Annotated in this window: 197 protein-coding genes, 1 tRNA gene, 6 pseudogenes and 1 riboswitch (1 of these 205 only partly in view); of the genes and pseudogenes, 84 read left to right on the forward strand and 120 right to left on the reverse strand. The window is 70.7% G+C overall.

The features are described from left to right. Window positions 1-149, reverse strand: partial view of a DoxX family protein gene (locus O7610_RS19105; protein WP_282233360.1) — the 5' portion only. The gene continues 226 nt to the left of window position 1, outside the view; 149 of the gene's 375 nt are visible here — the first part of the coding sequence; it begins with the start codon at window positions 147-149; the stop codon falls past the left edge of the window. A 117-nt stretch (window positions 150-266) separates the two neighbouring features. Between O7610_RS19105 and O7610_RS19110 the strand changes: the two genes are divergently transcribed. Further along, the gene (locus O7610_RS19110; RefSeq protein ID WP_289211471.1) at window positions 267-752 is read left to right on the forward strand and encodes a MarR family winged helix-turn-helix transcriptional regulator; all 486 of its coding nucleotides are present in this window, start codon (window positions 267-269) and stop codon (window positions 750-752) included. A gap of 48 nt (window positions 753-800) precedes the next feature. Here the strand turns inward: O7610_RS19110 and O7610_RS19115 are convergent, their stop codons facing one another. From O7610_RS19115 to O7610_RS19165, 11 genes are all read right to left on the reverse strand, one after another. Next, window positions 801-2669: a LamG domain-containing protein gene (locus O7610_RS19115; protein WP_289211472.1), complete on the reverse strand. Its 1869-nt coding sequence runs from the start codon at window positions 2667-2669 to the stop codon at window positions 801-803. Window positions 2670-3324: 655 nt separating this feature from the next. Beyond that, the gene (locus O7610_RS19120) at window positions 3325-10116 is read right to left on the reverse strand and encodes an RHS repeat-associated core domain-containing protein (protein ID WP_289211473.1); all 6792 of its coding nucleotides are present in this window, start codon (window positions 10114-10116) and stop codon (window positions 3325-3327) included. Between the two features lie 47 nt (window positions 10117-10163). Next, the gene (locus O7610_RS19125; protein ID WP_289211474.1) at window positions 10164-13922 is read right to left on the reverse strand and encodes a LamG-like jellyroll fold domain-containing protein; all 3759 of its coding nucleotides are present in this window, start codon (window positions 13920-13922) and stop codon (window positions 10164-10166) included. A gap of 109 nt (window positions 13923-14031) precedes the next feature. Continuing rightward, complete coding sequence (locus O7610_RS19130; protein WP_289211475.1) at window positions 14032-14802, reverse strand: ABC transporter ATP-binding protein; 771 nt, start codon at window positions 14800-14802, stop codon at window positions 14032-14034. Continuing rightward, entirely contained in the window at window positions 14799-15872 is a 1074-nt protein-coding gene (locus tag O7610_RS19135; RefSeq protein WP_289211476.1) for a FecCD family ABC transporter permease, read from the reverse strand. Before O7610_RS19135 ends, O7610_RS19130 begins: the two co-directional genes overlap by 4 nt. After that, window positions 15869-16690, reverse strand: coding sequence for a class I SAM-dependent methyltransferase (locus O7610_RS19140; RefSeq protein ID WP_281552038.1), 822 nt, complete (start codon window positions 16688-16690; stop codon window positions 15869-15871). Before O7610_RS19140 ends, O7610_RS19135 begins: the two co-directional genes overlap by 4 nt. Further along, window positions 16687-17694 carry an ABC transporter substrate-binding protein gene (locus tag O7610_RS19145; protein WP_289211477.1) on the reverse strand — a complete coding sequence of 336 codons (1008 nt, stop codon included), beginning with the start codon at window positions 17692-17694 and terminating at the stop codon, window positions 16687-16689. The genes O7610_RS19140 and O7610_RS19145 overlap by 4 nt, the downstream gene beginning before the upstream one ends. 80 nt (window positions 17695-17774) lie before the next feature. Then, complete coding sequence (locus O7610_RS19150) at window positions 17775-18638, reverse strand: glutaminyl-peptide cyclotransferase (protein ID WP_289211478.1); 864 nt, start codon at window positions 18636-18638, stop codon at window positions 17775-17777. Between the two features lie 124 nt (window positions 18639-18762). Then, window positions 18763-19746, reverse strand: coding sequence for an NAD(P)-dependent alcohol dehydrogenase (locus tag O7610_RS19155; protein WP_289213644.1), 984 nt, complete (start codon window positions 19744-19746; stop codon window positions 18763-18765). A gap of 32 nt (window positions 19747-19778) precedes the next feature. After that, entirely contained in the window at window positions 19779-20066 is a 288-nt protein-coding gene (locus O7610_RS19160) for a hypothetical protein (RefSeq protein WP_278173392.1), read from the reverse strand. Then, window positions 20066-20419 carry an ArsR/SmtB family transcription factor gene (locus O7610_RS19165; RefSeq protein ID WP_281552041.1) on the reverse strand — a complete coding sequence of 118 codons (354 nt, stop codon included), beginning with the start codon at window positions 20417-20419 and terminating at the stop codon, window positions 20066-20068. The genes O7610_RS19160 and O7610_RS19165 overlap by 1 nt, the downstream gene beginning before the upstream one ends. A gap of 135 nt (window positions 20420-20554) precedes the next feature. Between O7610_RS19165 and O7610_RS19170 the strand changes: the two genes are divergently transcribed. After that, on the forward strand, window positions 20555-21049 hold the full coding sequence (locus O7610_RS19170) for an NUDIX domain-containing protein (protein WP_282233348.1): 495 nt from the start codon (window positions 20555-20557) through the stop codon (window positions 21047-21049). A 17-nt stretch (window positions 21050-21066) separates the two neighbouring features. Here the strand turns inward: O7610_RS19170 and O7610_RS19175 are convergent, their stop codons facing one another. Both O7610_RS19175 and O7610_RS19180 read right to left on the reverse strand, forming a co-directional pair. Next, the gene (locus O7610_RS19175) at window positions 21067-22650 is read right to left on the reverse strand and encodes an MDR family MFS transporter (RefSeq protein ID WP_281552043.1); all 1584 of its coding nucleotides are present in this window, start codon (window positions 22648-22650) and stop codon (window positions 21067-21069) included. Further along, window positions 22647-23168 carry a MarR family winged helix-turn-helix transcriptional regulator gene (locus tag O7610_RS19180; RefSeq protein ID WP_281552044.1) on the reverse strand — a complete coding sequence of 174 codons (522 nt, stop codon included), beginning with the start codon at window positions 23166-23168 and terminating at the stop codon, window positions 22647-22649. The genes O7610_RS19175 and O7610_RS19180 overlap by 4 nt, the downstream gene beginning before the upstream one ends. A gap of 129 nt (window positions 23169-23297) precedes the next feature. Here O7610_RS19180 and rfaE2 point away from each other — a divergent pair, with 129 nt between their 5' ends. From rfaE2 to O7610_RS19195, 3 genes are read left to right on the forward strand one after another with little or no spacing between them, the layout of a single operon-like run. Continuing rightward, a complete protein-coding gene (rfaE2, locus tag O7610_RS19185) occupies window positions 23298-25019 on the forward strand; it encodes a D-glycero-beta-D-manno-heptose 1-phosphate adenylyltransferase (protein ID WP_289211479.1) in 1722 nt (573 codons plus the stop codon). Further along, window positions 25016-25945 (forward strand): glycosyltransferase family 2 protein, encoded by a 930-nt coding sequence (locus O7610_RS19190; RefSeq protein WP_281552046.1) that lies wholly within the window; start codon window positions 25016-25018, stop codon window positions 25943-25945. The genes rfaE2 and O7610_RS19190 overlap by 4 nt, the downstream gene beginning before the upstream one ends. Beyond that, a complete protein-coding gene (locus tag O7610_RS19195; RefSeq protein ID WP_281552047.1) occupies window positions 25942-26346 on the forward strand; it encodes a DUF2267 domain-containing protein in 405 nt (134 codons plus the stop codon). The genes O7610_RS19190 and O7610_RS19195 overlap by 4 nt, the downstream gene beginning before the upstream one ends. On the opposite strand, the gene O7610_RS19200 is transcribed toward O7610_RS19195, so the two are convergent. After that, entirely contained in the window at window positions 26275-27513 is a 1239-nt protein-coding gene (locus O7610_RS19200) for a glycosyltransferase family 9 protein (protein WP_289211480.1), read from the reverse strand. The two genes, O7610_RS19195 and O7610_RS19200, sit on opposite strands and share 72 nt — an antisense overlap. After that, window positions 27510-28118 (reverse strand): Hsp20/alpha crystallin family protein, encoded by a 609-nt coding sequence (locus O7610_RS19205; RefSeq protein WP_281552049.1) that lies wholly within the window; start codon window positions 28116-28118, stop codon window positions 27510-27512. Before O7610_RS19205 ends, O7610_RS19200 begins: the two co-directional genes overlap by 4 nt. Window positions 28119-28317: 199 nt before the next feature. Here O7610_RS19205 and nshR point away from each other — a divergent pair, with 199 nt between their 5' ends. Beyond that, on the forward strand, window positions 28318-29223 hold the full coding sequence (nshR, locus tag O7610_RS19210; RefSeq protein WP_289211481.1) for an NshR/TsnR family 23S rRNA methyltransferase: 906 nt from the start codon (window positions 28318-28320) through the stop codon (window positions 29221-29223). 428 nt (window positions 29224-29651) lie between these two features. On the opposite strand, the gene O7610_RS19215 is transcribed toward nshR, so the two are convergent. Beyond that, entirely contained in the window at window positions 29652-31145 is a 1494-nt protein-coding gene (locus O7610_RS19215) for a fibronectin type III domain-containing protein (RefSeq protein WP_289211482.1), read from the reverse strand. A gap of 661 nt (window positions 31146-31806) precedes the next feature. Here O7610_RS19215 and O7610_RS19220 point away from each other — a divergent pair. From O7610_RS19220 to O7610_RS19235, 4 genes are read left to right on the forward strand one after another with little or no spacing between them, the layout of a single operon-like run. Further along, window positions 31807-32733 carry a sterol desaturase family protein gene (locus O7610_RS19220; protein WP_289211483.1) on the forward strand — a complete coding sequence of 309 codons (927 nt, stop codon included), beginning with the start codon at window positions 31807-31809 and terminating at the stop codon, window positions 32731-32733. A gap of 53 nt (window positions 32734-32786) precedes the next feature. Beyond that, window positions 32787-42362: a non-ribosomal peptide synthetase/type I polyketide synthase gene (locus O7610_RS19225; RefSeq protein WP_289211484.1), complete on the forward strand. Its 9576-nt coding sequence runs from the start codon at window positions 32787-32789 to the stop codon at window positions 42360-42362. A 20-nt stretch (window positions 42363-42382) separates the two neighbouring features. Further along, entirely contained in the window at window positions 42383-44113 is a 1731-nt protein-coding gene (locus tag O7610_RS19230) for a phytoene desaturase family protein (RefSeq protein WP_289211485.1), read from the forward strand. A 1-nt stretch (window position 44114) separates the two neighbouring features. Then, the gene (locus O7610_RS19235) at window positions 44115-45170 is read left to right on the forward strand and encodes an MDR family NADP-dependent oxidoreductase (RefSeq protein WP_289211486.1); all 1056 of its coding nucleotides are present in this window, start codon (window positions 44115-44117) and stop codon (window positions 45168-45170) included. Window positions 45171-45301: 131 nt separating this feature from the next. On the opposite strand, the gene O7610_RS19240 is transcribed toward O7610_RS19235, so the two are convergent. Continuing rightward, a tRNA-Thr gene (locus tag O7610_RS19240) sits at window positions 45302-45377 on the reverse strand. 122 nt (window positions 45378-45499) lie between these two features. On the opposite strand from O7610_RS19240, the gene O7610_RS19245 reads away from it, so the two are divergent. Continuing rightward, window positions 45500-47296 (forward strand): metallophosphoesterase, encoded by a 1797-nt coding sequence (locus O7610_RS19245; RefSeq protein WP_289211487.1) that lies wholly within the window; start codon window positions 45500-45502, stop codon window positions 47294-47296. Between the two features lie 27 nt (window positions 47297-47323). Here the strand turns inward: O7610_RS19245 and O7610_RS19250 are convergent, their stop codons facing one another. From O7610_RS19250 to O7610_RS19310, 13 genes are all read right to left on the reverse strand, one after another. Further along, complete coding sequence (locus O7610_RS19250; RefSeq protein WP_281552057.1) at window positions 47324-48157, reverse strand: PSP1 domain-containing protein; 834 nt, start codon at window positions 48155-48157, stop codon at window positions 47324-47326. A 62-nt stretch (window positions 48158-48219) separates the two neighbouring features. Further along, window positions 48220-48951 carry a hypothetical protein gene (locus O7610_RS19255; protein WP_289211488.1) on the reverse strand — a complete coding sequence of 244 codons (732 nt, stop codon included), beginning with the start codon at window positions 48949-48951 and terminating at the stop codon, window positions 48220-48222. After that, on the reverse strand, window positions 48951-49313 hold the full coding sequence (locus tag O7610_RS19260) for a hypothetical protein (RefSeq protein WP_289211489.1): 363 nt from the start codon (window positions 49311-49313) through the stop codon (window positions 48951-48953). Before O7610_RS19260 ends, O7610_RS19255 begins: the two co-directional genes overlap by 1 nt. Window position 49314: 1 nt before the next feature. Beyond that, window positions 49315-49641 (reverse strand): YbaB/EbfC family nucleoid-associated protein, encoded by a 327-nt coding sequence (locus O7610_RS19265; protein WP_281552060.1) that lies wholly within the window; start codon window positions 49639-49641, stop codon window positions 49315-49317. Between the two features lie 95 nt (window positions 49642-49736). After that, window positions 49737-50957 (reverse strand): DNA polymerase III subunit delta', encoded by a 1221-nt coding sequence (locus tag O7610_RS19270; RefSeq protein ID WP_289211490.1) that lies wholly within the window; start codon window positions 50955-50957, stop codon window positions 49737-49739. Continuing rightward, a complete protein-coding gene (tmk, locus tag O7610_RS19275; RefSeq protein ID WP_348650144.1) occupies window positions 50954-52987 on the reverse strand; it encodes a dTMP kinase in 2034 nt (677 codons plus the stop codon). The genes O7610_RS19270 and tmk overlap by 4 nt, the downstream gene beginning before the upstream one ends. Window positions 52988-53189: 202 nt before the next feature. After that, entirely contained in the window at window positions 53190-53783 is a 594-nt protein-coding gene (locus O7610_RS19280; RefSeq protein WP_281555744.1) for a TetR/AcrR family transcriptional regulator, read from the reverse strand. Between the two features lie 295 nt (window positions 53784-54078). Then, entirely contained in the window at window positions 54079-57000 is a 2922-nt protein-coding gene (gene topA / locus O7610_RS19285; protein WP_281552063.1) for a type I DNA topoisomerase, read from the reverse strand. 355 nt (window positions 57001-57355) lie between these two features. Further along, window positions 57356-58081: a hypothetical protein gene (locus tag O7610_RS19290; RefSeq protein WP_281552064.1), complete on the reverse strand. Its 726-nt coding sequence runs from the start codon at window positions 58079-58081 to the stop codon at window positions 57356-57358. After that, the gene (locus O7610_RS19295; RefSeq protein WP_281552065.1) at window positions 58072-58617 is read right to left on the reverse strand and encodes a hypothetical protein; all 546 of its coding nucleotides are present in this window, start codon (window positions 58615-58617) and stop codon (window positions 58072-58074) included. The genes O7610_RS19290 and O7610_RS19295 overlap by 10 nt, the downstream gene beginning before the upstream one ends. Window positions 58618-58731: 114 nt before the next feature. Next, window positions 58732-61125, reverse strand: a complete 2394-nt coding sequence (locus O7610_RS19300; RefSeq protein ID WP_281552066.1) for a sodium-translocating pyrophosphatase — start codon at window positions 61123-61125, stop codon at window positions 58732-58734. Between the two features lie 261 nt (window positions 61126-61386). Further along, window positions 61387-61824 carry an ATP-binding protein gene (locus O7610_RS19305; RefSeq protein ID WP_278173352.1) on the reverse strand — a complete coding sequence of 146 codons (438 nt, stop codon included), beginning with the start codon at window positions 61822-61824 and terminating at the stop codon, window positions 61387-61389. Continuing rightward, a complete protein-coding gene (locus tag O7610_RS19310; RefSeq protein WP_278173350.1) occupies window positions 61821-62192 on the reverse strand; it encodes an STAS domain-containing protein in 372 nt (123 codons plus the stop codon). Before O7610_RS19310 ends, O7610_RS19305 begins: the two co-directional genes overlap by 4 nt. Before the next feature lie 234 nt (window positions 62193-62426). On the opposite strand from O7610_RS19310, the gene O7610_RS19315 reads away from it, so the two are divergent. Further along, complete coding sequence (locus tag O7610_RS19315; protein ID WP_502959113.1) at window positions 62427-64841, forward strand: DEAD/DEAH box helicase; 2415 nt, start codon at window positions 62427-62429, stop codon at window positions 64839-64841. Between the two features lie 100 nt (window positions 64842-64941). After that, on the forward strand, window positions 64942-65154 hold the full coding sequence (locus tag O7610_RS19320; RefSeq protein WP_123604334.1) for a hypothetical protein: 213 nt from the start codon (window positions 64942-64944) through the stop codon (window positions 65152-65154). Window positions 65155-65262: 108 nt separating this feature from the next. On the opposite strand, the pseudogene O7610_RS19325 reads toward O7610_RS19320, so the two are convergent. The 8 genes and pseudogenes from O7610_RS19325 to O7610_RS19360 form a co-directional block, all read right to left on the reverse strand. Then, window positions 65263-65487 (reverse strand): annotated as a pseudogene (locus O7610_RS19325) (Rv3654c family TadE-like protein); the annotation flags it as partial. 92 nt (window positions 65488-65579) lie between these two features. Continuing rightward, entirely contained in the window at window positions 65580-66035 is a 456-nt protein-coding gene (locus O7610_RS19330) for a TadE family type IV pilus minor pilin (RefSeq protein ID WP_289211492.1), read from the reverse strand. Then, entirely contained in the window at window positions 66032-66160 is a 129-nt protein-coding gene (locus tag O7610_RS19335) for a DUF4244 domain-containing protein (RefSeq protein ID WP_233606454.1), read from the reverse strand. The genes O7610_RS19330 and O7610_RS19335 overlap by 4 nt, the downstream gene beginning before the upstream one ends. A 137-nt stretch (window positions 66161-66297) precedes the next feature. Continuing rightward, entirely contained in the window at window positions 66298-66981 is a 684-nt protein-coding gene (locus tag O7610_RS19340) for a type II secretion system F family protein (RefSeq protein ID WP_475048291.1), read from the reverse strand. Window positions 66982-66998: 17 nt separating this feature from the next. Beyond that, window positions 66999-67319, reverse strand: a pseudogene (locus tag O7610_RS30925) (type II secretion system F family protein); the annotation flags it as partial. Between the two features lie 515 nt (window positions 67320-67834). Next, complete coding sequence (locus O7610_RS19350) at window positions 67835-69085, reverse strand: TadA family conjugal transfer-associated ATPase (RefSeq protein WP_289211495.1); 1251 nt, start codon at window positions 69083-69085, stop codon at window positions 67835-67837. Window positions 69086-69365: 280 nt separating this feature from the next. After that, window positions 69366-69548, reverse strand: a complete 183-nt coding sequence (locus O7610_RS19355) for a hypothetical protein (RefSeq protein ID WP_281552073.1) — start codon at window positions 69546-69548, stop codon at window positions 69366-69368. Continuing rightward, window positions 69548-69766, reverse strand: coding sequence for a hypothetical protein (locus O7610_RS19360; protein WP_281552074.1), 219 nt, complete (start codon window positions 69764-69766; stop codon window positions 69548-69550). The genes O7610_RS19355 and O7610_RS19360 overlap by 1 nt, the downstream gene beginning before the upstream one ends. A 431-nt stretch (window positions 69767-70197) precedes the next feature. Here O7610_RS19360 and O7610_RS19365 point away from each other — a divergent pair, with 431 nt between their 5' ends. Both O7610_RS19365 and O7610_RS19370 read left to right on the forward strand, forming a co-directional pair. Beyond that, on the forward strand, window positions 70198-71028 hold the full coding sequence (locus tag O7610_RS19365; RefSeq protein ID WP_289211496.1) for a helix-turn-helix domain-containing protein: 831 nt from the start codon (window positions 70198-70200) through the stop codon (window positions 71026-71028). 24 nt (window positions 71029-71052) lie between these two features. After that, window positions 71053-71232 carry a DUF397 domain-containing protein gene (locus O7610_RS19370; protein WP_289213645.1) on the forward strand — a complete coding sequence of 60 codons (180 nt, stop codon included), beginning with the start codon at window positions 71053-71055 and terminating at the stop codon, window positions 71230-71232. 67 nt (window positions 71233-71299) lie between these two features. On the opposite strand, the gene O7610_RS19375 is transcribed toward O7610_RS19370, so the two are convergent. Together O7610_RS19375 and ssd are read right to left on the reverse strand one after the other, a co-directional pair. Continuing rightward, the gene (locus O7610_RS19375) at window positions 71300-71614 is read right to left on the reverse strand and encodes a helix-turn-helix domain-containing protein (protein WP_281552076.1); all 315 of its coding nucleotides are present in this window, start codon (window positions 71612-71614) and stop codon (window positions 71300-71302) included. A gap of 422 nt (window positions 71615-72036) precedes the next feature. Continuing rightward, window positions 72037-73128 (reverse strand): septum site-determining protein Ssd, encoded by a 1092-nt coding sequence (ssd, locus tag O7610_RS19380; protein WP_281552077.1) that lies wholly within the window; start codon window positions 73126-73128, stop codon window positions 72037-72039. Between the two features lie 529 nt (window positions 73129-73657). Between ssd and O7610_RS19385 the strand changes: the two genes are divergently transcribed. After that, the gene (locus O7610_RS19385; RefSeq protein WP_123604345.1) at window positions 73658-74458 is read left to right on the forward strand and encodes an HAD family hydrolase; all 801 of its coding nucleotides are present in this window, start codon (window positions 73658-73660) and stop codon (window positions 74456-74458) included. A gap of 140 nt (window positions 74459-74598) precedes the next feature. Here the strand turns inward: O7610_RS19385 and O7610_RS19390 are convergent, their stop codons facing one another. Continuing rightward, on the reverse strand, window positions 74599-75402 hold the full coding sequence (locus O7610_RS19390) for a Fic family protein (RefSeq protein WP_281552078.1): 804 nt from the start codon (window positions 75400-75402) through the stop codon (window positions 74599-74601). A gap of 157 nt (window positions 75403-75559) precedes the next feature. Here O7610_RS19390 and acs point away from each other — a divergent pair, with 157 nt between their 5' ends. The 3 genes from acs to O7610_RS19405 all read left to right on the forward strand — a co-directional run bounded on the left by acs (window position 75560) and on the right by O7610_RS19405 (window position 80871). Next, window positions 75560-77524, forward strand: a complete 1965-nt coding sequence (gene acs, locus O7610_RS19395) for an acetate--CoA ligase (protein ID WP_281552079.1) — start codon at window positions 75560-75562, stop codon at window positions 77522-77524. A 336-nt stretch (window positions 77525-77860) separates the two neighbouring features. After that, window positions 77861-80239 (forward strand): immune inhibitor A domain-containing protein, encoded by a 2379-nt coding sequence (locus O7610_RS19400; protein WP_281555746.1) that lies wholly within the window; start codon window positions 77861-77863, stop codon window positions 80237-80239. A gap of 122 nt (window positions 80240-80361) precedes the next feature. Then, a complete protein-coding gene (locus tag O7610_RS19405) occupies window positions 80362-80871 on the forward strand; it encodes a hypothetical protein (protein WP_281552080.1) in 510 nt (169 codons plus the stop codon). On the opposite strand, the gene O7610_RS19410 is transcribed toward O7610_RS19405, so the two are convergent. After that, window positions 80861-82111: a C45 family autoproteolytic acyltransferase/hydrolase gene (locus tag O7610_RS19410; RefSeq protein ID WP_281552081.1), complete on the reverse strand. Its 1251-nt coding sequence runs from the start codon at window positions 82109-82111 to the stop codon at window positions 80861-80863. The two genes, O7610_RS19405 and O7610_RS19410, sit on opposite strands and share 11 nt — an antisense overlap. 160 nt (window positions 82112-82271) lie before the next feature. Between O7610_RS19410 and O7610_RS19415 the strand changes: the two genes are divergently transcribed. Next, window positions 82272-83210 (forward strand): alpha/beta fold hydrolase, encoded by a 939-nt coding sequence (locus O7610_RS19415; RefSeq protein ID WP_281552082.1) that lies wholly within the window; start codon window positions 82272-82274, stop codon window positions 83208-83210. A 16-nt stretch (window positions 83211-83226) separates the two neighbouring features. On the opposite strand, the gene O7610_RS19420 is transcribed toward O7610_RS19415, so the two are convergent. The 5 genes from O7610_RS19420 to eccB all read right to left on the reverse strand — a co-directional run bounded on the left by O7610_RS19420 (window position 83227) and on the right by eccB (window position 87853). After that, a complete protein-coding gene (locus tag O7610_RS19420) occupies window positions 83227-83592 on the reverse strand; it encodes a UCP033725 family protein (protein WP_281552083.1) in 366 nt (121 codons plus the stop codon). Then, entirely contained in the window at window positions 83589-85493 is a 1905-nt protein-coding gene (locus tag O7610_RS19425; protein WP_281567199.1) for an SseB family protein, read from the reverse strand. Before O7610_RS19425 ends, O7610_RS19420 begins: the two co-directional genes overlap by 4 nt. 144 nt (window positions 85494-85637) lie before the next feature. Continuing rightward, window positions 85638-85931 carry a WXG100 family type VII secretion target gene (locus O7610_RS19430; protein WP_281552085.1) on the reverse strand — a complete coding sequence of 98 codons (294 nt, stop codon included), beginning with the start codon at window positions 85929-85931 and terminating at the stop codon, window positions 85638-85640. A gap of 86 nt (window positions 85932-86017) precedes the next feature. Beyond that, a complete protein-coding gene (locus O7610_RS19435) occupies window positions 86018-86335 on the reverse strand; it encodes a WXG100 family type VII secretion target (protein WP_123605183.1) in 318 nt (105 codons plus the stop codon). A 168-nt stretch (window positions 86336-86503) separates the two neighbouring features. After that, on the reverse strand, window positions 86504-87853 hold the full coding sequence (gene eccB, locus O7610_RS19440) for a type VII secretion protein EccB (RefSeq protein ID WP_348651183.1): 1350 nt from the start codon (window positions 87851-87853) through the stop codon (window positions 86504-86506). A 117-nt stretch (window positions 87854-87970) separates the two neighbouring features. On the opposite strand from eccB, the gene O7610_RS19445 reads away from it, so the two are divergent. Both O7610_RS19445 and O7610_RS19450 read left to right on the forward strand, forming a co-directional pair. Next, window positions 87971-88357, forward strand: coding sequence for a phage holin family protein (locus tag O7610_RS19445; RefSeq protein ID WP_281552087.1), 387 nt, complete (start codon window positions 87971-87973; stop codon window positions 88355-88357). 107 nt (window positions 88358-88464) lie between these two features. Further along, window positions 88465-88938, forward strand: coding sequence for a GNAT family N-acetyltransferase (locus O7610_RS19450; protein WP_281567198.1), 474 nt, complete (start codon window positions 88465-88467; stop codon window positions 88936-88938). Window positions 88939-88965: 27 nt separating this feature from the next. Here the strand turns inward: O7610_RS19450 and O7610_RS19455 are convergent, their stop codons facing one another. The 21 genes from O7610_RS19455 to mqnC form a co-directional block, all read right to left on the reverse strand. Next, window positions 88966-89655: an anti-sigma factor family protein gene (locus tag O7610_RS19455; RefSeq protein ID WP_281552089.1), complete on the reverse strand. Its 690-nt coding sequence runs from the start codon at window positions 89653-89655 to the stop codon at window positions 88966-88968. After that, complete coding sequence (locus tag O7610_RS19460; protein ID WP_281555747.1) at window positions 89652-90146, reverse strand: sigma-70 family RNA polymerase sigma factor; 495 nt, start codon at window positions 90144-90146, stop codon at window positions 89652-89654. The genes O7610_RS19455 and O7610_RS19460 overlap by 4 nt, the downstream gene beginning before the upstream one ends. 94 nt (window positions 90147-90240) lie before the next feature. After that, window positions 90241-91035, reverse strand: a complete 795-nt coding sequence (locus O7610_RS19465) for an IclR family transcriptional regulator (protein ID WP_281552090.1) — start codon at window positions 91033-91035, stop codon at window positions 90241-90243. A 266-nt stretch (window positions 91036-91301) separates the two neighbouring features. Then, window positions 91302-92360 (reverse strand): polyprenyl synthetase family protein, encoded by a 1059-nt coding sequence (locus tag O7610_RS19470; protein WP_281552091.1) that lies wholly within the window; start codon window positions 92358-92360, stop codon window positions 91302-91304. Between the two features lie 45 nt (window positions 92361-92405). Further along, window positions 92406-93962 carry an NADH-quinone oxidoreductase subunit NuoN gene (gene nuoN, locus O7610_RS19475; RefSeq protein ID WP_281552092.1) on the reverse strand — a complete coding sequence of 519 codons (1557 nt, stop codon included), beginning with the start codon at window positions 93960-93962 and terminating at the stop codon, window positions 92406-92408. Further along, a complete protein-coding gene (locus O7610_RS19480; RefSeq protein WP_281552093.1) occupies window positions 93959-95494 on the reverse strand; it encodes an NADH-quinone oxidoreductase subunit M in 1536 nt (511 codons plus the stop codon). Before O7610_RS19480 ends, nuoN begins: the two co-directional genes overlap by 4 nt. Further along, a complete protein-coding gene (gene nuoL, locus O7610_RS19485) occupies window positions 95491-97410 on the reverse strand; it encodes an NADH-quinone oxidoreductase subunit L (RefSeq protein WP_281552094.1) in 1920 nt (639 codons plus the stop codon). Before nuoL ends, O7610_RS19480 begins: the two co-directional genes overlap by 4 nt. Window positions 97411-97422: 12 nt before the next feature. After that, window positions 97423-97722 carry an NADH-quinone oxidoreductase subunit NuoK gene (gene nuoK / locus O7610_RS19490; RefSeq protein ID WP_123607128.1) on the reverse strand — a complete coding sequence of 100 codons (300 nt, stop codon included), beginning with the start codon at window positions 97720-97722 and terminating at the stop codon, window positions 97423-97425. Beyond that, complete coding sequence (locus O7610_RS19495) at window positions 97719-98474, reverse strand: NADH-quinone oxidoreductase subunit J (RefSeq protein WP_278173315.1); 756 nt, start codon at window positions 98472-98474, stop codon at window positions 97719-97721. The genes nuoK and O7610_RS19495 overlap by 4 nt, the downstream gene beginning before the upstream one ends. Further along, entirely contained in the window at window positions 98471-99064 is a 594-nt protein-coding gene (nuoI, locus tag O7610_RS19500) for an NADH-quinone oxidoreductase subunit NuoI (protein WP_348650034.1), read from the reverse strand. The genes O7610_RS19495 and nuoI overlap by 4 nt, the downstream gene beginning before the upstream one ends. A 1-nt stretch (window position 99065) precedes the next feature. Next, window positions 99066-100415 carry an NADH-quinone oxidoreductase subunit NuoH gene (gene nuoH / locus O7610_RS19505; RefSeq protein WP_123607125.1) on the reverse strand — a complete coding sequence of 450 codons (1350 nt, stop codon included), beginning with the start codon at window positions 100413-100415 and terminating at the stop codon, window positions 99066-99068. After that, window positions 100412-102898, reverse strand: coding sequence for an NADH-quinone oxidoreductase subunit G (locus O7610_RS19510; protein ID WP_281567197.1), 2487 nt, complete (start codon window positions 102896-102898; stop codon window positions 100412-100414). Before O7610_RS19510 ends, nuoH begins: the two co-directional genes overlap by 4 nt. Beyond that, window positions 102898-104250 carry an NADH-quinone oxidoreductase subunit NuoF gene (nuoF, locus tag O7610_RS19515; protein WP_281552098.1) on the reverse strand — a complete coding sequence of 451 codons (1353 nt, stop codon included), beginning with the start codon at window positions 104248-104250 and terminating at the stop codon, window positions 102898-102900. The genes O7610_RS19510 and nuoF overlap by 1 nt, the downstream gene beginning before the upstream one ends. Next, window positions 104247-105245 carry an NADH-quinone oxidoreductase subunit NuoE gene (gene nuoE / locus O7610_RS19520; RefSeq protein WP_281555748.1) on the reverse strand — a complete coding sequence of 333 codons (999 nt, stop codon included), beginning with the start codon at window positions 105243-105245 and terminating at the stop codon, window positions 104247-104249. The genes nuoF and nuoE overlap by 4 nt, the downstream gene beginning before the upstream one ends. Next, the gene (locus tag O7610_RS19525; protein ID WP_281552099.1) at window positions 105242-106564 is read right to left on the reverse strand and encodes an NADH-quinone oxidoreductase subunit D; all 1323 of its coding nucleotides are present in this window, start codon (window positions 106562-106564) and stop codon (window positions 105242-105244) included. The genes nuoE and O7610_RS19525 overlap by 4 nt, the downstream gene beginning before the upstream one ends. Continuing rightward, on the reverse strand, window positions 106561-107307 hold the full coding sequence (locus O7610_RS19530) for an NADH-quinone oxidoreductase subunit C (RefSeq protein ID WP_281552100.1): 747 nt from the start codon (window positions 107305-107307) through the stop codon (window positions 106561-106563). Before O7610_RS19530 ends, O7610_RS19525 begins: the two co-directional genes overlap by 4 nt. Window positions 107308-107338: 31 nt before the next feature. Then, entirely contained in the window at window positions 107339-108016 is a 678-nt protein-coding gene (locus O7610_RS19535; RefSeq protein ID WP_123607119.1) for a NuoB/complex I 20 kDa subunit family protein, read from the reverse strand. Between the two features lie 10 nt (window positions 108017-108026). Next, window positions 108027-108392 (reverse strand): NADH-quinone oxidoreductase subunit A, encoded by a 366-nt coding sequence (locus O7610_RS19540; RefSeq protein ID WP_123607118.1) that lies wholly within the window; start codon window positions 108390-108392, stop codon window positions 108027-108029. 137 nt (window positions 108393-108529) lie between these two features. After that, complete coding sequence (locus O7610_RS19545; protein ID WP_281552101.1) at window positions 108530-109801, reverse strand: geranylgeranyl reductase family protein; 1272 nt, start codon at window positions 109799-109801, stop codon at window positions 108530-108532. Between the two features lie 266 nt (window positions 109802-110067). Continuing rightward, window positions 110068-110769 (reverse strand): demethylmenaquinone methyltransferase, encoded by a 702-nt coding sequence (locus O7610_RS19550; protein WP_281567500.1) that lies wholly within the window; start codon window positions 110767-110769, stop codon window positions 110068-110070. Between the two features lie 474 nt (window positions 110770-111243). After that, the gene (gene mqnC, locus O7610_RS19555) at window positions 111244-112434 is read right to left on the reverse strand and encodes a cyclic dehypoxanthinyl futalosine synthase (protein ID WP_281552102.1); all 1191 of its coding nucleotides are present in this window, start codon (window positions 112432-112434) and stop codon (window positions 111244-111246) included. 17 nt (window positions 112435-112451) lie between these two features. On the opposite strand from mqnC, the gene O7610_RS19560 reads away from it, so the two are divergent. From O7610_RS19560 to O7610_RS19575, 4 genes are all read left to right on the forward strand, one after another. After that, window positions 112452-113912, forward strand: coding sequence for a phospholipid carrier-dependent glycosyltransferase (locus tag O7610_RS19560; protein ID WP_281567196.1), 1461 nt, complete (start codon window positions 112452-112454; stop codon window positions 113910-113912). A 350-nt stretch (window positions 113913-114262) separates the two neighbouring features. Further along, complete coding sequence (locus tag O7610_RS19565) at window positions 114263-114451, forward strand: hypothetical protein (RefSeq protein ID WP_281552104.1); 189 nt, start codon at window positions 114263-114265, stop codon at window positions 114449-114451. Between the two features lie 146 nt (window positions 114452-114597). Beyond that, on the forward strand, window positions 114598-115869 hold the full coding sequence (locus O7610_RS19570) for a glycosyltransferase (protein ID WP_281552105.1): 1272 nt from the start codon (window positions 114598-114600) through the stop codon (window positions 115867-115869). Between the two features lie 15 nt (window positions 115870-115884). Next, window positions 115885-116430 carry a P-loop NTPase family protein gene (locus O7610_RS19575; RefSeq protein WP_281567194.1) on the forward strand — a complete coding sequence of 182 codons (546 nt, stop codon included), beginning with the start codon at window positions 115885-115887 and terminating at the stop codon, window positions 116428-116430. Window positions 116431-116457: 27 nt separating this feature from the next. Here O7610_RS19575 and paaE read toward each other — a convergent pair whose 3' ends face one another. Genes paaE through paaA form a run of 5 tightly spaced genes read right to left on the reverse strand, consistent with a single transcriptional unit; the run spans window position 116458 to window position 120425 of the window. Beyond that, on the reverse strand, window positions 116458-117621 hold the full coding sequence (gene paaE, locus O7610_RS19580) for a 1,2-phenylacetyl-CoA epoxidase subunit PaaE (protein ID WP_281552107.1): 1164 nt from the start codon (window positions 117619-117621) through the stop codon (window positions 116458-116460). Further along, the gene (gene paaD / locus O7610_RS19585; protein WP_281552108.1) at window positions 117621-118172 is read right to left on the reverse strand and encodes a 1,2-phenylacetyl-CoA epoxidase subunit PaaD; all 552 of its coding nucleotides are present in this window, start codon (window positions 118170-118172) and stop codon (window positions 117621-117623) included. Before paaD ends, paaE begins: the two co-directional genes overlap by 1 nt. Further along, window positions 118166-118951: a 1,2-phenylacetyl-CoA epoxidase subunit PaaC gene (gene paaC, locus O7610_RS19590; RefSeq protein WP_281552109.1), complete on the reverse strand. Its 786-nt coding sequence runs from the start codon at window positions 118949-118951 to the stop codon at window positions 118166-118168. The genes paaD and paaC overlap by 7 nt, the downstream gene beginning before the upstream one ends. Then, on the reverse strand, window positions 118948-119250 hold the full coding sequence (gene paaB / locus O7610_RS19595; protein ID WP_281552110.1) for a 1,2-phenylacetyl-CoA epoxidase subunit PaaB: 303 nt from the start codon (window positions 119248-119250) through the stop codon (window positions 118948-118950). Before paaB ends, paaC begins: the two co-directional genes overlap by 4 nt. Beyond that, window positions 119247-120425 (reverse strand): 1,2-phenylacetyl-CoA epoxidase subunit PaaA, encoded by a 1179-nt coding sequence (gene paaA / locus O7610_RS19600; protein ID WP_281552111.1) that lies wholly within the window; start codon window positions 120423-120425, stop codon window positions 119247-119249. Before paaA ends, paaB begins: the two co-directional genes overlap by 4 nt. Before the next feature lie 410 nt (window positions 120426-120835). Here paaA and O7610_RS19605 point away from each other — a divergent pair, with 410 nt between their 5' ends. Together O7610_RS19605 and O7610_RS19610 are read left to right on the forward strand one after the other, a co-directional pair. Then, the gene (locus tag O7610_RS19605; protein ID WP_281567190.1) at window positions 120836-121822 is read left to right on the forward strand and encodes a serine hydrolase; all 987 of its coding nucleotides are present in this window, start codon (window positions 120836-120838) and stop codon (window positions 121820-121822) included. Window position 121823: 1 nt separating this feature from the next. Next, window positions 121824-122918: a YML083C domain-containing protein gene (locus O7610_RS19610; protein WP_281552113.1), complete on the forward strand. Its 1095-nt coding sequence runs from the start codon at window positions 121824-121826 to the stop codon at window positions 122916-122918. 30 nt (window positions 122919-122948) lie between these two features. Here O7610_RS19610 and O7610_RS19615 read toward each other — a convergent pair whose 3' ends face one another. Next, window positions 122949-123821, reverse strand: a complete 873-nt coding sequence (locus O7610_RS19615; protein ID WP_289211497.1) for a menaquinone biosynthetic enzyme MqnA/MqnD family protein — start codon at window positions 123819-123821, stop codon at window positions 122949-122951. Between the two features lie 282 nt (window positions 123822-124103). Here O7610_RS19615 and O7610_RS19620 point away from each other — a divergent pair, with 282 nt between their 5' ends. Together O7610_RS19620 and O7610_RS19625 are read left to right on the forward strand one after the other, a co-directional pair. Continuing rightward, window positions 124104-126263, forward strand: a complete 2160-nt coding sequence (locus O7610_RS19620) for a HelD family protein (protein WP_289211498.1) — start codon at window positions 124104-124106, stop codon at window positions 126261-126263. Between the two features lie 92 nt (window positions 126264-126355). Continuing rightward, window positions 126356-127348 (forward strand): hypothetical protein, encoded by a 993-nt coding sequence (locus O7610_RS19625; RefSeq protein WP_281552116.1) that lies wholly within the window; start codon window positions 126356-126358, stop codon window positions 127346-127348. A gap of 16 nt (window positions 127349-127364) precedes the next feature. Here O7610_RS19625 and O7610_RS19630 read toward each other — a convergent pair whose 3' ends face one another. Then, complete coding sequence (locus O7610_RS19630) at window positions 127365-128969, reverse strand: alpha/beta hydrolase fold domain-containing protein (RefSeq protein ID WP_289211499.1); 1605 nt, start codon at window positions 128967-128969, stop codon at window positions 127365-127367. Window positions 128970-129212: 243 nt separating this feature from the next. Between O7610_RS19630 and O7610_RS19635 the strand changes: the two genes are divergently transcribed. Beyond that, on the forward strand, window positions 129213-129980 hold the full coding sequence (locus tag O7610_RS19635) for a VOC family protein (protein ID WP_281552118.1): 768 nt from the start codon (window positions 129213-129215) through the stop codon (window positions 129978-129980). 12 nt (window positions 129981-129992) lie between these two features. Here O7610_RS19635 and O7610_RS19640 read toward each other — a convergent pair. From O7610_RS19640 to O7610_RS19655, 4 genes and pseudogenes are all read right to left on the reverse strand, one after another. Continuing rightward, window positions 129993-130763, reverse strand: a pseudogene (locus tag O7610_RS19640) (ABC transporter ATP-binding protein); the annotation flags it as partial. 53 nt (window positions 130764-130816) lie between these two features. Beyond that, window positions 130817-131884 carry a FecCD family ABC transporter permease gene (locus tag O7610_RS19645; RefSeq protein ID WP_348650033.1) on the reverse strand — a complete coding sequence of 356 codons (1068 nt, stop codon included), beginning with the start codon at window positions 131882-131884 and terminating at the stop codon, window positions 130817-130819. Between the two features lies 1 nt (window position 131885). Beyond that, the gene (locus O7610_RS19650; RefSeq protein WP_281552119.1) at window positions 131886-132857 is read right to left on the reverse strand and encodes an ABC transporter substrate-binding protein; all 972 of its coding nucleotides are present in this window, start codon (window positions 132855-132857) and stop codon (window positions 131886-131888) included. 122 nt (window positions 132858-132979) lie between these two features. After that, window positions 132980-133045, reverse strand: a riboswitch (cobalamin riboswitch). A 139-nt stretch (window positions 133046-133184) separates the two neighbouring features. Then, complete coding sequence (locus O7610_RS19655; protein WP_289211500.1) at window positions 133185-135086, reverse strand: M14 family metallopeptidase; 1902 nt, start codon at window positions 135084-135086, stop codon at window positions 133185-133187. A 365-nt stretch (window positions 135087-135451) separates the two neighbouring features. Here O7610_RS19655 and O7610_RS19660 point away from each other — a divergent pair, with 365 nt between their 5' ends. Both O7610_RS19660 and O7610_RS19665 read left to right on the forward strand, forming a co-directional pair. Then, window positions 135452-136243, forward strand: a complete 792-nt coding sequence (locus O7610_RS19660; protein ID WP_289211501.1) for a phosphotransferase family protein — start codon at window positions 135452-135454, stop codon at window positions 136241-136243. 34 nt (window positions 136244-136277) lie between these two features. Further along, window positions 136278-136742, forward strand: a complete 465-nt coding sequence (locus tag O7610_RS19665; protein WP_289211502.1) for a ribosomal maturation YjgA family protein — start codon at window positions 136278-136280, stop codon at window positions 136740-136742. 1 nt (window position 136743) lies between these two features. Here O7610_RS19665 and O7610_RS19670 read toward each other — a convergent pair whose 3' ends face one another. Next, entirely contained in the window at window positions 136744-137109 is a 366-nt protein-coding gene (locus tag O7610_RS19670; RefSeq protein ID WP_278173272.1) for a GntR family transcriptional regulator, read from the reverse strand. Then, a complete protein-coding gene (locus O7610_RS19675; protein ID WP_281552123.1) occupies window positions 137106-137885 on the reverse strand; it encodes a hypothetical protein in 780 nt (259 codons plus the stop codon). Before O7610_RS19675 ends, O7610_RS19670 begins: the two co-directional genes overlap by 4 nt. A 186-nt stretch (window positions 137886-138071) precedes the next feature. Between O7610_RS19675 and O7610_RS19680 the strand changes: the two genes are divergently transcribed. Continuing rightward, entirely contained in the window at window positions 138072-138311 is a 240-nt protein-coding gene (locus O7610_RS19680) for an AbrB/MazE/SpoVT family DNA-binding domain-containing protein (protein ID WP_289211503.1), read from the forward strand. A 330-nt stretch (window positions 138312-138641) separates the two neighbouring features. Next, a complete protein-coding gene (locus tag O7610_RS19685) occupies window positions 138642-138899 on the forward strand; it encodes a hypothetical protein (protein WP_289211504.1) in 258 nt (85 codons plus the stop codon). Between the two features lie 66 nt (window positions 138900-138965). Here the strand turns inward: O7610_RS19685 and O7610_RS19690 are convergent, their stop codons facing one another. The 6 genes from O7610_RS19690 to O7610_RS19715 form a co-directional block, all read right to left on the reverse strand. Beyond that, window positions 138966-139790 carry an SDR family NAD(P)-dependent oxidoreductase gene (locus O7610_RS19690; protein WP_289211505.1) on the reverse strand — a complete coding sequence of 275 codons (825 nt, stop codon included), beginning with the start codon at window positions 139788-139790 and terminating at the stop codon, window positions 138966-138968. Between the two features lie 89 nt (window positions 139791-139879). Continuing rightward, window positions 139880-140764 (reverse strand): LysR family transcriptional regulator, encoded by an 885-nt coding sequence (locus tag O7610_RS19695; RefSeq protein WP_289211506.1) that lies wholly within the window; start codon window positions 140762-140764, stop codon window positions 139880-139882. A gap of 63 nt (window positions 140765-140827) precedes the next feature. Beyond that, a complete protein-coding gene (locus tag O7610_RS19700) occupies window positions 140828-141580 on the reverse strand; it encodes a GOLPH3/VPS74 family protein (RefSeq protein ID WP_289211507.1) in 753 nt (250 codons plus the stop codon). Window positions 141581-141612: 32 nt separating this feature from the next. Further along, window positions 141613-141936 (reverse strand): DivIVA domain-containing protein, encoded by a 324-nt coding sequence (locus O7610_RS19705; protein WP_475048257.1) that lies wholly within the window; start codon window positions 141934-141936, stop codon window positions 141613-141615. A 51-nt stretch (window positions 141937-141987) separates the two neighbouring features. Beyond that, window positions 141988-142239 (reverse strand): hypothetical protein, encoded by a 252-nt coding sequence (locus tag O7610_RS19710; RefSeq protein WP_289211508.1) that lies wholly within the window; start codon window positions 142237-142239, stop codon window positions 141988-141990. Window positions 142240-142243: 4 nt separating this feature from the next. Next, window positions 142244-142555, reverse strand: coding sequence for a hypothetical protein (locus O7610_RS19715; protein ID WP_289211509.1), 312 nt, complete (start codon window positions 142553-142555; stop codon window positions 142244-142246). A gap of 128 nt (window positions 142556-142683) precedes the next feature. On the opposite strand from O7610_RS19715, the gene O7610_RS19720 reads away from it, so the two are divergent. From O7610_RS19720 to O7610_RS19735, 4 genes are all read left to right on the forward strand, one after another. Next, on the forward strand, window positions 142684-143466 hold the full coding sequence (locus tag O7610_RS19720; protein WP_281552131.1) for a helix-turn-helix domain-containing protein: 783 nt from the start codon (window positions 142684-142686) through the stop codon (window positions 143464-143466). After that, entirely contained in the window at window positions 143463-143654 is a 192-nt protein-coding gene (locus O7610_RS19725) for a DUF397 domain-containing protein (protein ID WP_289211510.1), read from the forward strand. Before O7610_RS19720 ends, O7610_RS19725 begins: the two co-directional genes overlap by 4 nt. A 135-nt stretch (window positions 143655-143789) precedes the next feature. Then, entirely contained in the window at window positions 143790-143978 is a 189-nt protein-coding gene (locus O7610_RS19730; protein ID WP_289211511.1) for a DUF397 domain-containing protein, read from the forward strand. Between the two features lie 961 nt (window positions 143979-144939). Next, entirely contained in the window at window positions 144940-145518 is a 579-nt protein-coding gene (locus O7610_RS19735; RefSeq protein ID WP_289213647.1) for a hypothetical protein, read from the forward strand. Between the two features lie 202 nt (window positions 145519-145720). Here O7610_RS19735 and O7610_RS19740 read toward each other — a convergent pair whose 3' ends face one another. Next, the gene (locus O7610_RS19740; RefSeq protein WP_289213648.1) at window positions 145721-146473 is read right to left on the reverse strand and encodes an alpha/beta fold hydrolase; all 753 of its coding nucleotides are present in this window, start codon (window positions 146471-146473) and stop codon (window positions 145721-145723) included. 641 nt (window positions 146474-147114) lie between these two features. Next, window positions 147115-147759 (reverse strand): class I SAM-dependent methyltransferase, encoded by a 645-nt coding sequence (locus O7610_RS19745; RefSeq protein ID WP_289211512.1) that lies wholly within the window; start codon window positions 147757-147759, stop codon window positions 147115-147117. 119 nt (window positions 147760-147878) lie between these two features. On the opposite strand from O7610_RS19745, the gene O7610_RS19750 reads away from it, so the two are divergent. The 3 genes from O7610_RS19750 to O7610_RS19760 all read left to right on the forward strand — a co-directional run bounded on the left by O7610_RS19750 (window position 147879) and on the right by O7610_RS19760 (window position 150680). Next, complete coding sequence (locus O7610_RS19750; RefSeq protein ID WP_281552134.1) at window positions 147879-148364, forward strand: hypothetical protein; 486 nt, start codon at window positions 147879-147881, stop codon at window positions 148362-148364. A 69-nt stretch (window positions 148365-148433) separates the two neighbouring features. Then, window positions 148434-149201, forward strand: coding sequence for a response regulator transcription factor (locus tag O7610_RS19755; protein WP_281552135.1), 768 nt, complete (start codon window positions 148434-148436; stop codon window positions 149199-149201). Between the two features lie 3 nt (window positions 149202-149204). Continuing rightward, window positions 149205-150680, forward strand: coding sequence for a sensor histidine kinase (locus tag O7610_RS19760; protein ID WP_289211513.1), 1476 nt, complete (start codon window positions 149205-149207; stop codon window positions 150678-150680). Here the strand turns inward: O7610_RS19760 and O7610_RS19765 are convergent. Next, a complete protein-coding gene (locus O7610_RS19765; protein WP_281552138.1) occupies window positions 150652-150912 on the reverse strand; it encodes a Txe/YoeB family addiction module toxin in 261 nt (86 codons plus the stop codon). The two genes, O7610_RS19760 and O7610_RS19765, sit on opposite strands and share 29 nt — an antisense overlap. Beyond that, window positions 150909-151166, reverse strand: coding sequence for a type II toxin-antitoxin system Phd/YefM family antitoxin (locus O7610_RS19770; protein ID WP_278173223.1), 258 nt, complete (start codon window positions 151164-151166; stop codon window positions 150909-150911). Before O7610_RS19770 ends, O7610_RS19765 begins: the two co-directional genes overlap by 4 nt. A gap of 157 nt (window positions 151167-151323) precedes the next feature. On the opposite strand from O7610_RS19770, the gene O7610_RS19775 reads away from it, so the two are divergent. Beyond that, window positions 151324-152283: an SEC-C metal-binding domain-containing protein gene (locus tag O7610_RS19775; RefSeq protein ID WP_289211514.1), complete on the forward strand. Its 960-nt coding sequence runs from the start codon at window positions 151324-151326 to the stop codon at window positions 152281-152283. 24 nt (window positions 152284-152307) lie between these two features. Here O7610_RS19775 and O7610_RS19780 read toward each other — a convergent pair whose 3' ends face one another. Continuing rightward, window positions 152308-152700 carry a type II toxin-antitoxin system VapC family toxin gene (locus O7610_RS19780; protein WP_281552140.1) on the reverse strand — a complete coding sequence of 131 codons (393 nt, stop codon included), beginning with the start codon at window positions 152698-152700 and terminating at the stop codon, window positions 152308-152310. Then, complete coding sequence (locus tag O7610_RS19785; RefSeq protein ID WP_281552141.1) at window positions 152697-152972, reverse strand: type II toxin-antitoxin system Phd/YefM family antitoxin; 276 nt, start codon at window positions 152970-152972, stop codon at window positions 152697-152699. The genes O7610_RS19780 and O7610_RS19785 overlap by 4 nt, the downstream gene beginning before the upstream one ends. A gap of 174 nt (window positions 152973-153146) precedes the next feature. Here O7610_RS19785 and O7610_RS19790 point away from each other — a divergent pair, with 174 nt between their 5' ends. Further along, on the forward strand, window positions 153147-154040 hold the full coding sequence (locus O7610_RS19790; RefSeq protein WP_281552142.1) for an LmeA family phospholipid-binding protein: 894 nt from the start codon (window positions 153147-153149) through the stop codon (window positions 154038-154040). Window positions 154041-154208: 168 nt separating this feature from the next. Beyond that, window positions 154209-156278, forward strand: coding sequence for an AAA family ATPase (locus O7610_RS19795; protein WP_281552143.1), 2070 nt, complete (start codon window positions 154209-154211; stop codon window positions 156276-156278). A 16-nt stretch (window positions 156279-156294) separates the two neighbouring features. On the opposite strand, the gene O7610_RS19800 is transcribed toward O7610_RS19795, so the two are convergent. Beyond that, a complete protein-coding gene (locus O7610_RS19800) occupies window positions 156295-158349 on the reverse strand; it encodes an AAA family ATPase (protein ID WP_281552144.1) in 2055 nt (684 codons plus the stop codon). Window positions 158350-158446: 97 nt separating this feature from the next. After that, complete coding sequence (locus O7610_RS19805) at window positions 158447-159025, reverse strand: LURP-one-related family protein (RefSeq protein ID WP_281552145.1); 579 nt, start codon at window positions 159023-159025, stop codon at window positions 158447-158449. Between the two features lie 277 nt (window positions 159026-159302). Between O7610_RS19805 and O7610_RS19810 the strand changes: the two genes are divergently transcribed. Together O7610_RS19810 and recD2 are read left to right on the forward strand one after the other, a co-directional pair. Next, window positions 159303-161279, forward strand: a complete 1977-nt coding sequence (locus tag O7610_RS19810; RefSeq protein ID WP_281552146.1) for an ABC transporter ATP-binding protein — start codon at window positions 159303-159305, stop codon at window positions 161277-161279. Window positions 161280-161397: 118 nt separating this feature from the next. Further along, window positions 161398-163584: an SF1B family DNA helicase RecD2 gene (gene recD2 / locus O7610_RS19815; protein ID WP_281555753.1), complete on the forward strand. Its 2187-nt coding sequence runs from the start codon at window positions 161398-161400 to the stop codon at window positions 163582-163584. Between the two features lie 78 nt (window positions 163585-163662). Here the strand turns inward: recD2 and bla are convergent, their stop codons facing one another. After that, window positions 163663-164580, reverse strand: a complete 918-nt coding sequence (bla, locus tag O7610_RS19820) for a class A beta-lactamase (protein ID WP_281552147.1) — start codon at window positions 164578-164580, stop codon at window positions 163663-163665. A 127-nt stretch (window positions 164581-164707) separates the two neighbouring features. Here bla and O7610_RS19825 point away from each other — a divergent pair, with 127 nt between their 5' ends. Both O7610_RS19825 and O7610_RS19830 read left to right on the forward strand, forming a co-directional pair. Beyond that, window positions 164708-165613: a LysR family transcriptional regulator gene (locus O7610_RS19825; RefSeq protein ID WP_281552148.1), complete on the forward strand. Its 906-nt coding sequence runs from the start codon at window positions 164708-164710 to the stop codon at window positions 165611-165613. 7 nt (window positions 165614-165620) lie between these two features. Further along, window positions 165621-166529: a serine hydrolase gene (locus tag O7610_RS19830; protein WP_289211515.1), complete on the forward strand. Its 909-nt coding sequence runs from the start codon at window positions 165621-165623 to the stop codon at window positions 166527-166529. Window positions 166530-166616: 87 nt separating this feature from the next. Here the strand turns inward: O7610_RS19830 and O7610_RS19835 are convergent, their stop codons facing one another. From O7610_RS19835 to mscL, 6 genes and pseudogenes are all read right to left on the reverse strand, one after another. Continuing rightward, window positions 166617-166814 (reverse strand): DUF397 domain-containing protein, encoded by a 198-nt coding sequence (locus tag O7610_RS19835; RefSeq protein WP_416591171.1) that lies wholly within the window; start codon window positions 166812-166814, stop codon window positions 166617-166619. Then, window positions 166768-167565, reverse strand: a complete 798-nt coding sequence (locus tag O7610_RS19840) for a helix-turn-helix domain-containing protein (protein ID WP_289211516.1) — start codon at window positions 167563-167565, stop codon at window positions 166768-166770. Before O7610_RS19840 ends, O7610_RS19835 begins: the two co-directional genes overlap by 47 nt. 327 nt (window positions 167566-167892) lie before the next feature. Next, a pseudogene (locus O7610_RS19845) lies at window positions 167893-168528 on the reverse strand (DUF6642 family protein); the annotation flags it as partial. 76 nt (window positions 168529-168604) lie between these two features. Next, a complete protein-coding gene (locus O7610_RS19850) occupies window positions 168605-168958 on the reverse strand; it encodes a hypothetical protein (protein ID WP_281552152.1) in 354 nt (117 codons plus the stop codon). 7 nt (window positions 168959-168965) lie between these two features. Further along, window positions 168966-169256: a hypothetical protein gene (locus tag O7610_RS19855; protein ID WP_278173204.1), complete on the reverse strand. Its 291-nt coding sequence runs from the start codon at window positions 169254-169256 to the stop codon at window positions 168966-168968. 328 nt (window positions 169257-169584) lie between these two features. Then, window positions 169585-169989 (reverse strand): large conductance mechanosensitive channel protein MscL, encoded by a 405-nt coding sequence (gene mscL / locus O7610_RS19860; RefSeq protein ID WP_281552153.1) that lies wholly within the window; start codon window positions 169987-169989, stop codon window positions 169585-169587. A 195-nt stretch (window positions 169990-170184) separates the two neighbouring features. Here mscL and O7610_RS19865 point away from each other — a divergent pair, with 195 nt between their 5' ends. Then, on the forward strand, window positions 170185-170838 hold the full coding sequence (locus O7610_RS19865; protein ID WP_289211517.1) for a hypothetical protein: 654 nt from the start codon (window positions 170185-170187) through the stop codon (window positions 170836-170838). 157 nt (window positions 170839-170995) lie between these two features. Here the strand turns inward: O7610_RS19865 and O7610_RS19870 are convergent, their stop codons facing one another. After that, the gene (locus tag O7610_RS19870) at window positions 170996-171697 is read right to left on the reverse strand and encodes a FadR/GntR family transcriptional regulator (protein ID WP_289211518.1); all 702 of its coding nucleotides are present in this window, start codon (window positions 171695-171697) and stop codon (window positions 170996-170998) included. A gap of 182 nt (window positions 171698-171879) precedes the next feature. Here O7610_RS19870 and O7610_RS19875 point away from each other — a divergent pair, with 182 nt between their 5' ends. Next, entirely contained in the window at window positions 171880-173232 is a 1353-nt protein-coding gene (locus tag O7610_RS19875) for a CynX/NimT family MFS transporter (protein ID WP_502959114.1), read from the forward strand. Here the strand turns inward: O7610_RS19875 and O7610_RS19880 are convergent. Both O7610_RS19880 and O7610_RS19885 read right to left on the reverse strand, forming a co-directional pair. Further along, window positions 173150-173506: an STAS domain-containing protein gene (locus O7610_RS19880; protein ID WP_281552157.1), complete on the reverse strand. Its 357-nt coding sequence runs from the start codon at window positions 173504-173506 to the stop codon at window positions 173150-173152. The two genes, O7610_RS19875 and O7610_RS19880, sit on opposite strands and share 83 nt — an antisense overlap. Before the next feature lie 156 nt (window positions 173507-173662). Continuing rightward, on the reverse strand, window positions 173663-175750 hold the full coding sequence (locus tag O7610_RS19885; protein WP_281552158.1) for a S9 family peptidase: 2088 nt from the start codon (window positions 175748-175750) through the stop codon (window positions 173663-173665). A 109-nt stretch (window positions 175751-175859) separates the two neighbouring features. Between O7610_RS19885 and O7610_RS19890 the strand changes: the two genes are divergently transcribed. Beyond that, on the forward strand, window positions 175860-177128 hold the full coding sequence (locus tag O7610_RS19890) for an FAD-binding oxidoreductase (protein WP_289211520.1): 1269 nt from the start codon (window positions 175860-175862) through the stop codon (window positions 177126-177128). A 77-nt stretch (window positions 177129-177205) separates the two neighbouring features. Here the strand turns inward: O7610_RS19890 and O7610_RS19895 are convergent. Continuing rightward, window positions 177206-179284 (reverse strand): annotated as a pseudogene (locus tag O7610_RS19895) (SpoIIE family protein phosphatase); the annotation flags it as partial. A gap of 111 nt (window positions 179285-179395) precedes the next feature. Here O7610_RS19895 and O7610_RS19900 point away from each other — a divergent pair. Next, window positions 179396-183760, forward strand: coding sequence for a hybrid sensor histidine kinase/response regulator (locus O7610_RS19900; protein WP_289211521.1), 4365 nt, complete (start codon window positions 179396-179398; stop codon window positions 183758-183760). Further along, window positions 183757-184320 (forward strand): response regulator, encoded by a 564-nt coding sequence (locus O7610_RS19905; protein WP_281552161.1) that lies wholly within the window; start codon window positions 183757-183759, stop codon window positions 184318-184320. Before O7610_RS19900 ends, O7610_RS19905 begins: the two co-directional genes overlap by 4 nt. A gap of 60 nt (window positions 184321-184380) precedes the next feature. On the opposite strand, the gene O7610_RS19910 is transcribed toward O7610_RS19905, so the two are convergent. Then, window positions 184381-184710 carry an STAS domain-containing protein gene (locus tag O7610_RS19910; protein ID WP_281552162.1) on the reverse strand — a complete coding sequence of 110 codons (330 nt, stop codon included), beginning with the start codon at window positions 184708-184710 and terminating at the stop codon, window positions 184381-184383. Window positions 184711-184827: 117 nt separating this feature from the next. Here O7610_RS19910 and hemL point away from each other — a divergent pair, with 117 nt between their 5' ends. The 6 genes from hemL to ccsB are packed head-to-tail and all read left to right on the forward strand — an operon-like array spanning window position 184828 to window position 190880. Beyond that, window positions 184828-186195, forward strand: a complete 1368-nt coding sequence (gene hemL / locus O7610_RS19915; protein ID WP_281552163.1) for a glutamate-1-semialdehyde 2,1-aminomutase — start codon at window positions 184828-184830, stop codon at window positions 186193-186195. Further along, window positions 186192-186839, forward strand: a complete 648-nt coding sequence (locus tag O7610_RS19920; protein ID WP_123607031.1) for a histidine phosphatase family protein — start codon at window positions 186192-186194, stop codon at window positions 186837-186839. The genes hemL and O7610_RS19920 overlap by 4 nt, the downstream gene beginning before the upstream one ends. 1 nt (window position 186840) lies before the next feature. After that, window positions 186841-187482 carry a TlpA family protein disulfide reductase gene (locus O7610_RS19925; RefSeq protein WP_281552164.1) on the forward strand — a complete coding sequence of 214 codons (642 nt, stop codon included), beginning with the start codon at window positions 186841-186843 and terminating at the stop codon, window positions 187480-187482. Then, on the forward strand, window positions 187475-188275 hold the full coding sequence (locus O7610_RS19930; protein ID WP_281552165.1) for a cytochrome c biogenesis CcdA family protein: 801 nt from the start codon (window positions 187475-187477) through the stop codon (window positions 188273-188275). Before O7610_RS19925 ends, O7610_RS19930 begins: the two co-directional genes overlap by 8 nt. Continuing rightward, a complete protein-coding gene (gene resB / locus O7610_RS19935) occupies window positions 188275-189864 on the forward strand; it encodes a cytochrome c biogenesis protein ResB (protein WP_289211522.1) in 1590 nt (529 codons plus the stop codon). Before O7610_RS19930 ends, resB begins: the two co-directional genes overlap by 1 nt. After that, a complete protein-coding gene (gene ccsB / locus O7610_RS19940; RefSeq protein WP_281552167.1) occupies window positions 189864-190880 on the forward strand; it encodes a c-type cytochrome biogenesis protein CcsB in 1017 nt (338 codons plus the stop codon). Before resB ends, ccsB begins: the two co-directional genes overlap by 1 nt. Here the strand turns inward: ccsB and O7610_RS19945 are convergent. From O7610_RS19945 to O7610_RS19955, 3 genes are all read right to left on the reverse strand, one after another. Continuing rightward, complete coding sequence (locus O7610_RS19945; protein WP_281552168.1) at window positions 190843-191397, reverse strand: GNAT family N-acetyltransferase; 555 nt, start codon at window positions 191395-191397, stop codon at window positions 190843-190845. The two genes, ccsB and O7610_RS19945, sit on opposite strands and share 38 nt — an antisense overlap. 10 nt (window positions 191398-191407) lie before the next feature. Further along, a complete protein-coding gene (locus O7610_RS19950) occupies window positions 191408-192364 on the reverse strand; it encodes an EamA family transporter (RefSeq protein ID WP_281552169.1) in 957 nt (318 codons plus the stop codon). Between the two features lie 138 nt (window positions 192365-192502). Further along, on the reverse strand, window positions 192503-193507 hold the full coding sequence (locus O7610_RS19955; protein ID WP_281567185.1) for a helix-turn-helix domain-containing protein: 1005 nt from the start codon (window positions 193505-193507) through the stop codon (window positions 192503-192505). A 219-nt stretch (window positions 193508-193726) separates the two neighbouring features. On the opposite strand from O7610_RS19955, the gene O7610_RS19960 reads away from it, so the two are divergent. From O7610_RS19960 to mqnP, 15 genes are all read left to right on the forward strand, one after another. After that, window positions 193727-194527: a hypothetical protein gene (locus tag O7610_RS19960; RefSeq protein ID WP_281552171.1), complete on the forward strand. Its 801-nt coding sequence runs from the start codon at window positions 193727-193729 to the stop codon at window positions 194525-194527. Between the two features lie 89 nt (window positions 194528-194616). Further along, complete coding sequence (locus O7610_RS19965; RefSeq protein ID WP_281552172.1) at window positions 194617-195192, forward strand: GNAT family N-acetyltransferase; 576 nt, start codon at window positions 194617-194619, stop codon at window positions 195190-195192. 43 nt (window positions 195193-195235) lie between these two features. Further along, window positions 195236-195820 carry a cysteine hydrolase family protein gene (locus tag O7610_RS19970; RefSeq protein WP_281552173.1) on the forward strand — a complete coding sequence of 195 codons (585 nt, stop codon included), beginning with the start codon at window positions 195236-195238 and terminating at the stop codon, window positions 195818-195820. A 31-nt stretch (window positions 195821-195851) separates the two neighbouring features. Next, window positions 195852-196877, forward strand: a complete 1026-nt coding sequence (gene hypE / locus O7610_RS19975; protein ID WP_281552174.1) for a hydrogenase expression/formation protein HypE — start codon at window positions 195852-195854, stop codon at window positions 196875-196877. Between the two features lie 32 nt (window positions 196878-196909). Then, window positions 196910-199264: a carbamoyltransferase HypF gene (hypF, locus tag O7610_RS19980; protein ID WP_281552175.1), complete on the forward strand. Its 2355-nt coding sequence runs from the start codon at window positions 196910-196912 to the stop codon at window positions 199262-199264. 30 nt (window positions 199265-199294) lie between these two features. Then, window positions 199295-200629, forward strand: a complete 1335-nt coding sequence (locus tag O7610_RS19985) for a diaminobutyrate--2-oxoglutarate transaminase family protein (protein WP_289211523.1) — start codon at window positions 199295-199297, stop codon at window positions 200627-200629. A gap of 43 nt (window positions 200630-200672) precedes the next feature. After that, window positions 200673-201380 carry a cyclase family protein gene (locus tag O7610_RS19990; RefSeq protein ID WP_281552177.1) on the forward strand — a complete coding sequence of 236 codons (708 nt, stop codon included), beginning with the start codon at window positions 200673-200675 and terminating at the stop codon, window positions 201378-201380. Then, complete coding sequence (locus O7610_RS19995) at window positions 201370-202710, forward strand: MFS transporter (protein WP_281552178.1); 1341 nt, start codon at window positions 201370-201372, stop codon at window positions 202708-202710. The genes O7610_RS19990 and O7610_RS19995 overlap by 11 nt, the downstream gene beginning before the upstream one ends. 39 nt (window positions 202711-202749) lie before the next feature. Beyond that, window positions 202750-204042, forward strand: coding sequence for an amidohydrolase (locus O7610_RS20000; RefSeq protein ID WP_281552179.1), 1293 nt, complete (start codon window positions 202750-202752; stop codon window positions 204040-204042). Then, complete coding sequence (locus tag O7610_RS20005) at window positions 204029-205279, forward strand: ATP-grasp domain-containing protein (protein WP_281552180.1); 1251 nt, start codon at window positions 204029-204031, stop codon at window positions 205277-205279. The genes O7610_RS20000 and O7610_RS20005 overlap by 14 nt, the downstream gene beginning before the upstream one ends. Before the next feature lie 49 nt (window positions 205280-205328). After that, window positions 205329-207938: an ATP-grasp domain-containing protein gene (locus O7610_RS20010; RefSeq protein WP_281552181.1), complete on the forward strand. Its 2610-nt coding sequence runs from the start codon at window positions 205329-205331 to the stop codon at window positions 207936-207938. Next, entirely contained in the window at window positions 207935-209215 is a 1281-nt protein-coding gene (locus O7610_RS20015) for an MFS transporter (RefSeq protein ID WP_281552182.1), read from the forward strand. Before O7610_RS20010 ends, O7610_RS20015 begins: the two co-directional genes overlap by 4 nt. A gap of 35 nt (window positions 209216-209250) precedes the next feature. After that, complete coding sequence (locus O7610_RS20020; RefSeq protein WP_281552183.1) at window positions 209251-210477, forward strand: hypothetical protein; 1227 nt, start codon at window positions 209251-209253, stop codon at window positions 210475-210477. 55 nt (window positions 210478-210532) lie between these two features. Continuing rightward, window positions 210533-211996, forward strand: coding sequence for a menaquinone biosynthesis decarboxylase (locus O7610_RS20025; RefSeq protein ID WP_281552184.1), 1464 nt, complete (start codon window positions 210533-210535; stop codon window positions 211994-211996). Then, on the forward strand, window positions 211972-212919 hold the full coding sequence (gene mqnP, locus O7610_RS20030) for a menaquinone biosynthesis prenyltransferase MqnP (protein ID WP_281552185.1): 948 nt from the start codon (window positions 211972-211974) through the stop codon (window positions 212917-212919). Before O7610_RS20025 ends, mqnP begins: the two co-directional genes overlap by 25 nt. A gap of 38 nt (window positions 212920-212957) precedes the next feature. On the opposite strand, the gene O7610_RS20035 is transcribed toward mqnP, so the two are convergent. After that, window positions 212958-214004, reverse strand: coding sequence for a terpene synthase family protein (locus tag O7610_RS20035; RefSeq protein ID WP_281552186.1), 1047 nt, complete (start codon window positions 214002-214004; stop codon window positions 212958-212960). A 103-nt stretch (window positions 214005-214107) separates the two neighbouring features. Between O7610_RS20035 and O7610_RS20040 the strand changes: the two are divergent. Then, a pseudogene (locus O7610_RS20040) lies at window positions 214108-214743 on the forward strand (UbiX family flavin prenyltransferase); the annotation flags it as partial. Between the two features lie 25 nt (window positions 214744-214768). On the opposite strand, the gene O7610_RS20045 reads toward O7610_RS20040, so the two are convergent. Then, window positions 214769-215029, reverse strand: coding sequence for a BldC family transcriptional regulator (locus tag O7610_RS20045; protein ID WP_281552188.1), 261 nt, complete (start codon window positions 215027-215029; stop codon window positions 214769-214771). A 247-nt stretch (window positions 215030-215276) separates the two neighbouring features. Between O7610_RS20045 and O7610_RS20050 the strand changes: the two genes are divergently transcribed. Beyond that, the gene (locus tag O7610_RS20050; RefSeq protein ID WP_281552189.1) at window positions 215277-215726 is read left to right on the forward strand and encodes an Lrp/AsnC family transcriptional regulator; all 450 of its coding nucleotides are present in this window, start codon (window positions 215277-215279) and stop codon (window positions 215724-215726) included. Between the two features lie 30 nt (window positions 215727-215756). Then, a complete protein-coding gene (gene cds1, locus O7610_RS20055) occupies window positions 215757-216857 on the forward strand; it encodes an L-cysteine desulfhydrase Cds1 (protein ID WP_281552190.1) in 1101 nt (366 codons plus the stop codon). Between the two features lie 6 nt (window positions 216858-216863). Here cds1 and O7610_RS20060 read toward each other — a convergent pair whose 3' ends face one another. The 3 genes from O7610_RS20060 to O7610_RS20070 all read right to left on the reverse strand — a co-directional run bounded on the left by O7610_RS20060 (window position 216864) and on the right by O7610_RS20070 (window position 219731). Continuing rightward, window positions 216864-217484 carry a putative glycolipid-binding domain-containing protein gene (locus O7610_RS20060; protein WP_289211524.1) on the reverse strand — a complete coding sequence of 207 codons (621 nt, stop codon included), beginning with the start codon at window positions 217482-217484 and terminating at the stop codon, window positions 216864-216866. Between the two features lie 67 nt (window positions 217485-217551). Beyond that, a complete protein-coding gene (locus O7610_RS20065) occupies window positions 217552-218958 on the reverse strand; it encodes a DEAD/DEAH box helicase (RefSeq protein ID WP_281555754.1) in 1407 nt (468 codons plus the stop codon). A 359-nt stretch (window positions 218959-219317) separates the two neighbouring features. Continuing rightward, window positions 219318-219731: a hypothetical protein gene (locus O7610_RS20070; RefSeq protein WP_281552192.1), complete on the reverse strand. Its 414-nt coding sequence runs from the start codon at window positions 219729-219731 to the stop codon at window positions 219318-219320. A 439-nt stretch (window positions 219732-220170) separates the two neighbouring features. Here O7610_RS20070 and O7610_RS20075 point away from each other — a divergent pair, with 439 nt between their 5' ends. Continuing rightward, entirely contained in the window at window positions 220171-220653 is a 483-nt protein-coding gene (locus tag O7610_RS20075) for a hypothetical protein (RefSeq protein ID WP_289211525.1), read from the forward strand. Window positions 220654-220862: 209 nt separating this feature from the next. Here O7610_RS20075 and O7610_RS20080 read toward each other — a convergent pair whose 3' ends face one another. Beyond that, window positions 220863-222479: a C40 family peptidase gene (locus tag O7610_RS20080; RefSeq protein ID WP_289211526.1), complete on the reverse strand. Its 1617-nt coding sequence runs from the start codon at window positions 222477-222479 to the stop codon at window positions 220863-220865. Window positions 222480-222774: 295 nt separating this feature from the next. Between O7610_RS20080 and mqnE the strand changes: the two genes are divergently transcribed. After that, a complete protein-coding gene (gene mqnE / locus O7610_RS20085) occupies window positions 222775-223944 on the forward strand; it encodes an aminofutalosine synthase MqnE (protein WP_281555755.1) in 1170 nt (389 codons plus the stop codon). 119 nt (window positions 223945-224063) lie between these two features. After that, a complete protein-coding gene (locus tag O7610_RS20090) occupies window positions 224064-225284 on the forward strand; it encodes a DUF2254 domain-containing protein (protein ID WP_289211527.1) in 1221 nt (406 codons plus the stop codon). On the opposite strand, the gene O7610_RS20095 is transcribed toward O7610_RS20090, so the two are convergent. After that, window positions 225252-226466 carry a cation:proton antiporter domain-containing protein gene (locus O7610_RS20095; protein ID WP_281552196.1) on the reverse strand — a complete coding sequence of 405 codons (1215 nt, stop codon included), beginning with the start codon at window positions 226464-226466 and terminating at the stop codon, window positions 225252-225254. The two genes, O7610_RS20090 and O7610_RS20095, sit on opposite strands and share 33 nt — an antisense overlap. A gap of 164 nt (window positions 226467-226630) precedes the next feature. On the opposite strand from O7610_RS20095, the gene O7610_RS20100 reads away from it, so the two are divergent. Together O7610_RS20100 and O7610_RS20105 are read left to right on the forward strand one after the other, a co-directional pair. After that, entirely contained in the window at window positions 226631-227050 is a 420-nt protein-coding gene (locus O7610_RS20100; protein ID WP_281552197.1) for a hypothetical protein, read from the forward strand. Between the two features lie 8 nt (window positions 227051-227058). After that, window positions 227059-227361: a DUF4229 domain-containing protein gene (locus O7610_RS20105; protein WP_289211528.1), complete on the forward strand. Its 303-nt coding sequence runs from the start codon at window positions 227059-227061 to the stop codon at window positions 227359-227361. Window positions 227362-227438: 77 nt separating this feature from the next. On the opposite strand, the gene O7610_RS20110 is transcribed toward O7610_RS20105, so the two are convergent. Then, complete coding sequence (locus tag O7610_RS20110) at window positions 227439-227927, reverse strand: glutathione peroxidase (RefSeq protein WP_289211529.1); 489 nt, start codon at window positions 227925-227927, stop codon at window positions 227439-227441. Window positions 227928-228099: 172 nt separating this feature from the next. Here O7610_RS20110 and O7610_RS20115 point away from each other — a divergent pair, with 172 nt between their 5' ends. After that, entirely contained in the window at window positions 228100-228654 is a 555-nt protein-coding gene (locus O7610_RS20115) for a Uma2 family endonuclease (RefSeq protein WP_281552200.1), read from the forward strand. 162 nt (window positions 228655-228816) lie between these two features. On the opposite strand, the gene O7610_RS20120 is transcribed toward O7610_RS20115, so the two are convergent. After that, on the reverse strand, window positions 228817-230403 hold the full coding sequence (locus tag O7610_RS20120; RefSeq protein WP_289211530.1) for a ricin-type beta-trefoil lectin domain protein: 1587 nt from the start codon (window positions 230401-230403) through the stop codon (window positions 228817-228819). Between the last annotated feature and the right edge of the window lie 283 nt (window positions 230404-230686).

The raw sequence follows: 230686 nt of genomic DNA on the forward strand, positions 1-230686 counted from the left end.
ATGGTCCGCACCAGACCCATCGGGAAGTCGGCGGCGAAGCCCATCCCCTTCTCGACAAGCTTCTCCCTCGACTGGCTGACCTTCATCAGCCCCGCGCCGAGAAACGCTGCGGCGAGCAGTCCGGCGAGCACCCAAAGAACGATGTTCATATCTGTCTCCGATGTCGGATCGCTTTAAGCTTGAAGCGAGGCTAGTCCGCGATGACTTCAAGCGTCAAGTGACGCAGCTCTCGTGATCACTTGACGCTTGAAGCTAGACTCGACGACATGGCCACCCCGACCGAGCAGCCGCACTGGCTCGACAAGGAGGAACTGGAGACCTGGTTCGCCCTCGTCGGCGTACTGGCGAGGCTGCCGGGCGCCCTCGACCGGCAGTTGCAGCGCGACGCCGGAATCAGCCACTTCGAGTACCAGGTGATGGCCGCGCTGTCCGAGACGCCCGAGCGCACCATGCGGATGAGCCGGCTCGCCATGATCGCCGACGGGTCGTTGTCTCGGCTGTCGCAGGTCGTCACCCGGCTGGAAAAGCGCGGCTGGGTCTGCCGTACGCCGGACCCGACCGACGGTCGCTACACGCTCGCGACGCTGACCGACGACGGCTGGGACAAGCTGGTCGCCACGGCCCCCGGGCACGTCGCCGAGGTGCGTCGACTCGTCTTCGACCCGATGACGAAGGCCCAGTGCCGGCAGCTACGCGACATCGGCCGACGCATCACCACCACCATCGACCCCGACGAGTCCTGCCTGCGCTGAGCGCGGCCCGCGACCTGCGCCGGTACGAAGGCCGCGCTCAGCGAACGGTCACCCGATCGGGCCACCCGCCATTCCAGCCATCCGGGCGATCATCGTCGCGTCGGCGGCTCCCGCGTACACCCGGACCTCGTCGACGACGCCGGTGAGGTACTGGCCGAAGCTCCCGTTGTGCAACGCCCGGCCCACCTGCAGGCCGCCGTTCGCCCGCCAGCCGGCCGTGTACGCGGCAGTGCCGGTCGCAGAAAGGTAGCCGTCGACGTAGAGTCTCACCTCCTGGCGCGCCGAGTCGTAGACCACCGCCAGGTGCTGGCCGAAGTAATCCCATTCCGGGTACGTCAAGTTGTCCTGTATGACCGTCGACGCCGGGTCGGTGGTGTCCTGGTGTGGCAGGACCAGCTCCCAGCGATTCGACGCGGCGTTGCAGCGGATGACGAAGCCACTGGCGGTGACGCCGGCCTGGGACAGCACCGCCTGGTCGGTGTCTCCGCAGGTCGGGCCGGCCAGCCGCACTCGTACGCCGACGGTGAAGCTGCGGTCGGTAACCGCGATCGGTCCGTCGGTCTGCGCCCAGTCGTCGACGCCGTCGAGCACCAGATGCCCATCAGCTACCAGCGGCGGCTCAGCGAACGGGTCCTCGTCCATATCCGGGGCGTACAGGTGCGAATCGCCGTGCAACCGCAGGTCCGCACCGCCGCCGTACTCCGGGCTGTTGCCGTTGGTGGCCTCGTCCAGCGGCCAGTAGCCGAACGAGGTCGGCGGCCGAGCCGACAGGTCTCGCACCTCGTGCGACACCAGTACGCGGTCGAAGACCGCGACGTCGGCGAGGTCTCCGGCCCAGCCCTCGGTGTAGCCGCTGCCGCTGACCGCGCGACCGATCTGCACCGCACCCTGCGACGCCCACACCGACTGACGCAGCGCCACCGGCTGTTCGTCGCCGTGGACGTACAGGGTCATCGTGGTCAGCTCCGGGTCGTACGCGGCCGCCAGGTGGGTCCACTCGCCGAGCATGACCGGCGCGGTGCTGGTCACCGACCACACAGCCGGTGAAGGCGAGTCCGATGCGGCGATCTCGAACGCCCAACGGCCACTGTCCGCGTCGAAGCCGAGGGTGAAGCCGGGCGCGTCGGTGCCGTCCTGGCTGACCGCGACCCGGTCGACCGAGTCGTCGGTCAACCGCACCCAGGCGCTGGCACCGAACCCGGTCGACGTGTCGATCAGGCCGGAACTGCTGGTAGCCAGGTAGCTGGTAGCCGCGTCGCCGGTGAGTCGGGCCGCCCGGCCGAGTTGGCACTGCGCGCCCAGGTCTGCGCACTCCGACCCGGGAACGCCGAACGTGACGCCGCTGCCGGCGGCCGCCGGGTGGTTGCCGCGCGCGTCCGCCGCCGAAGTGGCACCGGCCGCGTCGTCGAGCGGCCACTCGCCAGCAGCGAGCCGAGTCGGTACGGAGAAAAGGCAGTATGCGATCGGCGAACGTCCTCCGTCGGCGTCGACCGCCTGCACGGTGACTGAGGTCGTCCGGTCCTGCACCGGCATCCAGCGCAGCGACACCGGCGCGCCGATGCTCGCGGGCACAAGGACGTTGTCCGGCAAGGGGTTGGTGTTGAAGCCGTACAGGTACTTGACGACCTGAGGGGACGGCGAGTGGAAGGTGAAGGTGCCGTACACACCGATCGACCCACGGTGCTGGTTGTCCTCGGCGCAGGCGCTGGTGTGTTCGTCGGCGTCGAGCGGCAGGTACTCCGGCGAGTCGATGTCCGGCGCGATCGGCGCGACGACGTTGCTCGACGTCGCCGTGTCGCGCTCTGCCGGTCCGGCCACCGCCGGTGCGGCGGCGACGGCGTGTACCCCGAGCACCATCGCGATCAGCACTGCCACCCGCCGCAGCCCGCGCACGGATCCACGATTATCCACTGTCATCTACTACTCCCCCTTGCCAGGCACTGAATACGCGCGATAACCATGCTTTCATGCAACAATGAGCATTGTCGATGAATGGCACCAGAGCTAATCGACTTGCATCTTCCGCACACAGCGGCGCGAGAGCCATCGCACTACCCAAACTTCCACGGACAGCCCAAACACCCACAAGCGAATAGAATCATCCCGCGACGAGGTAGCAACGACAGTCTGCGATCTTACCAAGGCGACCAGACAGACCACCCCAAGGTCCACATCCTGACCTCAACCAGCAACAATGAGCTCACTTTCTCCACCTGGAACTTCCAATCCAGATGATTCACTCGAATGATGCATTCGGACAACAAATGACAGACAGGCAACGAAGCCTTCTCCAAGGTCGGACGACAAGAGCACCGGAATTACTCTACCGGCACGATCATCGATCCTCAAAAAATCTAGGATACTTTGTCGATCATTATTATTGGCACAACTCAGGGTCAACGACGAGTACACTGACTTTAGTTTCACCCCCACTACACCATAGAAGAGTGCGCGCGTCGTTACACCACTACCTTCTCCTCTAATCTCCAACTCAGAATGACTGACGCTATATCGCCACGGTCGAAACTTACCATCCAACACAACAGGAAGTTCCGCATAGCGAGCCAATTCGCTAGCCAAATGGATTCGCCACCTTTTCGCCATTCCGATAGAATGTTGTGCGCGACACCGCAGACTTGCTATTTTTGACGAGATTCAGCTCCCAGGCCGTGGAGTGCCCATCGAAAATTGGGTCGACTTCCTTTCCGCGCACAGCAAAGGCCACTGGATCGTCGATCCCATCAAGGTTGAAGTGAATCTTGGTTTTTCTGTCCTTCACATATCCCTTCAGCTCCGATACCCAGTTCTCGCCGCGAGACGGCCAGTCATGGTATGACTTCGCGCCTACCGAGTCGGCAAACTCATGCAAGGCCATCGGATTACCATCAACTTCACTCATCCCCAGAGCAATGCTGCAATTATGAACAAGGATCGCCGTTTTGCCGGCCACCACATGATACGTGTGGATGCCGGCGACGGTGAGGTTGTGGACCGTACGGGTTTCGGACCACTGACGTACGGCGGTGACCTGGACCCATGTACCGGCGGAGGTCTGCAGCCACTGCCCAGCCGCCAACTCGGCTGCGTCGCGCCACTCACCCACCTCCGGCACCCAGAACGGATGACCGTCCGTCGCGACCAACACCCCCAAGGCCCCACTCCGGTTACCGTCGACATCGACGGTTATCTCGACCAGGTCCTTTCGCCCCTGCCCGACAATGGTGGCCACAACCGCCTTCGCTGCCGACTCGCCAGACTCCGGATCGGACGCCACCACCAGATCACCGACGACGATATCCTCGATCGGCTTCGACGAACCATCCGCGAGCAGCACCAACGTGCCCGGCACGAAGCTATTCGATGTAAGACAATTTCCCAGGTCGTCGAGATTTTTTCGGCTTCTGAGGAAGGTGCCGACGGCGTCCTTCAACTTGCCGCCCAGGTTCCACAACCGCTCCCCAAGCGCCTTCAGCCTCATCGGCTTCAAGCCGTAACGGGCCAACAACTTCCCCGCAGCGCCACCGACCGCCGTCAACACCACGTTCAACGCCGTCATCGCACAAGCGCCCATGTCGCCGTTGATGAAACAGTCGACCGCGTCGGTGATCCCCAACTCGTCCATCAAAATCTGGCCGAGCTCCTTCGCCACCGCCACCACGACCTGCTTTGCGTCCTCCACATCCCGACGCGCCTGCGCCACCTCCGGCGGCACCGTCGACGCCGGCGGCGGCCGGGGCACCACCGTCCAACGGTTCGACGACATCGAGTACACCAACTGCTCACCGCGCTTCTTCCAGTACGCGTCCTCCTCCGCACCACCACCCGTCGCCAACGGGCGCAACCCATCCGGATCCGTAAACGACACCGGCGAATTGTTCGCATACGCGTACCCGTGCATTTGCTGCGGATCACTCACATCGATGATCGGGTCCACCGAGATGAACCGACCAGTCTGCGGGTCATACTCCCGCGCACCCAGATGCGTCAACCCCGTCGACGCGTCCTGCGTACCACCGACGAAGCCCTTCTCGCCCAACCACTGACCAACCCCCGGCTGAATGCCGCGCGGCGTGCCGAACGGCGCCATCCGCCGATGCGTGATCTGCCCCGTGGCCCCGTCCACCGCGGCCTGCCCGGAACCGTGATGATCCGCAGCCTGCACCTGCACACCCGCGACCGTTCGCACCACCGTCAACTGACCGCCGACCGGGTAGTAGCGCGTCCCATCGACCACCGAGTTGGAGCGGTTCAGCTTCAACTCCATGTTCGGCAGATACACCGTGATCGAATCCGGATCCTTCCGGACCAACCGACCGCCATCGGCGTCGTAGACGAAACTGGTGGTCTTCCCGTCCTCGGTGACCGACTCCAGCCGGCCCTCGGCGTTCCAGACCAGGTCCTGCTCCTCGCCGACCCGGACCCGCTTCGTCGTGTTGCCCGCCGCGTCGTACTCGTACGAGTACAACCGGTCACCGGCCGACGTCTCCTCGACCACCTGCGACAACGTGTGCGGCTGTGCCTGACCCGGCTGTGGGAACGAATACGTCCGCTCGACCTCGTCGGCCCCACCCGCAGCGTGGATCGTCTCGCTCAGCCGGTTACCAGCCAGGTCGTAGCTGTAGGAGTGGTGGTACGGCGCCGGCCCGCCCACCCCGCTGGTGCCCGGCCCACCCGCACACGGATCACTCGCCGTGGTCGCCGTGCTCCAGGCCCGCGTCATCCGCCGCAGATAGTCGTACTGGAAACACTGGATGTCCCGCACTCCGGAGCCCGGCCGGTCAGCGATCGACAGCACATTACCGGCGTCGTCGTACTCGTAGTGCTGGTCGATGTCGCTGGTCGGCATTGCCGGGTTGTCACCCTCAATCGGCTGCCGGCGCAGCATCGATCGGATCAGCCGGTTGGTGCCCTCCTCGTAGGTGTAGGTGCCGAAGACCTTACGGCTACCGGCGCTGACCTGCGCCCTCTGAAGCTCACCGGTCGACGTGTAGGTAGCGTCGCTGAGATATGACTCGTCACCAGTAATCCTTGTGACCCGCTGCAGGCTGTCGTAGGTGTAACTGACACCTTCGACCGACAGACCGCCCCCCTCTGGGAATGTCGTACCCTTAACAGTGCCGTCGTCGTTGTAAACGGTGAGGAATTTGTAGAATCCGCCGAGCTCGGCATCCGTGTCGCCTGCGGGAATGCTGTATCGCACTTCGGTCGCTCGATAGTGGGCATCTCGAGCAACGTAGACGGTGTGATACTTGTGGCCGCCGTCTACGATGCGGGTGGCGAAGTAGAGCTGTCCCTTGGCGACGGTGTCGTATCCCCACTCGGCAAGCTTCGTACCTGTCTCGACCGAGCCCTGATAGGTGCCGGTCTTTCGGCCGAGCACGTCGTAGGTGTGGCTGACAGTGACGCCCCGACCGTCCGTGGTGGAGGTCAACTGGTCGTGGTCGTTGTAGGTGAAGGTGCTGGTTCCGCTGTCCGGATCGACCGCTTCGGTTTTGCGACCCCGTTGGTCGTACTCGTAGGTCCACACGTTGCCGGCCGGGTCGGTGACGCTGGCCTGCTGACCGGCAGGGGTATAGGTGTACGTGGTGCTGTCGAAGCTGCCACTCGGCCCGGCACCGTGGTACTGCCGTAGCTCGACGACCTGACCACGGGCATCGGTGATGGTGGCCGTCGGGGTACCGCCCGTCGGCGGGTCGACATGCACCCGGTCCCCGCCGTACGTGGTGACCGTTCGCCACTTCTCGTCCGAGGCGACGAGGGTGATGGTGTCGGTGACCCGGTCCACGCCGTCGTACTGATACACCGTCTGCAGGTCGACATCGCCGTTGACCGTCTTCAGCAGAGTGCCTGACGGGGCACCGGAGGCGTGGAACTTGTCGTTGAACTTCGCCACCTTGCCGGTGGCGGTGTAGAAGGTTTCCGAGACGAGCCGTCCACCATCCGGTCCGGGCACCTGAATCTGCCGAGGGCGGAGGAAGCCGTCGTAAATCGTAAACTCGGCGTTTGATACGCCGTTGACGATTTGCTCCTTCTTCACTGACACAGGTGCGTTGTCCTGGTTCTGGTACGTATACCGGACACTCGGCTCGTTGGGGTTACTCGCCTTGGTCTTGTCCGGTAGCCAGACCCGCACGGTACGGCCCAGCTTGTCGTACTCGACGTCAGTGCGCTTGCCGTTCCAGTCGATCTGGGTGACCGGCTGTCCCCATGCCGGGTGGTAGTCGGTGGTCGCGATGAACCGGGTGTCGACGGTGCCGACCCGGATCTGCGGCCCAGTCTCCATCTTGCGGGTGGTCAGACCGTTCGTCTCGGTGTAGGCGATGTTGGTGACCGCGCCGGAGCCGTCCTGCGCCGTCAGCGGCCGGCCGTACATGTCGAAGGTCCCTTCACCGACGGTGACATAGCTCGGGGTGGAACCGCTGTGGCTGGCGAGCTTCTCGATCCGGGTGGCGTTGCCCTTGGTCGGCGTCGCACCGTATGCCTGGCCGTCGTACGAGGTCCGGTTGTCGGTGAGCAGTTGGGTGGCCAGGTCGGGGTTGGTGACCGAGCAGGCGACCGAGACGGTCTCCTCCCGGGCGACCAGGGTCCGTAGCCGCAGGCTGTGGTTGTCGGCGTAGGTGGTCCGGGTGCACCGGTCGTCGGCGGCGGTGCTGACGTCGCCGAGATCCTCGACCTGCGTGACCCGCCCGACCGGGTCGGTGTAGCCGCTGGTCGCCGGGTCGTAGGTGGTGATCGACTTCGTTTCCCGCCAGTCGCCGCCAGCCAGCGCGGTGAAGCCCCGACTGACCCGCGGCTTGACGAAGAACGCCCGATCGGTGCCCCACGGCCGGCTGTAGCTGGCGGTCTCGTAATGCCACGGGCTGGTCACCGATTTGCTGCTGACCTGGGAGCCGTTGTAGACGGCGGTCTCGATCTCGAAGCCGGCGAGTTCGTCGTGGTCGGTGTGGGAAGTGCCGACCGAGTCGGTACGGGTGACCGTGCGGGTGCCGCCGGCCGGGTTCTTGTCGCCGTGCATGCCGCGCAGGTAGGTGTGCTCGGTGCGGGTGGTGAAGGTCTCGCCGTCGCCGCGCCGGACGCGCACCTTCTCGTAGCCGCGCCACTGGTTCCAGGTCAGCAACTCGATGTCACCGATGCCGTCCGGGTCGGCGTGCCGCCAGGCCGCGTCGCCCAGATACTCGTAGCTGGTCACCATGTCCGGGGCCAAGGCGGTGCCGGGCTCGACGTTCGTGCGGTCCGTTTCGGTGACCGACTCGACGACGTACTTGTGGAACCAGTCGGTGATCGGATTCACCTCGCCGCTCGGCGACCACTTCACCGGGTAGCAGCGGCGGGTGCTGTTGCCGGGGGTCGGCAGCGAGTTGGCCGAGCAGTCCGGCGACTTGTAGGTGACATCGACCTGGCCGCCGGAGTCGGTGTAGACGGTGGTCAGTCGAGGCCGGATCAGTGGGGCGACGTTGTCGCCAGGGATGTCGATCCGGTTGGGCAGCTGCAGCGGGCCCAACTCGACCGAGGGCACGGTCAGCGGGTCGCCGTCACCGTAGCGGCCCTGGTGGTCGATCTTGTGCAGCCACAGCGACCGGCTGCCGTCGGCGTTGTTGGTGAACAGGTGGGTCAGGTTCCACGAGTCGACCGGCGTCCATCCGCTGGTGGTGCGGATCTCGGTGGTGATCTGGCCGACCCGCTTGCGGGTCCAGAAGCTGGGTGACGACTGGCTGGCTGTGCAGTGGGTTCCGGCAGCGCAGTTGCGGTCCCACGGCACGTCCGGCCAGGAGTTGGCCGTGCTGTTGTTCAGCTGACCCGGCGCGCAGGTGATACTGCCGCTCGGGATGCACCGTTCGGCGTCGGTGAACACCACCCGGGCCGGTGCCGGGGTGGAGTAGACCGCGTTGTGCCGCTGGCCGTAGTCGATCCGCTTGAGCCAACCACCCCGGTGGTACGCGGTGCCGTTGACGGTGGTCTGCGCCCGCAGCGCGTAGTGGTTCGTCTCCCGCTCGTAGAAGTACGAGGTGACGTTGCCGTGCCGGTCCTTGACGTAGTCGAGGTTCCACCGCCAGGCCTGGTGGCACCAGGCGTTCGCCAGTGTCGAGTTGTAGCAGGGTTCGCCGCTGTCGTCGCCGAAGACCGGCACCGTCCACACCGAGTTGGTTTCGGCGTTTCCGGACGCCCATCCGGGCAGCCGGTTCAGCCCGAAGTAGTGCTCGGTGCCGTCGATCGTGGTGACCTTCCAGAACTCGCGGTCGTTGTCACCATTGACGGCGCCGTCGACCGTCCCGCTGTACCGCTCGATCTTCGACCCGTCGTCGTTGGCGAACCGCCAGGTGCTGCCGGTCCGCACCAGCGTGCTGGACCGCCCGTTGAGCATCAGTACGGCGTTGTCGTGCGCCCAGCACAGGTCGCCCATGCCGTCGCGGCCGTCGTCGAGGCAGGTGTTGTAGCGGCGTTCAACGTACCCGGGGTCGTAGCTGAAGCCCTCGCCCAGCCAGGAGCCCTGGTTGTTGGTGGTCGCAGTCCGCCCGTCGGTGGCCTGCGAGTTGTAGCCGAGCACCACCGACGGGGTCAGCCCGCCCGGCACCGGCGGCACCCGCATCGGGTACGACCAGTTGAACGCACCCGATGACGGTGACACGTTCCACTTCGACGACGGCGCGAACTCGGTCGCGCCGAAGCTGCCCTGCGCCGAAGCCTCCGAAGCGACCATTGCGAACAGCGCCGAGCCGGCACCGACGTCGATCGTGGCGGTAAGGGTGTCGGTTCCCGCGTTGTTGACCGCCGGTACCGGCTCCGGCGCACACGCCGACGCGTCCGGCGTGGTCAACGCACACTCAGGCAACCGGACCAGCCGCAGTCGGGCACCGAAATCGCCGCCGTACGCATCGGCGATCCCGGCGTAGCTCAACGCCACCCGGACGGTGCCGGCACCGGTCTCGCCGGCAGCCCGCCCGATCCGGGTGACCGGTCCGTCGACCTTCGCTTTCGTCGACACCGCGCGGTCGAGGGTCTGCACCCGCACTCTGCTCGGCGGCGCGGTGCCGGCCGCACGGCCCGCCGCACTGGTCGGACTGGCCACCGGCGTCGCCGGCACCTCCACCGTCCCGGCCGCCGGCCAGGCAACCTCCGGTGCGGTACGCAGCGCCGCCTGCACCACCGGGTTCGGCTCACGGGGCGGCACCGGAGCCGCCGGGCGGTCCGGAGCCGGTTCGTCATGTTGCTGGACCGGGGGTGCCTCGGAGGACGGCTCGGCCCGGGCCGGGCTCTCCACCCCCTGCAGCAGGCCGGCGGCGACGACGACCGCCGTCGCCCAGGTGACAGCGGCGGTCAGCCGTCGACGGCGGTCCGGGGTCGTAGCCAGAATCCGGGAACTCATCACCACTCCAGGGGGGAAGGAGGCGAAGCGGACGGGAGATCGGCGATTCACAGGTACGGATTCGGCGCAGGAAGGACAAGCCGCTGAATCGACTCGTCGTCAGCGACCCCGGTATAGGCGCGTACCTCGTCGACGACACCGCCGAGGTACTGGCCGAAGGCGCCGTTGTGCAACGCCCGGCCCACCTGCAGCGGTCCGCCCGCCCGCCAGCCGGCGGTGTAGGTGGCGGCGGCGGTCACAGCGACCTCGCCGTTGATGTAGAGCCGCACCTCGTTGCGGAATGCGTCGTAGACCACCGCCAAGTGCTGGCCGTGCTGGTCTGCGCTCGGCAGCAGATCGACGTCGAAGACCACCGTGGCCTGTGGGTCGTTGGTATCGCTGTGCGGTAGCACCAACTCCCAGCGGTTGCCGCTGCCACAGCGGATCACGAATCCGCTCGCCGCAGTGCCAGCCTGGGAGAGCACCGCCTGGTCCCGGTCGCCACAGGTCGGGCTGGGCAACCGGACCCGGGCGGCGACGGTGAAGCTGCCGTCGGTCACCGCCACCGGCGCGTCGGTGCGGGCCCGGCCGTCGACCCCGTCGAGCACCAGATGTCCGCCGCCGACCAGCGGCAACTCGACGAACGGATCCTCGTCGACGTCCGGTGCGTACAGGTGGGCACCGCCTTCCAACAGCAGCTCCTGGCCGTTTGAGTCGTAGGCGGGGCTGCGGTCGCCGGAGACGTCGTCCAGCGGCCAGTAGCCGAGGCGGATAGGCCGCAGTGTGGACAGCTCGCTGACCTCCCGGTGCACCAGCACCCGGTCGTAGACGGCGATGTCGGCCAGCTCACCGGCCCAGCCGGCGGTGTGGCCGCTGCGGGCGTACGCCCGACCGATCTGCACCGCGCCCCGGGACTTCCAGGCCGACCGGCGCGGCACGGTCGGCTGGACGTCCCCGTTGACGTACAGCGTCATCGTCTTGAGCTCCGGGTCGTACGCGGCCGCCAGATGAGTCCATTCGTCGCGAATCGCCGGGGCGGTGCTGGTCACCGACCAGCCGCCCAGCGACAGCACGTCCGTCGACGGGATCGCGAACTCCCACTTGCCGGTGGCGGCGTCGAAGCCGAGGGTGAAGCCGGGCTCGCCGCTGCCGTCCTGGCTGATCGCGACCCGGTCGGTGGTGTCGTCGGTGAGCCGCACCCAGGCGCTGGCTCCGAACCCGGTCGACGTGTCGACCAGCGCCGAGCTGGTGGTGGCCAGGTAGCTCTCGGCGGCGTCGCCGGTGAACTGGATTGCCCGGTCGAACTGGCACTCGGAGCCGGAGTCACCGCAGCCCGGCCCGGACACTCCGAACGTCACCCCGGCTCCGGCGACCGCCGGATGGTTGCCCCGGGCGTCCTCGGCCGACGCCGCACCGGCTGCCTCGCCGAGCCCCCATTCGCCTGCCGCCAGCCGGGTCGGCACGGAGAACACGCAGGTGGCGATCGCCGACCGCAGGCCGGACTGGTCGACTGCCTGCACCGTGACGATGTTCGGGGCGTCGTCGCCTGGCATCCAGCGCAGTGACACCGGGCCGCCGGGGCTGGTCGGCACCAGTTCGTTGTCCGGCAACGGGTTGGTGTTGAACCCGTACAGGTAGCGGACGGTGTCGGTGGAGACCGAGTCGAAAATGAAGGTGCCGTAGATGCCGACCCCGCCCCGGTGCTGGTCGTCCTCGACGCAGGCGCTGGTGTGCTCACCGGCGTCGAGTGGCAGATACTCCGGAGAGTCGATGTCCGGCGCGGCCGGCGCGGTGGAGTCGTAGACGAACTGGCAGGCGGTCTGAGTGCTGCCTTCCCAGCTCCACGGCCCCCAGACCTCCGAGTCGCCGGCCCGGACTTCCCAGGTGATCGGCGTGTTCTGCGGGATACTCGATGGCAGGGTGTGCTGGAAGCGGGAACCGCTGGCCTTCCACCCGGTGGTGACGTAGTTGTTGACCCGGGTGCCGGCCGAGTCGTACCAGTAGTAGAGGATCTGGCCCCGGACATCCTCGGTGTGCGACGAGCTGTGGTCCGGGTCGCGTAGCACCATGAACAGCGTCGGCGGGGTGTCCACGTACGGTCGGTTGGTGCCGGTGACGCACTGGCCACCGGGCGACATGGTCAACTCGGACTGCTTCGGTTGGCTCGGTGTCCGGTTGTAGTGCACAGCCAGGAGCGCGTTTCCGCAGAACCGCTTGAACGCCGTCTGGTCGTTCTCGTCCGTGGCGGCGAGCCCGAACGTGGTCGTCGACCAGCCCTTGGTCACAGCTTCCCGCACCGCCGCGGTGGCGGTGAAGCCGACGTTCTGGTTCGTCGAGGTGCAGGAGTTCTTCTTCGCGGTCGGTGCCTTCGTCTGCAGCAGGACGCCGAGCGCCGGTTTGTTGTTCCAGTTCGTGCCGGAGCTGATGCCGGACGATGCCCGGTACAACGAGACGTTCCTCGGGGTCGAGTTGTACGTGTGGGTCATCGTCACCCGGAACTCCGCGCTCAGGATGGTCCGCCCCGCGTACGGCGTGGGCAACGCGTAGTAGATCCGCTTTTTCCCGACCTTGTTGCACTGCCCGGAGTCGACCGGGCAGTCGCCGACGCCTTCGGTGCCGGAGAACTTGTGGTACGACATGTGCGGGTAGCCGCTGGCAACCATCGCCCAGTCGCTCCTGCGGGTGTCCTGCCAGACCGGGTCGATGTAGACCGGCCAGCGGGTGTCGGGATCGGTGAGCATCGCCTGGTCGGGCAGCAGGGTGAGGGTGTCGCCGTCGATCCGCCAGCCGATCGGTGCCTGGCTGGCACCCGGCGGGGCGGACCCGGTGGCGTCGACACCGGTCACGTCACCTGAGTCGGGAGCGGTCCGGCCCGGCGTCGCGGCGTCGGTGCCGGCGATGTCGTCACCCGAGTCCCACATCGCCGGTGCGGCGGCCTCCAGCACCGGCGCGCCGGACACCGTGTCCACGGCCGCCAGCCCACCTTCGAGGCCGTCCTGCACGGTCAGCCCGGCAGTGGCCAGGCCGAACTCCAGCTCGGCCAGCTCCGGCTGCTGTGCCGCCTCCGGGGTCTTGACCACGAGTACGTGTGAGAAGCCGGTGACCTCGACGTCGACCACCAGGTCCACGTCGGGCAGCACCTCGGCGTAGACGGCCTGGTCACCGTCGACCGTCGGCTCCGGCAGGGCACCGGGCCAGTCGAGGGTCATGCTGCGGCCGGCGCGCTCCACCCGTACCAGGGGGGTGTCGCCACCGCCGGAGAGCCGCAGCCCGAGGGTGGCGGCCCGGGGGCCGATGCTGCCGTCGGCGGCGGTGACCAGGGTCGCGTCGGTCGGCACCCATTGGCCGTCGCGGACCACCCGGAACGGCTGGGCGTGCTGCACCGAAGTCAGCGTGCCGTCCGGGTTGGCGAACGTCTGGGTGCTCTCACCCTGCAGGGCACCGATCTCGACCCGCTCACCGATGTCGACGGCGTGGGCGAACGCCTCGGCTTCGGTCTGCCGGACCGGCTCCGCGCCGTCCACGGCCGGTGCCGGTTCGTCCGACTCCGCCGCCGGTGCGGGGGCGGCCTGCTCCGTCCGGTCCGGGGCCGCCGTCGCCGGGCTGTCGTCCGCCGCGAACGCCGCCAGGACCTCCTCGACAGTGGCGCCGTCGAAGGCCGGGTCGTCGACGACCGCCGCCGCAGGGAGGTCGGTGGAACGTACCGGGTCGTTTTTCAGCCGACGCAGAACCTGCTGCCAGGCCGCCTCGTCGGAGAAGTCAGTCCGCACCACGCACGGCTCGAACTCGAGGTCATCGGTCCGGACGATCAGCGGACGGGTAGGCATCTCGGTTGGCTCCTTCGGATCGGCGGCGACACCGGGCCCCACGCCGCAGAGACGTGAGCCGGATCGGCGGCATGGTAGCGGAATCGGTCCGATCGGTCGGGCATGCGCGTCACCCCCACACCACGCTTCGCAAGTGGACGTACGGACGGCCGTCCGGGTCGTCGTCGACCTGCGCGTGGACCTCGTAGACCTCGGCGATCCGGGCCGGTGTGAGCACCTGTGCCGGGGAGCCGGCGGCCACCACCCTGCCGCCGTTCAGCAGCACGATCCGATCGCAGAACCGCGCCGCCAGATTGATGTCGTGCAGGGCTGCTATCACCGTCGGCGGGCCGGCCGCCAACCGTTCCAGCAGGTCCAGCTGGTAGCGGACGTCCAGGTGGTTCGTCGGCTCGTCGAGCAGCAGCACCTGCGGTTGCTGCAGCAGCGCACGGGCGATGTCGACCCGCTGCCGCTCCCCGCCGGACAGCGTCGACCAGCGCCGGTCGGCGAAGCCGGCCAACCCGGCGTCGACCAGTGCCTGCTCGGCGGCGGCGAGGTCAGCGGCCGAGCCGGCCGCCAGCAGCGGCCGATGCGGGATCCGGGCCAGCAGCAGCACGTCCAGCACCGACATGTCCGCGTCGGAGGCGTGATGCTGGGTGACCACGGCGAGCCGCCGGGCCAGCACCCGGCGCGGCATGGACCGGGTGTCGACCCCGTCGAGCAGCACCCGGCCGGAGTCGGGTCGCTGCAGGCCGGCGAGCACCCGCAGCAGGCTGGACTTGCCGGAGCCGTTCGGGCCGAGCAGCCCGACCAGGGTGCCGTCGGGCGCGTCGAGGGTGACGTCGGCGAGCAGCGGCTTTCCGCGTACCGCCCAGGTGATCCTCTCAGCCCGCAGTCTCATGCCGGCGCCTGCCGGCGGCGGATGAGCAGCGCGAACGCGGGCACCCCGAGCAGCGCGGTGACCACCCCGACCGGCACCTCCTGCGGCGCGAACACGGTCCGGGCGGCGGTGTCCGCCCAGATCAGGAAGGTGGCACCGATGACGGCGCAGGTGGGCAGCAGGATCCGGTGCCGGGAACCGACCAGGTACCGGGCGGCGTGTGGCACGGTCAGCCCGACGAAGCCGATCGCGCCGCTCGCCGCGACCAGCACCGCGGCCAGCAACGCGGTGGTGCCGAACAGCAGCGCCCGCACGATGACCGGGGAGAATCCCAGCGACTGGGCGACGTCGGTGCCGAACGCGAACGCGTCCAGCGCCGGGGTGGCCGCCCAGCAGATCAGCAGCGCCCCGGCGGCCACGGCTGCGGCCAGCGCCACCGTCGACCAGCCGGCCATGGTCAGCGAACCGAGCAGCCAGAAGGTGACCCCCCGGGTCTGCTGCGGTGACGCGGCGGAGACCACGATCAGGCTGGTGACGGCGGCGAACAGCTGGCCGACGGCGACCCCGGCGAGCAGGATCCGGGACGGTTCGGTCCACCGTCGACCGGCCAGAGCCAGGGTGGCGAGGAACGCGGCGACCGCACCGGCGAACGCGCCGCCGGTGAGCGCACCGGCGCCGACGCCGAGCCCGAGGACCAGCACCGACACCGCGCCGGTCGAGGCACCGGCGGAGATGCCCAGCAGGTACGGGTCGGCGAGCGGGTTGCGGGTCAACGCCTGCAGCACCGCGCCGCAGACCGCCAGGCCGCCGCCGACCAGCCCGGCGAGCAGCACCCGGGGCGTACGCAGGTTCCACACGATGCTGTCGGCCAGTGCGGGTAGCGGCTCCAGCGGCAGCCCGAGGTGTACGCCGTGGGTGCGGAACACGTCGGTGACGGTCAGATCGGCGGTGCCGATGGTGGTCGCCCCGGCGACGCTGAGCGCCAGCGCGGCGACGGCGAAGATCAACACCGGTGCCCGGGTACGGGTGCCCCGTGCCGCCCGTACCCGGGTCCGGGTGGTCGGCGGCGTCCGCGACGGGGTGAGGGTCATCGGCGGCCGAACACCACGTGGTCGTCGAGGTACTGCCAGACCGTGCCGACCTCGGTGAACCCGGCGGTACGCAGCGCGGCGAGGTGAAACTCCAGTGGCGCGTCGGGCGGCTTCGGGCGGTCGGCGAACCGCCGTTGCCGTTCGGCGACCAGCGCGGCGAGGGCCGGTACCCGGGCCGCTTCGGTGTGCCAGTCCTGGTAGCGCAGCGCCCCGGCGGCGAAGCCGGCCTGCTGTGTGCGTTCGTCGTGCCGCTGTGCGACCGCCGCCAACGTCGGATGCTCCGGCCCGAAGTGCAGGTGGTCGGCGTTGAGCAGGATGCCGCCGGGACGCAGCAGCCCGGCGGCGGCGGTGTAGACGGCGAGCAGTTGTGTCGGGGTGAGCCAGTGCAGGGCGGTGGAGCTGAGCACCGCGTCGACCTGGTCGACGCCGAGCCGGTCGGCCCAGTCGTCGGCGACCAGGTCGACGTCGCGTACGTCGATCCGGTCGCCGTGACCGGCGAGTGCCCCGGCGGCGATACGCAGCAGAACCGGGTCGTAGTCGACGGCGACGCACCGGGCCCGGGGCAGCGCGGCGAGCACCCGGTCGGAGATCGCTCCGGGCCCGCAGGCCAGGTCGAGCACGGTGATCGGCCGGTCGCCGAGGTGCAGGCTGAGCAGGTCGAGCAGCACCTGGAAGCGGTTTTCCCGGTAGGCGACGTACGCGGACTGCTGGGTGTCCCACAGGTCGAGTAGCCGCCGCGCCTCGGCGGGGTCGAGCGGCGGCGCGGTGGTCGGGTCAGGTGTCAGGTCGGGTGCGGGTTCGGTGGTCAGGTCGGTCACTGGTTCAGCTCCTTGAGGGCGGCGGCGACCGCTTCGACGGCGGTGACGCTGCGTACGGACGGGTCCATCGACGAACCGGGGACGGTGATGAACCGGCCGGCCTTGACGGCGTCGAGTGCGGCGGTGGTCGGGTTGCTCCGCATGAAGTCGATCTTCGACTGGGCGCTGTCGCCGTCTCCGCCGCGGGTCAGGTCGGCGAGGACGATCACGTCGGGGTTGCGGGCGGCGATCTCCTCCCAGTTGCCGGCCGGCCAGGTCTGCTCGGCGTCGCCGTAGGCGTTGCTCACCCCGAGTTCGGCGCTGATGGCGGCGGGCACGCCGCCGGCTCCGGCGACGTACGGGGTGGCGGTGCCGGAGTAGTACCAGAGCAGGTCGGTGCCGGCCGGGGCGTCGGCGGTCGCGGTCGCGGCGGCCAACCGGTCACGCTGGTCGGCGACGACCTGCTCGCCCCGCTCGGCGACGCCGAAGATGGTGGCGATCTCGGTGATCTCGGTGAAGATGCCGTCGAAGTGGAACTCGGTCTCGCCGGTAGCCGGGTCCTCGCAGGCGAACCGGGACAGGTAGGCGGGGACGTCCAGGGCCGCGAGGTCCGCGCGCGGGCCGGCGGCGTCCGGGCCGTACGCGGAGGTGAAGGTGGAGTAGACGAAGTCGGGTGCGGCGTCGAGGACGGCCTCGCGGTTGGGGTAGAGGTCGGCGAGTACCGGCACGTCGGCGTAGTCGGCGGCCAGTTCGGGCAGCACCGGGTCGGTCTGGTAGCTGGTGCCGATCATGTGGTCGGCCAGCCCGAGGCTGAGCATGATCTCGGTGGCGTTCTGTTCCATGGTGAGGGCGCGGCGCGGCGGTTCGGTCACGGTCAGCGTGGTGCCGCAGTTGGTGATCTCGACGGCACCGGCTTCCGGGGAAGCAGCGGCCTCGGCATCGACATCGGGGCTGGCGGTGGCACAGCCGGACAAGCCGACCGTCAGCACCACCGCTAGCCCAGCGGAAACGGTAACGGTTTTCATGTCGGCAAGCTAACACGGCTCCGCCGCAGGTCAAGCAGGGGGTACGGGCTCCGAGCGCACCGACGGCGCTGAGTTGTGAGTCAGGAGCCTGGGACGAACCGGACCCGGAACAGCGCCGGCCAGTACTTGCCGGTGATCAGGAACTCGTCGGTGCCGGGCACCGCCGCGATGCCGTTGAGCACGTCCACCCCGGCCCGCTCCGCACCGGCAAGCAGCCCACCGGCGTCGACCTCGGCGACCACCTGCCCGCTCGCCGGGTCGATCCGGACGATCTCGTCGGTCCGCCAGACGTTCGCCCAGACCTGGCCGTCGACGCATTCCAGCTCGTTGATGTCGCGTACCGGCGTACCGGCGCGGGTCACCGTGACCGACCCGATCTGGTCGAAGGTGGCCGGATCGCGATAGGTGAGCTGGTCGGTGCCGTCGCTCATCACCAGCCGGTCCGCCGCGTCGTCGTGGCAGATGCCCCAACCCTCGCCGTCGTAGGTCACCTCGCGCAGCACGTCGAGGGTTTCCCGGTCGCGCTCGTACGCGACACCCTCCCGCCAGGTGATCTGCCAGATCCGCGACTCCAGCACGGTGATGCCCTCGCCGAAGACGGTGTCCGGCAGACTCACCCGACGCCGCACCGTGCCGCTGGCCAGGTCGACGACCCGCAACTCGGACTCGCCGTACTGGCCGGTGCCCTCGTACAGGTCCGAACCGACCAGCTCCAGCCCCTGGGTGAACGCCGCCGTGTCGTGCGGGTAGCGGGCCAGCACCTCCACCCGCAACTGTTCGACGGGCACGACCGCCGCGGACCGCCCGTCGACGAGCGGTACCGTCGCCGGCCCGGCGGACCGCGACCCGGCGTATGCCGCGGCGGCGGCCACTGTGACGGCGGCCAGCAGCACCACCACGGCCCGTCGCCGACCCAGCACGCCGCCCACCTCCGCTCCGCTCACGGCTGCACCCCCGCGCACGGCTCCGGTCCGCCGTCGGGTCGTCGACAAGTGTCGCGCACCGGCGGCCGGGTGTCCCGCACCCGGCGGACGGGCCGGGACGCCCGAGCCGACCAGCGTGTGTCGATCACGATACGGCCGGGGTCACCTCGACCACGATCTTCGATCGGGGATGCTCCTCGACGAAGTACCGCACCGCCTCGGCCGCGCGGTCCAGCGGAAACGTCCGCTCCACCGGGAGGACCATCCGGCCGGCCTCGATCAGCTCGGTCAGCTCCCGCAGCGGCTGCTGCCCCGGCCTGGCCAGGAACCCGGTCACCCGTTGGCTGACGAACGGCGCCCAGACCTTCGACCGCAGCAGCCGGCCCACCGGGCCGAACCAGCGGCTACCCGTACCGCCACACAGGACCAACGTCCCGCGCGGGGTCAACGCCCGGCGGCAGTCGGTCAGCCGGTGCCGACCTGCCACGTCGAAGATCAGATCCCACTGCCGACCCGACCGGGTGAAGTCCTCGCGGGTGTAGTCGATCACGTCGTCCGCGCCGAGTGAGCGCACCAGGTCGACGTTGCGGTCCCGGCAGACCCCGGTGACCTCGGCACCGAGCGCCTTGGCGAGCTGCACCGCGAAGGTGCCGACCCCGCCGGAGGCCCCGTTGACCAGCACCCGTTGACCGGGCTGGAGCCGGCCGTGGTCCCGCAACCCCTGCCAGGCGGTGACCCCGGCGAGCGGCACCGTCGCCGCCTGCACCGGGGTGACGTTCCCCGGGGTACGCCAGGCCCGGTCGGCGGGGACGGCGGCATACTCGGCGAAGCTGCCGCTGTCGATCTCGGCGTACACCCGGTCGCCGGGGCGGAAGTCGCAGACCGCCGCGCCGACCGCGACGACCTCGCCGGCGACGTCGCGCCCGCGCACCTTCGCCCGCGGGGCGGACAGGCCGAAGGCCAACCGGGCGAGGTACGGCTCACCGGTGACGAACACCAGGTCGGCGTAGTTGATCGAGGCGGCCTGTACCCGTACCAACAGCTGCTTGTCCGTGATGGACGGACACGGCAGCTGCCGCACGGTCAGCACCTCGGCGGACCCGTAGCGGTCCTGGACGATCGCCCGCATGGTGTCGGTGACCGGGGTGGTCCGACCGGCGCTCATTCGACGGTCCGCAGAATCTGCTCGATGGCGCTGGTCCGGGTCCGCAGCTCGGCCAGGTCGGCCGCGACCCGCTGCTGCGTGTCGACCGAGTTCTCAGCGAGTTGCTCGTAGCGGCGGACAAGCTGACGCATCGCCTCCTCCTGGCTGGCGAGCAGCTTCGTCTTGCGGAACTCGTGCAGAGAGGCGACGACCACCACGATCAGGAACACGCCGAGGGTCAGTACGCCGAGGATGAACACGACATCTGGCCAGGTGTTGCCGCCCTCTGCGGCGAAGACGTACATCAGGACTTCTCCTTACGCGCGGGGCCCGCTGCCGACGGGTCCGGTCCGGTGAGGGTGGTCGCCGCCGCGGCGAGCGTCGACGGGGTCAGGTGCAGGGTGAAATCGGCAACCTCGTAGTACTTCATGGCTTTTCCGTCCTCGGACAGCTCGAGACTCCCGACGATCAGGCCGGCGGCTTCCAGCCGCTGCAGGTGCATGTGCAACAGCGGACGACTGATGCCGATCTCGCGGGAGAGGTGACTGACGTAGTCCCGACCGGCGGCGAGCCGGCCGAGGATCCGCAGCCGCAGCGGGTTGGCCAGCGCCGCCAGCTTCTCGACCAGATCGTCACCGGAGGGCGTGGCCGATGTCATCGCTCTCCTTCATGTGTCATGTCTATCTGACAGGTGAAAGCATAACAGGACAGGACCACCCCGCCAACGGACGCTGAGCAGTCGCAGTCGTCCGGCCACGCGAACGTCGGTGCCCGGCTGACCTAAGGTTGACCCATGGCCAGCATCTCCTGGGCGGATTCGTACCTCGGACAGCTACGGGCGCTGGCCGGCGACCGTACCCTGATGTTCGTCGGTGCCCGCTGTGTGGTCCGCGACCCCGACGACCGGGTCCTGCTGATCCGGCGGTCGGACAACGGGCTGTGGGCGCTACCGGCCGGCGCGATGGAGCTCGGCGAGTCGATCGCCGGCTGCGCCGCCCGGGAGGTCTACGAGGAGACCGGGCTGCGGGCCGCCGGGGTCACCCCGTTCGCCATGCACACCGGCGCCGACTACACCTTCACCAACATGTTCGACGACACGTACCAGCTCTTCGTGGTCTGCTTCCGGGTCGACGGCTTCGCCGGCGAGCTGCTGACCGTCACCGACGAGACCACCGACGCCGGGTTCTTCGCGCACGCCGAGATGCCGGCCCCGTTGGCCGGCACCGTCGGCGAGACCCTCACCGATCTGGCCGCCTTCGAGCACTCCGGCCAGCTGGTGTTGAAGTAGACCCGGACGCCTACGGGCTATCCGGCGAGGTCGGCGGAGGTGGTCTGCGACTCGACCTCGCCGCGCAGCTCCCGGTCCGGCAGCACCAACGTGATCAGCACGGCGACAACCGCGACCATGCCGGTCACCAGGAACACCGTGTGCAGCGACTCCACGAAGGCGTACTGGATGGCGTCCCGGACCGGGTCGGGCAGCGCCAGGATCACCGCCGGCTGGTCGATCGAGATCTCCGCGCCGCCGGCGGCGGCGATGTCGGCGGCCTGCTCCGGCGGCAGCTGGGCGATCGCGGCGGGCATCCGGTCGGCCAGCTCACCGGTCAGCCGTGCGTTGAGCACCGCGCCGAGGATCGCGACCCCGAACGAGCCGCCGAGCGTCCGGAAGAAGGTCACCGTGGAGGTGCCGGCACCCAGGTCGCGCAGCGGGATCGCGTTCTGCACGGCGAGCACCAGCGACTGCATGGACAGCCCGAGCCCGACACCGACCGCCACCATCACCAGGAACGCCTGCCAGAGCGGGCTGGTCACCTCCAGCTGAGTGAAGAGCAGACCACCGGCGACCAGCGCCCCCGAGCCGGCCACCGGGAACCACTTGTACCGGCCGTACCGGGTCATCGCCCGTCCGGCGGCCACCGAGGTGACGATGATGCCGGCCATCATCGGCAGCATCAGCAGACCACTGGCCGTCGGTGAGGCGCCCTTGACGATCTGCAGGTAGAGCGGGATGAAGATGATCGACCCGAACATGGCCAGACCGAGCACGAAGCCGGCGGCGTTGGCCAGCGCGAAGGTCGGTTCCCGGAACAGCCTCAGCGGCAGGATCGGCTCGGCGACCCGGGACTCCTGGACGAGGAAGATCGCGGCGAGGACCGCACCGACGGCGAACAGTCCGATGATCACCGGGGAGCCCCAGGCGTACTCGCCGCCACCCCAGCTCAGCGCCAGCAGGATGGCGCTGACCCCGGCCACCAGCAGGGTCGCGCCGAGCCAGTCGATCGCGTGGTCCCGCCGCCGGAACGGGATCAGCCGCATCACGTACCAGCAGATGACCATCGCGATGATCGCCAGCGGCACGTTGATGTAGAAGATCCAGCGCCAGTTCGTCTCCGCGAAGTAGCCGCCGGCCAGCGGCCCGGCCACCGACGCCAGGCCGAAGACGGCGCCGAACAGGCCCTGGTAGCGCCCGCGGTCGCGGGGCGACACAACGTCCGAGATGATGGTGAACGCAAGGGTCATCAGACCGCCGGCGCCGAGCCCCTGCAGGCCCCGGGTGACGATCAGCTGGGTCATGTTCTGCGACATGCCGGCCAGCAACGAGCCCAGCAGGAACATCCCGATCGCGAACAGGAACACCGGTCGGCGGCCGATCAGGTCGGCGGTCTTGCCGTACAGCGGCGTCGACGCGGTGGACGCCAGCAGGTACGCGGTGACCACCCACGAGTAGTGGTTGATCCCGCCCAGCTCGCCGACGATGGTGGGCAGCGCCACCCCGACGATGGTCTGGTCGAGCGCGGCCAGCAGCATCCCGGTCATCAGGCTGGCCAGCAGCAGCAGGATCTGCCGGCGACTGAGCGCTGGCGCGACCCGCTCCTCTGTGGTCGTCATTGTGGTGTTTCCCCTTCCCCCCGCGGACAGCGATCCGCCGGATCCGTCCCCCCGTAGCGGGCGGTGATCGTCTCGTTGAGCCGGGTCAGCAACCGCCCGAACTCGCTCATCTCGTCCGGGGACCAGTCGGCCAGCAGGTCCCGCATCGCGCCCACCCAGATCGCCCGGTTGCGGGTGTAGACCTGCACGCCGAGCTCGGTCGCCGCGATCACGCTGGCCCGCCGGTCGGTGGGATCCGGCGTACGGGTGGCCAGCCCGGCCGCCTCCAGCGCGGCGACCTGGCGGCTCACCGTGGACAGGTCCAGGCCGAGGCCGTCGGCGAGCACGCTGAGCCGGGCCGGTCGGTCGCCGGCGATCCGCACCAGCAGGGTGTACGCCGCCCGCTCCAGCGGCGGGTCGAACCGCAGCCGTTGGTAGAACATGTGCACCGACCGGTGGAAGACGCCGAACTGCTTGCCGAGGGCGATGAGCTCCGCGTCGGGACCGGTCGGCGGGTCGGTGTGCACCGCCGATCTCACCCCATCCGATAGTTGCTTGCTACAAGCATTCTGCCATGCCGGAGCGGAAAGCCAACCGATATACCTGTGATCCCCGACATGTACCGACCCGCACGTTTGACCGCGCCCGTCCCGGGCACCCGCTGCCCCATGCGGCCCTCGTCCAACGACCAGCGGCACCGCACCGGGCCGGCCGGCCCTGCCGGACCGCCCGGCGGCGCCGATCCCACCGGCCTCGGCGACCTCGTCGCGCAGTGGTCCGGCCACCCCGTCCTGGTCGTCGGTGACGCGATGCTCGACGAATGGCGGTTCGCCACCTCCACCCGGCTCTGCCGGGAGGCACCCGCCCCGGTGCTCACCCTGGACCGGCGCCAGATCGCCGCCGGCGGTGCCGCGAACACCGCGGTCAACCTCGCCGCGCTCGGCGCCCGCCCGCTGCTGGTCGCCCCGATCGGCGTCGACCCGGTCGGCGACCAGGTGGCCCGCTGCCTGCACCGGGCCGGCGTGCAGGACCGGATGGTCGCCCAGCCGGGCACCCGTACCCCGGCGAAACGTCGGCTGCTCGCCGCCGACCAGATCCTGCTCCGCGAGGACGACGGCGGGCCGGCCGGCCCGCTCCCGGCCGAACAGGTCGAACGGCTGCTCGCCGCGCTCGTCGCCAGCACCGAGGAGATCCGGCTCGGCCCCGCCGAGCCGGATGTCGACGGCACCGGGGCGAATCCCGACGTGGTCCGGCCCGACCTGGTCATCTGCGACTACGGGCTCGGCGCGCTGCCCGACCGGATCCGCCGATGGCTGATCCGGCACCGGACCCGGTACGGCACCGTGGCCCTCGACGCCCACGACCTCACCCGGTGGTCCGGGCTGCGACCGACCCTGATCACGCCCAGCATCGCCGAGGCCGCACCGGTCGTCGGCGAACCCACGCCGGACCGCGACCGCGTCGCCGCCGCCCGGCGGCTGCTGCCCCGGCTGCACGCCGCAACCGGGGCGGACCTGGTGGCGGTGACCCTGGACACCGACGGCTCAGTCGTCGGCGACCGCAGCGGCGCCACGCACCACTGCCGTACCGAGCCGGTCGCGGCCAGCCGGGCGGTCGGCGCCGGCGACACCTACCTGGCCGCTCTCACCCTGTCGGTGGTCGCCGGTGCCACCCTGCCGGTCGCCGGCGAGCTGGCCCAGCTCGCCGCCGCGCTGACCGTAGGAGACTGCGGCACCTGCGTCTGCCACCGAGACACGCTGACCGACGCGTTGACCGAGGCGTTCCCGGCCGCGGCCGAAAGCGGCGGCCGGCGGGTCACCACCCCGGCTGCGACCCCGGCCGCCGGGACCGACCCCGCCGACCTCGTCGAGCAGGTACGCGTACAGCGTGCCGCCGGAGCCCGGATCGTCTTCACCAACGGCTGCTTCGACGTGCTGCACCGCGGTCACGTCGGCTACCTGGCGGAGGCCGCCGCCCTCGGCGACCTGCTGATCGTCGCCGTCAACTCGGACCACAGCGTGCGGCGGCTGAAAGGGCCGGACCGGCCGGTCAATCCGGCCGAGGACCGGGTCGCCGTGCTCGCCGCGCTGACCAGCGTCGACCACGTGGTGGTCTTCGAGGAGGACTCCCCGGCCGGGCTGATCGAGCGGATCCGGCCGGACGTCTACGTCAAGGGCGGCGACTACCCGCCGGACATGGTGCCCGAAGCGCCGCTGGTCCGCCAGCTCGGCGGGGCGGTGCACATCCTCGGCTACGTCGCGGACCGGTCCACCACGGCGGTCATCGAACGGATCCGGTCGGCGGCCGCCCCGATCAACCCGACCAGCGGGCCGGCCGGCCCACCCGAAGCGCACCCGGAACCCCAAGCACACCCGGAAGGAGCCCGATGAGCAGACCGCTGCCGCCCGGGGACCCGGTCGAGTTCCGCCGCAACCGGCTGCTCGACGTACTCGTCCCGACCCGCAACCGAGCCGCCGAGCTGGCCGCCACCCTCGCCGGGCTCGCCGCGCAAGATGCCCCCGACGGGTTCGGGGTGGTGGTCAGCGACCAGTCCGACGGCGGGCCGGCGTGGGCCGACCCGGCCGCCGCCACCATGGTGCGGGCGCTGCGGCACACCGGTCACCCGGTGCTGCTCACCCGGCGGCTGCCCCGGCGCGGGCTGGCCGAGCACCGGGCGTACCTGCTCAGTCTCTCCACCGCCCGACTGGTGCTCATGCTCGACGACGACGTCTGGCTCGCCCCCGGCACGATCGACCGACTGGTCACCGCGATCACCGAACTGCGTTGTGGCTTCGTCGGCAACGCCGTACACGGATTGTCCTACCTGGATGACGTACGGCCGCAGGACCACGACGGGTACGTCGAATGGGACGGCCGGCCGGAGCCGGAACGGATTCGCCCCGGTACGCCGCAGTGGTCGCGCGCCCGGCTGCACTCGGCCGCCAACCTGCTGCACGTCACCGAACGGCTCCAGCTGGGCGAGGGCCAGTGGCGGGCGTACCGGGTGTCCTGGATCGGCGGGTGCGTGCTGTTCGACCGGGCCAAGCTGGTCGCCGCCGGCGGTTTCGACTTCTGGCCCCGGATGCCGGTCGAGCACCAGGGCGAGGACGTCGCCGCCCAGCTGGCGGTGCTCAGCCGCTACGGCGGTGCCGGCATCGTGCCCAGCGGCGCGTTCCACCTGGAGTCACCGACCACGGTCACCGACCGGCGGGTCGAATGCTGGCAGCTGCTGCTCGACGAGGAGGACACGACCGGGTACGCCCCGGCGGCGGCCGACAGCGGGTCACGGCATCAGCGGCAGGAGGTCGGACCGTGACGGTACGGCTGGCCCGCCCGACCACCACGATCTGGCAGCTGGACGTGGCGGTGCTGCGTACCCTCGTCGAACTGCTGCCCGACGGCGAGGCGGCGCTGCTGGTCGACGCGCTGCCGCCGCTGCTGGCGATGGCGGCCCGTCCGGACCCGGACCACCGCCCGGACCCGGAGCACCGGCCGGAGCGGTTCGACGCCGCCGAGCTGGTCCGGCGGGTCCGCCGCCGGACCGCCCGGTACGACGCCGACGACCGGACGGTTCGCGACGGTGTGCGGTCCGCGTTGGACCGCGTCGCCGGCTACTGCCCGGCCGGGGTGCTGTACCGGGTGCAGCTACCGTTGCCCGACGACGTCCGGAAGTTGTTCCCCCCGCCGGTCCAGGTGCACGCCGCCGGTGCCGGCTGACTCCCCCCAGCCGCCGGACGCCGCAGGAGCCAGCTCCAGCACCGCGTCGACCACCTCGGCGACCGGCACGTCGGTCACGAACGACTCCTGATGGCCACAGTCGCGCCCGTCGCCCCGGGCCGGGAAGCCGACCGTACTGACGTCCATCCCGCACACCGGGCAGTGGATGGTGAACGCGGCCAGCGGGCGGTGCCGGCCGCGTACCGGCGGGGCACCGTTGAGCAGGTTGCCGATCCAGTAGATGCCGACCGTCGGCGCGCCTACCGCGGCCGCCAGGTGCAGCGGGCCGGTGTCGTTGGCGACCAGGACCGCGCAGCCGGCCAGCAGCCCGGCCAGGCCGCCCAGGCTCAACTCGTCCACGACGGTCCGCACCGGCCGGGCCGTCGCCGCGCTGACCTCGGCGACCACGTCCCGCTCCGGCCCGGTGCCGGTCACCAGCACCTCGAAACCACGGTCGGTCAGCGCGTCGGCGACCGCTGCGAACCGGTCCGCCGGCCACCGTCGGCGCGGGTCGCTGGCCCCCGGGTGCAGCACCACCCTGGGCCGCCGGGCCGGGCCGAGCACCCGGTCCGCCTCGGCCCGGTCGGCGCCGGTCACCGGCACCGTGGGCTGCAGCGTCACCGGTTCGGCACCGACGAGCCCGGCCACCTCCAGGTAGCGGAACACCTCGGGCTGGTAGTAGACGTACCGGATCCAGTGGTCCAGCGGCGGCGCGTCGGCCGCCCGCAATCCGGCGGTGACCCGCGCGCCCAGCGCCGCGACCAGCGGATTGCTGTTGCGGCCGCCGCCGTGCAACTGCACCGCAAGGTCGAACGACTCACGCCGGGCCCGGTCCAGGAACTGGGTCATCGTGACCGGCTCGTCGTCGGGCTGCGCCGCCCGGATACCGTCCGCGGCCGGCACCACCAGCACCCGGTCCACCGGGCCCGGCCGGTCGGCCACCGGCCGGGCATCCAGCCAGCGGGCATGCCAGGGCGCGCCGAGCAGCACCAGCTCCGCCTGCGGGTACGCGGCCCGCAACGCGGTCAACGCCGGGACGGCGAAAATGAAGTCACCGAGCGCGTTGGCGCGCAGCACCGCGATCCGGTGCACGTCCGGCACCAGCCGGTCGCCGGCAGCGTCGACGGTCAGGGCCAGCGTGGCCGGCCGGGCCGGGTCGGCGGTCATCGGGCGGTGCTGGCCTGCTGCCGCTGCGGGTCCGCCTCACCCGCGTACGGATGGTGCATCTCCCGGTCGGCGGCCGGATCGATCTCCTCCGCGACGGTCCCGGTGCCGTCCGTGGTGATCCGGACCTGTTCGGCCCGGCCGGACCGGGCGGCGACCGAACCGGCGGTCGGCTGCTGGTGCTGCGGCCGGCCCACGGTGATCGACCGGCGGCCGCCCGGCTCGGCCCGGGGCATCGTGACGGTGAGCAGTCCGTGGTCCATCACCGCGTCCATCCGGTGTACGTCCACCCCGCTGGGCAGGCGCAGCCGGTACTCGAAGCCGCGCTCGGTCGAACCGGTGTCCGCCAGCCCGTTGTCGACGTTGACCTCCTGCTCGGACCGGCCCCGCAGGCACAGGTCCGCGCCGTCGATCTCCACCGCCACCTCCTCCGGCGCGACGCCGGGCAGCCGGGCGACCACCCGCCAGCCGTCGTCGGTGTCCAGCAGCTCGACCTCGGGTACGCCGGCGTCGCCGCCGAAGACCCGGCCCAGCTCCGACCAGAGCGACTGCAGACTGCCGATCGGATCCCAGCCGCGTTCCTGCATCTGGTCGCGGGGTTGGCTCATCGGACACCTCCCGTGCGGTTCGGCCGGGCGGGAGGGTGGACCCGCCCGGTCAGTGGGGCAGCATCCCCGGCGCGTACCCCTGGATCGGGGCGGCAAACCCGGTTCGCTGCCGGCAGCGGCCCTCGGCGGCCCAGGCCCGGGGCGGCAGCGGCGGCGCTCGGCGGCGGTGTCGGACCCAGGGTGGGTTAGGGTCGTTGTCGTGGCGGAACTCGATGTCATCACCGAGCGGTCGGATCCGGCGGTCCAGCGGATCATCGACGTCACCAAGCATTCGCGATCCGTCGTTCGCACCGTGCTGATCGAGGACACCGAGCCGCTCGTGCAGGCGATTCACGCCGGGCTGGAGTTCATCGAGGTCTACGGGGTGCAGACCAGCCCGCTGGCCGACGAGGTGATCACCGCATGCCGGCGGGAGAGAATCCCGGTCCGCCTGGTAGCGGCTCCGATCATGAACGACCTGTTCCGGACCGACAAGAAGCCCAAGGCGTTCGGGATTGCCCGGGTCCCGAGACCGTGGAGCTTCGACGAGCTGTCCCGGACGACCGGCGACCTCATCGTCCTGGACGGGGTGAAGATCGTCGGCAACATCGGGGCCATCGTGCGCACGTCGTTCGCGCTCGGCGCCGGCGGCATCGTGCTGGTGGACAGCGATCTGACCACCATCGCGGACCGGCGGCTGATCAGAGCCAGCCGGGGTTACGTCTTCTCGCTGCCGATCGTGCTCGCGTCGCGGGCCGAGGCGACCGGCTACTTCCGGCGTACCGGCATCCCGTTGATCGCCTTCGACGCCGACGGCGATCTCGCGGTCAGCGATCTGCGTGACGCGGACGAGCAGCTCGCCCTGCTGCTGGGTAGCGAGAAGACCGGCACGTCGCGTTCCTTCGAGAGCATCTCCCGCCATTCGGTGTCGATCCCCATCGACCCGGCCGCGGAGTCGCTGAACGTCTCCGTCTGCGCCGGGATCGCACTGTACGAGCGTTACCACTGGAACCTCGCCGACCGTCGGCGCCCGCCACAGCCTGCGGCGCCAGCTCAGCAGCAGCCCGCCAAGCGCCGCACCAGAAGGCCGGCGTCGTCGTCCGGCGGGCCGGGCCGCCGCCGCTGACCACCTCAACGAGTTGGTTGATCCGCCGGCTGCCACCGCAGATCGGGCCCATCGTCGACGTCTATACGCGTTGGTGACTTCAGGTGCTTTCCTTGCAGCGATAGGTTACCTCCATGGTCCGGACTACCGGTTCAGGCTTGATGCCAGAGGTGCATCAAGATGCACCTCTGGCATCACGTCATCGAACACACCCTTGGCCCCTCGGAGCCGGCGAGGGGCATCTCGCCGAGGCACCGACCACCACCCGCCACTCACGGTGTCCCTGTACGACGCGGTGAACTCCGGCCGGCTCCACCTCGCCCGCCTACGTACGGCCGGTCTGCCGCAGCCCCGCGCGTGCGACGGTCGGATCCGTCCTGGTGATCGACGGCGCCGGCCCGGCGCTGACGACGGCACGGCCGAAACCCCGTTGGGCGGCGTCGCCTGCTCTACGGCGGCGGATAGAACATGCCCTGCGCGGTCACCGACGGACTGGCCGCCGACTCGTTGCCGGCGGCGTCGACGGCGACCACCGTGTACGTGTGCCAGGTCCCCCCGCCCACCGGCAGCGTCAGCTGGGTCCCGTCGGTCGCGCCGACGACGGTCGCTCCCTCGTACACCCGGTAGCTGACGGCGGGCTCGCCTCCGACGGAGGCAGACCACACCAGGGTGAGCCGAGCGTCGGTGGGCCAGTTGCCGGGGGTGTTGCCGGTCACCTCGAGCGACGCCGGTGCCGCCGGCCGGGCGGCGGGACCGGGTGCGGTGGTGACCCGCGCCGGGGCGGAGCGTGGGGTCTCGCCGCAGGGCTGAGGGAGGGTCGCGCTGACCCGGTAGACGTGCCGGGACGCCGACGGCAGCCCGGAGACGACCGTCTCCGGGTAGCGGGAGGTGGCGACAGCCGTGTCACCGTCCCAGACGGTGTACGAGGTGGCGGTCGCGTCGAAGGTCCAGCTCAGCCGCACCGACGACGGGGAGAGCGCGGTCGCCGCCAGCCCGACCGGCCGGGGCGGGCTGCCCAGGCAGGTCTCGGTGCTGGCTGACACCGCCGGGCTGTGCGCCGACTCGTTGCCGGCGGAATCGAGCGCGGCGACGGTGAAGCGGTGCCAGGTGGCGTGGAAGAGCCGCTGGACGGTGGCCGTGGTGCCGACGCTGACGGCGACCCGGGTGCCACCCTCGTAGACCGCGTACCGGTCCGGCGGCGGTCCGGCCGGCGCGGTCCAGGCCAGGCTGATGGTGGTGTCGGTTCGCCCGGTGACGGTGAGGTCGGTAGGCGGGGCGTGCCGCGCGGGCTCGCCGGCGGCGGTCGTGGCGCTGGTCGAGCCGACCAGTTCGGTGAATCCGGGGCTGCATTGGTTGAGCCGGAAGAGCTGGATCTGGTGATCGGTGGCAGGTGCCAGACCGCCGACCCGGGCGCTGGTCAGCGACGTCCAGCCCAGGCTGACGCCGTCCACCCGCAGTTCCAGTTCGCCGCCGAGCGGGTGCCGGGGCCAGGAGAGCGAGACCGCCGACGCGGTGACGGCGGTGACGGTGATCGGCAGGGTCGGGGTCGGCAGACACTCCGGGTTGACCCCGGAGAGCCAGGAGCGGCCGGTCACCGGGTCGGTCGGCGCCGACTCCCGCCCGTGCCGGTCGACGGCGGTGACGGTGTACACGTGTGACGAGCCGAAGGGCACGTTCATCGTCGCCGACGTGGTGCTGGTGCGGGCGACCACTTCTCCGCCCTCGTACACCCGGAAGGAGTGGACCCGTGGCCCGGTGGGCGGTTGCTGCCAGGTCAGGCTGATCGCGACGCCGTTGGTGCTGGCCCACAGCGCGGTCGGGGTCGTCGGGCCGGCCGGTCCGCCGTACCGCGCGGCGGCGGGGGATGCGCCGAGCAGGATGACGGCGATGAGTGCGGCGATGGTCAGCGCGGCGGCGCCGCGCCAGTGGGATGGGGTACGCACGGCTGTCCCTCCGTTGACACCAACCAGTTATCGATTCCGATCGATCACATCTAGGGAACCGGTGCGTCGACGCCATGTCAAGCGCAGGCCGACCACACCCGCGGGCATCGCTGCGCCCATCGCCGCCAATCTCACCCGTACCCCGCAGACCGACCAGGTGCCGCGCGGTGAGCGACGGTCCTGCGAGAGGTTGAGACGATGCCGCACTCCACCCTGAACTAAACAGCTAAGTAGACAGAGGGTCCGGTCCATCAAAAAGACCCTTATGTCATGACAAAAATGAACCAGTTCTTGTTTGAGTTGCCGGCTTGAGATATTCAGATGGTGATAGAGAACTACCGATCATGACTTCTATTTGGATTACTGACTGGGGACCGGCAACACAGCGCAAAAGATGATCTGGCACCACCCAGACGTGAACCGGTTCTCACAAAGAAGTTCACGCATGATCGACACCCGATGGACCGCAGCAAGATTCAGGCCCATGCCAAGGGATCGCGCACTTCGTTGATCAAGGCGCATTTTTGGTAAAGGCCAGAGCACCCCGCAAGGCTAGCTGTTTCATCTGTTGGAAAGTGCGCCTCCACCGCACGCCCTGTGTTCAACGCGATTGGCCGCCCCTTCGGCGGTGATCGACAGAACGACCTGCGATGGAGAGAACGTGAACATCTACCACCAGTACGACAGCGCCCTGTCCCCGCCTGCACCAGAGCCCTGCTCCATCGCCATGGTTCGCGCCGCCGCACGGATCGCGACATATCCGATCCTGGTCGTCGCCATGATCGCGGTCAGCGTGATCGCGCTGCGGCACGGGTGGAACCTGGGTGCCGCCAACTTCGCCTTTCTGATCGGTACGCTCGCCTATCTTGCAATGTTTGAGCGTCTGATCCCGTACGAGCCCAACTGGCACCCGAGCCTACGTGAGTGGCGCTGGTACGGGATCTACTTCCTGCTTACCCTGCTCGGCGGCGGGCTGGCACAGCTGCCGATCATGGCTGTCGTCGGGGCGGTCGCCGCACCCCAGGGGTGGCTGCCGCTGTGGGTGGAGATGCCGTTCGCGCTGCTGCTCGGTTCGCTGGCCAGCTATGTGATGCACCGACTCGGGCACACCAACGCCTGGCTGTGGCGACTCCACGGAGTGCACCACGCGCCGGACAAGGTCAATGTCGGCAACAACGGCGTCAACCACATCTTCGACATCGTGCTCGCCCAGGGTGTGGTGCAGTTGACGCTCGCCTTCGCCGGTTTCTCCGAGCCGGCCGTCTTCGTCATCGGCCTGTTCGTCATCGTGCAGGGCTACTTCATCCACGCCAACATCGACGTACGCATCGGTTGGCTGAACTATGTCTTCACCAGTCCGGAGCAGCACCGTCTACATCACAGCACGGACCTCGCCGAGGCGGGAAATTTCGGCTCCGATCTGTCGATCTGGGATCAGCTCTTCGGCACCTTCACATGGCGTTCGGGTCGCCGCCCGGTAGCGATCGGGCTGCACAATCCGACATCGTTCCCACCGACCGGCGACGTCGTTGCCAGCCTGTTGCACCCGTGGCGCGCCCGCGCCGGTGCCAGTGGACCACGCCGCTGACAACCGCGCGCGCACCTCCGCTCGTCCGTACCGCGACTCAGAAGGACTTGACAATGACGTATTCCCGCGCGGCCGGGGCGCAAGAGAAGAACCCGGCGAATGCCGGCGGATCGGAAAAGATCGCCATCATCGGCATCGGCTGCCGTATGCCCGGTGGCGCCTCGGACTACCGGACGTTCTGGCAGAACGTCGTCAACGGTCAGGATTGCATTACCGAAACGCCCTCGGACCGCTACGACGTCGCCACCCTCGCCAGCCAGGACAGGACCAAACCGGGGCGGTTGGTCGGTGGCCGGGGCGGCTACATCGACGGAGTGGCCGAATTCGACCCGGCCTTCTTCGGCATCAGCCCTCGGGAGGCCGAACACATGGATCCGCAGCAGCGCAAGCTGCTGGAGGTCAGCTGGGATGCACTGGAGGACGGCGGACAGAAGCCGACGGAGCTGGCCGGACGGGACGTCGGGGTGTTCATCGGCGCGTTCACCTTGGACTACAAGATCCTGCAGTTCGCGGACCTGAGCTTCGAGACCCTGGCGGCGCACACGGCGACCGGAACCATGATGACGATGGTGTCGAACCGCATCTCGTACTGCTTCGACTTCCGCGGCCCCAGCGTGTCGATCGACACCGCGTGTAGTTCCTCCCTGGTAGCCGTACACCTGGCCCGGCAGAGCCTGTTGCGCGGGGAGATCGACCTTGCGCTCGCCGGCGGGACACTGCTGCACCTGACCCCGCAGTACACCATCGCCGAGACGAAGGGCGGCTTCCTGTCCGCCGATGGCCGCTCGCGCCCCTTCGACGCGTCGGCCAACGGGTACGTCCGTGCCGAGGGCGTCGGGGCGGTCGCGCTGAAACGCCTGTCGGACGCGCTGGCGGACGGTGATCCGATCCACGCGGTGATCATCGGCAGTGGCGTCAACCAGGACGGCCGGACCAATGGCATCACCGTGCCGAACGCCGACGCTCAGGCCACCCTCATCCAGCGGGTGTGCGCCGAGGCCGGGATCGCCCCGGGCAGCCTGCAGTACGTAGAGGCGCACGGCACCTCCACCCCGGTCGGTGACCCCATCGAGGCCAAGGCGCTGGGCCGGGTGCTGGCGATCGGCCGCCGGCCCGGGGAAACCTGCTACATCGGGTCGGTGAAGACGAACATCGGGCACACCGAGGCCGCCGCCGGCGTCGCCGGCCTGATCAAGACCGCGATGTCCGTGAAGCACCGCACCATCGCCCCGCAGATCAACTTCGATCAGGTCAACCCCGAGATCGACCTGACGTCCCTGCCGTTCGAGATCCCTACCGCGCCCACGCCGTGGCCGCAGCACCAGGGGCCGGCCCGCGCCGGGGTCAACTCCTTCGGCTTCGGCGGCACCAATGCGCATGTGCTGCTGGAGGAGCCACCGCAACGGTCGGACGCGGTCACGCCCTCAGCCGGCCCACCGGCGTACACGATCCTTCCCCTGACCGCCCGCGACCCCGACGTGCTGCCGGCTCTCGCCGAGGGCATCCGCACGGAGTTGGCCGGGGCCGACGGACACGATGCCGTCACGCCGGCCGATCTCGGCTACACGCTGGCCCGCCGCCGCCAGCATCACGAACACCGTCTGTCGATTGTGTACTCGAATCAGGCTCCGGCGCACACGAACCGGGCCTCGCTGGACACGGCACTGGCCGCCTATCTGCGCGGCGATCCGCATCCGCACGTGTTCGTCGACCAGCGGCGTGACACGCACGAGCGCGCGTTGGTGTGGGTGTTCACCGGGATGGGGCCGCAGTGGTGGGCGATGGGTCGCCAACTGTACGCCGACGAGCCGGTGTACCGGGACGCGATCGACCGCTGCGACCGGGCGATCCGGCGGATCACCGGCTGGTCGTTGATCAACGAGCTGAACGCAGACGAGGTCGACTCGCGCATGGCCGAGACCTGGCTCGCGCAGCCGGCCAACTTCGCGGTCCAGGTCGGCCTGTCAGCTCTGTGGCGCAGCTACGGCGTACGGCCCGACGCGATCGTCGGACACAGCACCGGTGAGGTGGCGGCCTTCTACGAGGCCGGCGTCTACTCCCTCGAAGAGGCGGTCAGGATCGTCGTACACCGCAGTCGACTGCAGCAGAAGCTCGTCGGGACCGGCACCATGCTCGCGGTCGGGCTCACCGAAGCCGAGGCCGAACGCCGGATCCGACCGTACGGCGAACGGATCTCCGTGGCCGCGGTCAACAGCCCTGCAGCGGTGACCCTCGCCGGTGACGAGACCGCCCTCGCCGACCTCGCCGCCGACCTCACCGCGGAACAGACCTTCGCCAAGCTCGTCGCCGTACGCGTGCCGTACCACAGCGCAGCCATGGACATGATCAAGGACGAGCTGCTCGCCTCACTGCACGGCCTCGCCCCGCGCCCCGCCCGGGTGCCCGTCTACCTCACCGGACAGGACGGCGTGGCGCAGGGCCCCGAACTCGACGCCGGCTACTGGTGGCGCAACGTCCGCGACAGCGTACGGTTCCGTGGCGCGGTAGATCGGCTCATCGACGACGGGTACCGCCTCTTTCTCGAGATCGGCCCGCATCCGGTGCTCGGCCACTCCATTCAGGAATGCCTCGCCAGCAGGGATGCGCCGGGCCGTACCCTGCCGTCGATCCGGCGGGGGGAAGACGAACCGCAGCGCATGGTCATGACCCTCGCCGCCCTGCACAACCTCGGTGTGGAGATCGCCTGGGACGTCCTGCACCCGGACGGGGCGCCGGTGCCGCTCCCCCGGTACCCGTTCCGCCGCGACCGCTACTGGGTGGAGCCGCGATCGGTCGCGCAGGTCCGGCTCGGACAGCGGGACCACCCGCTGCTCGGCCGGCGGTTGTCCAACGCCGAGCCCACCTGGGAGGTGAAGCTCGACACCGAGGACATGCCGTACCTGGACGACCACCGGATCCAGGGAAACGCCGTGTTCCCGGCCGCCGGCTACCTCGAAATGGTGGCGCAGGCGGTCAACGCGCTCACCGACGGCGGCACGGCGACCCTGGCCGGCATCGAACTGCGCAAGGCCCTGTTCCTGTCCGCCGGTGAGTCCCGGACCGTACAGCTGTCGGTGACCGCCGAATCCGGCGAATTCACCGTGGCTTCGATCACCGGCGACACCGCCGACCACCTTGTGCACGCCAGCGGGATCCTGCTCGCCGGCCAACCCGGCCGGCGCGTTCCCCGGTTGGCCGCCGATGCGGTACGGCAGCGCCTGGCGCACCACCTCGACGGCGTGCGGTGCTACGCGGACCTCGCCGCCCTCGGCTACCACTACGGCCCGGCCTTCCAGGGCATCGAACAGGTGTGGATCGGCCCGGACGAGGCACTGGCCCGGATCCGGCTGCCGGCCGTACTCGACGGCTCCGCCGGCGGCTACCACGTCCACCCGGTGCTGCTCGACGCCTGCTTCCAGACCCTGCTGACCCCGCAGCTGCTCGACGCCGCAGGCCCGGACGAGGAACACACCGGCATCCGGCTGCCGTTGTCGATCGCGGAGGTACGCCTCGACCAGGTCGGCGATCAGGCGCTGTGGGCGCACGCGACGATCGTGCGGCGCGACGCCGACGGATTGTTCGGCGACATCGCGGTCTACGCCGACGACGGCACCCCGGTAGGCCGCATCGAGGGCTTCCGCGCCTCAGACGTGGAAGGGACCACCGCCGCTGTCGGTGTCGGCACGATCGACAGCTGGCTCGCCGAACTCCAGTGGGTCCAGCGGGAGCCCCTGACCGACCCTGAGGCGCAACCCTCGGTTGCCGATCGGGCCGGTGACCGGTGGCTGGTCTTCGCCGATCGCGACGGCCTGGCCGAGGAGCTGGCCGATCTGGTCGCGGGCCGCGGCGGTCACTGCCACCTGGTACGGCCCGGACCTGGCTACCATCTCGGCCGCGACGGTGCGGGCTCGACGGTGCGACCGGGCCGCACCGACGAACTGCACCGCCTCCTCACCGATCTGCGCGCGGCCAACGTCGGACCGTTCCACAACGTGGTGCACCTGTGGGGCCTGGACCTGCCGCCGCTTGACCGCACCGCCATCGACGACTTCGCCGAGCACACCAGTCTCGGCGTCTATTCCCTGGTCGCGCTCGCCCAGGCCCTGCTCGCCCAGGGAACCGACGGTCGGCTGCACGTCGTCGCCAGAGGCACCCAGGCGGTGCAGGCAGCGGATCCGGTGGCGCCGATGGGCGCGCCCGCCTGGGGCGTCTGCCGGGTGCTACGCCACCAGGAGTTGCTCAACCACCCGGGCAAGCTGATCGACCTCGACCCGGCCGGCGGCCGGGACCGGGCCGCCCGGCGGGCGGAGGCGGCGGCCCTGCTACGGGAGCTGGCCGTCGACGACGAGGACGAGATCGCCCTGCGCGGCGACCGCCGGTACACCAGCCGGCTACGGCCGGCCGACGAGCTGACCCGCCCGCTGCCGCTGCGCCTACGCGCCGACGGCGCCTACCTGGTGACCGGGGCGTTCGGCGCACTGGGCCGGCTACTGTGCCGCACCCTCGTACGCCGGGGTGCCCGCCGGCTCATCCTCGTCGGGCGCAGCCCGGTTCCGCCCCGGCAGCGGTGGGGCGAGCCTGGCTGGGACGGCGCGGTCCGCGACCGGATCGGCTTCCTGATGGAGCTGGAGACGCTCGGCTGCCAACCGATCCTGGCCCGGCTCGACGTCACCGACGAAGCCGCGCTGGCCGGCTGGCTGGCCGGTCACCGCGCCAGTCAGGCACCGCCGATCCGCGGCGTGTTCCACCTCGCCGGCCAGGTCCGCGACACGCTGCTCCCCGAGATGGACCGGGCGGCGTTCGACACCGCGTACGCGCCGAAGGTGCTCGGCGCCTACCTGCTGCACCGTCACCTGAACGACGAACCGCTGGAGCACTTCGTGCTGTTCGCCTCGATCGCCTCGCTGCTCACCACCGCCGGGCAGAGCAACTACGCGGCCGGCAACGCCTTCCTGGACGCGCTGGCGCAGCATCGTCGCGCCACCGGGCTGCCGGCGCTGAGCCTGGACTGGGGGCCGTGGGCCACCGGAATGATCGAGGAACTCGGCCTGGTCCACCACTACCGGCACAGCCGCGGCATGAGCTCGCTGTCGCCGGCTGCCGGCATGGCGGTGCTCGAACGGGTGATCGGGCAGGACCGGGCGCAGCTGCTGGTGGCCACCATCGTGGACTGGCCGACCTTCCTTTCCTGGTACACCTCCGAACCGCCGCTGGTGGCCGACCTCGCGGCGACGGCGGCGCAGCCGCCGGACGCGGGCGGCGACAGCTTCCTGGACGTGTTCCGCGACGCGGACGGTGACCAGCGGCGCCAGCTGCTCGGCGAGCGGTTCATCGCGGTGGTGGCGGCCGTGCTCAGGATTCCCCCGGAACGGGTGGACCCGGCGTCCAGCGTGGCCGCGCTGGGACTGGACTCGCTACTCGCCATGGAGCTGCGCGCCCGTATCGCGGCCGAGATCCACGTCGCCCTGCCGGTGGTGGCGCTGCTCAGCGGCGCACCGGTCGCCGACCTTGTCGAGCAGGCGCACGAGGGGCTCGTCGACCTGCTCGCCTCGGACACCGCCACCGGCGGTGCCGACGTCGAGGTGTACACCGACGAGCAGTGCTATCCGTTGACCCAGAACCAGAAGGCACTGTGGTTCCTCAAGCAGCTCAACCCCGACGGCTACGCCTACAACATCGGCGGTGCGGTCGAAGTGCGGGTCGAACTGGACCCGGAGCTGATGTTCGAGGCCGTTCGAGCCCTCATCGCGCGCCATCCCAGCCTGCGGGCGAACTTCCTGCTCGAACAGGGCCGGTCGGACCTGGGCCGGCGGGCCGGCCACCGCCAGCCGATGCAACGGATCCACCCGCAGGTCAGGGCGGATGTCGCCCTGTTCGACGTGCGCGACCAGGCGTGGACCGACGTCTACCAGATGATCATCCAGGAGTACCGCCGCCCGTACGACCTCGAACGCGACCCGCTGGTGCGCTTCCGGCTCTTCCGGCTCAGCCCACAGCGATGGGTCATCATGAAGGCCGTCCACCACATCATCTCGGACGCCATCTCCACCTTCACCTTCATCGAAGAACTACTCGCCGTCTACGAAGGGCTGCGCCGGGGCGAACCCGCGCAGCTACCGCCGGCGTCCGCCCGCTACCTGGACTTCCTCAACTGGCAGAACAGGTTTCTCGGCAGCCCGCAGGCGCGCAGATCGCTGGATTACTGGCGTTCGCACCTACCCGCCGAGGTGCCGATCCTGAACCTGCCGACCGACAGGCCACGTCCGGCGGTGCAGACCAACAACGGAGCTTCGGAGTTCTTCACGCTGGATCCGGACCTCACCGCACGGGTGCACGCGACGGCCCGCGACCACAACGCGACCGTGTTCATGGTGCTGCTGTGCGCCTACTTTGTTCTGCTGCACCGCTACTCCGGGCAGGACGACGTCATCGTGGGCAGCCCGGTGACCGGGCGTACCGAGGAGGAGTTCGCCTCGACCTACGGATACTTCGTCAACCCGCTGCCGCTACACGCTGACCTGTCCGGCGATCCGTCGATCGCCGACCTGCTGAACCAGGTACGCACGACGGTGCTCAACGGGCTGGACAACCAGGACTACCCGTTCGTGCTGTTGGTGGAACAGCTGGGCCTGCAACACGATCCCAGCCGGTCGGCGGTCTTCCAGACGATGTTCATCCTGCTCACCCACAAGGTGGCGACGGAGAAGTACGGCTACCGGCTGGAATACATCGAACTTCCGGAGGAGGAAGGACAGTTCGACCTGACCCTGTCGGTCTACGAGGACGAGGCCGACCACCAGTTCCACTGCGTGCTCAAGTACAACACCGACCTTTTCCTGCCCGAGACCGTACGGCGGATCGCACGGCACTACGTCCAGCTGCTCGACACGATGAGCCGGTCGGCGCCCGAGCAGCCGGTCCGCCAGCTGGAACTGCTCGGCGCGGACGAACGCGAACGTCTCCTCGACGACTGGAGTGGCGCACGGCAGCAGGTCGCGCACGACGTCCCGGTCCACGAGCTGATGGCCAGGGTCGCCGCGCAGCGGCCGGACGCCGTCGCCGTCGTGGCGCCGGCAGGTCCCAGCGGCGCGGCGGGCGGATCCGCCGACACCCGCCGGCTGGACTACGCCACCCTGGAACGGCGGTCGCGGCAACTCGCGCACCAGCTGCGCCGTCTCGGCGTACGGGACGGCGCGGTGGTCGCCCTCTGCCTGGACAAGTCTCCCGAGCTGATCACCGCGGTGCTCGCGGTGCTCCGGGCCGGCGGTGCCTATCTGCCGCTCGACGCCGGCTACCCGGCTGAACGGCTGGCGTACATGCTGCGCAACGCCGGGGCCACCCTGGTGCTCGCCGACGGCGCGGCCCGCGCCGGCATCAACGGCATGCTCGGGGTTTCCGGCCGGGTGCTGGACCTGCACTCGCTGCTGCAGGCGGCCGGGGACGAGCCCGACGCCGCCCTCGACGTGCACGTCGGCCTGGACGAACCGGCCTACGTCATATACACCTCCGGTTCGACCGGTCTACCGAAGGCCGTCCAGGTCACCCACCGCAATCTGGCTGCGGTGTACGGCGGTTGGCGACAGGAGTACCACCTCGACGAGGTGCGGGTGCACCTGCAGATGGCCAGTTTCGCGTTCGACGTGTTCGCCGGCGATCTCGTCCGCGCGCTCTGCTCCGGCGGCACCCTGGTCCTGGTCGACCGCGATCTGTTGTTCAACACCGACCGGCTGTACCGCACGATGGTCAGCGAACGCGTCGACTGCGGCGAGTTCGTCCCCGCCGTCGCCCGCGGGCTGCTCACCTACTGTGAACGTGAGGGACGCCGGCTGGAGTTCATGCGCCTGCTGATCGTCGGCTCCGACATCTGGACCGTCGAGGAGTACCAGCGGCTGCGCGCGCTCGGCGGCCCGCACACCCGGGTGGTCAACTCGTACGGCCTGAGCGAAGCAACCATCGACAGCACCTATTTCGAGGGCCCGCTGGACACCCTCGATCCCGGCCACGTCGTGCCGATCGGACGGCCGTTCCCGAACAGCGCCGTCTACCTGCTCGACGAGCAGGGCGGGCTGGTGCCGCCCGGCGTACCCGGCGAGTTGTGGGTCGGTGGCCACGGCGTGGCGACCGGCTATGTCGGCGACGCCGAGCAGACCGCGCAGCGCTTCGTCACCCGGACGTTGAGCCGTCTGCCGGGTGCCCTGCCGGTGCGGCTCTACCGCACCGGAGACCTCGCCCGCTGGGCGGCCGACGGCGTCCTGCACCTGTTGGGCCGGGCGGACACACAGGTCAAGGTACGCGGTCATCGAGTCGAGACCGGTGAGGTCGAGTCCCTGCTGAAGGCGTTGCCCGCCGTGGCGGAGGCGGTGGTCGTGGTCCGCCCGGACGCCAGCGGCGAAGCCGTCCTCTGCGCGTACTACGTGCCGGCCGACGGTGCGGTGCTCGACCGGCGGGAACTGCGCAGCCACCTCGCCGGCCAGCTGCCCACGTTCATGATCCCGGCGCACCTCGGCCAGCTGTCGGCGCTGCCGCTGACCCCCAACGGCAAGGTCGACGTGGCGGCGCTCCCACCGCCCGGTCCGGATCCCGAACAGGGGCGGTACCACCCGCCGGTGACGCTGTACGAGACCCGGATGGCCGAGCACTGGCGGGCGCTGCTCAACATCGACGAGATCGGACTGCGGCAGGACTTCTTCGAGGTGGGGGGAAGCTCGATCAAGCTCGTCGAGCTGATCTACAGCCTGCAGACCGAGTTCAACATAGAGATCCCGGTCAGCCGCCTCTTCCAGATCACCACCCTGCACGGCATGGCGACAACGGTGGAGCACATCGTCACCGGGCGGCTCAGCGGCGGGCAGCCGTATCTGACGTTCAACCCGGCGGACCGTCCCGCGCTGTTCTGCTTCCCACCTGCCGGCGGGCACGGGCTGATCTACCGGCAGTTCGTCATGCATCTGCCCGAGTACCACACCGTGGGGTTCAACCACATTCCCGGCGACGACAAGGTCGTCCGGTATGCGGACCTGGTCGACGAGCTACAGCCGGACGGCGGCTGCCGGCTGCTCGGTTATTCGCTCGGCGGCAACCTCGCCTTCGAGGTGGCGAAGGAGCTCGAACGCCGGGGTCGGACGGTGCGACACGTGGTCATCGTCGACTCGTACCGCATCGGCGCGGAGTTCGAGTTCGGCCCGGAACAGTTCGCGGCGTTCGAGCGGGAACTCGCCGAGCACCTGCGCCGGCACACCGGTTCGGAGATCGTCGCCCAGGAGACCCGGGAACAGGCCCGCGAATACATCGAGTTCTGCGCCCGTACCCCGAACCTGGGGTCCGTCGCGGCACCGGTGACGGTGATCAGCGACCAGGACCGGATGGAGTTCTACGCGGCAGGTACGCGCGGCAGCTGGGCTGGCGCGTCACGCAGCCACGACGGCCTGCTCGCCGGGTTCGGCACCCACGCCGAGATGTTCGACCAGGAATACGCCTCCCGCAACGCCGGCCTGGTCCGTGACGTCCTGGCGGGCTCCGGTGCCGAACCCGGCACCGGTTCCGGCACCGGTTCCGGCACCGATTCCGCCGCCGGAGAACGTCCCGCGCCCGCCATGAACCCCGACCCGTCGCTCGCCCCAGTGGACTGACCATCGAGGAGGCACCGACCATGCCAGAGTCGAAACCCGCCCGGGAAACGATGATCATCATCGGTGGTGGCCTAGGTGGTCTCGCCACCGGCTGCTACGCGCAGATGAACGGCTACCGCACCCACACGTTCGAGATGCACGAGTTGCCGGGCGGCTGCTGCACCGCCTGGGACCAGGGTGAGTTCACCTTCGACTGGTGCGTGAGCTGGCTGCTCGGCAGCGGGCCCGGCAACGACATGCACCAGATCTGGCTCGAACTCGGCGCGCTGCAGGGCAAGGAGATGCGCGACTTCGAGACGTTCAACATCGTCCGTGGCCGGGACGGGCGGACCGTCTACTTCTACTCCGACCCTGACCGGTTGCAGGAGCACCTGCTGTGGCACTCGCCCGCCGACGCGCGGCTCATCCGCGACTTCTGCGCCGGGATACGCACCTTCAAGAAGCTGCTCAACGCCTATCCGTTCCTCAAGCCGGTCGGCCTGATGCGGCCGTGGGAACGGTGGCGGATGCTCGCCGCCTTCCTGCCGCACTTCAACACCATCCGCAGGTCGATCACCACGCTGATGACCGACTACTCCGCCAAATTCAAAGATCCGCTGCTGCGGGAGGCGTTCAACTTCATCCTGTACGAGCGACATGCGAGCTTTCCGGTGCTGCCCTTCTACTTTCAACTCGCGGCGCACGCCGGGCGCACCGCCGGCGTGCCGGAGGGGGGTTCGCTCGGGCTGGCCCGCTCGATCGAGCAGCGCTACCTGCGGCTCGGCGGCAAGATCACGTACAACGCGAAGGTCGACGAGGTGCTGGTCGAGAACGACCGGGCGGTCGGGGTCCGACTCAGCGACGGACGTGAGCACCGCGCCGACATCGTCGTCGCCACCTGCGACGGGCACACGACGGTCACCAAGCTGCTGAACGGCCGCTACCTCAACGAGACCTACCGTCGCCTGTACACCGAGACCATCGACGAGCCAGGCCAGATCTACCCCGGGTACGTCAGCGCGTTCTTCGGCCTCGACCGGCCGTATCCGGACGCAGACCCGTGCACCACTCACCTGCTGTCGCCCGAGGAGGCGACGGACCTGGTCGGCATCGGCGAGCACCCCAGCGTCAACGTACAGTTCCGCAGCCGGCACTATCCCGAGCTCTCCCCGGCGGAGACCTCGGTCGTGTTCGTCACCTTCTTCTCCGACACCGGCGCCTGGCGGCAGCTGGTGGCGGGACCGGAGCAGGCGAGCCGGGTCCGCAAGGGCGAACTGCTGCACACCCTGCGGGTGCGCCGTGGCCGCACCTACTACGCCGCGAAGCGACAGGTGCGCACCGCCCTGCTCGGCCTGCTGGACCAGCGTTACCCCGGGCTCGCAGACACGGTCGTGGCGCACGACATCGCGACACCGCTGACGCAGATCCGCTACACCGCCAACCATGACGGCTCGATCGCCGGCTGGCAACCGTTCGTCGACGGCGGCGAAACGATGGAAAAGGAGCTGGAAAAGCACGGCCCGGTGCTCCCCGGGCTGGCCAATTTCTACCTGGCCGGGGTCTGGACCACGATCGGCGGGCTCATCCGGGCCGCTGCCAGCGGCCGTCATGTCGTGCAGTTCATCTGCCGCGACGACGGTCGGCCCTTCACCGCCGACATCGACGACACGGCGCCGCCGCCCACGCAGGTGACGGTGCCCGTGCCGGCCACACCCTCGCTGGCCTCCCCGGCCGAGGGACACCCGTCCGTTCTCACCCGGCAAGGAGCCTGACTTGAAGATCGCAAAGTGGGTCGTACGCGAGCACGTCGACGGCGTCCCCGACACCGACCGGATCTACGAGAAGGTGACCGAGGAGGCACCGGTAGCGCTCGGTGACGACGAGATGCTGTTTCAGACGCGGTACGTCTCGGTCGATCCGTACCTGCACGGGCTCGCCCTGGAAACGCCGGTCGGGCAGCACATGATCGCCGACTCGATCATGGAGGTGGTCGAGGCCGGACCGGACGCCCGCTTCCAGGTGGGAGACCTGGTCCAGGGCTATGGCGGTTGGCGTAGCCACGTCGTCGGCACCGGCGGCGAGGTGCTGTGGCAGGGGGAGACGTTCCCGATGGTCTTTCCCGCCTACCGCAAGCTGAATCCGCAGCACTACGACGACGTGCTGCCGGTGACGACGGCGCTGGGAATCATGGGAGGGCCGGGCATCACCGCGTGGGGCACGCTGACGCATTTCCTGACGGTGCGCCCTGGTGACACGCTGGTGATCAGCGGTGCCTCGGGGGCCATCGGGACGCTGGTCGGGCAGCTCGCCAAGCGGGCCGGTGCGCGGCTGGTGGGGACTACCGCGTCCGCGGAGAAGGTCCCGTTCCTCACCGAACTCGGCTTCGACGCCGTCGTCGAGTACCGACACGGTGACGAGCCGGGCCGGGTACGGGAGGCGCTGGTCAAAGCCGCCCCGGACGGCGTCGACAGATACTTCGACAATCTCGGTGGCACGGTCACCGACATGGTCTTCACGATGCTGAACGTGCACAGCCGGGTCGCGGTCTGCTGGCAGTGGGCCACCCAGGTGGGCCGCGAACAGACCGGGCTACGTCTCCTGCCGATGATCATGTACCCCCGTGCGACCATCCGGGGCATCTTCGCGCACGAGTGGTTCACCGAGGAGAACCTGTCGAAGATGCGCGACGAACTCGGCGGCATGGTCCGTCGCGGGGAACTGACCTACCAGCAGACCGTCCACCACGGATTCGACGAGATTCCGAACGCGTACCACAGCCTCTACCACAACCGGGGCGGTAACCGGGGCAAGGTCCTGGTCGCCGTGTAGCTTGCAGGGAGCCGCCAGGTGCCCTCAACCTGATCGCCGGTAGGCGTTCGTGGGGTTTCCGGGGGGCGATTCAAAATTCCATCGATGAAAACGAGGCCCTGACCAGCGAACTTGCCGGTCAGGGCCTCTCCTGGAGCCGCCTGACGGAATCGAACCGTCGACCTACGCATTACGAGTGCGTCGCTCTGCCGACTGAGCTAAGGCGGCAACGATCAACCAGTGTACGGCACCGGGCGGCGATCACGCCGGGCGGCCGAGAGGCACCGACGGGACGGCCTGGGCCGACCACGGGTGACAGGCGTCGATGACCGACAGTAGGCTCCGGACGTGTGACGGACGAACCGAGCACGCCTGCCCCAGCCGCCGACCCGGCCGGCCCCGGCCCAGCCGGCCCCGGGCCAGCCGGCCCCGGGCCGGTCGATCCGGCCCCACCCGCCGCCGAGCATCACCGGCCCCGGTCGCTGGACCCGAGGGAGCTCGGCTTCACCCCCCGGCCCCCGGTGCCCTGGCTGGCCCCGATGCTGCTGCTCAGCACCGGCCTGCGCACCCTGCTGGCGACGCTGTTCGGCGCCTACCTCGACAAGCGGGAACTGCAGGGCGCGCTCCCCGGCGACGTGCACCACCACGACGCCGTCGACGGGGAGCTGTGGATCGACTACGTGGCCGACCTCGGTGACGGCTTCCCGGCGACCTACTCGCTGGCGTACCTGCTGGCGCAGCCGGAGCTGGACGTCGACGGCGCCGGCCGGCTGCGCCGCGGCGACCTGCTGGTGATGGGCGGCGACCAGGTCTACCCGGCGGCCAGCGGCGAGGCGTACGAGGACCGGAGCAAGGGGCCGTACCAGGCGGCCTTCCCGAAGCCGCCGGTCGGGCAGCCGCGACCCACGCTGTACGCCATCCCCGGCAACCACGACTGGTACGACGGGCTCACCGCGTTCCTGCGGCTGTTCGCCCGTCGGCGCGACGCCACCATCGGCGGCTGGCGGACCGAGCAGAAACGGTCGTACTTCGCCACCCGGCTGCCGAACGACTGGTGGCTGTTCGCCATCGACGAGCAGTTCGGCGCGTACCTGGACGACCCGCAGCTGATCTACTTCGAGAAGGCGGCCGAGCAGCTCAAGCCGGGTGACCGGGTGATCCTGGCCGTGCCGGAACCGACCTGGGTCAAGGCGGTCGGCGACCCGCAGGCCTACGACGCGGTCGACTACTTCCTGCGTACGGTGATCGAGCCGACCGGTGCCCGGGTGCCGCTGATGATCTCCGGCGACCAGCACCACTACGCCCGCTACGCCAACCCGGACCGGCAGCTGATCACCTGTGGCGGCGGCGGCGCCTACCTGTCGGCGACGCACAAGCTGCCCGAGCGGATCACCGTACCGCCGGTCGACACCCTTGCCCGCAACGCCAGCCCGCAACGCGACTACGAGCTGGCCGGCCGCTACCCGGACGCGGCCCGGTCCCGCCGCTACAGCTGGGGGATCTTCCACCGGCTGCCGCGCCGCAACCCGGGCTTCGCCACCCTGCTGGGCACCCTGCAGACGCTGCTGATGCTGGCCGTCGCCGGGGTCATCGTCTCCTGGGCCGACCCCGACAACCAGCGGCTGTTCAGCATCCCGCTGGTCGCGATGGTGGTGCTGACCCTCGCCGCGTCGGTGGTCTTCGCCAAGCCGCCGAGCGCCAGCGGCGCCCGACATTCCCGGCACTGGCTGCTCGGGCTCGGGCACGGTGTCGCGCACATCGCGCTGGCCTGGGTCGGTGCGCTGATCTGGCTGGAGCTACCGTTCGTCGACTGGCCCTGGCCATTGCCGGTGGTCGCCGCCGCAGTCGTCTACGGCCCGGTCGCCGGGCTGGTCGCGAGCCAGCTGACCGCCGGCTACCTGGTGCTGGCCGGCGCATTCGACGTCAACCTCAACGAGCTGTTCGCCGGGCAGGGCATCGAGGACTCGAAGTGCTTCATCCGGATGCGGATCGCCGCCGACGGGTCGCTGACCCTCTACCCGGTGGCCGTCGACCGGGTGTGTCGGCGCTGGCGGGCCGACCCGCAGGCCCCCGCGCACGCCCCGTGGATCGTGCCGGAGCAGCCGCTGGCCACCCGACTGGCCGAGGAACCGATCACCATCCGCTGAACCGACGACGTCCGGTGCGCCGCGAGGTCAGCCGTACGCCTGGTCGTGGGCGCGGCGCGGACCGCAGACGTCGGCCAGGGCGCACCGTTTCACCGCCCCGTCGGCAATCTGCCGTACGGTGACCGACTCGCTCGGCGGATGCCGCGACACCACCTTGGCCGGCCCGTCCGGGGTCTCGACGCGCTGGCCCGAGGTGGGGTAACTGCTGCTGTCCGCGTACAGCGGATGTTCGTACTTGAGGCAGCACATCAGCCGGCCGCAGGCGCCGGAGATGCGCAGCGGGTTGAGCGGCAGATCCTGGTCCTTGGCCATCCGGATGGTCACCGGCTCGAAATCGGTGAGGAAGGTGGCGCAGCACAGGTCCCGGCCGCAGGAGCCGATCCCGCCCTGCACCCGGGCCGAGTCGCGGGCCGACAGCTGCCGCAGCTCCACCCGGCAGTGCAGGGTCGCACCGAGGTCACGCACCAGCGACCGGAAGTCGACCCGGTGCGGTGCGGTGAAGTAGATGGTGGCCCGGGCGCTGTTCAGCGACCCCGGCTCCAGCACATGGTCGACGGCGACCACCTTCATCGGCAGCCCGTGCTCGCGGATCAGCCGCTTCGCCGCGACCTTCGCCTCCGCCTTGCGTTTGCGTTGCACCTCGTCGCGGTGCAGGTCCTGCTCGGTGGCCAGGCCGGCCAGCCGGGGAAAGCCGTCGGTGGGATCGTCGACCCACTGCGGGGCCCAGACGCACTCGGCGACCTCGGCGCCGTCGTCGGTGGGCACCAGCACCTTGTCGCCGACCGCCGGCCGCAGATCACCGGGGTCGAGGTAGAAGAGGCGCCCGTACCGGTTGAAGCTGACCGCGCAGAGCATCCCCATGGCCCTACCCTACGTCGACCTTCCGGCATCGTGAAGGCAGCGGCGCCGTTGCCTGTTCCGGGTCAGTAGCGCAGCCGGATCGTCCCGTCTGATCTGGCACCCGGGCCGGCGACATCGGCAGGCCGGGACCCGCCGGCCGGCGTTAACCGGGGCCGCCACCGCTCCAGCAGGTCCTCGCCCCGCTCGGTGATCTCCAGGATCGCGGTCAGCACCGCCGCCGCGATCGTCGCGGCGGCGTCGGCCGCCACCGACCCTGATGGTCCGACCTGCCCAACCGCGGACCACCCTGGACCGGCGTCGGCGGCGGTCCGTACGGTGACCGCCTCGGCCGAGCCCAGCGCCTCGGCCAGCACTGCGGCCAGCCCGGCCCGGCTCAGCGCCGCCCAGCCGGCGACCGCCTCGGCGTACCCGGCGGTGGCCGTCAACCGCCCGGCCAGGCTGTCCGGGTCGGCAGCGCCACCGCCATCACCACCGCCGGTCAGCCGGGTGGCGAGGGTACGGCGTGCCGCGTCGTACGCCTGGGCCGCCGGTCCGGACCAGTCGAGCCGGCCGGCCAGCACGTCGACCGCTTCGGCGTACCCGTCCAGTTGCGGGCGGAGCGCGGCGCCGGCGGCGGCCAGCGGCTCCGGGCGCACCGCGACGAACGCGGCCACCGCGTCACCGGGCAACGCCCGTACCTGGCGCAGCAGCGGCCAGACCGGATGCCCCGGGGGCGCGCCGTTGCCGACGAGCAGCACGTCCACCCTGGCCAGCAGATCCCGGGCCGGCCCGGCGACCCGGTCCAGCACGTCCATCAGGTGCCCTCCGTCGGCTGCCGACGGCGGGACGTCACGTCAACGTCCCGGTACGCGCCGACCACGGACCGCAACCCGGCTGCGGTGTCAGCGAGCCGCCGGCCGGCGTCGTCCGCTTCAGCCGCCCGCTGCGCCACCGCGTCCCGCCACTGCCGGCCCAGCGCGGCGGTGAGCGAGCCCAACCGGCCGGCCGACGCCGCCTGCGGCCCGCCGTCGGCGGTGCCGGCCAGCCCGCCGACGGCGGCGTCGCGTAGCCCATGGTCGGCGGCGTCGCGCAGCCCGGTCAGCTGGCGCGCTGCGCCGGCCAGCTGGTCGGCGCAGCGCGTCAGCTCGGCGGCGATCAGCTGCACGGTGGTGTCCATGTCAGACCTCCCGCAGCGACGGGTGGGCGCCGAACGTCTCGGCCCACAGTTTCTCGCGCGCCCAGCGGGCGGCGTCGGCGGCCGCCGCCACCGTGGACCGCACCGCGCCGGCCAGTTCGGTGTTGCTCCGGGTGTGCAGTGGACCGAGAATCCGCACGTCGGTCACGGTGCCGGCGGCGTTGACCACGATCTCGACGGACCCGTCCGGCGAGCGCACCGTCACCTCGACGGTGTGCACCGCCTTGTCGAACTCGACCTGCCGGGCCTCGATCTGGCGGTACCGCTCGACCGCGTTCTCGATCCACGCCTCGTCGATCTGCCGTACCACGGGGTCCTCACCATCGTCGGCAAGCGGGCACAGATCGTCTGCACCCTACGTACGGATGGGGCTGCGCTACGGCACCGAACCGTACCGGCAGTGACCTAACCACGCCAGAGGCTGAGCATCATCGCTTCGACGGCGATCCGTGGCTTGACGTTGCCGGTGATCGCTTCTCGGCAGCTCAGCACTGCTTCCAGCCGGCGCAGCGCCGACTCCGCTGTCCACTTTTCGGCAGCTGCGCCGGTGAGCCCGGCGACGTCGGTGTGCACCGGGGCCACCGGGGCCCGCAGCGCGGAAACCAGGACGTCCCGGTAGAAGCCGGCCAGATCGACCAGCGCCCGGTCCAACGCGTCCCGCTGCGCCCGGGTGGCCCGGGACTTCTGCCGCCGTTCCAGCTCCTTGATCTGCCCGGCGGTCCCCCGGGCCGCGCCGGCGGCGCCGCGTCCGGTGCCGCCGGCACCCAGCGCGGTCTGCAGCGCCGTACGCTCCGCCGCGTCGATCTCGGCGACCGCCGCCTCGGCCTCTGCCTCGGCGGCGGCGATCAACGCCGACGCGGCGTCGAAGCAGGCTCCGACCGTGGTGAGCCGGCGCGGCACCGCCAGAACGGCGTCCCGGCGCTCCCGCGCCTGCGGGTCCTGAGCCAGCCGCCGGGCCCGGCCGACGTGCCCCTGCGCGGCCGACGCCGCCCAGACGGCGGTCTCGGCCGGTACGCCGTCCCGCCCGGCCAGCACCTGGGCGACCGCCTCGGCCGGCGGCTGCCGCAGGCTGACCACCCGGCAGCGGGACCGGATGGTGACCGAGATGTCGTCCGGATGGGTGGACGGCGTGCAGAGCAGGAACACCGTCCTGGGCGGCGGTTCCTCGATCGCCTTGAGCAGCGCGTTGCCGGCCGCCTCGGTGAGCCGGTCGGCGTCCTCGATCACCAGTACCTGCCAGCGTCCGCCCGACGGGGTGCTGGCCGCCCGCAGCACCAGCGCGCGCATCTCGCCGACGCTGATCGACAGGCCGTCCGGCACGACGAACCGGACGTCGGCGTGCGTACCGGCCCGGGTGGTGTGGCAGCCGGCGCACCGGCCGCAGCCCTGTCCGTACACACACTGCAGCGCGGCGGCCAGCGCGCGGGCGGCCACCGACCGCCCGGAGCCGGGCGGCCCGGTGAAGATCCAGGCGTGGGTCATCGCTCCGGCCGACAGCGGCGGGTCACCGTCACCGGCGGCGAGCAGTTCGCCGGCTGCCGCTGCGGCCCGGCGCAGGGTCTGCACCGCCTCGTCCTGGCCGACCAGGTCGGCGAAAACGTCGGTGGGCACGGTCGCGGTCGTCATGTCCGCCGCCCCGCTTCGGTGGCGGCCTTCGGCTCGGCGTCGGCTGTCGGCTCGGCGGGCGCCGCTGGGTCGGCCCGGCCGGTCAGCACCTCGACCCGGTCGAGCACCGCGCCGCGTACCTCGTCGACGCCCCGGGTGGCGTCCAGCACCAGGTAGCGTTTCGGGTCGGCGGCGGCCAGGTCGAGGAACGCGTACCGGACCCGTTCGTGGAACGCCAGCGACTCGCTCTCCAACCGGTCGGCGCCGGTCCCGCGCCGCTGCACCCGGTCCAGGCCGGCCAGCGGCTCGATGTCCAGCAGCACGACCAGGTCGGGTTTGAGGCCGCCAGTGGCCCAGGAGGAGAGCCAGGAGACCTCGTCGACCGGCAAGGTCCGTCCGGCACCCTGGTACGCCAGCGACGAGTCGACGTAGCGGTCGCTGACCACCACCGCGCCCCGGGCCAGCGCCGGCCGGACCACGGTCGCCACGTGGTGGGCCCGGTCGGCGGCGTACAGCAGTGCCTCCGCGCGGGGCGACGGCGCGTCCGGTCCGCCGTCGAGCACCAGCCGGCGGATCTTCTCGCCGAGGCCGCTGGCCCCCGGTTCGCGGGTCACCACCACCTCCCGGCCGCGCTCGCGCAGCGCCTGTGCCAACGCCGTCACCTGTGTCGACTTGCCGGCGCCCTCGCCGCCTTCGAAGACGACGAAGACCCCGTTCGCGGTGAACGGCTCCGCCGACGTCAACGGCCGCCCCCGGATCGACCCCCACAGGTCGGCCAGGACCGGAACGCCCGGTTTATCGTCCATCTGGCGGAAGGCGCTGAGCCCGGCGAAGATGCCGAACACCCCGGCGAGCAGCAGCAGCAACCGGGTCGAGGAGAACGAGACGCCCAGGTTGGCGATCTGCAGCTGGCGGGAGCCGCCCACGCCGACCAGCACGCTGCTGACCGAGATGGCCAGCATCAGCACCACCCGGGTGCCGGTCTGCACCACGGCGAAGACCCGGCCCCGGACGTCGTCGGCGATCTCCCCGCCAAGCAGGGTGATCCCGGCCAGGAAGGCCATCCCGGCCGCCGCTCCGACCAGCACCGCGCCGAGGATGGCCATGGACAGATGGATGGACAGAGCGAGGATCAGCACCGAGCCGCTGGCCAGCACGATGCTGAGCCCGAACCAGCGCCGCCGGGACAGGTCGCGCACCACCGTCGGGCCCAGCCCGATCCCGGCGCCCAGACCGACGAAGATCGCCGCGAAGAGCAGGTAGAACGCGGCGTCACCGGCGCTCAGCGAGGCGGTGAAGAATTTCGCGGTGCCGATCACGATGCCGCCACCGGCGAACGCGCCGAAGATGCCCAGCACCAGGCCGCGGACCAGCGGGGTCTGGCCGATGAACCGCCATCCCTCGACGAACTGCCGGATAAGGCTCTGATCGGCGTGCCCGGCGGCGCCGGCCCGCCCGCTGATCTCCTTGATGCCGTAGAAGACCACGATCGCGGTGGCCAGTCGGGAGGCGGCGTTGAAGAACAGCGCCAGCTGCGCCGGCTCCGCCCAGGATGGCAGATCGGTCACCGTCGCCGCTCGGACGGCGGCGTCGAGGACGGCCAGGCTGATCGCGGCGAGCACCGGGGTGAGCCCGTACGTGGCGATCAGGGTGAGCTGGTTGGCGATCTCCAGCCGGGCCTTCGGGATCAGGTTGGGGACCGCCGCTTCCTTCGCCGGGATCCAGATCAACGTGATCGTCTCGATCAGGAAGATCGCGATCGCCGCCCAGGCCACCGTAAGGGCACCGCTGGCGCCGAACATCGGCAGCAGCGGGATGGAGGCGAACAGCACGAACCGGAGCAGGTCGCAGATGACCATCGTGTAGCGCCGGTCGAACCGGTCGGCGAGCACCCCGGCGACCGGGCCGAGGACCAACGCCGGCAGCAGCCGTACGGCGATGACACCGCCGAACGCCGCGCCCTGGGCCGCGCCGCCGGAAACCTGCCCGGCCGCGAAGATCGAGGTGGCGAGCAGGCCCAGCCAGTCGCTGAACGAGGCGACCCCGAGCACGATCCACAGCCGCCGGAACGGACGGATGCGCAACACCGAACGCAGCGCTGGCAGGCCGGACAAATCGACCGAAGCGGCAGTCTGGTCGGCCGGTGGCGTGTCGGACGTACCACCGCGCTGCTGACTGCTGGCGTTGTCGTCGATGACCGTTCCTCCCCGTCGGCCCGGCGGCGGGGCCCCGGTGACACTCTAATCCCGGCGCTCACCCGGGTCGGTCACGGTCGCGGGCACCGTCGCCGGTCGCGGCGGGGTCGACGTGGCGGTGCAGGTACTCGCGGATCAGTGCCTTCGCTTCGCGCAGTACGCTGTCGTCGCCCTCGGCGGTGCGCCGGAACGCCAGTTTGATCAGCGCGTCGGCGGCCTCCACCGCGATCTGCAGCGCGAACCGCAGCCGGGGTTCGTCCGGGATGCCGAAGCGACCCACCAGGACCCTGGACAGCTCACTGGCGATCACCGCGTTGTTGTCCCGGCTCTCGTCCAGCAGCCGCACGTCGACCACGTCGCCGAAGTGCAGGGTGCGGAATCCGGGCACCGTACGGTGCATGCAGATGTACTCGTCGATGCCGGCGGCGACGCCGTCCCACCAGTGGTCGAACTCGCCGCCGGTGACCCGTTCGTTGAGCCGCTGCACGTACGCGTCGATGTTGCGCAGCGTCAGCGCCTGCACGATCGCCCGCTTGTCCGGGAAGAACTGATAGACGGAACCGATGGCCACCTCGGCTCGTTCGGCGAGCAGGGTCGTCGTCAGACCCTCGTAGCCAACCTCGTCCACGATCTCGGCGCACGCGTCGAGCATGCGCTGGACCCGGGCGAGACTGCGCCCCTGGACCGGCACCCGCCGCAGCGGGCCACTGGTGACGGCTGGTGGTGTCGACACTCGTCCCACTCCTTCCGAGAAAGATCCCCCGCGCGTCGGAACCACCGTCGGCAGCAGTGAGATCAAAAACGTTACTCGGATTAACGAGCGAAACGGATATCGGTATTCACCTGTCCCACATCATCCTGACCATGAAGATCATTTACGAAGATCATTCATAGCGATCCCGGCCGGCGGCAGGCCACCGCCGGCCGGAAGTGCGGTCAGGAGAGCGTCAAGAGTCGTCGGACTGGTCGGCGGCCCGGCTGGCAGTCGCCTTCTTCGGCGCTGCCTTCTTGACCGCGGTCTTCTTCGCGCTGGTCGCCTTGGTACCGGTCGCCTTGGTACCGGTCTTCTTCGCGCCGGCGGTCTTGGCGGTGGTCTTCTTCGCCGGCGCCTTCTTCGCCGCCTTCTTACGCGGCGCTGGGCCCTTCGCCCGCTTTTCGGCCAACATCTCCGACGCCTGCTCGATCGTCAACGACTCGGGCGTCTGACCACGCCGCAGCGAAGCGTTGCTCTCGCCGTCGGTCACGTACGGTCCGAACCGGCCATCCTTGATCACCAGTGGGCGCTCGGTGAGCGGATCCGCGCCCATCTCCCGCAACGGTGGCGCGGCGGCCCGCCGCTGCCGGGTCTTCGGCGCGGCGAGCAACGCCAGCGCCTCGTCCAGCGAGACGGTGAACAACTGTTCCTCGGACTCCAGGGACCGGAACTCGTCGCCCTTCTTGACGTACGGGCCGTACCGGCCGGCGGCGGCGAGCACCTCGGCGCCGTCCGGTGCCACCCCGACCACCCGGGGCAGCGACAGCAGCCGCAGCGCCTCGGCGATGCTCAGCGTCTCCGGCGACTGGGACCGCAGCAACGAGGAGCGGCGCTCGCCACTGGCGACGTACGGGCCGAACCGGCCGGACTTGAGCACGATCGGCTCGCCGGTCTCCGGATGTTCGCCGAGCTTGCGCTCGCCGCCACCGCCGAGGAACAGTTCGTTGATCTTCTCTGGGGTCAGCTCGTCCGGCGCGATCCCCTCCGGCAGCGAGACGCGGTCCCCGCCGGCTCCGGCTGCCGCGCCCTCCGCCTCGTCACCGCCGCCGGCCACCGGCTCGGCACCGCCGGCATCGCCCGCCGCGCCGGCACCGTTCGACCCGGCCGCCGCGTGGTCGACACCCTCCGCGCCCGGCAGGAACCGCTGCAGGTACGGACCGTAGCGGCCGACCCGCACGACGACCTGACGACCCTCGTCGTCGGCACCGAGCGGGATCGAGTTGACGCTGCGGGCGTCGATCTCGGCGAGCTTCTCGGTGACCAGCCGTTTCAAACCACCGGAGCGGGCGACCGACTCGTCTCCGGCGGTGTCGCTGCCGAAGTAGAACGAGGTGAGGAAGTCCACCGCCTGGTGGTCGCCGGACGCGATCTCGTCCAACTCGTTCTCCATGCTGGCGGTGAAGTTGTAGTCGACCAGCCGCGGATAGTGCCGCTCCAGCAACCCGATCACCGCGAAGGCCAGGAACGACGGGATCAGCGCCTGGCCGCGTTTGGCCACGTACCCCCGGTCCTGGATCGTCTGCATGATCGACGCGTAGGTGGACGGCCGCCCGATGCCCAACTCCTCCAACGCCTTGACCAGGGAGGCCTCGGTGTAGCGGGCCGGCGGCTGAGTGCTGTGCCCGACCGCCGCCAGCTCCCGCGCGGTGAGTGGCTGATCCTTGACCAGGTTCGGCAGGCGGCGCTCGGCGTCCTCCGCCTCGGCCGACTCGTCGTCAGAGGACTCGACGTAGGCGCGCAGAAAGCCCGGGTCGGTGATCGTCTTGCCGGTCGCACCGAAGTCGCATTCCTCGCCGGCGGTCGAAACGGCCCGGATCCGCACCGACACGCTGGAACCCACCGCGTCGGTCATCTGGGACGCGATGGTCCGCCGCCAGATCAGCTCGTAGAGCTTGAACTCCTCGGCGGACAGTTCGTTGGCCAGCTCCCCGGGGGTGCGGAAGTGGTCACCGGCGGGGCGGATGGCCTCGTGCGCCTCCTGGGCGTTCTTGACCTTGCCGGTGTACCGGCGCGGCTCCGGCGGGACGAAACGGTCGCCGTACAGCTCGGCGACCTGGCTGCGGGCGGCGGCGATCGCCGTTTCCGACAGGTTGACCGAGTCGGTCCGCATGTAGGTGATGTAGCCGTTCTCGTACAGCCGCTGCGCGGTGCGCATCGTCTGCTGCGACGAGAACCGCATCTTACGGGCCGCCTCCTGCTGCAGTGTGGAGGTGATGAACGGGGCGTACGGCCGGCGGCGGTACGGCTTCTCCTCGACCCGGGTGACGGTGAACGGCCGACCGTCGAGCCGGGCTGCCAGGCCCCGCGCCCCGTCGCCGTCGAGGTGCACCACCGACGCCTCCGGCCGGACCCGTCCGGTGGTCGGCTCGAAGTCCTTGCCGGTCGCGATCCGGTCGCCGCCGAGCGCGATCAGGGTGGCGGTGAACGAGCGGGGCCCGTCGGCTGCGGCCGCCGGCTGGCCGGTCACCGCCAGGGTGGCCTGGATGTCCCAGTAGTCGGCGGTACGGAACGCCATCCGCTGCCGCTCGCGCTCCACCACGATCCGGGTGGCCACCGACTGCACCCGGCCGGCGGACAGCCGGGGCATCACCTTCTTCCACAGCACCGGCGAGACCTCGTAGCCGTACAGCCGGTCCAGGATCCGCCGCGCCTCCTGGGCGTCGACCAGGTTGCGGTCGATCTCCCGCGGGTTGGCCACCGCGGCCTGGATGGCGGCCCGGGTGATCTCGTGGAAGACCATCCGACGCACCGGCACCTTGGGCTTGAGGGTCTCCACCAGATGCCAGGCGATCGCTTCGCCCTCACGGTCCTCGTCCGTGGCGAGCAGGACCTCGTCGACCTCCTTGGCCAGCTTGGTCAGTTTGGCGATCTGCTGCTTACGGTCGGCCGAGACGACGTACAGCGCGGAGAAGCCGTTGTCGACGTCGACGCCGAGCCGGGCCCACGGCTCCTTCTTGTAGCGGGCCGGCACGTCGGCGGCGTTGCGGGGCAGGTCCCGGACATGCCCGAGGCTCGCCTCGACGACGTACCCCGGGCCCAGGTAGCCCGAGATCGTCTTGGCCTTCGCCGGCGATTCGACGATGACCAGACGACTGGTTGAGGTGTTGCTCGGCACGTCTCTCCTGACCTCGACCCCACTCGGACCGCCCGGCGACAGGCGGCGGCCCGGATCGACCGGCGCCCGCCACGACGAGCGGGCGGGCGACGGTCACGATGTCCAACGTAACGCGAACCCGGGGCCGGTGGAGCACACGCACCCAAGCCTTCGGCCCGATTTGCGTTGGTCGTCCGGTTGGTTCACCACAGCCGGCCGGCAGCCCACCCGATGCCGACCCAGCTCGTTCCTACCGCACCAACGGCGACACGGTACACCCACCAACCGGCGTGACGTGGCGCACCGCACCGCAGCCGCCGGTGGCGTCGGTCGATGTCCCGGCTGTTCTGTCAGCGATCAGACAGCGATCGTGTCATCACGCCCAGCCGTCCTCGGGGGCGGCGGGGGGCCGGTCGCCGAGCAGCTCGGCCAGTCTCGTCAGCCGGCGTCGGCCCACGATCCGGTACGCCGGACCACCGGACCGGGCATCGAGCAGCACCGCCGGCAGCCCGATCGCGGCGAGCGCGGCACCCACCTGGGGCCAGTTGTCTGAATCCGATTCGGCCAGCCGCAACCGGTAGCCGAGCGGGTCCCTGGCACCGGCCGCCGCCGCCCACAGCCGCAGCCGCTGACCGGCCAGGTGGAAACCGGTCGGCGGCCGCTTGACCAGGCGGTCGTCCTCGCCACGCACCGGCCCCGCCTCCGGTTGGTCGGCGTCCGGTTGGTCGGCCTCCAGTTGGTTGGTGTCCAACTGGTCGGCGTCCGGTCCGTCTGGCATCGGCGGATGCAGCCAGGCCGCGCCGAGCCGGGCCAGCACCGCCGTATACGCCGTCCGCACCGTCAGCCGGCCGTCCGGCAGCTGACGCCAACTCGGCGCCAGCCCGCGCCGACGGAACTCGGCAACCAGCACGTGCACCCGCCAGGCCGGCTCGACGTCCACCGACACCCGTACGGTGCCGCCCATCCGGGTGATCCGCCCCGGACCGGCGAGCAGACCCGCCAGGTCGCCCGGCGTCGGATCCGCCGCCGCCACGCCGAACAGCGACAACTGCCGGGGCGTCAGGGCACCGGCGGAGGAGTCGGTCGGCGGCGTCAGCGACACTCCGGGACCTCGTCGAAGGCCCGGTTGAGCTCCGCGGAATCCAGTGAGCTGGTGTCCAGCGCGCTGCGCTGGTAGTCGTCGGTGAGGGTGGCGAGCACCGCCTCGACCTCGTCGTAGAAGCTGTCCGCCGGTCCGGTTGCGTCCAGCCCGGCGATGCCCTCCTCGGCCTTGCCGTACGCGTCGCGCACCGCGCCGAGCGAGCCTGCGAACCCGCTGGCCACCTGCTCACCCTGGTCCGCGTCGGGCACCCCGGCCTCCACCACCCGGACCCGGGCGGTCTCGGTCGCGGCGGCCGCGCCGGACAGCAGCCGGACCAAATTCTCCTGCGCCTGCGCCGGGGTCGTCTGCGCGGTCATCTGCTGCTGGGTGCTGCTGGTCAGATTGCTGATCTCGGCCCGCCACGGGCGCAGCGCGGTGCACACCTCGGCCGCCCAGACGACCGGGCTGGGTCCTCCACCGCAGCCCGACAGCGTCAACGCCACGGCAGTGAGCAGCACTGCGATCCGGGCAGTGGACACCACGCGGCGCGCTCCCATGCTGTGCAGCGTACGCACCGGTGACGACAGCCGTACGGCCCGCCACCGGTCGGCGGTACGTCGAAGCCGGTGGCTCCACCCGGTCCACAGGGATCGGGCGGAGCCACCGGTCGGTCAGACGCTCACCCGCTCCGATTCGGACCCGGCGCTGCCGCCACCGGCCGGACCACCGTCGACGTCCTCCCCCATCGCCATCGGCTTGCGCTTGGTGAACACCACGGCGGCCACCACGACCAGGGTCGCCAGCACCGCGATGGCGATGCGCAGCGGGTCGTTCTGGTCGGTGCCCACGCCCCACATGATCACCGCGGGGGCGATCAGCAGGGCCACCAGGTTCATCACCTTGAGCAGCGGGTTGATCGCCGGGCCGGCGGTGTCCTTGAACGGGTCGCCGACGGTGTCGCCGATGACCGTGGCGGCGTGCGCCTCGGAACCCTTGCCGCCGTGTGCGCCGTCCTCCACCAGCTTCTTGGCGTTGTCCCAGGCGCCGCCGGAGTTCGCCAGGAAGACCGCCATCAGCACACCGGTGCCGATCGCGCCGGCCAGGTACGCGGCGAGCGCACCGGCGCCGAGGCCGAAGCCGACCGCGATCGGCGCCAGCACCGCCAGCAGACCCGGGGTGAGCAGTTCCCGCTGGGCGTCGCGGGTGCAGATGTCGACCACCTTGCCGTACTCCGGCCGTTGGGTCCGTTCCATGATGCCGGGGTTGTCGCGGAACTGGCGGCGGACCTCCAGCACGACGGCGCCGGCCGAGCGGGACACCGCGTTGATGGCCAGCCCGGAGAAGAGGAAGACCACCGCGGCACCGATGATCAGACCGACCAGGTTGCCCGGGTTCGCGACGTTGAGCGAGTCGGCCAGGTAGCCGGGCACGTCGTCGATCCCGGCGTCGTTCAGCGCGATGCTGACCGTGTCGGTGTAGGAGCCGAACAGCGCCGTCGCGGCGAGCACGGCGGTGGCGATCGCGATGCCCTTGGTGATCGCCTTCGTGGTGTTGCCGACCGCGTCCAGCTCGGTGAGGGTACGGGCACCGGCCTCGTCGATGTCACCGGACATCTCGGCGATGCCCTGCGCGTTGTCGGAGATCGGGCCGAAGGTGTCCATCGCCACGATCACGCCGACCGTGGTGAGCAGGCCGGTGCCGGCCAGCGCCACGGCGAACAGCGACAGGGTGATGGAGCCGCCACCAAGCAGGTACGCCCCGAACACTCCCGCGCCGACCAGCAGCGCCGAGTAGACCGCCGACTCCAGGCCGACGCTGATGCCAGCCAGGATGACAGTCGCCGCGCCGGTCTGCGAGCTCTTGCCGATGTCCTGCACCGGGCGGCGGTGCACCTCGGTGAAGTAGCCGGTGAGCAGCTGGATCGCGGCGGCCAGCACGATGCCGATGAACACCGCGCCGATGGCCAGACCGGCCGGGGACAGCGGCAGGTCGGCGCCCTCGTCGACGCCGAGCTGCGTACGCCAGTCGTCGCCGAGCAGCTCCGTCCAGCTGCTCTGCAGGTAGAAGAAGGCGGCGACGGCGACCAGCACAGCGGCCAGCACAGCCGAGGTGAAGAACGCCCGGTTGATCGCCACCATGCCGTTACGGTCCGACGGACGCAGTCGGGTGATCAGTACGCCGAACAGCGCGATCACCGCACCGATGGTGGAGACGATCAGCGGGAAGACCAGGCCTTCCTCGCCGAACGCGGCCCGGCCCAGAATCAGCGCGGCGACCAGGGTCACCGCGTACGACTCGAACAGGTCGGCGGCCATGCCGGCGCAGTCACCGACGTTGTCGCCCACGTTGTCGGCGATGGTCGCCGGGTTACGGGCGTCGTCCTCCGGGATGCCCTGCTCGACCTTGCCGACCAGGTCGGCACCGACGTCGGCGGCCTTGGTGAAGATGCCGCCGCCGACCCGCATGAACATGGCCAGCAGGGCCGCGCCGAAGCCGAAGCCCTCCAGCACGGTCGGTGCGTCGACCCGGTAGAGGACGACCACCAGGGCCGCGCCGAACAGGCCGAGGCCCACCGTGAGGAAGCCGACCACGCCGCCGGTCCGGAAGGCGATCTTCATCGCGTTCTCCCGGCCACCGGCGCCGGTGCCGGCCGCCGCGGCGACCCGCAGGTTCGCCCGGGTGGCCAGCGCCATCCCGGCGCCGCCGATGAACGCGCTGAACACCGCGCCCACCACGAAGAAGACGGATCGACCGACCTTCACCATCGTCTCGCTGCCCTGTGTCTCGTGCACAGGGAGCAGGAAGAGCAGTATGACGGCGAGTACGACGAACACGCCGAGGGTTTTGAACTGGCGGAACAGGTACGCCGACGCGCCTTCCTGCACGGCGCCGGCGATCTCCTGCATGTTCGTGGTGCCCTTACCGGTCGCCAGTACCGCCCGTACCAGGGCGGCGGCGAAACCCAGCGCCACCAGCGCGATGACCGCGGCGATGACGACGTACGTCAGGTGTGTGCCGGTAAGGGACAGCCCGCCGCCTTCGGCGGCCAAGGTGGTCCCGGACATCAGTGTCCTCCTGTACCGAACGCTCGCCCCGGTCGGTGGACGAACCGGCGGGGCGACTCCACGCGGGGAGCAACGAGGTCTGCTGGCACCCACAGGTTTGTGGGGCCAGGACAGTTGGTGATAACCCGCGTACTCTAGCCGGACCGGGTAAGGCAGGTCACACCGTCCACCCACCGAGTTGTGGATCATTCCTGCAGGCGGAACGGACAGTTGTGACGACGGAGGTTGATCTTCAGCTGGTGGGCCGGGCCGCCGGGGGTCTCACCGGCCGACCGGCCAGACCATCCGCACCTCGGTTCCGACGCCCTCGTCGACCGGCCGCACCTGGAGGTCCTCGACGAAACCGGCCAGCAGGGCGAAACCGACACCGACCGTCAGTGCCTCGTCGGTCAACGACTCGTCGGCCAACTCGTCGGGCGGCAGGGCGCTCAGGCCGAGCCCGGCTTCGATCGGGGCACGGTCGATCACCCGTACGGTGTAGGTCTCCTCATCGGACATCTCCACCTGAACCAGGTCGGCCAGCCCGTACTGGCGGTGCAGGGCGACGGCCCGGGTGCAGGCCTCACCGATCGCCAGCCGGACCTCGTCGAGCAGTTCCTCGGCCACTCCGGCCCGGCGGGCGACAGCGACGCCGACCAGGCGGGCGGTGCGCACGTGCACCGGCGCCGGGGAGAACGAGAGGCGAACGGTGGCCATCACGCCGTCGGCGCTGCGCCAGCTGAGCCATCCGGTTCTCCACCGGTGGCGGCCTGTACGGTCGGGAAGATCGGGAAGACCTGGTCCAGCGCGGTGATCCGGAAGATCTTCAACAGGGACTCCTTGTCGCAGACCAGCCCGAAGGTGCCGCCGGCCGGGCGGAGTCGCTTCAGCGCGCCGACCAGCACGCCGAGCCCGGTGGAGTCGAGAAAGTCGACCCGGTGCAGATCAACGACGATCTTGTGGTTGCCGGCGTCGATCAGCTCGAGCAACCGCTCCCGCAGTCGGGGAGCGGTATAGACGTCCACTTCGCCGCCGACCTCCAGCACCGTGTACTCGCCAACGGTGCGAGTCGACAGCGACAGCTCCATCGGTCCCCTCCTTGGCTGCGATGCACGCCTATGGCATCTAACCACCGCACGGCGCGGTTGCGCCGCGCGACTCCGCACGGTCGATGATCTCCCTGCATCCCACAGACCTACCCCGGGATGCCGACGTCGGCACCCCGGTGCGAGAGTGCAGACGTGACCTCACCCGCCACCGTAACGCCCGGACCGGGTCCGGACCCGGCGGGGTTGCTGCGTCGGTGGGGCGCCGCCGGCGAACTGCCGCGTCAGACCGGCGCCGCGCCGAAGCAGCCGACTGCGGCGGCTCCGTACCCGGTCGCAGGGGCGGACCCGGCTCCGTACCCGGCTGCGGTCACCCACGTCGAGCGGTTGCCGGTGCGGCCCGGTGCCACCGCGCCGTGGCCCGACTGGGTGCCCGCCGAGCTGCGGGACGTGTTGACCGCGCGCGGGGTCCGGCAGCCCTGGCGGCACCAGGCGTACGCGGCCGAACTGGCCCATTCCGGCCGGCATGTCATCGTCGCCACCGGCACCGGCTCGGGCAAGTCGCTGGCGTATCTGCTGCCGGCGTTGGCGAGTCTGCTGGCCGATCCTCGGGCCACTGTGCTGTACCTGGCCCCGACGAAGGCTCTCGCCGCCGACCAGTTGCGCGCCGTCGCCGATCTGGGACTCGACGGGGTACGGCCAGCCTGCTACGACGGCGACACCCCGCAGCCGGAGCGGGCCTGGATCCGACAGCATGCCCGCTTTGTGCTGACAAATCCAGACATGCTGCATCGAGGCATCTTGCCCCGGCACGGAGCCTGGTCGAACTTCCTCCGCCGGCTGACCTACGTCATCGTCGACGAGTGCCACAGCTACCGGGGCGTGTTCGGCTCGCACGTGGCCCACGTACTGCGTCGACTGCGTCGCCAGACCGAGCGGTACCAGCGGGTCCGGCCCGGCGCCGGGTCCGGCGGCCGGCCCACCCTCGGGCCCGGAGCCCGACCCGGCACCGGGTCCGGCACGCCGGTGTTCATCCTGGCCTCGGCGACCTCGGGAGAGCCGGCGCGGGCGGGCAGCCAGCTGACCGGGCTGCCGGTGGAGCCGGTCACCGAGGACAGCGCGCCGCGCGGAGCGGTGACCTTCGCGTTGTGGGAGCCGCCACTGCTGCCCGGTGCCCGCGCCGACACCGACGACCTCACCCCGGTACGGCGGTCGGCGCTGCGCGAAAGCGCCGACCTGCTCGCCGACGCGGTCGCCGCCGGGGTACGCACGCTCGCGTTCGTCCGGTCCCGGCGCGGGGCGGAGGTGGTGGCCAGCAGCGCGCGCCGGGCGCTGGACGAGGTAGCACCCGGGCTCGGCAACCGGGTGGCGGCGTACCGGGCCGGTTTCCTGGCCGAGGAGCGACGGGCGTTGGAGCGCGCGCTCACCGCCGGTGAACTGCTCGGGCTGGCCTCGACGAACGCACTCGAGCTCGGGGTGGACCTGGTCGGTCTGGACGCGGTGCTGATCTGCGGATATCCCGGCACCCGGGCGTCGCTGTGGCAGCAGGCGGGGCGGGCCGGACGCGCCGGACGCGAGGCGCTGGCGGTGCTGATCGCCCGGGACGACCCGCTCGACACCTACCTGGTGCACCACCCGGAGGCGGTCTTCGGCCGGCCGGTGGAGGCGACGGTGCTCGACCCGACCAACCCGTACGTGCTCGGGCCGCAGCTGTGCTGCGCTGCCGCAGAGGGTGCGCTGACCTCGGCCGACGTCGAACTGTTCGGTGGCGTGTCGGTCAAGCAGACGCTGGACGACCTGGTCGCCGCCGGGCTGCTGCGGCGACGCCCCACCGGCTGGTACTGGACCGCTGCCGGCCGGCCCGAGGTCGACCTGCGTGGCGAGGGCGGCACCCCGGTCGACGTCGTGGAGACGTCGACCGGTCGACTGCTCGGCACAGTCGATCCCGGCTCGTCGCACTTCCTCATCCATCCGGGCGCGGTCTACCTGCACCAGGGCGTGTCGTACGTGGTCGACGACCTCGATCTGGACGGGGCGTGCGCGCTGGTGCACGCCGAGGAGCCGGACTGGTCCACCCACGCCCGGGAGGTCACCTCGCTGTCGGTGGCGGCGGTACGCGAGTACCGCGACGCCGGCCCGGTCGGACTGTTCGTCGGCGACGTCGACGTGACCAGCCAGGTCGTCTCCTACCAGCGGCGCCGGATCGGGTCGGGTGAGGTGCTGGACACCCGGCCACTGGACCTGCCGGCCCGACAGTTGCGCACCGTCGCCGTGTGGTTCACCGTTTCGCCGGCCGCGCTCGCCGCCGCCGGGGTCGAGCCGGCGGACGTGTCCGGCGCGCTGCACGCCGCCGAGCACGCGGCGATCGGCCTGCTGCCGTTGATCGCGACCTGCGACCGGTGGGACATCGGCGGACTCTCCACCGCCGCGCACGCCGACACCGAGGCGCCGACCGTGTTCGTCTACGACGGCCACCCCGGGGGAGCCGGGTTCGCCGAACGTGCCTACCAGGCGGCCCGGACCTGGCTGGGAGCCACCCGCGACCTGATCGCCGCGTGTGGCTGCGAGACCGGCTGCCCGTCCTGCGTGCAGTCGCCGAAGTGCGGCAACGGCAACAACCCGCTGGGCAAGGCCGACGCGGTCCGGGTGCTCGACGTGGTGCTGGCCAGCCTGCCGGAAAGTGCTGACTGATCCGGCACCGGACCATGTGCGATCTACTGGCATAAATTTCTCCTGATCTGGATAGATTAGACGTGGGAGCGCTTCCAGAACGCCACCGGAGGAGAACGCCGTGGCCGACACCGTGGCCGACACCGTCGAACTGCTCTACTCGATCGACCCGCAGAACCTCACCGTCGACCAGCAGATCGCCCTGGCCCAGGCGTACGCGGCCCTGGCCCAGGCGGAACGCCTCGAACTGATTCAGCAGCGGCTCTACAACATCCACCAGGTGATATCCCGCTGGGCCATGCACGCCACCACCGCCGACGGCCCGACCCGCTGACCAGGGGTCGGCCCGCGCGTCGGCGCCCTCCCACGGGTCGGCCCGCAGCGGACCGGCCCGGGCGGTCGCACTCACCGGCCGACCGACGCCGGTGGCCGGAAGTGGCATCACCTCGACGGTGACCACGACCTCCATCCCGTGGACCGTGCACGCACGCAACCGCCCGCCGTTGCGTTCGGCCACATCGGCCGCCCGCTCGCAGACCACGCCCTGGCCGGCGAACACCCGGGCGACACCGGCGAGGGCGGCCAGGTCGGCGGCCACCGAGGCCTGCTGCCGGGCGAGCCGGACCGCACCGATCAGCGCACCGGCCATCCCGGCGGCGACCAGCATCAGCCCGACAGCGAGCAGCCACAGGCTGGCGCTGCCGCGCTGCCCGGCGTCGGCCCCGGGCCCGCGCAACCGGCGGCGGCATCGTCGGCCGGTCACCGGTGACGCTCCGGCGGCGATCCCGCGCCGTCACCGCCATCGACGGCACCGCCGGTAACGGAACCGCTGCTGCCGGCGTTTCCAGTCGCGCCGGCAGCGGTCCCGGTGACGCCGGGCTCGACCGCGGCGGTCACGGACGCGGTGACCGACGCCGGCCCGAGCCGGGCGCCCAACGCCCGCAGCGGTGCCCGGACCGTGACGGTGGCCAGGTCACCGTCGACGACCACGGAGACCTCCGCTCCCGGCGGCCCGGCCAGGGCAGCCGCGTCACGGTCGCCCCGGGCGGTGGCCAGCGCGACCGACCGTGCCATGTCGAGACACTCGGACTTGGTGACCACGGCGCTGACGGCGGACAGCCCGACCGCCAGCAGCAGGACCAGCGCCGGCAGACCGGCGGCCAACTCGGCGGTGAACGAGCCCCGGTCACCGCCGGCCTGCCGGCGCGGCCTCACCCGAGCGCCCGATCGATGACCGAGGCGAGGGCGGCCTGCACACCCTCGCTGGTCAACACCTTGAGCAGGATCCCGGCGAAGGCGACGGCTGCCAGCGTGCCGACGGCGTACTCGGCGGTGTTCATCCCCGCGTCGTCGCGCAACCGGCCGACCAGGTGGCCGCGCCACCGGCCGACCGCCCGCCGTCCGGACACCGTCGTCGCTGTCGTCGGCACCGCCGCGTCGGGCGGAACCTTCGTCGACCGCATGATGACTCCTTTCCTCAGAGGACGTCGCCGAGGACGGCGACGATCACCGGCACCAGACCGGCGAGAATGAAGGCGGGCAGGAAACACAGCCCGAGGGGAAGCACGATCAGCACCCCGGCGCGCCGGGCCGCCGCCTCGGCCGCTGCCGAACGACCGGCCCGCAGATCGTCGGCGAGCCTGGTCGCGGCACCGGCGAGGGCTGCGCCGCTGGCCGCAGAGCGGATCGCGGCGGCGGCCAGGCGCTCGCCGCCCGGCACCGCGTCGAGATGCCGCCACGCCTCGGCCGGCTCGGCACCGAGCCGCAGCGCCCGAGCCACCCGGCTCAGCCGGGAACCGAGCGGCCCGGCCAGCGCGTCGGCCACCGCGACCATCGCCTGATCCACCGGCGCTCCGGCGCGCAGCGCCGCCGCCAGCAGATCGGCGGCCAGCGGCAGGTCGGCTGCCGCGCGCAGCCGTCGACGGCGTACCGACGGTGGCTCGATCCGGCGCAGTGACCGGTCGACACCGACAGCAGTCGCGACGGCCAGCGGCACGGAGAGCCAGCTGCCGCCGATCACCAGCACCGCCACACCGGAAAGCGCCGCGACCGGCCGGACGAGCCGCGACAGGTCGGACTCCGCTGGCGGATCGCCGCCGAGCCGGGCGAGCCGGCGGCGGGCGGCGAGTGCCGTGACCGGGCGGACCGCCGGCGGCAGCATCACGCGGGTGCCGGCCATCAGCTGGTCGCCTCCGGTGCCCGGTTCAGCCGCTCGGTCCAGACCAGCCCGGCGACCTGCAGGGCCACGGCGGCGAGCGCGCAGGCCGCGCCGATCGGAGTCCGCAACAGCACCGCCACCGGGTCCACCCCGATGCTGTAGCCGAGAGCCAGACCGCCGGCGGGCAGCCCGGCCAGCAGCCAGGCCGTCATCTGCGCACCGGCGGCCTGCGCGGCGGCCGCCTCCCGCGACCGGTCGAACGCTCGGGCGTCGGCTTCGATGCGTTCGATCAGGTCGGCCAACGGCGCACCGGTGCGCTCCGCAAGCCGTACGGCGGCGGTCGACAAGCCGGCGAGCCGGGTGGCGGCGGTGCCCGCCGTCGGGCCCGGCAACGTCGTCGGCTGCGGCAGCGTCATCGGCCCTGCCGGCAGACCGGCCCGCAGGTCGGCGGCGTGCGCGGCCAGCGCGTCCAACTGCCGTACCCGCCGGTCCCGCCGAGCCTGCGCGGCGGCCCGGTTCGCCGCCGTACGCAGGCCGAGCCCCAGGTACGCGGCGGTGATCGCCGCCGCCACCGGCCCGCCCAGCCAACCGGCGGCGAGCCCGCCGGTGCCGGCGACGGCCACCAGCGCACGGCGCGGATGCCGGCGCGCGGCGTTGCCGAGCCACCGTGCCCGGGACCACAGCGCCCGGGACGACAGCCGGACGCTGAACGGAACGGTGGCTGGTGGTGGCGAGTCCGGATCGCCATACACGCGCACCGGGGTCGGTCCGGTCACCGCCAGCAGCCGACGGCGGCGACCCCACGGGCGGCGCAGCCGACGCGGCCAACGCCGGTGCGACGTACCGGGTCGCCGGCTCACCGTCGCCCCCGGCTGTCGAGCACCGCCGGCACCGGTACGCCGCGTTCGATGAGCAACCTGGCCAGGGCCGGGCCGGCCGGCTGCGGGCCGGCCCCGCGCCGCCAAGCGGGGGTGACCGTGATCAGCCGCTCCGGCCCGTGCGGGGTGAGCAGACAGATCGCGTCGACGAATCGCCGCCCGGCGAACCGGCGCAGCTGGACGACCACCTGGATGGCGGCGGCGATCTGCGCGTGCAACGCGGCGCGGGGCAGCCCACCGAGCAGCCCCAACGCCTCCAGCCGGGCCGGCACGTCGCTGGCCGCGTTCGCGTGCAGGGTGCCCGCGCCGCCGTCGTGGCCGGTGTTGAGCGCGGCCAGCAGGTCGACGACCTCAGCGCCCCGGCATTCGCCGACGACCAGCCGGTCCGGCCGCATCCGCAACGCCTGCCGGACCAACGCACCGAGCCCGACCGACCCGACCCCCTCGACGTTGGCTGTCCGTGCCTGCAACGTCACCACATGCGGATGCTCCGGCCGCAACTCGGCCGCGTCCTCCACCATCACGATCCGCTCGTCGGCCGGCACCAGCCCGAGCAACGTGTTCAACAAGGTCGTCTTGCCCGACCCCGTGCCGCCCGTGATCAGGTACGCCAGCCGCCCCGCCACCACCGCCCGCAGCAGCTCCGCCACTGGGCCGTCGACCATGCCGTTGCCCACCAGCTCGGCCAACTGGAACGGACGCTGCCGGAACGTCCGCAACGACAGGTACGGCCCCGTCGCCGCCACCGGCGGCAACACCGCGTGCAACCGGGTACCGTCCGGCAACCGGGCATCGACGTACGGGCATCCGTCATCGAGCCGACGCCCGCAGGCCGCCGCCAGCCGCTGCGCCAACCGACGCACCTCGTCCACGGAACCGACGCCCACGGCCGCCCGCTCCAACCCGGCACCCCGGTCCACCCACACCTGGGTGCCGTTCACCAAAACGTCGGTCACCCGAGCGTCGGCCAGCAACGGCGACAGCGGCCCCGCCCCGGCCAACTCACCGTGTACCCGGTCGGCCAGCCGCAACAACCCGGCGTCACCTCGCAACGCCGCCCCCGGCTCGGCCCGCACCGCACCGACCACCGAGGCCGGCGTCACCGACGTGCCGTCCGCGATGAACCGCTCCCGCACCCGGGCCGCCACCACCGCCTCGTCGACACCCGCACCACCGGGCCACCCGGCCGGCGCGACGGAACCGCCCGTACGGGCCGACCCGGCCGTCATGACGCCACCACCGCACGATCGACCAGGCCCGCGACGTCACGCCGAGGTCTTGCCTCGGCGGTGACGAGCGGCGGGCAGGTGCGGGGAATCGCGACGGGGTACAGCGGCGGCATCTGAGCCCTCCTACGGCTCGGGGAGCGATGCCGAAACTGTGGACGCTGACGCGGCGTTCGCGCCTGGACGATCAGGCAGGCTGTGGACAACCGACCTGCCTGTGGATAACTTCTCCCGGCCGGAGGTGATCTGCTACGGCGGCCGCGTAGGCAATGAACCGGCAGGGTCAGATCGAGCGGCGTGGCCAGCGCTTGCGGGGGCGCGGCTCCTCCTCACGGTGCTGGCGCTTGTGCTCGTGCACCCGGTCCTCCCACGCCTGCTGGTCGTCGTCGGCGGGATCAAACGGGTACCAGCGGTGCGAACCGTCCTCGAAGTGCATGTCCTCGTCACCGGGCCGGATGACCGACATCAGCGCCACCACCCCATGAATCGCCAGTACAGGTAGCCGCTGCGGTTGTCGGCCAGGTCGATCATCGCGTCGAGCAGGCACGTCGCCATGTAGACCGACAGCGACACCGTCGCCCCCGCGTACTCCGCGAGCAGTTCCTGACGGCGGGTGTGACAGGGCCACGGATCCGCGCATCCCGCGCAGGTCCACGCCGGCTGGATCGGGGTGTGGAAGCTCACGCGCCCTCCTCTGGCCAGTGACCCCGGTTGATCGGTATCCGGTGCCGAGCCCGGCAGGGCAGCGCCGCCCCGCACCGGCAGACCTGCTGCCACTTGCGCCAGGACCACACCGGCCGGTGTCGCCTGGCCAGCGTCCTTGCGACTGCGACGACGTACGCCTCGTAGCTGACCACAGGCTGCCTCCTCGCTACAGAACGAGAGCATCGGTGCCGCGTCGAGCGCACCGCGTTGTTCGCCGTACCGGTGATGCGGTCGGCGTCCACATGTGCCCTATCACCATGGCAGGGGTCAGTGAAATCCGCAGTATGCGGATCGCATCAGAGAGTTGATCAATCTGTGCTGGGCATGGGCTTGATCGGCAATCGGGTGGAGTGCAGGATGCGTCTGTGGCATCACGACAAAGCCCGACAGTCAAACGACGACGGCTGGCTATGACGCTCCGACGTCTGCGGGAGCAGGCAGGTCTCTCGTCGACCGAGGCTGCCCGGCAGGTCGATCATGACGGGAGTTGGCTGTCCCGCATCGAAACCGCCGAGGTCCGGCCGCATCCGAACGACGTGCGGGCGCTTCTTGGGCTCTACGGCGTCGCCGGTGAGCAGGCTGAGGCTGTTATCGCTGTCGCCCGACAAGCCCGGCAGCGCGGCTGGTGGCAGCGCTACAGCGAGGTGCTACCTGAGTGGTTCGTGACCTACGTCGGCATGGAGTCCGAAGCGTCGGTCATCCGGTCCTACCAGTGCCAGATGGTTCCAGGCATTCTGCAGACCGAGGAGTACGCACGGGCGGCGTTCCGGGGCGCGCCGATCCCGATGCGCGACAGTGAGCTCGAACAACAGGTCGCGCTGCGGATGGACCGGCAGTCCATCCTGGGCACAGACGACCAGCCGATTCTGCGGATGATCCTCGACGAGGCAGCGGTACGGCGGATGGTCGGCGGGCCGCGTGTGCTTCGGGCGCAGCTCGACCGCTTGATCACGGAGTGTGACCGGACCCGAGTGCAGATTCAGATCCTGCCGTTCGGGGCCGGCGCTGGTTTCGACGGCAGCTTCGTCATCCTTGACTTCCCGCCGATACCCGAGCCCTTTCCTGAATCGGCCGAGGATCGGCTGGTCTACGTCGGCACCCTCACCGGCGCGCTCTACCTGGAGCAACCGGCCGAGGTTGCCGCTTACTTGGCCGCGTTTGAGCAGCTCGCCGCCGAGGCTCTGCCGCCAACGGCCTCCCGCGATACCTTGGTTAGGATCGCCAGCGATCTGGCGACCTAGCAGAAGGAGCATGACGTGGACTCGGTGTGGCGCAAGAGCACCCGGTCTGGTTCCTCCGGTGACTGTGTAGAAGCTCGGCGCAGCGACCGTGCCGCCCAGGTCCGCGACAGCAAGGACCAGGCCGGACCGGTGCTGTCGTTCACCGCCGATACCTGGACCGGCTTCGTCCAGGGGATCAAGCTCGGCCAGTTCGACCACCGCTGACCCCGATTGGCGTCTGCCCTGATCCCACAACCAGGACCAGGGCAGACGCTGGCGTCAGGACGGCTGTTTAGGCTGCGATGAACTCGACAGCACCGCCGCTGACCTTGATATTGAAATCCATGCCTGTGCCCTTCGACAGCTTGACCAGGGTCGCGATCGACGGAGGCTGATCGCCCGACTCAAGGCGCGCGATCACCGACTGAGTCATCCCGACCTCGCGGGCAAGACCCGCCTGGGTGAGGCCATGTTCCTGGCGGTAGCGCAAGATTCGCAGCGCGACGTCGTTGGCGAACGCGGTGCGGTCCCACTCCGAGCAAAACTCTGGGTCGTGGCGCTGCTCGTCGTGGACTTGGGCCGAGGTCTTCAGATCGGACAGGTTCATCACTCGTCGCCCTTCACTTCGTCGATGCGCTTCTCTGCTGTGGCGATTGCCTTCCGGAAGGCTCGTGGGTTGACGCTGGCCTCGGGGGCGATGGCTCCGAGGACGTAGGCGTTGCCGACCTGGCGATAAAGGGCTCGCCAGCGACTACGGCCGGCTCGTGGGCGTAGCTCCCGGAGGCTGGTAGCTGTCTTGATGTCGCTCGAGTGCGGGTACCCCAGGTTTGGCCCGGATTGCTACCAATTTGTCTACTGCATGGCCGATCGCTACCCGCTCGACAGCGGGCAACTCGCGCAACTCAGCTTCCGCCCCGGGGTGGTAGTAGACCGGCCACGATACTTGAGAAGTATAGCAGAATTGCGATAATGACGGGTGCCTGGAGGCCGAACGTCGGTCACCCGCGCCGGAACCAACCAAACCCGCCGTCACGACGCTGCCGCCGCGCGATCGACCAGGCCGGCGACGACCCGCTGACACAACTCGGCCAACGGACCCCGGCCCGAGGAACCCGGAGCGTCACCGCGCTCCAGCCCTCGGCTGACTCGTGGCTCAGGTTGCAGCACCCCGGTCACCGGCAGCCCCAGGGTCCGCCCGATCTCCCGGGCCCGCAGCCGGCCCGGGGCCGGCCCGCGCACGACCAGCGACAGGTCGGTGCAGTGCGGTTGGATGTCGGTGATCACCCGGGCGGTCGCCGCCGTGGCCCGCAACTCGGCCGGGACCAGCACCAGCACCCGGTCGGTGGCGTGCATCGCGGCGATCGCTGCTTCGTCGGGCCGGCGGGGCAGGTCGACGACGACCACGTCCCGCTCCCGCCGGGCCGCGTCGAGGGCGGCGGTCATCGTGGCGGCGGGCAGCGGTAGCGGTTCGCCCCGGTCCCAGGAGAGCAGCCCGAGGTCGCCCCGGCAGGGCAGCGCGCCGGCCAGCGCCGACGGGTCGATCCGGCCGTCGCTGTCGGCGAGCGCCGGCCAGCGTAGGCCGTCGATCTGCTCCCAGCCGAGGACCAGATCGAGGCCGCCGCCGAGCGGGTCGGCGTCGACCAGCAGGCTGCGCAGCCCGAGCCGGGCGGCGGTGACCGACAGGGCACCGGCCAGCACGCTGGCGCCGGCCCCGCCCCGGCCGCCGATCACCCCGATGACAGCTGCGGCCGGCTTGTCGGTGCCGCCGTTGTCGGTGAGGCGGTCGACCAGCCACGGCTCCGCCGCCGGCAGGATCGCGACATGCTCGGCACCGAGCAGCTCGGCGACCTGCCAGGGCTGGTCCTGGTCGGCCCGGCCGACCAGGACCAGCCGGGGTCGGCGGGGCATCCTGGCCCGCAGGTAGGCGTCCGCCTGGTCGGCACCGACCAGGACGAACGGGGCGGCGGCCTGCCGGGACCGGGCGGCGACCGGGTCGGCAGCCAGGTCGACGTCGGTGCCGGCGAGCGCCGCGAGGCGCAGCAGGTCGTCGAGCAGTCGTTCGTCGGCGGTGACGACCAGTGGCAGCCGGCGGGGTGCGGCGATACTGGTGCGCGGCGGCATCCGGACCTCCTGCGGTCGGTGAGGGGATGCCGCAACTGTGGGTGCCGCCCCGGTGCCCGCGCTCCCTCGACGGGGCTGCCTGTGGACAACGGGACCGCCTGTGGACAACGTCAGCGCCGGTCAACTGATCTGGTAAGTGAGGAGGACCGGGTGGCGGGACAGCGCTGGAAGCTGGAACGCGCCCTGGAATAGCGACGACCCCCGCCGGGGGGAGACGGGGGTCGCCTGGGGTTCGGCTCCGGGGGGGTCGAGCCGAACCCGCTCAGCGGTCACGGGGGGTGCAACCGCCGAGTGTCTTCCGGATGAAGCCTGGGACGGAAAGATAACTGTGTCATGACAAGCATGCCTGAGCAGACCGCCACCCGTCGAGTGGCGTTTTCACCGGGAGTCGCACCGCTGCCGGCACGGGACGCAGGTTGGGCCACTCAGCTTCCTGATCGTCGGATCAGATCCCGGGGGATCCCCGTCGCCGACCGGCGACGACGCACCGGCCGTCGCCGACGTCCCGCTCCGGCTAGACTGCACCGTCGTGGGCCGCAGCGCCGCTTTTTTTGATCTCGACAAGACTGTCATCGCCAAGTCCAGCGCCTTGGCGTTCGGCCGGCCGTTCTACCGCGACGGGCTGATCACCAGGCGGGACGTGGTCAAGTCGGCGTACGCCCAGCTGATGTTCCGGCTCGGCGGCTCCGACGAACAGACCATGGCCCGCACCCGCGACTACCTGGCCGCGCTGTGCAAGGGCTGGCAGGTGGAGCAGGTCCGGCAGATCGTCGCGGAGACGTTGCACGAGCTGATCAACCCGTACGTCTACGCCGAGGCGGCGGCGCTGATCGAGGAGCACCAGAACGCCGGTCGGGACGTGGTGCTGGTCTCCGCGTCGGGCGAGGAGATGGTACGCCCGATCGGCGAACTACTCGGCGTCACCGACGTGATCGCCACCCGGATGGCCGTGGAGAACGGCCGGTACAGCGGAGAAATCGAGTTCTACGCGGCTGGGGCTGCCAAGGTTACCGGCGTCACCGAGCTCGCTGAGCAGCGCGGGTACGACCTTGCCGAGTGCTACGCCTACTCCGACTCGGTCACCGACGTACCCATGCTCGAATGCGTCGGGCACCCGACGGTGGTCAACCCGGACCGCCAGCTCCGCAAGCTCGCCACCGAGCAGGGCTGGCCGGTCCTCGCCTTCCGCCACCCGATCCCGCTCGGCCGCAGGTTGCGGGAGCGGCCGGCGGTCCCGGTGGCGGCCGCCGCGTTGAGCGTCGGGGTCGGGGTCGCGATCGGCATCGCCTGGTACGGCCGGCACCGCCGGACAAAGACAGCCTCGGCCTGACCCCGCAGCTGCCAAGCAAGATCAGGTGAGCGTGATGGACCTCTCAAGCGACCGGTGAGGTCCATGACGCTCACCTGATCTTGGTCTAGGATGCACGACCGACCCGACAGGCTCGCACCAGCGCCCCGGCCGGTAGCGGCTCAGGCGTTGGCGAGCACCTCGTCGGCGACCCGGGTCAGCTCCTGGGCACCCAGCTCGACCGCGGTCAGATAGTGCCGCAGCCAGGAGCGGACGCCGTCTGGCGTACCAGTCGCGAAGGCGCCGGCTGAACCCACGTACTCGGGTTGCCGCTCGTGGTGGCCGACCTCGACGGCGAGCAGGCCACGCGGGTCCGTGCCGGCCGCGACCAGGGTGAGCCGCGCGGCGGCCCGGGCCACCACCCCGCCCGGCCCGGCGAACGGCCGCAACGCGAGCAGCTCGGCGTGCACCACGGCGGCCAGCAGTAGCGCCGGCACCGAGGTGCCGCCGCCGACCAGCGCGCAAACCCCGTCCAGCCGTAGCGCCACGTCCGGCCCCTGCACCACATCCGGCCCCGGCGCCACGCCTGACTGCGGCGTCACGTCAGGCCGGGCGACCGGACGACCCAGCTGGTCGGCCGGCACCAGCCCGCGCGCGGCGAGCACGTGCAACCGGGCCAGCACCTGACGGGGGGTACGGGGCCAGCGGTCGGCCAGCGTGGGAACCGCCTCGGCCACCCGCAGCGCCCCCTGCACCACCGGATCGGTCACCGTCCCGGCGCGTACATCGGCGACCGGATGGTCGTACCCGTCCAACGCGGCACTGGCGACTGCCGAGCGGAGGCTGATCTCTGCCGCCACCGCCCCGCCGTGCCGGCGCAGCGCCCGGTGCCGCAACGCGGCGTCGACCTGCTCGCGGGCGCGGTCCAGCGCGGGTGCCACGTCGGCGAGGTCGAGCAGCGGGGCCAGGGGGTCGGTCTCGGTCATCAGCGACACGGTACAAGCTTGGCCAGCTGAACCGCCCGCCGCGCCGGTGTGGCCGCTCGGCGCGCGATGGGCACCCAGGTATCCGCCAAGTCTCGTGCCGGCGGGACGGCGACACTAACCTCGGAGCAAGTCAAGCGACGTGTGAGGAGCCCCACGCATGAGCGAAACGCTGGAGAATCTACTTCAGGAGAATCGCCGGTTCGAGCCGCCCGCCGAGCTGGCCGGGGCGGCCAACGTCACTGCGGCCGCGTACGACGAGGCAGCCGCCGACCGGCTCGGCTTCTGGGCGGACCAGGCCCGCCGGCTGCACTGGGCCAAGGAGTGGGACCAGGTGTTGGACTGGTCGAACCCGCCGTTCGCCAAGTGGTTCGTCGGCGGTCAGCTCAACGTCGCGTACAACTGTCTGGACCGGCACGTCGCCGCCGGGGCCGGCGACCGGGTCGCCATCCACTGGGAGGGTGAGCCGGGCGACACCCGCACCATCACCTACGCCGACCTGCACCGGATGACCTGCCAGGCGGCGAACGCGCTGACCGACCTCGGTGTGACGGCGGGTGACCGGGTGGCGATCTACCTGCCGATGATCCCGGAGGCCGCGGTCGCGATGCTGGCCTGCGCCCGGATCGGCGCGACGCACAACGTCGTGTTCGGCGGCTTCTCGGTCGACGCGCTCTCCGGCCGGGTACAGGACGCCAGCGCCAAGGTGATCATCACCGCCGACGGCGGCTACCGGCGCGGCAAGCCCTCGGCCCTGAAGCCGACCGTCGACGAGGCGGTGGCCCAGTGCCCGTCGGTGGAGCGTGTCCTGGTGGTCCGGCGGACCGGCGAGGAGGTCACCTGGACCGACAAGGATCACTGGTGGCATGAGACGGTGGAGAAAGCGAGCACCGAACACGAGGCGCAGCCGTTCGACGCCGAGCAGCCGCTGTTCATCCTCTACACCAGCGGCACCACGGCCAAGCCCAAGGGCATCCTGCACACCACCGGCGGCTACCTCACCCAGGCGTCGTACACCCATCACGCGGTCTTCGACCTCAAGCCGGAGGCCGACGTCTACTGGTGCACCGCCGACATCGGCTGGGTCACCGGGCACTCGTACATCGTGTACGGTCCGCTGTCCAACGGCGCAACCCAGCTGATGTACGAGGGCACCCCGGACACCCCGAACAAGGGCCGGTTCTGGGAGCTCGTACAGAAGTACAAGGTGAGCATCCTCTACACCGCGCCGACGCTGATCCGCACCATGATGAAGTGGGGTGAGGACATCCCGGCCGGGTACGACCTCAGTTCGCTGCGGCTGCTCGGCAGCGTCGGTGAGCCGATCAACCCGGAGGCCTGGATGTGGTACCGGGAACACATCGGCGGGGGCCGGTGTCCGATCGTGGACACCTGGTGGCAGACCGAGACGGGCTCGATCATGATCTCGCCGTTGCCCGGGGTGACCGCCACCAAGCCGGGCAGCGCGATGACCCCGCTGCCCGGGATCAGCGCCGACGTGGTCGACGACCAGGCCGAGTCGGTGCCCGACGGCGGCGGCGGTTACCTGGTGCTACGCGAGCCGTGGCCGTCGATGCTGCGCACCATCTGGGGCGACGACCAGCGGTTCATCGACACCTACTGGTCCCGGTTCGACAAGATGTACTTCGCCGGTGACGGGGCCAAGAAGGACGCCGACGGGCACGTCTGGCTGCTCGGTCGGGTGGACGACGTGATGCTGGTTTCCGGGCACAACATCTCCACCACCGAGGTGGAGTCGGCGCTGGTGTCGCACCCGTCGGTGGCGGAGGCCGCCGTGGTCGGCGCCACCGACCCGACCACCGGTCAGGCCATCGTCGCGTTCACCATCCCGCGCGGCAGCGCGGACATCGCGGGCGAGGCCGGCGAGGCGCTGATCCAGGAGCTGCGCAACCATGTGGCGCGTACGCTCGGGCCGATCGCCAAGCCCCGCCAGATCATGCTGGTGCCGGAGCTGCCGAAGACCCGCTCCGGCAAGATCATGCGCCGGTTGCTGCGGGACGTGGCCGAGAACCGGTCGCTCGGCGACGTGACCACGCTGCAGGACTCCACCGTGATGGAGCTGATCTCCTCCGGCATGCAGGGTGGCAAGTCCGACGACGGCTGACGTCCGCCGCCAATGGTGGTGGTGGTGCGGCCCGGCGGACCACCGGTGGTGGTGCGGCCCGGCGTACCGCCGACGTGAACAGCTCGTGGCCGGTCCGGTCGCTTCGGCGGCCGGGCCGGCCACTTTTCACGGCGTGATCGTTGTGACATATCAGGGCGATCCAGCCGGGAGCGTGAAACAAATCGACGCATTGACCTTCACAGAGGTTCCCTCGGGTGACTAGGTTCACGGTGGCCCCAACGACGGGGGCCACATCGTCCGGAGATCGTGCCGCCCTCACCCAAGTGGCGGCGTCGATTCCCCCGAACCGGAGGTAACCAGGTGCGCAAAGTCATGGTGGGGATGCTCACCGTGTCGCTCGCCTCGGGCATGGGCTTTGCTCTACCCGCGACGGCGATGGCCGCACCATCGGTGGACACACCGGTGGCGGCTCCTTCCCGGGCCGAAACCCCGAGCCTCGACGACCTACCCAACCCGCTCGGCGAGAAGCGTCGTGAGCTGCGCGAACGAGCAGTGAGCGAAGTGGTCAGTGGCCGGCTCACCCCGGAACGGCGCGGTGCGAGCACCGTCGCGAAGGTCGGTGAGACGTCGGGCACCGGCGTCGCCGGCCGGGCCGCCCGTGGCGGCGCCGGGTCCGGCAAGGACCAGTACGTCGAGTTGGAGCGGGAGACCACCGACCGGATCTTCGTGATCCTGGCGGAGTTCGGCAACGAACGGCACCCGGCCTACCCCGACGTGGACAGCAACCCGGACTGGGACGGCCCGGCCCGGTTCGACGGACCGCTGCACAACGAAATCCCCGAGCCGGACCGGACGGTCGACAACACCACCATCTGGCAGGCCGACTACTCCCCCGAGCACTACCGGGACCTCTACTTCGGCGCCGGTGAAGGCGTCGAGTCGGTCAGGACCTACTACGAGACCCAGTCCTCCGGGCGGTACAGCGTCGAGGGCACCGTCACCGACTGGGTCAAGGTCCGCTACAACGAGGCCCGGTACGGCCGGGACCTCTGCGGTGGCAACGTCTGCAGCAACGTCTGGCAGCTGCTGCGCGATGCCGCCAACCAGTGGGTTGCCGACCAGCAGGCGCTCGGCCGCACCGACGAGGAGATCGCCGCCGAGCTGCGTGAGTTCGACAAGTGGGACCGGTACGACTTCGACGGTGACGGCGACTTCAACGAGGCCGACGGCTACATCGACCACTTCCAGATCGTGCACGCCGGTGGCGACCAGGCCGACCGTGACCCGTGGCAGGGTGAGGACGCGATCTGGAGCCACCGCTGGTACGCCTTCGCCACCGACATCGGGCTGACCGGCCCGGCGCAGAACCCCGCCGGTGGCACCCAGATCGGCGACAGCGGGCTGTGGATCGGCGACTACACCATCCAGCCGGAGAACGGCGGACTGAGCGTCTTCGTCCACGAGTACGGCCACGATCTGGGCCTGCCGGACGATTACGACACCTCCGGCGGCGGTGACAACAACAACGAGCACTGGACGCTGATGGCGCAGAGCCGCCTCGGTGCCGCCACTGACGGCGGGATCGGTGAGCGCCCCGGTGACCTCGGTGCCTGGAACAAGCTGCAGCTCGGCTGGTTGGACTACGAGGTGGTGGTGGCCGGGCAGAAACGCACCCTGCACCTGGGTCCACAGGAGTACAACACCAAGCGGGCCCAGGCGGTCATCGTCGTGCTGCCGAAGAAGGAGGTCACCACCGAGCTCGGCGAGCCGTACGCCGGTGAGATGCAGTACTTCTCCGGCAACGAGGACGACATGAGCAACACGATGACCCGTGAGTTCGACCTCGCCGGTGCCTCGACCGCCGCACTGTCGATGAAGGCGCGTTACGACATCGAGGACGACTACGACTACCTGTACTTCCAGGCGTCGGCCGACGGTGGGGCGAGCTGGACCTCCCTCGAAGGCACCGTCAACGGTGTCCCGTACGGCACCGACGGCAGCGGCACCCCGGCGATCGACAGCTCGACCGGTGGCCAGTGGGTCGACATCAACGTGCCGCTGGACGCGTACGCCGGGGACGCCGTACTGGTCCGGCTGCTCTACCGCACCGACGGCGCGGTGGCGTACGGCGGCTTCTTCGGCGACGAGATGACCGTGACCGCCGACGGCGCACCGATCTTCACCGACGGTGCCGAGGGTGCCGGTGGCTGGGACCTCGACGGTTGGACCACCGTCGGGGCCAGCGTGACCGCCGACTACGACAACTACTACATCGCCGGGCACCGCTCGTACGTCTCGTACGACCGCTACCTGGAGACCGGCCCGTACTACTTCGGGTACGCCGACACCAAGCCCGACATGGTGGACCACTACCCGTACCAGGAGGGTCTGCTCATCTCCTACTGGGACACCTCCCAGGTCGACAACAACACCAACGTGCACCCGGGTGAGGGGCGCAACCTGTACATTGACTCGCGGCCGCGGCCGATGTACAACCTGACCGGCGCGCCGTGGCGGGCCCGGGTCCAGGTGTACGACGCGCCGTTCAGCCTCGAGAAGGCCGACGGGTTCACCCTGCACATCAACGGCGAACCGCACTGGGTACGCGGCCAGGCGGCGCAGCCGCTGTTCAACGACACCCGGAAGTACTTCTACGAGGAACTGCCCAACCACGGGGTGAAGCTGCCCGCGGTCGGCGTGAAGATCCGGGTGGTGTCGGTGGACGGCACCACGATGAAGATCCGGGTCTCCTGACCCGGCGGTGACGCGGTCCCGGCCGGCCGGTGGAACTCCGGCCGGCCGGTGGAACTCCGGCCGGCCGGTGGAACTCCGGCCGGCCGGTGGAACTCCGGCCGGCCGGGCAGCGTCCAACCGGCATGGCAGTACCGAAGCTGATCCGACAGTCAGCCCTCCGGGCCGTCGCCGCCATGCTGACCGGCGTGGCGCTGATCGCCGTCGCCGGTTGCGGTGGCGATCCCACGTCAGGAGCACCGATGCCGGCGACCCCGGACGCCTCGCAGAGCGGAACCGACGGGCCGGATGCCCCGCAGACCGGATCCAACGAACCGGCGACACCGATCCCGTCCGAGACTCCGGGCCTGTCCCGGACCGAACCGCCGACACTGCCCCGACCCGGGACACCCCCGAAAACCCCGTCCGACCTGATCACCGGCGACTGGCTGGTCGGCACGGTGACCCGGGGTGGCACCGGACCCTGCTACGGGCTGGTCACCGACGACGGGACCGAACACGCGCTGTACGGCGACGACGGCACCACACTCACCCAGCACACCCGGATCCGGGTGAAGATGGCTCCGCTGCGGATCCGGATCTACTGCGGGCCGGGCCAGCACTGGCAGCTGATCCGGGCGGAGGTCATCCGGTGACGCCGTCGGCCAGCTCCAGCCAGTGGTAGTCGTGCTGGCACGGCGGGCCGGCGGCCAGCCCCAGCCGGCGGGCGTCCAGATCGATCAGCACCGAGTAGACCGTCTCCGCCTGGTCCGCCGGTGCGTCCCGCTCGTCGAGATGCCGACAGATCGCCAGCGGCAAGCCCAGATGATCATGGAACACGTCGGCCAGGTCGGCGAGGGTCAACGGCGCACCGGCCGCCCGTTCGGCCAGTAGCCGGCGGGCCCGCGCCGCCCGGAACATCGACGAGCCGCCGAGGTTCTTCGCCGTGTCCCGCACCGGCAGGGCCGTCTCCAGGTGGTTCGCGTGGGTGAGCACCCCGTCCACCGGGTGGGTCCACCCGACGTCGCCGGGGACCACCTCCAAGTCGAGCAGTTCCCCACCGGCCGGGCCGGCCTGGCCGAGCAGCAGGTTGATCGACGCGTTTCGGGGGGTACGGAAGGCCACCCGGGTCGCCTGGCCGAGGCTGCCGGCTTCCAGCACCGCGCGTAGCAGCACGTGGTACGGCACCCCGGGCGATCGGCCCGGCGCCAGCCCGTCCCGGTCGCTGCCGAGCATGTTGATGCAGACTCCCAGCCCTGCCGAGTTCAGCCCGGCCTTGGCGAGCATGCCCGCCTCGGTGAGGGTGAGCACGGTCAGCCCTCGCTCGTCCGTGGTCCGCAGCAGCACCATCGTGTCCCGCTGGTCGGGATGCCAGTCCCAGTTCTGCCCGAGCAGCAGATGGCCGTCGGCGGTCCGCGAGCCGAGTACCCCGGCTGCCGTACAGCCGCCGGCCGAACCGTCCGGACCGACGTCACGGCCGGAGCCGGAGCCCAGGTCGGGATCGGTGGGTTCGGTATCGGTGGGGTCGCTTGGCGGCGGGTCGGCCGCCGTCCGCCCGGTGCCGTACAGCAGTTCGGTACGGGCGTTCAGCGCGTAGACCTCGTCGACGTGCACCCCTGCTCCGCCGGCCACCGCGTCGAGCGCCTCGACGATCCTCGGGTGGGCCGCCCGGCTCGCGTTGCGGAAGGTGCCGCCGGCGATCCGTACCGCCGACCTGCTCAACCCGGCCTCGTCGCGGAACCGCCGCAGGTAGTGCTCGATGTTGCGGGCGATCACCGACGCCGCCGCCGCACCGTAGCCGGCGCCGTACTCGGCCGGCGGCCCGGCGACGTTGATCAACGGGACGGGTGGCGGTGGGGCGTTGCCCGGATCGGGTCCGGCAGCATCGTCGGCCATCCGGCAACGGTATCGCCGCCCGGTCGGGTCCCGCCGCCAGCAGCGGAAGTCAGCCACCCCCGGTGGACACCCGGAGCCGACGCCGGTGATCACCCTGAATCAACCTCTATTGTTTGCCCAGGCCGGATACGGTGGTGCGGGGCCGGCCTACGCTGTCGCCATGGGAGAACGTGGCAGGACAGCGGGCCCGGTCGACGAGTCCTGTGTGCTCATCAAGGGCCCCTGGGAGCACCGGTACGTCGGCGCCAACGGCAGCCGGTTCCACGTGGTCGAGGCCGGCACCGGCCCGCTGGTCCTGTTCCTGCACGGCTTTCCCGAGTTCTGGTGGGCCTGGCACGAGATGCTGCCGGCGGTGGCCGACGCCGGTTACCGTGCCGTGGCGGTCGACATGCGGGGATTCGGGGCGAGTGACAAGCCGCCGCGCGGGTATGACGGATACACCCTGGCCGCCGACGTCACCGGCATGATCAGGGCGCTCGGTGAGCGCTCGGCGGTCATCGTCGGCGCCGGCTTCGGCGGCATGATCGGGTGGACCGCCGCCGCGTTCCACCCGAGGATGGTGCGCCGGCTGGTCGTGATCGGGGCCGCTCACCCGCTGCGGCTCCGCTCGGCGATCTTCACCGACCCGCGTGGGCAGGCCGCCGCCTCCACCCCGTCGCTACGCTTCCAGCTGCCCCGCTACGAGCACGTGCTGACCCGCGACGACGCGGCGATGGTCGGAGGGTTCCTCCGCCAGTGGGGTGGGCCGGTGTGGACCGGCGGAGCCCGGTTCGCCGAGTACGAACAGCTGTGCCGGACCGCGATGCGGATCCCGCAGGCGTCGTTCTGCGCGTTGGAGGGGTACCGCTGGGCGTTCCGGTCGCTGCTGCGGCTGCACGGCTACCGCTTCGTCAAGCTGTTGCAGGAGCCGCTGGTGACACCGACGTTGCAACTGCACGGGGCGTTGGACCCGGCGGTGCTGCCCCGGACGGCGCAGGGCTCCGGGCGGTACGTGATCGCCCCGTACGAGTGGCGGCTGCTGGACGAGGTTGGGCACTTTCCGCACGTCGAGTCGCCGGAGGTGGTGCTCGGCGAGGTGCTGCGCTGGGCCAAGAGCTGACCCGCGACCCGGCCGGTCAGACCCGGTGCTCGCGCAGCTCGGTCACCTCGTTGGCTGCCGCCCAGCCCTGGTAGACACCGAAGTCGAACTCCTCCAGCCCGAGCGACTGGGCGACCGGGGCGCGACCGCCGGTGTACTCGACCCGCAGCCAGCCGTCGTGCTTGGCGAGCACGACGAACGGCTGGCCGTGCCAGGTGCAGGTGGTACGCACGTACGCCAAGTCGTCGACCTCGGACATCGGCACCACCCGGACGTATCGGCCGGAGCGGATCGCGGTGAAGCCGTCGCCCTCGGTCGGCTGGTAGATCCGCACCTCGTCGCCGGCCGGGCTGGCGTCGTACTCCTGCCCCTGCCAGCGGGCGACGTAGCCGTCGCGCATCATTCCTCCTTGACCCGCTGCCAGGCGGTCTCGTCGGCGTCCAGCAGGGCGACGAGCGTCCCGGTGCCGTCCGCGCCGAGCCGCCACAGCTGCGAACCGTGCGGCAGCCGGATCCCGTCGACCTTGAACTCGGCCACGACGTCGCTGCTCTCCCCGGGGGCGAAGCCGTTGCCGCGGAAGGGCGGACGCTCGATCACCCAGCCTTCCATCGCCCGCATGGCGTTCTCGTTCTGCCCGCCGTAGGGAATCCGGTAGAGGCTCGGCCGGTAGGCCGGCCACCGCAACACGAAGATCTCGTCAGCGTCCGGAGCGAAGGGTGACCCGGCGTAGCCGAGCCCGAGTGCCGCGTACAGCTTGGCTGGGGTGTCCAGGTGGGCGACCTCGGCGGCGCGGTGCACGAACCCCGACACCCGGTCGTAGCCACGGTCCAGGTAGTAGCCGACCTGGCTGGCGGCGACGGTCTTCTGCATCGTCGTCGGCTGCCCCGGGACGTCCGGCCCGCTGGACACGGCCGGCTTCGGCGCGGCCGACGCGCCGGGTTGGGGTTCGGCCGGCTGTTCGACGTCGGCTTCCTCGTCTCCCAGCCCGACCTCAGCCGCCCAGCTGGCCAGGCCGACGATCTCGGTGCCGGGCAGCTTCGCGCCGACCGGGGTGCCGGGGTTGATGACGAACGACCACTGCGGGTCCGGCCAGCGGCGGATCAGCTGGACGAACTTCACTTCGACGGTATCGACCGGGGTGTCGAAGTGATCGGCGATCCGCTCCGGCGAGGTGAACACCACGACGAACGTGTCGTCGGTGGCGGTCTCGGTCCGCCAGGTGAAGCCCTCGTCGCCGGGTCTGGACCCGGCCGCGGCCGATTCGGAGACGGGCAGCAGCACCTTGGCGAGCAGCAGGGTGGACAGGAACGAGTTGCTGCCGCCGCCGCCCGCCGCCGCGACCAGGTCCCGCTCCACGTCGTTGGCCGGCTCGAAGGCCGGACCGGACGGTGGCTCGACCGCCGGACCGGACGGTGGCTCGACCGCCGGCTCGACCGCCGGACCGGGCGCCGCACCGGGCGCCGGCTCGACCGCCGCACCGGGCTGTTCCACCGCTGGTGGCGGGTCTTCGGTGGGCGGCGTGGGAGTCGGCACCCGGCGAGGCAGACCGCCGGCCGACAGCCCGGCGGTCGCGCCGGCCGGGGATCGGGTCGAACCGTACGGTGGCGGCGAGCTGGGCGACACCGGACGGGCGGTCGGCGGCGCCGGGTCGGCGGCCGCGTTGTCCGGGTGCGGCCACTGACCTTCCGGCGCCGGAGCGGTCGGCGCCGGAGCGGTCGGTACCGGCGGTGGGCTGGCAGCGGCGGTAGCTTCGGCGGCGTACTGGGTGGGATGCCGGCCGTGGTCCGGCAGTAGAGCGGGCCCGCCGTCGACCGGCCCGGCACCGCCGGGGTAGCCGGCCAGTCCGGGGACGGTGGCGGTCGCACGGGCCCGGGCGGCGGCATCGGCGCGGCCCTCGGACTGGCCGCCGCGGTTTGGCAGTCGCGCGTCTCCGCGGGCCAGCTGGGCGACGAACCAGGCCGGCAGCCAGCCTTCGATCGGCAGACCCGGGTTGACCGCCAGCCACCACTCCAGGTTGGGCCAGGTGGCGGCCAGCTCGGCGAACGTCACCCGACGGGCGGAACTGCCGTTGTCACCAAGGCATGCGTGCAGGGTGACCGGAGAGGTGAACGCGAGAACGTGGGTCCGCCCGTTCGTCGTCCAGGTGCCCCAGCCCATCGGGGCCTGACCGGCCAGGGCCTGCGCTGAAACAGGGAGCAGCAACTCGGTGCCGGCCAGCAGCTGGAAGTAGAGCTCCTGGTCCTGACAGAGCAGGGCGTCGCGCATCGCGGCCTCGATCTCGGTGGCCGGTTGCCAATCGGTCACGGCCGACCCCCCTTTCCACCGGACAGGCCACACGCGTCCGGTACAACCTACAAGGTGGTGCCACGATCACAACGGCCGGCGGACGCCTTGCAGTTCAACTAACGTGAGAAAACACTTCGCGTAGTCGAGAGGACACGCTTCGGCTCATCGGAACAGGTCCGCGTTGCGCCGCTCGGTGCTCAGATAGTCGGCGGCCGACTCGTCGACCGCAACCTTGATCTCCCGCAGCAGGGCCTGAAGATTCTGTGCCGCGCCGCGCCACCGGGCCTGCCGTTGCTCGTACGCTTGACGAGCCACACCGTCCCAGGTTGCTACAAGTGGCGCAGCCTCCCGCTCCACCTGGTGCAACTGCGACCCGAGAGTACGCAACGCCTGCCCGATGTCGGCGCTGGCCTGTTGCAGCGCCCGGAAATCCACCACCAGCTCGCCGTCGGCCAACTGGTCACCTCCTCCGTGTCATGCTCCGTGTCATGCCGCTGCGCCGCCCGCCCGGTCGCCCCCGAGCAGCAGGCCGCCGGGTCGTCTCAGAGCGGCAGCTCGATCCGTCGCCCTGCCCTGGTCACCCGGTCCGCCGCCGCGACGTCTGTCGCCTGGTACTGCGTCCCGGCGGTACGGATCGCTCCGGCCGTCTCACGCAACGCCCGGTGCAACGCCGCCTGCTCTCTGGCCCACCCGGCAGTGACCTGCTCGAAGGACCGGCCACCGGCACCACGCCAGGCGTGCTGAAGCACCTCCAAACGCTGCAGCAGACCGCGCAGCATCGCATCGAGCTCCTCGTCGACCTGGTCGAAACGGCTGGCTGCCCGCTGCATGACCGCCAACTCGGCTTGCGTCTGCGACACGCTGTGGCCCCTCTCGGTCCCGGTCCGCTGACAGCGGTGAACGTCACCTCGCCGACCGTAGCCGGGTCGACCCACCGGCGCAGCCCCACCTCGTCCGCTGTGGATAACGGCTCGATTGCGGTGGCATCGGCGACGAACCAGCCAGAGCGCAGCTGAGCCGGGACACGGTCAGCCGAGGGCGATCCGCCGGTCCAGGTCCGGACCGGCCGGCACAAGCTCGACCACGTTGGCCGGCAGCCGCGACCGCGCGGCGTCCGGGTAGCCGAGCGTCGGCAGCACCGCCGGGTCGGGAACCGGGTGGCGTAGTCCAGCGTCGGTGATCAGGCTGACCTGCGGGGTGTTCCCGCCCGGCCGTACCGCCTCGACCAGAGCGCCGCGACCGGGCGGCAACCGGACGCCGGTGGCCGGGGTGTCCGGATCCACCGCCACCCGTACTTGGGACCGGATCCCGGCGCCACCGACGCAGACGGTGCCGGTCGCCGCCGATCGTAGCGCCGGTGTCTCGGCCGGTGGTGCCTGCGGACCTTCCGGGACCAGCTCGTCGACCCGGGGCAGGCCACGGAACCGACCCTGGGTCAACCGGGTCGGGCCGGCCTGGTCGTGTGCGGTCAGCAGCAGATCGGCCTGTACCTGGGTGATCTCAGCGAGCCCGTCGCGGTACGCCACCGCGTACTGTCGCGAGCCGCTCTGGGTGATCATCACGAAGACCTCGCCGACCGTGGTGTCCGGAATCGTCCCGGACGGCTGCCCCGCACCAGGGACCGTCGGGCGGGCCAGGTCAGCCCCGACCGGCAGGGCCCGGAGCACCGCCGGCGCGACCGGCAGCGGGCGGTGCCGGGTCCAGCCGAGCGCGGCGAGCACCAGCTCCGGTTCGGCCACGGCGTGCCGGCGGCCCCGCCAGATCAGCTGTACCGCACCGTCCGGTAGCCGGGTGAGCAGCGCGTCATCGCCGAGCGGCCGACCGCCGGAGCTACCCACGCCGAGCAGCACCGACGTCCCGGGCGCAGCCGACTCACCCTGGTCGGCGACGCTGGAGCAAACCGTCCAGTCCGGACCAACCAGGTCCTCGGGGCGGGGCAGCGAGTCCGGCGCGTCGGGGATACCCAGCGGAGATCCCCGGTTGACGTCGCGTAGTGCGGCCTGCCGCACCAGCACGGTACGCGGTGGAGCCGCACCCGCGATCAGCAACGCCGAACTGTAGTTCCGCACCGGGTGCAGCCGGCCGGCGCGGTAGACGTACCGGGCCCCGGACTCCCGTTCGACAATCACCACCCGGCTGTCCCGCCAGTCAGTGGCTGCGGATCCGGTCGCTGCTCCGTACCCTGCGGCACCGCCGAGCCCGAGCACGGCGACCAGCACGCCGGCCAGCGTCGCAGGGGCTGACCGACGGGATGGTCGTACCGGATCGGCCTCCCCCGACACCAACGCGTCGACCAGCCGTCGTGCCGCATACCGGTGGGACTGCAAGTGGTGCTGCCGGGACGTCAACCACGCACCTCCGGGACCGACGGGCCGCAACCGGCGGACGACATGGCGTCACGGGCGGTTCGACCGTGAGAGAGGGTGAGGCACGATGGTATCGCCGGACGGCGATGCCGGAGCCAGCGGCGACGGCCGGCATGGCAGGATTCCCGGATGGGTTTCCTGAAAAGCCTCCTCATCCGCCTGGGTAGTACGGCGTTGGCGTTCTGGCTGGCCACCCTGATCATTCCGGGCATCACGTTACAGACCGACGCAATCGGCGAGGCCATCGTCGCGCTGCTGCTCGTGTCGGTCATCTTCGGCGTGGTGAACGCGGTGCTGCAGCCGATCATCAAAACCGTCGGGTGTGCCCTGTACCTGCTGACCCTCGGGTTGATCGCGGTGGTCGTCAACGGGCTGTTGTTCCTGTTGACCGGGTTCATCGCCGAGCAGCTCGACCTACCGTTCCAGGTCGACGGTTTCTGGCCGGCCGCCGTGCTCGGGGCGCTGCTGGTCGGAGTGGTCACCTGGCTGCTGGGTCTGGTTCTGGACCGGGACTGACCGGCCGTCCCGGCCTCGGGCAGCAACCCTGCCGTACCGGGTGGTGCGTTCGGCGACGTCCCGGAAATTCGTACGACAGCCGGTCGACCGACACCTACGGTCGGCGCATGGTGTCGATCATGCTTGCGGACGGACATGAGATCTGCGACGACCCGACCCGCGTCGACGTCGACCGGGTCCACGGCTGGCTCTCCACCGACGCGTACTGGGCGCTGGGCCGCTCCCGCGAGGTGGTCGTCCGGTCGATCGCCAACTCGCTCGTGTTCGGGGTCTACCGGGGCGACGCCGACGGGCAGGTCGGCTTCGCCCGGGTTGTCACCGACCAGGCGACCTTCGGATGGCTGTGTGACGTCTACATCGACCGCTCGGTGCGTGGCCGTGGACTCGGCCGCCAGTTGGTGGCGACGGCCCGCGACGAGCTTGCCCGGCGGGGGGTACGCCGGCTGGTGCTGGGCACGCTGGACGCGCACGGCGTCTACGCGGCGTTGGGTTTCACTCCGCTGGCCGAGCCTGACCGCTGGATGGAGCTGACGGCGGCACAGCCGCTGACCGCTGAGCCTGCCGGGCCGGCTGACCGCTGAGCCTGCCCCGGCCGGCTGACCGACGACTCAGCCGACCTGGTATGCCAGGATCGCCGCGCCGTCGGCACGGACCAGTTCGAGCCGTTCCAACTGGTCGTGGTCGAACCGGGTAGCGCCGGTGAAGACGATCTCGGCCCCGGGACTGACCGCCCACGAGCCGACCTGCTGCTTGGCCCCGTCCCGGTCGTAGGCGACCAGCTCGAAATCCATCGGTCGGCCGTCCGGGTTGGTCGGCTCCCACCAGCAGCGCATGGTGACCTCGGTGCCGTTGGTCGCCGCCTGCAGACCCACCTCGGCGTGGATCGGCACCTGCGAGGCCACCGGCTGCATCGCGAGGAGTTGGGAGCCGGGCGTGGTCTCCGGCGTACCGCCGGCCCCCACCCAGCCCACCCCGAAGCCGACCACGATCGCGAGACCGGCGGCGGCCAGCGCCGCCCCGGCGGTCTGCCAGCGGCGCATCCGCCGGCCCCGGCGGCGGGCCCGGCCCGCCGCGTCGACCAGGGTGGCCAACCGGGGCTCGGTCGACGGCGGGTCGCTGATCTGCTCGAAGCCGGCCGGATCCAGCCGGCCGAGCAGACCGGGCAGCACCGCGATGTCGGCGACGGCCTGCCGGCAGCTCGGGCAGCCGGCGAGGTGGTGCTCGTACGCCGCTCGTTCGGCGGGTGACAGGGCACCCAGGACGTACGCGCCGTCGTCGTGCGCGTAGTCACACCTCACTGGGTCACCCCCATCTCCTCCAGCACCAGCCGCAGCGAGCGCAGTGCGTAATGCGTCCGTGACTTGACGGTACCTGGCGGGACGCCGAGCCTGGCCGCCGCCTCGGAGACCGAACGCCCCCGATAGAAGCACTCGATCAACACTTCCCGGTGTGGTTGGGAGAGCCGGCCGAGGGCTTCGGCAACGGTCCACGCCTCCACGGCACGGTCCGCCTCGTCCACCGCCGGTGGTGGTTCCGGCAGTACGTCGGTGACCACCTCGCCGACCCGGACACTGCGTCGACGCCAGGCGTCGATCGCGAGGTTCCGGGCCGTGGTGAACAGCCAGGCTCGTACGGATCCCCGCTCCGGGTCCAGCGACTCGGGATGTCGCCAGGCCCGCAGCAGCGTCTCCTGGACCAGGTCCTCGGCCCGCTGCCGGTCGCCACCGGCCAGCCGCAGCGCATGGGCGAAGAGCGCGTCACCATGCTCTTCGTGCAACGCGCGCATCAGTTGTGAATCCTGGTCGGTCAAGAGGCGCCCTTCCCTTCCGCCTCATGACACGTAGCCGCTGGCCGGGCGGTTCAAGGTCCTGGAGAAACTGTTTTCAGCTGCCCGGATGCTCCGGGCCGGTCATCGCCTCGGCGACCGCCCTGGCGGCGGTGAGCAGCTTCGCGCGGACCACCCGGGCCGAGGTCATCATCTCGGCCGCCGGCAACGCGCAGGCGATCGCCACCCGCCGCTCGACGTCCTTGTCCGCGTTGACCATCACCGCGGCGCAGGCCAGGCCCTGCCGGTACTGCCCGATCTCCAGGTGCATGCCACGCCGGTCGCCGACCGCGAGATCGGCTTCGAAGCCCTCGATGGAGGTGATCGTGGCCGAGGTGAACGGCCGCATGCCGAACTCTTTGAGGTAACGGAACCGCTGTTCGGGGGTGAGGGTCGCGAGCAGCGCCTTGCCCAGCGCGGTGGCGTGCGCCCCCTCGTCGAACCCGGGCACCATGTCCTCCAGGTACGGCGAGCGCAGCCCTTCGGCCGACGCGGTCACCGCCACCTGGGCGCCGACGAAGCGGCCGAGGTAGTGGCTGTAGCCGGTCTCCGCCGCTGCGCGGCGCAGCGCCTCGCCGACCGCTGGCGGGCCGCGGAATGCGGCGACCAGTTCGCGGTAGCGGTCCGCGACCTCGAGGCCGACGATGTAGGTACCGTCCTCGCGACGGATCACGTAGCCCTCGTACGCCAGGGTGCGCACCAGGTGGTACGTGGTCGCCACGGTCAGCTCGCAGCGCCGGGCAATCTGTTTGACGGTCAGTCCGCGCGGGGCACGTCCGACCGCTTCGAGCACACGCAGTGCCCGTGAAACGCTCCGGATGAGGTCCGAAGGTTCCGCCAAGGGGTCGCGCACAACCACCTCCGCCGCCGGGGACTTACACCATATGAAAAGACAGCCGCCTGTGGAATGCCCTTTCGAATCGGGGGCACCAGGTGGCGACTATCGGTGTGGCGCCCGACACGTACGGTTCATGCTATTGGCTAGCGCAACATCATCGCAAATGGCGGTGCCGGTCGTCGCCCGTACCGCCGCCGACCGGCAGAGGTCCGCCCGTGCCGACCGGGCCGGACCAGTACCGGATCCCAGACCAGGATCACGACCGGACCCCGGCTACCCGGTTAGTTCGTCCGGTCGGCGATGAAGTCGCACAGCGACTGCATCGCCTGCCGGGCCGGGCCGGGCGGCAGCGGCGCGAGCCGGGACCGGGCGTCCTCGGCGTAGCCGCGCACCGTCTCCCGGGCCCGTTTCAGCGCCGGCGACTCACGCAGCAGAGCGAGCGCCTCGGCGTGCAGATCGTCGTCGGTGACCGGGCCGGCGGCCAGGATCTCCCGCAGTCGCCGGGAGGCGGCGTCGCCGTCGTCCGAGCCGAGCGCGTAGAGCACCGGGAGCGTGTGCACCCCCTCCCGCAGATCGGTACCGGGTGTCTTGCCCGACTGGGCGGAGTCCGAGGCGATGTCGAGCAGGTCGTCGGAGAGCTGGAACGCCACCCCGATGATCTCGCCGTACCCGGCCAGGGCCTCGACATGCTCTGGGGTCGCGCCGCCGAACATCCCGCCGAACCGTGCGGACGTCGCGATCAACGACCCGGTTTTGTCCCCGATTACCTGCAGATAGTGGTTGACCGGCTGCTCCTCGTCACGCGGGCCGACCGTCTCGGCGATCTGGCCGTGCACCAACCGGGCGAACGTGCGGGCCTGCAGCCGTACCGCCTCGATACCGAGGTCTGCGGCGAGGTCGGCGGCCCGGGCGAACAGGTAGTCCCCGACCAGGATCGCCACCGAGTTGGTCCACCGCGAGTTGGCGCTCGGTGCACCGCGACGCACCGGCGCCTCATCCATCACGTCATCGTGGTAGAGCGTCGCCAGATGGGTCAGCTCCATCACCACGGCCGCCGGCACCACCAGCCGCGCCGCCGGGTCGCCGAAGTGCGCACCGAGCGCCACCAGCAGCGGGCGGAACCGTTTGCCGCCGGCCTCGACCAGGTGGCGGGCCGCCTCGGTGACGAACGGGTCGGCGCTGAACACGCTGCCCCGCAGCTCGGCCTCGACGTCGGCCAGGATCCCGGCGATGGACGCCTGCAGCTGCGGGTCGACGATGTCGATCCCGATCGAGGTCACCGCTCCCGCGCCAGGCGCGAAGGAGCTGCCGTCAGCCGTCCTCACCACACCCCCAACCATGCCACAGCGGCGGTGGCTGCCCAGGTTGGGGGCGGGTGAGGTGGTTCATCGGACAAACTCGGCGGCGTTGCTGGTCAGGTCGAGCAGCGCGCCCGGCGCGACCCCGAGCAGCAGGGTGGCCAGTACGCCGATCATCAGTGCCGCCGAGGTCAGCGCGCCGGGGATGACCACCGTCGGGGTGGCGTCGCTCGGCTCGCTCAGCCACATCATCACCACCACCCGCAGGTACGGGAAGGCGAGGATCATGCTGGTCACCACACCGGCGATCACCAGCCAGATCTGACCGTCCCCGACCGCCGCCCCGAAGATGGCGAACTTGCTGGTGAAGCCGCTGGTCAACGGGATGCCGGCGAACGCCAGGAGGATGAAGGTGAAGATGCCGGCGAACATCGGCGAGCGCCGGCCCAGCCCCGCCCAGCGGGACAGGTGGGTGGCCTCGCCGTCGGCGTCGCGGACCAGGGTGACCACCGCGAACGCGGCGAGCACGATGAAGCCGTACGCCACCAGGTAGAACATCGTGCTGGCCAGGCCCTCGGCGGACAGCGACAGCACGCCGACCAGCAGGTAACCGGCGTTGGCCACCGACGAGTACGCCAGCAGCCGCTTGATGTCGGTCTGGGTGACCGCCAGGATCGCCCCGACCAGCATGGTCAGGATGGCGATCGTGCCGAGCACCGGGGTGAAGTCCCATGCCGCGCCGTAGAACGCCACGTGCAGCACCCGTAGCAGCGCGCCGAACGCGGCGACCTTGGTGCAGGCGGCCATGAAGCCGGTCACCGGCGTCGGTGCCCCCTGGTAGACGTCCGGGGCCCAGACGTGGAACGGGGCAGCGGTCGCCTTGAACAGCAGGCCGACCGAGATCAGCGCGATGCCGGCGAACAACAGCACCGGGCTGGACTCCGAGGTCTCCACCGCCGCCCGGATGGTGGCGAAGTCCACCCCGGGCCCGGTCGGGCTGTCCACCCCAGAGGTGAAGCCGTAGGTCAGCGCCAGCCCGAACAGGAAGAACGCCGACGAGTAGGCGCCCAGCATGAAGTACTTGAGGGCCGCCTCCTGGCTGAGCAGCCGCCGCCGGCGGGCCAGCGCGCAGAGCAGGTACAGCGGAAGCGAGAACGCCTCCAGGGCGATGAACATGGTCAGCAGGTCGTTGGCCGCGACGAACAGCAGCATGCCGGCGAGGGCGAACAACGCCAACGGGTAGACCTCGGTGGCGCCGGACCGGCCGGCCGCCTGTTTGCGGTCTTCGGCTGAGTTGACCACGATCGCCGCCTGGGCGACGAAGGCGCCGCCGGTCTCCAACGACCGCTCACCGATCAGCAGCATCGCCATCACGCCGAGCACCAGGATCGCGCCCTGCAGGAACAGCGTCGGGCCGTCGACGGCGATCGCCTCGCCGGCGGTCACCGTCCGGGTGCTGCCCTGCAGGACCACCGCGACCAGCGCGCCGACCATGCTGGCCAGGGCCAGCACCAGCTGCACCGGGTTGCGCAGTGAGCGGGGCACGAACGCCTCGACGAGTACGCCGATCATCGCCGCGCCGAACAGGATCAGCATCGGCGAGATCGCCGCGTAGTCGATCGCGGGGGATGAGAACTCGCTCACCGGGCCGCCTCCTGGATTACGCCCTCGGTCGGGGCGGGGTCGGACGTGCCGACGTCATCGAACAACGTCGCCTCGATGGCCGGGTTGATGACGTCGGTCAACGGCTTCGGGTAGAAGCCGAACAGCAGGATCAGGGCGATCAGCGGGGCCACCACGACCTTCTCCCGCAGGGTGATGTCGCGCTTCATGCCGTCGACCGTGGTCAGCGCCGGGTTCAACGTGCCCTGGGTGGTGCGCTGCACCATCCACAGCACGTACGCCGCCGCCAGAATGATGCCGAGGGTGGCGATCACCGCGACCGGCTTGTTCACCGAGAAGGTGCCGATCAGCACCAGGAACTCGGAGATGAACGGGGCGGTCCCGGGCAGCGCCAGCGACGTCAGCCCGGCGAAGAAGAACACCCCGGCGAGCACCGGGACCATCTTGCCTGCTCCGCCGAAGTCGCTGATCAGCGCGGAGCCGCGCCGGGCCACGAACATCCCGACGACCAGGAAGAGCAGGCCGGTGGCGAGCCCGTGGTTGACCATGTACAGCACCGCGCCGGTGCCGGCCTGGGTGGTGAACGCGAAAATGCCGACCCCGATGAAACCGAAGTGCGAGATCGAGGTGTACGACACCAGCCGCTTCAGGTCGTTCTGGCCGACGGCCAGCAGGGCCGCGTAGATGATGCCGATCACGGCCAGGGTCAGCGCCCACGGCGCGAACCACTGCGACGCCTCCGGGAACAGCCCCAGACAGTAACGCAGGATGCCGAACGTACCGACCTTGTCCATCACGCCGACCAGCAGCGCGGCCGAGCCGGCCGGTGCCGCACCACCGGCGTCCGGCAGCCAGGTGTGGAACGGGAAGAACGGCGCCTTGATCGCGAACGCCACGAAGAAGCCGAGGAACAGCCAGCGTTCCACGCCGGTGGACATGTCGATCTCGCTGAGCGCCTGCCAGTCGAAGGTCTGCCCGCCGACCACCCACAGCCCGATCACCGCGGCCAGCATGAACAGGCCGCCGACCAGCGAGTAGAGGAAAAACTTCACCGCCGCGTACTGCCGCTGGTGGCCGCCGTAGCTGCCGATCAGGAAGTACATCGGCACCAGCATGACCTCGAAGAACACGTAGAACAGGAAGATGTCAGCGGCGGCGAAGACGCCGATCATCGTGCCTTCGAGCAGCAGCAACAGGCCGAAGTAGACCGGCACCGACCGCTTCGACGCCTCCGCGTCGTGCCAGGAGGCGAGGATCACCAGCGGCACCAGCACGGCGATCAGCATCAGCATGACCAACGCGATGCCGTCGGCCGCGAAGGTGAAGTTGACCCCCCAGTTGGGGATCCACGGGTACGACTCACGGAACTGGAACCGGTCGCCGCCGACGGTGAAGGCGAACCACATCACCAGTGACAGCACCAGCACCGCCACCGACCAGCCGAGCGCCAGCCACTTGGCCAGCTCCCCCTGGCGGCGCGGGACGAGCGCCACCACGAGCGCGCCGGCCAGCGGCGCCACGGTCAGCACCGAGAGGAACGGAAAGTCGTTCACGCCAGCCATCCCATCTGCAGGGCGAGGAACGCCGCGACCACCACGAAGGCACCGGCGAGCACGGACATCGCGTACGAACGCACGAAGCCGGTCTGCAGCCGCCGAAGCCGCCCGGAGCTGCCACCGATCGCGGCAGCCAGCCCGTTGACCAGGCCGTCGACTCCCCGGTTGTCGAGGAAGACCAGCGCCCGGGTGAGGAAGACGCCCGGCTTTTCGAAGACCGCCCGGTTGACCGCGTCGGTGTAGAGGTTGTGCCGGGCCGCGGTGACCAGCACCCCGGCCGGCTGCTCCTGTTCGGCGGTGCCGTTGCGGAACAGCAGCCAGCCGAGCAGCGCACCGAGCACGGTGATCACCAGCGCCAGGATGGTGACCGTGCCGTGTGACAGCACCGCTTCGTGGTGGCCCTCCTCGGTGCCCAGCACCGGGGTCAGCCACTCGGGCACCGAGGTGGACATCAGCCAGCCGGCGGCGACCGAGCCGACCGCCAGCAGGACCAGCGGCACCCACATCAGCGCCGGCGACTCGTGCGGGTGGTCGATGTCGTCGGTCCACCGCTTCGGGCCATGGAAGGTGAGAATGAACAGCCGCGTCATGTAGAAGGCGGTCAGCCCGGCACCGAGCAGGGCGGCGCCGCCGAACAGCCAGGCGGTCCAGTCCTCCCGCTCGAAGGCGGCCGCGATGATCGGCTCCTTGGAGAAGTAGCCGGACAGCGGCCAGATGCCGATGATCGCCAGCCAGGCCAGCCCGAAGGTCGCCCAGGTGATCTTCATGTGCCGCCACAGGCCGCCGAACCGCCGGATGTCGGTCTGGTCCTTCATCCCGTGCATCACCGAGCCGGCGCCGAGGAACAGCCCGGCCTTGAAGAATCCGTGCGCCAGCAGGTGCACGATCGCCAGCGCGTACGCGCCGCCGCCGAGCCCGACGCCGAGGAACATGTAGCCGATCTGGGAGACCGTCGACCAGGCCAGCACCCGTTTGATGTCGTCCTTGGCGCAGCCGATGACCGCGCCGATCAGCAGGGTGAGCGCGCCGACGCTGACCACCACGGTCTGCAGCGTCGGGTTGGCCGAGAAGATCGGGTTGGACCGGGCGATCAGGTAGACGCCGGCGGTGACCATCGTGGCGGCGTGGATCAGCGCCGACACCGGGGTCGGGCCCTCCATCGCGTCCGGCAACCACGCCTGCAGCGGGAACTGGCCGGACTTGCCGGTGGCGCCGAGCAGCAGCAACAGGCCCATCGCCAGGATGGTGCCGGACGCCAACGCGCCGGCACCGGTGAACACCGCCTCGAACTGGGTGGTCCCGAGCGTGGCGAACATCAGGAAGATCGCCAGCACCAGGCCGGCGTCGCCGACCCGGTTCATCAGGAACGCCTTCTTACCGGCGGTCGCCGCGGCCGGCAGGTGGTACCAGAACGAGATCAGCAGGTACGACGCCAGACCGACGCCCTCCCAGCCGAGGAAGAGCATCACGTAGTTGTTGCCCAGTACCAGCACCAGCATCGCGGCGACGAACAGGTTGAAGTACGCGAAGAAGCGCCGTCGTCCGGCGTCGTGCGACATGTACTCGACCGCGTACACGTGGATCAGGAAACCCACGCCGGTGATCAGCAGCACGAAGACCGCCGACAGCGGGTCGAACAGCAGCCCGAAGTCCACCGACAGGCCACCGACCTCGATGAACTCCCACAGGCTCAGCTCGACCGCCCGGTTGTCCAGGCCGCGTAGCTGGAAGAAGTAGGTCAGGCCGAGGACGAAGGCCGCTCCGACGGCGACCACCCCGAGCCAGTGTCCCCACTTGTCGGCGCGCTTGCCGAGCAGCAGCAGGATCGCCGCACTGGCCAGCGGGATGGCCACCAGCAGCCACACGCTACTCAGCAGCCCCGTGGCCTGGGCGTACTCCACAGTCGATTCCACGCGTGGGCCCCTTTAGTACTTCAGCAGGTTGGCGTCGTCGACGCTCGCCGAGCGTCGAGTCCGGAAGATGGTCATGATGATGGCGAGCCCCACGACCACCTCGGCTGCCGCCACGACCATCACGAAGAAGGCGATGATCTGGCCGTTGAGGTCACCGTTGATCCGGCTGAACGTGACCAGCGCCAGGTTCGCGGAGTTGAGCATCAGCTCGATGCACATGAACAGCACGATCGCGTTACGGCGGACCAGCACGCCGACCGCGCCGATGGTGAACAGCACCGCCGACAGGATCAGGTAGTTGTCCGGAGTCATTTGTCAGTCCCCTTCGGGGCGGCCTCGCTGGGCGAGAGTTCGCGCGTCGGCAGGATCGCCGGGATGCTCCGGTCGGTGAGCGTGCCGTCCGGCAGCCGGCCGGGGGTGGCCACCGAGGTGGAGGTGGCGTAGACACCCGGACCCGGCTTCGGGCCGGGGTAGTTGCCGGGGGCGAACCGGGCCCGCATCATTTCCGGCTGGCCGCGCCGCTGCTCCTTGCGCTTCTCGATGTGCGCCAGGATCAACGCGCCGATCGCAGCGGTGGTCAGCAGGGCGGCGGTCACCTCGAACGCGACCAGGTAGCGGCCGAACAGCAGGGCGGCGATGCCCTGCACGTTGCCGTCCGCGTTGGCCTGCTCCAGGCCGACCGCCTGCACCCCGCCGAGGCCCCGGTACAGCCCGGTGCCGACCAGCGCGGCGAAGCCGACGCCGAGGGCGACCGCGGCGATCCGCTGTCCGCGCAGCGTCTCGATCAACGAGTCGGAGGCGTCCCGGCCGACCAGCATCAGCACGAACAGGAAGAGCATCATGATCGCGCCGGTGTAGACGATGATCTGCACCAGGCCGATGAACGGCCCGCCCTGCACGACGTAGAACACGCCGAGGCAGAGCATGGTCAGCACCAGCCAGAGCGCGGAGTGCACCGCGTTGCGGGCCCACACCATGCCGATCGCGCCGAGCAGCGCGAGCGGAGCCAGGATCCAGAAGGTCACCGCCTCCCCGGTGGAGACCTCCGCTGCGAGCTCGGTCATGACTTGCCCTCTCCCGTCGTCCCCGAGCCGTCCTGGGTGCCCTGCTCCGACCAGGGCGCCCGTTCGGCACCCGCCGAGGTGCCCGGGTTGGTCAGCGCGCCGACGTAGTAGTCCTTCTCGCTGTCGCCCAACCTCATCGGGTGCGGCGGCTGCTCCATCCCCGGCAGCAGCGGCGCCAGCAGCTGCTCCTTGGTGAAGATCAGGTCCTGCCGGGAGTCGCGGGCCAACTCGTACTCGTTACTCATGGTCAACGACCGGGTCGGGCAGGCCTCGATGCACAGCCCGCAGAAGATGCACCGCGCGTAGTTGATCTGGTACGTGCTGGCGTACCGCTCACCCGGGGAGAACCGCTGCTCCTCGGTGTTGTCGCCGCCCTCGACGTAGATCGCGTCGGCCGGGCAGGCCCAGGCGCACAGCTCACAGCCGATGCATTTTTCCAGCCCGTCCGGGTGCCGGTTGAGGATGTGCCGGCCGTGGTAGCGCGGCGCGGACACCGGCGGCTTGAACGGGTAGTCGGTGGTGACCACCTTGCGGAACATGTGGGAGAAGGTGACCCCGAAGCCCTTGAACGTTCCCGTGATCGCGCCCACGTCACACCTCCTTGTCGTCGGTGGCGGGACCGACCTGGGCCGGTTCCCGTTCGGCTACCGCCCGCTTGGCCCGCGGGCTGGGCGGGACCTGCAGGTCCATCGGGGGCAGCGGGAAGCTGCCCGGTGGCCGGGAGTCGACCTGCTCCTGCAGGGTCGGCGCCGGCCGCTCCTTGCGCGTCGGCCAGAAGATCACCACGGCGAGCAGGATGGCGACCGGGATACCGATCGCGATCAGCCGGTCGTTGCGCTCCCAGCCGCTGGTCACCCGGATTCCGCCGAGGGCCAGAATCCAGGCCAGGTTGATCGGCAGCAGCACCTTCCAGCCGAACCGCATGAACTGGTCGTAGCGCAGCCGGGGCAGGGTGCCGCGGAGCCAGACGAAAACGAAGATCAGCGCGATGACCTTGCCCATGAACCAGAGCATCGGCCACCAGCCGCTGTTCGCCCCGTCCCAGATGCTGATCGGCCAGGGGGCCCGCCAGCCGCCGAGGAACAGTGTCACCGTCACCGCCGACATGGTCACCATGGCGACGTACTCGGAGAGCATGAACAGCGCGAACTTCAGCGAGCTGTACTCGGTCATGTACCCGGCGACCAGCTCGGACTCCGCCTCGGGCAGATCGAACGGCGCCCGGTTGGTCTCCGCCACCGCAGCGATGAAGAAGATGATGAAGCTGGGCAGCAGCAGGATCGCGTACCAGCCCGGGGCGTACAGGTCGAACCCGCCGATCGAGGTGAACAGGTCACCGCCGGACTGGGCGGCGACGATCCCGCTGGTCGACATGGTGCCGGCGGTCATGAAGACGCCGACCACCGACAACCCGAGCGCGATCTCGTACGAGATCACCTGCGCCGTCGAGCGCAGACCACCGAGCAGCGGGTACGTCGACCCGGACGCCCAGCCGCCGAGCACCAGCCCGTACACGCCCATCGACGAGCAGGCCAGCAGCACCAGCACCGCCACCGGCACGTCGGTGACCTGCAGCGGGGTCCGGGTGCCGAAGATGCTCACCATCGGGCCGAACGGGATCACCGACAGCGCGGTGACCGCGCAGATCACCGAGATGGTCGGGGCGAAGAAGTAGACCACCTTGTCCGACGCCTTGGGGAGGATGTCCTCCTTGAAGGCCATCTTCAGCCCGTCGGCCAGGGTCTGCAGCAGGCCGAACGGGCCGGCCTGGTTGGGGCCGGGACGGACCTGCATCCGGCCGACCACCCGCCGCTCGAACCAGACCCCGAGCAGGGTGCCCAGCAGCCCGAACACGAAGGCGAAGACCACCTTGATCAGGATCAGCCACCAGGGGTCCAGCCCGAAGTCGGACAGCGTCGGTTCCTGTGCCAGTGGGTTCACCGCAGACCCCCTAGGTTCGGGTTCGTCGCGCCGTTGTGGCTGACCCGGACCACTGATCCGGAGACCGCGCCGAGGCTGCGGCGCACCGTCGAGCCGGGCGAGTTCGTAGGTAGCCAGACCACCCCGTCGGGCAGCAGGTCGGTGACCGCCGCCGGCAGGGTGACCGCGCCCCGGTCGGTGCCGACGGTGACCGGATCCCCGTCGGCCACCCCGAGCGCCCCGGCCAGCGACTTGGCCAGCCGGACCACCGGCGGCCGCGCGGTGCCGCCCAGGTAGGGGTCGCCGTCGGTGAGGCTGCCGAGGTCGATCAGGTGGTGCCAGGTGGCCAGCACCGCCTCGCCGGCACCCGGGCTGGCCGGTGCCGTCGGGTCAACCAGCGGGAGCCCGGGACGCTGCGCCTTGGTGGCCGGCAGCGCGCCCAGCTCCCGGCGGATCAGGTTGACCTCGCCGGTGCCGAGTGCCACACCGAGCTGAGCGGCGAGCGCATCGAGCACCCGGGAGTCGGCCATGGCGGTGGTGGTCAGCACCGCTTCGAAGGTGCGCAGCCGGCCCTCCCAGTCGAGGTAGCTGCCGGCCTTCTCCACCGCCGGTGCCACCGGCAGGACCACGTCCGCGCGGCGGGTCACCGCGCTGTGCCGGATCTCCAGGCTGACCAGGAACGGCACCGCGTCGAGGGCCTGCTCGGCGAGCCGCGGGTCGGCCAGGTCGGCCGGGTCGACCCCGGCGACGACCAGCGCGCCGATCTTGCCGGCGGCGGTCGCCGCGACGATCGCGTCGACGTCGCGGCCCGGCTCGGACGGGATGGTCCCGGCACCGATGTCCCAGGCCCCGGTCAGCTCCGCCCGGGCCGCCGCGTCGGCGACCGGACGACCGCCGGGCAGCAGGTTCGGCAGGCAGCCGGCGTCGACCGCGCCCCGGTCACCGGCCCGACGCGGCACCCAGGCCAGCTTCGCGCCGGCCCGCTCGGCGACCGCGCCGGCGGCCGACAACCCACCGGGTACGGTGGCCAGCCGCTCGCCGACGAACAGGATCGCGCCGGACCGACCGAGCGCCTCGGTGACCGCGCGGTCCTCGGTGAGCAGCCGCGCCTCGTCGCCGGGCACGGTCGGCACCAACGTGGCGCCCAGCTTCTCCAGGCCGCGGCTCAGATACGGGGCCAGGGCGATCACCCGCAGCCCTTTCTTGCTGTACGCCTTGCGCAGCCGCAGGAAGAGGATCGGGCACTCCTCCTCCGGCTCCAGCCCGGCGACCACCACCACCGGGGCCCGCTCGACGTCGGCGTAGGTGACGTCGGAGGCGCCGGCCACCCGGGCGGCCAGGAAGTCGGCCTCCTCGGTGGAGCCGGCGGCACCGGTGACCGGCCGGGCCCGGAAGTCGATGTCGTTGGTGCGCAGCGCCACCCGGGCGAACTTGGCGTACGCGTACGCGTCCTCGACGGTGAGCCGACCGCCGGTGAGCACCCCGACGCCGTACGCCCCGTCGCGGGCGTTGCGCAGCCCGTCGGCGGCGACCGCCAGGGCCTCGCTCCAGGACGCCTCCCGCAGCTCACCGGTGTCGGCGTCGCGGACCAGCGGGGTGGTGAGCCGGTCGGTGGCGGTGGCGTAGCGGAACCCCCACCGGCCCTTGTCGCAGTTCCACTCCTCGTTGACCGCCGGGTCGTCGCCGGCCAGCCGACGCATCACCTTGCCGCGCCGGTGGTCGGTTCGCTGCGCGCAACCGGCCGAGCAGTGCTCACAGACGCTCGGCGAGGAGACCAGGTCGAACGGGCGGGCCCGGAACCGGTACTGGGCACCGGTGAGCGCGCCGACCGGGCAGATCTGCACCGTGTTGCCGGAAAAGTAGGAGTTGAACGGCACGTCACCGTCGCCCTCACCGTCCGGCGCCGGCACGGCGCCGAACGCCTCGTCCCGGTAGACGTTGATCTGCTCGCCGGAGGAGCGGTCCATCAGGTCGATGAAGGCGTCGCCGGCAATCTCCTCGGAGAACCGGGTGCAGCGCTGGCAGAGCACGCAGCGCTCCCGGTCCAGCAGCACCTGGGTGGAGATCTCGACGGGCTTCGGGTACTCCCGCTTGTGCTCGTGGAACCGGGAGTCCGGCCGGCCGGTGGACATCGCCTGGTTCTGCAGCGGACACTCGCCGCCCTTGTCGCACATCGGGCAGTCGAGCGGGTGGTTGACCAGCAGCAGCTCCATGATCCCCTGCTGGGCCTTCTTGGCCACCTCGGAGGTGAGCTGGGTGCGGACCACCATGCCGTCGGCGACCGTCTGGGTGCAGGAGGCGACGGGTTTGCGCTGCCCCTCCACGTCGACCAGACACTGCCGGCAGGCGCCGGCCGGGGCGAGTAGCGGGTGGTCGCAGAACCGGGGGATCTCGATGCCCAGCTTCTCGGCGACCCGGATCAGCAGGGCGCCCTTGGGCGCGGTGACCTCGACGCCGTCGATGGTCAACGTCACCGTCTCGGTGGCTTTCGCTACGTCACTCATCAGTGGGCCCCCACCAGAGTCTTCTCCGACAGCTTCGGTGCCGTGCGGCCCTCGATGTAGTCGAGGTAGTCCTGCTTGAAGTACTTCAGCGAGGAGGTCACCGAGCTGGTCGCGCCGTCGCCGAGGCCACAGAACGAGCGGCCGAGGATGTTGTCGCAGGTGTCGAGCAGGGTGTCCAGGTCCTCGTGGGTGCCCTGGCCGGCCAGGATCCGCCGGAAGACCCGCACCATCCAGTAGTTGCCCTCCCGGCACGGGGTGCACTTGCCGCACGACTCGTGGTGGTAGAACTCCAGCCACCGGTAGGTGGCGTACACCGGGCAGTCCTGGTCGGAGAAGATCTGGGTGGCGGTGGTGCCGAGGATCGAGCCGGCGCCGGCCACCCCTTCGAAGTCCAGTGGTACGTCCAGGTGCTCGGCGGTGAGCAGCGGGGTCGACGAACCGCCCGGCGTCCAGAACCGCAGCTCGTGACCGGGCTGCATGCCGCCGGCCAGCTCGATCAGCTCGCGCAGGGTGATGCCCATCGAGCACTCGTACTGCCCCGGGTTGGCGATCCGGCCGGAGAGCGAGTAGATCATCGGGCCGGACGACTTCTCCGTACCCATGCTCTTCCACCAGGCGGCGCCGCCGAGCACGATGTACGGCACGCTGGAGATGGTGCCGACGTTGTTGACCACCGTCGGGCAGGCGTACAGGCCGTGGGTGGCCGGGAACGGCGGACGCAGCCGGGGCTGGCCACGGAACCCTTCGAGGGAGTCCAGCAGCGCCGTCTCCTCGCCGCAGATGTAGGCACCCGCGCCGCTGTGCACCACCAGGTCCAGATCGAACCCGGAGCCGAGGATGTCCGTGCCGAGGTAGCCGGCCCGGTACGCCTCGTCGACCGCGTTGCGCAGCCGCCGGGCGGCGTGCACCGCCTCACCGCGGATGTAGATGTAGGCGCGGCTGGCCCGGATCGCGTACGAGGCGATGATGACGCCTTCGACCAGCGAGTGCGGGTCGTACATCATCAGCGGCAGGTCCTTGCAGGTGCCCGGCTCGCCCTCGTCGGCGTTGACCACCAGGTAGTGCGGCTTGCCGTCGCCCTGCGGAATGAACCCCCACTTGAGGCCGGTGGGGAAGCCGGCACCGCCCCGACCACGCAGCCCGGAGTCCTTGATCAGCTTGATCAGGTCGTCCGGGTGCACCGGGTCGGCGCCGCGACCCCGGCCGTCCGGCGTACCGGTCAGCACCTTGCGCAGCGCGGCGTAGCCGTCGAGCTGCTGGTAGACGTCGATCTTCCAGGCGTCCGGTGACAGCCAACGCTTGGTCAGCACCGGGGTCAGCTTCTGCAGAGTTTCCTGTCGCGGCTGGGTCATCGGGTGCCCTCCTCGCTGCGCGCGTCCCGCAGCGACCCGCGCTGTGGCTGCGAGTTGTCGCCGGCCGGTTTGGCGTCACCGGCGGGCGGGTTGGCGGCGGCGCCGGCCGACTCGGCGGCCTCGGCGTCGCTGTCCGGCTCGGCCCGGTCGGTCGGCACGGTGGTGCCGGGGGCGTCCGGGGCCGGGGTCTTCGCGTCCGGGGCGCGGGTCTCGGCGGCCCGGATCTCCGGCGACTTGGCCTGCGGTGCCTTGACGTCCGGCGCGGTGCTGCCGGTCGCCGCCGGCGCCGGCCGGCTGGGTGCCGGGGCGGGGGTGTCGCCGCTGATCGGCGTGTTCGGGTCGAAGCCGGCGACCGAGACGCCGTGCTGCTGGGCCAGCCGCAGGCCGCGCAGCGTGGCATCGCCGGCCGGACCGTCGGCGACCGCGCCCTCGCGGGTGTCGGAGAAGCCGGCCAGCTGCAGCGACATCTCCTTCAGCGTGCACAGCCGGGCACCCCGGGTGGGTGCCGGGCGGCCGCCGGACTGCAGCTCGGCGACCACGCCGAGCGCGATGTCCGGGTCGACCTTGTCGAAGAAGTCGTAGTTGACGGTCATCACCGGGCCGTAGTCGCAGGCGGCCAGGCACTCGGCGTGCTCCAGGGTGATGGTGCCGTCGGCGGTGGTCTCCTCGTGGCCGACGCCGAGGTGCTCGCTGAGCGCGTCGTAGACCCGCTGGCCGCCGAGTACGTCGCACATGGTGTTGGTGCAGACGCTGACCAGCCAGTCGCCGGTGGGCCGGCGCTTGTACATGGTGTAGAAGGTGGCGACCGCGCTGACCTGGGCCTTGTTGATGCCCAGCTGTTCGGCGCAGAACTCGACGCCGGCCGGCGAGACGTAGCCCTCCTCGGACTGCACCAGGTGCAGCAGCGGCAGCAGTGCCGACCGGGAGCGGTCCGCCGGGTAGCGGGCGATGATTTCCCGGGCCCGGTCGTGCGTTTCCTGACTGAAGCCCATCAGCGGTCACACCCACCCATCACGGGGTCCAACGAGGCGCCCCCGGCGATCACGTCGGCGAGCAGCCCGCCCTCGGCCATGGCCGGGATCGCCTGGAGGTTCACGAAGCTCGGTTCGCGGTAGTGCACCCGGTACGGTCTGGTCCCGCCGTCGGAGACGGCGTGCACGCCCAACTCGCCGCGGGGGGACTCGATGCCGACGTACACCTGGCCGGGCGGCACCCGGAAGCCCTCGGTCACCAGCTTGAAGTGGTGGATCAGCGACTCCATCGACTGACCCATGATCTTGGCGACGTGCTCCAGCGAGTTGCCCATGCCGTCCACGCCGATGGCCAGCTGCGCCGGCCAGGCGATCTTCTTGTCGGCGACCATGATCGGACCGGGCTTCAACCGGTCCAACGCCTGCTCGATAATCTTGAGCGACTCGCGCATCTCGGCCATCCGGACCAGGTAGCGGCCCCAGACGTCGGCGGTCGGCGTGGTCGGCACGTCGAACTCGTAGTCCTCGTAACCGCAGTACGGCATGGTCTTGCGCAGGTCCCAGGCCAGGCCGGCGGAGCGCAGCACCGGGCCGGTGACGCCCAGCGAGAGGCAACCGGTGACGTCGAGCACCCCGACGTTCTGCGTCCGCTCCAGCCAGATCGGCTGCCCGGAGAGCAGGTCCTCGTACTCCTTGAGCCGCTTCGGCATCACCTTGAGGAACTCACGGATCTTGGTGATCGCCTCGTCCGGCACGTCCTGGGCGACCCCGCCGGGCCGCACGTAGGCCATGTTCATCCGCAGCCCGGAGACCAGTTCGAAGATCTCCAGGATGTACTCGCGCTCCCGGAAGCAGTACAGCATGATCGAGATCGCGCCGAGCTCCAGGCCGGTGGTGCCCAGCCAGATCAGGTGCGAGGAGATCCGGTTGAGCTCCATCATCAGCACCCGGATGGTGTTCGCCCGCTCGGTGATGTCGTCGGTGATCCCGAGCAGCTTCTCCACCGCCAGGCTGTACGCCGTCTCGTTGAAGATCGGCGCCAGGTAGTCCATCCGGGTGACGAACGTGGTGCCCTGCACCCAGTTGCGGTACTCGAGGTTCTTCTCGATCCCGGTGTGCAGGTAGCCGACGACCGTCCGGGCCTCCCGGACGGTCTCCCCCTCCAGCTCCAGCACCAGCCGCAGCACCCCGTGGGTGGACGGGTGCTGCGGGCCCATGTTGACGATGATCCGCTCGTCGGTGAGCGGGTCCGTACCGCCGACCACGGTGTCCCAGTCGCCACCGGTGACGGTGAAGACCTTGCCCTCGTCGGTCTCGCGTTCGGTTGCGTATCCGGCCGTCATTGGTAGCTCCTCCGCTTGTCCGGCGGTGGGATCTCGGCGCCCTTGTACTCCACCGGGACGCCGCCCAGCGGGTAGTCCTTGCGCTGTGGGTGGCCCTCCCAGTCGTCCGGCATCAGGATCCGGGTCAGCGCCGGGTGGCCGTCGAAGACGACGCCGAACATGTCGTACGTCTCCCGTTCCTGCCAGTCGGCGGTCGGGTAGACGGCGGTGACGCTCGGCAGGTGCGGATCCTCGGCGGTGACCGCCGCCTCCAGCCGGACCCGACGCCGGTAGGTCATCGAGGTCAGCTGGTAGACGACGTGCAGCCGACGCTCGTCGGCACCCAGGTAGTCCGCCCCGGACACCGAGGAGCAGAGCTCGAAGCGCAGCGCCTCGTCGTCGCGCATCACCCGGCAGACCTCGGCGATCCGCTCCGGCTTGATGTGCAGGGTCAGCTCACCCCGGTCGACCACGACCTTCTCGATCGCGTCGGCGAAGGCCGGGTACGCCTCCTCAAGGGCGTCGCACACCTCGTCGAAGTAGCCGCCGTACGGCCGCTCGGTGCCGGCCACGCTGGCCCGGCGGCGGACCAGGCCGCCGAAGCCGGACGTGTCGCCGGAGCCCTGGATGCCGAACATGCCGCGGCCGGCTCCACTGGCCGGCGGGAACTCGGCCGGCGCGCCGCTGGTAGCCCCGACCGGCGGGGCGGCGGCGGGTACCCCGCCACCCGGCTGCTCACTGGGCGCGTTGGTCGGCCCGGTCACTGGATCGTCCTTTCGCTGGTCGACGCGGGAATCACTTCAGCCGCTCCCGGGCGTGCAGGTGGTTCTGGGCCTTCATCCAGTTCTCGATCCGCAACTGTTCCTCGCGGCCTTCCCGGACGGCCTGCTCCCACTCGGCCCGGCGGGCCTTGTCGGAGCGGTACGACGACGGCATCGCCCCGGGCGCGACCACCGGCACGTCACCGCGGGCCCGGCGGGCCTCCAGCATCTTGCGCCCGTTCGGGCCGAGTGGCTCGTGGCCGATCTTCTCCCGCAGCTTGAGGACCGCGTCGATGAGCATCTCCGGGCGGGGCGGGCAGCCGGGCAGGTACATGTCGACCGGCACCACGTGGTCCACGCCCTGCACGATGGCGTAGTTGTTGAACATGCCGCCGCTGGAGGCGCAGACCCCCATCGACAACACCCAGCGGGGCTCGGCCATCTGGTCGTAGATCTGCCGCAGCACCGGGGCCATCTTCTGACTGACCCGACCAGCCACGATCATCAGGTCCGCCTGCCGCGGCGAGGCCCGGAAGACCTCCATGCCCCAGCGACCCATGTCGTAGTGCGGAGCACCGGCCGCCATCATCTCGATCGCGCAGCAGGCCAGGCCGAAGGTCGCCCCCCAGACGGAGGTCTTGCGGGACCAGTTGACCAGCTTCTCCACCGAGGTGAGCAGTACGCCGGCGGGGAGTTTCTCCTCGATTCCCATGGTTCCTCCGTCAGTCCCAGTCGAGCCCGCCGCGCCGCCACTCGTACACGTAGGCGACCGAGACGGCGACGATGAACAGCGAGACCGCGACGTAGCCGAACGCGCCGAGCGGGTCCAGCGAGACCGCCCACGGGATCAGGAAGATGATCTCGATGTCGAAGATGATGAACATCATCGCGGTCAGATAGAACTTGATCGGGATCCGACCGCCGCCGACCGGCTCCGGGCTGGGCTCGATCCCACACTCGTACGCTTCGAGCTTGGCCCGGTTGTAGCGCAGCGGCCCGGCCAGCCGGGCGGCCGCCACCGAGAACAACGCGAAGGCCGAGGCGAGGGCGAACACCCCGACGATGGGTATGTAAGGCGAGAGTGACATGGGTTTCTCCTGCTCGTCCTTCCCTGCCCGCGGTCAGTTTCCAGCGATCTGTGATGTCTCCCGCCGGGACCGGGCGTCGTTGCCCCATCCTGGCGACTACTGCGGTGGGCCGACGGCCCGGGGTGCTGCCGGCGGCGTCACACGGCCGGAGCCACCTTGGTCATCGCGTTGATCATCCGGTCCATCGCGTCCCCGCCACGCGGATCGGTCAGGTTCGCCAGCAGCTTCAGCACGAACCGCATCAGTGTCGGATGCGGCATGCCGTGCTTGGTGGCGATTCGCATGATCTGTGGGTTGCCGATCATCTTCACGAAGATGTTGCCGAGCCGGTAGTAGCCCCCGTAGCGGGCCTTCAGCTCGTTCGGGTAGTGCGCCAGCGCCCGCTCCCGGTCGGCGCCGGCCGGCCGGGCCAACGCCTGCACCGCCACCTCGGCGGCGAGCTCACCGGACTCCATCGCGTACGCGATGCCTTCACCGTTGAACGGGTTGACCATACCGCCGGAGTCGCCGACCAGCAGGACTCCCCGGGTGTAGTGCGGGACCCGGTTGAAGCCCATCGGCAGTGCCGCGCCGAGGATCGGGCCGTCGGCGTTGGCCTCGTCGGCCAGCCCCCAGTCCGGTGGTGTGCTGCCCAGCCAGTCGGTGAGCATCCGCCGGTAGTTGGTCTTGCCGAAGGCGCTGGACGAGTTGAGTACGCCCAGGCCGACGTTGACCCGGCCGTCGCCCATGCCGAAGATCCAACCGTAGCCGGGCAGCAGTTTCTCGCCGCCCTCCCGGCTGCGCAGCTCCAGCCAGGACTCCAGGTACTCGTCCCGGTGCCGCACCGGCGACCGGTAGTACCGCCGGACCGCGACTCCGATCGGCCGGTCCTCGCGCTTGGCCAGCCCCATGGCGAGCGGGAACCGGCCGGAGACCCCGTCGGCGGCGACGATCAACGGGGCGTGGAAGGTGGCCGGCTGCTTGTCCGGGCCGACCTCGGCGGTCACGCCGATCGCCCGCCCGGTGGCGTCCAGCACCGGGGCCACCACGTTGGTGCCGGTGTGCAGCACCGCCCCCGCCTCGACCGCCTGCCTGGCCAGCAGATCGTCGAAGTCCAGCCGGGTTCGGACCAGGCCGTAGTTGGGGAAGCTGGCCAGGTCGGGCCAGTCGAGTTCGAGCCGGATGCCGCCGCCGATCACCCGCAGGCCACGGTTGTGCAGCCAGCCGGCCTCGGGCGAGGTGTCGACACCCAGCTTGATCAACTGCTTGACAGCGCGCGGCGTGAGCCCATCACCGCAGACCTTTTCCCGGGGAAACGTGGTCTTTTCCAGCAGGAGCACCCGTGCGCCGTGCCGGGCGAGGTGGAAGGCGGTCGCGGAACCGCCGGGGCCCGCCCCGACGACGATCACATCGGCTTCGGTCTCGCTCACAGCCACCTCCCGTTCGCCTCCCAGTCGCTCGTGAAATGCTTCACAAGCCGTCTCGCAGGTGAGTCTAGAACCGTTAACAGGGCGGCAATCGGTTAGGCGACCCTAACCCTGCGAGGTAGCGACCTCGGCGGGTGACCGACGACACGAAATCACCCATCGACGGACACCAAGCAGTGGCGGACCCGTCGCTCGCGCTCCCGGATCCGGCGTACGGCAGCACGGCACCGCTCCCCGATGACGTGGCGCTACGCCCGGGTCGCATGGCGCTACCGCCGGGTGGCGCGGTGCAGCGCCACGATCCCACCGGTGAGATTGCGCCACTGCGCCGACCGCCACCCCGCCGCCGCGATCCGCCCGGCGAGCGCCGCCTGGTCCGGCCACTGCCGGATTGACTCGGCCAGATAGACGTACGCATCCGGGTTGCTCGCCACCGCGCGGGCCACCGCCGGCAGCGACCGCATCAGATAGGACAGGTAGAGCGTCTGGAAGGCGGGACTGGTCGGCTGACTGAACTCGCACACCACCATCCGCCCGCCGGGCCGGGTCACCCGGGCCAGCTCGGCCAACGCGGCATCGGTGTCGACCACGTTGCGCAGGGCGAATGAGATCGTCACCGCGTCGAAGCTGGCGTCCCGGAACGGCAACGCCAGGGCGTCCCCGGCGAGCAGTGGCACCTGTGGACGGGCCCGGCGGCCGGCCCGCAGCATGCCGAGCGAGATGTCCGAACCGACGGCCCACACCCCGCCCCGGCCGAGTTCGGCGGTGGAGACTCCGGTGCCGGCACCGACGTCGAGCACCCGGTCGCCGGGAAGCAGGTCGAGCGCAGCGCGGGTGGCCCGGCGCCACCGCCGGTCCTGGCCGAAGGAGATCACCGTGTTGGTCAGGTCGTACCGGCCGGCCACGCCGTCGAACATCGCGGCGACCTCGGCCGGCTGCTTGTCCAGGCCGGCGCGGACCGGCGGCGGGATGTCAGTCACGCCCGACCACTTTGCCAGTCGCCCGTCCCGACCTGCGGCGCGGGGCCGGCGGCGAGGGTGACCGAGGCCACATACAGTACGGGCGAGGTGGGTTGAACCACCTCGCCCGTACTGCCGTGCGTTATGTAGACGGCCCCCTCGGACCGCTGGAGTACGGCTCCGGCGACCACCGCCATCAGGGGACGTGACCTGCGACGACCAAGGGGACGGCGTCGCGGCGCGAGCGGCTGCCGGAACGTTGTTGACGAGGACGTTAGCGGCCGACGGGAAGCTTCGCGCCCCTCGTGATCAACACGTTATGGCCTCTTGGCCTAAGGTTCGCGCCGCCTCGCCGCATCGACGGCACTGTGTGCCACGACCGGCCGATCACCAGCCCACCCGCCGGCCGACTGGGGCTGACTGGTCGGCCTCACCAGCCAGCCGATCGGACGAATCCGGGCCGGTCAGCGCACGGCCCCGGCCGGGTCAGTGCGCGTCGACCAGCGGCAGATCGCGGCGGGCCCCGCCGTTGGGCAACGCGATCGAGGAAAAGTGCGACACCACCCGCTCGTCGGTCGGGTCGTCCGCCGGATCGCGGTGGACGGCGAGATGGTGGTACTCGGTGTCCCGCTGGGCGGGGATCCGGCCCGCCGAGCGGATCATCCAGATCAGCTCGTGCAGGTTCGACCGGTGCCGGGCGCCGGCCGAGGAGATCACGTTCTCCTCCAACATGATCGAACCGAGATCGTCGACCCCCATGTGCAGCGCCAACTGGCCGACGTCCTTGCCGGTGGTCAGCCAGGACGCCTGCAGGTGCGCCACCTGGTCGAAGAAGAGCCGGGAGACCGCGATCATCCGCAGGTACTCCAGGGTCGTCGCCTGGGTGCGGCCCTTGAGATGGTTGTTCTCCGGCTGGTACGTCCAGGGGATGAACGCCCGGAAACCGCCGGTGGAGTCCTGGACGTCCCGGATCATCCGCAGATGTTCGATCCGCTCCGCGTTGGTCTCCCCGGTGCCCATCATCATCGTGGCGGTCGACTCGATGCCGTGCCGGTGCGCCAGCTCCATGACCTCCAGCCAGCGCGCCCCCGACTCCTTGAGCGGGGCGATCGCCCGCCGAGGGCGGTCCGGCAGCATCTCGGCGCCGGCACCGGCGATCGAGTCCAGCCCGGCGGCCTTGATCCGGGTGATCGCCTCGTCCAGCGAGACGTCGGACACCTTCGCCATGTGCAGGATCTCGCTCGGCCCGATCGAGTGGATCACCAACCGGGGGTACGCCGCCTTGACCGCGCCGAACAGCTGCTCGTAGTACTCCACCCCGAAATCGGGATGGTGGCCACCCTGGAGCATCACCTGGGTAGCGCCCAGCTCGACCGCCTCGCCGCAACGACGCAGAATCTCCTCAATCGGGTGGGCCCAGCCCTCGGCGTGCTTGGGCGCCCGGTAGAAAGCGCAAAAACGACACGCGGTGACGCAGACATTGGTGTAATTGATGTTGCGATCGATCAGATACGTCACGACGTTGTCCGGGTACCGGCGACGGCGCACCGCGTCCGCGGCCTCGCCGAGGGCGTGGAACGGCGCTTCGGTGTAGATCAGCAGCGCCTCCTCGGCGGAGATCCGCCCACCGTCGGCGCCACGCTGCAGGATGCTGTCGATCTCCCGGCTGGTAGTCACGCATGAAGCGTACTGCCATGTCGAGGGAGGGGCAGAGCGACCGGATGACGCCACTGCGCCGCCACCTGCCTCTGGTGATCCTGCTCGCCGCCGGTCTCGGACTGCGGATCGCCTACCTGGCCGCGTATCAGCCGGCGTTCTGGTTCCACGGCGACAGCGGCGAGTACCTGCTGATGCTGCAGCAGCCGCTGGAGCCGCACCCGAACCGGCCGATCGGCTACGTTCTGCTGCTGTCCGCGCTACAGCAGACCCGGACACTCGCCGCCGTCGCGGCCGTGCAGCACCTGCTCAGCCTGCTGCTCGCCGTCGCCCTGTACGCCCTGCTGCTGCGCCGGGGCGTGGCCCGCTGGCTGGCCACCCTGGCCGCCGTACCGCTGATCTTCGACTCCCTGGTCCTCACCATGGGTCACTACCTACTGCCTGACCTGATGTTCACGGTGCTGTTCGCCGCCGCGGTCGGGGCACTGCTCTGGTCGTCCCGACCCGGTCCGGTGGCGGCCGTTGTCTCCGGCGGGCTGATCGCCGTCGCCTGGGTGACCAAACCCACCGCGCTGCCGGTCGCCCTCCTGCTCGCCGGCTACCTGGTGGTACGTCGGGTCGGCTGGCGGCCGGTGCTGGGCTACCTGCTCGCCTTCGGCGTGCCGTACGTCATGGTGATGGTCTGGATCGGCGACCGGCAGAGCGTCTACAGCGCGCAGAGCGGCACCGCCCTGTACGGCCGGGCCGCGATGATCGCCGACTGCGACCGCATCGAACTGACCGACGAGGAGCGGGTCGCCTGCCCGGACCAGCCGCCGGGCCAGCGTTGGGACCGGGCCGATGCGTTCTTCTGGCGGCGGCCGGCCCGACTCGGCGACTGGGTCTACACGCCGGAGGGTGCCCAGGTGCTGACCAGCTTCTCCCGGTCGGTGATCAGTCAGCAGCCCGGCGACTACCTCGCGACGGTCGGCCGGGAGAGCGCGGCACACTTCGTCCCCGGTCTGTACCTCGGGCCGATGAACGAGTGCCTGCGGCAGCGGCTGGTGCCGCCGGTCCGGTTCCGCTCCGCCGACGTGCGGGTCGAGCAGAGCTGTCCGCCAGCCCAGGCGTCCACCGGATACCAGGCAGCGGTCGCCGAGCCGGTCGTCGCGGACCCGGCCACCCCGCTGACCCGGACACTGCACCAGTACGGCAGCTGGACCCGGGGCATCCCGGTGGTGCTGTCGTTGGCGGTGCTGCTGACCGTCGCGGCGCTGGCCGCCGGGCGGCGGGTCGCCGGCTGGATCCGGCTCGACACCGTACTGCTGGTGGTCGCCGGCCCAGGGCTGGCCGTGTTCACCGTGGCGATCGGCATGTACGAGCCCCGGTACGCGCTGCCGGCCCTGCCGCTGGCAGCGGTGGCCGCGGCCCTGGCCGCCCAGGGGCTGATCCACCGTCGACCGCTGGCCGGTGCTCCCGCTGTCGGCGGTTCGGCCAAGCAGAGCGGAACGATCGATTGACCGGCCGACTCGCAACTCGTATGGGCCAGGCCGCATAACGTGAACAAACCCGAGAATGAGTCACGAAGAGCATTCAGAAAAGCGATCGCAACGCAGATGAACTCACGTTTGTCTTGTGATCCCAAGGCGATGATGCATCTAGCGCTTTGTCGCCGACGCAACTACTCTTGGCTGCGGCCGAACAAGGCACCGCCCGGTTACCGCCTTCGGCCGGCATCACAACAGCCAGTCGGGTCTCCGTCTTCCATACCTCAACCGGACCCCCGTCCGGACGTGCCGCCGAATACCGATCTCGGCGAACCCTCGTGCGCAAAATCCCCCTATCCGCCCGCAGCCAAGGAGACAACGTCATGTCAGGTGATTCACTGCTGCGGACCGGCGCGAACCTTGCGGTCACCCTCGGTGGTGTGGCCGGTCTCGGGCAGCTCAGCCTGCCACTGCCACTCATGATGGCGGTCACCGCAGCAGTTATGATCATCATCGGAGCGGTTCTCATCCGGTTGTCGTTCCGTCGAGGTCGCTCCGCCGCCCATCGATGACCGCGACCCTCGTCAGGGGCCGGATCCTCACCGCCGCAGCATTCCTTCTGGCGGCAGTAGCGGTATGGGCGGCCCACCATGCGTTTGCAGCAATCGGATTACTCAGCGCAGGCAACGGGCATCAGTTCGCGGCGATCTACGTCCTGATGTACGGACTGCTGGTGTGGCAGCTGGGATTTGCCTACCTCAACCAGCCCTACCAGGTTGGCCCGGCCAGACAGCGGCTCCTCGACACGCTGGACGTGGCCGCGTTGGTCCCCGCGTACAACGAGGACCCGGCCGCGCTGCGCGCATGCCTCGAGTCCATGATCGGTCAACGACGACGGCCGCAGACGATCGTCGTGGTGGATGACGGTTCCACCACCGGCGACGTCGGGTACGCCGAGACCCGCATCTGGTTTCAGCGGGCAGCCAGCGACAGCGGCATCCGTCCGGTATGGCTGCGCCAGGACAATGCCGGCAAGAGACACGCGCAGGCAGCCGGGGTCGGCCAGGCGCCAGACGCGGATGTGTACTGGACGGTCGACTCGGACACGATCAGCGACCCGGAAACGCTCAACGAGCTACTCAAACCCCTCGCTGATCAGACGGTGCAGTCCGTCGCCGGGATCGTGATGGCAGCCAACGTTCACGCATCGTTCCTGACCCGGTTCACCGACCTGTGGTTCGTCACCGGCCAGCTGACCGATCGGTCCAGCCTGTCAGTGTTCGGCGCGGTCTGGGTCAACTCGGGGCCCATCGCCGTCTACCGAGGCCAGGTGATCCGCGACAATCTGGACAGCTATCTGCATGAAAGGTTCGCAGGACGTCGGGTGCCGTTCAGCGACGACTCGATGCTGACCCTGTTCGCCATGCTGCGCGGCCGAACTGTGCAACAGCCCAGCGCGTTCGCCTTCGCGCTGATGCCGGAGCAGACCGGCCACTTCCTGCGGATGTTCATCCGCTGGATGCGCGGATCGTTCATCCGGTCACTGTGGCGGATGCGATACCTGCCGTTGCGGTCGTGGGCGTACTGGCTACACCTGATTCGATGGGCGACGACTCTACTGTCCACCGCACTGTTCCTGACCATCGCGGTGGTACAACCGATCCGGGAGCCTTCGCTGGCCGCGTTACCCTGGCTCATCTGTGTGCCAATGGCGATCGGCTACGCACAGTGCCTCCGCTACCTGGCGATCCGCCGGTCCGACCAGTCGGCGGCGTACCAGTTGGGGACTTGGATGCTCGCCCCGGTCGCAGTGCTCTGGGCGATGCTGGTACTGCGCGCCGCCCGGTGGTACGGCGTGGTCACCTGCTGGAAGACCGGATGGGGCACCCGAAAGACGGTCGAGGTCACGTTGAGCGCCCCGTCGATTCCCGAGCAGCGGACCGCCCACGTCGAGCAGCCCTCCGGAGCCGGTGCCAAGGTGGTCTCCTGACGCTAGCCTGCATCCATGCGACGGGTGTCGGTCATGGGGGCACCAGGCTCAGGTAAGTCCACTCTGGCCGCCGAGTTGGCCGTACGGCTCGGTGTGCCGCACATCGAGTTGGACGCCCTGTTCCACCAGCAGGACTGGCAGCCGACACCGGAACCGGAGTTCCGGGAACGGGTGGCGGCCGCAGTCTCCGGCGACGGCTGGGTGGTGGACGGCAACTACTCGACGGTGCGCGACCTGATCTGGCGGCGAGTCGACACGGTGATCTGGTTCGACCTGCCGCGCCGGCAGGTGATGCAGCAGATCGTCCGACGTACGGTACGCCGCGCGGCGCACCGGGTGGAACTGTGGAACGGCAACCGGGAGCGCTGGTCGAACGTGTTCAGCCTTGATCCGGAAGAGTCGATCATCGTCTGGGCCTGGCAACAGCACGCCCGTTACCGGAGCCGCATCCAGGCCGCTTCGGTCGACCCCCGGTGGCGCCGGCTGCGGTTCGTCCGGCTCACCTCCCACCAGCAGGCCCGCCAACTGCTCGACCAGCTCGGTCGACGATCATCCCCGTGACGCCCGGCAGCCGTCGTGGCCAGCGCGTCAGGCGTCGTAGTCGACGGTGAGCGTCGGCGTGGTGGGCGCCGACTGGCAGGTCAGCACATAACCGTTGGCCACCTCGTCCGGCTCCAGGGCGTAGTTGCGGGCCATCGTCACCGCGCCGTCGACGACCTTCGCCCGGCAGGTCGAGCAGACCCCACCCTTGCAGGCGTACGGCAACTCGGACCGGACCCGCAGGGCCGCGTCGAGCACCCGCTCCCCCGGCCGCGTCCGCACCGTCGACGCCCGCCCGTCGAGCAGTACGGTCACCTCCGTACTGGTCACGTCCGCGCCGGTCACCTCGGTGCCGGCCGGATCGGTGCCTGGTGCCGCGTCGACATCGGTAACCGCGTCGGCGCCGGCCGGCGGCGCGTCCCCGGCGTGAAAGAGCTCGCTGTGTACGGCCTCGTCCGGCACGCCCCGCTCGGTGAGCACCTGCCGGGCCGTCATGACCAGCGCGTACGGCCCGCAGAGGAACCATTCGTCCACCTGGTGTCCCGGCACCACGGTGTCCAGCAGCCGGCCGAACCGGGCGGCGTCGATCCGCCCGGTGAGCAACTCCGCGTCCTGCGTCTCCCGGGACAGCACGTGCACCACCTGCAGCCGGTCCGGGTACCGGTCCTTCAGGTCGGCGATCTCGTCGGCGAACATCACGGTGTGCGCGGACCGGTTGCCGAAGACGAGCGTGAACCGGCTGCCCGGCTCGGTGGCCAACCCGGTGGCGAGCAGGGACAACACCGGCGTGATGCCGGAGCCGGCGGCCAGCGCGCCGTAGTACCGGCTACGGCCCGGTTCGAACTTGGTGGTGAAATGCCCGAGCGGCGGCATCACCTCCACGGTGGCCCCGGCGGCAAGCTGGCGCACCGCGTACCCGGAGAAGGCACCACCGGCGACGTGCCGCACGCCGATCCGCAGCCGGCCGTGGTCGGCGAGCTCCGCCGGGGTCGAGCAGATGGAGTACGAGCGGCGGATCTCCGGGCCGCCGGCCGGGTCGACCAGCCGTACGGTCAAGTGCTGTCCGGCCTGGAACCGGTACGCGTCGCGCAGCTCCGGTGGTACGGCGAAGGTGACCGCCACGGCGTCGGCGGTGAGCTGATCGACATCGGCGACCGGGAGGGGATGGAACACCGGGCGCCGTCGCGCCGGTCGACTGATCGTCACCGCCATCAGAACGCCTTCATCTGCTCGAACGGCTCGGTGCAGGCCAGGCACCGCCACAGCGCCTTGCAGGCCGTGGCACCGAATCGACTCAGCTGCTCGGTGCGCGGTGAGCCGCAGGCCGGGCAGCGAACGGTCACCGGCACCGGCACCGGACCGACGGTGGCCGGCGACGGTGGGGCGATCCCGGCGGCAACGAGCTTGCGTCGGCCAGCCTCGGTGATCCAGTCGGTGCTCCAGGCGGGCGCCAACTCGGTGACGACCGCGACGTCGGTGAAGCCGGACCGGTGCAGCGCCGCCCGGATCTCGCCCCGGATCAGCTCCATCGCCGGGCATCCACTGTAGGTGGGGGTGACCGTCACCCGGACAGCGCCGGTGGCCTCGGTGACCTCGACGGCGCGGAGAATGCCGAGCTCGGCGATGGTGAGTACGCGGATCTCCGGATCGACGACGGCTTCGACCGCCGCCCGGGCGGCCGAGCCGGTCCCACCAGCGGCCGAGCTGGCCCCACCACCAGCCGAGCTGAACCCGCCGGCTGCAGCGGGGGGTCCGGTCACCATCGCGCGCCTGGGTGGGCCCGGTGCACCACCTGCATCTCGGCCAGCAGGTACGACAGGTGTTCGGTGTGCCGACCCAGCCGACCGCCGCCGGGCCGCCAGCCGCCACCGTCGCCAGCGGCGGCGGCGGACCCGGTGCCGGCAGGCGCGGCCAGGGTGGCTTCGGCAAGGATCGGACCGATGACGGCGAGCCAGTCGGCCCGCAGGTCGGCGGGGCCACTGCCGGGCACCGGGGCGACCAGCTCATAGGTGTACGGCCAGAGTTCGTCGACCGCGTACTGCATGCGGCGGCGCGACTCCTCGGTGCCGTCGCCGAGCCGCAGGGTCCACAGCCGCGCGTGGTCGAGATGGTAGGTGGACTCCTTGGCCGCCTTGCCGGCGATCGCGGCGAGCCGCTGGTCGGCGCCGGCACTCAGCACGGCGTAGAGCCGGAGCTGGTACGCGGCGAGGAACAGCAGCTTGCCGATGGTCATCGCGTAGTCGTCGTCCGGCAGCTCCACCAGCAGGCAGTTGCGAAACTCCTGGTCGGAGCGGAGAAAGGCCAGGGTGTCCTCGGTGACCGGCTGGTCGGCCGGCGCGGCCGGCACCGCATCGGGGGTGAGCTGCTCGGCGGCGTACGACAGCAGCAGCCGGGCCACGCCGAGCTGGTCGAGCGCGATGTTGGTGAGCGCGACGTCCTCCTCCAGCTCGGGGGCACGGGCGCACCAGGCGGCCAGCCGCTGAGCGGTGATCAACGCGTCGTCGGCCCAGCAGAGCAGCTGGTCGGGGGGTGTCGTGGTCACAGGTGCTGCGCTCCGTCCGGCACCTGGTAGAAGGTCGGGTGCCGGTAGACCTTGTCGGCCGCCGGGTCGAAGAAGGCGTCCTTCTCGTCCGGGCTGGACGCGGTGATCGACTCCGCCGGTACCACCCAGATGGAGACACCTTCCTGCCGTCGGGTGTACAGGTCGCGGGCGTGCCGCAGGGCGAGCGCCGCGTCCGGCGCGTGCAGGCTACCGACGTGGGTGTGGGCGAGCCCGCGCCGGGACCGGATGAAGACCTCCCACAGCGGGGTGGGCGGGGTCCGGGCCGCTTCGCCGCTCATCCGGCCTCCGCTCCGACTGGCGGAGCGCCCACTCCGGCCGGCACGGTGCCGACCCCGGCCGGCACGGTGCTGGCTTTCCGCCGGCTGGCCTGCTTTTCGGCGTACGCCCGGGACGCCTCGCGGACCCAGCCGCCGGCGTCGTGCGCGGCCCGCCGGTGGGCAAGTCGCTGCCGGTTGCACGGCCCGTCGCCGCGGATCACCCGGAGCAGTTCGTCGTAGTCCGGCGGGGTGAAGTCGTACGCCTGACGCTGCTCGTTCCACCGTAGGCCGGGATCGGGCAGGGTGAGCCCGAGCGGGCCGACCTGCTGGACGCACATGTCCACGAAGCGTTGGCGCAGCTCGTCGTTGGAGAACCGTTTGATCTTCCATCGCATCGACTGGCCCGAATGGGTCGAGTCGGCGTCCGGCGGGCCGAACATCGCCAGCGACGGGAACCACCAGCGGTCCACCGCGTCCTGGGCCATCTGACGTTGGGCCGGTGTGCCGTGCGCGAGGGTGTGCAGGATCTCGTAGCCCTGCCGCTGATGGAACGACTCCTCCTTGCAGATGCGGATCATGGCGCGGGCGTACGGGCCGTATGAGCAACGGCACAGTGGGACCTGGTTGATGATCGCCGCACCGTCCACCAACCAACCGATCGCGCCGACGTCTGCCCAGGTGAGCGTGGGGTAGTTGAAGATGGAGCTGTACTTCTGCCGGCCGGCGAGCAGCAGGTCGAGCAACTCTTCCCGACTGACGCCCAGGGTTTCCGCCGCGGCGTACAGGTACAGCCCGTGGCCGGCCTCGTCCTGGACCTTTGCCAGCAGGATCGCCTTGCGGTGCAGGCTGGGCGCCCGGGTCAGCCAGTTGCCTTCGGGCTGCATGCCGATGATCTCGGAGTGCGCGTGCTGGGCGATCTGCCGGATCAGCGTGCGCCGGTAGCCGTCCGGCATCCAGTCGCGCGGCTCGATCTTCTGGTCGGCGTCGATCATCTCGGTGAAGTCCCGGTCGGGATCGGTCGAGCGGTCGGGATCACCCGGATCGTCCGGATCGGCCAGCTCGTCGGCGACGCGTGGACCGGGGATCCGGCCGCGTAGCGCCGCGGCGCGCAGGTCAGCTTCAGCGGCCTCGACCTCGTCGAGGATCCCGCCGCGGGCGCCACTCACCGTCTGGGCGTCGTCACCGTCCACCGACATAGTGTTACAAGAATCCCCAGTCGTAGCCAAGCCCTGTAACAGCTGTCGAAAAATCTTCACCGCCAGAGACCAAGTCGGGACAGCGAGCGATCAGCGACGCCTGGTGAATGTGATGCTTATCCACTTATCATCCTGAAAATACTCAACTAACTGGACGAACCATATCTATCCGACACCCATCCCCCGAGATCTCCGGCGCGCGAGGGCTGGCACTCCGAGATTCGCCCCGTAAACTGCCCAATGGCGCGGCGGCGACGACGTTCAAACCGGCCCACCTGACTCGCATCTGTCCGCAAAGAAACCCACAGTTACAGAAACACCTCGGTACCAGGACCTTCCCGGACCGACGCAAACCTGCCAGAGAGCACCGACGAGCTGAAATCATCGATTCACTCCCCGGAGCAGTCCCCATGAGTTCACGCGTGACACTCACTGTCGTGCTGGCAGCCCTGGTGGTCGGTGCCGTTCTGGTGGTCCCCGCCGCCTCGGCCCGGTTCCTCGGCGGGACCCGGCCGGACGCCAACCGGCCCGTCGACGAGCTGACCGATCCGCCCCTCGCCATGGCCGAGTCCCCCGGGCCTCCAGCCGTGCCGACGTTGCGGGCCGCAGCGGTCTCGGTCCCGGTCACCGGTTTCATGACCTGGGCGCTGCTGGACCGCGACAGCGGCGAGATCGGCGGCTCGGCCAACATGACCGAGACCAGCTCCACCGAATCGATGATCAAAATCTGGATCGTCGCGGACTACCTACGGCAGCTCGATGACGCCGAGCCTGATCCGGAAATTCTGCAGCTGGCCAGCCTGGCCATCCGCGACAGCGACGACCGGGCCACGGACCTGCTGTTCTACAGTGCCGGCGGCGAAGACGTGATCACCCGGATGATCAAGATGTGCGGCCTGCAGCAGACCCGGATGGTCGTGCCGCCGAAGGAGGACAACGTCTGGTGGAGCTACACCCAGATGTCCGCCCGCGATGCCGTGCTGATGGGCGAGTGCGTCAAGAACGGCACCGCCGCCGGCCCGTTGTGGACCGATTGGGTGCTCGACGAGATGTCTCAGGTGCGGGGCGGGATCGCCGCCTCCGAGCAGGAATCCACCTCCGGCGGTGGCCGCTGGGGCATCATCGATGGACTACCGGAGAGCCTGTTGCGGGAGTCGCCGGTCGGCATCAAGAACGGCTGGACGCTGATCTGGGCGGACGGCATGTGGCACCTCAACTGCCTGGCCGTGCACGACGACTGGATCCTCGCGGTGATGACTCGCTACCCGGGCCCTTACGGCCTCGAGTACGGGGCGGGCATCTGCCGCGAGGTGGCCCGGCAACTCGTCACCCCACACGCCGGCGCCGCCATCCAGCTGCCGGCCGAACTGCCGCTCCCGGCGACACCGGCCAACTGACATGCCACCCACCTCCTGGATATCGTCGACCCGCCGGCTGCGCCGGCTGTTCACCAGCGGACCGGGCCGGCTGATGGCCAGCCGACCCTCCCAGCTGGTGACCGGGCGGGCAGGCGGCGTAGCCCGGCACACCCGGGCCAGGTGGCGTACGCCGCTGATCGTGATCGGTCTGATCGCTCTGGCAGCCGCCGGCATCGCCGGGTCGCGGCTGGTTCCCGCCACGCCGTTGGCCGCCGCTGGTGAGCAGCCTGCCGACCGACAGGCCACCAACGGACGGGCCACCGACCAGCAGCCCAGCTGGCATCAACCGACGTCGAACCCGATGGCCGGCCCGAGCGAGAGCCCGACCCCGGAGCCCGACCCCACGCTGTCACCGCTGGCCGTCGCGCCGACCACGGTACAGCTGGACGGCATCGACGGCTGGTGGTCGTGGGCGATGCTCGACCAACGCACCGGCGAGATCCACGGATCGGCCAATCTGGCCGAGACCAGTACCACGGCGTCGCTGATCAAGGCGTGGATCGCCGCCGACTACCTGCGTACCTCGGCCGAAGCGGGCCGGTCGCCGAGCAACTTCCGGATGCAGCAGCTCGAGATCATGATCAGGGACAGCGACAACCAGGTCGCTGAGGAGCTGTGGCAGGAAATCGGCCGAACCGCAGCGACCGAGCGGATGATCCGGATCTGCGGGCTCACCGACAGCCGCAGCTCGACCGAGAACAGATGGAGCACCACCCGGCTCTCCCCCCGCGACGTGGCCCGGATCGGGGCGTGCATCGCCGATGGCCGGGCGGCCGGCGCCGAGTGGACCGACTGGCTGATGACCGAGATGCGCAGCGTACGCAGTCCAGGTGATTTCGGGGTGATCGAGGCATTCCCGGCAGACGAAGCCGATGGGATCGCCATCAAGAACGGCTGGGTGATCCGCGACGATGAGCAGAAGTGGCACGTCAACTGCCTGGCGATCGGCGACGGGTGGACCATCGGGGTGATGACCCGGTTCCCGGCCGACCGGCCCTTCACGTACGGCGGACAGACCTGCCGTGCGGTGGCGCAGCAGTTGCGGGCAGCGGCAACCACCTCGGCCGGCAGCTGAGCCATCCAGACGCGGTCAGGCAGGAAGAACTCAGGGCAGGAAGAACTCAGGGCCGGCAGACGGCAGTGCCGGGGCGGCACCCGACCGGGCCGCGCGGCGGGCGAACTCCCGCAGTCCGGCCACCTGCCGGTCACCGAGCGAAAAGTCCAACGCCCGGAAGTACGACGCCAGCGTCGGCGCGTCGAACGGCTCCCACCTGGCGGCGGCCCGTGCCACCGCGTCTAGCTCGGCGAGGCACAGGTCACGCGACCGCAGGAACGCCTGGTGGACCTCCTTGACCTGGCCGGGGTGGGCGGCGGCGAAGTCCCGGCGGACCGCCCAGACGGCGAAGACCATCGGCAGCCCGGTCCAGTCCCGCCACGCCTGCCCCAGATCGGTGACAGCCAGACCGCGCGCCGGCGCCTCGTGGCGGGCCCGCAATGCGACGTCGCCGATCAGCACGGCGGCGTCGGCCTCCAGCAGCATCTGGGTGACGTCCGGCGGGCAGGTGAAGTAGTTTGGTTCGACGCCGTACCGCTCGGCCAGCAGCATCCGGGCCAGCAGCACACCGGTACGCGAAGTGGAGCCGAGCGCCACCGGGCGGCCGGACAACTCGCCCAGTGGCCGGGTGGTGACGACGTTCACCGACAGCACCGGCCCGTCGCTACCTACCGCGATGTCCGGCAGCAGCAGGAACTGGTCGGCGTGCCGCAGGTACTCGACCAACGAGATCGGGCCGATGTCCAGGTCGCCAGCGACCAGGGCGGCTCCGAGCCGTTCCGGGGAGTCCTTGTGCAGGTCGACGTCGAGCAGCGCGCCGGAACGCATCAGCCCCCAGTAGATGGGCAGGCAGTTCAGGAACTGGATGTGCCCGACCCGTGGTCGGCGCAGCCCGCCGCCCTCACCCCCGTCACCGTGACTCATGATCTCCACGGTAGCCGTCGGGCAGTCGCCACGCCCGGCGGCGGCCCGGCCTGTGGCGCACCCCGCACCCCCGGGCACCCGTCGAACAGATCGCCCCGGCAACCCCGTCGCGCCGGCATAGCGGGGAAATCTGATTGACCCGCGACGGGCCAGGGGTAAAGTCGATGGCCGCTTGACGGCCGCGGTGAGTCGCACCGCAGCGGACGTCCCCCGCGCCGGGCACCGGCCGACCCGGTTCCGGACACGCGAGCGAGCACGCCGGCGATCCAGCCAGGAGTCAGCATGCCCGCACCCGACCGCCCCGCACCCGACCGCCCCGCACTGGACCGCCCCGCACCCGACCTGGACGGCGAACTCGCCGCCGAACGCGCTCATCTGACCGCGTCCCGCGCCGCCCTCGCCCGGATGCGCAACCGGGCCGAAGCCCTGTTCAGCACCGGCGATCGGGTCGCCGGGGACGCGTACACCGCCGAAACCCTGGGCAGGCACCTGGCCCGCCGGGTCGCCGAGCTGGCCGACAACCCGGACACGCCGCTGTTCTTCGGCCGGCTCGATGTCGAAGACGATCCCGACCTCGACGACGGAATTGACGACGCCCCTGAGCCAGGCGGTGAGCCCGATCCGGGCGGGCTGCCGGCCGGCCGGCACCGAATCAGTCGCCACCACATCGGCCGCCGGCATGTCGCCGACAACACCGGCGAACCACTGGTGCTCGACTGGCGAGCGCCGCGCAGCCGGGCCTTCTACCAGGCCAGCGCCCGCGACCCGCAGCAGGTACGGGTCCGCCGCCGGTTCGGCTACGCCGGCGGCGAACTCACCAGCTTCGAGGACGAACACCTCGACCGGGGCGAAGAGCTCGGCACCGCCTCACGCATCCTGACCACGGAGATCGAGCGGCCCCGGGTCGGCCCGATGCGGGACATCGTCGCCACCATCCAGCCCGAACAGGACGAGCTGGTCCGGGCTGAGCTGGCCGAGTCGATCTGCGTGCAGGGCGCGCCCGGCACCGGCAAGACCGCGGTCGGGCTGCACCGGGCCGCCTATCTGCTGTACGCGCACCGGGAACGGCTACGCAAGGCCGGCGTGCTGATAGTCGGGCCGAACCGGGTGTTCCTGTCCTACATCGCCAACGTGCTGCCCGCCCTCGGCGAGGTCGAGGTAGCCCAGCGCACGGTCGCCGACCTGATCGACTCGGTGCCGGTGCGCGCCGACGACACCCCGGCCGCCGCCGCGCTCAAACACGACCCGAGGATGGCGCAGGTGCTGCGGCGCGCCGTCGAGGCGTACCTCGGCGAGCCGGACGAGTCGATCGTGGTGCCGGACGGCTCCTACCGCTGGCGGATCGGCGTCGAGGCGTTGCACCGGATCGTCCGGACGGTCCGCGAGGAGGATCCGCCGTACCGGATCGGTCGGGAACGGGTGCTGGCCCGGATCGTCGCGCTGCTGCAACGCCAAGCCGAGACCCGGCGTGCCGAGTCACCGAGCGACGCCTGGCTGCGGCGGATGGCCCGGGTGGCCCCGGTACGCGCCCTGCTGGACCGGGTCTGGCCGGCGCTCACCCCGACCGAGGTGGTGTCCACGCTGCTCACCGATCCGCAGCGGCTGGCGGCCGCCGCCACCGGTCTGCTCGACGAGGCCGAGCAGGCGGCGCTGCTGCGACCGTTGGCCAGGTCGGTCCGCACCACCAGATGGACCGAGGCCGACCTGGTGCTCATCGACGAGGTCGCCGGGCTGCTCGACCGGCCGACCGGGTACGGGCACGTGGTGATCGACGAGGCGCAGGACCTGTCGCCGATGCAGTGCCGGGCGATCGCCCGGCGCAGCGAACACGGCTCGGTCACCCTGCTCGGCGACCTGGCGCAGGGCACCGCCCCGTGGGCGGCCACCGACTGGCACCGCACGCTGACCCACCTCGGTCGGCCCGACGCCCCGGTGGTGCCGCTGACGGTCGGCTTCCGGGTGCCGGCGGTGGTGGTCGAGCTGGCCAACCGGCTGCTGCCGGCGCTCGAAGTGGACGTACCACCGGCGGTGTCGCTGCGTCGCGACGGTTCGCTGTCGCTGCGTACGGTCGACGATCTGACCGGTGCCACGGTGGCCGAGGTACGCGCGGCGCTGACCCACGACGGCTCGGTCGGGGTGATCGCCGCCGAGTCCGCGCTGCCCGGCCTGCGCGACGCGCTGACCGCAGCCGGTATCGAGGTCACCGGAGCCGCCGGCGACCCCGGGATCCGGGTGTCGGTAGTCGCCGCGACCGAGGTGAAAGGGCTGGAGTACGACCACGTGGTGGTGGTCGAGCCGGCCGCTATCGTCGCGGCCGAGCCGCGTGGGCTGCACCGGCTGTACGTGGTGCTGACCCGGGCGGTGTCCCGGTTGACGGTGCTGCACGCCGACCCGCTTCCGACCCCGCTGGGCGACCACTGCCGGACCGACCGGCGGCACTGACAGAACCGACCGGCGGCACTAGCAGAACGGCGCGCGCCACACCGCCCGCCCCCTCCAGGTTGGCCCGGCGACAGCTGGGAAACAATCGCCAGGTGAGCGATGGAGGGACGGCCGGGCAGGACCGCGCCGGTGGCGGCGGCCGGCGGCTACTCGGTTTCCTGCTCGCTGTGCTCGCGGTCGCCGTGGTGCCGTTGACCGCCGAGGTGCTGCGGCACCGGCTGCCGGACCGGCTACCGATGCACTGGAACACGGCCGATGTCGTCGACGCGACCAGTTCGCTGACGAACAGCGTGACCGGCTACACGATCGGCGCGGCCGCCGGGGCGGTGCTCGCCGCAGTCGGGGTGCTGCCGCTCGGGCTACGGTGGCAGCTGCGGCGGTGGCTGATCACCATCGGCGCGGCGGTCGCCGGCTTCGTCGCCGGGATCTGGCTGACCACCGTGGCACTTTCGGTCGATGTACTGGACCCGACCCGGGCGCCGGCGCCGAGCTGGCACATTCCCGCGCTGATGGTCGGGGTGACGGGTTGGACGGTGCTCGCGTACGCGGCGTGCGGTCAGCCGCCGGCCGGGCCGGCGGCGGACGGCCGACCCGCCGCCGAGCTGCCCCGGGTGCCGCTGCCGGCCGACGGTGCCGGGTGGACCGAGCAGACATCGGTGTCCCGCACCGGGCTGTGGATCCTGGTCCCGTTGCTGCTGCTCGCCGGGGTCCTGGCGGTCTGGATCAACGTCTGGGTGGCCAGCCCGGTGTTGCTCACCGTGGCGTTGGTGATGCTGCTGCTGGTCAACCGGCTGACCATCGACCGGCAAGGCATCCACATCGGATTCGGCCCGTTCGGGTGGCCGCGGATCAGCGTACCGGCGCGGGAGGTCGTCGGGGCCGTCCAGACGACGGTACGGGTGTCCGAATGGGGCGGCTGGGGCTACCGCTACCACCCCGACACGCGGGGACGTGGATTGATCACCCGATCCGGTCCGGGCATCCGGGTGCAGCTGTCCGGTGGGCGCTATCTCGTGCTGACCACCCGGGAGCCGCAGACCGCAGCCGGTCTGGTGAACACCATCGCCGACCTCGCCGACCGCTGATTCCGGTCCCGGAGGCTCACAGGCCGGTCGGCCAGCCGCTCGACGACTGGCCGGACGGGTTGAACACGGTGTGCAGCTCCGCCGCCACCCGGTCCTGAGCCGCCTCCGCCACGTCCAGCACCGCGCCCATGCCGAAGAACTCGTGCGGTACGCCGTCGTAGTGGATGTGCTCGACCGGCACCCCGGCCGCCCGTAGCCGCTGCGCGAACGCCTGCCCCTGGTCGCGCAGCGGATCCCGTTCCACGGTCAGCACCACCGCCGGCGGCAGGCCGGCGAGCCGTTGCACCGGCAGGTCGAGCAACGCCACCCGAGGGTCGCCGAGCATCTCCGGCCGGGGGAAGGCGTGCCGGGCGAACCAGCTCAGCATCGGGCGGTTCAGCGGCGCCGCGTCGGCGGCGTCCACTCCGGAGCCGTCGTCGATCGTCACGCTGGTCACCGGGTAGATCAGCACCTGCAGCAGCGGCAGCCGCTGACCGGCGTCGCGCAACTGCAGACAGGTGGCCACCGCCATGTTGCCGCCGGCGGCCTCGCCGGCAATGGCGATCCGTCCCGGGTCACCGCCGATCTCCCCGGCGTTGTCCAGCAGCCAGCGGGTCGCGGCGAGCACGTCGTCGTGGGCGGCCGGGAACGGGTGTTCCGGGGCGTGCCGGTAGTCCACCGCCACCACCAGACACCGTTCCTTGTTGCACAGCGCGCGGGGGGTGGCGTCGTAGGTGTCCAGGCTGCCGACCACCCAGCCACCGGCGTTCAGGTAGATCAGCACCGGCAGGCCGCCGGCTGGCGACGCCGACGTCGGCCGGTAGACCCGCAGGGTCAGTTGCCCGCCGGGACCGTCGATGGCGAAGTCGAAGACCGAGTCGACCGGCTCCCGTTCCTCCAGGTCCCCCCGGGCGGTACGGATCCGGGCCACCGCGTCGGACAGGGTCGGCTGGCGCCGCGCCTCGGCCGGTTCGAGGATCTCGGTGGGTCGGGGGCCGAGCGCGGCGAACACGTCCAGCAGCGCCTGGGACTGCGGTTCCAGCAGCCCGGACGCGTCGGTGGCGAACCAGCCACGCCGCCCCGAGGTCCGGTCGCGGAGCCGGTCGACCAGCGCCGCCGGCCCGCCCAGTAGCCGGCTGCTGCGGGAGGTGTTCGGTGTCTGCGGGTGCGGATGGGTCGGGGCACGATACTTGGCGGCGGTGAACTGCGCGCCGAGTTCGGCCATCCGCTGCGGGCCGACCGTGGCCCGCAGCGCCGGCAGCAACGTCCCCTCCTGCTCGGCGGCCTGCCGGCGGACGTCGGCGATCAAGTGGTTGAGCGCCTCCTCGAAGTCCAGGTTGCCGGGTCTGGACCGGTCGATCTCGGCGGCCGCCTCCTTGATCCGCTGACGGGTGTCCCGCCCCCGCTTGATCAGCTCGCCGACCGACCCGGCGGTCAGCCGGTCGGTCACCGCCGGCTCGTCGAAGACCGGGTCGAGGATCTGTTCCTCGGCCGCCAGGTGCATGGAGATCCGGTAGACCACCTGGTCGGCCAGGATCCGCCGGTCGCCCTGGCCGGTTTCCAGCCGCCGGAAAAGCTGGTCCAGCAGGACGTGGTCGTCGTTGATCGCCCGGTCGATGTCGCCCGGCAACACCTCGATCACCCGTACCATCGTTCTCCCCCGCTGTCCCGCGTCCCGGCCGGTGTCCGGCGTCGCCGCCCGGTGTCCGGCACCCCGCCTGGCTTCGGTCGGTGACGTCAGCCCGGTGCGCGGTTACCCTCGGCGCGGGCCATGATTCCGCGTGCCGGGCGATTGCTTCGGCGAATCTCCCCCGACCGTAGGCGACCGGGTGCCAGGATTCGGTCAGCAGGGTCCAGCCAGCCGATCCGCAGGAGGAAATCCGCCATGTCCGTCGCCGCGGCCGGGGTGCCCGCCTGGGTCGACCTCGGCACCTCCGACCTGCCCGGTGCGATCCGGTTCTACGGCGAACTGTTCGGCTGGTCCGCGCAGCCGCCCGAGGATCCGGACGCCGAGGGTTACACCCTGTTCAGCAAGGACGACAAACTGGTCGCCGGGGCCGGCTCGGTGTCCACCGGCGGGCAGCCGCCGACCTGGACCACGTACATCGGCACGCTGGACGCCCAGGCGAGCGCCAAGCTCGTCGAGTCGGCCGGCGGCACCGTGCTGATGCCGCCGTTCGACGTGCTCGACCGGGGTAGGGCGGCGGTCTTCACCGACCCGGCCGGGGCCAGCTTCGCCGTCTGGCAGCCGCTGTCCATGGCCGGCGCGGAGCTGGCGAACGTGCCCGGCTCACTGTGCTGGAACGAGCTGACCACCCGCGACCCGGAGGGCGCGAAGGAGTTCTACGGCGCGGTCTTCGACTGGGAGTGCCGGGACACCCCGTTCCCGCCGATCATGTACACCGAATGGCTGGTCGAACAGCAGCCCGTCGCCGGGATGATGCCGATGGTCGGCGACGACTGGCCGGCGGACCTGCCGGCCCACTGGATGGTGTATTTCGCGGTGAACGACTGCGACGCCACCGCCGCGCACGCCGCCGCGCTCGGCGGCACCGTCTCAGTCCCGCCCACCGACCTGCCGCACGGCCGGTTCGCCGTGCTCAACGACCCGCAGGGGGCCTTCTTCTCGGTGATCCGGATCGCCGGCGACTGACGGTTCTGGTCGGGGAACGTCCCGGTCGCGGACCGGGACGACCAGCGGGCCGTGCGCGCCGGGCAGCACCCGCACCCGGGCCCGGTAGTACCGGGCCAGGTTCTCCTCGGTGAGCACCTCGGCCGGCGGGCCGGCGGCGACCGTCCGGCCGGCGGCGAGCAGCACCAGCCGGTCGGCGTACTCGCCGGCCACCGACAGGTCGTGCATGGTGGCCAGCACGGTCAGCCCCCGGTCCCGGCGCAGCTCGTCGACCAGTTCCAGCACCTCCTGCTGATGGCCGACGTCCAGTGCGCTGGTCGGCTCGTCGAGCAGCAGCAGCGGAGCGCCCTGGGCCAGTGCCCGGGCCAGCAGCACCCGCTGGCGTTCACCACCGGACAGTGTGGCCAGCCGCCGGTGCGCGAACCCGGTCAGGTCGAGCCGGGCGAGCACGTCGTCGACCACCGCCAGGTCGGCCGCCGACTCCCGGCCCAGCAGCGGAACGTACGGGGTACGGCCGAGCAGCACGTAGTCGGCGACGGCGATCCCGGCCGGCACCACCGGCGACTGTACGACGGTGGCGACCAGCCGGGCCCGGGCCCGGCGGCCGAGCCGGGTGATCGGCGTACCGAACAGCTTCAGGCTGCCGTCGACCGGCAGCAGCCCGCCGACCGCCCGCAGCAGGGTCGACTTGCCGGCCCCGTTCGGCCCGATCACCGCCACCCACTCACCGGCGGCCACGGTCAGGTCGACACCGTCCAGTACCGGCGCGCCGCCGAGGCGTACCCGCAGGTCACGGCCGACCACCGGGGTGCTCCCAGCCGCGGCCGGCCCGGTCTCGGGCGCGGGCCCGGGCGCGGTCACAGCGCCACCGTCCGGCGGGTGGTACGCAGCACCAGCACGAAGAACGGGGCGCCGAAGAAGGCGGTGACCACACCGATCGGGATCTCGGCCGGCGCGGCCACGGTACGGGCCACCACGTCGGTGACGGTCAGGAACGCGCCACCGAGCAGCATCGACAGCGGCAGGATCACCCGGTAGCTGCTGCCTGCTACCAGTCGGACCAGGTGCGGCACGATCAACCCGACGAAGCCGATCAGCCCGGATACCGACACCGCCGCGGCGGTGCCCAGCGACGCGGCGGCGAGCAGCAGGTAGCGGGACCGCTGCGGGTGCAGGCCGAGGCTGGCCGCCTCCTCGTCACCGACCGACAGCACGTCCAGCTCGCGGCGCTGCGCCAACACCACCACGGCGGCGATCACCGCGTACGGCAGGACCAGCCGAACCTCGTGCCAGCCGTCGGTGGCCAGCCGACCCAGCAGCCACGAGTAGACCTCCCGGATGGTGTCCACGTGGCGTTGCAGCAGGTAGGTCTGCCCGGCGGCGAGGAACGCCGACACCGCCACCCCGGCCAGGATCAGCGTCGCGGTGGACCGGTCCGGCCCGGCGGCACCCGTACCGAGCAGGTAGGTCAGCGCGACCGCCCCGAGCGCGCCGACGAACGCGGCCAGCGGCACCGTCACCGGCAGCCCGGTCAGCACTCCGGTGCCGGGGCGCAGCGCGATGACCGCGGTCACCGCCAGCCCGGCCCCGGCGGCGGCGCCGAGCAGATGCGGGTCGGCCAGCGGGTTGCGGAACACCCCCTGGTAGCAGCCGCCGGCCAGGGCCAGCATGCCGCCGACCAGCAGTGCCAGCACCACCCGGGGCAGCCGCAGCTGGGTGACGATCGCCACCTGCCGGTCGTTGAGTCCACTGTCCACGTCGACGCCGGGCAGCAGGTTGAGCAGTTCGGCGGCGACCGCCAGCGGCGGCAGACTGGCCGGGCCGAACGCCAGCCCGGCCAGGGCCGACAGCACGACTGCCGTCACCGCACCAGCGAACCAGCCGGTGGTCAGCCCGGGCCGCCGCCGGACCGGCGTACGGAGCACGTCAGGACGCCGCCGCCGCGTCGACCGCGTCGACGATCGCCCGGACCAGGTCGACCACCCGGGGACCCCAGCGGGACGCGATGTCGTCGTCGAGCTCGACCACCTGACCGGTCTGTACGGCGGTGATGGTGGACCAGCCGGCCCGCTGCGCCACCGTCTGCGCGTTCTGCTGGCAGCACCTGGTGTCGGCGAGGAAGATCAGGTCCGGGTCGGCGTCGATCAGCGCCTCGGCGGACAGCTGCGGGTAGCCGCCGGCCTCCCCGGACGGGTCCGCCGGGTCGGCGATGTTGGTCAGCCCGACCATGGTGAACAGCGACCCGACGAAGGTTTCGCTGGTCACCGTGTAGAGAGTCGGGTCGAGCTCGTAGTAGTAGCTCAACGGCTCGGCCGGCTGCGCCGCGTCGGCGACCAGTTTGTCGATGTCGGACCGCATGGTGTCGACCAGGTCGGCCGCTGCCTCCGGGTGCCCGGTGAGGGCGCCCAGCTCGGTGATCTGACGGTACGTGTCGTCCAGGGTCACCGCCGCCCCGGCCAGGTAGACCGGGATCGACAGTCGGGTCAGCCCGGCCACCACCTCGTTGGTGTCGCCGGAGAGCACCACCAGGTCGGGCTCGTAGCCGGCGATCGCCTCGACGTTCGGGGTGAACCCGGACAGCTCGGTGGTCGGCGCCTCGGCCGGGTGGTTGGAGTTGTCGTCGACGGCGGCCACCTGGTCGCCGGCGCCGATCGCGAAGAGCATCTCGGTCGCGGTCGGCGACAGTGCGACGATCCGCTCCGGGCGTACCTCCAGGGTCAGGTCACCGACGGTGACCGGGTAGCTGGCGGCGGCCTCCGGGCTGACGCCGGGCTGCGCGTCGTCGGGCCCGCCGGAGCCGTCGCCGGCCTGGCCGCATCCGGTCAGGGCGAGGGTCGCGGCGGTGGCGACCGCGGCGGTACGCAGCAACGCTGCCCGCCGCGTAAGGGGTCTGCTCATCTGGTCCTCCTGTCGGTCGAGGGCTGGTGCTTCGCCGACAGGTCGGGGTGGTGACGCCGGCCCCGGCCAGGTGGCGAGGCGCCCTTCCTCGAGAGCGCGGTTCGCGACCACGCCGCAGGCGACCTGGCTAGCCCCCGGCTGTCGGCCGGGGCATCACAGTTGCGGGACAGCGCCGGGTTCGCACCGGCTTCGCTGCGGGGCGGTCGGTAGCACGGTAACCCACCGACGCCGCCGCAGCGTCATCGCAGCAGCGCAGGGCTGCCGTCCGGTGATGTTCACCGCACGGCAGCCCTGCGTGCCGTCAGTAGCCGGCAGCCCTGCCCGCCGTCAGGACCTGGTGATCCGGACGTCGTCGATGGCCGCCTCGACCAGGCTGGCGGTGGAGGCGTCCGCCGCCTCGACCAGGATCCGCACCGTCTGACCCGCGTACGGGGTCAGGTTGTAGCTGCCGGTCGACCAGGACCCGTACCGGTTGCTCCCCGCGCCGGACTGGTTCAACAGCGTCGTCGTGCCGCCACTGTGCACCACGCTGATCCGCAGGTAGTCGGCCGACGACGAGTTGTTCAGGTGGGCCAGGTACCAGGCGAGCGACAGGGTGAGGGTGCCGCTCGACGGCAGCGTGATCGCCGGGGAGCGGGCGCTGGTGGCCCCGCTGTCGATGTCGTACGAGCCGGCCGAGGAGCCGGCCAGCCGCCCGGTGACCAGGCTGTTGCTGCCCTGGTAGGCGGTCAGCTGCAGGGCCCCGCCGGAGCTGGTGGCCTGCGCGACGCCGCGCTCCCACTGCCCGGTGGTGGCGGTGTCGGTGCCGCTCGGGTCGGTCGTCCAGCCGGTCGCGGACTCGAAGTCGTCCGCCCAGACGGTGCTGCCCGGCGGGTCGACCGGACCGCCGCCGCAGTACTGCGACTCCTTGCCGATCACCCGGTACGGGCAGTCGGCGTACTCGCTGAACATCAGCACCGCTTCCCGGTTGCGGGCGGTCTGGGTGGGGATCACCTCGTCGGGCGGGTAGAAGCCGCCGCCGCTGGACGAGCCGGGGTACAGCTCGAAGGTGTACGCCCAGATGCCGTGCACGCCCCACATCCAGTCGATGCTGCTGCCGTCGGTGATGTAGAGGTCGGACGACTGTTCCGGGGTGTAGCCGTTGGTCGCCGCCATCTGCGTACCGAGGGTGGCGAAGGTGTTGTACTGGTCGGTGGTCATCCCGGACGGGGTGTTGGCGGTGGTCCAGCCGAACGGCCAGAGCACCAGCTCCGAGTAGCTGTGGAAGTCGATGTTGGCCGTGATCTGCTGCTCACCGCCGACCACCCGGCTGTTGACGAAGTCGCGCAGCGCCTGCGTCTCCGGGGCGGAGAAGGCGTACGGGCCGCGGTAGGTCGACGACGACGGGGAGCCGGAGGATCCGCCGCAGCAGCCCCACAGGTAGTCCCAGTTGCGGTTCAGGTCGGTGCCGACGGCAAACGAGCCGCTGTTGGGCTGGCGGTTCTTGCGCCAGGACCGGTACGAGCCGGTGGCGATGTCGTACTCACTGCCGTCCGGGTTGACGGTCGGCACGATCCAGATCTCGCGGGTGTTGACGATGTTGGTGATCCGCGAGTCGCTGCCGTAGCCGTCGGTGAACAGGTTCAGCAGGTAGATCGCCATCTCGACGGTGAGGTGCTCGCGGGCGTGCTGCTGTGAGTTGAACAGGATCTCCGGCTCGTCCTCGTCGGTGCCGACGTTGTCGGAGATCTTGACCGCCATCAGGTCGCGGCCCTCGTACGAGGTCCCGATGCTGATCTTCCGGGCGATGTTCGAGTGGCTGGAGACTACCTGGTTGACCACCGTGGTCAGCTCTGCGTAGTTGTGGTACGCCGAGTCGGACGGCGGGAAGTCCAACGTGGTGACGTCGCCGGACGCGTCGGTCCTGGTGGGTGCCCGGACCGCTTCGACCTCGAAGCCGAGCGCCTGGATCGCGCTGACCTCGGCCCGGGTCGCGGTGATGTTGAGGATGCCATGCTCGATGTAGTCGATCGCGGCGCCGGTCCCGGCCACCGCGTCGCGGTCGGCGAAGGTGCGCGGCCCGAGGACCCGGTACGGGCCGGCGATCGACTCCCGGTCGACACCGCTGGGCTTGGGATCGGCCGAGACCGGGCCGGTCACGACGGCGAACAGGCCGACGACGGTCGCGACGGCCAGGACGGTGGTCCTGCGCCACGAGCCGGCGTTGGCAGTTGGTGCGCGGAATCGCATATAGACCTCCTGGGGGTGGGGAGGACTCCGCTGGTGAGCACAACTGCACCACCTGTCACATGGTCATATCAATATCTTTCGCGATCATTTCCATGCCAAGCTGATCATCACACGGCATCGATACTTCTCGTACCGGACACCGTGCGGGGAGGGACAGCCCTGTCCGTGGCAGATCTCAGCCACTACGGACTCCTCGATCCACTGCGCCGCGCGTACCACGCGGACGCCGCCACCCGCGACCGACGGCGCGCCCTCCGCTCAAGATCATGTGAGCGCCATGGACGTCTCCTGGCGCTTGTGAGGTCCATAGCGCTCACATGATCTTGGATCTCGCCTGCGCGTCGGAGACGTGCCGGGTAAACCGGATGACGCTGTCTGCCGGCCGCCCGATGATGGCCAACGTGGCGCAGGTCGAGGTCGTCGTCGCCCATCACGAGCGCGCGACCCTGCGCGTCGGCGACGTGTTCCTGAAAATCGATGCCGATCAGACACGCACCGACGTCGAGGTCGAGGCGATGGCGAGAGCACCGGTGCCGACTCCGCAGGTGCTGTGGCGTAGACCGCCCGTACTCGCGCTTGCTGCCGTTGCCGGGACGGCGCTCGGCCGGCTTGGCGAGCCGTCGGCGGCGTCGGCGGCGGCCTGGACAGCGACGGGTGCCGCCGTACGGATGCTGCACGACGCGCCGCTGCCACCGTGGCCCGGTCGCAGTCCCGACGAGTTGGCTTCGCAACTCGACGGCGAGTGCAGGTGGCTCATCGCGAACAGAGTGCTCCCCGCCGACCTCGTCATGCGCAACCGCCGGATCGCCGGGGCCGCGTTGCGGCCGTGGACACCGGTCTTCACGCACGGCGACCTGCAGATCGCCCACGTCTTCGTCGACGGTGATGAGGTCACCGGCATGCTCGACTGGTCCGAGGCAGGCCGAGGTGACGCCCTGTTCGACCTCGCCACCCTGACACTCGGGCACCGGGAGCGCCTTGGTGACGTCCTCGCCGGCTACGGCACCGCCGTCGACCTCGACGTGATCGGCGCGTGGTGGTCGCTACGCAGCCTGTTGGCGATCCGTTGGCTGGTCGAGCACGGCTTCGACCCGGCCTCGCCGGGCTGCGAGATCGACGTGCTGAGATCCGCGGGGACCCCGCTGACCGGCCAATGACCGACCGGATCGGTGAACTGTAGGGTCGGGCACCGTGGCGGGTCTCAGGTGGCGGGTACGGTTGGCGGGCGTGACCGCCGCCGCCGGGTTCCTCGCCGTGGCACTCGGCATCCGGGTGCTGGCCGGTGGGAACGGCGTGCTGGACAGTTCCGGCGCGCTGCAGCAGTACTCCGGCACCGCCCTGTACGCATCGATGGTCCATGCCGGCGTGTTCGTCCTGGCACCGGGTGCCGGGCCGATCGCGGCCGGGGCGGGTGCCGTCGCCTTCTGCTGGCTCGTCGAGTTCCTGCAGCTGACCGGCGTACCGGCGGAGCTGTCCGAGCGCAGTCTGCTGGCACGGCTGGTCCTCGGTGTCCATTTCGACCCCACCGACCTGGCCTGGTACGTGGTGGGCGTACTGCCGTTGGTGCTGCTGCACGCGGGCGTCGACCGTTGGCGACTGTGCCACCGGGACCGGCAGCCGGCTGGCGCCGGTGCCGGTCGCGGGCGTGGCCGGTGAGTCACGGTGTGGCCGGGCGGCCCAGGGCCGCCTGGACGATCCGGATCGCCTCGGCGGGGTCGATGCCGCTCCGGGCGATGATCGTCGCGTAGTCGCGGGCGGCGCGGTGGGCCTGTTCGAGGGCCTGGTCGCCGGCGGCTGTGACGAACGAGCCGGCCCGCCCACGGGTCTCGATCAGCCCGGCCTCCTCCAGCTCCCGGTACGCCCGACCGACGGTGTTCACGGCCAGGCCGAGGTCGGCGGCGAGCCGGCGGACCGTCGGCAGCCGGGTGCCGACGGCCAGCGACCGGTCCTGGATCTGCCGGGCGAGCTGGGCCCGCAGCTGCTCGTACGGCGGCGTCGGCGAGGCGGCGTCGATGACGATCATCGGACGATCATGGCCTGCCGTGCGGTCGCCCCGACAGCCGTGGTCCGGGTCTGGACCAGACCGAACGCGACGACACCGGCCACGACGAGTCCGATAGCGACCGCGTTCCACCAGCCCAGCGACTCCCCGTACAGGAAGATGGCCGGCAGCATCCAGACCAGGCTGGGGGTGACGAGGGCGCGGGCGTCCTCGACCCGCATGACGACGTCCGCCGTGAGCGACGCCTCGTCCTCGGCGACGGCCGGGCTGGTCAGCACCTGACGCAGCTGCATGACCATGCCGGCACCGGCACCGGCGAGCCCGATCAGCACGACGGCGGCCCCGGCCCGCAGCACCGGGTCGGAAACCGGCAGTACGCTCACCGCGAGCACCAGCGCGCCGGTGTAGGCGGCGACCGTGAAGACGGCGTACGGCCGGCCGAGCACCGCCGGCCAGCCGAACCCGACCGGATGGGCCACCCGCCGGGGCAGTTGCGCGCCGGCCCGCCGGTCGACGCGGCGGACCCATTGACGGAGCAGCCACTGCGCCGCCAGCATGCCGACCACCAGCGCGGTGAGCACCAGCAACGGCAGCCAGGAGTACGCCGTGTCGGTGGCCCGGCCCGTCGCGTGGGTGAGTGCCGCGCCGATCAGGAACCCGGCCAGCAGGATGTCGCCGACGAGCTTGGCCCGCCGTCGCACGGCCAGCCGGGTCGCCAGCAGCGGCGTCGGCTCGGCCTCGGTCAGACCGTGCCGGTCCAGCCACTGCCTGGTCTCGCTGTGCTCTGTCTGGCGCATCGCCACCACCTCCATAGTCGCAAGCTTTGTCTCACAACCATGAGTCATAACATGCGACAAAGTCAAGTCAGTCAGGGGTTGACCTCGACCCCGCCCTGCGACTGGAACCCAGGGGAGGGGAGGAAACCCCTCACAGCCCTGAAACACAACCGCTGGTATTACGTAGTACAAGTAAGTGGAGGCACGGTGAAGCTGAACAGCAAGGGTCAGGTGACCATCCCTGCGTCGCTGCGCGCCAAACACGGCCTGCATGAAGGCGACGAGATCGAGGTTGTCGAGGAGGGCGGCGCGCTGCGGATCGTGCGGGTCGACGGCGCCCCCTCCAGAGGACAACGGCTTGTGCGGCATCTACGCGGGCAGGGCGCCGCACGCGAGACGGAGGGCATGACCACGGACCAGCTCATGGAGTTGCTCCGTGGCGAGTGAACGGCTTCGCGCGGTGCCCCAGAGGCATTCGGACGGGACCGTCACCCTGGTCGACTCCAACGTCCTGCTCGACATCCTCACCGAGGATCCGACGCGGTCAACTGCCCCACCCTGCGGGTTTCCTGGCAGGGAAGGCATATGTCAAGTACCGCAGCTACTTCCCCAGGCTGGCGTGGTCACCGCTGACGGGCCCGTCAGTGGCCGAGGTCTGCGGCGCCCAAGCCTTCCCACGGGCCAGCCACGATGGCATCATGAGATCGTCATGTGTCGATCTCATGATGCCTGGAGACACGCGGAAGATCGACGAGTGCCCCGCCTATGGGAGGATGTATGCGAAGACTGACCACACTGCTGGTGGCGTTCATGATCGCCATGGCCGGCATGTTCGCGACCACCGCCGCCCCAGCCTCGGCGGACTACCCGGACCCGCCGGGCGGCACCCTGCGTAACGTCTACAGCAGCCTGAGCTTCTGTCAGTCGTACGGCAACTACGGGGTCCAGAACGACCTGTGGAGCTCGTACCTCTGCCAGTACCGCGCGTACGGCAACCCGCCCAACGTCCTCTACTTCTTCTGGACCTTCGACTAGCAGGTGGCTCCTGGGGAGGCTCCACCGTGGGGCTACGGTCTGCTCCCAGCAACGCCCTCACCCACGTCAACCGGGCGTGCGAGACGGGGGCCGGCGAGCGGGGTCGAAGACGCGGGCCATCATCAGGGCGGCCCGGCGCCGACTCACGAATCGGCTCACGAGCACGCCGAGCCGGTTGCCACCGCCGTCAACGACGATCGGGCCCGGATCCCGGAGCTCAAGGTGGCGCAGCGCGGTCGCGACGACGTCCTCTGCAGCCCGCACCTTCCCTGCGGTCAGCACCGCCGCGTCCGGACCCATCCCGGCCGTGAAATCGGTGCCGGTGGCTCCGGGGGCGACAGCGAACACCGTCAGGCCGGTGCCTCGCAGCTCCGTCCATAGTGATTCAGTGAAGCTGAGCATGAACGCCTTGGCGGCACTGTAGACGGCCATCCGGGGAGTCGGGAAGTACGCGGACACGCTGGCGAGGTTGATGATGAAGCCGTTGCCGGCACCCGTCAGCTGCGGCATGAAGGCCGCTGTCAGCGCGACCGGTGCCATCACGTCAACGGCGACCTCGGCGGTCGACTGACTCGGATCCACATCGGCAAACAGGGCGAAAGAGCCGATCGCGGCACTGTTTATCAGGCTTGTCACCTCGACGCCCCGGTCGGCGACCACTCGGCGGATCTCGGTCGGCGCAGCGGGACTGGACAGGTCCGCGGGGACGACCTCGATTCGTACATCAGCAGTGCGGCGCAGCTCGTCCGCGATCGACGCCAACCGGTCGGCGCGCCGCGCGACCAGCACGAGGTTCGCGCCGCGTACGGCCAGCGCCCTGGCGAAGGCGGCACCGATTCCGGAGCTCGCCCCGGTGAGCAGAACGGTCTGTGAGCGGTAGTCGACAGGCATACGACCAGCCAACGTCCTGCCTGCGGCCGTGTCCAAGACCTGTTTCGCACCCCGTCATGCAACAGGCGCATGACGATCGGGACCCAGGGTCAGCCAACGAGGTGCCGCTCAGCAGAGCGGACGAACTCCGCGACCAACGGGTTGGCGTCCCCGGCGCGGGTGACCACGGCGACCTGGCAGGGCTCGACCTCGTGAATGGCAACGGTGACCAGGTCCGGACGTAGGCTGAACCGCCGGTCATTGGCCGGGACGACGGCGATGGCGCTGCCGTCGGCGATGGCTTCGAGCTTGTCGTCGTAGGTGTCGGCCAGCGTGGGACCGAGCTGGGCGGGACTGCCGTCCGGGCGGGGCTCCAGCCGCCAGAAGCCGGTCCAGTCGGCGCCCATGCCGGTGCAGCCGACCAGCGGCTCCGCGGCGATGTCCGCGGCGGTCACCGACTCCTTGCCGGCCAGCCGGTGCGCGGCGGGCACGACCAGGACCCGGGGTTCGTCGTAGAGGACCGCCACGTCGAGGTCGTCGGCCGGAACCGGCAGCGGCGTACGGATGACCAGGGCGTCGGCCTGCCGGCGCAGCAGTGCGTCGGCATCCCGGGTGTCGAGGTGGCGGGTGCGGACGTGGGCGTCGGGAAACCGGTGGCGCAGGTCGCGTACGGCGGGGGTGACGATCAGATCATCGACGTACCCGATGGTGATGGTGCGCTCCGGTGCCGCCGCCCGCGCGGCGAGCACCGCCTGTCCGGCACCGTGCAGTAGCTGCTCGGCGCGGGGCAGGAACGCCGAACCGGCGGCGGTGAGCCGGCTGCCCTGGCTGGTGCGTTCCAGCAGGCGTACGCCGAGAGCGTCCTCCAGCCGCTGGATCTGTCGGCTCAGCGACGGCTGCGCGACCCGGAGCTGCTCCGCGGCGCGCGCGAAGTTCAGCTGCTCGGCGACCACGGTGAAGTACCGGACCAGCCGCAGGTCCAGATCCGGAAGCATGCCAACAGCCTAGTCGTCATGCAGTTCCTGCATAGCGACGTGCGCAGCAGGTCGGTGGAGCGCTCAGCCCGCTGGTCCGCGACGCCATCGGCCGCTCCGGCGGCGGTGGGATGCGCCGTCGAGGCGATTCCGGGCAATGGTGAACAGCTCGCCGACCTCGGTCGGCAGTCGTCCGGAGGTCTCCCGGTGCAGGTGCCGACGGGCCGCCGCCGGGAGACCGGTGAGCAGGGCGTCGTCCAGCCCGGTGACCAGGCAGAGCCCGGCTAGCCGGGCCTCCAGGTCGGGCAACGGCTCGCCGCGCTGCAGCCGTACGGTCAGCCGGGCCCACGCCCACCCGGCCCGGTTCGGGTCGACCGGCACATGGCGCACGGCGGTGGCCAGCAGGCGGCGTACCGTCCGGCGCCGCACCACGCCCGCCGCGACCAGCCGCCGCGCGACCTGCTGATGAGCGCCGGGCGCCAGCAGCGCCAACCAGGTGCCCACCCGCCGGTACCCCGGCTCGGCGGCCGTCCAACGCAGGACCCAGCCGCCGAGCGCGTCCACCGGCACGTGCCGCGCCACCAGCCAGAGCCGGCCGTCGCGCACCCGCAGCGCCCCGGCGTCGACCAGGTCCACCAGCAGCGCGGCGGCCAGACCGAACCCGACCGCCCGGTCCGGCAGCCGCAGCCGACCGGTCACCGCGTCCTGCGCCAGCAGGAAGAACTCGTCGGCCAGCAATGGTCTCCGCAGGTGCACCGCCGGCAACGGCAGCGTCATTGCGGCGTCGGCCCAAGCGGCGGTCCCGGTCCCGGCCCTGGCCCCGGTGTGGTGGACCATCGTGGCTCCCTTCGTGGTCACAGGCCGACGGCCTACGCCGGCATCCGGGCCTGGAACTGCCGCGACTGCCAGTCCCGCAGCGCCTGCTTGATCCGTACGTTCTCGTCGCGGGTCATCGCCAGCTCGGCCCGCACCGTGGCCAGCTCGTCGGCGACCAGGTGCAAGAAGGCGCGTACCTCGGCCGGGTCGAGACCGCGCCGGGTGCGGTCCAGGAACTGGCGGTCGCGGACCAGCCCCGGGCTGATCGACGGCCGGGCCGCAGCGCGGTAGTGGCGGGTGCCGGCGTTGCGGGTGTGCGGCCGGGACTGCCGCCGGGTACGCCGGGGGAACAGGACGAGGTGGAGAAGCCTGCGCACGGTGGAACCGCCTTTCGCATTTCGACGGGATCGCTGTCAGGGTGTTTCTGGTCAGGAGCGAGATTCGGGGGTATGGCCGTCACGTTCGACGACGCCGGGCCGCCGCAAGGCGTGTTTGAACACCGACAGCAGCATCATCTGGCCGGCGCGGGGGCCGCTGACGAAGGTGCCCATCACCGCGATCATGGTCACGTGTGGAATGTCGTGACCGTGCCGCAGATGTGACACCCGGATCGCCACCGGGCCGTTGCCGAATGCCCAGTCTTCGGCGCGCAGACGCAACACGTCGCCGACCTTGATCAACGGTTCACCGGACAATTTCACACCACCCGCCGCCGTTGCCGCTCCGGCCGTCGTCGCCGCTCTCCGGCGGGTGCGGGAACTCCGGCGGCGACAGGCCGGCGACGGTGAGGACGGTCCGGATCCGCCGTGCTCGCGGCACGTCGCGCCGGTCGAGGATCGCCAGGGCCATGGTGAACGGTGCGCAGAACGCCACCGATCCGCACGTCGGGCATTCGCCGATCCGCCTCGGCAGATGCTTCTCGGCGGTCTCCCTTGCGTGCCGCAACACCGGGTCGTCGTCCGGGTCCGCCCCGGCGGCTACCACCTTATTGATCATCGAATCCCTCCCGATTTTTCTGCTGTCAGCAGATCCACCCTGGACCCGCAGCGCCAGCAGTGGAAGGATTCCCACCAACAGAACCCGTTCCGAAATTTCGATCTTGAATCGGGAAGGACCGGTAATTCGTGAGCAGCAACGGGGTTCCTCGCACTCTCAAGTTCCTCCGCACGCTCAACGGAGGCATGACCCAGGAGCAGTTGGCGCAACGGCTGAGCGTCTCCACCTCGCTTATCGCCAAGTTCGAGACGGCCCGGCAGATCCCCCTGCCGGACACCGCCGAGCAGATCGACGATGTCTTCGGCAGCGGCACCCTGGTGCAGGAGACCGCCGCAGACGCCCGCAACGCCGTGCCGCCGGACTGGTTTCAGCCGTGGCCGGAGTACGAGGCCCAGGCCGAGATGCTGCGCGGGTACGAGTCGACCTACGTCCCCGGGCTGTTGCAGACCGAGGCGTACGCCCGCGCGGTGCTCGCCGTCGGTCTGCACCCGCCGGAGGTGGCCGAGCAGCGCCTGGCCCACCGGCTGGCTCGCCAGGTGGCCGTCTTCGACCGCCGGACGCCGCCGGTCACCTCGTTCATCGTCGACGAGGCGGCGCTACGCCGGGGCGACCCGGTGATGATGAAGGAGCAGCTGCTGCACCTGGTCGACATGTCGCGGCGCGACCGGGTGCTGCTGCACGTGGTGCCGGTCGACGCCGGGCTCTACATCGGCCAGCTGGGCAATTTCGCGCTAGCCACGCTGCCGGGCGGGGCGACGGTGGCCTACGCGGAGAACCCGGTGGACGGCCGCACCTACGAGGAGCCGGCCAAGGTCGCCGCCTTCGTCAACGCCTGGGAGGCGATACGCTCGGTGGCATTACCCCAAGACATGTCCCGAGACCTGATCGCGAGGATGGCAGAGGAGCTATGACCGAGCCAGCGTGGCGCACCGCCAGCCGCAGCAACAGCAACGGCGGTAACTGCGTCGAGGTCGCCGACAACCTGCCGGGCCGGGTGCTGGTCCGCGACAGCAAGGACCGCAGCGGCGGCACCCTCACCTTCACCCCCACCGCCTGGTCCACCTTCATCGCCCAGGCCGCCACCACCCACCACCACTGACCACCCGACACCACGCTGCGGTCCTGCCCTGCGCCTATGCCGGGCCAGGGCAGGACCGCAGCGCCGGTCGACACTTCCCACCCCCGGCTGGTCACCCGGGCCAGTCGCCTGATCGCGAGGATCGGCAGGCAAGCTATGACCCAGCCAGCGTGGCGCACCGCCAGCCGCAGCAACAGCAACGGCGGCGCATGCGTCGAAGTCGCCGACAACCTGCCCGGCCAGGTACTGGTCCGCGACAGCAAAAACCGCACCAGCGGCACCCTCACCTTCACCCCCACCGCCTGGTCCACCTTCATCACCCAGGTCAGCACCGCCGGCCATTGACCACCCCGACACCGGCCTCCTTGGAGGAGGACGCAGAGCCGGCGCGCATCGGCGCCGACCTATCCGCCGGATGCATCCGCCACTCGACGTGCAGGGCGTCGGCCCTCAGCACGTCCGAGCGGCCGCACTCGCCGCCGAGAGTCCGTACAGCTTGGGACGGGCGGCCGGCCGAGCCTCCTGGCACGCATCAGCTGTTTCCGGATCGGGCGGGCACCAGCGCGCGCTCATGCCGAGAAGCGCGCACCTCGGTCCGTCGAGTCTCGGTCCGCCGTCGAGTGGAGGGCTCAGGCACGTTATTCGGGCGAGTAACGTGCCTGAGCCCTCCACTCGAAGCAATGTCGCCGATCGCGGCGTCCGGATCTGAACCTGCCGCCACGGGCCGCCCCGGCGGTTGAAGGTGTCGGGGCGGTACAGCGAGATCCGCTCATGCCGCGAAGCCGCATCCTGCGCCACATCTGGCCGCGAGGTGCTCCTGAGCATGAGGTGCTGCTTTGATCGATATCATGCGTGCGTGGCGAGGGTCCTGGTGACGGGTATGTCGGACCGTCGAGCCTCGTCTGCGACGCGGCGCCACGACCAAGCTCGATGGGCGTCGTGACGTGTCCGAGCTGGCCGACACCCTTGAGAAGCTTGTGAGGGCAACGAACTGATCTGCCGCGATCGAGTCGTCGCGATGCGTGCGCCCTCGGTGGGGCATGCAGCAGGTCGAGCACCGTCCGGTCGGTCGGAGGCGGGCGCTGCGTCGGCGATCAACCTGTCGCTTCGCTCATGCCGCCGATCAGGCGTCACTTTGCGTGTACATGGCCAAAGTGTCGAGTGCGTTCGGCTGTTACCGACGTCAGCACCTCGGCGCGATGACGACGGCACCGGTCCAGGGCGCGTGCACGAGGTAGAGTTTCGCGTCGTGGTAGTAGGGCTCGATCAACATGCTGAGGATGGCCGCCGTCTTGGCCAGGAAGCGATGCGGCGGCTACGGCTCAGATCCGTCTGTGCGGTCGACCCCGGGCTGACCGACTCGGAACTCGACCGGATCGAGCAAGAATTCGGGTTCCGTTTCGCCGTTGACCATCGAGCCTTTCTGTCCGCAGGACTACCGGTGAACACCCGCCCCGAGCCGCGCGAGCCGGGCGTGATCTACACACACCCGAAGCCGTGGCCGAACTGGCGTAACGGGGACCGTGACAAGCTGCGCAGCCTGCTGTACTGGCCCTGCGAAGGGGTGCTGTTCGACGTCGAGAACAACGGCTTCTGGCACAGCAGCTGGGGTTCAAGGCCAAGCGGCACCGCATCGGCATTGGCGACAGCGACGCGCTCGCTGACGCAGGTTCCGAAGATGGTACCGGTGTATGGGCACCGGTATCTCCCTGGTGAGTCCGGGGCCTTCGGCCACCCGGTGCTTTCGATGTGGCAGACCGACATCATCTACTACGGGTTGCATCTGGCAGACTACGTCGACCGGGAGTTCGGTAACGTTGGCGTAAGCGAAACTCCGTGGGAGCCGAAGGCAAGCGTCGAGTTCTGGCGCGATCTAGTCTGTTGAGCCGTAGACTTCCCGTCGTCTCGTTCGCCGGGGAATCCCCAAACCAGCGCAGGTGTGCGGCGAGCAAGGCGGCGGCGATTCCGCTGCGGAGGGCTGTCTCTACCGCCCATGACTGTATGCGCACATCTTCCGCGATCCGAGCGTCACGATGCGTCACAACGATCGGTGTGCTGTCGTGCCGATGAGCGGATGTTGAACCGCATCAAGTCCTCGTGGCCTGAGAGGTGAGCCAACCGTGCAACGTCGTGGCCAGTTGTACGGGCTGGTCAAGCTGGACCAGGTGACCCGCCCCATCGATCAGCTCGAGTTGAGCGCCCGGGATGAGTTCTGTCAGTAGGTGAGCACGGTCGACAGGGATCCACGTGTCGTTCTTGCCCCACACCACCAGAACGGGCAAGTCCAGACGCGGGTAGAGACCCTGAATCTCGTCCGTATAGGTCTGGTCCGCCTGGGCGATCTGTCGGTAGAACGCGGCTTGCCCGTCGGTGTCCAGCCAGGGAGAAACGAGGTCCTGCAACTGGCTAGGCCTCAGGCCCATGTGACTAGCTCCTGCGATGTAGGCCCGGAGCGCTCCTTCGTGGACGGCCTTCGGCAGCGCGCTGAGAGCTTCGGCGTTGTCGCGCACAAGCCGGAAGAAGTCCGACCCCCAGGGAGCCAGCGCCACCACGTCGACGAGCGCCAACGACGCGAACGAACAGCCATGCAAGAGAAGGGCCCTCAACGCGACGGCGCCGCCGTAGTCGTGAGCTACGACATGCGGGGACGGCAGCTCCCAATGCGAGACGAGGTCAGCCAGTAACTCACCCTGGACGTCCAGAGACACCCGGTGATCTGGGAACTTTGAGGACTGCCCGTAACCGGGCATATCCCACAGGTGAACCGTGAACTGGGCGCTCAGAGCCTCGGCGTAGGAGCCCCACAACTGCGAGGACCACGGCGTCCCATGGCAGAACACGACGTCGGGCCCAGAACCCGTCCGACACCATCGGACCTCACGTCCGCGCCACTCGAACTCTTCCGTCAGATGCACCCGGCCAACATTGCCAGACGATCGCCCATCCCCTGAACATCCGCACATGCCGCGAGCCACGCGTCACGGAAAGCTGACCGGCTCGGGACGTACGCCGACTCCCGCGCCGAGCACCACGTCCTGCTCGACCAGGATTTCGACGGCGTACTCGCCGGGTGACACGGTCTGGGCGGACGCTTAGTGGGCGACTTCGCCGGCGGGGAAGCCCTCTGGCGGTTCGGCGGCCTCCAGTCGACCGCTGCCCCAGCCGTCGTTCCGGTCGGAAGTGCGGCGGCCTGGATGTCCCGCCCGATCCAATCATGCCCCACCATTCGCCGCCGAGCCCGGCGTGCGTCGGGCTGTCACGCCCGGCACGTTGTCGAGTGGAGGGTCCGGGCACGTCATCCCCGATGAATTACGTGCCTGGACCCTCCACTCGATGCGTACCGACAGGCGCGGGGAGAGGCGATGCACACGCTGCCCCGTAGCGCCCGAACAACTCGGCCCCCTTCACCGCCACTGGGCTGCCGGCGTCGAGGCTCAGCAGACAAGTTGGACGGCGACCAGCTGGACATCGTCCCCACCGGTCAGAGTTTGCGGGCGACCAGCATGCCCAGCGGCGGCCGGTCCGGCGCTGGCGCAGTCTGCTCGACGGTCACCAGGACCTGGAAACCGGCTCCGGTCAGCAACCGCGCCACCTCAGCCGGCCGCTGCCGGTGGAAGCGCAGGTCAATCCGCTTACCCTCGAACTCCTCCCGGTGCCGAACGTGGTCGCCGATCTGGAAGGCCAACATCAGGTAGCCGCCCGGCACCAGCACCCGATGGAACTCGGCGAACGCCTGCGACCGCCGCTGCCACGGCAGATGGATGATCGAGAAGAAGGCGAGCAACCCGCCGAGCCCACCGTCGGGCAGATCCAGATCGAGCATCGAGCCGACCTCGAACCGCAGCCCCGGGTACGCCCGGCGGGCGTGGTCGATCATGCGTGGGGACAGGTCGACCCCGAACGCGTCCAGTCCGTGCCCGGCCAGCAGCACGGTGACCCGGCCCGGCCCGCAGCCGACATCGGCGACCGCGGTGTTGCCCGTCGAGCGCACCAGTTCGGCGAACATGCCGAGCATGGCCCGGTCCAGCGGCGACTCGTCCAGCTCGCTCTTCACCGCCTCGGCGTACTCGCCGACGATCGCGTCGTAGGAGTCCCGGGTGGTGGTCAGGAAGTCGGCGTCGGACACCCGCAGCACGGTACGCGACCAGAGCCCGCGCGGTGGCGACGACCTCTCGTCGCAGACGCGCCGCGTACCGCGATCGGTTGCCTGATTTCCCGTCGCATCGATGTGGTGAGGTGACCGGCATGGGTGTGCTGTACGACTACTTCCGGTCCGTCGACGACGACGCGGCCATCGCGCTGATGGGCGAGCTCGACGGCGGGCCGGTCGCCCGCGCTGCCGGCAGCGGCGACATCGACGGTGCCGGCGGCGTTGCCGTGGACGCCGTCGACCTCAAGTGGATCGACCCTCCGGTCGCTCTCGGTCAGCTCGTCAGCTTCGTCCGCGACGCGCCCTGGCGGGCCAGCCTGGTGCAGAGCCGACTGATCTGGAGCCCGGAGCGGCACGGCCCGTGGCTGTTCGGCCTCGACGACGCCACCCGGGACGCCCTCGCCTCGATCACCGGCGGTCAGCTGCCGGAGCTGTCGGCGCGCTGGGGTCGGATCGACGAGTTCATCCACTCCGGCCCCCTGCCCGAGGACGAGCTCGTCCCGGTGATCGAGGCGATCGCCGGTCTCGCCCGACGGACCCGCGACGCCGGTGACCACCTCTACTGCTGGTGCTGCCTGTGACGGGCCGCGGCTGACCGGTGCCGCCGGTTCTCATCCTTCTCCCATGATGGCGTGATCTGATCAGCGGACATGGGCAACACATCGGCGCGCATCCTGGTCGTCGACGACCAGCCGAACATCGTCGACATGCTGGTCACCGTGCTCACCTTCCACGGTTTCGCCGTCGACTCCGCGACCACGGTGGCGCAGGCGGAGCAGCTCGCCGAGTCGGGTCGACCGGACCTCGTCGTACTCGACGTGATGCTGCCCGACGGCGACGGCTTCGACCTGTGCCGGCGGCTACGGCAACGCGGCCACCGGTTCGGCATCGTCTTCCTGACCGCCCGCGACGCCCGCCGCGACCTGGTCTCCGGGCTAACCCTCGGCGGTGACGACTACCTGACCAAGCCGTTCGCGGTGGAGGAACTGCTGGCCCGGGTACGGGCGGTGCTGCGCCGGGTCGGCTCCGGTCCCGCCGGGCGCGACGGTCCCGCCGGCCGGGACGGCCCCGCCGGGCCGGGCGATCCGGCTGGTACGGCCGGCCGGGCCGGCTCCGTGCTGCGCTACGCCGACCTGGAGCTGGACGAGGACACCCTGCTGGTGTCCCGGGCCGGCGCACCGGTGCAGTTGTCGCCGACCGAGTTCAAACTGCTGCGCTACCTGATGCTCAACTCCGGTCGGGTACTGTCCCGCAGTCAGATCCTGGAGGCGGTGTGGCGCTACGACTTCGGTGGTGAGTCGAATGTCGTCGACACCTACATCGGCTACCTGCGCCGCAAACTGGACCCGCTCGGTGAGCCGCTGATCGTCACCCACCGCGGCTTCGGCTACGCGCTGCGTACCGCCGTGCAGGGGTGAGCCGTGCTGCCGCGCAGCCGCACCCGGCGGGCACCGCGCTGGTCGCTGCGCGGGTCGCTGATCGCCGCCACCGTGGCGCTCACCTGCGCCGCGCTGCTGATCACCGGCGTGGTCAGCGCGGTCGCGATGCGCCAGCAGCTGATGAACCGCACCGACGAACAGCTCACCACTGCCGCCGCGCTGGTCGCCAGCGGCAGCCGGCAGATCGCCCGGGTCGGCGAGCGGGACCTGCGGGACCAGACGGTACGCGCGGTGATCGGCCCCACCGAGTTTCTGGTGGAGTTCCGCACCGGTGACGGCGAGCTGACCCGGTTCGCGTCGACCGCGCCGGTGCCGGCGACCCCGCTGCTGGACGCCGCACCGGCCCCGCCGCCCGGCGGGCGGTCCCCGCTGACCAGCATCACCACGCCGGAAGGGGGGTACCGGGTGGTGACCGTCGACGCCGGCCCCGGTGTGGTGCTGCTGGGGCTGCCGCTGGCCCCGGTCCGGGAGACCGTGGCGCGGCTGCTCGGCATCGAGGTGCTGGTGTCGGTGGCGGTCGCCGTACTGCTGGCGTTTCTGGCCCGGATGCTGATCGTGGCCCGGATGCGGCCGTTGGACGACATCGCGCGGACCGCCGACGCGATCGCCGGTGGGCAGTTGGACCGCCGGGTGCCGATAACCGACGACCCCCGACGGGTACGGCGTACCGAAGCGGGCCGGCTGACCCTGGCGGTCAACGGCATGCTGGACCGGATCCTCGCCGCGTTGGCCGTGCGGGAGCGATCCGAACAGCGGATGCGGTCGTTCGTCGCGGACGCGTCGCACGAGCTGCGCACCCCGCTGACCGTGATCCGCGGCTACACCCAGCTGCTGCGCGGCGGCATGGTCGACGAGCGGCGCCGGCCGGACGTGCTGCGCCGGCTCGACGACGAGGCCGCCCGGATGTCCAAGATGGTGTCCGATCTGCTGTTTCTGGCCCGGTTGGACGCCGAGCCGCAGTTGCAGGACGAGCCGGTCGACATCGCCGTGCTGGCCCGCGACGCGGTCGCCGACGCGCTCGCCGTCGAACCGCAACGGGTGATCGCGCTGGATTCGCCACCGCATCTGCTCGTCGCCGGCGATACTGACGCGCTGCGGCGGGTGCTGGCGAACCTGCTGGCCAACGTACGGGCGCACACGCCGGTCGAGGCGAACGCCGAGGTGTCGGTGCGCGCCGCCGCCGGCCGGGTGCGGGTGGCGGTGTCGGACACCGGGCCGGGGCTGACGCCGGAGGCCGCCGAACGGGTCTTCGACCGCTTCTACCGGGTAGGCGCGGCGGGCGGCGCCACCGAGGGCAGCGGGCTCGGGCTGGCGATCGTCGCCGACGCGGTACGGGCTCTCGGTGGCGAGGTCGGTGCCGACACCACTCCCGGCGGCGGGACCACCATCTGGTTCACCGTCCCCGCTGGACCGGCCGGTGCCGCTGGCGTCACTCGTAGTGGTAGCGGCATGAAATGACAGTGATTGCCCCCTGCTCGACCGCGTACACCAGACGGTGCTCATCGTCGATGCGCCGCGACCGCAGGCCGGCAAGGTTGTTCCGAAGAATCTCGGGCTTGCCGATGCCTGGCCCGTCAGGGTCCCGCTTGATGTCGGAAATCAGGGCGTTGATTCGCCTCAGCGTCTTGCGGTCCTGGGTCTGCCAGTACAGGTAGTCGGACCAGGCGTTGTCGGTCCAGGTGAGCTTCACTCGTCGAGACCCAGGTCACGCTCGACGGCGGTCCCGGCCCGCCACTGGTCGATGCTCTCCATCAGGTGATTCGCGTTGGCAGGCGTCCGGAGCAGGTAGTTCGTCTCCATGATCGAATCCCAGTCCTCCTTGCTCACCAGCACTGCGTTGCCCCGCTTGGAGACGATCTCGATCGGGGTGTGGTCCTCGTTGACCCGCTCGATGAGCGGGAACAGGGTCTTACGGGCCTCGCTCGCACTGATCGCCGCCGCCACGACTCCTCCTCAATCTTGTACCGGATACGGTACCACTTACCGGACTCCGCTGCCAGGATGCTCCCTCGCACCCCCGTAGCGGCTTGCGGTTGACGAGCAGCGCCGGGCGGGAGTGTCGCGGTGACGTCGGCGGGCGCAACGGGTACGGTCTCCGGCCGTGGCGACGAAACCGGCGAACCAGGCCGCCGCGCGGGCGGCGGCGCTTGAGGCCGACGCGGAGAAGTATCCGAACGAGCGGGCCGAGCTCCTGCTGGAAGCGGCCGAGGCGTGGCGGGTGGCCGGCCGACTCGACCGGGCACGCAAGCTGCTGGCCGAGCTGATCGCGGCGGGCGGCGAGGACGGCTGTTACGCGCGATGCGACCTGGCCGGCATCGAGTTCGAGGCCGGGGCGGACAGCGAGGCGTACGAGGAGCTGGCCCGGCTCGCCCGCGACCCCGACCTGGGTCAGGCGCAGTGCACCCTTGTCGCCGAGTTGCTGGCTGAACGCGGTGACCTGCCGGCGGCGCTGGTTTGGTACGACCGGGCCGTCGCTCGCCTGACGGCGGACGATCTCGAGGCGCTGCGCGGGCCGAACGGCTGGATGCAGATGTCGTCGGTGCTGGTTTGGGGCCGCCGCGAGGTCCGGCGCCGGCTCGGGTTGCCGGCCGACGCCACCGACGAGATAGCTCCGGCGGCACCGGCGCAGCGGATGGCCGAGCCGACCGGACTGCCGACGACCCTGGACGAGGCGCGTGAGCACTTCGAGTCGGGTCGGATACCTGACCAGTTGCGGCTGCTGGTGTTTCAGCGCGCCGAGCGGGCCGAGGCCCGCCGCCGGTGGCCCGACGCGTACGTCGACCCTGACGAGGTGTACTTCCCGGCGGCGGAGCGTCGCTGGCGCGGCCTGGCCGAAAGCGGGGTGCCGGCCATCCGCGTGGTGCCAGCCACGGTTGCCGGGTTGTCGGAGTTCGCCGAGCGGATCGGTGAGTCGCCGCTCGACTCAGCGGTGAAGACCCGGTACGCCAGGCTGGCCGCCGACCAGGACACGATCGTCTGGCCGCCGGCACGCAACGATCCGTGCTGGTGCGGGTCGGGCGCCAAGTACAAGAAGTGCTGCGGCCGAGCAGGCCTGGGCTAGTAACGCCGTACCCGACCCAGCGACCTAGCTGAGACCGGGGCAGGCTGTCGGTAGTCCGATCGTGCGGGCGATGTCCAGCATCCGCTTGTCGTAACTGATCAGGACCGTCAGGGCGTCGCCCAGCACCTGGGCGCTTGCGATGTGGATCGCGTCCAGGGACCGCGCACCTGATGGTATGAGCGCGGCGGCGTCCCGGACCTCGGCGGTCAGCAGGATCTCGGTGAAGTTGCGCAGCAGATCCGACATCATGTCGGGGTAGTCACCGATCGTGTCGAGGGTACGGACGGTCTCGACGAACCCGAGGGTCGACGTGGCCATCGGTGCCGCAGGTTGATCGGCAAGGTACTCGCGCAACTCGGGCGCGTACGACCGGCCAGAGACGAGGGTGACGAGAGCCGAGGAGTCAAGGTAGATCAACGGTCCTCGTCCTCACGGGCTTCGAGCAGCAGGTCCAGCGGTGACACGTCCTCTGGTACGTCGAAGTGCGGGATCTGGTCCAGGTCGCTCGTCGTGGTCGTGGCGAGTCTGATCAGGCCCTTCGCGACCAGCGGCGAGTAGCGGCTGAGGGCGGCCGAACCAGGCAGCAGCACGGCGATCACGGTGCCGTGCCGGGTGACCTCGAGCGTTTCGCCACGCTCGACCCTGGCGAACATGGCACTCGGGTTGTACGAGAATTCACGTACGGACACGGTGCTCAACCTGACCCCCTAACTGTGCCTACAACTCAACAATAGTACCTACAGCTTCAGCCGCCGCCCGGAACCACGGGACGAGCGGGTGCGGTTGCAGCGGTGCGGGCAGTTCTTAACGGGTTCTCATCGAACTCACGTCCGGCTTGCACCCCGGCCGGGTGTGATCGGGGCATGCGCATCTGGAGACCTCGCAACCGACGGGGATGGCTGCTGCTCACCGCGGCGCTGCTGATCCCCGGGAGTCTGGTCGTCGCGGACCGGATCGCCGCCGGGGTGGTCGGCGGCCGGCTCGCCGACGCCGTCGGCTGTGTCCTCGGGCTGGCCGAGCCGCCGCAGGTCGACGTAAACGGCTTCCCGTTCGTGACGCAGGCGTTGGCGGGCCGGTTCGCCGGTCTCACCGTCACCGCCGACCGCTTCGGCGAAAGCGACCTGCCGATCGCCGGGGTCACCGCCGAGGTGTCCGACGTCGAGATCGACGGCGACCTGGCGGCGGCCGGTGCCGGCTCCACCGGGTCGGGCCCCGTCGAGATCCGGATCGGTCGGCTGTACGCCGCGCTCACGGTCGACCTCACGCGACTGGACGCGCTGGCCGGCAACCGGTCCGACAGCGGGACCGAGGACCGGTCCGACGGCGAGGCCGCGGACTCCGGCGGCGGTCTGCTCTCCGGGGCCGACGTGCAGATTCGCGGCAGCGGCAACGGCCAGCTGATCGTCGACCTGATAGCGACGAGCTTCGGCCAGGCCGTGCCGGTGACCGTGTACGCCGTACCCGTGCTCGACGGCCGGATGTTGCGGATCGAGCCGGTGGAGGTCGAGGTATTCGGGCTGCGCCGCTCCGCCGACCAGCTGGCCGGTGCCGTCGGCGCCGGTGCCCTCGGCGAACGCCGGATCGAACGGGAACTGCCCGAGCTGCCGGCCGGGCTGGCGTACCAGGGGCTGACCGCGACCGCCGACGGGCTGCGCCTGGAGATCACCGGCGAGTCCGTCGCCGTCGGCGGCGACGAGCTGCGACCCGCCGGGCGGGCGACGCCGTCAGGGACCGACAAGTGCGGGGAGTCAGCGTGAACACGGTCCAGACCGGTGGCCGCCCTGATCGCCAATTTGGACCGTCGGGGACACCCAGACGGACACTTGGCGCGACGGGCTGCTACCGGCCAGCGAAGCGGGTCGACCACTCGACGCAGCAGCCGGGCTGCCGTTCAGCACCGGCGGTAACCCACCGTAGTATGCCGGGTGGACCAGATCACGGGGGGTGCGGTGGCTGGGCGGCTGGCAAACCGACTGGGAACGGCCCGCGAGGAGGCGTTCGTCGGCCGTACCGCCGAACTGGACGCCTTCCGGGCCGCGCTCGCCGGCACGCCCGACGGATGTCCGGTGTGGTTCGTGCACGGCCCCGGCGGCATCGGCAAGTCCATGTTGCTGCGTCGGTTCTCGGCCCTCGCCCGCGACGCCGGCCGGATCGTCGTCCAGGTCGACGGTGCCGGCATCGACCCGTCCCCGGCCGGATTCACCGCAGCAGCCTACGCCGCGCTCAGCGGTGCGCCGGCCGTCCTGCTCGTCGACACGTTCGAACGCTGCCAGGGCCTGGAAGGCTGGTTGCGGGACCGGTTCCTGCCGCGCATCCCGGACGGGGTCGTCGTGGTGGTCGCCAGCCGGCAGGCACCGGACTGCGAGTGGCAGGCCGACCTCGGCTGGTCCGGCGTACTGCGGGTCGAGAGCCTCAGCGGCCTGCCACCGGCCGCGGCGACCGAGCTGCTGGACCGGCGCGGCGTACCACGTGAACTCTGGGACGCGGTGCTGCGTTTCGCCGGCGGCCATCCGCTCGCGCTCAACCTCTCCGCCGCGGTCGCCGTCGGTGACCGCCGGGCCGCCGCCACCTGGACGCCGACCCCGGACGTCGTCGCGACCCTGCTGCACCATCTGGTCGGCGAGCTGCCGTCGGCGCGACACCGGCTCGCGCTGGAGACCTGCTCACACGCGCTGACCACCACCGAGGACCTGCTGCGTTCGGTGGTCGGCGAGGCGGCGGCGGAGCTGTTCGCCTGGCTGCGCCGGCTACCATTCGTCCAAAGTGACCGTGATGGGGTCGTCCCGCACGACGTGGTACGCAGTGTGCTGGACACGGATCTGCGCTGGCGGGACCCGCACGGCTACCAGGTGATGCACGCCCGGGTGGCGGCCCACCTGCTGCACCGGGCACGGGCCGCCAGCGGCGATGCCGTCCTACCGGCGGTCCGCTCGCTGTACCACATCCTGCAGGACACCGCCGTGATGGCGCCGTTCGCGCTGCGCCACGGCGGCGGCGCGGTCTACCCGGACCGGATGGCACCCGGCGACCACGCCACCCTGCGACGGATCGTGCGGGAATCCGGCGACGGCGCCGACGATCTGGTCGGCTTCTGGCTGGACCGCCAGCCGGAGGCGTTCGACGTGTACCGGCGCTCGCACGACGGGGCCATCGCCGGGTTCCAGGTGACGCTGCGGCTGACCGGTCCGGATCCGGACGAGGTCGCCGCCGACCCGGTGGTCGCGGCGGTGTGGCGGCATGCCGCAGCCGCGCAGCCACGGGCCGGCGAACACATCCTGCTCACCCGGTTCAGCTACCCGCTGGCGGCGCGGCGGCGCTCCGCGGTCCGGAATCTGATGCACGTCCGGACCCTTCAGTGGTGGATCCGCTCGGAGCGTCTCGCCTGGTCGTTCCTCACGCTGGCGGACGAGGCGGTCGGGGTGGCGGAGTTCATCGACCACCAGCCGGTCCGGCCCCGGCCGGTGGTGGACGGCCGAGCGTACGACCTGTACGCGCACGACTGGCGGGCGGTCCCGGTGGATGTGTGGGCGGCCCGGGTGACCGCGTGGCCGCTGACCGCCGCGCCGGTCCGGTCCTCGACGGCCGCGACCACCACTGTCGCGACCCCGGTCCATACGGTGCTGTCCCGGCCCGACTTCGACGCGGCGGTCCGGTCGGCGCTGCGACGGCTGCACGACGGGTCGGCGCTGCGGGCCAACCCGCTGACCGGCAGCCGGCTGGTGGTCGACCCCGGGGGTGGCTCCGACGCCGATCAGGCAAGCGTCCGGGACCCGGTGGACACGCTGCGGACGCTGTTGACCGACACGGCGGAGTCGCTGCGGCACGACCCCCGCGACGCCAAGCTGTACCGGGTGCTGTCCGCCACCTACCTCGCCGGGCCGACCACCCAGGAGGCGGCGGCGGACCGGCTCGGCCTGCCGGCCAGCACGTACAAGCGGCATCTGCGGGCCGCCATCGACCGGGTCTGTGAGCTGTTGTGGCGCCGGGAGTCGTAACCGGACCGTCGCTCAGCTACGGTCGGGCCCGTGCAGGTCCGCCGTGCAGTTCGCGGTGCCACAGGGCGTCGCTGATCCGGTCCAGTGCCCGGGTCAGGTGCCGCCGGTAGGTGCTGTACGGCAGACCGAGCCGGTCCGCTGCCGCCTCCTGCGTCGGGGTGCCGTGCACGAACGTGGTGACCAGCACCCGGTGTGACCGGACGTCGTCACGCAGGCCGTCGAGCGCGGCGCCGAGGACGCCCCGTAAAGCGTCGACCGGGTCGCCGTCCGGACGTTCGGCGACCAGCCGCGTACGGACCAGCGGGTTGGTGGCCAGTGCGTCGGGGCGGCGCCAGGCCCGCATCGCGGACCGGACCGCGGCGTCGAACTCGGGGCGGGACAGCACCAGCAGGTCGGCACCGGGCCGGGCGGGACGAGGCTGCAGCCCGTACAGCAGTTGCTGCTGGTTGTGATCGAGCCAGTGCATCAGCGGGGTGACCCGCCAGTCGTGGAAGAACAGGTGGTACGGGCGTCCGCCGACCTGCGGCACCGTCTCGACCGGATGGTCGTCGAAGTAGGCCAGGTTCGGCCCCCAGAACTCGGCGTCGTGCAGCACCAGATAGTGCAGGGCCAGACCCTTGTCATGCAGGTAGTGGGCCAGCATCCGCATCTGGATCATGTCGGTCACCGGCGACGGCCGCTGGTAGGGCGGGCGATGCACCATGAACCGGGCCAGGCCGATGTGTTCGCGGCCGCGCAGCGGGGCGCTGGCCCGGCAGTGCCGCCAGGCGGTGTCGACGACCGGATCGGTTTCCAGCTCGGCCGGCTGCGGGTCGTCCAGGTCCAGCCAGATCATGAAGCCCACCACCTCGCCGGTGGCAGAACTGCGGTAGACGTGGCAGCCCTCGGGCCGGCGGTCCAGCCAGAAGCCGACCAGCGCGGCGGACTCCGGGCCTTCGGCCTCACCTGCGAGGTCCAGCACCGTCGACCGGTCCGCCGGCTGGTACGGATCCTCGTAGGCCTCGCCCTCGCCGGCGAAGGTGAAGTAGCGGCGGATCTCCTGCGCGTGCCGTTGCAGGTACATCATCGCGCCGACCGCCGGCAGCACCGCCGGCCCGGTGGCGGCCAACGCCTGCTCGAGCAGGTAGGCGTGCAGCCGCCGGTGCATGGTCTCGTAGCCCTGCGGGTCGCGCCAGCGCAGGTCGTCGTTGAGCGCGTCGCGGACCACATCGTGCGGGCGCAGGCCGCGGGCGTCGGACTCGATGAACGGCAACTCACGCAGCCAGGCGAAGATCGGCCCGGGGTCGCAGTCCAGGGCCGCCCGCAGCAGTCCTTCAGTGGTCGTCTGGGCGTGCGCGCAGATCTCCAGCGCCTGCCGGTGCAGTGGCGACGGCGTCTCCCCGATCAGCTGGGTGAGCAGGGTCTCCACCACGTTCAGGCTGGGCCGCCAGGCGGCGGTGGCGGCGGCCTCGTGGGTGACCGCGACCTCGGCGGCGAGCCGCAGCGCCAGCGGGTGGCCGCCGGCGAACGACAACACCGAGGGGTGCAGATCCGGCGGTACGCCCCGGCGGTTGAGCAGCGCGACGGCGTGCTCCCGGGACAGGTTGCCCATCGGGATCACTTTCAGCAGGTCACGCCAGGCCGGATCGGCCCGCCACTGCGGCCCGGGGCCGCCCCGGCCGGCCAGCACCACCAGGACGGACTCCGGCAGTCGGGGCAGAAACCGGTCCCGCAGCCAGTCCTCCAGCCCCTGGCAGTGCTCGAATGAGTCGACCAGCAGCACCGCCGTCTCGTCGGCCAGCGCATCAGCGGCGGCGAGCTCGAACCGGGCCGGAGACGGACTGACCGCCCTTCCATCCACATGCACCACCCGTCGTCCGGCGGCGGCCGCCTCGTCCCCGAAGTACCGCAGCAGGGTGGACTTGCCGATGCCACCCGGCCCGTGCAGGTAGAGCACTCCGAGCGGCTCGGGGGCGCGCTCCAACGCCTGCCGCAGCAGGGCGAGCTCGGCGGCTCGGCCGACGAAGTGGCGCTCCCGGGTCTGCCGCAGCCGCCGGTCCAGACTGGTGGTCGCTTGCCCACATCCGGCCATCACAAATCGATATCTTAGTGAAGCCGGTACGCCAGCGGCCTCCCCGGCCCGGCTGCCGGGACGGCACCACCGGCCGCCCCGGGGCAGGATCGGCGGGTCACCGCGACTGCAGGGCGTCCAGCGCGACGGCCATGGCGATCACCAGCCGACGGTCCAGTTGCGGGTGATGGATGTCGACCTGGTAGTTGTCCCGCAGGCCCCACCTGCGCACCACGGAGAAGGCCGGCTGGCCGTCGATGGTGAAGTCGAAGTGGTACGGCAGCCAGGAAAGCAGGTCACTGAACCGGCGCAGCAGGGCGACCACCATGTTGCGTTCCGCGCCGGTCGCCACCCCGATGCCGGGCTGCTCCAGGTGCCAGGTGGAGCGCAGCAGCGACCGGGCGAAGTCCTTACGGAACAGTCCGATCGGGTGGCCGGCGGCATCCGTCACGTCGTAGGTCGCCCCGAGGTCGATCACCTGCCGGGCCTTGAACCCGAGTACGGGCCGCTGGCGCTGGTCGTCGGCGTAGAGGGTGACCTGTTCGCGGAAGGCCAGCCGCTTCTGCTGGGCGAAGGCGAGCAGCGGCCCGGGTGCGCCGTCCGGGCCGACGGCGCGGACCTCGTACTGGTTGACCATCAACCGGATGCGCTGTCGCACGTACAGCTGTCGGAGCGTCTGCAGTTGCTGCTGGTCCATCGGTCGGTGGCCTTCTTCCGTCGGGGTGGGCGGCCGTTCGCCACCGGCGCGGTGGGCGGCCGTTCGCCACCGGCGCGGTGGGCGGCCGTTCGCCACCGGCGCGGTGGGCGGCCGTTCGCCACCGGCGCGGTGGGCGGCCGTTCGCCAGCCGATCGAAAGTTTGCCATGGATAGCCGGTACGACACTCACCGGCATCACCGACCACATATCCTTCAGTAGCCTCCACGCTACGTTCCGTCCGCCCCTGCGGCAGGCCGACGACAAAGGATTCGGACGTATGTGGCCTATTCAGCAGAAAGCTTCCGCTGCCGCGCAACCATCCGACGGCTTCCCCGACGACGGCGAGGCGCTGCCCGAACTCGCCGACGCGGACTGGATGCACCACGCCCGCGGGTTCGCCGAGACCAGCTTCTGGACGGTCGCCCGCCGGCTGCCCGGAATCCTCGCCGAGGCGGTCAAGTTGGCCTGGTCGGTGAGCCCACGCGACACGGTCGCCGCGATCGGGCTGAACGTCGTGGCCGGGGTGATGACCACCTTCGGGCTGCTGGCCACCAGCAGCGTACTGCGGGAACTGTTCGCCTCCGGGCCGACGCCGGACCGGATCCGCGCGGCCGCCCCGGCGCTCGCCGTCGCCGCGCTCGCCGTGGCGGCCCGGGGCGGACTGACCATCGCCGCCGGCTGGGCCCAGGCCCGGCTGATGCCACAGGTCACCTACCGGGCCGAGCTACGGCTGTTCGAGGCCACCACGTCGGTGGAGCTGGCCGCGTTCGACGACGCCGGCTTCGCCGAGGAGATGGACCGGGCCCGCGACCGGGGCACCGTCGAAGCGGCGTCCATTGTCGATGACGCGGTGAACCTCACCACCGGGGTCGTCGGGGTGGCCGCCACCGCCGCAGCGGTCACCGTCATCGAGCCGCTGCTGCTGCCGTGTCTGCTGCTGGCGGCGGTACCGGCCGCCGTCACCGCCATTCGGATCGCCCGCCGCGAGTACCTCGCGTTGCTGGCCCGGATCACCCGGCGGCGGCGGATGTGGATGTTGGCCCACCTGATGGCCAACCGGCACACCGCTGCGGAAATCCGCACCTACCAGATGCGGGACTTCCTGCTCGGCGAGTATCACCGCACGATGACCACCGAGACCCGGGCCCAGCTGCGGTTGGTGCGGGCGCAGACCGGCACCCGGGTCGTCGGGGGTGCGTTCAGCGGTACCGCTGCCTTCGTCGTCTACGCCGTACTCGGCGGTCTGCTCCTAGTCGGCATGATCCCGCTGGCCGCCGCCGCCACCGCGATGATCGCGCTCCAGGCGGCCCGGGCCAACCTGAACACCGCCATCCACGCCACCAACGCGCTGTACGAGGACGCGCTGTACTACCGCGACTACCGCGACTTCCTGGCCCGCGCCGACCGGCAGGTGCCACCGGCCGGCGGCCGGCGGATCGGCGGGTACGACGAAATCGAGCTGGACGGCGTCAGCCTGAGCTACCCGGACACCGACCGGCCGGCGGTCGACGGAGTCAGCCTGACCCTGCGTCGGGGTGAGGTGGTCGCGCTGGTCGGCGAGAACGGCTCTGGAAAGTCGTCGCTGGCCAAGCTGATCGCCGGGCTGTACCGGCCGAGCAGCGGCACCATCCGCTGGGACGGCGTCGACATCGACGAGATCGACCCGCAGCGGCTCGCCGGCCAGGTCGCGGTGGTGAGCCAGGACTGGTGGCGGTTCCCGTTCACCGCCGGGCAGAACATCACCATCGGCCGGCCAGGCCACGACCAGGCTGAGCCCGGTCGTCCGGACCACCACCAGGCAGCGGGCGACCGGGTACGGCCGTCCATGGTAGACGCCGCGACGGCCGCCACCGCCCACGACATGATCGAGAGCCTGCCCCGGGGGTATCGGACGCTGCTCGACCGCAACTTCCGGGAGGGCCACGACCTGTCCGGTGGCCAGTGGCAGCGGCTGGTCGCCGCCCGCGGCATCTACCGCGACGCGCCGCTGCTGATCTGCGACGAACCGTCGGCGGCGCTGGACGCCCGCGCCGAACACGCTCTGTTCCAGCAGCTCCGCCGCCGGCCGGACCGGACCGTCGTACTGATCACTCACCGGCTGGCGAACGTCCGTCAGGCCGACCGGATCTACGTGCTGCGGTCGGGTCGGCTGGTCGAGGCCGGTACGCACGACGAGCTGCTCGCCGCCGACGGGCTGTACCGGGAACTGTTCGAGCTGCAGGCGAGCGGGTACGCCGACACGCCGGTCGGATAATCGACCGGTGACCGCCACCACCGGACCCACCGCCGCCCCGGCCACGCCCTCCGCAGCGCCCCCGACCACGCCGCCAGCCACGCCCCCGGCCGCGCACCCGGCCCGACACCCGGCAGCGGTGCTGGAGGCGGTCCTGGAACGGATCACCTATGCCAACGAGGAGACCGGCTACACCATCGCCCGGGTCGCCACCGACCGGTCCGGCACCGACCTGCTGACCGTGGTCGGCTCGCTGCTCGGCGTACAGCCGGGGGAGAGCATCCGGCTGGTCGGCCGGTGGGGGTCGCACCCGAAGTACGGCCGACAGTTCGAGGTCCACTCGTACACCACGGTGCTGCCGGCCACCGTGCAGGGCATCGAGCGGTACCTCGGATCCGGCCTGATCAAGGGGATCGGGCCGAAGATGGCCGGCCGGATCGTCGCCCACTTCGGCGCCGACACGCTACGAATCATCGAGGAAGAGGCTGGCCGGCTGGTCGAAGTGCCCGGTCTCGGGCCGAAACGGACCTCCCTGATCGCCAAGGCGTGGATCGAACAGCAGGCGATCAAGGAAGTGATGATCTTCCTGCAGGGGGTCGGGGTCACCACCTCGCTCGCCGTACGGATCTACAAGAAGTACGGCGACGGGTCGATCTCGGTCGTCCGCAACGAGCCGTACCGGCTGGCCGCCGACGTCTGGGGCATCGGGTTCAAGACCGCCGACACCATCGCCCAGGCAGTCGGCATCCCGCACGACAGCCCGGAACGGATCAAGGCCGGCATCCAGTACACCCTCTCCGAGGCCGCCGACCACGGCCACTGCTACCTGCCGGAGCCCAACCTGTGCACCGACGCCGCCGGCATCCTCGGCGTCGCCGTCGAACTGGTCCGCGACGCGCTCACCGCGCTGGTCACGGAGGAAGGCGTGGTACGCGAGGCGGTGCCGAACCCGACCAGCGAGGGCGGCATCATCCCGGCCGTCTACCTGGTGCCGTTCCACCGCGCCGAATGCTCACTGGCCGGCAGCCTGCTGCGGCTGCTGCACCACCGGGCCGACCGGTTGTCGGCGTTCGCCGACGTCGACTGGGGCCGGGCGCTGGCCTGGCTGCGCGCCGGCACCGGCGCCGACCTCGCCCCCGAGCAGGAGCAGGCGGTACGCCTGGCGCTGACCTCGAAGGTGGCGGTGCTCACCGGCGGGCCGGGCTGCGGCAAGTCGTTCACCGTCAAGTCGATCATCACGCTGGCCGCCGCCAAGGGTGCCAAGATCGTGCTGGCCGCGCCGACCGGCCGGGCGGCGAAACGGATGACCGAGCTCACCGGTCACCCGGCGGCAACCGTGCACCGGCTGCTGCAACTGCGGCCGGGCGGCGATCCGACGTACGACCGGGACAACCCGATCGACGCGGACCTGATCGTCGTCGACGAGGCCTCGATGCTCGACCTGATCCTGGCCAACAAGCTGGTCAAGGCGGTGGCACCCGGTGCCCACCTGCTGCTGGTCGGCGACGTCGACCAGTTGCCGTCGGTCGGTGCCGGCGAGGTGCTGCGCGACGTGCTCGCCGCCCCGGCCGTACCGCAGGTCCGGTTGACCCGGATCTTCCGGCAGGCCCAGGAGTCCGGGGTGGTGGTCAACGCGCACCGGATCAACGCCGGCGAGCAGCCGCGCACCGACGGCATGGCCGACTTCTTCCTGTTCGCGGCCGACGAGCCGGAGGCGGTCGCCGGCCTGGTGGTGGACATCGTCGCCCGGCGGATCCCGCGCAAGTTCCGGGTGCCGGCCCGCGACATCCAGGTGCTCGCCCCGATGCACCGGGGCCCGGCCGGCGCCGGCAACCTGAACACCGCCCTGCAGGAGGCGCTTGCCCCGCCGCGCGACGACCGGCCGGAGCGGCGGCACGGCGCCCGGGTGTTCCGGATCAACGACAAGGTCATCCAGATCCGCAACAACTACGACAAGGGCACCGCCGGAGTCTTCAACGGCACCATCGGAGTCGTCACCGCGGTCAGCACCGAGGACCGCAAGCTCACCGTCCGCACCGACGAGGACGAGGACATCGAGTACGAGTTCGACGAGCTGGACGAGCTGCAGCACGCGTACGCGATCACCGTGCACCGCTCACAGGGCAGCGAGTACCCGGCGGTGGTCATCCCGGTGACGATGAGTTCGTACACGCTGCTGCAGCGCAACCTGCTCTACACGGCGGTGACCCGGGCGAAGAAGCTCGTCGTGCTGGTCGGCTCGCGCAAGGCGATCGCGATCGCGGTCCGAACCGCCGGGGCAGGCCGCCGGCACACCGCACTCACCCACCGCCTGGCACCCGACTGACCCGGGTCCGGACCACCCGGGTCTTACGACCGGCCGGGTCTCTCGGCCGAACCCGGGTCTCACAGCCGGACCCGGATCTCACGGCCGCAGTTCGGCGACGACGACCCGCGCGGCCTGTGCGATCAGCGCGTTGTCGTACCCGGCATCCGGGCCTTCCCGGTCGGAAAGCACCGCCAGCACGATCGGTTGGCCGGCCGGCGGCCAGATCACGGCGATGTCGTTGCGCGTGCCGTATCCGGCGGCACCGGTCTTGTCTCCGACGCGCCAGCCATCCGGCACGCCGGCCCGGATCAGCTCGTCACCGGTTGTGTTCGCCACCAACAGGTCGACCAGCAGGTCCCGGTCGTCCGTGGCGAGCGCGTCGCCGACGGCGTACGCCCGCAGGCTTCCGGCCAGCGCCCGCGGGGTGCTGGTGTCCCGGGGGTCGCCCGGGGTGTAGTCGTTCAGCTCGGTCTCCCAGCGGTCCGGATCGGTCACGTCGTCGCCGATCTCCCGCAGCCGCTTCTCGAAGCCGTCTGGGCCACCGAGCTGCTCCAGCAACAGATTGCCGGCGGTGTTGTCGCTGTACCGGATCGCCGCGTCGGCGATGTCGCGCAGCGGCATGCCGGTGTCGACGTGCTGTTCCGTGATCGGTGAATAGGTGACCAGGTCGTCGGCGGTGTAACGGATCACCTGATCGAGCTCGGCGCCGGTGGTCTGGTCGAACACTGCGGCTGCGGCGAGTGGCTTGAAGGTCGAGGCGTACGCGAACCGCTCGTCTGCCCGGTGTTCGACAGTCTGGCCCGTGCCGGTGTCGACGGCGTAGACGCCGAGCCGGGCGTCGAAGCTTTCCTCCAGGCGTCGGAGCTCGACCAGGTGTGCGCCGGTGGTCGCCGTCGTGGTCGGCTGCCCGACAGCGCTCGGGGCGGCGTCGGGCGACCCCGAGGTCGCACAGCCCGCCAGCGGTACGAGCGCCACCACCGCGACGGCGATACGGACACAGGTACGCAAGGTCATGCGAAGCATCCTTTCCAGGTGCACTTGGGATGTCAGTCAGCCTGGCAGAGGAGTCGGATGCGGTAAAAGACGACGGTGCGCGTTCTGATGCTGATTCGGCATAGAACCGGGCATAGAATCAGCTGCCGTGGACGTGGTGGCCGCCTGCCGGGCTTTCGTTGCGGTCAGCGCCCACGGCAGCTTCACCATCGGCGCTGCGGCGGCCCGCATCCCGCAGTCCGTGGCCAGCCGGCGGATCGCCACCCTCGAACAGCACCTCGGTGCCCGGCTGTTCGACCGCTCGTCACGCGCCGTCACCCTGACCGCCTTCGGGCGGGACGTGCTGCCCTCGGCCCGGCGCTTGGTCGACTTCGCGGACACCCTGGAACACAACGCCGAGCAGGCCCGACTGCGCCCGCTCCGGCTGGCCGTTCCGGCGATCTGCCCGCCCCGGCGGCTGGCCCGGTTGGTCACCGAAGCCCGGACCGACGGCCTGCAACTGGATCTGGTCCCCGCCGATCCGGCGGAGCGCGCCGACCTGGTCCACGGCTTGGAGGTACGCGCGGCGCTGCTCGCCGTGGCACCCGACGGCAGCCGGTGGCAGGTACCGCTGGGGCTTGCCGGCTCGTCCGACGGCTCCACCGGCGACGCCGCCGACCCGATCTTCCTCGCCGCGCTGCGCCCTGGTCGGTTTCGGCGTGACCGGGCCGGCAACCGGATCTGGATTCAGCCTGAAGACGACGTCCCGCATGTACGGGATCGGATGGTCCGCCTCGCCCAGTCCGTTGGTCTGGCACCCGCGCAGGTCAGGATCGCCACCGGACTCGTCGCCGCGCTCGCCGACGTGTACGGCGGCGACAGCGGCGACTTGTTGCTCTGCTCGGCCAGTCAGGCCCGGGATCTCGGGCTGCGCTGGCACCCGATCGGCGAGCAGGTGTTCGCCCGAGGCTACGACATCGCGGCCGGGTTGGCCGAGGACGCCCGGCGGTTGCACGACCTACCGGACGCCGTAGTGCGGACCTGCCTCGGTGCCCCGCCCGACGAGCAACGGTGAGGAAGGTATGGGCGTCGCCAAGGTGCTGCGGCTGGCACGAGCCACCCTCGACGAGGCGGGACTCCGTGGCTCCGTCCTGGTCCGAGATCTGCGTACCGGCGACGAACTTGGCATCGACCCCGACCTGGAGTTCCCGGCGGCATCGCTGGTCAAGGTCCCACTGGCGGTAGTCACGTTGGACCGGATCCACCGGGGGGAACTCGATCCGGCGGCGCCGACCCTGGTGCGCCCGAACCGGGTCGCTGTGCCCGGCCCGACCGGGTTGAGCAAGTTCCGCCACCCGGCCACGGTGGCCCTCGAGGACCTGCTCTATCTCAGTACGGCGATCAGCGACGGTGCCGCCGCCGACGCGTTGTTCGACCTCACGCCGCCAGCGGAGGTCACCATCGGGCTGCGCCGGCTCGGGTTGTCCGGAATTATCGTCCGGCACCCGATCAGTGACCTGACCGACACCCCTGCCGAACGGTTCGCCCCGCAGGAGAGTCACCTGGCGCAGTCGTTGGCCATCGGCGCGGCAACCGCCGGTCACGGCCACCCGGTCGCCCAACTCGACGTCAGCCGGGCCAGTACCGGATCGGCCCGCGCCTTCGTCGACCTCCTGCACGAACTCTGGCTGCCGGCCACGATGAACCAACAGGTTGCCGGCCGGGTCCGCGAACTGATGGGTGACAACGTGCTGCGACAGCGACTCGCGCCCGACTTCAGCTCCGATGCTGCCCGCTGGTCGTCGAAGACCGGCACCCTGCTCAACCTGCGGCACGAGATCGGCGTCGTGGAACACGCCAACGGCCAGATCTACGCGGTCGCCGCGCTGACCGAATCCCGGGTGCCGGCGATGGTGCAGCCGGCGGCCGAGGCCTCGATGGCGTACGTCGCCCGCAGTCTGCACGACGAGCTTCGGCTGGTGGGCGGCTGACCCGACCGACATCCCAAGATCAGGTGAGCGCTATGGACCTCTCAACAGCGGGGTGAGGTCCATAGCGCTCACCTGATCTTGATACGGTCAGCTTGCGGAGCCGGCCCGCTTGGCCAGGTCGACGAACCCACGCCAGGCCGCCGGCACGAAGGCCAGCGTTCCGCCGTCGCGGTCCTTCGTGTCCCGGACGTACACCCGACCCGGCTGGTTATCGGCCACCTCCACGCAGGACCCGCCGTTAGTGCCGCTCCGGGTGCTCTTTCGCCAGTTCAATTCGGTGCTCATGGTCATCGACCACCCTCATCATCAGGTCACGGGACAGGTCACACGGTAGCGCCCGTGCGGACACCAACTCCCATGCTCGCTGCACGTTGCGTACGGTCGCAAGCCCGGTGACCACCTCTCCCTCGTCGACGCTGTCCCGGTAGACGACGGTTGCTCCCTCGATCAGGGTGGCGATCTCGAACGCGCCGGTCAGCGCGGGATGCGGCCCTGCCGAGAACGGCACCACCCGCACCACGACGTTGGGGAGGAATCCCACCCCGACCAGGTGATCCAGCTGCTCTTTCATGATCACCGAGTCACCGATCCGCAGCGCCGCCTCGCCGATGATCGCGTGCAACAGCAACGGATCCTCGCGACCCAGGGTCGCCGCCTGCCGCGCCATCCGTTCCCGGGTAATCTCCTCGACCTGGACCTCGGTGTGCGGCCCGGCCGCGATCACCGACCGGGCGTACGCCTCGGTCTGCAGCAGCCCGGGGACGAGATTGGCATGGCAGGTACGCATGATGGCCGCTCGGCGCTCGTTCTCCACCCAGGACCGTAGCCAGGGCGCGACCGCCTCACCGCGTGCCCGCTCGGCAAGCTCCTGCAGCTCGGGCCCCGCCTTGAGCACAGCGACCAGGCCAGCCAGCACGTCGTCGGGTGGGATCGGCCGCCCTGACTCGTAGTTCCCGATCTGGGAACCACTGATGTGCACCTCCGCACCGAGCGCATCCTGAGACATCCCGAGCTGCATTCGCATTTGCTTCAGCACTTGTCGAAATTCATTCGGATCGCTCAACGTGTCACCTCACAGATTCAAGAAGCGAAACTCACGCCCCCGATCCTCCGGCATCGGCGCGTCACAGTCCAGGGTGGAAGTCGACAACTCGACAGCACCCGCCCGACCACTTCTCAATTGATCATGACCAGTGTCATGAAACGGCGGAATCGGCGGAGAATCGCGCTCGACCGCAAGCAGATTCGGCCAGGTGGACCTGGCTCGCTATCGATCTTTCCGTGCGATGCCCGAAGGCCTGCTCCGCGCGCCGCTCCTGGCCCTGCCGCCCTGTATCGGCACCTGCTGGGTGCCGGTTGCTGCCTGCTCGGGCCCCGCCGGTCCCGGCTGCCGGCCGGCTGACGCGCGTTGTCGGCCGGCCGGGCGCCAGGTCCGGCCGTTGGCGTAGACGATCCGGAAGCCCAGGTACGCCGCCAGTGGCGCCCAGTGCGACGAGCCCATCCGCAGCTCGGCGGCGTTGTTGTAGACCCCGTTGGCGAGCACGTCGAGCAGCACCGTCTCGAACGCCGCCGACTCCACCCAGTCGACCTCCCGGGTGTAGCCGCAGATCAGCGAGGCCCCGGTGGTGGCGAGGAACTCGCGCATCCGGGCGTCGGAGGCGCGCAGCACCGAACAGCTGCCGAAGTACAGCCGCTTGCCGGCGCACCGGCCGGCCATCTGCTCGGCCACGTCGTCCAGGTCGACGTGGTGCCGTTCGGTCAGGCACAGTTTGGTCGGCTCGCCGTGCATGGCGAAGAAGCCGACCCGGTAGTCGGCGTACTGGCGCAGCAGCCAGCGGTCCAGGAAGTAGGCGAGTTCGTCGGGGGTGGCGGCGTCGCGGTGGATGAACCGGATCCGGCTGAGCCGTTCCAGCAGCTCCAGGGTCGGCAGCACCGAGCCGCGCTCGTTCAGGTCGCGATGCCACTGCCCCTCGATGCAGAAGACACCACCGCGCGCCACGTCGCCTCCCACCGTCGCGGACCACCCGCCGGACCCGCCACCCACCTGTCGGTCCGGTCAGTGACCATACCGCCGGTCAGGCCGGTGGTGTCACCTCGGACCGGGGCACCGCTAGACGGACCACCCCGGCGTCGACCGCCGCCAACTGTTCGACGCTGGCGTAGCCGACACCGCCCGGCAGCGCCGCCGGCTCCGTCGTGCTGATCTTGATGAAGCCGGTACGTAGCAGCCGGGCCGCCACGTCGGGCGCGGTGGCTGGCTCGTCGCCCACCTCCGGGTGGGGCACCTCGTCACCGATCGCGTCCTGCGGATCGACGGCGCCTTCGACCGTCACCGCGTTCGGATCCGCCGGACGGACCAGGGCGACCGTGCCGATCTTCTCGCCCCGTGCGTCGACCACCGGCATGCCGGTGGTGATCCGGTCTGTCACAGATGCGTCAGCCGCGTTCATGGACGTCCGGTTCCCCGTGTCGGCGTGCGACAAACCGTCCGTCGGAGACCTCGCGCCAGGCGCCGGGGCCGTCGATCAGGCGACGGACCGCGTCGTACGCGGACTCCTCGGTGTCGTACTCGGTGAACCGGGACCTGCCCTCGGCGCCGCCGACCCGGGCCTCGACGAACCACCTGTCGGCGTCGGCGCGGAGGAACACGTCCCGCCGGGCCAGCCGTCCCCAACTGCCGTTCCACCAGTGTTTACGCTGCTCCACCCGACGGACCCTATCGAACATCTGTTCGAGAGGATACGGCAGTGGCGGGTGGCCACCGGATCGGGCGACCGACCCGGGCACGGCGGTCAGTCCGTCTCCGGCCGCTGGTAGCAGGTACCGCAGGTGGGGTCGTCGCAGCGGGGTCGGACAAGGGTGGCTACCGCCCGCCCACCAGCGGGCTGGGCGGTCGGTCGGCCAAGGTCGGCGACAGGTCGGGTAGGGGTTGCGCAGTCCTGGGACGTGATCCCGGCTAGCTGCTCCATGCGTCAAGTGTCACGCAGATCACGTCCCGTCGCCGCCACTTTTCAAGTGCTGGGAGTAACAAGGCAACCACGGATAGCTCTTTGAATCACCGGTCGGTGCGGCGGGTCACCAGGGCGTCCCGGATCTCGGTCAGCAACTTGATTTCCTCGCTCGGCGCGGCCGGCGGCGGCTCCTCGCCCCGACGCCGACGCTCCGCGAGCCGGTTCATCGGCATGACGACCAGGAAGTACAGCGCGGCGGCGGTGAGCACGAAGGTGATCACCGCGTTGACGAAGGCCGGCCAGTCGAAGACGACGCCACGGACCGTGAACCCAGCACCGCCGATGCCCTCCTCGCCGGTCAGCAGTACGGCCAGCAGCCTGATGAACGGCTCCAGGAACGACTTGGTCAACTGGGTCACCACGGCGGTGAACGCCGCACCGATGACGATGCCGACCGCCAGGTCGACAACGTTCCCGCGCAGGATGAAATTCTTGAAGCCGTTGATCATGAGGGGCACTCCCGGCAGCTGAGCGGAATATCGGTCGACAACCTACCGCGACGAGCTGCCCGCCCCGCCGGCGCACGCCCCGCTGCCCGACCCCGGCCACGGGGTGGAATGCCTGGTGACCGGCTGTCGTTGTGCATGGTCCGCCCCCGCACCACCTGGAACGGCGATCCCCCGGCACGGAGAGGTGGACCCCCCATGAACACGATCATCACCGGTACCCTCCGCGACAAGCTGCGGAACACCGCCCTCGGCATCGCCGGGCTGGCCATGGCCGGCGGCGCGATCGCCGCCCCCGCTCTGGCCGCCCAGCACACCCCCGGCGTCCGGGCTGCCACCACGGACACCGCCGTCACCACGAGTGACACCGGCGCCACCAGCGACCGCGTCGACACCGGCGACCGCGTCGACACCGGCAAGTTGACCCCGCACGGCGTGCAGGGCGAACAGTCCCGCATCACCCTGTCCGGCGAGCAGACCGACAACGTCAAGGGCATCATCGCCGCCACGAAGAAGGCCGGCATGCACGAGCGGGCCGCCGTGGTCGCCATCGCCACCGCCCTGCAGGAGTCCAAGCTGGAGAACCTCGGCCACCTCGGTGACCGCAACGACCACGACTCGCAGGGCCTGTTCCAGCAGCGCCCGTCGTCGGGTTGGGGCACCGTCGAGCAGATCACCGACGTCGAGTACTCCACCACCGCGTTCCTGAACGGGCTCAGGGCCGTCGACGGCTGGCAGGACATGCCGCTGACCGAGGCCGCCCAGACCGTCCAGGTGTCGGCGTTCCCGTTCCACTACGCGCAGTGGGAGACCCAGGCCGCCGAGCTGGTCGCCCAGCACTGGAACAGCTGACCCACCGCACCGATCCGCAGCAGCACCGAAGCAGCGCGCCGCAGCGCGGCACTACCGCGCAACGCCGCTGGTCAGCACGAGGGCCGGGCCCCGCCCCCCGGGGTCCGGCCCTCGGGGCGTGAGGGTCGCGGGGTCAGTCTTGCGTGAGCGTCGCGAGTCAGTCGGTGCCGAGGTAGGCGGCCGCCTCGCTGGCCGCCCGCTCCGGGTCACCGTCGCGGATCGCCGCAACCAGCCGGGCGTGGTCGACGTGCCGGTCCGGGTGCAGGTCCGGGCCGACCGCCTCGGCGACGGTGGCCCGCATCGCAGCGCCGATCGAGTCGTACAGCTCGGACAGCATCACGTTGTGTGCGGCGGCCATGATCGCCCGGTGCAGCGTCAGGTCCGCGTCGACGAACCGGGCCAGGTCGCCCCCGCGCCAGGCCGCCTCGCGGTCGGCCAGCGCTGCGTCCAGCGACGCCACGTCCGACGGGGTACGCCGCTGCGCCGCCAGCCGGGCCGCCTCGACCTCGAACGCCCGGCGGACCTCCACGGTCTCCCGCCACTCGGCGGAGGCACAGCGGCGGGCCACCGCACCGGCCAACTCGTCGGTGGAGATCACATAGGTGCCGGAGCCTTGTCGGCACTCCAGCACGCCGGCGTGCACCAACGCGCGTACCGCCTCCCGGACCGTGTTGCGCCCGACGCCGAGCGCCTCGGCCAGCCGTGGTTCGGTCGGGATCCGGGTGCCGAGCGGCCAGTCGCCGGCGGCGATCTGCTCGCGCAACGAGTCGATCGCCTGGCGGACCAGAGTCTGCCGGGACCTGCGGGAAGTGCCGGACCGGCCGGCAGGTGCCGACGGGGAAGCTGCCGAGGGTGTCATCCGCTACATCACCCGACCATAAATCATCCCATGATTTTAGGATGGTCGACATGACTCCGCCAACCGCCCTCACCGGCCGCCCGGCTACCCGGACCGCACCGGGGTCGACCACGCCGAGGCAGACCTCATCGGGGCGGGCCGTGTCGGGGCCAAGCACGACTGGGCCAACCACGACTGGGCGGATCCAGCCGGTGCCGGCCACTGCACCGGCCGGGACGGCGACCACCGGGGCCGCCCGGCGTGGCACAGTCGTGGTGCTGATCGCGATGATCCTCGTCGCGCTCAACCTGCGGCTCGCGATCACCAGCCTCGGCCCGCTGCTGGACGAGGTCCGTACCGGCCTGGCACTGTCCGGCCTGCTGGCCGGCGTGGTGACCATGCTGCCGGCGTTGGCCTTCGCCTCGGTCGGCGCGTTCACCCCGTGGCTGGTCCGCCGATTCTCGCCACCGCGGCTGCTGGTGGCCTCGATGGCGGCGCTCGCCACCGGTCAACTGCTCCGGGTCACCATCAGCTCCGCCTGGTTGTTCGTGGCGACCAGCGCCCTGGCCCTGGCCGGAATCGCGGTGGCGAACGTGCTGCTGCCGATGCTGGTCCGGCAATACTTCCCGCACCGGGCCGGCCTGGTCACCGGCGCGTACATGATGTCGTTGACGATCGGTGCGTCGGTGTCGGCCGGTACCGCGGTCCCGATCGCCCACGCGGCCGGCAGCTGGCGGGCCGGGCTCGGCTTCTGGGCGCTGATCGCCGTCGCCGCCGCAGCGTTCTGGGTGCCGGTCGCCTGGCGGGACCGACGACGCCCGGCGACCGGCACGCCCGGCACCGTCGGCGAGCGACCGCTGGCACGGCCGGGCGCGACGGCCGTGATCCGACCGGGCCGGACCCGGCTCGGTTGGCTGATGGCCGGCTTCTTCGGCGCACAGTCGTTCGGCGCGTACGCCCAGATGGGTTGGCTGGCGCAGGTGTTTCGCGACGCCGGTTTCCGACCGGAGACCGCCGGGCTGCTGCTGGCCGGGGTCACTGCGGTCGCTGTGCCGATCGCGCTGCTGATGCCGACGCTGGCCACCCGGATGTCGAGCCTGCGGCCGCTTGTGCTCGGCACCACCGTGGCGTCCGCACTCAGCTACGCGGGGCTGCTCTGGCTGCCGTACCAGGGTGCCCTGGTGTGGATGGTGCTGCTCGCGCTCGGTCAGGGCACCTTCCCGCTGGCGCTGGCGATGGTCGGGCTCCGGGCGCGGACCGGGGCCGGCGTGGTGTCGTTGTCGGCGTTCACCCAGAGCACCGGTTACCTGATCGCCGCGCTCGGCCCGCTCTCGGTCGGTCTGCTGTACGAGCAGACCGGCGGCTGGTTGGTGCCGATCGCGCTGCTCGGTGTGGCGCTGCTGGTGCAGACCGGTACGGGCTGGGCGATCGCCCGGCCCCGCTGGATCGAGGACGAGGCGGGCACCGCCTCGGTCAGTCGGCCGCAGCCGGCTGTGGCGCCGAGACCGCTTCGTCGACGCTCGGGAAGGTCTGCAGGACCTCGACCAGGCCGCTGACCTCCAGGATGCGCAGCACCCCGCGCTGCGGCGCGGCGAGCCGGACGACGCCGCCGGCCTCGTCGCACCCGTTCTTCGCCCGGACGAAGACCGACAGACCGGTGGAGTCGCAGAACGACACGTCGGCCAGATCGAAGACCAGCCGACTGCGACCTTTGTCCAGTAGATCCGTTATCTGGTCCTGGAGCTGGGGTGCGGTGGCCATGTCCAACTCACCACCGACCGACACGACGACGACGTCGCCACGCTGCTCCGTCTGCACCGTCAGGGACATTCGAGACCTCCAGCCATTCCGCTCGAACGGTACTCCACTTGCTGTCGTCCGCGCAGGACCGGGAGTTCCTTGCTCAGCAACCATAATCCCAGGCCGTCGGGAACCCGCCGCGACCGACGTCATCGCGGCGACGGCGGGTCCCGTCCGCCGGCCGGGTCAGCCGGCCAGCCCCACCCGGTCCAGGATCCAGGCCGTGACGAAGGCCTCCTCGTGCCAGGCGTCGTAGCGCCCGCTCGGGCCGCCGTGACCGGCACCCATCTCCGTCTTCAGCAGGTACGACCCGCCGGGAGCCACCGCGCGCAGTTTCGCCACCCACTTCGCCGGCTCGTGGTAGAAGACCCGGGTGTCGTTGAGGCTGGTCACGGCCAGGATCGGCGGGTAGTCGACGGCGGCGACGTTCTCGTACGGGGTGTACGAGCGCATGTACGCGTACACGTCGGGGTCCTCCAGAGGGTTGCCCCATTCCTCCCACTCGGTGACCGTCAACGGCAGCGTCGGGTCGAGGATCGTGTTCAGCGCGTCCACGAACGGCACCTGCGCCACGATCCCGCCGAACGCGTCCGGGGCGAGGTTGACCACCGCGCCCATCAGCAGCCCGCCGGCTGAACCGCCCCGGGCGATCAGCCGGTCCGAGGTGGTCCAGCCCGCCTTCACCAGATGTCGGGCGCAGGCCACGAAGTCGGTGAACGAGTTCTTCTTGGCCATCATCTTGCCGTCGTCGTACCAACGCCGGCCCAGCTCACCGCCGCCCCGCACGTGCGCGACAGCGAACACCACGCCACGGTCCAGCAACGACAGCCGGGGCACCGAGAACCACGGGTCCATGCTGATCTCATACGACCCGTACCCGTAGATCACGCACGGCGCGGAACCGTCCCGGGGAGTCCCGGCGCGGCACACCACCGAGATCGGCACCCGGGTGCCGTCGTCGGCGACCGCCCATTCCCGGTGCTGCTCGTAGCCGGCCGGGTCGTAGCCGCCGAGCACCGGCTTGCGCTTGCGCAGCGCCAGGTCGCGGGTGACCAGGTCGTAGTCGTAGATGGAGTCGGGGGTGATCAGCGAGGTGTAGCGGATCCGCAGGCTGGTGGTGGTGTACTCGGGGTTGGCGTCCAGCCCGACGCTGTAGATCGGCTCGGGGAACTCGATGTCGAAGGTGTCGGTACTGCCGACCGGGAGCACCCGCAGCCCGGTCAGTCCGTCAGTACGCAGCGACACCACCAGGTGGTTGGCGAACGCGTCCACCGATTCGAGCCGGGTGCCGGGGGTGTGCCCGATCAGCGGCACCCAGTCGCCGGGGGCGTCCACAGAGGTGTACGCGAGGGCGAAGTCCTCCGCGCCGTCGTTGTGCAGGATCAGGAACCGGTGCCCATGGTGTTCGACCGAGTAGTCCACCCCCTGCCGGCGCGGGGCGATGACCACAGGCTCGGCGGTCGGGTCGGTGGCCGGCAGTGCCCGTACCTCGCTGGTGGTCTTGCTGTGCGCGTCGATCAGGATGAACCGCTCGGAGCGGGTCAGCTCGACGCCGACCCAGAACCGCTCGTCGTCCTCCTGGTGGACGATGACGTCGCGGTCCGCGCCGGTGCCGATCTGGTGGCGCCAGACCCGGTACGGCCGCCACGCGTCGTCCACGGTCAGGTAGAACAGCGCGCTGCCGTCGGCCGACCAGGCGGTGCCGTAAAAGGTCGACGGCACCTCGTCGGGCAGCACCTCGCCGGTGGCCAGGTCCTTGATCCGCAGGGTGAAGCGCTCGTCGCCGGAGAAGTCGGTGGAGTACGCCAGCCAGCGGCCGTCCGGGCTGACGTCGAAGGTGCCCATCGCGAAGAAGTCATGCCCCTCGGCGAGGGCGTTGCCGTCGAGCAGGATCTCCTCGCCGTCGATCGACACGCCGTCGACAGTGGCCGGCGGGGCCGAATCGCCGGGCCGGACGGCAAGCCGGCAGTGGATGCCGTACTGCTGGCCTTCGACGGTCCGGGTGTAGTACCAGTAGTCGCCCTTGCGGGTCGGCACCGACAGGTCGGTCTCCTGGGTACGCCGCTTCGTCTCGCCGAACAGTGTTTCGCGCAGCGCGGCGAGGTGTGCCGTGGCACCCTCGGTGTAGGCGTTCTCCGCCTGCAGGTAGGCGATCGTGTCCGGGTCGTCCTTGGCGGCGAGCCAGGCGTAGTCGTCGACGACCGTGTCGCCGTGGTGGACGCGCTCGGTCGGGACACGCTTGGCGGTCGGCGGAACCGGTGTCTGGGTCGTCACCCGGCCACGGTACCGCCCGGAGCGGGCCGCCCGGTCGCGGCGGCACGCCGCACGGCCAATCCGGATCGATTAGAACACGTGTACGATCAGCGCGGGGGGTGACTCGACGGTGATTCAGGACGTGGCCGCTCGACTGGCTGAGATCTGTGGTGCCGCGCACGTGCGCGACGCCGGCCCGGACGACGAGGTGGCGGCCGCCGCTCCGCGTTGGGTGGCGGCACCGGGCACGGCCTCGGCGACCGCCGAGGTGCTGCGCCTGTGCGCCGACCGGGATCTGACCCTGATCCCCCGCGGCTCCGGCAGCAAACTGGACTGGTGGACTCCACCGTCCCAGGTGGACATCGTGCTGGACACCTCCCGGCTGGCCGGCGTCTGGCACCGCCCGCCAGGATCACGCACCGTCCGGGTCGGCGCGGGCACCCCGCTGCACACCGCCCAGCAGGCCGTCGGCCGGGCCGGCTGGCGGATGCCGCTGGACCCGCCCTCCGCGTCGGCGACGGTCGGCGGGATCGTCGCCACCGACGAGACCGGACCATTGAGCCACCGGCACGGTCCGCCGTGCCGGCACGTCACCGGGGTCGACTACGTTGACGCCGCCGGGCGGCTGGTCCGGGCGGCGTCGGAGACTGACGACGCCGGTGACGAACCGCCCCAGCTGCTCTGCGGTTCGCAGGGGGCCCTGGCGGTGCTGGTCGCCGCGACGGTCCGGCTGCAGCCGGTGCCGGCCGACCGACGCTGGGTGCGACGTACCGTGCACACCCCGCTGGAGGTACGCGACCTGGTCGGCGAGCTGACCGTCGACGGGCTGCACCCGGTGGCGGTCGAGCTGGACCTGCCGGCACACGCCGCGCGCACCGTCCGGCCGTCCCAGGTGCCGCCCGGTGGGCAGCTCGCGGTGCTGTTCGAGGGCGAGCCGGGTCTGAACCGGCAACGCGCCGGCCGGGCGGCGGCACTGCTCGGCGGGGACGCCGTCGACACCGCCCGACCGCCGGTCTGGTGGCGGCGTTACCCGTTTACCGCCAGCGACATCGCTCTGCGGCTCGACGTACCGGCCGCGCACCTGCACGCCGCGATCTACGCGGTGCGCGACGCGGTCGGCGCACCCATCGGTGTTCGCGGTTCGGTCGGCACCGGCCTGGTGCACGCCGTACTTCCCGGGTCGACCACGCCGGAGCGGGTCGCCGAGACCCTGGCGACGGTTCGGTCGGTGCTGCTGGCGCGCAGCGGCAGCTGCGTGGTGCTGACCGCGCCCGCCGAGGTCCGACAGGCCGTCGACATCTGGGGCCACCGGCCGGGCCTGCCCCGGCTACTTGAGCTCAAGCAACGGTTCGACCCGCAGCACCGGCTGGCGCCCGGCCGGTTCACCGGCGGGTCGTGACCGGGTCACCCGGTCAGTCGGTCACGCGCTGGTCTGGGTGGGCGGCGAAGGCCGGCCGGGCCGGCCTTCGTCGCCGGCTCGTTGCGTACCACCAGGATCGCGATGTCGTCGCGAGGTGCCTCGACCGAGAAGTCCAGCGTCGTGGTGCGCAGCCGGGCCGCCACCACGTCGGCGGAGAAGCCGGCCAGCGGTGCCGCGGCACGGCGCAGCCGCTCGGCGCCGAACAGCTCCCGCCCGTTGCGCCGCTCGGTGATCCCGTCGGTGTAGAAGACCAGCGAGTCGCCGGGTGCCAAACTGAGATCCACCGACGGCGCGACGATCTCCTCCAGCAGCCCGAGCGCCGTGCCGCCGGCACCGACGAACCGGGCCTGCCCGTACCCGCTGATCAGCACCGGCCGGTCGTGGCCGGCCAGGTGCAGCCGGACGTCCAGCTGGTGGTCGGCGGTCACCGTCACGGCGGCCATCGCGAGGGTGCAGTAGCGGCCGCCGCCCCGCTCGACGAGCGTGTCGTTGAGCCGGGCCAGCACCTCCGGCAACGCCTTTCCGTCGCGTACCAGCACCCGGATGACGTCCCGGACCAGGCCGGTGACGGTGGCGGCCTGCACCCCCTTGCCGGACACGTCGCCGACCACCACCAGCCAGCGGCCCTCCGACAGCGGCACCACGTCGTAGAAATCCCCGCCGACCTCGACCGCGTCGCCGCTGGGCACGTACTCGGCGGCCAGCCCGATCCCGCCGATGGTGGGCAGTCCCGGCGGCAGCAGCGACTGTTGCAGGGTGTGCGCGACCCGCCTGCGTTCCTGATGAATCCGGGCGTTGTCGATGGCCAGCGCGGCCCGCCGGGCGACGTCTTCCAGGACCGACACCTCGTCCGGGTCGTGTCGGTGCCGTTGGTGCCGGCCGACCGCGAGGGTGCCGAGCCGCTGACCCCGGGCCACCAGCGGTACGGCGAAGCCCTCCATCGGCGCGCCGAGCGGCACCTGTGATCCGCTGCGCGACGCCTCCCGCAGCCGGGCCAGCACCGAGTCGGGGCCGGACTCGCGCAGCGTGGCGTGCAGCGCGGGCAGGACCGTCTCGTCGGTGTGGCTCGCGGCGGCCAGCTGCAGCTGGCCCCACTCGTCCGCGGTGTGCACCGCGCACCACCGGCCGAGCCGGGGCACCACCAGCTGCGGGATCAGCGCCATCGTCAGGTCGACGTCGAGTGACTGGGCGAGCAGTTCACTCGCTTCGGCCAGGAAGGTCAGCCAGGTCTGCCGGCGCAGGTCGGCGCGGCGCAGCCGGTCGTTCTCCAGGTGCAGCGAAAGCCGCTCGGCGACAAGCGCGGCCAGTGGCCGGGCGTAGTCCGACGGCGCGGCGTCGAGTTCGAGTTCCCCGGAGTACGGCCGGTGCACGGTCAGCGGTACGCGCAGCAGTTCACCGGAGCGTGGCTGCCGGCCGTACCGCGCCAGGATCTGGACCCCGTTGCCGTCGCCACGGTCCAGCCGGACGGTGCCACCGGCCGCGCCGACCAGGTCCGCGACCCGGGCGAGCAGGCTGCCGGCCAGGTCCGCGAGCGGATCGTCGGCATGCGGTTCCGGCCCGGCCTGCATCAGCGCGGCGAGTGTCCCGGCGCTGGGCGCGGCCGGCGGCCGGGTGTGGTGATCATCGTCGGCGGCGGGTGCCAGCCGGGTGCCGGCCGGCACCGGCGGAAACCAGTCGTCCGGTGCCGGTGGGGTGCCGTGCCGGTCGAGCCGGAACCAGACCCCCTTGCCGGTGCGCAGGTGGGTGGTGCCCCACCGGCTGGCGAAGTGGTCGACGAGGAGCAGGCCCCGGCCCCGCTCGGACACCTCGGAGATGTTCTGCCGCTCGTTGCGGGGCAGCGCGGCGACGTTCTCGATCGGGCCGGCGGCGAAGTCGGTGACCGTGACGGTCAGCCCGACCGGGTCGGCCACCACCTCGATGATCAGCTCGGTGCCGGCGTGCACGACCGCGTTGGTGGACAGCTCGGTGGTGAGCAGCAGCGCCTCGTTGATCAGTTCATCCAGGGCAGCTTCGGACAGTACCGACCTGACCACCGCACGTGCGGTGGCCGGGGTCCGTCGGTCGGCCGGCAGGCGAACCCGCCGGACATGCTCACTCCCGGTGCCGGTGGCGGAACGCTCGGCCCTTGCTGTCACCTGCCGGTTCCTCCGATCCCCTGACAGATTGGTGCGGGCATGCGCCTCGCATCTGCCACGGTAGTCGAGCAATGATGAGGTCAGCCCACTCCCAGAGCTGAGCGAGGAGTTATGACCAGCGCGAAACAGCTGTCCTCCGACCAACGGCCGGCGATCGACGAGACCGCGCTGCTGACCGAGCTCGCCGAGGCGCTGCGCCGGGTGGGGCAGGGGGATCTGAAGGTACGGCTGCCCCGCCGGGTCGGGGTGGCCGGCGAGGTCGCCGACGCCTTCAACGAGGTGGTCTCGCTGCAGGAACGTCAGCACCTGGACCTGCGCCGGATCAGCCGGATCGTCGGCCGGGACGGCCGGCTCAGCGAACGCCTCGACGAGGAGGGCTTCGGCGGCGCCTGGGCGGACAACCACCAGGCGATCAACGCGCTGATCGACGACCTGGGTCGACCGACCACCGAGATCGCCCGGGTGATCCGGGCGGTCGCCGAAGGTGACCTGTCCCAGCACATGGAGCTGGAGATCGACGGACAGCCGCTGCGCGGCGAGTTCCTGCGGATCGGCCGGACGGTGAACACGATGGTCGGCCAGCTGTCGTCGTTCGCCGACGAGGTCACCCGGGTCGCCCGGGAGGTGGGCACCGAGGGCAAGCTGGGTGGCCAGGCGCGGGTCAAGGGGGTCTCCGGCACCTGGAAGGACCTGACCGACAACGTCAACTCGATGGCCTCCAACCTGACCCACCAGGTCCGGTCGATCTCCCAGGTGGCCACCGCGATGTCGCGGGGCGACCTGTCGCAGAAGATCACCGTGTCGGCCAAGGGTGAGGTCGCCGAGCTCGCCGACACGATCAACATGCTGACCGACACGCTGCGGTTGTTCGCCGAGCAGGTCACCCGGGTCGCCCGCGAGGTCGGTACGGAGGGCAAGCTGGGCGGGCAGGCCCAGGTGCCGAACGTGGCCGGCACCTGGAAGGACCTGACCGACAGCGTCAACTCGATGGCGTCGAACCTGACCGCCCAGGTCCGCAACATCGCCCAGGTCTCCACGGCGGTCGCCAAGGGCGACCTGTCACAGAAGATCACCGTCGCCGCCCAGGGTGAGATCCTCGAACTGAAGTCGACGGTGAACACGATGGTGGATCAGCTGTCGTGGTTCGCCGACGAGGTCACCCGGGTCGCCCGCGAGGTCGGTATCGAGGGCAAGCTGGGCGGGCAGGCCCAGGTCCGCGGGCTCTCCGGGACGTGGCGTGACCTCACGCAGAACGTGAACCAGCTGGCCGGCAACCTGACCAGTCAGGTTCGCAACATCTCCCAGGTCTCCACGGCGGTCGCCAAGGGCGACCTGTCACAGAAGATCACCGTCGACGCACGCGGCGAGATCCTCGAACTCAAATCGACCGTCAACACCATGGTCGACCAACTGTCGCTGTTCGCCGACGAAGTCACCCGCGTCGCCCGCGAAGTCGGCACGGAAGGCAAACTCGGCGGCCAGGCGCAGGTCAAGGGCGTCTCCGGCACCTGGCGCGACCTCACCGACAACGTCAACTCGATGGCCTCCAACCTCACCAGCCAGGTCCGCAACATCGCCTCGGTCACCACCGCCGTCGCCAAGGGCGACCTCTCCCAGAAGATCACCGTCGACGCACGCGGCGAGATCCTCGAACTCAAATCGACCGTCAACACCATGGTCGACCAACTGTCGTCGTTCGCCGACGAAGTCACCCGCGTCGCCCGCGAAGTCGGCACCGAGGGCAAACTCGGCGGCCAGGCCCAGGTGCGCGGGGTGGCCGGGACGTGGCGGGACCTGACCGACAACGTCAACTCGATGGCCTCCAACCTGACCGCCCAGGTCCGCAACATCGCCCAGGTCTCCACGGCGGTCGCCAAGGGCGACCTGTCACAGAAGATCACCGTCGACGCACGCGGCGAGATCCTCGAACTCAAATCGACCGTCAACACCATGGTCGACCAACTGTCGTCGTTCGCCGACGAAGTCACCCGCGTCGCCCGCGAAGTCGGCACCGAGGGCAAACTCGGCGGCCAGGCCCAGGTCAAGGGCGTCTCCGGCACCTGGCGCGACCTCACCGACAACGTCAACTCGATGGCCTCCAACCTCACCAGCCAGGTCCGCAACATCGCCTCGGTCACCACCGCCGTCGCCAAGGGTGACCTCTCCCAGAAGATCACCGTCGACGCACAGGGCGAGATCCTCGAACTCAAATCGACCGTCAACACCATGGTCGACCAACTGTCGTCGTTCGCCGACGAAGTCACCCGCGTCGCCCGCGAAGTCGGCACCGAGGGAGAGCTTGGCGGCCAGGCGCAGGTCAAGGGTGTCTCCGGCACCTGGCGGGACCTCACCGAGAACGTCAACCAGTTGGCGTCCACCCTGACCACCCAGCTACGGGCGATCGCCCAGGTCTCCACCTCGGTTACCCGAGGCGACATGACCCAGCACATCACGGTTCAGGCGCAGGGCGAGGTCGCCGAGCTGAAGGACAACATCAACCAGATGATTGTCACTTTGCGGGACACCACCAAGAAGAACGCCGAGCAGGGCTGGCTGGACTCGAACCTGGCGCGGATCGGTGGTCTGCTGCAGGGGCAGCGGGACCTCGGCGAGGTCTGCCGCATGATCATGAATGAGGTGACGCCGCTGGTCGACGCGCAGCTCGGCGCGTTCTTCCTCGCCGACGCCGACGACGGGGTGACCCGCCTCGGGCTCACCGCCGCGTACGGCTATGTCGCCCGGGACCACAAGATCATTTTTGGTCCGGGTGAAGGGCTGGTCGGCCAGGCCGCCGTCTCCCGCCGGACCATCCGGGTCGGCGCCGGCGCCACCGGGGCGCTCACCCTGCGCTCCGGTCTGCTCAGCATCCCGCCCCGGGACCACGTGGTGCTGCCGGTGCTGTTCGAAGGCGAAATGCTCGGAGTGATCGAGTTCGCCTCCGTCGCCGCCTTCTCCGAGCTGCACCTGGCGTTCCTGGAGCGGCTGGTCGCCACGATCGGCATCGCGGTCAACACCATCCAGGCCAACAAGCGCACCGAGGAACTGCTCGCCCAGTCGCAGCGGCTGGCCAACGAGATGCAGGCGCAGTCGGCCGAACTGCAGCGCACCAACGCCGAACTGGAGGACAAGGCCCGGCTGCTGTCCGAGCAGAAGGGCAACATCGAGACCAAGAACCGGGAGATCGAACTGGCCCGGATCGGCCTGGAGGAAAAGGCCCAGCAGCTGTCCCGGGCCTCGGCGTACAAGTCGGAGTTCCTGGCCAACATGAGCCACGAGCTGCGTACCCCGTTGAACTCGCTGCTGCTGCTGGCCCGGCTGCTGGCCGACAACCCGGACGACAACCTCACCGAGAAGCAGATCGAGTTCGCCAAGACCATCCACAGCGCCGGCTCCGACCTGCTGTCCCTCATCGACGACATCCTCGACCTGTCGAAGATCGAGGCCGGCCGGATGGACGTGCAGCCGGCCGAGGTGCCGTTCGGCGAGATCCGGTCGTACGTCGAGCAGGCGTTCGCACCGCAGGTCGACGAGAAAGGGCTGGAACTGCGCGTCGAGGTGGCGCCGGACCTGCCCCCGGCGGTCGTCACCGACGCACAGCGACTGCAGCAGATCCTGCGCAACCTGCTCTCCAACGCGGTGAAGTTCACCGACTCGGGGTCGGTGACACTGCAGATCGCCCCCGCCCCGCAGGACCTGACCTTCGAACAGCCAGCGCTGTCCACCGCCGACCAGGTGGTCGCCTTCACAGTGATCGACACCGGGATCGGCATCTCCGACGACAAGCTCTCCCTGATCTTCGAGGCGTTCCAGCAGGCGGACGGGACGACCAGCAGGCGGTACGGCGGCACCGGGCTCGGCCTGTCGATCAGCCGCGACCTGGCCCGGCTGATCGGCGGCGCGATCTCCGTGTCGTCGGTGCCGGGCAAAGGGTCCACCTTCACGCTGTACGTTCCCGACGTGCTCAACACCGACGCGGTGCTGCCGCCGGCACCGTTGCCGGCCGCCGCGCCGATCCGCACCGCGCTGCCACCGCTGACCCGGCCGATCGAGGTGGACCGCCCCGAACCGCCGACCACCCGGCGGCTGGACGGGGCCACCGTACTGATCATCGACGACGACGTCCGCAACGTCTTCGCGCTGACCAGCGCGTTGGAGCTGCACGGGATGACCGTGATCTACGCGGACAACGGGGTCGACGGCGTACGTAAACTCGCCGAACGCCCCGAAGTGAACATCGTGCTGATGGACGCGATGATGCCGGACCAGGACGGTTACGAGACGACCCGGATCATCCGCCGCAACGAACGCTTCGCGGACCTGCCGGTGGTCTTCCTGACCGCCAAGGCGATGCCGGGTGACCGGGAGTCCGCGCTGCAGGCCGGGGCGACGGACTACATCACCAAACCGGTGGACCTGGACGAACTGATCACCCTGATGGTGACCTGGATCAACGCGGCTGAGGAGTTGAACTCGTGACTGCCGGATCGGCGAAGGTACTTCTGGTGGACGACCGGCGGGACAACCTGCTCGCTCTGGAGGCGATCCTGCAGGGGATGCCGGTGCAGGCCGTGGCGGTGGAGAGCGGCGAGGACGCGCTGAAGAAGCTGCTGGTGGACGACTTCGCGGTGATCCTGCTGGACGCGCAGATGCCGGAGATGGACGGATTTGAGACGGCCAACCACATCAAGCGTCGCGAACGCACCCGGCACGTACCGATCCTGTTCCTGACCGCCGCGGACCGCGACGCCCAACTCGCCCTGCGCGGGTACGCCGCCGGCGCGGTCGACTACCTGATCAAGCCCTTCGACCCGTGGGTGCTGCGGGCCAAGGTCGGCGTCTTCGTCGACCTCTGGGTGAAGAACCGCCAACTCGCCACCCAGGCGGACCTGGTCCGGCAGCGGGACGAACAGGTACGGCAACTGTGTGCGGCGATCGACCGGGCGACCGCCCGGCTGCGCGACGGCGAGGTGGCTCCGGCCGAGGTCGCCGACGAGTTGGAGACGGCCCGCTGGGGCGGCGACGGCCGGGCCGGCTGACCGCAACGGCCGGGCCGGCCGCCGCCGGACTGACCGCGAGGCCTAGCTGGCCGCCCCGGGTCAGCCGGCGCCGTTACGGATGGTGAGCGCCGACCGCAGCCCGGTGATGTTCAACACCCGGTGCAGGAACTCGCCGACGTTGGTGAGCAGCAGCAGACTCTGCGCGTGGCTGGCCTTGCGGGTGAGCACCACCAGGGTGCCCAGACCCTGCGAGTCGCAGAAGGTGACACCGGCCATGTCCAGCACGATCCGGGCCGGCGCGTCACCGAGCAGATCGTTGACGGTGGTGGACAGCTGGGCGGCGGTGAGCATGTCGATCTCACCGACGAGGCGTAGCACAGCCTCATCGGGAGTGCGCCGCAACGCGATCGACAACTCCGCCCGCTCCACCCGGCCAGCGTATCGCGACAGCGCGAGCCCGGCCCTGGTACGGCGGTCGCCGCAACCCGGGCGTTGGGCAGGGTCGGATGTGCGGTCCCCCGGTGACGCTGCCACAATGGCAGGGCCGTGACTGCCACCGAAACTGCCGGCGCCCGCCCGTACCCGGCGCACGCGCCCGCATCCCAGGCCCTGTTCGACCGCGCCACCGGGATCATCCCTGGCGGGGTCAACTCGCCCGTGCGCGCCTTCAGGGCGGTCGGCGGGACCCCCAGGTTCATGGTCCGGGGGTCCGGCCCGTGGCTGTTCGACGCCGACGACCGCCGTTACCTCGACCTGGTCTGCTCCTGGGGACCGCTGATCCTCGGCCACGCCCACCCCGAGGTGGTCGCCGCGCTCAGCGCAGCCGCCGCGCACGGCACCAGCTTCGGTACGCCGACGCCCGGCGAGGTGGCGCTGGCCGCCGAGATCGTCGACCGTACCCCGGTGGAGCAGATCCGGCTGGTCAACTCCGGCACCGAGGCGACGATGTCGGCGATCCGGCTGGCCCGGGGGCACACCGGTCGACCCAGGATCGTCAAGTTCGCCGGCTGCTACCACGGCCACGTCGACGCGCTGCTCGCCGCGGCCGGCAGCGGGGTGGCCACCCTCGGGCTGCCCGACTCGCCCGGGGTGACCGGTGCCGCCGCCAGCGAGACGATCGTGCTGCCGTACAACGACGTGGCGGCGGTGGAGGCGACCTTCGCCGAACACGGCGACCAGATCGCCGCGATCATCACCGAAGCGGCCGCCGGCAACATGGGTGTGGTGCCGCCGGCCCCCGGCTTCAACGCCGCGCTGGCCCGGATCGCCCACGCGCACGGCGCGCTACTGATCGTCGACGAGGTGATGACCGGGTTCCGGGTGGCCCGGGGCGGCTGGGCCGAGCTGGAGCCGGTCGACGCCGACCTCTACACGTACGGCAAGGTGATGGGTGGCGGCCTGCCGGCCGCCGCGTTCGGCGGCCGGGCCGAGATCATGCGGCAGCTGGCCCCGGCCGGCCCGGTCTACCAGGCCGGTACGCTCTCCGGGAACCCGCTGGCCTGCGCCGCGGGACTGGCCACGCTCCGGCTGGCCGACGCCGACCTGTACCGGCAGCTCGCCGACACCGCGACCCGGGTCGCCGAGCTGGCCACCGGGGCGCTCACCGCCGCCGGGGTGCCGCACCGGCTCTCCACCGCCGGCACCATGTTCTCGATCTTCTTCACCGACGCCGAGGTCACCGACTACGCTGGCGCCCGCCTGCAGGACGTCGACGCGTACCGCGCCTTCTTCCACGCGATGCTCGCGCACGGCGTCTACCTGCCCCCCAGTGCGTTCGAGGCATGGTTCGTCTCGGCGGCGATCGACGACGCCGCCCTGGAACAGCTCGCGGCTGCGCTGCCAGCCGGGGCCGCAGCCGCCGCTGCGGCAGCGGACGGCGCGCTGCGGGCACCGACGCTGGGGGAAAACGGATGAAACGGACGGTCGTCCACGTACTGCGGCACGGCGAGGTCCACAACCCGGAGAAGATCCTCTACGGCCGGCTGCCCGGTTTCCGCCTCTCCGAACTCGGTGTGCAGATGGCGAAGGCGGCCAGCCAGGCCCTCGCCGACCGGGACGTGGTGCACGTTGTCGCCAGTCCGTTGGAACGCGCCCAGGAGACCGCCGAGCCGATCGCGGCCCAGTTCCGGTTGCCGGTGTCGGTCGACGAACGGCTGATCGAGTCGGCCAACTGGTTCGAGGGCCGGCGGGTCTCCCCCGGCGACGGATCGTTCCGCGACCCGCGCAACTGGTGGGTGCTGCGCGATCCGGTCACCCCGTCGTGGGGCGAGGCCTACACGGCGATCGCCGAGCGGATGTTCGCCGCGGTGCACGCCGCCCGGGTCGCCGCCGAGGGTCACGAGGCGGTCTGCGTCTCCCACCAGCTGCCGATCTGGACGCTGCGCCGCTACCTGGAACGCAAGCGTCTCTGGCACGACCCGCGCCGCCGGCAGTGCGGCCTGGCCAGCCTGACCGCGATCCACTTCGAGGACGCGAAGGTGGTCGGCATCGGCTACTCCGAGCCGGCCGCCCACCTGATCGCCATGTCGCCGTCGGCGCGGACGGCCAAGGGCGCCTGAGATGCGGTCGGCACGTCGTGGGCTGATCACGCCGGGCCGTCGGTCGGTCGCCCTTCTCGCCGGTACGTTGGCCGCCGCGCTCGCCCTGACCGGCTGCGCGGCCAGCGACTGGACGACCGACTGCGAGACCGATCAGCGAGGCGTGATCCGATGCACCGGCGACGACCGGCCGGCAGCGCCGGAGCTGGACGCCGAGCTGCTCGACGGCTCCGCGTTCGATCCGGCGGCGTACCGGGGTCAGGTCCTGGTGGTCAACTTCTGGGGCTCCTGGTGCCCGCCCTGCCGAGCCGAGGCCGCCGACCTGGAAGCCACCTACCAGGCGACCCGGGACCAGGGGGTGCGTTTTCTCGGCATCAACGTCCGCGATGAACGGGACAAGGCCCGCGCCTTCGAGGCGGGCCGGGTGACGTACCCGAGCCTGTTCGACCCGGCCAGCCGGCTCGCCCTGGACTTCAACATCCCGCCGAACAGCATCCCCGCGACGATGATCATCGACCGGAGCGGCCGGATCGCCACCGTCGTACGCGCCGAGATCCGTCAGGACGGCCTGCAGCCGCTGGTCGAACAGGTCGCCGCAGAGGCGACCGGCGACGATGCCGAGGCGTCCGGCACCGGCACCGAGCCGGATCCGGCCGATGGGTGAGACGTTCGCCGAGATCGCCCGGGGCGGTCCGGTACTGCTGGCTCTCGGCCTGGCCGCACTGGCCGGACTGGTCAGCTTCCTCTCCCCGTGCATTCTGCCGCTCGCCCCCGGCTACCTGTCGTACGTCACCGGACTGGCCGGCTCCGACCTCGACGCCGCCGGTGGCCGCAGCGGCAGCGGTGGCGGCGCGAGTGCTGGCGGTTCCTTCGGCGGCCGGCACGGCCGGGTGCTGGCCGGAACCCTGCTGTTCATCAGCGGGTTCACCGTGGTCTTCACACTCACCGCGATCCTGATGGCCAGCGTCGGCCGTCACCTGTTCGTCTACCAGCGGCCGGTGGAGATCGGCGTCGGGCTGCTGATCGTGCTGTTCGGGTTGGCCTTCCTCGGTCTGGTACCCGGCCTGCAACGCGAGGTGCGGGTACGCCGGCTGCCGGAGGCCGGCCTGGTCGGCGCCCCGGTGTTCGGCGCGGTCTTCGCGCTGTCCTGGACGCCGTGCGTCGGCCCCACCCTCGGCGCGGTGATGGGGATGGCGACGGTCAGCGGCCAGACCGACCGGGCGGTGGCGCTCGCCGTGGCGTACTGCCTCGGACTCGGTCTGCCGTTCGTCGTCTTCGGCCTGGCGTTCCGCCGGCTGCTCGGCGTGTTCACAGTGATCCGGCGCAACAGCCGCTGGGTCACCCGGGTCGGCGGGGCGATGCTGATCCTGGTCGGGGCGGCGCTGGTCACCGGCGCCTGGACCGACTTCGTCATCTGGTTCCAGGCCACCGTCGGGGCCGGCGAGGTCGGCATCTGATGTCCCGGCCGAATCCGGCGCTGGCTCTGCTGCGCAACTCGTGGCGGCAGCTGACCAGCATGCGGACCGCGCTGATTCTCCTCTTCCTGTTGGCCGTGGCGGCGATCCCCGGTTCGCTGCTACCGCAACGCGACGTCAACATCGAAAACGTCGACGCGTACTTCGCGGCGAACCCACGGCTGGCTCCGGTGCTGGACCGGCTCGGCATGTTCGACGTGTTCGCCTCGACCTGGTTCGCGGCGATCTACCTGCTGCTTTTCACCTCCCTGGTCGGCTGCATCGTGCCCCGGCTGCGCGAGCACGTACGGGCGTTGCGGGCGGCGCCGCCGGCCGCGCCGCGCCGGCTGGACCGGCTGCCGCAGCACGCCAGCTGGACCACCGCCGGCGACACCACGGCCGGCGACCCACCCGCCGCCGCGCGGGACGCGATCGCCGCCGAACTGCGCCGCCGCCGCTGGCGGGTCACCGTCACCGACGACAGCGTCGCCGCCGAGAAGGGCCACCTGAAGGAGACCGGCAATCTGGTCTTCCACCTGTCGCTGATCGGCGTCCTGCTCGGGGTCGCCGTGGGCAGTTGGCTCGGCTGGAACGGCAACCGGCTACTGGTCGCCGGGCCGGACACCGCGTTCTGCAACACCGTGCAGCAGTACGACGAGTACCGGCTCGGCCCTCGGATCTCCGACGGCGACCTGCCCCGGTTCTGCCTGGAGCTGACTGACTTCACCGCCACCTTTCTGGAGTCCGGGCAGCCGGCGAGCTACTCCGCCGAGGTGCGGGTCGACGCCGACGGCGGTGCCGCCCGGACCGAGACGTTCTCGGTGAACTCCCCGCTGCGCCTTGACGGCGCCAACATCTACCTGCTCGGGCACGGCTACGTGCCGGTGCTGCGCTACACCGACCGCTACGGGCAGGCGCAGAACGTCTCCGCGCCGTTCCTGGCCGTCGACGGGATGCTGACCAGCGAAGGGGTCGCCAGCTTCCCGGACGCCAACGTCGACCCGGCGAACGGCGAACGTGATCCGCAGCTTCAGGTGGCCTTCGAAGGGCTCTTCCTGCCGTCCGCCCCGCCGCAGCCGCCGTATGTCCGCTCCACCCACCCGGAGCTGCGCGACCCGGCGGTGATGCTGTGGGCGTACCGGGGCAACCTTGGGCTGGACGCCGGTATCCCCGGCTCGGTCTACCAAATCGACCAGCGGCAGGTGGAGGCCGGCCGGCTGCTGCCGGTCGGTGACCCGCAGCTGCTGCGGGTCGGCGAGACGATGACCCTGGACGACGGCACCACCATCGAATTTCTCGACATCTCGCAGTACGTGACCCTGTCGGTCCGGCACGATCCCGGCAGCGGCCTGCTGCTGGCCAGCTCGGCGGCGCTGCTGCTCGGGCTGATGCCGGCACTGTTCGGCCGGCGACGTCGGGTGTGGTTCAGGGTCACACCGGCCGGCCCCGACGCAGCGTCAACGACACCCGGTAGTAGCTTGGTCGAGGCCGGTGGGCTGCCGCGCACCGACCATCCCGGGTTCGGCGACGAGTTCCGGGAGCTCATCCGGGCACTCGGCGGCGACGCCGGGCCACGGGAAGGACGGCACTGATGTCAGCACTGTCGGATCAACTCCTGGTAGTGGCGATCTTCGCGTATTTGCTCGCGATGATCTGCCACGCGGTCGAGGCCGGGTTCGGCACCCGGCGTACCGCGCCGGTCGTGGTCCGCGAGCGGGAACTCGCCACCGCCACTGTTGCCGCCGGGTCGTCGTCGACGACGTCCGGCCCGACCCCGGACGGCCCGGTCTTCAAAGCCCCGATCCTGGACGGTCCGGTCGGGGTGGAGCCGGATCCGCAGGAGCGGACCGGCTGGCCGGCGGTCGGACTCGCCGGCTGGTTCGCCGTCGGCGCCACCGTGCTGGGTGCCCTGTTCCACCTGGCCTGCCTGGTCACCCGGGGGGTCGCCGCCGAGCGGCTGCCGTGGGGCAACATGTACGAGTACATGCTGGCGATCACCTTCGTCGGGGTGGCCGCCTGGCTGGTGCTGGTCTACCGGCGGCCGTCGCTGCGGCTGCTCGGCCTGTTCGTCGCGCTCGTCATGGTCGTCCTGCTCGGCCTGGCCGGCCTGGTGTTCTACACCCCGATCACCCCGCTGGTGCCGGCCCTGCAGTCCTACTGGTACGCCATCCACGTCTCCACGATCATGGCATCGTCCGGACTGCTGCTGCTCGGGTCGATTCCGGCCACGATGTTCCTGCTGCGGTCCGGCTACGAGCATGGTCGGCGCGGGTTCCCGTACCTGCTGGCCAAGCGGGTCCCGGCCGCCGCCTCGCTGGAACGGCTCACCTTCGGGCTGCACGCGATCGGTTTCCCGGTCTTCACCTTCGCGGTTATCGCCGGGGCGATCTGGGCCGAACACGCCTGGTCGCGGCCGTGGGCCTGGGACCCGAAGGAGACCTGGGCGTTCATCTCCTGGGTGATCTACGCCGGCTACCTGCACGCCCGGGCCACCCCGAGCGTCCGGCGGACCACGGTCACCTGGATCGCGATCCTCGGCTTCCTCACCATGCTGATGAACCTGATCGGGGTCAACTACTTCTTCGAGAGCCTGCACTCCTACGCCTGACAGCGGTGGAGAAGTCGTCCCGCAGCAGGCCGTAGATCATGACGTCGCGCCAGCATCCGCCACGGAACTCCGCGCTGCGCAGCGTGCCCTCGTGCCGGAAGCCGAGACGTTCCAGGATGCGCTGCTCGACGACGTTCTCCGGTTGGGTGACCGCCTCGATACGGGGTGCCGCCGAGTGCTCGAACAGGTACGCGCAGAGCAGGCGCTGCGCGGCCGACCCGACACCGTGGCCGCGGTACTCGGGCAGCAGGGATATGCCGATCCCCCAGTAGCAGCCGTTGCCCTGGCTGACCTTCGCCCACGCCACGAACCCAGCCGGCTCGTCGTCGACGGTCACGGTCATCCGGCTGTCGTCCTCGCCGAGCCAGCCGTCCTGCTGGAGTCGGCGGGCCAACTCGCCGGAGTCCCGATGCCCGTACCAGTTCGGACCGATGAGACCGGGCTCCAGCCGGAACCGCAGCAGGGCATCGAGATCCCGGTCCAGAATGGGACGTATCGCGACCGGCTTCGCATCCATGGGTGACGACCTACCTCGAATCGACGGGATCGGCCGAGGCCGGGTCGGGCGCGGCCGGCTGGGTGGGCAACGATGCCGGCGGGCTGCCGGTGACCGCCCATCGGCCCAGCCGGTGCCACGGGATCTGGGTCACCACCAGGCCGAGCACGACCATGGCGCCGGCGATCAGCTTCGTTGCGGTCAGCTGCTCGCCGAGTACCAGCACCGAACTCCCCATGCCGAACAGCGGGACGAGCAGGGTCAACGGTGCGACCAGCGCGGCGGTGTGCCGGCGCAACAGCCAGTTCCACACGGCATAGCCGAACAGGGTGGTGGGGTAGACCAGGTACAGCACCGAGGCGGCGGCGGTCCAGGAAATGTCACGCAGTGAGTCGACGACCGACTCCGGGCCGCTGAGCAGCAGGGTGAGCAGAAACAACGGAACGGGCGGGATCAGGCTCGACCAGACGATGAAACCGAGTATGTCGTCGGTCGCGGCCCGTTTGGCGATGATGTTCGCCGCGCCCCAGGAGGCCGCCGCGGCGGTGACCAGCAGAACGCCGGTCACGGTGGCCGACCCGTCGGTGACCGCGGTGGCGATGAGCACCATGCCGGCGGCGGCGAGTGCCATGCCCACGCCCTGCACCGGCTTGACCCGCTCACGCAGGACCAGGGAGGCGAACCCGATGGTGAAGAAGACCTGCAGTTGCAGGACGATGGAGGCCAGCCCAGCGGACAGCCCGGCGTCGATCCCGGCGAAGAGCAGCCCGAACTGGAAGACCCCGAGCACCAGACCGTATGCGACGAGGTAGCGGATCGGCACCCGCGGCCGTCGGAAGAAGAAGATCGCCGGCAGGCAGCAGAAGGCGAAGCGGAGCGTCGCGAGCAGGTAGGGGTCGAAGGAGTCGAGCCCGACACGGATCACGACGAAGTTGAAACCCCAGACCGCAGTGACGAGTACGCCGAGTGCGAGGTGTCCTACTGACAAGGTGACCGCCAAACCGATGATCGCTGATCCGGTCGGTGTGGTCGCCGACAGGCCAGCGGCACGACGCCCGTGGACGGCCGACCCGCCACCCGGGTACCGGACGGGCCTGGGTCAGCCCCACTCCCGTGGGGACCCGTCCTACAGGTCCATCTTGGCCACAAGATACCCCAACTGGAGCCGGTTGCGCGCACCAAGCGTCCCCATGATGTAAGCAATGTGTCGCTGACACGAACGGAGCGACAGCCCGACCTGCTGGGCGATCTTGGCGTCGGCCTCGCCGGCGACCAGCAGGGAGATGATGGCTTTCTGCACGTCATGGACCGTGGCCATGGTCTCCCTGCGGTGCCAGCTGGTCGACACCGGGTCGGCTCCGTTCCAGCAGCGCCCGAAGGCGTCCGCGATGAAGGCGACGACGTTGGAATCACGCACGACGGCGGCTCCGTCGACCGAGTCGGGCAGCCCGACGACGGCGACCCGGCGGTCGAACACCAGGCAGCGGGCGAATCCGTCGGCAGTGGTCCGGACCTGACCGCCGAGCGCGCTCACCCACCTGACGTAGGCGATCGTGGGCTGGCTGAAGCGCGCGGTGTGCTGGTACAGCGTGTTCATCCGTACGCCTCGGCGCAGCATGTGCTCGGTCCGGTCCAGACTCTCCGCCAGCACACCCTCCGGCCTGCCGCCGCCGGGTTGGGAGGTCAGCACCTCGCGCTCCGCCTCGGCCGCGAGCCCGTCGATGAGTTCACGTACCTGCTCGAGGTCGGCAATGACCTGGGGCTTGCCGTTGGCCCACTGTCTTGCGACACCGTCGGCGTAGCCGGCGGCGAGGGTTTCCAGCTCGCCGCGGAGCTCACCTACGCGGTCGCGCCAGATGTCCATCTCCCGCTGCAGTGGACTTAATATGCGGCATCGCACTAACTCCGGCGAGACGGGCAGAAGGCGATCGACATCTGTCACATCCGGGCTGAGCAGCCCGATTTCAAGCAGGTTGCCGATCGCCCGCATGATCCTTTCGCGGCATATTTTCAGGCCACTCTCAGGCAGGCGCCTGTCTATGCCTTGCTGGCGCACGGCATGAAGGTAGACAAGACGGTCATCTGACTGCAGTCTGGGCACTTTGCCGTGGTAGATTGCGGCTTTTGCCATGCTAGCACCCTTCATCTTTCCGCCAACGAGAACATGAACCCCTCGGAATCTAGCCACGGATGACGCGGTAAGCAATCATATTCATTGGTCACCAAAACCACGGAATCACATTGACATGGAGGTATGTGATCATGTATGCGGGCGAGGCAGTTGCTCGCAATTATCAGGCACCACCAAAGATTCCCGTTCGCCGTCCTTTCGACCTGGGTTGGGGGAGAAATGCCTCGTAGCAAGTCCTACAACACCTATTCATCGCTGCAGCGTCCGGAATTCCGTAAGCGGGTCGACGATCTGCTGTTGAAGTTCGAGCGGGACTTCTACGAGCAGAACAAGGGCGCAGAGGGAATGCTGCAGACCGAGAGCTTCAATCTCGATCTCTACAAGCGGCACAACGTGGAAACCATGATCCGCATCGGCCTGAAGCGGGCCGTCGATCCGCTGATCGCCAACTACTGGGCCACCCGCGACCCGCAACTGTGCAAGGAATGGGGTCTCTACGGTGCCGAGGAGGGACGCCACGACCGGATGTTCGCCGGCGACCTGCACAAGGTGGGCATGACCGACGAGGAGATCTACTCGATCAGACCAACCTTCGCCACCGAGATCCTCAACGGCTACTTCTACTACACGATGGCCACCGAGGGACCCCTCGCCTCGATGATCAGCGGTTTCTACCTCGAGTACATCGCCGGCAAGACCCAGCCCGACTGGCTCGACGTCATGGAGCAGCACGTCGGCGCGGACAAGACCAAGGGCGCGCGCGCCCATCTCGCGCTCGACGACGAGGACGACCACGTCGACATGGTATGGAACATGATCATGCGGGTGATTCACACCGAAGAGGACGAAGAACGCTTCGTCGAACACCTCATCAAGATCAACGCATTGTTCGTGTCGTACTTCGTCGAGGTCTACGCCGCCACCGTCCTCGGCGCCGGCGCCGACCCGTCCGCCCTGGCCCAGGCCGCACCGACCGCATCGCTCAAGACGAACCTGATGACCCAGGCGTCGATGGCCTGACCCTCGTCGGCACCGCCCGGTGCCCCGCCCCCACCCCGGCCACCCTTCCCACCCACGTCCGGCCGTGCGCCGACAGACGGAGGTTGTCGATGAAGTACGACTGGCCCGCCGAACTGTCCGCCAAGGACATCCGCGAGATGATCGGCCTGATGAACGCCGTCGCCGTACGCGAAATGACCCTGGGGTTCACCGAACCGCTGAACGACGAGGACGGCTTCGCCCTGATGCGTGCGTTCGACGCGGAGCTTCGTCGCGGAGCTCTCGAGCTACTCGCCGTACGCACCGACGACGGCACCATCGTCGGGATGGTCACCCTCGCCCGCGCGCCGCTGCCCGCCCGACGGCACGTCGTCGACCTCAGGCGCTGCGTGATCGACCCGGAGCACCGCGGGAAGTTCCTGCTGGAGGGTTTCGAGGAGACCATCCGCAAGGTCGCCGAGATGGGCTGCGACGTGATCACCCTGGAGGTCCGCGACGACGGACCGAGAGTCCTCTGGCACCGGCTCGGCTTCCAGGAGTACGGCCGGCTGCCGGACTACGCCCGCAAGGCGGGGCAGGCCGTCACCGGCCACTTCATGTACGCACGGCGCGCGGATCTGGAGGCCCACTTCCGCCAGACCGGGACCTGGCTGCACGAGCTTCCCGCGCCGTCCGCAGCCGGCTGACCGGCCACGCGCCCCGCCCCACCGGAAAGGAACACCACGCACCATGTCGAAGATCGCTGTGCTCACCAACGACCTGCAGTACGAACTCGTCGAGAAGAACCCGGAGCGGGTGGCCGCGGTCGGTGCCGCCACCGCCCACTTCACCGCGTTCCTCGACGGGATCCGGCAGCGTGGCCACCACGTCTTCCACCTGCAGTTGATCAACGATCCGGACGACCCCAACGCGGAACGCTACGACGGCTACCTGCCCGTACAGCGGGGCACGCGGGGCGCCGAGATCATCGCGGAGTTCCTCGACCCGGCGGACATCGTCGTGGAGAAGAACAAGGACAGCGGTTTCTACGACACCGACCTGCACGAACGACTACAGGCACTCGGCGTGGACACCGTGCTGATCACCGGGATGCAGACCCAGATCTGCGTGCAGACGACGGCAGCCGACGCCTTCTTCCGCGGCTACAACGTCTGGGTGCCCGCCGACTGCGTCGTCTCCGCCCGGCCCGAGGACCGGGACCGGGCCCTGGAGTGGCTGGCCGGCTACTGCGCCACGGTGACCCCGTCGGCCGAGGTCCTCCGGGTACTCGACCAGCACGGTGCCCTCCCCCGCAAGGAGATCAAGACCCCGTGACCTGTCAGGCCGTGCACCCAGGAGGCGCGTTGTGACCCGGAAGACCGACCCGGCCGGGCAGATAGTTTTGGACCACGGCACCGGTGCCCAGCTCAGCCACGAACTGCTGGACCTCATCGTGGAACGACTCGGTGACGTCTACGTCGGGGTGTTGGAGGACAGCGCCGTGCTGTCCGTCGACGATCCTCGGATCGCCATGACCACCGACTCGTTCGTCGTCGATCCGCCGTTCTTCGGCAACGGCGACGTGGGCAAGATCGCCGTCTGCGGGACCGTGAACGACCTGGCGGTGGCCGGCGCGACCCCCCGGTTCCTCACCCTCGGCATGATCCTGGAGACCGGGCTGCCGGTACGCCGCCTGATCCAGGTACTCGACTCGGTCCGGGCCACCGCGGCGGAGGCCGGTGTCCAGATCGTCGCCGGCGACACCAAGGTGGTCCGGGCCGGCGAGGCCGACCAGCTCTACCTGAACACCGCCGGCGTCGGGGTCTTCCACCGCGAACCGCTGCGGATGGCGTCCGTACGCCCGGGCGACGTCGTCGTGCTGAGCGGGCAGATCGGCAGTCACACCGTCCACCTGCTGTCCATCCGGGAAGGACTCGGCTTCGAGGCCCGCGTGCTCAGCGACTGCGCACCACTGAACAACATGATCGAAGGCGTACTCGCCAAGACCGCGCCGGGCGCCGTGCGGTCCATGCGCGACGTCACCCGGGGCGGGCTGGCGGCCGTCCTGCACGAGTACGCGGCCAGCACCGGACGGGTCATCACCGTCGACGAGTCGGCCCTGCCGATCCAGCACGAGACCGCGATGGCCGCCGACATGCTGGGCATCAACCCCATCCACGCGGCGAACGAGGGCTGCGCGGCGCTGTTCGTCGATCCGGCCGCCGTGCCGGACGTGCTGTCCGCGCTGGCCAGCAGCCCGTACGGCACGCACGCCGCGGTCGTCGGGACGGTGACCGACCGGGACGGGCCGGCGGTGACGATGCGCGACCGGGACGGGCGTGAGTCGGTGATCGACCAGCTGCGGGGGGCCGAACTCCCGCGGCTGTGCTGAGGACGCGCCGTGGATCTGAAAGAGGACGCGCCGTGGATCTGAAACAAATCGAACACGAAATGCGAAGGATCCGGGTCACCGGCGTCGTGCAGGGCGTGGGCTACCGCCCCTTCGTCTACAAGCTGGCCCACCGGTACGGCCTGTCCGGGTCGGTGCTCAACGACACCGAGGGCGTGCTGGTCGAGGTGACCGGCCCGGTCGAGGTGCTGGAACGGTTCACCACGGAGCTTCGGACCGCCGCCCCGGCACTCGCCCGGGTCGACGAGGTACGTGTCGACGAGACACGTACGCTCGGCGACCCGCCGGCCGGGCCGGACGGCGACCAGGGGTTCGTGATCGTGGCCAGCCGGTCCGCCGCCACCCGGGCCGCGCTGGTCCCGCCGGACACGCACGTCTGCGCCGACTGCCTCGCCGAGTTGCGCGACCCGGCGGACCGCCGGTACCGGTACCCCTTCATCAACTGCACGAACTGCGGACCCCGCTACTCGATCGTCCAGGATCTGCCGTACGACCGGGCGAAGACCACGATGGCCGGGTTCACCATGTGCCCACCGTGCGCCGCCGAGTACCAGGATCCGTCCGACCGGCGTTACCACGCACAACCGAACGCCTGCCCGGCCTGTGGACCGCAGCTGCTGCTCGCCGGCCCGACCGGCACGACGCTACGGGGCGACGCCGCGTTGCGGCACTGTGTCGACGTGCTCGCCGGCGGCGGGATCGCCGCCATCAAGAGTGTCGGTGGGTTCCACCTAGCGGTGGACGCCACCGACGCCGAAGCGGTCGGTCGGCTCCGTCGCCGCAAACGCCGGGACTCCAAGCCGTTCGCGGTGATGGCCCGCGATCTGGCCACCGCACACCGGCTGGTTCAGCTCTCCCCGGCGGAGGTCGATCTGCTCCGCTCCCCGGCCCGGCCGATCCTGCTGGCCCGCAAACGGGCCGGTGCTCTCGCGGAAGGCGTCGCCCCACGTAACCCCAACCTCGGCATCATGCTGCCCTCGGCCCCCCATCACCACCTGCTGCTCGACGAGGCCGACCTCGGCGTCCTGGTGATGACCAGCGGAAACATCTCCGGATATCCGATCGCCTACCGCAACGAGGACGCGCTGGACCAGCTGTTCGACATCGCCGATGTGGTGCTCTACCACGACCGGGACATCGAGATCCGGGTGGACGACTCGGTGGTTCGGCTGTCGACGCACCCCGACCTGCGCAAGCCGGTACTGACGTTTCTGCGCCGGGCCCGTGGTTACGCCCCGTACCCGGTCGACGTGGGACGCCCGCTGAAGACCGTCGTCGGCTACGGGGCGGAGCTCAAGACAACGGTCGCGTTGAGCAGCGGATCGCGGGTCTACCTGAGCCAGCACATCGGGGACCTGAAGAACGACGAGACCTTCGAGTCACACCAGCGCACCGCGGCCCACCTGGCCAACCTGTACGCCCTGCGGCCGGAGCTGGGCGCGTACGACATGCATCCGCAGTTCCGGTCCTCGGTCCGGGCGGCGGCGGGCGACGGGCCGGAGGCGGCCGCCGTGGAACTCGTGCAGCACCACCACGCCCACATGGCCTCCTGCATGGCGGAGAACCAGTTCACCGGACCGACGCTCGGCGTCGTCTTCGACGGGGCGGGCTTCGGCGAGGACGGCACCGTCTGGGGTGGCGAGTTCCTGCTCGGTGACTACGCGACGGTCCAGCGGGTGGCCCGGCTCCGCCCAGTGCCGCTGATCGGCGGCGACCAGGCGGTCCGCGAGCCCATCCGGACCGGTCTGGCGCTGGCCCTGGACGCCTTCGGGAACCTGGCCGCCGCCACCACGGCGTTCCGCGTACTCGACAAACTGTCGCAACAGCAGCGGCACGTCTACTCCCGGATGATCGCCCGAGGCGTCAACTGCCCGATGTCGTCGGGCATGGGGCGGTTGTTCGACGGGGTCGCCGCGCTGGTCGACGTGTGTCAGCTCGCCGAGTACGAGGCGCAGGGTCCGATCGAATTGGAAGGTCTGCTGGAACGGGACCACATGCAGGAAGCCGGCTACCGGTTCGGCCTCGTCACCGGCGCGGTCACCGAACTGGACCCGCGGCCGGTGGTCCGCCGGATCGCCGACGATCTGGCCGCCGGGGTCGGTCTGCCCCGGATCAGTCGCCGCTTCCACACGGCGGTGGTCAACGCGGTGCGGTGGCAGTGCCGGACGGTTCGCGCGGATACCGGGATCAACCAGATCGTGCTGTCCGGTGGGGTCTACCTGAACGAGTTCCTCCTGGTGAACTGCCTGGTCGCGCTGGAGGCGGAAGGTTTCACGGTGGGCTGTCATCGGCAGGTGCCGGCCAACGACGGTGGCATCGCGCTCGGACAGGTGATGGTCGCCGACGCTCGAGCCAGGACCACGGCCTGAGCGCCGGACCAGCCACGGAAGGAAATTTCGATGACGGACGTCGCGACCAACCACCCGGACGACATCTACGACTACGTACGCAGGCGTGAGTCCAGCGCCCGGACCTACGCCGACGCCGTGGGCCGGGTGCTGGTGCAGGGCAGGCTGACCCGGGTCCACGACGCCGACGGCAACGGCTACCTGGACTGCCTGTCGGCGGCCGGGACCCTGGCGCTCGGACACAACCATCCGGCGGTGCTGGCCCGGGTCCGGCGGTACCTGGACTCCGACCAGTTGCAGCAGGCGCTCGACCTGACCACCCCGGCCAAGCACGAGTTCCTGCGCATGCTCTACCGCCAACTGCCGCCGTCCTTCGCGGCGACCGCCAAGGTGCAGTTCTGCGGGCCGACCGGTGCCGACGCGACCGAGGCGGCGGTCAAGCTGTTCAAATCGGCCACCGGCCGGCGCACCATGCTCGCCTTCCACGGCGGGTACCACGGGATGTCGGCCGGCGCGTTGAGCCTGACCGGCAACCTGCAGGCCAAGCAGCGGGTCGCGGCCCTGATGCCGGAGGTGCACTTCCTGCCGTACCCGTACGACTACCGGTGCCCGTTCGGTCTGGGCGGCGCCGAGGGCGTACGGGCCGGGCTGCGCTACATCGAGAACGTACTCACCGACCCGGAGAGCGGTATCACCAAACCAGCCGCCGTCATCCTCGAAGCGCTGCAGGGCGAAGGTGGTGTGGTGCCCGCAGCCATCGAATGGCTACGCGGACTACGTGCCGTCACCGCCGCCCTCGACATTCCGCTGGTCCTCGACGAGATCCAGATGGGTCTCGGACGGACCGGAACGATGTTCGCCTTCGAGGCCGCCGGCATCGAACCGGACGCGGTGCTGCTGTCCAAGGCCGTCGGCGGCGGCTATCCGCTGTCGCTGGTGGCCTACCACGAGAAGTATGACGGCTGGCTGCCCGGCTCGCACGCCGGCACCTTCCGGGGCAACCAGCTCGCCATGGTCGCCGGTGCCGAGACGATGGCGGTCATCGCCGAAGAGGGCTTGGTCGCGCAGTCCGCGAGCAAAGGGGAGCTGCTGCGCGACCGGCTCGAGGCGATGGCCGTCCAGCGGCCGGAGATCGGCGACGTCCGTGGCCGGGGACTGGCCTGGGGGTTGGAGATCGTCGACCCGGCCGGTCCGGTCGACGCGTTGGGCCGACCGCCGGCGGACGGGCGACGGGCCCGGGAAATTAAGCGGCGCTGCCTGGAGAACGGACTGCTCATCGAGAGCGGCGGCCGGCACGGCGCCGTACTGCGACTGCTGCCCCCGCTGGTCATCAGCGACGACGAAATCGCGGAACTGATCGAGAAGCTCGACAAATCGTTCGACTGAGCGGCAGGATCTCCGCGTTTGTCAGCGAGCAGAGGAGTGCGGCGTGCGAGCAGGTGGCAGTTCGGAACAGTGGCGGGTGGAGTTCGACGCGGACGTCGAGTTCAGCAATGGTGGCGGCCTGCAGGTGCAGGGATTCCGTCTCGACATCGCCGGGAACGACATCGACGACGACGAGATCGCGGAACTGTTCGTCCACCATCTCGGGCTGCTGATGGTCGGCCGGACGACGGTCAAGGGAAAGACCCTGCTCCGGGAACCCCACAAGGGCTCCCGCGGCGTGGACGTCGGCCGGGACGAGGTACGCCGAGTCGTCGACCTGACCGGCCCCGACACCGAGCTGCATCCCCCCACCCGGGACGTGCCGCTCGCCGGTCTGGTCGATCTGCCCGGTGTGCTGGCCCGGCTGACCGGCGGCGGGGCCACCGTGGACCGTGGCGCACTGGCGCCGTACCAGGTCGAGGGCCGCGCCGTCGTGGTGCACGGCGGTCCCCTCGACGGACCGCGGCTGACCGCCGAGGCGGCGGCCGTGCTGGCCGACCGGCACGCCGCGCTGGTCGGCACCGACGCCGCCCCGCTGCCCGGGGCGACGCGGCTGCTCACCCGGCGGGGCGTCCCGGTGGTCACCGGGCTGTCCGGGCTGCACGACCTGCCGCCGACGGGTTTCCGCGTGCACGCCGTGCCCACCGGCACGGCCGTCGGCCCCGGCGGGGTCCAGCCGATCCGGATCTACGGGGTGTGCGATGGCGGATAGCGGCGTGCCGCGCGACCGGCCCGGCACCGGGCTCCCGGCCCGCTGGCCCCGGCGGGAACTGGCGGCCGCGACGGTCGGCTCGGTGGTCGAGTCGTACGACTGGACGGTCTACGGCGTGCTCGCACCGTACTTCGCCGAGCAGCTCTTCCCCGGGTCCTCCCCGACCACCCGGTTGATCGCCGCCTACCTGGGATTCGCGCTGGGTTTCCTGGTCAGACCGTTGGGCAGCATCGTCATCGGCTGGTTCGCCGATACCCGTGGCCGCCGGTTCGGCCTCACGCTGAGTGTGACGCTGGTGGCGGTCGGCTCCGCGGTGATCGCCGTGGCGCCGACCTACGCACAGGTCGGCGTCGCCGCGACCCTGCTCGTCGTGCTGGCCCGGCTGGTGCAGGGGCTGTCCGTCGGAGGCGAGAATCCGAGCGCCGCGGCATACGTCACCGAGACCGCACCGGGTCGACGACGGTTCCTGTTCAGCGCGGTGTCCTACGGCGGCATCGTGATCGGCAGCGCGCTGTCCCTGGCGGTGCTGGCGGTCCTGCTCCGGCTGTACGGCTCCGACGGGGTCACCGCCGGAGCCTGGCGGATCGCCTTCGCCCTGGGCGCCCTGCTCGGGTTGATCGCCCTGTGGATCCGGCTCGGTGTCGCCGAGACCGGGGTCTTCGTCGCCGCGACCGCAGACGCCGCCGCCGGGGCCCGACCGGGCCGCCTGCGGCTGCTGCGTGCCCACCGCCGCGAGATCGCCGTCGTCTTCCTGGTCACCGCCGGCGCCACGGTGGTGTTCTACTTCTGCACGGTCTATCTGCCGGTGTACGCCGACGAGGCCGCCGGCGTGCCTCGCGAACAGACCGCGACAGCGTTGCTGATCGGCATGGTCGGACTGCTGGGCGCGATGGTGGTCGCCGGGGCTCTCGCCGACCGGTACGGCGGGCTGCCCGTACTGCGGATCGGCTTCGCCGGGCTGGGGCTGCTGAGCGTGCCGTTGCTCGCCGGTCTGGTGACCGGTCAGGTGCCGGTCCTGGTGGTCGCCCTGGTACTGCTGGCGTTACTCGGTCTGCCGCTGGCGGTGAACAACGTGTTCGTCGGCGAACTGTTCCCGCCGGCGATCCGGACCCTGGCGATCGGGCTGCCGGCGGCCGCCGCGATCAGTCTCTTCGGCGGCACCTTTCCGATGCTCGCCGAATTGTTGCGGGACAACGGCCGGGTCGGCTGGGTGCCGTGGCTGGTGGCCCTGATGGCCACCGGTGCGCTGCTCGCCTCGTGGGGGGTCCGGGAGCGCGGGTTGCCCGGTGACCGCCCGCACCAGCAGCCCTCGTTGGCGCGATCCGGCTGACCCGCCCACCACATTCGCCCGTCCATGAGGAAGGACATCATGTCTGAGCTGTTCGAGTCCCTCGCCCCACTACTGCCCGAGCTCGAGGACACCTACCGCACCCTACACGCCCGTCCCGAGCTGGCCTTCCAGGAGGAGAACACGGCGTCGATCGTCGCGGGCCAACTGACCCGGCTGGGCTGGGAGGTCACCACCGGGATCGGACGCACCGGCGTGGTCGGGGTGCTGCGCAACGGCGACGGCCCGGTCGTGATGTTGCGGGCCGACATGGACGCGCTGCCGGTCCGGGAGCAGACCGGTTTGTCGTACGCGAGCACGGCGACCGCGGTCGACGACAGCGGCGGCACCGTCGCGGTGATGCACGCCTGCGGACACGACCTGCACGTCACCTGCCTGCTGGGTGCCTGCGCGGTCCTGGCCGCCGAGCGGGACTGGCGGGGCACGGTGATCGCCCTGTTCCAGCCCGGCGAGGAGAGCGGGTACGGCGCCCGGGCGGTGGTCGACGACGGCCTGTTCGACCGGTTCGACAAGCCGGACGTCATTCTCGGACAGCATGTCGGGCCGGGTCCCGCCGGTCTCGTCGCGACCTGCCCCGGCACCGTCATGGGTGCCACCGACAGCATCCGGATCCGGTTGTTCGGCCGTGGCGGCCACGGATCGAAGCCGGAGTCGAGTGTCGATCCGGTGGTGATGGCGGCTTCGCTGGTGATGCGGTTGCAGACGGTCGTCTCCCGGTCGATCGCCGCGAACGAACCGGTGGTGGTGACGGTCGGTGCGCTGCACGCCGGTACCACCGCGGCGGTCATCCCCGACGAGGCGGAACTGTCGATCAACGTACGGACGCCCAGCGTCGGCGTCCGCGACCAGGTGTTCACCCTCATCGAGCGGCTGGCACGGGCGGAGGCGGACGCCGCCGGCGCCCCACGGCAGCCGGAGATCACCTCGGTCTACCATCTGCCGCCGACCGTCAACGATCCGGCCGCGACCGCCCGGGTCGCCACCGCCCACCGGGCATTCTTCGGTGATCACCGGGTCCTTCCGATCACCACGACCACCGCCAGCGAGGACTTCGGCATCCTCGGCGCGGCCGCCGACGTGCCGTACGTGTACTGGTTCTTCGGCGGTATCGAGCCGCAGCGCTACCAGGCCGCCGCGGCGGCGGGGCGGATCGACGAGGACATCCCGCAGAACCACGCGGCCACCTTCGCCCCGGTGCTGCAGCCCAGTCTCACGATCGGGGTGCAGGCACTGGTCACCGCCGCGCTCGCCTGGCTGACACCGGCCCTGGTCGGGGCCGTCGGTGACGGGACGGCCGGTCGTGCCCAGCCGTGAGCCACCGGCCCGGCCGGGCCGGCACGTCGTGATCCTGCACCGCTGGCGGGGCCAGCACGCCCGGTACGCCGACTACCTGGACCACACGACGAACAAGGTCAGCTACGTGGTCGCCCCCCACGCGGTGTCGTCGGTGCCCACCGGGGCAGCGGAGGTGGTCGTGGTGCCGGCGACCGACGATCCGGCGGCGGTACGCGAGGCGGTGGCCGGCCTCACCGCCCGCCACGGCGTACCGGACCGGCTGGTCGCCCTCAACGAGGGTGACCTGGATTCCGCCGCGCTGCTGCGCGCCGAGTTCGACCTGCCCGGCGACCGACCGGAGCAGCTCGTCGGCTACCGGGACAAGCTGCTGATGGGGCAGCGGATGCAGCGGACGGGGATTCCGGTCCCGCCGTTCGCGGACGCTCCCGACCTGGCCGCGGTGCGCGCGTTCGCCGATCGGCACGGTTGGCCGGTGGTGGTCAAGCCACGTTTCGGCACGGCGAGTCGAGGGGTGCAACGCCTGGACGGGCCGGCGGCGTTGACCACACCGACCCCGATCGGCGAGGAACCCTATTTGGTGCAGCGGTTCGTCGCCGACCAGATCCTGCACATCGACGGGCTCTGGCAGGGCGACCGGCTCGGGGTCTGGCGGGCCTCCCGTTACCTGAACACCTGCGCGGCGTTCACCACCGGCGCCTATCTGGGGTCGGTCGAGATCGACGACCACCGGTTGCTGGCGGAGATCGAGCGGTTCACCACCGAGGTGTGTGCCGGGTTCTCCGACCGGCCGTGGGTGTTCCACCTCGAAGCGTTCGTCGCGACCAGGCCAGGTGGTCAGGTGACGCTGAGCTTCCTCGAGGCGGGTGCCCGGGTCGGTGGGGCCGAGATCCCCTTCGTGTGGCGCGAGGTGCACGGTGTCGATCTGATGGCCGCGGCGATGGACGTCCAGCTTGGTCGGGTGCCGGCGGTGCCGGTATCCGACCGCGGTGAGGTCGGCGGCTACCTGCTGCTGCCCACGCCGGTGCCGGCTCCGTGCCGGGTGACGGTCGCCGGATGGCAGGACGACCTGCCGGACGGTGCCCGGCCGTACGCCGAGGTGGTGCCCGGACCGGGCACCGTCATTCCGCGGATCGGCGGGTACGAGCACGTGGGCGCACGGTTCCGGTTCCGGGGCCCGTCCACCGGGGACGTCGAATCGGCGATCCGGACCGCTGCCACCGCGTACCAGCTCGCCTGCGTCGCCGTGGGCGACTGAGCGACCCCCGGATCCGAAGATCCGCAATCGAGCAGGAGGAACAGACACCGTGACGATTGACTCCCCGCGGCTGATCCTGGTTGGCAGCCGTCTCGCGGCGTACCGCGAGTACGCGCTCGCCTCGTTGGCCACGGCGTACGAGGTGGTGCTGATCGCCCCCGAGGCGCCCACCTGGCAGGCGAAGTACGTCAAGACGCACCGGATCGCGGACACCACGGACCGGGCCAAGCTGTTTCCGTCGGTCGCCGACCTGCGTGGCGAGGTGTCCGAGGCGGCGATCGTCACCTGGGACGAGTGGTCCCTGGTCCCGGTCGCGGAGGCGGCCAGTCGGCTGGGGATGCGACACATGTCGCCGACGGCTGCCCGCCGCTGCCGGGACAAGTACGCGGTCCGTGAGGCGATGTCCGCCGCCGGGCTGAGCGCGGTCCGGTACGGTCTCGCGCGCGACGCGGACGAGGCCCACGCGGTGGCCGAGTCGATCGGGTACCCGGTCGTGGTCAAGCCGCGGTCGTTGGGTGGCAGTTTCGGAGTGACGGTGGTGTCCGGCGCCGCCGGGCTGGCCACCGCGTACCAGCTGGCCACCACTAGCCGGCTGCCGGGTGTGCCCGGCGGTGACGGGGTGCTGGTCGAGGAGTACCTCAACGGCCCGGAGATCAGCGTGGAGAGCGTGGTCGTCGACGGCGACGCCCGGCCGGTGCTGGTGGCCCGGAAACGACTGGGTGCCCCGCCGTACTTCGAGGAGCTGGGTCATCTGGTGGACCGGTGGCGGGACGAACCGTGGGCGGCGGAGGTGGTGGAGCTGGTCCGGGCCGCACACCGGGCGGTCGGTGTCGACTGGGGGGTGACCCACACCGAGATCCGGCTGACCACACGCGGCGCCCGCCTGATCGAACTCAACGGCCGGCTCGCCGGCGACCTGATCCCCTACCTGGGGCAGCTGGCCTGTGGAGTGGATCTGGTCAGCGCTGCGGCGGAGATCGCCTTCGAGCGGATCCCGTCGCTGGTGACCACCGCCGACCGGGTGGCGGAGATCCGCTTCCTGCCGCCGGCACACGCCGGCACGGTCGAGCGGATCGAACTGCCCGACCCTCGGCGGATTCCGGACCTGGTCGCCGCGGTGGCGCTGGCCTCGCCCGGCGACCGGCTCGAACCGCCGCCGCGCACGCTGACCCCACGCACCGCCGCGTTCGTCGCCGTCGCCGACGACGAGTCGGCCTGTCGGCGGGCGTTGGACCACGCCGAGGCGGCGACCACCGTACGGCTGACCGCCGCGCTGGAGACCCGGCTCGGCGCGCACTGGGAGAACTCGGTCACCCGCCGGTTCCTCGACCACGAACGCGGCGAGGACCGGATGACCGTCGCGGGCGTACGCGGCGACGAGTGGTTCAGGTACGGCGCCGGCGGCGGCGAAGGGTTGAACCGTCCGGTGTTCCTCACCGCCGGCGAGGTACGCACGTTGGAGCGGGATCTGGCCGGTTTGTTCGAACTGGTGGCCGGACTACCCGACCGGTTGTTCGACGGCGACCTGCGGGAGTTCGCCCGGGCGGTCGGGATGTCCGAGGTGCAGACCCGACTGGTGCTGCGCGGTGCCGGGCCCCGACTGGCGCCACTGGCCCGCGCCGATCTCTACCGGCAGAGTGACGGCTTCCGACTGATGGAGCTCAACACCGGCAGCTCGCTGGGCGGCTGGCAGATGGGCATCTTCGGACGGGCGCTGGCGGCCGACGAACAGTTCGCCCGGTTCGTCGAGGCGGAAGGGTTGACGTTCCCGGACCCGCTGGCCGAGATCGTCCGGGTGCTGCGCGCGCAGGCCCCGCACCTGGACCGGATCGAACGGCCGTTGCTGGCGATCACCGACTGGCCGGAGGGCTTCGAGAAGACGAAGTGCTGGATGGACTTCGTCGTGCCGGGATTCGTCGAGCTCGGCTTCGACGCCGTGGTCTGTCATCTGGACCAGTTCCGGTACGCCGACGGCATGGTGCTGTTCGACGACCGCCGGGTGGACGTGGTGTACCGCATGTTCCTGCCGGGCGAGATGCCGGCCGAGCAGCGCACCTACGACCGGGTGGAGCCGCTGCTCGACGCCGCCGAACGGGGCACCGTCCAGCTGTTCGCCGCGCTGGACAGCGAACTGTACGGCAACAAGGGCAGCCTCGCGCTGCTCAGCGACGAGCGCAACCGCGACCGGTTCACCGCCGAGGAACTGGCCCTGGTCGACCGGCTCCTGCCGTGGACCAGGTTCGTCCGTGACGAGAAGGTCACCTGGCAGGACCAGACCGTCGATCTGGTGCCGCACATGCTGGCGAACAGGGACCACCTGGTGCTCAAGCCCACGTTGCTCTACGGGGGCGTGGGTGTCACACCGGGCTGGACGGTCTCCCAGGACGAGTGGGAGCGGCGGGTACGGGCGGCGGTCGACGAACCGTACGTGGTGCAGGACCGGGTCCTGCCGGTCACCGAGCGGTTCCGCGCCGACGACGGGGACGGGTTCCAGCTGATGGCGGTCGCCTACGGGGTGATGCTGATCGGTTCCCGGTACGCGGGCACGCTCGCCCGCGCGGTGCCCGACCCGGCGGTCGGCATCGTCAGCATGATCAACGGAGCACAGATCGGCTGCGTCTTCCACGCGGTGGACCGGTCGGCGGGCGACGCGGCGTGAACGGCCGGTCCGGCACCGGGCTGTGGCACGACCGGCAGTTCCTCAGGTTCTGGGCGGGTGAGGCCACGTCGCAGGTCGGTGCACAGGTGACCCAGCTGGCGCTGCCGCTGACCGCGGTACTCGCGCTGCAGGCCAGCGCCTCCGAGGTAGGTCTGCTCAACGCCGCGTCGTATGCGCCGTTCCTCCTCGTCACCCTGCTGGTCGGGGTCTGGGTGGACCGGGTCCGACGGAAGCCGTTGATGATCTACGCGAACGTCGGCCGGGCCGCCCTGGTGACCCTGGTGCCGGTGCTCGCGGCCCTCGGCCAGCTGCGGATCGAGTTCCTCTACGCCATCGCGGTGCTGGTGGGCACGCTCACAGTGGTCTTCGACGTGGCGTACCAGTCCTACCTGCCGACGCTGGTGCGCCGGGAGCACCTGGTGGAGGGCAACAGCAAGCTGCAGGGCACCAGCTCGTTGGCGCAGATCGGTGGCCCGGGCCTTTCCGGGCTACTGGTCCAGGTGGCCACCGCACCGGTCGCATTGCTGATCAACGGCATGTCCTACCTGGTCTCGGTGGCGACCCTGGTCGCCGTCCGGCGCCCCGAGCCGCCCCCGCGACGGCACCACGCACCGGTGCCGTTGCGGCGCAGCGTCGCCGAGGGGATCCAGCTGATCCTCCGCTCGCCGATTCTGCGGGCGTGCGCTCTGCAGTCCGGCCTGTACAACCTGTTCCTGATGTCGTTGCAGACGCTCTTCGTGCTGTACGCGGCCCGGGTGCTGGGCTTCGGCGCGGGCGGTATCGGAGCGCTGCTGAGCGTGGGAGCGGTCGGCTCGTTGCTCGGTTCGCTGGTGGCCCGACGGCTGACCGCGACGGTCGGGCTGGGGCGGAGCATCCTCACCTCGACCGTCCTGTGCTGTGTGGCGCCGATGCTCATTCCGCTCGCGCCGGGCGCGACACCGCTGGGGATCACGATGATCGTCGGTGGGTTCGCGATCGCCGGAGCCGGCGCCACCATGGCCAACATCCAGATCATCAGTCTCCGGCAGGCGATCACCGCCGAACGGTTGCTCGGCCGGATGAACGCCGGCTACCGCCTGATCTCCTGGGGCACTCTGCCGGTCGGCGGCGCGTTGGGTGGCTGGCTCGGCGATCTGATCGGACTGCGCCCCGCGTTGTATCTCACCGCGATCGGTTTCCTCTCGGCGGTGGTGGTGATCGCCACGTCACCGGTCCGACGGCTGGTCGACTTTCCGGCACGCGACCGGCCGACGTCCGAGTTCGCCACCGTCGACTGACCGTTCGCCGTCCCCACCCGACCGAGGTAGCCGTTGTGGACATCGACGAAGCACCAGCGAAGCCGGCGACCGTCCGAGGTCCGTCGCCACGCCGGCTGGCCGAGACGCGGCTGCGGACCGAACTGGCCGCCCACCGGGCGACCGCGTGGCGCCGGCTGCTGACGGACCGGACCGCGGTGCCCGCCTCGACCCGTACCCGGCTCGACATGACCTTCCGGTTGCGCGGCCCGGAACGGTTCGTCGCGGCGCTCGGTCAGGCGATGACCGTCGCGGACCTGCCGGACGGCCCGGACGGCGCGTTCACCCTCGGTCTACGGGTGGACGACCGCCGGCTGGCGGTCGTCTACGAGTTTCCCGGACCGGAGGTGGTTCCCGGCGGCGTCGGCCACGGCCGCGTCGGGGCGCACGGACCGGTCGGGGCCCGGTCACGGCCGACGGACGCACGCCGGCGGGCGTACCAGGATCTGGTGGCCCTGCTGACGCTGCGTGCGGTGGCCGACGCGTTCGACGCGACCCCGGGATATCTGGTCGACAGTGTCGCGTTCACCGGGTACGGACCACCGGTCGACGGCGTGCCGGGGGGCGATCCGCCGCTGCTGGTCGACGCGCTCGTCGGTCGGGACGCCTTCGCACGAATACCGCTCGACGATCCCGACCTCGACCCGGTGAGCTGTCTACCCGGCCCTGACCCGGTGAACCGGCCGCCCGGCCCCGTCACCGCGCCCGACGTCTGGTCGGGCCGCCGCTTCGCCCACTGCGGTGGGGCGTGCTGGCGGGATCCGGCCCTCGCGCCGGACCTGCTGGTCCTGCGCCCTGCCGAGTTCGGGCGACTGCTGCGCAGGTTGTTCGAGGTGACCGGGATGACCGACTGGATGCGGTTGTCGGCCTCCGACGACGAACTGCTCGCCGCCGCGATCGATCCCGATGCGGCCACCGGCGGGGTGTGCATCCTGCTGGCGGTACGGGGTCCGGTCCGGCCGGCGGCGATGGAGACGCTGTCCCGGACGCTCGACAAGTGGGTGCCGGCGCGTGGACTCATGATCAGCACCGGGCGGGTCGATCGGGCTGGGCTGCCAACCGACGACCGCATCCGGATCATCGACGGGGCCGCGCTGCGTGACCTCATCCGCCGCGAACTACGACTGGACCTGCTCAGCGGCGGTCACGACACCGGCCACCTGATCCTCGAGACCGACCGGACGGCACCGACGACCGGTCACGGAGCGGGTACCGGCGGACGAACCGGGAGCCGCCCACGGTGAGCCGGAAGAGACCCAGGTGCCGGTGCCGGTCGGCAGGTAGGCCAGACTTGGCGGCATGGCGGCTCCAGGTTTCCCGTACCAGGATCTGAAGGACTTCGTCGCGGCGCTGGAGACGGCCGGTGAGCTGCGGCGGGTCGACGTACCGGTGGATCCGACGCTGGAGATCAGCGAGGTGGTCACCCGGACCGTACGCGCCGGCGGGCCGGCGCTGCTGTTCGAGCGGCCCACCCGGGGCGAGATGCCGGTGGCGATCAGCCTGTTCGGCACCGAGCAGCGCACCGCGATGGCGCTCGGCGTGGACCGGCTCGACGAGATCGGCGACCGGATCGGGGCGATGATCAAGCCCGATCTGCCGGTCGGCTGGTCCGGCATCCGCGACGGGCTGGGCAAGGTCATGCAGCTCACCTCGCTGCCGCCGCGCAAGGTGAAGACCGCGCCCTGCCAGGAGGTCGTCTACACCGGTGCGGACGTCGACCTCAACCGGCTGCCCGGGCTGCAGGTCTGGCCCGGCGACGGCGGGATCTTCCACAACTACGGGCTGACCCACACCAAGCACCCGGAGACCGGCAAGCGCAACCTGGGCCTGTACCGGCTGCAGCAGCACTCGCCCACCACGCTCGGGATGCACTGGCAGATCCACAAGGACTCCACCGCCCACCACGCGGTCGCCGAGCGGCGCGGCGAGCGGCTTCCGGTCGCGGTGGCGATCGGCTGCGACCCGGTGGTCAGCTACTCAGCGTCGGCACCACTGCCCGGCGATATCGACGAATACCTGTTCGCCGGGTTCCTGCGCGGCCAGCGGGTCGAGATGGTCGACTGCAAGACCGTACCGTTGCAGGTGCCGGCGCACGCCCAGATCGTGCTGGAGGGCTACCTGGAACCGGGCGAGCGGCTGCCCGAGGGCCCGTTCGGCGACCACACCGGCTTCTACACCCCGGTCGAACCGTTCCCGGTGCTGCACATCGAGTGCATGACCATGCAGCGCGACCCGGTCTACCACTCGATCATCACCTCGAAGCCGCCCCAGGAGGACCACGGGCTCGGCAAGGCCACCGAACGGATCTTCCTGCCGCTGCTGCGGATGCTGATCCCGGACATCGTCGACTACGACCTGCCGGCGGCCGGGGTGTTCCACAACTGCGTGATCGTGTCGATCCGCAAGCGCTACCCCAAGCACGCCCAGAAGATCATGTCGGCGATCTGGGGTGCCCACCTGCTGTCGCTGTCGAAGCTGATCGTCGTGGTCGACGACGACTGCGACGTGCACGACTACCACGAGGTGGCGTTCCGCGCCTTCGGCAACGTCGACTACGCCCGCGACCTGCTGCTCACCGAAGGCCCGGTGGACCACCTCGACCACTCGTCGTACCAGCAGTTCTGGGGCGGCAAGGCCGGCGTCGACGCCACCCGCAAGCTGCCCACCGAGGGCTACACCCGGGGCTGGCCGCAGGAGATGATTATGTCTCCGGAGATCGTCTCGCTGGTGGACAAGCGATGGCGGGAGTACGGGATCTCGTGAGCGCCGCAGCCACCGCCGGACCGGCCGGCGCGCCCGCCGCCCCGGTCGGCAAGATCCGAGCCTTCCTACGGCTCGTCGCGATCGAACACTCGGTCTTCGCGCTGCCGTTCGCGTACCTGTCCGCGCTGACCGTGATGGCCCGCCTCGACGGCGGCGTCCGCTGGCTCGACCTGCTGCTGATCACCGTGGCGATGGTCGGTGCCCGGACGTTCGCCATGGCCGCGAACCGGATCATCGACCGGCACATCGACGCGCGCAATCCGCGTACCGCCGGTCGGGAACTGGTGACCGGGGCGGTCAGCGTCCGGACGGCCTGGACCGGCGCGGTGGTCGCTCTGGTGGTCTTCCTCGGCGCCGCCGCCGCGCTGAACCCGCTCTGCCTCGCGCTCGCCCCGCTGGCGGCGGTCCCGCTGGTGGTCTACCCGTACGCCAAGCGGTTCACCGACTGGCCGCACGCGGTGCTCGGACTGGCCCAGCTGATCGGCCCGGTCGGTGCCTGGCTGGCGGTCACCGGCACCTTCGACGGCGCCGGGCCGGCGATCCTGCTCGGCGCGGCGGTCGGGCTCTGGATCGGCGGCTTCGACCTGATCTACGCCTGCCAGGACGCCGAGATCGACCGTGAGATCGGGGTACGCAGCGTACCCGCCCGGTACGGTCGACGCTTCGCGCTGCATGCCTCGACGGTGGCGCACCTGGTGACGTTCGCCCTGTTCGGGTGGTTCGGCGTGCTGGTCGGCTTCGGCTGGCCGTGGTGGATCGGGCTGGTGTTGACCGCGGTGGCGTTCGGCTACCAGCATCTGGTGGTGACGCCGACCGACCTGTCCCGGGTCAACCGGGCGTTCTTCACCGCCAACGGCTTCGTCGGCATCGCGTTGTTCGCGTTCGCCCTCGTCGACCTGGTGGTACGGCTCGGCCTGCGTTGACCGTTGACCGTTGACCACCCCGGCCGGGCCGGGCCGGGTCAGCGCCGCTGCTGGTAGCGGGCGCTCTCGAACGACCAGTCGATGGTGCCGCGCACGGCGTACCCGACCCCGACCAGCAGGCCGTGGGCCGCCCGGTCGTGATCCGGCCCGAACGACGGCACCTCGGCTTGGCGTGCGCCGAACGCCGCCATCTCGGCCCGCCACCGGTGCGCGACGATGACCAGCGCGTCGCCGATCGGCACCCGCCGCGTCTCGGCGACCGCCACCACCAGGTTGTGACCGCCGGCGGTGGTCAGGTCGCGGGACAGTGAGAAGAGATCGTTGTACCAGGAGAGCAGGTCGTTGCCGGCGACTCGGACATCGCGCACCCGGGGGTGGTGGAAGACGGCGTCCGGCACCGGGTCGCCGGTCGCGTACTCGATCAAGGTGTACGCCACGTGCGCCGCCGAGGTGGCCCGGCGCAACTCGACGTACTCGTCCGGGCCGGGCCGGTAGCCGGCCGCCTTGTTCGCCGCCTCGCGTACCGCTCCGTCGAGGTGCTCCGCCACCGCCTCGACGAACCGTCGGTGCCACCACTCGGGCATCGACTGGCGTACGGCCTGCCACGGACCGGCGAGCATCCGGCGCAGCGGCCCGGCCAAGACCGGGTCACTGCCCGGTGCCGGATCACTGCACAGCACCGCCAGCACCCCGTCGGCCAGTCGGCGCAACCTCCCCTCCTGCGGATCCGCGACCCCGTCGAACTCGTCGTCGAGCAGGAAGAACCAGGCGAACATGGCGGCCAACACACGCAGCCGGCCGATCGGCGCACCCGGATAGAGCCGGGCGGCGTACCGGCCGATCCTGGCCCCGGCGAGCCGACGGTGGGTCGCGGTGCCCGGTGGCAGGCCGCACCGCTGCAGCCAACCGGGCAGCCAGGCGTCGGCCTGCGCCGCGTACGGGGACAGCACGGCGGGCAGCGGGCAGCCGGCGCGCAGCGCAACGAGCAGTTCGCCGAGCAGTTCGGCGGCCGGCCCGTCGAGGCCGGTACGGCTGTACGGGACGTCGGGGCGGGGCGGCGGCGGGGTGGATTTGCGGGAGTCCATGGGCTGCCTGCGAAGTTGCTGCCAATGTGTCCGTGAGGCGGGTCGTCTTACCCTATGGGGTGACCGGGCACGGTGACAGCCCGCGACCAGCCACGCGAGCAGGGATCTTATGAGAAGACCATGGGTGATCGGCGTCTCCGGGGCGTCTGGTACGCCGTATCCGGCTGCGGTGCTCCGCGCGCTGCTCGACGCCGGCCATCCGGTCGACCTGGTGGTGTCCCGCGCGGCCCGACTCACCCTGCTCGACGAGACCGGCGCGCCACTGCGGGACAGTCACTGGCGGGCCGACCTGGCCCGCTGGCTCGGCCGTGGGCTGGACGACGCGGACGTACGGTTCTGGCCGGCGGGTGATCTCGCCGCCGGGCCAAGCAGTGGCTCGTACCAGGTACGCGGGATGGTGGTCGTACCGGCCAGCACGGCCGCCTGTGCCGGCATCGCCATCGGGCTGTCGAAGGACCTGCTGCAGCGGGCCGCCGAGGTGAACCTCAAGGAACGCCGGCCGGTCGTGCTGGTCCCCCGGGAGACCCCGGTGACCCGCAGTCACCTGGAGCATCTGCTCGCCCTGCACGACGCGGGGGCGGTGGTGCTGCCGGCCAGTCCCGGCTTCTACGGTGCGGGTGCCGGGGCCACCGCCGCCCAGTTGGTCGACTTCGTTGCCGGGAAGGTGCTGGACGCGCTCGGCGTACCGCACGATCTGTTCCGGCGGTGGTCCGGCGAGTTGGGCGCGGACCGGGCGTGACCACCTGCTCGGTACGGCCCGGCGGTCAGTACGGCCCGGCTCCTCCTGACCCGTTCTCGGTGTGCCGGGGCCGGGTGGTCTCCGCGCTTTCTGCCTGCATCTCCTCCAGCACGCCTTCGCCTTCGAGTAGCGCACGCACCTCGGACTCCCGGAACCGACGATGGCCTCCGGGAGTTCGGATACTGCCGATCCGGCCGGCCGCTGCCCATCGTGTGACGGTCTTCGGGTCGACGCGGAACAGCGCGGCCACCTCGCCCGGCGTCAGCAGACGATCTCCAGTGTCCACGGTCCCCTCCTCGCGTCCGCGACGGCTCTGGCGTGGCCAGTCAGCCCCCCGATGGACCGTGTGCCAGATGCCGTAGTGCCAGACGTACGGCCATTAGAGCACCGGCCGACCCCCGTGTCCGGGAAATGCGGAAAGCTACCCGACTGGGCAGTTATCCGGTAGGATTTGCGCCCTATGTTGTAATTTACCCCAGCTCGTCGACCAGCGGGCCACCCGGGCGGGCGGCAGGCACTAGGGTCTACATTCCGTGGACGCCATCGATTCCCGGCTCGTCGACCTGCTGCGCGGCAACGCCCGGCTCTCCTACGCCGAACTCGCCCGCCAAGTCGGACTCTCCGCACCCGCCGTACACGAACGGATCGGCAAACTCGAAACCACCGGGGTGCTGCGCGGCTACCGGGCCGACGTACAGCCGGAGTCGGTCGGCCTCGGCGTCACCGCCCTGATCGGACTGGTCGAAGACTCAGGTGCCGACACCGAGGCGGTGCTGGACGCGCTGCGCGACATGCCGGAGATCGAGTCCTGCTACTTCATGGCCGGCACCGAGTCGTTCCTCTGCCTCGCCCGGGTCGGCACCATCGCCGAGCTGGAACAGCTCATCATGCGGCTGAACCGGACACCGGGGATCGCCAACACCCGGACCAGCGTCACGCTGTCCACCAAATGGGAGAACCGGCCCCGCCCCCTGACCGGGTGATTCGGCGACTGCACTTGTTACCGTCTGCGAGTGAATCAACTGGACCGGTACGACGACGCCGGCCGGGCCTGGGTGACCGACGCGATCGCCAAGGTCGAGGCGGACGCCAACCGGTCCGCCGACACCCACCTGCTGCCGTTCCCACTCCCCCCGTCCTGGGGCATCGACCTCTACCTCAAGGACGAGTCGGTGCACCCGACCGGCTCGCTCAAGCACCGGCTGGCCCGCTCGTTGTTCCTCTACGCCCTGTGCAACGGATGGATCGGGCCGCAGACCACGATCGTCGAAGCGTCGTCCGGCTCCACCGCCATCTCCGAGGCGTACTTCGCCCGGATGCTCGGCCTGCCGTTCGTCGCGGTGATGCCCGCCGGCACCTCGGCGGAGAAGATCGCCCAGATCGAGTTCCACGGTGCCCGCCCCCACCTGGTCCGCGACCCGGCCGCGGTGGTGATCGAGGCACGGTGGCTCGCCGAGGACCTCGGCGGGCACTTCATGGACCAGTTCACCTACGCCGAACGGGCCACCGACTGGCGGGGCAACAACAACATCGCCGAGTCGATCTTCGCCCAGTTGGCGCTGGAACGGCACCCGGTCCCGCACTGGATCGTGGTCGGTGCCGGCACCGGCGGCACCAGCGCCACCATCGGCCGGTACGTCCGCTACCAGCGGCACCGCACCAAGATCTGCGTCGTCGACCCGGAGAACTCCGCCTTCTACCCGGCATGGTGCAGCGGCGACTGGTCGACCTCGACCGGCCGGGGGTCGATGATCGAGGGGATCGGTCGGCCGACCGTCGAAGCGTCCTTCCAGCCGTCCGTGGTGGACCGCATGATCCAGGTCCCGGACGCCGCCTCACTGGCCGCCATGCGCATCGCCAGCGAACTGCTGGGTCGGCGGGTCGGCGGGTCGACCGGCACCAACCTGTGGGGTGCGTTCGGGCTGATCGCGCAGATGCGGGCCGCCGGCGAGCAGGGCTCGGTGGTGACGTTGCTGTGTGACAGCGGCGAACGGTACGCCGCCAGCTACTACTCGTCCGACTGGCTGACCCGGCACGGGATCGATCTGGCCCCGTACCGGGCCGTGGCCGATCAGTTCATGCGTACCGGCGAGTGGCCGACCGACGCGCCATGATCGGGATCAGGCGCGCTGCGCCAGCCCCGGGTAGTGCAGCACGAAACCGTGCGGATCCACCGTCATCTCGGCCGTGAAGCTGTCGCTGCGGTAACGGACCCGGTCAGCGCCGAGCACCGTGTAGGTCTGCTCCATCGGTATCACCTCCAGGCTCGGCACCCGGACCCAGGCCGCGACCAGCCGGTGCTCCTGCCCGACCGGCTGCTCCGACAACCGCAGCCGGCGGATCGGCAGGGTGTTGAACAGCGGCACCCCGCCCAGATCGACGTCGAACGCCGCGTCGAGCCGGCCCGGTTCCTCGGTGCCGGGCAGGCCGACCGGGCTGCGCCCGGCCGCCCGCAGAGCACCGTCCAGGTCGCCCTGTTCGGCGGTGCTCACCCGCCACCGGCCGAGCGCCCGTTCCATCCGTACGGTCCGCAGCCAGCCGGCACCCTCGACGGTGACGGTGAGCCGGACGGCGGCCCACTGCTCGTCGGTGGCGAGTTCGTAGTGGCAGCTGTACGGCAGTGGCGCCGCCGCCACCGCCACACCGCGAGCGGTCAGCCCGCGCTGGTCGTCGAAGAGGACATGATCGGCACCGCCGGTGTCCGTCCGCGTCCAGACGATCGATTTCGGCAACGTCGGCATGTTCCCGACCGTACCGGCCCGACGAGCCGCTGCGGAGCGGGTCGCCGGTGCCGGTCACGCACGCGCGTCAGTAGCTGCGGCTCGGCCGCCGGTCAGTGAAGCGCCGGTCACCACCGCCGCGCCGCCGGTCACCACCGGCCCGGTCGGCACCACCGCGGCCGGCCCGGTCGGCACCACCACGGGTGCCCCGCTCGCCGTCGCCCCGGAAGCGGTCCGCTCCGTCGGCCCGGGAGCGGTCGCCCCGCCCTCGGAAGCGATCGGGGCGGTCCGGCCTGAACCGGTCCCCTCGCGGGCGGGACTGCCGGGGCGGCTCCGGCTCGTTCACGATCGGCACGCCGCTCGGCTCCGTCGCTCCGGTCAGCTCGGACAGTGCGGCGTCGCCGCGGCGTACCCGGGTCTGGGCCGGCTCCACCCCGGCCTTCTCCAGCATGGCCAGGGTGCTGCGCCGCTGCTTCGGCAGCACCAGGGTGGCGACCGCGCCGGACTCGCCGGCCCGCGCGGTCCGCCCCGCCCGGTGCAGGTAGTCCTTGGGGTCCTTCGGCGGGTCGACGTGCACCACCAGCGAGACCCCGTCGACGTGAATGCCCCGGGCAGCCACGTCCGTGGCGACCAGGACGTTCGTCCGCCCTTCCTTGAACTCGGCGAGGGTACGGGTGCGTACCCGCTGGGTCTTGCCGCCGTGCAGGGCACCGGCCCGCACGCCGACCGACGCCAGCTGGTCCACCAGCCGGTCCACCCCCAGCTGGGTCCGGGCGAACATCATGGTCCGCCCGGAACGGGCGGCGATCGAGGCGGCCACGGCGAACTTGTCACTCGGCGGGATCAGCAGCAGGTGGTGGTCCATCGTGGTCACGGCGGCAGTGGCCGGCGCGGTGGAATGGGTGACCGGATCGGTCATGAACCGCTGGACCAGCGTGTCGACGTCATTGTCCAAGGTGGCCGAAAAGAGCAGCCGCTGGGCGTCCGCCGGAGTCTTGGCCAGCAGCTCGGTGACCTCTGGCAGGAATCCCATGTCGGCCATCTGGTCGGCCTCGTCCAGGACGGTGATCTCGATGTCGTCCAGCTGGCAGACGCCGCGCTGGATCAGGTCACCAAGCCGCCCCGGAGTGGCCACGATGATTTCCACACCGCGACGCAACGAATCGATCTGCCGGTCGTACGGGACGCCGCCGACCGCGGTCTTGAGGAAGACCCCGACCGCCCGGCCCAGCGGGAACAACGCGTCGTTGACCTGCATCGCCAGCTCACGGGTGGGGACCAGGATCAGGGCCCGGGGCCGCAGTGGGCGGGCCCGGCGGCCGTCGGCGATCCGGGCCAGCAACGGTAGGCCGAACGCGAGGGTCTTACCGGAGCCGGTCTGGCCCCGGCCGAGCACGTCCCGGCCGGCCAACGCGTCGGGCACGGTGGCGCGCTGGATCTCGAACGGAGTGGTGATGCCCTCCCGGGCGAGTGTCCGGACGAGTTGCCGGGGCAACCCGAGCGCCGCGAAGTCAGGCTCGTCGGCAACCGGCTCGGCGGCCCTGGCCGCGACGACCGGCTCAGCGGTCTGCCTGGTCGCCTGCTCCGCAGGCAGGTCAGCGGCTTCGGGCACGGTGTCGAGAACGGAGGGGAACGTGCTGGGATCAGCGAAGGTGGTCAAGAAAACCTCTCAGAGCGGGGCGGATCTTCGCGAATGGCCCGTTCCGGTGTGCACCGTTGAATCGCCCGCAAGATCGCCCATGAGCACGCGGTAGCGCGCCGGGTTGATGATCGAGTGACAAGTGTACGGGTTTGCCGCGCTGCTGCCACCTGACCCGTCCGACCGTGGGCCCGCTCACCTCCGCCGATCCGGCGTCAACCGCCCAGCAGCCCGTCGAAGATGTCGGCGAAGGTGTTACCTACGGCGAACACCGCGACGATGCCGATCACCACCATCACGGCCAGGCCAACCACCATGACCAGCACCACCTTGGTCGTACTGCGGTCCTCCCGCTCAGGCAGGTCAGCCCAGCCCTGGGCCAGGATGTGGCCGGTCAGCGAGCCGGAGTTTTCCACGGCGGGGTTGAACACCACGCCGCCGGGTGCGCCGGACATGCCGCCGGGTGCCCCCATCGGCAGACCCATGGTCGGATCGGCCGCTGGCCGGCTGGTCGGGCCGGGTCCGGGCGTGTCGCTGTCGGGCCGGCGGGCCCCGTACACCCGCCCGGCCGCCGGGGTGGGGGTGCTGCGTGCCCATTGCCCGTCGGCCGGCGAAGGCTCCGGCAGCACGACAGGCTCCGGCGGCTGATGCCAGGGCGTCGGTGGTGACTCGCGCCACGGCGTCGGTGGAACTGCCGGTGGGATCGTGTAGCCCCCGGCCGCCTGGGTCATCTGGTACGCAGTCCCGGCTGGCGGTGGGAACGGCGGCGGCGGAGTCGGGCCCGGTGGGTTCGGACCCGGGCCCGGCGGGTACGGGCCTGGCACCGGAGCGGGTGAGGTCGGCCGTGGCGGCAACGGCGGAGCCGGGGCCGGGGCGGGTTCCGGCTCGGGTGAGTTCGGCCCGGACGGCGGTTCCGCAGGCGCGGGCGGCTGTACCGGGTCGGGGGGTAGGGCCGGATCGCTGGGCGAGGGCTCCTCGGTACGACGCGCACCGTAGACCCGGGTCCCGCCGGTCGGCACCCGGAGCGCCCCGACGTCGCTGGCGGAGACCTGTTGCGCTCCGGCCACCGTGGCGCGGGCACGGGCCGATGCAGCCTCTTCGCTGGCCGCCGGAGGCGACGACGCCGCGGCGGGTGGCTCGGTCGCGGCGGGTGCGGACGCCGACGCGACATGGTCGGCGGGTGGCTCGGTCGCGGCGGGTGCGGACGCCGACGCGACATGGTCGGCCGGTAGTTGGTCGGCCGGTGGCCGATTAGTCGCGCCCGGCGGCTGCCAGGGCGAGGCAAACGCCGACCATGCGGACGCCGGCGACGCGGGAGCCGGCGAAGTCGGAGCCGACGGTCCGGCCGCCGGCGAAGTCGGAGCCGACGGCTCGGCCGGCGACGACGTACCAGGCACGACCGGGACGTCGGCACTGGAGCCGGTGCCGACCGGCGACGCCCACAGCGCCCCGTCCGGCGGCGGTGGCGGTGGACTGAACGGAGCCGGCAACTCCTCTGCCGGTGGCGGCGCCGATCCTGACCGGTCGACCTGGTCGGGCACCCGCCGCTGACCACCGTCGACCTGGTCCACCGACGACCAGGGCCGAGCTTCGTCCATCACTGCCTCCCGTGCCAGCTCACCGGAACACCTCCGGCCGGTGAGGGGTCCGCCGGTTTACCGTGCCATACCGATGCACCTCGGCACAGCCGGAGTATCGGCGTACCGACCGTGGCCGTCTGTCCGGTCCTGGGCGCAACGGCCCGACCGGAGGACGTACGGTCAGCCTTCCAGCGGGCCTGCGCTCGGCGTGCCGGCCGACGTCGCCGACGCGCTCGGGCCGGCCGACGCGGAACTCGACCCGCTCGGGGTACTGGTCGGCGTCCCGGAGCCACTCGCGTCCGGATCCGGCGTCCCGGAGCCGGGGTCGGTCGGCGATGGACTCGGATCACTCGGCGTCGGCATCGGACCGGGCGTGGACGGGCTGGTCGACGGCGACGGGTCAGGGGACGGCGAATCCGACGGGTCAGGGGACGGCGAATCCGACGGGTCAGGGGACGGCGAGTCGGACGGATCGGGCGACGGCGAATCCGTGGGGTCCGGTGTCGGGTCCGGTGACGGGGTGGGCGTCGGAGTCGGGGTGGGCGTCGGAGTCGGGGTGGGCGTCGGAGTCGGTGCGACCTCGCGGATCACCCGGGTCGCCGCGTAGAACCGGGACCACCAGACGGTGGAGACCTTGACCACGTCTCCGGTGGTCGGCGCGTGCACCATCTTGCCGTTGCCGACGTACATCCCGACGTGGTGCACCGTCGTCCAGCTGGAGCCGGAGGCGAAGAAGATCAGGTCGCCGGGGAGCAGCGCCGACCGGTCCACCTTGTTGTGCCGGGTCGCGTAGTACTGGTCCTTGGCGACCCGGGGCAAGCTGAAGTAGTCGGCACCGGGCGACCGGTACGCCGCCCACATCAGGCCGGAACAGTCGTAGCGATGCGGCCCTTCGGCCCCCCACAGGTACGGCTTGCCGAGCTGCTTGAGGGCGAACTCCAGGGCGGCGACGGCACGGGGATGGGCGGCGGCACCGTCGATCCCGTCGATGCCCTGCCCGATTTCCTGCTCGGCGGCCTCCCGCTGGCGTTCGATCGCCACCAGCTGCTCGGTGTTCTGCTCCTTCAAGGCGAGCAGCGCGGTCTCCCGCTGCTTGAACGTGCCCTCAGTGCTACCGAACTCGCTGCGCAGCGCGTCGACCAGGGCCAGCGCCGCCGTGTAGGTCTGATACGCCTCCTGCTCGGCGGCTGCGGCGAGCGAGACGTCCCGGTTGGCGGCGTCGGTGCCGACGCCGGGCTGCTGGCCCCGCTGCAGTCGGGACAGGGCGCCGAGGCCGTGCAGGTCACCGCGGTACTCGCCGGGCGGCATCGCGGCGGCGTCCTTCAGCGCGTACGACGCCGCGCTGTCCGCGTCCCGCTGCGCCTCGATCAGTGCGGTCCGCGCCTCGCGCAGCGACTGCTCGGCGGCGGCCAGCGCGGTCTCCGCCGCGGTCTGCTCCTGTTCGAGCTCGAGCATCTGCTGACCGAGCAGCGCGACCTCGGTCTCACCGGCGTAGATCTGCGCGGCGAGCGGGCCCTCCACCGGGGTGGGGGTGATGGCCGGCGCGTCGGTCGTCGGTCCGGTGCCGGGCAACTGCAGGCCGCCGGCGGGCACCGGCCGGCTGCCGGTGTCCGGCACGGTCACCGGCTGGGCGTACACCGGGGAGGCGAGGGCGACTGCGGTGACGGCACCGAGCAGGCCGGCCCACAGGGCCGGGCTCAGCCGGACCGGAACGGCGCCGACCATCACGAACCGGCGTTGCCGCCGTGCTCCGCCGTGCCGCTGGCCCACTGCCGCGCCCCTGCTTCTTCGTGCCATGCCCGCTCGCTCCCCGTACGGCGCATTTTGTCCGGTGCCGATGCGCCGGAACCGAGTCGCGCCGCCTGGTGTCGCCTGTCCCACATCGGTCTTACCGCACGGGGCTGCTGATGTCGATGATTCGTGAGGTAACGAGAAGCTGAGAGGTTGGCGACCCGGGCATGACGCAGGTCGCTGTGCCGCCGGGCGAGGAGCCGACCGGCGGTCCCGGGACGTACGCTCGAACGCGGATCACGGCTGATGGTCGTCGACGGCGGGTCGTCGGCGTGGCCGGCCGGGAAGGGGCGTGGCGGACGTGGACGCTGGTCGCAAGCGTGAGCTCGAAGAGAAGGTGTACGCCGGGGAGCGGCTGGACCACACCGACGGGGTGGACCTGTACGCCAGCGACGACCTGGCCTGGCTGGGCCGGCTGGCGCATCATCGGCGGACCGAGCTCAACGGCGACCGGGTGATGTTCAACGTCAACCGGCATCTCAACCTGACCAACGTGTGCAGTGCCTCCTGCGCGTACTGCTCGTTCCAGCGCAAGCCGGGCGAGAAGGACGCGTACACGATGCGCATCGACGAGGCCGTCCGTAAGGCCAAGGAGATGGAGGACGAGCAGCTCACCGAGCTGCACATCGTCAACGGCCTGCACCCGACCCTGCCCTGGCGGTACTACCCGAAGGTGCTGCGCGAGCTCAAGGCGGCGCTGCCGAACGTCAAGCTCAAGGCGTTCACCGCGACCGAGGTGCAGTGGTTCGAGAAGATCAGCGGGCTGCCGGCGGACGAAATCCTCGACGAGCTGATGGACGCCGGCCTGGAGTCGCTGACCGGTGGCGGCGCGGAGATCTTCGACTGGGAGGTCCGCCAGCACATCGTCGACCACGCCTGTCACTGGGAGGACTGGTCACGGATTCACCGGCTGGCGCACAGCAAGGGGCTGCGGACGCCATCGACGATGCTCTACGGCCACATCGAGGAGCCCCGGCACCGGGTGGACCACGTGCTGCGGCTGCGCGAGTTACAGGACGAGACCGGCGGTTTCACCGTCTTCATCCCGCTGCGCTACCAGCACGACTTCGTCGACTCGGCGGACGGCAAGATCCGAAACCGGATCCAGGAGCGCACCACGATGGCGGCACCGGCCGAGTCGTTGAAGACCTTCGCGGTGTCCCGGCTGCTGTTCGACAACGTGCCGCACGTCAAGTGTTTCTGGGTGATGCACGGGCTGTCCGTGGCGCAGTTGTCGCTCAACTTCGGCGTCGACGACCTGGACGGGTCGGTGGTCGAGTACAAGATCACCCACGACGCGGACTCCTACGGCACGCCGAACACCATGCACCGAGAGGACCTGCTGCACCTGATCTGGGACGCCGGCTTCCAGCCGGTCGAGCGGGACACCCGCTACCAGGTGGTACGCGAGTACGACCGGCCGCCGGCGCTGGCCGACCGGCGGGCCGAGCCGCAGCAGATCTGGGCCTGAGCGAGGCCGCCGCAGATCTGGGCCTTGGCGAGCCGGAACGGCAACGCCTTCGAGCGGCCCGGACCGGCCTGATCCGGCCGGCAGGTGTCGACCCGCCCTGGCGTGGGTAGGACGCTGCGGTGAGTCAGCCGCGCGGCATGCTGTCCCGCCTCCGTGGCGTGTGGGGCAGTTTCTGGGCGGTACCGGCGGCGTTCGCGACCGGCGCGGTGCTCGGCGCGATCCTGCTCACCGCCCTGGACCTGCGGCTGCGACTGCCACTGGACGGCTTCCTGCCGAGCGGGCCGGCCGGCGCGAGATCGCTGCTGTCGTCGGTGATCACCGCGATGATCTCGTTCACCGCGCTGGTCTTCTCCATCACGGTGGTCGCGGTGCAGCTGGCTTCCAGCCAGTACTCACCCCGGGTGCTACGGACGTTCCTGCGCGACCGGGTCACCCAGGCCACCCTGGGCACGTTCGTCGCGACGTTCCTGTTCGCGATGGTGGTCCTCGCCGCGCTACCGGGCCGGGCCGAGGCCCGGCTGCCGGCGCTGTCGCTGGCCGTGTCGATGGCCCTGGTGCTGGGCAGCACCGGGATGTTCATCTACTACCTGCACCACATGACCGCGCTGATGCGGGTCTCGCACATGATCGCGACGATCGGGGTGCAGAGCAGGCGCAGCATCGACCGGTGGGCGGCCCGGCCGACCGATCCGACCGGTTCCCCGGACGGCCCGATCGTCGACGTGCTGGCCGCACCGGCCACCGGGGTGGTCGTCGCGGTCGACGTCAATCTGCTGGCGCGGCTCGCCCGCCGGTACGGCTGCGCTCTCACGGTCGAGCGGATCCCGGGCGAGTTCGTGGTGGCCGGCATGCCACTGGTCGCCGTGCACGCCGTCGGTGACGCCCCGCCGGGCCCGGTTGACGCGACGCTGGCCGGGCAGGCCGTCGAGGTCGGCGTCGAACGGGTACCCGGCCAGGACGTCGGCTTCGGGCTACGGCAGCTCGCCGACATCGCCGAACGGGCGCTCTCGCCCGGCATCAACGACGCCACCACCGCCGTCCGCGCCCTGCAGGAGGCGCACGACCTGCTACGCCGACTGGCCGACCGGCCGGACCGACCGCGGATCGTCCAGGACGACGACGGGACGGTCCGGGTCCACGTCCGCCGGCAGTCGTTCGCCAGCCACCTCGCCACCTCGATCACCGACGTCCGGCGGGCCGCCACTGACCAGCCGAGGGTCATCGAGCTGATCGACAGCATTCTCGCCGACCTGACCACGGCGGTCCGGCCCGAGCACCGGCCGGACATCCAACGGTGCCAGGCGGCCTCACCGGTCGCCGACACCACGGGACATCGCTGAGTACCAGCGGCGACCGGCGGTGGCGGTCACCCCGTGCGCCAGGGTGCTGGCCGCGATCACCAGCGTCCCGGCCGCCCACAGCCGGGAATCCGTCGCCCCCTCGGCGTAGCTGTACGTCAGGTAGAACAGGGCGGACACGCCGATCGGGCCGAACCAGCCGAGAAACACGGTGTCCCGCCACGACATGCCCAGCGCCGGCCGCAGGGCCAGCACCACCGGCAGCCGGCGCAGCAGTAGCACGGCCACCGGGAACGCCACGACGGGCCAGCCGAGCTCCAGCCACTGCCGCCACGGGACCACCAGACCCAGCAGGAAGAACACCGGCAGGACGAGATACCGGGTGAGCGCGTCGTCGAGTTGCTGCTCGGACGCCCGGGACCGGCGGCCGATCATCCGGTTGTAGGCCAGGCCGGTGACGAACACGGCGAGGATCGCGTCGGTACCGGCGACCCGGGCGACGCCCAGGGCGGCCACGCCGAGAACCACGGCGAAGACCAGCAGCGAGCCCTGGTCGACCTGCTCCCGCGCCTCGGCGGCCCGTACCGCCCAACCGGCCAGGTAGCCGACCGCCCCGCCGACCAGAACCGCCCCGCCGACGCCCCAGGCCGCCTCGACCGCCTGCTGGCCGGCCGGCCGGGCGGCGGCTGCGATCAACGCCAGCGCGACCAACAGGTACGCGAGCCCGTCGTTGATCCCGGACTCACCGCTGATCACCTGACGCAGCCGGGCCGGCAGTGCCCGTTCGGCTGGTGTCCCGGACACGACGCTCGACGCCAGCACCGGGTCGGTCGGGGTCAGGCAGACCCCGAGGAGCACCGCCAGGGCGACCGGTAGGCCGAGCAGCAGCCAGGCCAGACCGGCGCTGACCACCGCCATCCCGACCATGCCCAGGGTCAGCAGCACCCCGACCGGGCGGGCCACCATCAGATATCCGGTGGCGGGAAACCGCAGCGCCACCGCCATCAGCGACACGGCCAGCAGAATCCGGCTGGCCTCCCGGAGCAGGCCGGTGGTGTCGTGGTCGGACGGATCGATCAGCCCGGACACCGGGCCGACCAGGATGCCGAGCAGCAACGCGAGCAGCGGTTCGCTGACCGGCGCGCGGCGGATGGCGCTCGACCAGAAGGCCAGCAGTACGGCGAGCACGCCGACCAGCGCGTAGCTCAGGTGCAGCGGGTGCATCCGGACACCTCCACCGCAGCGGCCAGCGGTTCATACCTGGCAGCGCCGACCCTCGGTGCCCCGTGCCATCGGGGGTCGGCAGTCACCTGGGCCGGTTATCCGGATGCCGGCTTGGCAAACCTGGTCCGGGTGCGGCACAAGCTCAGGCGTACCCTCATGGGGTCATGACGGAATCGAAGAGCGACAGTCTCCCGCGCCGGGACGCCGCAGGTCGGGTCGCCGCGTTGCCGGATCTGCTCGGCGTGGTCGGCGCCGGACTGGTGATCGGACTGGTCGTGCTGCTGCTGTTCGACGGCGTGTTCACGCTGATCGGCGACGGCCGACTCGGCCAGTCGAACGGCTGGCTGGCGGTGATCCTGCCGGCGTGGCTGTTCGCCGACGACTTCCGGGCCTGGGCCGGCGGCTCCGCCCGGTTCGTCGCCGCTGCCGTCGCGACCGGGGTCGGGGTCACGTCCGGGCTGCTCGCCGCCGGGATAGCGGCCGAGCTGCCGGCGACGGCCGGCGGCGCAATCGGGGCGGCGGTCTTCGCCCTGGTGTACGCGGCGGTCTGGTTCCATGGCGTCCGGTGGCTGGACGGCCGGTGAGGAGAGGCATGAGCCCTGCGGTGAAGTACACGCTCGGCCGGATCGGGCTGTTCGTGGTCGTCGTGCTGGCCCTCTGGCCGATCGACATCAACATTTTTCTGAAACTTATGATCGCGGTCATTTTCTCGGCCGCGCTGTCCTGGTTTCTGATGCGCGGCTGGCGGGACGAGATGGCGCAGCAGATCGCCGAGTCCGCCGAGCGCCGCCGGTCCGAGAAGGAACGGTTGCGGTCCGCGCTGGCCGGCGAGGACCAGACCGACGGTACGGCCGGCAGGTCCGGTACGGCCGGCAGGTCCCAGGAGGATTCCTAGCATTCGCCCCGGCCCGGTGACCGTACGGCCGGCCGACCCCAGCCCAGGGCCGGCCGGTACAACGCGGCAGTCCTGCCCTAGCCGGGCAGTTGTGCCTCGATCGCGGCGACCACCGCGTCGTCGGTCGGCTCGACCCGGGGCCGGAACCGGCCGACCACCCGGCCGTCCGGCGCAATCAGGAACTTCTCGAAGTTCCACTGGATGTCACCGGCCGTACCGTCGGCATCGGCGGTTTCGGTCAACTCGGCGTAGACCGGGTGTCGGCCGGGTCCGTTGACCTCGATCTTGGCGAACATCGGGAACGTCACCCCGTACGTCGCCGAGCAGAACTCCTGGATCTCCTCGGCGCTGCCCGGCTCCTGGCCGCCGAACTGGTTGCACGGGAAGCCGACCACCGAGAAGCCCCGGTCGGTGTACCGCTCGTGCAGCTGCTCCAGGCTGGCGTACTGCGGGGTCAGCCCGCACTTCGACGCCACGTTGACCACCAACAGTGCCTTGCCGGCGAAGTTCCCCAACGAGCCGGGCTGCCCGGCCAGGGTGGTGAGTGGAATGTCGTAGATCCCCACGTCTCGATCCTCTCTCCCGCCCGGTGCGCTCACACCGGCCGGCCGTCGTGCAGGTAGGCGACGTGTCCGTGATCGGCCGCCGCGAGTGCGCACCGCACCCGCCTGCCAACATAAGCCGCCGCAGCCTTCCGACCGCCTCGGGGCGGACGAACTGGTTGGTAGGCTCGAAACCATGAACCAGCCCGTACTCGCCTACCGATGGAGTCGGAGCGAGTTCGTGCGCGCCTTTGAAGCGGGTGCCTTCGACCGCCGGGTCGAGCTCGTCGAAGGAGAGATCTGGCCAGTGGTGATCGGTTCGTGGCACGGCGACACCGTCGGTCAACTGCTGGCGCTGCTGCCACGATCCGGGGTGCGGGTGACGACTGCGACCCTGCCGACCGGGGAGTCGCTTCCCGACCCGGACTGCTGGGTGCGTCGAGCCGACGCGGATCCGATCGGGTCCGTCGGGACCCGGCTGTCGGTCTGGGACGCCGCCGACGTGCTGCTCGTGGTCGAGGTCGCCGACGAGACCGCGATCCAGGACCTCAACGTCAAGGCCAGGCTCTACGGTCAGGCCGGTTACCCCGTGTACTGGGTGGTCACCCAGGAGGCGATCTACGAACACACCGGTCCTGTCGCAACCGGGTACCGCACGCGGGTCGAGTACCGGCACGGTGAGCGCATCCCGGTTCCGTACACCCGGATGGACCTCGCGATCGACGACCTGATCGCCCCGCGTCTCGGTTGACCGCCCCATTCCCTTTCCCATCTCGTGGTTCCGCCTCATCCTGATACATCTGCGGCCTACTCGGACGATCGACCCGGCTGCCCTGTCGACGAAGGGTGCCCGTGATGCCGGCGGCATCACGGGCACCTGGTGCCGCCGGTATCAGCACCGCGGTTCGGTCGGTCAGCCGCGCCGCCACTTCTGGTTGGCGCCGCCGTGGCACTCGTAGATGATCAGGCGGGCACCGTCGGCGGTGTTCCAGTCGACCACGTCGACGCACTTGTTGGCCTGCGGGTTTACCAGGTCACCGGCGCCGGAGAGCACCCACTGCTGGGCCGGGTTGCCACTGCAGTTCGCGAGCTGCACCACGGCGCCGTTGGCGGTCGAGCCCCAGGCGACGTCCATGCACAGGCCCAGCGCCCGGATGGTGCCGTCGCCGGGGAAGGTCCAGTTCTGCGCGTTGGTGCCGTTGCACCGGTACAGCTGCAGGTACTGGCCGTCGACTCCGTTGGAGTTCGGTACGTCGATGCACTTGTCGGCGAGCCCGATGATCCGGCTGGTCGAACCGCCGCCGGTGGTGGTCAACGACAGCCTGTAGCGGGAAAGGATCTCGTTGACCGGCTGGTAGACGGTGGTGCCGCCGGAGCTGCAGTTGCCGCCGGCGCCGGAGGTGACGCCCTGCGCCTGGGTGCCGGCGAGGAACGAGCCGCCGGAGTCACCGGGCTGCGCACAGGCGCTGCTGGAGACCAGTCCGTAGACGAGCTGGCCTGAGTAGTTGACGGTGACATTCTTGGCGGTGATGGTGCCGCACCGCCAGCCGGTGGTCCGGCCGGACCGGCAGACGGCGGCCCCGACCGCCGCCTCCTGGGAGCCGGTGACGTTGACCGTGCCGCCGCCGTAGTTGTTCACCCAGGGCCGGGGCACCCAGTTGGCGTTGGTCTGCACCCAGGCCAGGTCGTCGCCGGGGAACGACGACCCCCGGAAGGTGCCCTGCGCGACCCCGCTGCCGGCGGTGGAGGCCCCGACGCCGCCACAGTGGCCGGCGGTGACGAATCCACCGGCGACGGCGAAGCCGACCGAGCAGAGCACACTGTCGTTGATCACGTACTGGTCGCCGCCCCGAATGTCGTACACCGGGCGGTAGGCGTCGTCGCTGCGTACCACCGATGTGGCGGCGGTGGGCAGCCCGGCGGCGCGGGCGAAGCCGGCCGCCGCCGCGACGTCGGCGGCCTCGATGGTCACCGTGTTGGTGACCGGGTCGACGTACCAGGAGTGCACGGCGGTGTCGGCGCTGGCGGCCTGTCGGTCGAGTCCGGCGGCGAGCCGGTCCAGCTCGGCGAGGCTGCGGGTGACGGTCCGGGGCTCGGCACCGGCTGCGCGGACCCGGGCGGCCTGCGCCGGGTCGGTCACCCCGACGACGACGGTACGGCCGTCGTCGGCGACCCAGGTGCCGGCGTACGCGTCGGCCAGTTCGGTGCGCAGGCGGTGTTCGATCGGTACGGCGGCCGCCTCGACGGCGAGCCGGGTGGCCAGTTGGTCCGGGGTGAGGTCGAGATCCCGGCGCAGCGCGGCGATCTGGCCGGCGGGCAGCGCGGCCATATCGGCGGTTGCGGCGGAGTCGGCCGGATCGGCGATCTCGGTGGCGGCGGCCGGCGCGCTCGTGGCGGGGCCGGAGGTGCCGGCGGTCGGCGCGGCGGCGGCCGGTGGCGGTACGGCGAGCAGGCTGGCGCTCAGGGTCAGGCCCAGCAGCGCACCCAGCTTGCGGTTCATCTGCATACCTCCGAGAGGTCGATGTGAGCAAGTCGTGAGAGCGCTCTCAGGAAGGAAAGTTTACTAATTGACAAACTTCTGTCAATATCCACAGAGGTCGACCCGATCACCTACGGTCGGAGACCGTCGACGGATGCCGCCGGCGGACGGGTTCGGCCGGGGTCGGGCTGGATTCGCCCGGTGCGCCGCGGACCGGTTCTCCTGACCGCCGCAGGCGGCTGCGCCGTGCCGCGCTGGCCCGACTCCGGTCATGGCGCGGTCAGCCACGCGGTCGTCGACGTAC

Origin of the sequence: Solwaraspora sp. WMMA2065 (genome assembly GCF_030345075.1) — a bacterium.
Taxonomy (GTDB): domain Bacteria; phylum Actinomycetota; class Actinomycetes; order Mycobacteriales; family Micromonosporaceae; genus Micromonospora_E.

Excerpts from the sequence above, each read along its gene's own strand:
- O7610_RS19110 (WP_289211471.1), top strand. The coding sequence starts at position 267 with ATGGCCACCCCGACCGAGCAGCCGCACTGGCTCGACAAGGAGGAACTG.
- O7610_RS19115 (WP_289211472.1), bottom strand. The coding sequence starts at position 2,669 with ATGACAGTGGATAATCGTGGATCCGTGCGCGGGCTGCGGCGGGTGGCA.
- O7610_RS19120 (WP_289211473.1), bottom strand. The coding sequence starts at position 10,116 with ATGAGTTCCCGGATTCTGGCTACGACCCCGGACCGCCGTCGACGGCTG.
- O7610_RS19125 (WP_289211474.1), bottom strand. The coding sequence starts at position 13,922 with ATGCCTACCCGTCCGCTGATCGTCCGGACCGATGACCTCGAGTTCGAG.
- O7610_RS19130 (WP_289211475.1), bottom strand. The coding sequence starts at position 14,802 with ATGAGACTGCGGGCTGAGAGGATCACCTGGGCGGTACGCGGAAAGCCG.
- O7610_RS19135 (WP_289211476.1), bottom strand. The coding sequence starts at position 15,872 with ATGACCCTCACCCCGTCGCGGACGCCGCCGACCACCCGGACCCGGGTA.
- O7610_RS19145 (WP_289211477.1), bottom strand. The coding sequence starts at position 17,694 with ATGAAAACCGTTACCGTTTCCGCTGGGCTAGCGGTGGTGCTGACGGTC.
- O7610_RS19155 (WP_289213644.1), bottom strand. The coding sequence starts at position 19,746 with ATGCGGGCGATCGTCCAGGACCGCTACGGGTCCGCCGAGGTGCTGACC.
- O7610_RS19160 (WP_278173392.1), bottom strand. The coding sequence starts at position 20,066 with ATGTACGTCTTCGCCGCAGAGGGCGGCAACACCTGGCCAGATGTCGTG.
- O7610_RS19165 (WP_281552041.1), bottom strand. The coding sequence starts at position 20,419 with ATGACATCGGCCACGCCCTCCGGTGACGATCTGGTCGAGAAGCTGGCG.
- O7610_RS19170 (WP_282233348.1), top strand. The coding sequence starts at position 20,555 with ATGGCCAGCATCTCCTGGGCGGATTCGTACCTCGGACAGCTACGGGCG.
- O7610_RS19175 (WP_281552043.1), bottom strand. The coding sequence starts at position 22,650 with ATGACGACCACAGAGGAGCGGGTCGCGCCAGCGCTCAGTCGCCGGCAG.
- rfaE2 (WP_289211479.1), top strand. The coding sequence starts at position 23,298 with ATGCGGCCCTCGTCCAACGACCAGCGGCACCGCACCGGGCCGGCCGGC.
- O7610_RS19190 (WP_281552046.1), top strand. The coding sequence starts at position 25,016 with ATGAGCAGACCGCTGCCGCCCGGGGACCCGGTCGAGTTCCGCCGCAAC.
- O7610_RS19200 (WP_289211480.1), bottom strand. The coding sequence starts at position 27,513 with ATGACCGCCGACCCGGCCCGGCCGGCCACGCTGGCCCTGACCGTCGAC.
- O7610_RS19205 (WP_281552049.1), bottom strand. The coding sequence starts at position 28,118 with ATGAGCCAACCCCGCGACCAGATGCAGGAACGCGGCTGGGATCCGATC.
- O7610_RS19225 (WP_289211484.1), top strand. The coding sequence starts at position 32,787 with ATGACGTATTCCCGCGCGGCCGGGGCGCAAGAGAAGAACCCGGCGAAT.
- O7610_RS19230 (WP_289211485.1), top strand. The coding sequence starts at position 42,383 with ATGCCAGAGTCGAAACCCGCCCGGGAAACGATGATCATCATCGGTGGT.
- O7610_RS19250 (WP_281552057.1), bottom strand. The coding sequence starts at position 48,157 with ATGGGGATGCTCTGCGCGGTCAGCTTCAACCGGTACGGGCGCCTCTTC.
- O7610_RS19255 (WP_289211488.1), bottom strand. The coding sequence starts at position 48,951 with ATGGACGTGCTGGACCGGGTCGCCGGGCCGGCCCGGGATCTGCTGGCC.
- O7610_RS19260 (WP_289211489.1), bottom strand. The coding sequence starts at position 49,313 with ATGGACACCACCGTGCAGCTGATCGCCGCCGAGCTGACGCGCTGCGCC.
- O7610_RS19270 (WP_289211490.1), bottom strand. The coding sequence starts at position 50,957 with ATGACGACCGCGACCGTGCCCACCGACGTTTTCGCCGACCTGGTCGGC.
- O7610_RS19280 (WP_281555744.1), bottom strand. The coding sequence starts at position 53,783 with ATGCTCGACGCGTGCGCCGAGATCGTGGACGAGGTTGGCTACGAGGGT.
- O7610_RS19295 (WP_281552065.1), bottom strand. The coding sequence starts at position 58,617 with ATGGGAGCGCGCCGCGTGGTGTCCACTGCCCGGATCGCAGTGCTGCTC.
- O7610_RS19300 (WP_281552066.1), bottom strand. The coding sequence starts at position 61,125 with ATGTCCGGGACCACCTTGGCCGCCGAAGGCGGCGGGCTGTCCCTTACC.
- O7610_RS19310 (WP_278173350.1), bottom strand. The coding sequence starts at position 62,192 with ATGGAGCTGTCGCTGTCGACTCGCACCGTTGGCGAGTACACGGTGCTG.
- O7610_RS19335 (WP_233606454.1), bottom strand. The coding sequence starts at position 66,160 with ATGAACACCGCCGAGTACGCCGTCGGCACGCTGGCAGCCGTCGCCTTC.
- O7610_RS19340 (WP_475048291.1), bottom strand. The coding sequence starts at position 66,981 with ATGCTGCCGCCGGCGGTCCGCCCGGTCACGGCACTCGCCGCCCGCCGC.
- O7610_RS19350 (WP_289211495.1), bottom strand. The coding sequence starts at position 69,085 with ATGACGGCCGGGTCGGCCCGTACGGGCGGTTCCGTCGCGCCGGCCGGG.
- O7610_RS19355 (WP_281552073.1), bottom strand. The coding sequence starts at position 69,548 with ATGTCGGTCATCCGGCCCGGTGACGAGGACATGCACTTCGAGGACGGT.
- O7610_RS19365 (WP_289211496.1), top strand. The coding sequence starts at position 70,198 with ATGACGCTCCGACGTCTGCGGGAGCAGGCAGGTCTCTCGTCGACCGAG.
- O7610_RS19375 (WP_281552076.1), bottom strand. The coding sequence starts at position 71,614 with ATGAACCTGTCCGATCTGAAGACCTCGGCCCAAGTCCACGACGAGCAG.
- ssd (WP_281552077.1), bottom strand. The coding sequence starts at position 73,128 with ATGCCGCCGCGCACCAGTATCGCCGCACCCCGCCGGCTGCCACTGGTC.
- O7610_RS19390 (WP_281552078.1), bottom strand. The coding sequence starts at position 75,402 with ATGACCGAGACCGACCCCCTGGCCCCGCTGCTCGACCTCGCCGACGTG.
- acs (WP_281552079.1), top strand. The coding sequence starts at position 75,560 with ATGAGCGAAACGCTGGAGAATCTACTTCAGGAGAATCGCCGGTTCGAG.
- O7610_RS19405 (WP_281552080.1), top strand. The coding sequence starts at position 80,362 with ATGGCAGTACCGAAGCTGATCCGACAGTCAGCCCTCCGGGCCGTCGCC.
- O7610_RS19410 (WP_281552081.1), bottom strand. The coding sequence starts at position 82,111 with ATGGCCGACGATGCTGCCGGACCCGATCCGGGCAACGCCCCACCGCCA.
- O7610_RS19415 (WP_281552082.1), top strand. The coding sequence starts at position 82,272 with ATGGGAGAACGTGGCAGGACAGCGGGCCCGGTCGACGAGTCCTGTGTG.
- O7610_RS19420 (WP_281552083.1), bottom strand. The coding sequence starts at position 83,592 with ATGATGCGCGACGGCTACGTCGCCCGCTGGCAGGGGCAGGAGTACGAC.
- O7610_RS19445 (WP_281552087.1), top strand. The coding sequence starts at position 87,971 with ATGGGTTTCCTGAAAAGCCTCCTCATCCGCCTGGGTAGTACGGCGTTG.
- O7610_RS19450 (WP_281567198.1), top strand. The coding sequence starts at position 88,465 with ATGGTGTCGATCATGCTTGCGGACGGACATGAGATCTGCGACGACCCG.
- O7610_RS19470 (WP_281552091.1), bottom strand. The coding sequence starts at position 92,360 with ATGGTTGGGGGTGTGGTGAGGACGGCTGACGGCAGCTCCTTCGCGCCT.
- nuoK (WP_123607128.1), bottom strand. The coding sequence starts at position 97,722 with ATGACTCCGGACAACTACCTGATCCTGTCGGCGGTGCTGTTCACCATC.
- O7610_RS19495 (WP_278173315.1), bottom strand. The coding sequence starts at position 98,474 with ATGACCGAGCTCGCAGCGGAGGTCTCCACCGGGGAGGCGGTGACCTTC.
- O7610_RS19510 (WP_281567197.1), bottom strand. The coding sequence starts at position 102,898 with ATGAGTGACGTAGCGAAAGCCACCGAGACGGTGACGTTGACCATCGAC.
- nuoF (WP_281552098.1), bottom strand. The coding sequence starts at position 104,250 with ATGACCCAGCCGCGACAGGAAACTCTGCAGAAGCTGACCCCGGTGCTG.
- O7610_RS19525 (WP_281552099.1), bottom strand. The coding sequence starts at position 106,564 with ATGACGGCCGGATACGCAACCGAACGCGAGACCGACGAGGGCAAGGTC.
- O7610_RS19535 (WP_123607119.1), bottom strand. The coding sequence starts at position 108,016 with ATGGGAATCGAGGAGAAACTCCCCGCCGGCGTACTGCTCACCTCGGTG.
- O7610_RS19540 (WP_123607118.1), bottom strand. The coding sequence starts at position 108,392 with ATGTCACTCTCGCCTTACATACCCATCGTCGGGGTGTTCGCCCTCGCC.
- O7610_RS19560 (WP_281567196.1), top strand. The coding sequence starts at position 112,452 with ATGTCGAGGGAGGGGCAGAGCGACCGGATGACGCCACTGCGCCGCCAC.
- O7610_RS19565 (WP_281552104.1), top strand. The coding sequence starts at position 114,263 with ATGTCAGGTGATTCACTGCTGCGGACCGGCGCGAACCTTGCGGTCACC.
- O7610_RS19570 (WP_281552105.1), top strand. The coding sequence starts at position 114,598 with ATGTACGGACTGCTGGTGTGGCAGCTGGGATTTGCCTACCTCAACCAG.
- O7610_RS19575 (WP_281567194.1), top strand. The coding sequence starts at position 115,885 with ATGCGACGGGTGTCGGTCATGGGGGCACCAGGCTCAGGTAAGTCCACT.
- paaE (WP_281552107.1), bottom strand. The coding sequence starts at position 117,621 with ATGGCGGTGACGATCAGTCGACCGGCGCGACGGCGCCCGGTGTTCCAT.
- paaD (WP_281552108.1), bottom strand. The coding sequence starts at position 118,172 with ATGGTGACCGGACCCCCCGCTGCAGCCGGCGGGTTCAGCTCGGCTGGT.
- paaB (WP_281552110.1), bottom strand. The coding sequence starts at position 119,250 with ATGAGCGGCGAAGCGGCCCGGACCCCGCCCACCCCGCTGTGGGAGGTC.
- paaA (WP_281552111.1), bottom strand. The coding sequence starts at position 120,425 with ATGTCGGTGGACGGTGACGACGCCCAGACGGTGAGTGGCGCCCGCGGC.
- O7610_RS19605 (WP_281567190.1), top strand. The coding sequence starts at position 120,836 with ATGAGTTCACGCGTGACACTCACTGTCGTGCTGGCAGCCCTGGTGGTC.
- O7610_RS19610 (WP_281552113.1), top strand. The coding sequence starts at position 121,824 with ATGCCACCCACCTCCTGGATATCGTCGACCCGCCGGCTGCGCCGGCTG.
- O7610_RS19615 (WP_289211497.1), bottom strand. The coding sequence starts at position 123,821 with ATGAGTCACGGTGACGGGGGTGAGGGCGGCGGGCTGCGCCGACCACGG.
- O7610_RS19620 (WP_289211498.1), top strand. The coding sequence starts at position 124,104 with ATGCCCGCACCCGACCGCCCCGCACCCGACCGCCCCGCACTGGACCGC.
- O7610_RS19635 (WP_281552118.1), top strand. The coding sequence starts at position 129,213 with ATGTCCGTCGCCGCGGCCGGGGTGCCCGCCTGGGTCGACCTCGGCACC.
- O7610_RS19650 (WP_281552119.1), bottom strand. The coding sequence starts at position 132,857 with ATGAGCAGACCCCTTACGCGGCGGGCAGCGTTGCTGCGTACCGCCGCG.
- O7610_RS19655 (WP_289211500.1), bottom strand. The coding sequence starts at position 135,086 with ATGCGATTCCGCGCACCAACTGCCAACGCCGGCTCGTGGCGCAGGACC.
- O7610_RS19660 (WP_289211501.1), top strand. The coding sequence starts at position 135,452 with ATGACGCTGTCTGCCGGCCGCCCGATGATGGCCAACGTGGCGCAGGTC.
- O7610_RS19670 (WP_278173272.1), bottom strand. The coding sequence starts at position 137,109 with ATGATCGTCATCGACGCCGCCTCGCCGACGCCGCCGTACGAGCAGCTG.
- O7610_RS19675 (WP_281552123.1), bottom strand. The coding sequence starts at position 137,885 with ATGCGCCAGACAGAGCACAGCGAGACCAGGCAGTGGCTGGACCGGCAC.
- O7610_RS19685 (WP_289211504.1), top strand. The coding sequence starts at position 138,642 with ATGCGAAGACTGACCACACTGCTGGTGGCGTTCATGATCGCCATGGCC.
- O7610_RS19690 (WP_289211505.1), bottom strand. The coding sequence starts at position 139,790 with ATGCCTGTCGACTACCGCTCACAGACCGTTCTGCTCACCGGGGCGAGC.
- O7610_RS19695 (WP_289211506.1), bottom strand. The coding sequence starts at position 140,764 with ATGCTTCCGGATCTGGACCTGCGGCTGGTCCGGTACTTCACCGTGGTC.
- O7610_RS19700 (WP_289211507.1), bottom strand. The coding sequence starts at position 141,580 with ATGGTCCACCACACCGGGGCCAGGGCCGGGACCGGGACCGCCGCTTGG.
- O7610_RS19715 (WP_289211509.1), bottom strand. The coding sequence starts at position 142,555 with ATGATCAATAAGGTGGTAGCCGCCGGGGCGGACCCGGACGACGACCCG.
- O7610_RS19725 (WP_289211510.1), top strand. The coding sequence starts at position 143,463 with ATGACCGAGCCAGCGTGGCGCACCGCCAGCCGCAGCAACAGCAACGGC.
- O7610_RS19730 (WP_289211511.1), top strand. The coding sequence starts at position 143,790 with ATGACCCAGCCAGCGTGGCGCACCGCCAGCCGCAGCAACAGCAACGGC.
- O7610_RS19735 (WP_289213647.1), top strand. The coding sequence starts at position 144,940 with ATGCGGCGGCTACGGCTCAGATCCGTCTGTGCGGTCGACCCCGGGCTG.
- O7610_RS19750 (WP_281552134.1), top strand. The coding sequence starts at position 147,879 with ATGGGTGTGCTGTACGACTACTTCCGGTCCGTCGACGACGACGCGGCC.
- O7610_RS19755 (WP_281552135.1), top strand. The coding sequence starts at position 148,434 with ATGGGCAACACATCGGCGCGCATCCTGGTCGTCGACGACCAGCCGAAC.
- O7610_RS19790 (WP_281552142.1), top strand. The coding sequence starts at position 153,147 with ATGCGCATCTGGAGACCTCGCAACCGACGGGGATGGCTGCTGCTCACC.
- O7610_RS19800 (WP_281552144.1), bottom strand. The coding sequence starts at position 158,349 with ATGGCCGGATGTGGGCAAGCGACCACCAGTCTGGACCGGCGGCTGCGG.
- O7610_RS19805 (WP_281552145.1), bottom strand. The coding sequence starts at position 159,025 with ATGGACCAGCAGCAACTGCAGACGCTCCGACAGCTGTACGTGCGACAG.
- O7610_RS19810 (WP_281552146.1), top strand. The coding sequence starts at position 159,303 with ATGTGGCCTATTCAGCAGAAAGCTTCCGCTGCCGCGCAACCATCCGAC.
- bla (WP_281552147.1), bottom strand. The coding sequence starts at position 164,580 with ATGACCTTGCGTACCTGTGTCCGTATCGCCGTCGCGGTGGTGGCGCTC.
- O7610_RS19830 (WP_289211515.1), top strand. The coding sequence starts at position 165,621 with ATGGGCGTCGCCAAGGTGCTGCGGCTGGCACGAGCCACCCTCGACGAG.
- O7610_RS19835 (WP_416591171.1), bottom strand. The coding sequence starts at position 166,814 with ATGAGCACCGAATTGAACTGGCGAAAGAGCACCCGGAGCGGCACTAAC.
- O7610_RS19855 (WP_278173204.1), bottom strand. The coding sequence starts at position 169,256 with ATGTTCGATAGGGTCCGTCGGGTGGAGCAGCGTAAACACTGGTGGAAC.
- mscL (WP_281552153.1), bottom strand. The coding sequence starts at position 169,989 with ATGATCAACGGCTTCAAGAATTTCATCCTGCGCGGGAACGTTGTCGAC.
- O7610_RS19865 (WP_289211517.1), top strand. The coding sequence starts at position 170,185 with ATGAACACGATCATCACCGGTACCCTCCGCGACAAGCTGCGGAACACC.
- O7610_RS19870 (WP_289211518.1), bottom strand. The coding sequence starts at position 171,697 with ATGACACCCTCGGCAGCTTCCCCGTCGGCACCTGCCGGCCGGTCCGGC.
- O7610_RS19880 (WP_281552157.1), bottom strand. The coding sequence starts at position 173,506 with ATGTCCCTGACGGTGCAGACGGAGCAGCGTGGCGACGTCGTCGTCGTG.
- O7610_RS19900 (WP_289211521.1), top strand. The coding sequence starts at position 179,396 with ATGACCAGCGCGAAACAGCTGTCCTCCGACCAACGGCCGGCGATCGAC.
- O7610_RS19920 (WP_123607031.1), top strand. The coding sequence starts at position 186,192 with ATGAAACGGACGGTCGTCCACGTACTGCGGCACGGCGAGGTCCACAAC.
- O7610_RS19925 (WP_281552164.1), top strand. The coding sequence starts at position 186,841 with ATGCGGTCGGCACGTCGTGGGCTGATCACGCCGGGCCGTCGGTCGGTC.
- O7610_RS19930 (WP_281552165.1), top strand. The coding sequence starts at position 187,475 with ATGGGTGAGACGTTCGCCGAGATCGCCCGGGGCGGTCCGGTACTGCTG.
- resB (WP_289211522.1), top strand. The coding sequence starts at position 188,275 with ATGTCCCGGCCGAATCCGGCGCTGGCTCTGCTGCGCAACTCGTGGCGG.
- ccsB (WP_281552167.1), top strand. The coding sequence starts at position 189,864 with ATGTCAGCACTGTCGGATCAACTCCTGGTAGTGGCGATCTTCGCGTAT.
- O7610_RS19945 (WP_281552168.1), bottom strand. The coding sequence starts at position 191,397 with ATGGATGCGAAGCCGGTCGCGATACGTCCCATTCTGGACCGGGATCTC.
- O7610_RS19955 (WP_281567185.1), bottom strand. The coding sequence starts at position 193,507 with ATGGCAAAAGCCGCAATCTACCACGGCAAAGTGCCCAGACTGCAGTCA.
- O7610_RS19960 (WP_281552171.1), top strand. The coding sequence starts at position 193,727 with ATGCCTCGTAGCAAGTCCTACAACACCTATTCATCGCTGCAGCGTCCG.
- O7610_RS19965 (WP_281552172.1), top strand. The coding sequence starts at position 194,617 with ATGAAGTACGACTGGCCCGCCGAACTGTCCGCCAAGGACATCCGCGAG.
- O7610_RS19970 (WP_281552173.1), top strand. The coding sequence starts at position 195,236 with ATGTCGAAGATCGCTGTGCTCACCAACGACCTGCAGTACGAACTCGTC.
- O7610_RS19985 (WP_289211523.1), top strand. The coding sequence starts at position 199,295 with ATGACGGACGTCGCGACCAACCACCCGGACGACATCTACGACTACGTA.
- O7610_RS19995 (WP_281552178.1), top strand. The coding sequence starts at position 201,370 with ATGGCGGATAGCGGCGTGCCGCGCGACCGGCCCGGCACCGGGCTCCCG.
- O7610_RS20000 (WP_281552179.1), top strand. The coding sequence starts at position 202,750 with ATGTCTGAGCTGTTCGAGTCCCTCGCCCCACTACTGCCCGAGCTCGAG.
- O7610_RS20025 (WP_281552184.1), top strand. The coding sequence starts at position 210,533 with ATGGCGGCTCCAGGTTTCCCGTACCAGGATCTGAAGGACTTCGTCGCG.
- mqnP (WP_281552185.1), top strand. The coding sequence starts at position 211,972 with ATGGCGGGAGTACGGGATCTCGTGAGCGCCGCAGCCACCGCCGGACCG.
- O7610_RS20035 (WP_281552186.1), bottom strand. The coding sequence starts at position 214,004 with ATGGACTCCCGCAAATCCACCCCGCCGCCGCCCCGCCCCGACGTCCCG.
- O7610_RS20060 (WP_289211524.1), bottom strand. The coding sequence starts at position 217,484 with ATGCCGACGTTGCCGAAATCGATCGTCTGGACGCGGACGGACACCGGC.
- O7610_RS20080 (WP_289211526.1), bottom strand. The coding sequence starts at position 222,479 with ATGGCACGAAGAAGCAGGGGCGCGGCAGTGGGCCAGCGGCACGGCGGA.
- O7610_RS20095 (WP_281552196.1), bottom strand. The coding sequence starts at position 226,466 with ATGCACCCGCTGCACCTGAGCTACGCGCTGGTCGGCGTGCTCGCCGTA.
- O7610_RS20100 (WP_281552197.1), top strand. The coding sequence starts at position 226,631 with ATGACGGAATCGAAGAGCGACAGTCTCCCGCGCCGGGACGCCGCAGGT.
- O7610_RS20105 (WP_289211528.1), top strand. The coding sequence starts at position 227,059 with ATGAGCCCTGCGGTGAAGTACACGCTCGGCCGGATCGGGCTGTTCGTG.
- O7610_RS20115 (WP_281552200.1), top strand. The coding sequence starts at position 228,100 with ATGAACCAGCCCGTACTCGCCTACCGATGGAGTCGGAGCGAGTTCGTG.
- O7610_RS20120 (WP_289211530.1), bottom strand. The coding sequence starts at position 230,403 with ATGAACCGCAAGCTGGGTGCGCTGCTGGGCCTGACCCTGAGCGCCAGC.